This window comes from Formivibrio sp. oc-25 (assembly GCF_055810895.1).
In genome coordinates, this window is the sequence record NZ_JBVVOL010000003.1 from 56,255 (window position 1) to 232,628 (window position 176,374).

Sequence of the window (176,374 nt, forward strand, 5' to 3'; positions counted from 1 at the left end):
CGTGGGCCGGAGTGGAGTTGTAGTAGAACTTGGCCGGATTGGCGCTGTCCTTGCTCTTGAAAACCAGATCCTTGTTGCCCTTGCCAACATAGAGGGCTTCTTCGGCCTTGACGTCGTACTCGGTGCCATCCACCACGACCACGCCATCGCCGCCGATGTTGATCAGGCCCAGTTCGCGGCGTTCCAGGAAGTAGGCGGTGCCATAGGTCTTGCCCAGATCCGGCATGGCGATATCGCTGCTGACCGGCATGATGCCGCCAAACACGATACGGTCGACGTGGCTGTAGGTCATAGTGATCTGGTCGGCAACAAATATTTGTTCGACCAGGAATTCGCGACGCAAGCCTTCGGTGTCCAGCGTTTTGGTGTAGGCGGCGTTACAGGATTGGCGGATATCGATCTGCATGAGGTACTCCTAGCGTTGATTAGCATCGCATAGCTGCGGCGTTGGTGAGGGTTGGCCGGCAGGAATGGTCAGGTGACTGGCATTATAATATGACCAAAGCTGCCTTATTCAAGCGTTTTATTGCCTATTTTATAGTCTTTGATGTGTGACAAGTTGGTAAGGTGAGATGACCAAAGGTCCGGCCTTTCGATATTCTGGCCGATATCGGGTTACCTTGCCTTTAAAAAAGGGCTTGCCTGGATGTAAATCCGGCAGGTTTACCAAGTTGTATCCAAGCGGGTTCTAGTCGCAGCTACTCTCGTAGGACGGACTTTAGTCCGTCGGCGCTGATGCCGGATATGACCACCGCGACGGGTTGAAACCCGTCCTACGGCAACCGATTGCTGCAACAAACACAAACGCCCCAGCCAACAGGCTGGGGCGTTTGTATGCAGTAGTACTTGGCAGTACTTAACGCTTCTTGGGTACGTACAAGTCAGTGATCGAGCCATGCGCCATTTCAGCAGCAAAGGCCACGGTTTCCGACAAGGTCGGGTGGGCGTGTACGGTCATGGCGATGTCTTCGATATCCGCGCCCATTTCGTAGGCCAAGACAGCTTCACCCAACAGTTCGCCAGCATTTACGCCAACGATGGCGGTGCCGAGGATGCGCTTGGTTTCCGGGTCGACCAAAATCTTGGTCAGACCGTCGTCGCGACCGTTACCCAGAGCGCGGCCGGAAGCTGCCCACGGGAACACGGCCTTCTCGTACGGAATGCCTTGCGCCTTGGCTGCGGTTTCGGTCAGACCCACCCAGGCCACTTCCGGATCGGTGTAGGCGATGGCCGGAATTGCACGGAAGTCGAGGAAGGATGCATGTCCAGCGATGACTTCGGCGGCGCACTTGCCTTCGTGCGTAGCCTTGTGGGCCAGCATCGGGTTGCCGGTTACGTCACCAATCGCGTAGATGTGCGGTACGTTGGTGCGGCACTGGTTGTCGATATTGATGAAGCCACGTTCATCCACTGCAATACCGGCATTTTCCGCACCGATCAGGTGGCCGTTCGGGCGGCGGCCCACGGCAACCAGAATCTTGTCGTAGACTTGCGGCTCGGCCGGAGCCCAGTCGCCTTCAAACCAGCACTTGAGACCTTCCGGCAAGGCTTCGACCTTGGCAACCTTGGTCTTGGTCATGATGGCTTCATAGCGGTTGCCGATACGGTCAGCCAGCACCTTGATCACGTCACGGTCAGCGCCCGGAACCAGGCCATCGCCGAGTTCCACCACGCTGATCTTGGTGCCCAGTGCCGAGTAAACGCAGGCCATTTCCAGGCCGATAATGCCACCGCCAACCACCAGCATGCGCTTCGGAATTTCGGTGAGCTTGAGTGCGCCGGTGGAGGAAATGACGCGCGGATCATCATACGGATAGCCCGGGATCTTGGTCGGCGTGGAGCCGGCTGCAATGATGGCATTCTGGAACTTGATGGTCTTGACCGAACCATCATTGCCGCGCACTTCCATGGTGTGCGGCGAGGTGAACTTGCCTTCGCCATTCACAACATTGACCTTGCGCTGCTTGGCCAAACCAGCCAGACCCTTGGTCAGGCGAGCGACCACGCTATCCTTGAAGCCACGCAGTTTGTCGATGTTGATGCGAACGTTGTCGAATTCCAGACCGTGCTCGCGCATTTCTTCGGCGTCGGTCATGACCTTGGCGACGTGCAGCAGCGCCTTGGACGGAATGCAGCCTACGTTCAGGCAGACGCCACCGAGCGTCGGATGACGTTCAATCAGTACCACGCGTTTGCCCAAGTCGGCCGAGCGGAAGGCTGCGGTATAACCGCCGGGGCCTGCGCCCAGAACCATCACATCACATTCGATCAGCTCGCCATTGATGGCGGCGGCAGGGGTGGCAGCGGCTTGGGGAATGGCTGCAACCGGAGCGGAAGCGGCAGCTGCGCCAGTTTCCAGCAGCAGAACCACGCCGCCCTCGGAAATCTTGTCGCCAACCTTGACCTTCACTTCCTTGACGATACCGGCAGCGGTAGACGGCACTTCCATGCTGGCCTTGTCGGTTTCGAGGGTGATCAGGGAATCGTCCACATTGATCTGGTCGCCAGCTTTGACAAATACTTCGATCACGTCCACGTTATCGTGGCCGCCAATGTCCGGTACTTTCAGTTCGATTACGGTGCTCATGTCTTCTTCCTGTGAGGAGTTAGGAGTTAGGGGTGAGGTGTATACCCCTAGCGTGAAGAAGAGGTGTCAGGTTTTACCCCTCACACCTCACACCTCACGCCTCACTTCTGTTAAAGGATCAGGCGGCGCAGGTCGCCCAGCAGCTTGGCCAGGTATACGGTGAAGCGCGCGCCAGCGGCGCCATCGATCACGCGGTGATCGAAGGAGAGCGATAGCGGGCACATCAGGCGCGGCTCGAATTCGCGGCCGTTCCAGACCGGCTTCATCTGCGACTTGCAGACACCCAGAATAGCGACTTCCGGCGCATTCACAATCGGGGTGAAGCCAGTGCCGCCAATACCGCCCAGGCTGGAGATGGTGAAGGTGGCGCCTTGCATGTCGGTCGGCTTGAGCTTGCCTTCGCGAGCCAGCTTGGACAATTCACCCAGTTCCTTGGTGATCTGCTTGATGCCCTTCTTGTCGGCATCCTTGATCACCGGAACGACCAGACCATTGGGAGTATCTGCGGCAAAGCCGATGTTGTAGTACTTCTTCAGGATCAGGTTGTCGCCATCCAGGCTGGAGTTGAATTCCGGGAATTGCTTGAGCGCATCCACGGCGGCCTTGATGATGAAGGCGAGTGGGGAGGGCTTGACGCCTTCCTTTTCCCATTCCTTGCTGATGTCCTTGCGGAAGGCTTCCAGGTCGGTGATGTCGGCATCGTCATTGAACGTGACATGCGGAATCATGACCCAGTTGCGCGACAGGTTGGCACCGGAAATCTTCTTGATGCGCGACAGCGGCTGGGATTCGATCGGGCCAAACTTGGCAAAATCGACCTTCGGCCATGGCAGCAGATCCAGGCCAACGCCGGTACCCGCAGCGGCTGCAGCAGGTGCGGCGGCCGGGGTAACCGGTGCATTCAGGTACTTGCGCAGGTCTTCATGCAGGATACGGCCTTTCGGGCCAGAGCCTACAACCTTGGCCAGATCGATACCCTGCTCGCGCGCATAGCGGCGCACTGATGGGCTGGCGTGCGCGATGCGCTGGCTTTCATTCTGTGCGGTTTGCGCTGCGCTCGGAGCGGCTGCTGGTGTCACGGCAACCGGTGCGGGTGCTGCACTGGCTGCGGCAGGTGCCGGAGCCGGAGCCGATTCGGCCGGTGCCGCGGCGGCAGCAGCATCGGCTGATTCCAGCAACAGAATCACGCTGCCCTCGGAAACCTTGTCGCCAACCTTGACCTTGATTTCCTTCACTACGCCGGCACTGGTAGCCGGTACTTCCATGCTGGCCTTGTCTGTTTCAAGGGTGATCAGCGATTGCTCAAGCTCAATCTTGTCGCCTACTTTAACCGATACTTCGATGACATCCACATCGCTGCTGCCGCCGATGTCCGGAACTTTCAATTCAATCACGTTGCTCATGTTCTCTTCCTGTCAGGAGTAAGGAGTGAGGGGTGAGGTGAACACCCCTCTTGCGTTTGGTGTGCGGCGGGGTTGCTCCTCACGCCTCACACCTCACGCCTCACTGATTTACACTGTCCACGGTGCCGGTTTGCTGGTGTCGATGCCGTATTTGGCAATGGCTTCGGCTACTTTTTCTGCGCCGATCTTGCCATCGTCTGCCAAGGCCTTCAGGGCGGCCAGGGCCACGCTGTAGCGGTCGACTTCGAAGAACTTGCGCAGTTGTGCGCGGCTGTCGGAACGACCAAAACCATCGGTGCCCAGAGTGACGAAGCGATTCGGCACAAAGGCACGGATCTGTTCGGCATAGGTGCGCTTGTAGTCGGTCGCAGCAATCACCGGGCCGGTACGCCCTTGCAGGCATTCGGTCACATAGGCTGTTTTCTGCGCAGCAGTCGGGTTCAGCAAATTCTCGCGCTGTACGGTAATACCGTCGCGATAGAGTTCGTTGAAGCTCGGAGCAGACCAGATGTCGGCTTCTACACCAAAATCATTCTTGAGCAAATCTGCAGCGGCAATGACTTCACGCAGGATCGTACCGGAGCCCATCAGCTGTACCTTCTGATCAGCCTTGGCGCCTTCCTGGAACAGGTACATACCCTTCAGGATGCCGGCTTCAGCACCTTCCGGCATGGCCGGATGGCTGTAGTTCTCGTTCATCACCGAGAGGTAGTAGTAGATGTTTTCCTGATCCTGATACATGCGCTTCATGCCGTTCTGCACGATGACGGCCAGCTCGTAGTGGAAGGTCGGATCGTAGGAAACGCAGTTCGGGACAAATTCGGCGAACAGGTGGCCATGACCATCCTGGTGTTGCAGACCTTCACCATTCAGCGTGGTACGCCCGGCGGTGCCGCCGATCAAGAAGCCGCGTGCACGCATGTCGCCCGCTGCCCAGGCCAGATCGCCGATACGCTGGAAGCCGAACATCGAGTAATAGATGTAGAACGGAATCATGGTGACGCCGTGGTTGGCATACGAGGTCGCTGCGGCGATCCAGTCTGCCATGGCGCCGCCTTCGTTGATGCCTTCCTGCAGAATCTGGCCTTCCTTCGATTCCTTGTAGAACATCAGTTGGTCGGCATCCTGTGGCGTGTAGAGCTGGCCAACGTGCGACCAGATACCCAGCTGGCGGAACATGCCTTCCATGCCGAAGGTGCGCGATTCATCCGGGACGATCGGGACAATACGCTTGCCGACGGTCTTATCCTTGACCAGCACGTTCAACATCCGTACGAAGGCCATGGTGGTGGACATTTCACGCTCGCCGGTAGCATCGAGCAGTGCCTTGAAGGCATCCAGGCCCGGGACTTGCAGCGATTCGTTAACCGGTTTGCGCGACGGAATGTAACCACCCAGCGCGGCACGGCGTTCGTGCATGTATTTCAGTTCAGGCGCATCGGCTGCCGGCAGGTAGAATTTGCAAGCCTTGGCTTCGTCGTCGGACAGCGGGATGTTGAAGCGGTTGCGCAGGTAGATCATGTCATCATCAGACAATTTTTTGGTCTGGTGCGCCACGTTCTGCGATTCTCCGGCCGAACCCATGCCGTAACCCTTCACGGTCTTGGCCAGGATCAGGGTCGGCTGACCGGTATGCTCGGTTGCTGCCTTGTAGGCGGCGTAGACCTTGGGCATGTCGTTGCCGCCGCGGGTTAGGTGCCAGATGTCGCTGTCGGTCATGTCGGAGACCATGTCCAGCAATTCCGGATACTTGCCGAAGAAGTGCTTGCGAACGTAGGCACCATCCTTGGACTTGTAAGTCTGGTATTCGCCGTCGACCACTTCCATCATGCGTTTTTGCAGGATGCCGTTGACGTCTTTCTCAAGCAGTGCGTTCCAGTTGGAGCCCCACAGCACCTTGATCACGTTCCAGCCGGCACCGCGGAAGTTGCCTTCCAGTTCCTGCACGATCTTGGCATTACCACGTACCGGGCCATCCAGACGTTGCAGGTTGCAGTTGATCACGAACACGAGATTGTCGAGCTTTTCACGACCAGCCAGTGAGATGGCGCCGAGCGATTCCGGTTCGTCCATTTCGCCGTCGCCGCAGAAACACCATACCTTGCGGTTGCCTTTCTGCTTGAAGCCACGGTCGTCCAGGTATTTCATGAAGCGGGCCTGGTAGATGGCCATCAGCGGGCCCAGGCCCATCGATACGGTCGGGAACTGCCAGAAATCCGGCATCAGCCACGGGTGCGGGTAGGAGGACAAGCCCTTGCCACCGACTTCGCGGCGGAACAGGTTGAGCTGGTCTTCGCTGATACGGCCTTCCAGGAAGGCACGCGAGTACATGCCGGGTGCGCAATGGCCCTGGAAGTAAACGAGATCGCCGCCGTGATTTTCCGACGGGGCATGCCAGAAGTGGTTCCAGCCCACATCATATAAAGTAGCGGCAGAAGCAAACGAAGTGATATGGCCGCCTGGCTCGCCTTCACCACGGTTGGCTTTGACCACCATGGCTGCTGCATTCCAGCGGGTGTAGGCAAGGATGCGTTCTTCAAACTGGGCGTTGCCGGGGTTCTTGGCCTCCATGCTCGCCGGGATGGTGTTGACGTAAGGCGTTGTGGTGTCAAACGGAATATTGATGCCATCAATACGAGCCTGCTTGATGACCTGTTCTACCAAGAATTGTGCGCGGCTGCTGCCTTCTCTCTCCAGAACGCTGCCAAGCGAATCCAGCCACTCACGCGTTTCTTGCGGGTCGTGGTCGTGATGCTGCTCTGCCATAGTTTGTACCTTGCTTTAGTGGGTGGACGAGGCGCGCTGCTTAGGCGCGCTTCCTTTCTTGGCCTTGATCAAACACCGGTCAGGCGTTTTTTGTAAAAATTGATCAGGCCGTTGGTTGATGCATCGTGGCGGGTAGCCGGCTCTGATGCGATCAATTCTTGTTCTATTGTTTTGGCAAGCTGCTTGCCAAGCTCCACGCCCCATTGGTCGTAGGAGTTCACATTCCAGATCGTGCCTTGCACAAATACCTTGTGCTCATACAGGGCGATCAGTGCGCCCAGCGTTTCCGGTGCCAGTTTCTGCATCAGAATCGTGTTGCTGGGACGATTTCCTTCAAATATCTTGTGTGGCAGCAGTTTTTCAAGTGCTTCACCGCTCAAGCCCTGTGCCGTCAGTTCAGCGCGGACTTCCGCTTCATTCTTGCCGCGCATGAAGGCTTCGGTCTGAGCGAAAAAATTCGCCATCAGAATTGGCCCATGCGGTGCCGGTGCATCGGGGTGTTCGATCGAGGCAATGAAATCGATGCCGACCCCCTGGCTGCCCTGGTGCAACAACTGGTAGTAAGCGTGCTGACCGTTGATGCCCGAATCTCCCCATACGATCGGCCCGGTTTCATAGTCGACAATGCGCTGACCATCCAGGTCCACGGTCTTGCCGTTGGATTCCATGTCCAATTGTTGCAGGTAGGACGGAAACCGATCGAGGGCCTGATTGTAGGGGGAAATCAGTAAGGATGGGAAATGGTAAAAATTCCTATTTAGAATGCCGAGCAATGCAAGCAATACCGGCATGTTCTGAGCCAGTGGCGCTTCGACAAAATGCCGGTCCATGGCATGGGCACCTGCCAGCAATTTTTCATAATTTTCTGGCCCGATGCACAAGGCAATCGGTAATCCAATGGCCGACCAGAGCGAGTAACGTCCACCGACCCAATCCCAGAATTCGAACATATTGGCAGGATCGATGCCGAAAGCCGTCACGGCCTGGGTATTGGTCGAGACCGCGACAAAGTGCTTGGCGATGGCGCTTGCATCCGCCGATTGCAGGAACCAGCGCCGCGCGGTATGCGCGTTGGTGAGCGTTTCCTGGGTCGTGAATGTCTTGGATGCCACAATAAAAAGTGTGGTGGCCGGGTTGACGCGTGCCAGAACGCTGCTGATCTGATCGCCATCCACCGTCGAGACGAAATGCATTTTCAGTTGCGGATGCGCGTAGCGGTGCAATGCGCGGCAAACCATGAGCGGGCCGAGATCGGAGCCGCCGATACCGATGTTGACGATGTCGGTGATGGCCTGCCCGGTATGCCCCAGCCATGCGCCCGAACGCACGGATTCTGCAAAACACGCGATACGTTCACGCACCGCATTGACTGCCGGCATGACGTCACAGCCATCAACCAGAACCGGATGGTTGCCCAGATTGCGAAGCGCAGTGTGCAACACTGCCCGTTGTTCGGTGCAATTGATTTTCTCGCCGGCAAACATGGCATCACGGCGTGCAGCAACGCTTGCCTGTTCGGCCAATTGGATGAGCAAAGGCAAGGTTTCAGCCGTGATTCGGTTCTTGGAGTAATCAAGAAACAGGCCGCAGGCTTCCAGGCTAAAGGCTTCGAAACGCTTTGGATCGGCTTCGAAAAGCTGACGCAGATGATGCTTGGAAATGCTGGCGATATGCGCCTGAAGCTCAGACCAGGCAGAGAGTTTTACTGGGTTGGGCATGGCAGATCTCATCAGGGATTGGATTGTAGCAATGGGGGAATAGGGCAGTCTTGGTCAACTCGCCCAATAGCCTTCCCCCACTACTCAACAGTATTCGTCATTGCTCACGAAAATGTGAACCTGATTTTGCAAAATGCCCAAATCAACGAATACGTTTGTCCTTCAGGCTTTGCTTCATTTTTTCCAGCTGGTCGATCAGTTCCGGGCCGCGTTTCAGGGCGACACCCACTGCCAGCACATCGATGATCACCAGGTGAACGATGCGGGTGATCATGGGGGAGTAAAGATCCGGATCTTCCATGGTGTCGGCAAACAGGCAGACGCTGCAACGCTTGGCCATGGGCGATTTGGAATGGGTGATGCCGATGACATCCGCGCCGGCATCGCGGGCGATTTCGACCGAGCGGATCAGATCCAGTGTACGGCCGGAATTGGAAATCGCGATCACCGCATCACCCGGTTTGAGCATGGAGGCCGACATGCCGTGCATGTGCGGGTCGGTGTAGGACATGGTCGGCACACCCAGGCGGAAGAATTTGTTCTGGGCGTCGATGGCCACCGCACCGGATTGCCCCTGGCCATAGACATCGATCTTGTGTGCATTGCCCAGGATATTGATGGCGCGCTCCAGCGCATCGGTATCGAGTTCGTTGCGGCAGCGCATCAGGTGCGAGATGTTGCTGTCGAACAGTTTGCGGGCAATATCATGCGCCGAATCACCGGGCATGACTGTCGAATGGACATAGGGTACGCCGGCGACCAGGCTGCGCGTCAGGCGCAACTTGAAATCCTGCAGGCCGGTACAGCCAAGCGAGCGACAGAAACGGATAACGGTTGGCTGGGAGACATTGGCTACCTCGGCAATGTGCGCGATCGGAGCATTGGCAACCATATTGGGTTGCGCCAAGGCCAATTCGCCAACCTTGCGTTCGGATTTACTGAGTGAATCGAGAGAGGATCGTATTTTTTCTAGCATGATGGTCAGGTCCTGGTGCGTATTTTCTTGATGTTTTCAATGTAGAGCTTGTTATTGCGAAACGGATTTCAACTTGCTTTATGGCGCCCAGAATATGTGGGTCGCCGGTGCTGCTTCAATGACTTGCCTGATCGGCAGCCCCGGTGCCGGGCCTGCCAATGTTTTTTCGAGGAGTTCGCGCTTGCCGGTACCGCAGATATGCAAAAGCAAATGCTTGGTGGAAACGATGGCGGCACGGGTCAGGCTGATGCGCGCATGCGGGGCTGTAACCGGCGTCATGGCAAGGCAGTGATCGGTGGAATCAAGCGCGCTTTGTAACTCGGGTGACCGCGGAAACAATGAGGCTGTGTGGCCATCGTCACCCATGCCCAGCACAATGACATCCAGCGGCCAATTCAGCCTGGCCAGTTGCTGTTCGGTGATCGACTGACCTTCGCAGGCACTCGGTGCGGCATTGAAAAGCGGTATGAAGCACGCACAGGAAGCAGGGCCTTGCAGCAAGGTTTCCCGTACCAGCCGCGCATTGCTGTCAGCGTGGTCGGCTGGTACCCAGCGTTCGTCGACTAGCGTGATGGTGACATGTGACCAGTCAAGCGGCTGGTTGGCGAGTTTGCGCAAAAAGCCGGCAGGCGTGCGCCCGCCCGATACTGCCAGGCTGGCCTGGCCTTTTCTGGTCAGGGCCTCACGTAACTGATCGGCCACAAATGTGGCCAATTCTTCATCCAGTGCCGCAATCGTAGCTTGCGCATGCCAGATCAGCTTGCCGGAGTTCGCCATGGTTCAGGCCTCCTCGTGCCAGCAAAAGCCATCGCGCGAAAGCAATGCCGATGAGGCTGCAGGGCCCCAGGTTCCTGCGGTATAGGGTTTGGGGGGCTCGGGATTGTTTTCCCAGGCATCCAGAATGGGTTCCACCCATTTCCATGCGGCGGCTTGCTCATCGCGCCGGACAAATAGCGACAGGTCGCCGCGAATGACATCCATCAGCAGACGTTCATAAGCTTCGGGCGAGCGGGTCTGGAATACTTCCTTGAAATCCAGGTCCAGATAGACCGGGCTCAGGCGCATTTTGTCGCCGGGCTGCTTGGCCATCAGGTAAAGCCGGACGGATTCGTTAGGCTGCAAACGGATCACCAGGCGATTGGGTGTCATCGGCTGACGTCCAAAAATTGAATGTGGCACCTTGCGGAAATTCACCACGATCTCGGCCAGACGTTCTGCCATGCGTTTGCCGGTGCGCAGATAGAAAGGCACGCCAGCCCAGCGCCACGAGCTGATTTCAGTCTTGATGGCGACAAAGGTTTCAGTGCGTGAGTGTGTGCCGACGCCTGGTTCTTCCAGATAGCCGATGGCGGGCTTGCCCTCGGCTGCCCCGGCACGGTATTGCCCGCGCACGACCTTGGTCAGCAAGCCTTCCGGATCGAGTGGCTTGAGAGAGCGCAGTACCTTGAGCTTTTCATCGCGAACTGCATCGGCATCAATGGTGGCCGGCGGTTCCATGGCAACGATACACAGCAACTGCAACAGGTGGTTCTGCACCATGTCGCGCAGTGCCCCGGTCTGGTCATAAAAAGATGCCCGGCTCTCCACGCCGACCTGCTCGGTTACCGTGATCTGTACATCGCTAATCCATTCATGGCGCCATAAGGGCTCCAGAAAAGTATTGCCAAAACGCAGCGCCAGCAGATTCTGAACCGGCTCCTTGCCCAGGTAATGGTCAATACGGTAGATCTGCTTTTCGCTGAAATAGGCGCCGACGGTGTCGTTGATCTTGTTGGAGGACGCCAGATCATGGCCCAACGGTTTTTCCAGCACCACCCGCGTGTTGCCGCGATTCAAGCCGCTGTCGGCGAGATTTTTGCAGACCCGGGAGAAAAGATCGGGGCTGGTGGATAGATAGAAAACGCGCGCGCGATTCGGGTGCTCATCGAGCAATTTACCCAGCTGATGAAAGTCTTCCACCGCATTGGCATCGAGTTGCAAAAAGGCAATGCGTCGGGAGAAGGATTCCCAGGTTTGGCTGGAAAAATCATCACCCAAATACTCTTCGACCTGAGGGTATACCTTGGCCAGATAGGCGGCGGTATCCGGCTGCGAGCGGCCCAGGCAGATGATACGACCCTCCGCCAATTTGCATTCGCGGTGCAGGTGATACAGGGCCGGCAGCAATTTTCGGATCACCAGGTCGCCCGTGCCGCCAAACAAGACCATGTCAAATGGGGAGTGTGGTGTTTTCATCGGTAATCCTCGTAGCTATCCGTGACAACGCGCTTGCCAGGTGACCCTGTGTTCTGCGGATGGGGTTCTGGGCACTCGCTGTATTTGCAAGGCCTGACCAGGTAAATGTAGTGTAGTTCCACTTATCCTACTACATGGCTGCGCTGTGCGGCAAAGCAATGCATTTGCCTGATCAGTTTGTATCAGGATTGGCCAATTGCCTGGATCAAAATGGCGTATGGCTGCATTTTGTCGCCAGCGTGTTGAATTGCCGGCCTTGCTGTAGTAAAACTACGATTTTCTGACCAATCCTGCATGTCAGTCAAATACTGCGTGCTTGAACGGGGGAGTGCAAACCCATGGCTGTCCATCACACCCTATCTGCCGTTACCGAACGCATTGTCCGTCGCAGCGAGGCGACCAGGCGCCAGTACTTGTCCCTGATCGAACATGCGGCCAGTACATCGCCGACTCGTGAAGTGCTGGGCTGTGCCAATCAGGCCCATGCCTGGGCTGCCGCGCCGCGCGAGGATAAACTGGTTTTGCGGGCCATGCGCCAGCCCAATATCGGCATTGTGACGGCCTATAACGATATGCTGTCCGCACATCAACCGTATGAGCGCTACCCCGCCATCTTGAAAGCAGCTGCGCGTGAAGCCGGTGCAACAGCACAAGTCGCCGGCGGGGTGCCCGCCATGTGCGATGGGGTGACGCAAGGTTTCCCGGGCATGGAATTGTCACTGTTCAGCCGGGATGTGATTGCCCTTTCCACGGCCATTGCCCTTTCGCATCATGTGTTTGATGCAACCCTGTGTCTGGGTGTGTGTGACAAGATCGTGCCCGGGCTGTTGATGGGTGCACTGCGTTACGGACATCTGCCTGCGATTTTTGTGCCGGCCGGCCCGATGCCAAGCGGCATCAGCAATAGCGAGAAATCCAGAACGAGACAATTGTATGCCGAGGGCAAGGTCAGCCGCGACGAACTGCTTGCCTCGGAAGAAGGTACTTATCACGCGCCCGGCACCTGTACTTTCTACGGTACGGCGAATTCGAACCAGATGCTGATGGAAATCATGGGTCTGCATCTGCCCGGTGCGGCTTTTGTTGCCCCGAATACCCCATTGCGTGATGCGCTGACGGCCGCTGCAGCACGCCGGGTGGCTGCGATGACTGTGCTGGGCAAGGAATACATTCCCGTGGGTCGGGTAGTGGATGAAAAATCCATCGTGAATGGCATTGTCGGCTTGCTGGCAACGGGCGGTTCCACCAATCACACGCTGCATCTGGTGGCGATTGCACGGGCTGCCGGCATTCTGATCGACTGGAGTGATTTCAGCGAACTCTCGTCAGTCGTGCCCTTGCTGGCGCGTGTGTATCCGAATGGCCCTGCCGATGTGAATGAGTTCCATGCTGCCGGCGGGATGGCTTTCGTTATTCGCGAACTGCTGGATGCGGGCCTGTTGCATGAGGATGTACAGACAGTGGTTGGTCAAGGCCTGCGTCGTTACTCTGAGGTGCCGGTGTTGAAAGATGGCGTGCTGGGTTGGCAAGCCGTGGCCAAGCAAAGTGCCGACGATACCGTGCTGGCTCCCTTTGCCCAGGCGTTCAGCACAGAGGGCGGAATCAAGCTGGTAGAGGGCAATCTTGGGCGGGCAGTCATCAAGATTTCTGCCGTGAAACCGGAAAACCGCATCATTGAGGCACCAGCGATCTGTTTCAATGATCAGGAGGAAGTGGCTGATGCGTTCAAACGTGGTGAGCTGGATCGCGATTTTGTGGCGATTCTGCGTTTCCAGGGGCCGCGTGCCAATGGCATGCCCGAGCTGCACAAGCTGATTCCTGCATTGGGTGTGTTGCTGGATCGAGGCTTCAAGGTGGCGCTGGTTACGGATGGTCGTATGTCCGGGGCGTCTGGCAAGGTGCCGGCGGCCATTCATGTGACGCCCGAGGCGGCCATGGGGGGGGCGTTGGCCAAGGTATGCGACGGTGACTTGGTGCGCCTGGATGCGGCAGCCGGCACGCTGGAGGTTTTGCTTGACGACGATGCGTTGCAGGCACGCGCACCGGTACAGGTGGATCTGTCACGCAATGCGCTCGGTTTCGGTCGGGAAATGTTCGGATTGTTCCGCGCAAATGCTACCGGCTCGGAGCAGGGTGGGTGTAGTCTGTTTGCCAGTGAGTGATTTTTCGGCGAAACTTGGCCGATTGGCCTGACCGGTTGCGCGGGATGGCGAGATTTGCGAGGTTTTTTGTTGTTGCGCAAAGGTATGATGCAAAGATTGTAGCATTCTTACGCGACTTGATTTTTTGATCCTCTTATCAGGAGATGACGCATGACTATCAAAGTAGGTATCAATGGTTTCGGCCGCATCGGCCGCATGGTTTTCCGTGCTGCTGTCCAGAATTTCTCTGACATTGAAATCGTTGGTATTAACGATTTGCTCGAGCCGGATTACCTCGCCTACATGCTCAAGTACGATTCGGTGCATGGCAAATTCAAGGGCGAAGTTTCCATCGAAGGCAACACGCTGGTTGTAAATGGCAAGAAGATTCGCCTGACCGCTGAGCGCGATCCGGCTGCCCTGAAGTGGGATGAAGTAGGTGCCGATATCGTGGTTGAATCCACCGGCCTGTTTCTTACCAAGGAAACCGCTGAAAAGCACATCGCTGCTGGCGCCAAGAAGGTCATCATGTCGGCTCCGTCCAAGGACGACACCCCGATGTTCGTATACGGCGTGAACGACAGCACTTACACCGGTCAAGCCATCATCTCCAATGCTTCCTGCACCACCAACTGTCTGGCTCCGATCACCAAGGTGATCAACGACAAGTGGGGTATCAAGCGCGGCCTGATGACCACTGTGCATGCAGCTACTGCCACGCAAAAAACCGTTGATGGCCCGTCCAACAAAGATTGGCGCGGCGGCCGCGGTATCCTCGAAAACATCATCCCGTCCAGCACTGGCGCTGCCAAAGCAGTTGGCGTGGTGATCCCGGCCGTGAAGGGCAAGCTGACCGGCATGGCCTTCCGCGTTCCGACTTCCGATGTTTCCGTGGTTGACCTGACTGTCGAGCTGAACAACGAAGCCACTTACGAAGAAATCTGTGCCGCCATGAAGGCTGCCTCGCAAGGCGAACTGAAGGGCGTGCTCGGCTACACCGAAGACAAGGTTGTGGCTACTGACTTCCGTGGCGAAGTTTGTACTTCTACCTTCGATGCCGAAGCCGGTATCGCGTTGGACAAGACCTTCGTCAAGCTCGTGGCCTGGTACGACAACGAGTGGGGCTATTCCAACAAGGTTCTGGAAATGGTTCGCGTGATGGCCAAGTAATTCTGAGTTTTTTCAGAATCGAAAGCCGCCGAAAGGCGGCTTTTTTGTTAGGGTTTGCGGCAATGTTGCGGCGCGGCGACAGTTTATGGGTAAAAATTACAATGAAGTTGCGGCATTCTGTGGCCGGCGCTACGCTGGCATTGAAGGATGGTGTGAATCGTTCCCATCTTGTCTGCAGGCCTGATTTGATGGCCTCTTGGTTAAAGTAAATTCTACAAAGGGATAAAAACATGTTTAAACGTGCACTGTTGGCTACTTCTGTAGCTGTCGCGATTTCCGCACCGGCCATGGCCGAAGTAACGGTTTACGGCTCCGCTCGTACCGGTATCGAATACTCCAAGTCGGCTGACATCAGCCGCGTTCGCCTGATCGATGAAAACTCTCGTATTGGTTTCATGGGCTCTGACAAGCTGGACAATGGCATGACCGTTTTCTGGAAGAGCGAACATGCCTTCCGTATCGGCTCAACCAATGCCAATGGTACTAACGATGCGTCGAGTGGTTGGGGTGCTCGCGATCAGTATGTGGGCGTTGAAGGTGGTTTCGGTACCGTGAGCTTCGGCAAGCAAAACGATGCTTACGGCGACTGGATCAATATTTCGCCGGTGCTGGATGGCGCGATGACCAACTCCGAAGATTCCTTGTTCTATCAGGTTGAATCCGGCTCACGTAAGAGCAATGTTGCCAAGTATGTTTCGCCGAAGTTCAGTGGTTTCCAGGCATCTGTGGCGTATGATTTCGGTGGTCGTGTAAAGACTGGCGCGACCAACTATGATAACCATGGCTATTCGGCTTTGCTGACTTGGGGTAATGACAAGTTCACGGTTGAAGGTGCTTATCTGGGTGTGCAGGATTACGACAACACCCCGGGTGAAAAACTGAATTCTTTCGCTTTTGATGGTGTAGCCAAGGTTACCGATGCGCTGTCGCTGACCGCCCATTGGGAACGTGCAAAGTTGTCGCAAGAAGATTACAAGCGTGATTACTTCGGCGCTGGTGCTGTCTATGGTGTTGGCAAGTGGGCCGTGATCGCTCAATACTTGCAAGCCAATGAAAGCAAGGTTGCCGGTGTGAAGCAGGATGACGGTGCTTACCAGGTTAAACTGGGTGCCCGTTACTCGCTCAGCAAGCAGACCACTGCTTTTGCTGGTGTAAGCTATATCGATAACGACAACAATGGTGCTTTTGGCACAGCCACGGGTGTTGGTGGCGATACCGGCTCGCGTGCTGGTACCGTTTCGGTCAGCCTGCGTACCGACTTCTAATCGCATCTCGATACAAGTCGCAGCAAAAAAGGCGGGGAAACCCGCCTTTTTGTTTTATCCTTGATTCCTCAATCTTTCCCTGACAGCCATGCCTGCCTTGACCTCTGACCAATCCGTTGGTCATTACGAAAATTTTCCGGTTGGTTCGATCCTGTTGCCCGCTCGCTTTCGTCCGGCAGTGGCAGCCGTCTACCATTTTGCGCGCCACGCCGATGATCTGGCCGATGAGGGTGATGCCTGCAACGAGGAGCGTTTAGCTGCGCTGGATCTTTGCAGCGCGTTGCTGCGCCAGATTGGACAAGGGGAAATTCCGCAGCAGCCGCTATTTGCGGCCCTGGTGCCGCATATCCAGGCACATGCCATTCCGTTGCAACTGTTTGAGGATCTGCTCTCTGCATTCAGGCAGGACGTGGTGGTGAAGCGCTATGACAGTTATGTGGAGGTTCTGGATTATTGCCGGCGTTCGGCTGATCCGGTCGGGCGCATTTTGCTGCATATTTTCGGCGAAGCCAGCCCGGAAAACCTGCGCCAGTCGGACTGCATCTGCTCGGCCTTGCAGTTGATCAATTTCTGGCAGGATGTGGCCATCGATTGGCAAAAGGATCGGGTGTACCTGCCGCAGGAGGATTTGCAGCGCTTCGGAGTCGGTGAGGTGCAGATCGCAGCTGGCCAGATGGATAGTGCCATGCGCGAGTTACTGGCATTCCAGGTTGCCCGCGCGCGCGCCCTGTTATACGAAGGCAAACCGCTTGGCCGGCGTTTGCCCGGCCGGGTTGGTCTGGAGATCCGTACGATCGTGGCGGCGGGGGATCAATTACTGCGCAAGATCGAGGCGGTGGGCTTCGACGTGTTTCATGCCAGACCCAAACTGGCGGGCAAGGATTGGCCGCAGATTCTGTGGCGGGCGCTCTAAGCTCTGTTGACGTTTGATTGCTTTTTACGCAAGCCCGCCAACAGAGCCTAGTATCAGGCGGCACGCAAGGCATCGACAATTTCCAGCCTTGCGGCACGCACCGCAGGCAAAAAACCTCCCAGAAATCCCATCAGTATTGAAAAAATCAGTGCCCGGCTGATGATGGCCGGCGTCAGGGTGAAGCCGAAAGCCAGTTCGGAAAAGGTTTGCCAGTTCATGGTCGATAGCGTGACCCATTGCATGGCGCTGGCGGCCAGTAGACCCATGCCACCGCCAACCAGGCTAAGCAGCAGTGATTCGGCAAGAAATGCCAGCAAAATACTGTGACGCGGAAAGCCGATGGCGCGCAACGTGCCGATTTCGCCGGTACGGCTGGCCACGGAGCCGTACATGGTGATTACGGCGCCAATGATTGCGCCTACCGAAAAGATCAGCGATAGCACCAGACCCAGTATGCGGATGAAGGTAGCCATGATCCACGATTGGTCGGCATAAAATTGTGTTTCGCGTTTGGCTTCCAGGTTCAGCCGGCGATCCTGCAGCAATTGCTGGCGTATGTTCTCCTGCTGGCGGGAGTCGGTCAGGCGAAATACCACCGATGAATACAGTGAGCGACGGAAGGCCTGCATGATTTGCTCGTTGTCGCCCCATATTTCCGAGTTGAAAGCGGTATTGCCCGCATCGAAAACCCCGACTACCAGCCATTCCTGTCGGGCAAAAGAGAGCCGTTCTCCCAGTCCGACGCCGCCGAAGCCTTTGGCTATGCTGCTGCCGACGATAATTTCATTACTGCCTGATCGAAACATGCGCCCGCTGGCCAGTTGGACTTGTGGGCGCAAGGCCAGTCCCACTTCATTGCTGCCGCGTACCGTGACGTTGGCCGGCGAACCACTCTGCTGCTTATTCAGGGTAATCAAAACCAGGCATTCACGTGCCAGGAGCGGATAGCCCTGCGGATCGCGCGCAACCTGAGGCATGCTTTCCAGAATGCTGGCCTGATGGCGTTCGATACTGCTTTGAATTTCTGTTTGCGCAGCGGCACGAATGACCACGACGTTGTCATCGCTGCCGGTCTGGACCAGCGTGGCGCGCAATCCGGCTTCCAGCATCTGCACCGCGCTAAAGACGAAAACGACCAGCGCCATGCCGCTGGCAGTCAACAGCGTGGTCAATTTGCGGGCGAGCAAATTGCGCCAGATATAGGGCAGGGGGATGGTGTGTGTCATGCCACCGCTCTCAATCCCGCCACGATGTTGATCCGCATGGCCTTGGCTGCCGGAATCACTGCGGCACAGGTGCCAACCAGGATGGCTGCGGCCAGTTGCAGGTACAGTGTTTGTGATGCAACGTTGAATACGGGAAAAATATTGTCCAGCTTGCTGCCCACCAGCAATGCGGCCGGCCAGGTTGCCAGGATGCCTAAGCCCGCACCGAGCGCGGTCAGTGCCAGTGATTCGGCGTATACCAGGCCGGCTATGGTCAGCGGTGAAAAGCCCAAGGCCTTGAGTGTGGCGTATTCTGCCACGCGTTCACGTGCCGCCATGGCCATGGTGTTGGCCATGACTGCCATGATGATCAGGATGACGACATATGAGACCAGCTCAATGGCGTTGACTATCGCGCCCGTCATGGCGATGAAACCCAGATTGAAGGCTTTTTCGGTTTCGGTCAGGGTTTCGGCGTAGGAGTTTTTGAATTCAAGGTCGATTTGTCGTGAAATTCTGGCGGCATCTCGTCCATCGTGTATGCCGATCAGATAGATGCCGACTGCATTGGCGCGCAGCGGCGAGGTCTGTTTCAGGCGCTCGTTCAGATAATCCCATTGAAACAGGAATTGACCTTCATCGGTATTGGCATGCCGGCCGGAATAAATGCCGCGCACGACAAACTCCCATGTGCCGGGATAGATGGTTCCCTTGAGCGGGATGACATCGCCGATTTTCCAGCCATAGCGGTTGGCCAGCTTGCGCCCGACAATCGCGCCGCGCCGGTCGAGCCGGAATGCGCGCATTTGCTCTGGCGCGACAACCAGTTCCGGGTAAAGCGAGAAATGACGCGTCGGATCAATTGCGAACTGGGCAAAGAAATTGCGCTCGTCGATATAGACACCATTGAACCAGTTCATGGCGCTGACCGCGGTGACGCCTTCGATGCTGCGCAGCTTCTCGGCGTAAGACAAAGGCAGCGGCACAATCAGTGAAATCGCACTGCGCACGATCAGACGCTTGTCCGATGCTGCCTCTGCACCGGCATACCAGGCGGAAATCACGGTGCGCAGCAGGCCGAACGCCAGAATGGCGACAAAAATCCCGCCTATCGTCAGCGATGAACGCAGGCGATGACACAGGCTATTGCGCAGGGCAAAGCGAATCAGGAGGGTGAGCATGTGTTGAGCATAGTCCTTGCCTCGATGCTGGGAAAGCGACGGCAGGCAGGCTACTATCCGCTATTGTCCCGCATGGGGACATGCCTGCTGACAGATTTTCGCTTGTGGAGTTGCCGGTGAGACTCAGAACCCCGCTCTTGTTATCCGTACTGGTCATGTTGTGTGCATTGGGGTTACTTGCCTCGACCTTGCTCGATATCCGCCGTACCCAGCAAATAGCACATGATCTCAACGAGCGTCGGGAGCAGTTGTATCGTCTTGCGGACGAACTGCGCAGCACTTCGGATGCGATGGCGCAGATGGCACGGGCCTATGCCGCGACCGGCGACAAGCAGTTCGAACGCTTTTATCACGAGATCATCGATATTCGTGCCGGCAACGCACCACGACCCGAGCATTACGACAGCGGTTACTGGCATCGACGCATCGCGCTGCAGGAAAGGCCGACCACGGAGGGCGAGCGTGTGTCCTATCTGGATTTGCTGCAGCAGCATCACCTTGATCCGGATGAGGTGGCCACGCTCAAGTCCATTCTGGCGCGTGATGACAAGCTGGCAAATGTCGAGCTCAAGGCCATGGCTGCCGTCAATGGCCATTTCCCGGATGCGCAGCATGCAGCCGGTACGCCGAATTTTGCCTTGGCCAATCAACTGCTGTTCGGTTCGGCCTATTTGTACGAGCGGGCCATGATCATTGATCCGCTGCAGCAATTTCTTAGGCAGGTTGATCAGAAAATCAACGCGCAACTTGAACGGCGCAAACAGCAACAGACTCGCAGCATCCTGCTGGCCTTTGGGCTGCTGCTGACGTTGTTATCGGCATTGTTCTGGCTGATGATCTGGCTGTCCCGGCATGTGGCGAAGCCTTTACAGATCATGGCCAGCAAGGCCGGCCAGGTTGCCGCCGGAGATTATTCAGTCCGTGTCGAGGAAAAAGGTTTTTACGAGTTGCGGCAACTGGCGTGCGTCTTTAACGACATGGCCACAGCCATCGAGCGCGATGTGCATGCACGGCGGTTGACGGAAAAACGCTTGGCACTTTCCGAGCGGCACTACCGTACCTTGTTCGATGGTGCTGCCGATGCGATTCTGGTGCGCCCATTGCACAAGACTTTTTCCGACGCCAATCTGGCCGCCTGCAGGCGACTTGGCTACAGCCGCGAGGAGTTGCTGGCGCGCTCACCATTGGATGTCACCGCGCCGGATGCCTACCTGAATGAAGAGCAGGTGCTGCACCTGATAGGGGATCAGGGCTGGGCTATTTTCAATTCTGTTTCGCAGGCGAAGGATGGCACCCGGATTCCGGTGGAAGTCAGTGTGCAACTGGTCGAGTATGAAGGCGAACGGGCAATTCTCACGGTTGCGCGTGATATCCGTGAGCGGCTGCGCATGCAGGATGCCCTCAAGCATGCCAAGGAATTCGCCGAACGCCTGATTGAAACCGCGAATGTGATCGTACTAGGTCTGGATCAGCAAGGTCGGGTCATGCTGTTCAATGCAGCGGCAGAGCGGATTACCGGTTTTCCCCGGCATGAAGTACTGGGTCAGGACTGGTTCTCGCTAGTTGTGCCGCGCGATCGTTTCCCGCAGGTGTGGTCGGAGTTTGAAAAACAGCACACCATGCCGCGTACGTTTGAAAATCCGATTCTGACCCGGGAGGGAGAAGTCCGGCTTATCGCCTGGCAGAATAACGTGGTGAACGCTCCTGAAGCCGGTATGACCACGATCTCGTTTGGCGTGGATGTGACTGAAGTACGTGAAGCGCAAAGGCTGATGCAGCAATTGTTCGAGCAGGCGCCGTTGCCAGTGCTGGTCACGGATGAAAACGATGATCACGTGATATTCGTGAACAACAGCTTCCGCGATGTGCTGGGCTATGAGCTGGAAGAACTCCGGCAGGGCCCACACTGGCAGGAGGTGATCTGCGTCGATCATGACCGTCAGGCCGACCGGGCTGCACGGCAATCTTCCGATAAATCGGATATGCAATCGATGCAAGCGACAGAAGTGCTGTTGCGTTGCAAGTCGGGTGAGCGCCGCATATTCGAGGCGCATCGCAGCAAAGTTGGCAATGCACATCTGGTGATGTGGGTGGATCTGACTGAACGCTTGCAGGCAGAGCAGCAAATTGCCGAGCTGGGTGAACTCAGCCAGAAAATCATTGAAAGAACCACTTCCGGTATCGCAGTAACGAATGTCGATGGTGAGATCGTTTTGGCCAACAAGGCCGCTGAACAGATCATGGGGGCCGAGCCTGGCGCCCTGATCGGGTTTGATCTGCTGCATAGTCCCGCCTCCATCCAAAACGGGCTGACCGAGATGGCTGCGCATGTGCTGGAAACTGGCGAAGCTATGCATTTCGAAAGCCGGTTTACCACTTCATTCGGCAAGGAAGTCTGGCCGGTTATCGACTTGATTCGTATCCGTCTACACGGAGAGAGCCTGCTGTTGCTGGTGGCCAGTGATTTGTCCGAATTCAAGCGTGCAGAAGAAGTTCTGCGCCAGGCCAAACAGGCGGCCGAGCAGGCCAACCGCGCCAAGAGCGAATTTCTGGCCAATATGAGTCATGAGATCCGTACCCCCATGAATGCCGTGATCGGCCTGGCGCAACTGGCGCTGACCACGGCGCTGGATGCGCGGCAGCGCGATTATCTGGACAAGATCCACCAATCGTCCTGTTCCTTACTGGGCATCCTGAATGACATCCTTGATTATTCAAAGATCGAATCCGGGCGGCTGGATATTGAAACGGTCGAATTCAGCCTGATGGAAGTGCTGCAGAATATCTGCAATCTGTTTATGCCGGCTGCGCAAGCCAAAGGCATTCTTATCAACTATCGACTGGATGCCACTGTCCCGTCCAAACTGCTCGGTGATCCGCTGCGCATCGGCCAGGTCTTGAGCAATCTGCTCGGCAACGCCGTCAAGTTTACCGAGCGGGGACGAATCGAAATTTCGCTTGGCTGCCAGCAGGCGCAGGCCGGCAGTGTCGTGCTGGAAGGCGTGGTGCGCGACACCGGTATTGGTATGCGGCCTGAGCAGATCGAACATGTTTTTTCGCCTTTCAGTCAGGCCGATGGATCGATTACCCGCCGTTACGGCGGTTCCGGTCTGGGTTTGACCATCAGTCGTCGCTTGCTGCAGATGATGGGCGGCGATATTTGCGTGGAAAGTGTGATCGGTGCTGGCAGCAGTTTTTACTTCACATGGCGCGGCGGCGTGCCGGCGGGTTCCTCTGTCCGTCAGCCAATCGAACTGATGCTGCTGGAAGACAAAAGCCACGAATCCTGTGCGGCACTGACTGGCGCACGGATACTGGTCGTGGAGGACGATGCGATCAGCCAGCAAGTGGCACGCGAATTCCTGGTTCAGGCCGGTGCCATCATTTTCGTTGTAAACAATGGCCAGGAGGCACTGGATTTTCTGGCGCGTGAATCCGTGGATGCCGTGCTGATGGATATCCATATGCCGGTCATGAATGGTCTGGAAGCAACGCAACGGCTGCGGGCCGATCTACGCTGGCGGGATTTACCCATTGTGGCGATGACGGCCGCCGTATTGCCGCAGGACAGGGAAGCCTGCCAGGCTGCGGGTATGACCGATTACCTGGCCAAGCCGGTCGATCGGGATACGCTGCTGCATACGCTTTGCCGTAGCCTGAAACCGCAAGCAGCCCAGGCAGAATGCGTGATTGACCGGCAGGCGGGCCGAGCCTTGCTGGATCGGCTTGCTATACTGCTGGATGAGCAGGAATTGGTTCCAGACCAACTGTTGCAGGGGTTGAGTGAACAATTTTGCGGATGCCAGGCGCAGATGCAGCGCTTGCGCCGTGCGCTGGCGGATTTTGATTTTGATGCGGCCAGGCGTGCGCTTGACGAACTTGCCCGGGAATGCGGGAAACATGATTGACGAAGCAGATCGGCCCATCGTACTGGTCGTCGACGACGTAGCGGCCAATATCCAGATCCTGGCGGAAGCCTTGCGGACGGAATATCGCATTCGCATTGCCAGCCGGGGTGAGGATGCCTTGCGCCTGGCGCAGCGTACCCCGCAGCCGGATCTGATCCTGCTGGATGTGATGATGCCGGATATGGACGGTTATGAGGTTTGCCGGCGACTCAAGGAAGACGAACGCACCCAGAATATCCCGGTCATGTTCGTCACGGCCCGTGACGATGCCGAGGCCGAGGAATATGGCCTGCGGCTGGGTGCCGTCGATTACATCATCAAACCCTATCGTTTGCCGGTGGTAAAAGCCAGGGTGCGCAATCATGTGGCGCTCAAACAGAAGACTGACTTGCTGGAAAGGCTGGCACTGATCGATGGTCTGACTGGCATTCCCAACCGACGCAATTTTGACGAGCGATTTGAAGTCGAGTGGCGCCGTGCCTTGCGCGATGGTAAATCGCTCGCCCTGATTCTGGTCGATGTCGATCATTTCAAAGCCTACAACGATCACTATGGTCATGGCGCCGGTGATGTTTGCCTGCGCGGGGTCGCGCGAACCTTGCTGTTGAGCCTGGGACGCTCGGCTGACATGGTTGCGCGCTATGGCGGTGAGGAATTCGTGGTGTTGTTGCCGGAAACCGATCTGGACGGTGCCTGCCGGGTGGCCGAGCGAATGCGCGAGCAGGTGTGGCAACTCGATATCGCGCATGAACGAGCTGATTGTGGCAGGGTAACGGTCAGCCTCGGATTTGCGGCCATGCAGCCGAGCATGGCAGAGCGTCAACAGTTATCGCTGTTGCTGACGCAGGCAGATGCCGGCCTGTATCAGGCCAAGCAGGGAGGGCGCAACCGCGCTAGTACGGTGGCAGTACTGTCCGGGGAAAACAAGTAGCATTTTCAATGCGGAATAAAAAAAACGGCCAGTATTAACTGGCCGTTAGCGTGTCCAAGTCTGGTATCAAAGTTTGGATTCAATCCAGCCCTTGACCGATGCCAGTGCAGCAGCCAGGTTTTCCGGCTGGGTACCGCCGGCTTGCGCCATGTCCGGGCGACCGCCACCCTTGCCGCCAACTTGCTGTGCCACCACATTGACGAGTTCGCCTGCCTTGATCTTGCCGGTGGTATCGGCAGTGACGCCGGCGATCAGCGCAACCTTGCCTTCGTTCACGCTCGACAACACGATGGCTGCGGTCTTGAGCTTGTCCTTGAGCTTGTCCAGTGTTTCACGCAGTGCGGCGTTGTCCACGCCTTCCAGTTGCGCCGCCAGAACCTTCACGCCCTTGATTTCGATGGCCAGGTCGACGAGTTCATCGCCCTGGCTGGCCGCGAGCTTGGCCTTCAGGCGTGCGAGTTCCTTTTCCAGCGTCTTGACGTGATCCTGAATGCGCCCGAGCTTGCTAACCAGTTCGCCCGGCTGGGCTTGTGCTACCGCCAGTGCTTCCTTGACTTCGCGTTCCTGCGTCTGCACCAGTGCCAAAGCGCCTTCGCCCGTCACGGCTTCCACGCGGCGGATACCGGCGGCCACGCCACCTTCGGTGATGATCTTGAAGAAACCGATGTCACCGGTACGGCCGACATGGGTGCCGCCACACAGTTCGGTCGAAAAATCCCCCATCTTCACGACGCGGACTTCATCACCGTATTTTTCGCCGAACAATGCCATGGCGCCGGCCTTGATCGCATCGTCGTAGCCCATGTTGGCAATGGCTACCGCGTTGTTGTGCATCACGACATGGTTGACCAGTTGCTCGATTTTGGCGAGCTCTTCTGGCGAGACGGCCTTCGGATGCGAGAAGTCGAAACGGGTGCGCTCCCAACTTACCAGCGAGCCCTTTTGTTCGACATGCTTGCCCAGCACTTCGCGCAATGCTGCGTGCAAGAGGTGCGTGGCCGAGTGGTTGCGTGTGGTGGCCAGGCGTTTGTGCAGATCGATGGTTGCAGTGACTTCGTCACCGATTTTCAGGCTGCCGCGCGCCAGGCGGCCTTGATGGCCAAATACGTCAGCCTTGATCTTTTGCGTGTCGGTCACGTCAAACAGGGCATCGACACCGCCGGTAGCGAAAATTTCGCCCGCATCCCCGCTTTGGCCGCCGGATTCGGCATAGAACGGCGTGTTGTCGAGTACGACCACGCCTTCATCACCAGCTTTCAGTTCATTGACCGATTCGCTGCCTTTGTAGAGCGCCAGCACCTTGCCTTCGCGGCTGGTTTCCGTGTAGCCGTGGAAGCACGATGCCGCACCCTCATAGGCAAGCCCGGCCGCCATCTTGAACTGGCCGGCTGCCTTGGATTGCTGGCGCTGGGCTTCCAGTGCAGCTTCGAAACCGGCCATGTCGACCGTCAGGCCGCGTTCACGGCAGATGTCGGCAGTCAGGTCGATCGGGAAACCGAAGGTATCGGCCAACTTGAAGGCGGTTGCACCATCGAGCACCGTCTTGCCACCGGCGAGCGCCTGCTCCAGCAGTTCCATGCCGTGATTGAGCGTCTTGCCGAACAGTTCTTCCTCGAGTTTCAGCGCATCTTCGATATGGGCCTGACGCGTGCGCAATTCGGGATAGGCATCGCCCATGACCTGGGCGAGCGGGGCAACCAGCTTGTGGAAGAACACACCTTTCTGGCCAAGCTTGTAGCCATGGCGAATCGCACGGCGGATGATGCGGCGCAGTACATAGCCGCGGCCATCGTTCGATGGCAGGGCGCCGTCGGCGATCAGGAAGGCACAGGCGCGGATATGGTCAGCGATGACTTTCAGCGATGGCGTGGTCTGGTTGTATTCAACACCAGTAGCGCTGGCGGCGGCCTTGAGCAAGTCAACGAACAGATCGATCTCATAGTTGGCATGCACTTGCTGCATCACTGCGGAAATGCGTTCCAGCCCCATGCCGGTATCGACGGATGGCTTGGGCAGCGGGTGCATCACGCCAGCTTCATCGCGGTTGAACTGCATGAACACGTTGTTCCAGATCTCGATATAGCGGTCGCCGTCTTCTTCCGGCGTGCCTGGCAGGCCACCTGGAATGTGCGCGCCATGATCGTAGAAGATCTCGGAGCACGGGCCGCATGGGCCGGTATCGCCCATGGCCCAGAAGTTGTCGGACGCGTACTTGGCACCCTTGTTGTCGCCGATGCGGATCACGCGTTCCGGGGCGAGGCCGACTTCCTTGTGCCAGATGTCAAAGGCTTCGTCATCCTCGGCATAGACCGTGACCCAGAGTTTTTCCTTGGGCAGGTTGAGCCAGTCGGGCGAGGTCAGGAATTCCCAGGCAAAGAAGATGGCATCACGCTTGAAATAGTCGCCAAAGCTGAAGTTGCCGAGCATTTCGAAGAAGGTATGGTGACGCGCGGTATAGCCAACGTTTTCCAGGTCGTTGTGCTTGCCGCCGGCGCGCACGCATTTTTGCGAAGTCACCGCACGGTTGTAGGGACGCTTGTCGAAGCCGAGAAACACATCCTTGAACTGGTTCATCCCCGCATTGGTGAACAGGATGGTGGGGTCGTTGGCGGGAATCAGGGAAGACGATGCAACGACCTGATGGCCCTTCTGGGCAAAGAATTCAAGAAATTTCTGGCGAATCTCGGCGGATTTCATGGCAAGGCAGCCTGTGAAAATTGAGCGATAAGGGCGAGGATTTTAAAGGAAATGCATCATTTACGGGAGTGGCGGTGCAGATTCATGCACCAGTGCACGATAGAGCAGCAGGCCGCTGATCCCGCACAAAGCCATCATGCCGGTCATGGGCAGCGCACTTTGGGCTGGCAGCAGGCCAATCGCAGTGCTGGCAAGCGTGGCCAATCCGAATTGCAATGTGCCCATCAGGGCTGATGCCAGTCCGGCACGGTGCCCCTGTTTGGCCAGTGCGTTGGCCGTGGAATTCGGGCCGATGAATCCCAGGCTGGCCATATAACCGAACAGGCCGATCAGCAGCAACGGCAGACCGCCAATGCGCGTGGCACCCGCGAAAAGCAGCAGCAGGCCAAAGATCAGGGGCATCCAGATGGCGCGACGCAGAATATCCTGGGTGCGATGGGTACGCAGCAGCCGGGCATTGATTTGCGAAGCTGCGATATAGGCAAACGCATTGCTGCCGAATATCCAGCCGAATTGGCTGGCAGGCACCTGCCACAGTTCGATGATCACGAACGGTGAGCCGGCGATATAGGCAAACAGGCCAGAGTGGGCGAGACCGCCGGCGAGCACGTTGCCGATGAAGCTGCGATCCCGGCACAGGGAGAAATAGTTCTTCAGGGTGCTGATCGGGTGCAGCGGCTTGCTTGGATCTGCGGGGTGCGATTCCTCCAGCCCGAAGTGGATGGTAAACAGGCTGATGATACCGTAAGCCGCCAGGCACCAGAAAATGGCATGCCAGCTGCCGACTTGCAGTATCCAGCCGCCCAGAATGGGCGCCAGGATCGGTGCGATGCCCATCACCAGCATGAGTAACGAGAATGCGCGTGCCGCCCCTTGGGCTTCGAAATGATCACGCACGATTGCACGCGGGATCACCATGCCGGCGCAGCCTCCCAGTGCCTGGACAAAGCGGCAGGCAGCCAGCATTTCGATGCTGGTCGAGAGTGCGCAGCCGATCGTGGCCAGTACGTAAAGTGCCATGCCGCCGTACAGCGGAGGTTTGCGACCGAAGCGATCGGCAATCGGGCCGTAAAAGGCCTGGCCGATGGCCAGACCGATGAAGAATGCTGCCAGCGTGAACTGAACCGCACCGCCTTCTGCCGAGAAGCTCTTGGCAATGCTCGGAAAGCTGGGTAAGTACATATCGATCGAGAGTGGCCCGATGGCGGTCAGGCTTCCCAGCAGCAGAAACAGGCCGGGGCGGTAATCAGATTTTTTCATGAGAAATGGAAGGGTTGCTGCAAGCCGGCATTGGAACAGATTTTGCTGCGGCTGTATTGGCAAATACTTGTGGGTCAAATCAGATTTCGTCGTCCCACGTTGAGCCCATGATCTTGTAGATCACATCCAGCGAAAAACCGCGTGCCGCCAGGAAACGCATTTGCCTGGCCTTTTCCTTGAGGTCGGCCGGCGGCGTGCCAAAGCGTTTTTGCCAGACGGCGCGGGCACGCGCTTCTTCGCTATCGGCCACTTCTTCCAGTGTGCTGGCGATGATTTTGTTGTCCACGCCTTTCTGCCGCAATTCCTGCCGCAGCCGTTGCATGCCGTAGCGCTGGCTGCGTTGATGCGCCCACTGTTCGGCAAAGCGGCTATCCGATAACCAGCCGCGCGCTGCGAAATCTTCCAGCAATTCATCGACGACTTGCGCGTTCCCGGCCAGAGGCAGCAATTTCTGGCGCAGCTCGGCGTGAGAGTGATCGCGCCGGGCCAGGTGTTGCAGGGCCTTGGCGCGCAGTGCCGCCGGCTTGATGCCGGGATGCAGGTCGTCAGCCGATTCGTCAGCCGGACAGTCATCCGTGTCGGGCGGTGCATCGTCGCCAGAAGCGACAAAGCTGCGGTTTCCCGCAGCCTTGTTCGCCAGCATGGCCCGTAGCGTGGCCAGATCAGGCTTCGTCGACATTGTCCTCAGCCAGTTCGCCGCCAGCCTCGATCGGGGTGGCACCGATGCCGATCTTGGCGCGGATCTTCTGTTCGATCTCGTTGGCAACTTCCGGATTGTCTTTCAGGTACTGGCGGGCGTTTTCCATGCCTTGGCCAATCTTGCCGCCGTTATAGGCATACCAGGCACCGGATTTTTCCACGATTTTTTGTGCCACGCCGTATTCGATGATTTCGCCCTCGTGGCTGATACCCTCGCCATACAGGATGTCGAAATTGACCACGCGGAACGGTGGCGCCACCTTGTTCTTGGCAATCTTGACCTTGGTCTGGTTGCCGATGATTTCCTCACCCTTCTTCACGGCGCCAATGCGGCGGATATCCAGCCGCACCGAGGCGTAGAACTTGAGCGCATTGCCGCCGGTGGTGGTTTCCGGGCTTTGGCCAGGCATCATGGCGCCGATCTTCATGCGCAGCTGGTTGATGAAGATGACCAGTGTATTGGTACGCTTGATGTTGGCGGTGAGCTTGCGCAGGGCCTGGCTCATCAGGCGCGCTTGCAGGCCGGGAAGCTGGTCGCCCATTTCGCCTTCGATTTCCGCCTTGGGTGTCAATGCTGCGACCGAGTCGATCACGATCAGGTCGACACCGCCGGAGCGTACCAGCATGTCGGCAATTTCCAGGCCTTGCTCGCCGGTATCCGGTTGCGAGATCAGCATTTCGGAAACGTTCACGCCCAGTTTCTGCGCATAGATCGGATCCAGTGCGTTTTCTGCATCGATATAGGCGGCAACACCGCCCGCTTTCTGGATTTGAGCCACAACGTGCAGGCAGAGCGTGGTCTTGCCGGAGGATTCCGGTCCGAAGATTTCCACGATACGGCCGCGCGGCAGGCCGCCTACGCCCAGGCCGAGATCAAGGCCGAGCGAGCCGGTGGATACCACTTGCAGATCGTTTTCGATCTGGGCTTCGCCCATCTTCATGATGGCGCCCTTGCCAAACTGGCGCTCGATCTGGGCCAGTGCGGCGGAAAGGGCTTTGCTCTTGTTTTCGTCCATGGCTGAATATCCGTACAGGGGTAAATATGCGGTGAGTATAGAACAATCGTTCTGTTTGTGGGAAGGGGCTATTCCGTTTTTTTCGGGTCCGGCAGGGTGAAGAAGAAGGTGGCGCCTTCGCCTGGCGTAGCCTTGGCCCAGATGTGCCCGTCATGCAGGCTGATGATCCGTTGCACGATGGCGAGCCCGATGCCATTGCCGCCATCGAGTTCCTGTTCCGTTGCAGGTTGCAGGCGCTGGAACGGCAGGAAGATCTTGCCCGCGTCGCGCATGTCGAAGCCGATGCCGTTGTCGCCGATGAAATAGACCTGCTGGCGGTTGATGGTGGTTACGCCCAGCTGCACCGAGGGGCTGGCGGCATCAGCCGAGTATTTCCAGGCATTGTCGAGCAGGTTGTGCAGCATGATGCGCAACAGTTTCGGATCCGCGCTGACATGAATGCCCGGGGTAATGCAGGCTTCAACCTGCTGCCCCAGCTGCAGTGCATTCAGTTGTTCGGCGATATCTTCGGCAAGTTCGGACAGGTTGACATCCTGCCGACGGATTTCGCTGCGGGAGATGGCGGCAAGGCTGAGCAGATTGTCGATCAGTTCCGCCATGCCGCTGATGGCATTGCGGATGCGCGCCAGATAACTGCGGGCGTTGCCGTCGAGCCGATCCGCGTAGTCTTCCTGCAGTACCTGGCTGAAGCCATCAATTGCGCGCAGGGGCGTGCGCAGATAGTTGGAAATGGCCTGGGAAAATGCTTCGACTTCATGATTGGCCGTAACCAGCTTGCGGGTACAGGATTCAAGCGCTTCTTCCAGATGGATGCGGTAATGTTCCTGTTCCTGCCCGATCTGCTTGCGGCTATGGATGTCGATGATGTAACCCTGCAGCCGTCGGCGCTGTTCGTGATCAATCAGGTGCGAGGCCGTGATCAGTACCCAAATTTCGCGGCCATCGCTGGCGAGCATGCGGCATTCGAACTGGCTGGTTTTCCAGGCAAGATTGGTGAACAGTTCATAAACCAGATGGCGGTCGTCCGGGTGCAGGCAGGTGGTCAGAAAGCCTTCGCCGTACCAGTTGGCCATGGGGTAACCGAGTAACTGTTCGGCCTGCGGTGCGATGTAGGTGAGTCGCCATTCGGCCGGATTGGCATCCCAGGCAATCGCGGGCGTATTTTCCAGCAGGCGACGATAGCGATCCTGGCCCGCGCGCAGTGCCAGCTCTGCCTGGCGCCGGCTGAGCAGTTCCGTTTCCTGCTGGATATTTTTCTGTTCCAGCGCGCCCAGGAGCTGCTGCAATGCCTGCCGCGTGGTTTCCAGGCTCTGCCCGAGCTTGCCGATTTCGTCGTGCCGGTGCCAGACAAAGGGCATCTGCAATTCGCCATTGGCCAGCTTTTGCGAATGCGTGATCAGGCGCTTCAAGGGATGCAGGATGCGCGAGTTCAGCAGCAGCAGGATCAGTGCCAGGCTGATGGCGGCCTGAAGCATGATGGCCAGCAGATAGTTGAGCTGGCTTTTTTGCACTTCCTGAATGGCCAGCCCGTCATCCATTTCCAGTGCAACAGTACCGATCGAGATGCCTTGCTTGTAGATGGGCAGCGTGAGCGAGTGCAGCTTGCCAAGGCGGCGCTCAGGGTGGTTGGCGCTCAAGAAAACGCCCAATGAAGCATCCGTTACCGTGATGCGGATAATGCGCCGGTCACTCATCAGTGAGTCGAGCAGAGGCTTGCCGGCTTCTGGCGCCAGATTCCATAACGGATCCTGCATGCCCAGAACCAGGATATCGGCATAGCGTTGCTGGGCAAGATTCTGTTCGGCGCTGATACGCTGCAACTCGTTTCTCTGATTCAGATAACTGTTGACTGCGGCGGGTAGAAGCAGCCCGATCAGAATGGCCAGCACGATGGCTGTGCGCAGTGAAAGCTTCATTTCGATGGTTGAAAGGGTGGTGGTTGGTGTTGGTTACAAGTCTAGCTGTTATTTTTTCCTGCGGCATAGGTTCTGTTGATTTGATTTTGCACATTGCAAGCCGGCTGGGGTGCCCGGGCTTGTGTGCGCTGCGGCATAATCGCGCCTGTTGAAACGCGAGGAGGAAAGCCATGCAGTGCATCGTGCTGGGCGCCGGGGTGGTGGGGGTGTCGACCGCCTGGTATCTGGCCCAGGCAGGCCATGAGGTTACAGTGATTGAGCGCCAGGACCAGGCAGGACAGGAAACCAGCTTTGCCAATGGTGGGCAGATTTCGGTGTGCCATGCCGAACCATGGGCCAATCCCAAGGCTCCCTGGAAAGTTCTGCAATGGCTGGGGGAAGAAGATGCGCCGCTGCTGTTCCGGCTGAAGCTGGACTGGGCGCAATGGCGCTGGGGGCTGCGCTTTCTGCAGGAATGCACGCCGCAACGCGCCAGGCAAAACCTGCAGGATCTGGTGCGCCTGGGGCTTTTCAGCCGATCGTGTCTGCAGCAGTTGCGTGTCGCGACGGATCTGCATTATGACGAACTGAGTCGTGGCATCCTGCATTACTACACGGACGAGGCGGAATTTACCGCAGCGGTCAAAGCCGCTGCCGTGATGCGCGAGGTCGGGTTGCAGCGGCATGTGAAGACCCCGGCCGAATGCCTGAAGATCGAGCCGGCTTTGCGCCATACCTTGCGCCCGATCGTTGGCGGAACCTACACCGCCAGTGATGAATCCGGTGATGCCATGAAGTTCACCCTCGCACTTGCGGCCAAGTGTGCAGCTATCGGGGTCAAGTTCCGCTATCAGACTGAAATCCAGAAATTGCTCTGTGCGGCGGATGGTATCGCCGGTGTACAGGTTCAATATGCCGAGGACGGGATTGCGCGGCAGGAGATCCTGCAGGCCGATGCCTATGTGGTCTGCATGGGTAGCTACAGCTCGTTGCTGCTCAAGGATGTTGGCATGGCGCTGGATGTCTACCCGGCCAAAGGCTATTCGGCCACCATTCCGGTCCGTGCCGGCGATGAGGCGCCAACGGTGGCCATGACCGATGATGGCTGCAAGATCGTCTTTTCACGCTTGGGCGACCGTTTGCGTGTGGCGGGTACGGCAGAAATGAACGGCTACAACCTCGATCTCAATCCGGTGCGCTGCCAGGCATTGATTGATCGAACCCGGGAAATCTTTCCGCAGGCCGGCGATTTTGATTCGGCTGAGTTCTGGACCGGCTTGCGACCCTCCACACCAAGCAACTTGCCTTATATCGGTCGGGCCGGTCGCTATAAAAAACTGTGGCTCAATACCGGGCACGGCACGCTTGGCTGGACCGAAGCATGCGGTTCGGGTTGCGCATTGGCAGAGCTGGTCAGTGGCCGCCGGCCAAATGTCGACTTCCCGTTTCTGGGCGTGATGTAATGATTGCAGCCTGATTGGTTGCAAAAAAATGCCCCGGTATGTACCGGGGCGTTTTTGTTCAGGAGGACGTGATCAGTTGTCGACCTGGTAATTCGGCGCTTCCTTGGTGATCTGCACGTCATGCACATGCGATTCACGGATGCCGGCTGCGGTGATCTGCATGAACTCGGCTTTTTCATGGACTTCGGCAATCGTCTTGCAACCGAGGTAACCCATGGAGGAGCGGATACCGCCGACGAGCTGATGCACGATCGCGGTCAGCGGGCCCTTGTAGGCAACGCGGCCTTCGATACCTTCCGGTACCAGCTTCTCGGCGTTGTTGACGTTGTCCTGGAAGTAACGGTCGCTGGAGCCTTGCTGCATGGCGCCCAGGCTGCCCATGCCGCGATAGCTCTTGTAGCTGCGGCCCTGGTACAGCTCGACTTCGCCCGGCGCTTCTTCGGTACCGGCAAACAGGCCGCCCAGCATCACGCAGTGCGCGCCGGCGGCAAGTGCCTTGGCGATGTCTCCGGAGAAGCGGATGCCGCCATCGGCGATCAGCGGCACGCCAGTGCCGGCCAGGGCATCGGCGACATTGGCAACGGCCGTGATTTGCGGCACGCCAACCCCTGCAACGATACGGGTGGTGCAGATCGAGCCTGGCCCAATGCCAACCTTCACGGCATCGGCGCCATGATCGACCAGTGCGCGTGCGGCAGCGGCCGTGGCGATGTTGCCGCCGATGACCTGTACGTGCGGGAAGTTATCCTTGACCCATTTCACGCGGTTGAGCACGCCCTGGCTGTGGCCATGCGCGGTATCGACCACGATCACATCCACGCCGGCTTCGGCAAGCAGCGCCACGCGCTCTTCAGTGCCTTCACCGGTGCCGACAGCCGCGCCGACACGCAGGCGTCCTTGCTCATCCTTGGCCGCATTCGGGTGTTCGGATGTCTTGATGATGTCCTTGACGGTGATCAGGCCCTTCAGATGGAAGGCATCATCGATGACCAGCACGCGTTCCAGCCGGTGTTCGTGCATCAGGCGGCGGGCTTCATCGATCGAGGTGCCTTCCTTGACGGTAACCAATCGGCCCTTGGGGGTCATGATGTCGGCCACCTTGGCATCCAGGCGCGATTCGAAACGCAGGTCGCGGTTGGTGACAATGCCGACCAGTTCGCCGTTATCAACTACCGGCAGGCCGGAAATCTTGTGCTGGCGGGTCAGTGCAAGTACGTCACGTACGGAAAGGTGCGAGGCAATGGTGACCGGATCCTTGACGATACCGGATTCATAACGCTTGACCTTGGAGATTTCCAGGGCCTGGGCCTTGGCTGTCATGTTCTTGTGCACGATCCCCATGCCGCCTTCCTGGGCGATGGCAATGGCCAGACGTGCTTCCGTCACTGTATCCATGGCGGATGACAGCAGCGGCAAATTCAGGCGGATATTACGGGTAACCTGGGTGGAGAGATCGACATCGCGCGGCAGGATATTGGAGTGCGCCGGTACCAGCAGCACGTCGTCGAAGGTGAGGGCTTTCTGAATGACTCGCATGTCACGATCCTATGACGGCAAAGACGCATTATACCGAAAGAATTGGGGCAAGCCTATTGCAGTAAATGCCCGCATGTAAGCATATGTTATGAGTATTGACCGGGTGTTCGAAATGATGCGAACCGCATGCACAGGATCTGGTCTACAATAGTTTTCAACTATCAAGCTCCCCGAAGGTGATCGATGTTGCGCTGGCGCCTGGGCCATCTGGCCATTTCCCTGTTTTGTGCGAGTACGATCGGTTTTGCGCTTTATCTGCAAAATACCGAATTTCTGAGCCCATGCCCGTTGTGCATCCTGCAGCGGATCGGATTTATCGTGACAGGTTGCCTGGCGCTGCTGGCTGCGCTGTTTCCCCTGCCACGCATCAATTGGCTGTGGCCGCTGTTGATCACGCTATCAGCCGGTGCTGGTGCGGGAGTTTCCCTGCGGCATATCCAGATCCAGTATCTGCTGGACCCCAACCAGCTGGCTTCCTGCGGCCCCGGGCTGGAATACCTGTTGCAGACCCAGCCCTGGCTGCAGGTGTTCCGTGATGTATTGACCGGACATGGCGAATGCGCCGTGATCGACTGGACCTTGTTTGGACTTTCCCTGCCGGTGCTGGCACTGGGTGGTTTCGTCTTTTTGATCGCGGCGACCTGGCTGGTACGCCGCTGGGAGCTGAAACGATGACCCTGACCGAATTGCGCTATATCGTGGCGGTGGCACGCGAGCGGCATTTTGGGCGTGCCGCCAACAGTTGCTTTGTGTCCCAGCCGACGCTCTCCGTGGCTGTCAAGAAACTGGAAGACGAGTTGGGGGTGGCGATTTTTGAGCGTGCCGCCGGAGAAGTCAGCCTGACGCCGATTGGCGAACAGATTGTTTCGCAGGCGCAGCGTGTGCTGGAAGAAGCGCAGCTGGTCAAGCAACTGGCGCAACAGGGCAAGGATCCACTGGCCGGGACATTGCGTCTGGGCGCCATCTACACGATCAGCCCGTATCTGCTACCCTGGCTGATTCCGGCCTTGCGCTCGCTTGCGCCGCAAATGCAGGTGTTGCTGGAAGAAAACTATACCGCGCGCCTCTCTGAAATGCTCAAACAGGGCGAAATCGATGTTGCGATTCTGGCCGAGCCCTTCGCTGAATCCGGTATTGCCACGCATGAGCTTTATGACGAGGATTTTGTCGTCGCTACACCCAAGGGACATCCGTGGGCTGAGCAGGAAGCCATTGATGCCGCCCAGCTTTCAGAAGAGAACGTGTTGCTGCTTTCCCCCGGCAACTGTTTCCGCGATCAGGTGTTGCAGAGCTGCCCTGATCTGAATCGGGAGAGCCTGCCGCCCGGCAGTCTGCAGCGCACCCTGCAGGGTACGTCGCTGACCACGATCCGGCATATGGTGATGGGCGGCATTGGTGTCACGGTCTTGCCGGCGACTTCCGTCACGCAGGCGGATGAGCAGATGCTGGTGATTCGTCCTTTTGTGCCGCCGGCGCCAACCCGGCGCGTCATCCTGGCATGGCGACGCAATTTTCCGCGCCTGGCCGCCATCGAGGCCGTGCGCCAGGCAGTACTGAATTGCGGCATGCCGGCCGCACGTTTTATCGAGAGCGAACCGCTGGTCGAAGCTTGATCGAGTTAACTGGCTGCCGGTTCACCCGGCACTGGCCTGCTTGCCCAGTTCAGGCGCCTGCCCTGGCAGGCGAAGCGTAAAGGTCGTGCCTTGGCCCTGCTCGCTGGTCAGGGTTACCGTGCCACCCAGCACACGGGTAACCACCGTGTGAACGATATGCAAGCCCAGGCCGCTGCCGCCCTTTCCCAGTCGCGTCGTGAAGAAAGGCGTGAACACCTTGCCCTGATGCTCTTGCGCGATACCGTTGCCGTCATCGGCAACCCGCAGGCATACCCAGTCGTCTTCCTTTTCCGCCTGAATGGTCACGGTGCCGTGATCGCGTCCCTCGAAGCCATGCAGCAAGGCATTGGTGATCAGGTTGGTCAGGGCTTGGCCAAGCGGGCCGGGATAACTGTCGAGATGAATGTCTGGCGGGATTTCTGCGCTGATGTGATAAGGCGTGTGCTTGAACATCGGGCGCAGCGTGAGCAGGATCTCGTCAATGGCGCCCTTGAGATCGAATTGCCGGCGTTGCGAACTGGTCTGGTCAATCGCGACCTGCTTGAAGCTGGCCACCAGCTCGGCCGCACGTTCCAGATTGCGGTTGGTGATGTCCGCGCCCTGAATGATGTCGTTGATAAAGGCTTCCAGGTCGGAGCGGCGCACGCTTTGCTGCATGCGCTGGCGAAATTCCCGCGAAGTCTCGTTCATGGTTGACGCCGCCAGCAGACTATTGCCGATCGGCGTGTTCAGTTCGTGTGCCACGCCCGCCACCAGACGACCCAGCGCGGCCAGTTTCTCTGCCTGAACCAAATCGGCCTGGGTCTGGCGCAAATCGTCCAGCGTACGGGTGAGTTCGTTGTTGGTCTGTTCCAGTTCCTGCGTACGCTGTTTTACGCGCGCTTCCAGGGTCTGGTTGAGCGTTTGCAGTGAACCTGCCATGGATTCCAGATCGGAGGACAGCTGGTTCAATTCGGTGATGTTGCCGCGTGGCCAGTGTTCCGGCGCATGCCCTTTCGCTACGTCATGGGCCTGGTCGATCAGTGCCTGCACCGGCCGGGTCATTTTGCTGGCACCCCAGCCTGCCAGCACCAGTGCCATGGCAAAGGAAGTCACGCACAGCAAGCCCAGGTCGATCAAGGTCGAGCGGTACGCCTGGTTGTCCAGCCCGGCGGGCATGCGCGCCAGAAATACCCAGTTCATGCGCGAGGAGCGGGCAGCGGCCGGATGGTAGCTTTTCCCCTGATAGGCAAAGGTGGCGGGCAGCGGTTTGCCTTTTGCTGCAGCTTCGATCAATTGCTGGTCCAGCAGTATTTTCTGCTCGGCCTGCAAAGCACCTGCGGTATCGACGAAAATTTCGCCGCGCCGGTTCAGAACCCAGGCCGATAGATTCGGGTCGCCCGCAGACAATTGGGTGGCACGCAATATATAAGCCATGGGTATTTCGGCAATCACCACCTGACGGCCAAACGGCACGGCCAGCGCGATGGTGGTGGTGCCGGTCAGCGCGGACTGGTATTGATCGCTCCAGACCGGTTTGCCGCTGTTGAGCGCAGCCAGATAAAGCGGATTGCTGGCGATATCCAGGTTGAAAATGTTGACCCGCCAGAACGCTTTTTCTTCCGGTACGCCGGTAAAGGCAATCCGGCCTTCCGGGCTGATCACATACAGGGTTTCCAGCGCATCCTTTGAGTTGGCGAACATGTCCAGGATGGTCGGGGAGGTGACCCGGTAACCGCCAGGAATGATGCGGCTGATCATGTCGACACGCGCTTCCAGCCCATCGAGCAAGACATCAACCCGTGTTGCCAACTCTTTGGCCTGGTAGGCGGCTGTATTGCGATTGGACTCGGCGATCTGCGGTAGACGAATGGCCAGAATCAGGCTGCCGGCAATGGCCAGGGTGAAAAGCATTGCCAGTACGATCGGGATAACCAGCGAAGTGCGCAGCGATCTATCTGAGGCGAATCTCTCTAGCATGTCGGCGTGTCCGGTTGGCTGCTGTTTGAAGCATAGTCAACGCTGCCTGTTTCTGCGGCCAATCAAAGGGAGAGAGGAGGTTGAGGTTGCGTATTGTGGTGGGTGGAGACTACATTTTGATTGGTCAAGTTTATTGCTGTTATATGTTGCTGTATTTAAATGTTAATTTAAATGAAATGTGCATGGTTTAAGCTTGGTTTGCAGTGTTTTTGTAGTTTTGTGCAAAATTAACAACGTAGTCGACTAGATTTGTTGGGGATGGGCGCCTATCATTCACTCAACAGATCAGGATTTGATGGTCTGACTTAACAGAAGAGGCAATTGCCTCATATAACGAAGGAGTAACAATCATGATCACCCCGTTCCTTAGCACTGAATCCCTGTCGTTTGCCGATATTTCCCGCGCAGAAGCCATCTACAACGAAGCCAGCATGAACGGCCGCGGTGCAGTGATCGGCAAGGCTGCCCGACGTGTTGCTGCCATGGCCCGTGTTGCCGAGCGTTCGTTCTCGCGTTTCCCGGAAGTGGTTCGCCCGGTTGCTTTCTGATCGATAGTAGTAGCCAGGTTGTAAGCTGAAGTAAAAACCGCCCACACCGATGGGTGTGAGCGGAGGGGGATGGCGGTTTCTTTCCCAAACAGGTATCTAGCGTTTGGTCAGGTCTTGCCAGATCTTGTCCAAGCGTTTTACCGAAACCGGATACGGCGTGCGCAATTCCTGCGCGAACAGGCTGATCCGCAGTTCTTCCAGCATCCAGCGGAACGGCAGCAACGGCGCCGGATCGCGTCCTTCGCGTTGCCATTTTTCCAGTTCTTTCTGCCAGCGCTCCCACAGCATGGCCACTTCGCTGGCGCGTTGTGTATCGCGGGCCGGATTGTTCACGCGTTTTTCCTGACGGATGCGCATCGCTTTCAGGTAAAACGGCAGGCGTGGCAACTGTTCCCACGGCGTAGCGCTCAGAAATCCCTTGTAGACCAGTTGGCCAAGCTGGGTCTTGAGTTCTGCCGCAATCTGACCCGGTTTGCTCAGCTGTCCATAGAGCGGGACGTATTCTGCCGTGACTTCGGTCAGCACGCGCCAGGCGGCATCGCGCACCGAGGGCAGGCGTACCTTGGCACGCGATTTCTGCTCGTCAAAATCCTTCTTCTTGCGCGGCAGCTCATCCTCGCCGATGAAGGCGCGGTCGCAGATGCAGCGTGTCAGGTCGTCGAGCAGATCGTCGCTATTGGAAAGTACACGTAGCTGGATCGCGAACTGGTTGAAGTTCGGGAACGACTTGGGCAATTGCTTGATGTGTTCCTTGAGCTCGAAAGCCAGCAGCCGGATCACGCCTTCGCGGTGCGCGGTCTGTGCGGCATGCTCGGTATCGAATACGCGGATCGCCACGGCATCTTCTTCCGGCACGAGTGCCGGGTAGCCGGTAATGGTCTTGCCCTGGCGCTGGAAGGTGAGTTTGGCCGGCAGATCGCCAAAGTCCCACTTCACGATGCCGCTTTTCTCGATACCGGCGCTTTCGCTGGCCGTGTCGCGGAAGGTGATCTGCGCGGCTTCGCCCAACTGCGCGCGCAGTGCGACCAGATCACGGCCGCTGGCAAGCTCCTGCCCAGCGTCGTCGACAATGCGGAAATGCATTTTCAGGTGCGGCGGAAGATCGTCGAGATTGAAATCCTCTACCTGCATCGGCTGGCCAATGCCGCGATTGATGGCCTGCGCCAGTTGTGGCAACAGCGGTGCGGTGCGATTGGCGCGGTCAAGTTCGGTCAGCATGCGGGTTGCGAATTCCGGCACCGGCACGCACTGGCGGCGAATCGTCTTGGGCAGCGATTTGATCAGCAACGTCACCTTTTCCCGCAGTAGTCCCGGCACCAGCCAATCGAACACGGCATGGTTGACCCGGTTCAAGAGCGGCAAGGGCAGGGTGACGGTGACGCCATCGAGCGGGTGGCCCGGCTCGAAACGGTAAGAAAGCGGCAGCGTCGCATCGCTGAGTTCGAAAGTGGCCGGATACAGATCGGTGGTAACGCTGGCCGCGCTGTGCTGCATCAGGTCATCGCGTGACAGGAACAGCAGTTTGGGCTCGGCTTTTTCTGCTTCCTTGCGCCAGGCTTCGAAGCCTGCGCCATTGACGATATCGGCCGGGATACGCGCATCGAAGAAGGCAAACAGCGTTTCCTCATCGACCAGCACATCCTGCCGGCGCGCCTTGTGCTCCAGTTCCTCCACCTCCAGCAACAGTTCCAGATTGTGATCGTTAAACTTGCCGCGGGTGTTGAGATTGAACTTGACCAGACCTTCACGGATAAAGATTTCGCGTGCTTCTTTGGGGTTGACGCGGCCATAGTGCACGCGCCGGCGGTTGACGATGGGCAGGCCGTAGAGCGTAACGCGCTCGGTAGCCATCACCTGCGCGCCTTCCTTTTCCCAGTGCGGATCGAAATACTGGCGGCTGACCAGGTGTGGTGCGAGTCTTTCCACCCATTCCGGCTCGATCGCTGCCACGCAGCGTGCATAGAGCTTGCTGGTCTCGACCAGCTCGGCCGATACGATCCATTTCGGCCGGTTTTTCTTGAGGCAGGAACCGGGGAAAACCGCGAACTTGATACCGCGAGCCCCCAGGTATTCGTCGCTTTCCGGGTTTTTCATGCCGATATTGCCCAGCAAGCCGGTCAGCAGCGCTTTGTGGATCTGCTCGTAGGTGCCGGGTTTCTCGCTGAGTTTGAAATCCATTTCCTCGACGATTTCGCACAACTGCCGGTGCAGGTCGCGCCACTCGCGCAGGCGCAGGAAGGAGAGGAAATGCTCATGACACAAGTTGACCAGCTGACGGTTGCTGGTCTTGTTCGTTTCCGCTTCGGTGAAGAAATCCCACAGCAGCAGCCAGGACAGGAAATCGGATTTGTCATCGCGAAACTTGGCCTGCATGCGGTCGGCCGCTTCGCGTGCATCGAACGGGCGCTCGCGCGGGTCCTGTACCGAGAGGCCGGCGGCGATGATCAGGATTTCCTTCAGGCAATGCTCGTCGCGACCGGCCAGCAGCATGCGTCCCAGTTTGGGATCGACCGGCAGGCGTGCCAGTTGGCGGCCCAGCGGTGTGAGTTCGTTGGCTTCGTCGACGGCGCCGAGTTCATGCAGTTGCGCGTAGCCATCGCTGATCAGACGCCCGGAGGGTGCTTCGATAAACGGAAACTGGTCCACCCGGCCGAGCTTGAGCGCGGCCATGCGCAGGATGACGGCGGCGAGCGAGGTACGTACGATTTCCGGATCGGTGAATTCAGCTCGACCGGCAAAATCCTGCTCCGAATAAAGCCGCACACAGACGCCGGCACTGACCCGGCCGCAACGCCCGGCGCGCTGGCGGGCCGAGGCCTGCGAGATTTTCTCGACCAGCAGTTGCTCGACCTTGGCGCGCGGCGAATAGCGATTCACGCGCGCCTGGCCCGAATCGATCACGTAGCGGATGCCGGGCACAGTGAGCGAGGTTTCCGCCACATTGGTGGCCAGCACGATGCGCCGGCCCGTGCTGGCGCGGAAGATGCGCTGCTGGTCCTCGTTCGACAATCGGGCGAACAAGGGCAGGATTTCCGCGCCCATGAGCTTGGCCTTGCGCAATTCGTCTGCCGTTTCGCGGATTTCGCGCTCTCCGGGCAGGAAGACCAGCACATCGCCCGCGCCGTCCTTGCGCCAGAGTTCTTCGACTGCCGCGACCACGGCTTCTTCCATTTCCAGATCCTGGTCGTCTTCGTCCTCGCTGCCGAGCGGTTTGTAGCGGACCTCAACCGGGTAAGTGCGGCCAGAAACCTCTATCACCGGTGCCCCGTTGAAGTGGCTGGAAAATCGCTCGGCATCGATGGTGGCCGAGGTGACGATCACCTTCAGATCCGGGCGCTTCGGCAGCAACTGCTTGAGATAGCCGAGCAGGAAGTCGATGTTCAGGCTGCGCTCGTGCGCTTCGTCGATGATGATCGTGTCGTAGGCATTCAGGTATTTATCCGACAGCGTTTCTGCCAGCAGGATGCCGTCGGTCATCAGCTTGATATAGCTGCTGGATGATGATTTATCGGTGAAGCGCACCTTGAAGCCGACCGCGCTGCCGAGCTCGGTTTTCAGTTCCTGCGCGATGCGGCTGGCAACCGAGCGTGCGGCCAGGCGCCGCGGCTGGGTGTGGCCGATCAGGCCATGCACGCCGCGACCGAGTTCCAGGCAAATCTTGGGCAATTGCGTGGTCTTGCCCGAGCCGGTCTCGCCGCAGACGATCACGACCTGGTGTTTTTCGATGGCCGCCTTGATTTCATCACGCTTCTGGCAGACCGGCAGATTGTCGTCGTATTCGGGGCGGGGCAGGGCGGCGCGGCGCGTAGCGACCCGGCCAAGCGACTGCTCGATACGTTGTGCGGTCTCGGCCAGCAGTTTCTCCACTGGCTGATTGCGTCCCTGGCGTTCGCGGATCTGTTGCAGGTTGCGGCGTAGCGTATGGCGGTCGGCGCAGAGGCAGTCAGCAATCTGGCGGGATAGTTCGGTGAAGACTGGGGCAGGGGCGGACATCGGGATCGATCAGGCAGCAGACAAGCGTGCAATTTTAGCATGTGTCCGAGGCGTGACCGATTGCGAACCCTCGGTGCCGGGATTGGTCAGGGCCGGATGCCTGGTGCGCAGCGCAGCAGCAGGCTGACTTCCAGCCCGCTTTTCTCCCGGTTACGTAACTCCAGGCTGGCTTCGTGCAGTTGCGCCACTTTTTGCACGATGCTCAACCCAAGTCCCGCGCCATCGCCTTGCTGCGGGTTGATCCGAAAAAAACGCTCGGAAAGTCGCGGCAGAAGTTCCGGGGCCACGCCGGGGCCGCTGTCGCAAATTTGCACCCTGGCCCAGTCGCCCTCCTGTTTGAGGATGACCAGGATTTCGCCACCTTCCGGTGTATAGCGGATGGCATTGTCAATCAGGTTGCTGAAAAGCAGGCCCAGCAGAATTACCTGCCCGCGCACCTGAACGGGGCGGTCCGACTCAAAGGCCAGCTCCTGATTTTTTTGCAGGGCAAGCGGGGCCAGCGTGGCAACGGATTCGCGCAGCAGCGTATTGAGTTCGAGTGTTTCCAGTTCGATGGCTTGCTGGTTGTCGATGCGCGCCAGTGTCAGCAATTGGCGGATCATGCGATCGCCCCGATCCAGCGCGCGCAGCATTTTCTGCAGCGATTGTTCCCGGATTGCCGGATCTTGCGTGGCCAGCGCATTTTCGCCGTGAATGCGCAGTACCGCGAGCGGGGTTCTCAGTTCATGCGCGGCTTCGTTGGTGAATTGCTTTTCCCGCTCCAGCGTATCGGCCAAGGCCCGCATCAGGCGATTGATTTCGTTGGTCAGGGGCAAGAGTTCCACGATGGGGCGTTTCAGTGTCAGCGGGTTCAGGTTGGCAGGATGACGTTCGCTGATGGCATGAATCAGCTGGGTCAGGGGCTGGGTGGCATGGGCGACCAGCCGCCAGAGCATGATCAGCAGGAAGGGCAGGGTGATCAGGAGCGGCAGCATGGTGCGGCTGGCAATCTTGCCGGCCAGTTCACCCCGGACATCATCGCGCTCCGCCACGATCAGCCAGGTCTGGCGTTCAGGATCGTGCAGGGTGAAGCTGCGCCAATCATGCCCGTCATGTCGCTGGTGAAAAAAGCCGGGCTGCCGCTCGGCGGGGAATGCCGCTGGCGCGTTGGGAGAGCGCAATAGCAGTTTGCCCGCGGCATCGGCCAGCTGGAAATACAGCTTGTGTTCGTAGGCATGACCAAACGGTGTGGCTTCGTCGTCCTCTTCGGTGGGGGTGTCGGGGGTGGCAGCTTCTGGATGTTGGCTTTCCCAATCCTCATAGAGACGGCCATCTGGCGGCACGGGGCCGGATCGATCCAGGTAATTGGCCAGCATCCGGCCAGTCAGGCGGGCCGACTGGGCCAGTCGTGCATCAAACAGCTCTTCGGCTTCGTGTACCGCATCGAGGTAGCCGATCAAGGCACTGATGGCCAGGCTGGCGCCGACCATGAGCAGGATGCCCAGGATCAGAAAGCGGCGAATGGAACGCGGGGTGGCTGAGAGCCTGTTCATGATCTTTTCTCCGCAGCGCCAGACGGGAAAAGGGTTAGCCACAAGGCGAACGATGCTGGCAATAACAGGTTATTTCCAAGACGTTCAACGCAGTGGATGGCCATTTTCCTGCCTGGCCCGGAGGGTTCCGGGCATTGCCAGCAGCCGCCGGTGTTACAAACCGCTTGTGGTACGCGTACCACGGCGCGGTCTGTGCCTTGGCCTCTATCCGGCACTGCCCAGAACGCTGCGGTGAGAAGATCGTGAACAGGCTCTGAGGTCATGTGATGTTCAGCGCCGCTCGACAATGTAGCCGACGCCGCGGATGTTGCGGATCAGCTCCGGATAGAATTTCTTGCGCAAATGATGAATGTGGACTTCCAGCGCATTGCTCTCGGCACCTTCATCCCAGCCATACAGGCTTTGCTGCAGTTGTTCCTTGCTCAGCACGCGTCCGGCCTGGGTCAGCAGTTCCTGCAGCAACTTGTATTCATGCGGTGTCAGCCGTACCTCCTCGCCCTGGTAGGTGACTTGCTGCGCATCCGGATAGAGCATGATCTGGTCGTATTCGAGGATGGATTGTGCCTGGCCCTTGCTGCGCCGGACCAGGGCACGCAAACGCGCATTGAGTTCTCCCAGTGCGAACGGTTTGACCAGGTAATCGTCCGCACCGGCATCCAGCCCGGTGATGCGGTCGTCGAGCGCATCGCGTGCCGTCAGGATCAGTACCGGCAGGGCATGACCCTCCCGGCGCAGCTTCTGCAGCACGCTGATACCGTCGATATCCGGCAGGTTCAGATCAAGAATCATGGCGGCGAATTCGTCGTGTATCAGGCTCGACAGGGCCGGCAGGCCGGCAGTCAGCCAGTCCACGGTATAACCGCTGTGGCGCAGGGCATCGACCATGCCTTCTCCCAGCATGGCATCGTCTTCGACCAGCAAAATTCGCATGTCAGGTACTCTTGAATGATCCAGTTTCTTATTATAGGGCCGCCAGCTTGGTCTCGATCTCCTTGCGGCGACCCTTGTCCGCCAGTTCCCGTCCCGGGCGTGGCGGTGCGACCAGTGCTTTGTTCAGATATTGCCTGGCCTCGGCCTTGCGACCCTGTTCCAGCAGGAAATCGCCATAGAAATAGTTGGGATCGATCCCGTTCGGGTTGAGATTCAGTGCCTGCTTGAGCAGTTGTTCGGCCTGCTCCTTGTTGCCAAAGCCGATAGGCCAGCCCGGCACCTGGTAATACAGCGAGCCCAGACTGGTATAGGCCGAACCATCCAGTGCTGCGGGATTCTGCTTGATGGCCTGTTCCAGTTGCTGCTTGGCACTCTTGACCAGACTCAGCGCGCCCAGCCCGCCCTTGGCACCAGCCCAGCTGCTTTTGACAATGGCCGACCAGATCAGCAGATCGGTACGCTGCGAGTTGGCGGTGCTGATTTGCTCGGCTTCGCCGCTCAATTTTTCCAGGCAGCTTTCTTTCTGTTGCACCGAAACCTGGTACTGGCAGATGGCCCATTGATTCTGGATCGGTTCGAGCAAGGTGTCCGCCTGGCTGAATGTCGAGGCCATCAAGGCGACGAGGGTCAGTATCTTTTTCATGTCAGATCTCCGGTTGTTGAGCAGTAGCCAGGTGGCGGGCGTGGCGGGCAATGACAGGGCGCTGTCTGGCCAGTGCCCGGTCGACGATGCGGGGCAGCAATCCATTGAGGCGAACGAAAAACGCTTCGGGCCAGCCGAGCCAGCGGCGCGGGGTTTCTCGCTTGAGCGCTTCGATGGCGTGGGCGGCAACGATTTCGGCTGGATCGGTTTGCGTGCCCAGTTCGGCATTAAGTGCATAGACCGCTTCGCTGTTGAGACTGGTGCGCGTGGCGCGCGGGGCGAAATACAGCACCTTGATGCCGGTATCGGCCAGCTCGCGGCCCAGTGCCTCGCTGAAACCGCGTAGCGCAAATTTGCTGGCGCAATAGACGCTGTAGCCAGGGTAGCCGATGCCACCGAAGCTGGAGCCGATATTCATGATCAGACCGGGCTTGCGCAGATGGCTAAGCAGCGAACGGGTCAGCAGGATGGGCGCTGCAATATTGATCGCGAGTTGTTCTTCGATCTGGCCCGCATTCTGGTCTTCCAGCCAGGCGAATACATTGCTGCCGGCATTGTTGATCAGGATGTCGATTCCTCCCGCCAGCTCAGATGCGCGCGTCAGTTGTTCGCGTTCCCGGGCCGAGCCCAGATCGGCCACGATGGTGTGGTGCCGCTCAGGGTTGGGCAATTCGCTGCGTAGCCGCTCCAGTTTGGCAGGTTGACGCCCTTGCAGCAGCAGATGCGCGCCTTCGCGCGCCAGTGCCTGGGCCAATGCCGAACCGATACCGCCGCTGGCGCCGGTCAGCAGGATCACCTTGTCGGCAAGATTCATGACCGGTTCTCCGTCAGTTCGCGCAGCATGTCGCCATAGAGACGATAGACGACCTTGCTGGCGTGGATGATGGCAGCCTGCTCTGTCGGATCCTCGACCCGATCCATGAGCGAGGCAAAGAATTTCAGGTGTTCCTGATCCAGCGCGCCGTGCGAAGACAGGTAAGTCATGGCTTGCGCGGGCAATCCAAGACCCGACTTGAGCTGATCCGCCACGTTGAGCGCGATGGCGACACTGATGCCTTCCAGTACCTGCACCATTCCGAAGAAGCCCATCGGATTGCCGCGATGGATCTGGTCGTACAGGAATGCCACCATCAGCTCGATTGATAGGCAGGGTTCTCCTTGGCGCACGGCTTCGACATCGCCACCGCAGGCCGCGATGTCGTTCAATATCCATTCCTGATGGCCGTATTCTTCATCGATGTACTCGGCGATCGCGGCGCGAACCCATTCGTGCGCTTGATCGAGCCGGCCGCCCGTGGCCATCAGCAGGGGCACGGTATGTCGCACGTGATAGTAGGCCTGGGTCAGAAAGGCGATATAGGTCTGCTGGTCGATTTTTCCGCTACGGCAGGCCTCGATCACCGGCGCATCCAGCAGGCGTGCGCGATCCTGTGTGGTAGCGTCCTGCAGCATCTGATAAAAATTCATGCGGTTTCTCCTTGGGCGATATTCAGAATTTGTTGTTGATAGGCCTGAAAAATACGATCACGGCGCGGCCGGCCATTGGGTGTCAGCAGGCCGGATACGGTACTCAGCGGGGTTGCCGGAATAAACCAGCGATGCACGCGGGCGTAGTCCGGCAGGCGGGCGTTGAGTGTGGCGATCTGGCCGGGCAGTTCGAGTTCGAAACCGGCTCTGGGCTGGATGAGTGCGACGTTCTGCGCCAGCCCTTCGCCAAAGATCACCAGTCGGGCAATGGCCGGGCAGAGCTGCGCTTCGGCTTCCACCCATTCCGGCGAAAAATTGCGCCCGAACGCGGTGATCTGGACGTTTTTCTTGCGCCCGGTGAGGTGCAGGAAACCTGCTTCGTCGATCCTGCCCAAGTCGCCGGTGGCGATCTCAGGCATGGGCCCGGTTGTTTCGCCCAGATAGCCAAGCATGCTGGCGCCGGCCACCATCACTTCGCCATCGTCGGCGATGCGCACGCTCAGGTGCGACAGCGGCTGGCCTGCGCTGCCTGCCTTGTCCTGACCGGGCGAATTCAGTGCGACGACCGAACCGCATTCGGACAGGCCATAGCCCTCGAACACCGGCAGCCCCAGTGCGCGGGCATTGGTGATCAGGTCGGGAGCGACCTTGCCACCGCCCACGGCCACGAAGCGCAGGCTTTCGCATAGCGCGGGCTGCCTGGCGCATAGTGCAACCAGCAGGCGCAACAACTCCGGCACCAGCACGAGGCTGTGTGGCCGGCTGGCGAGCAGCGTGGCGGCCAGCTGTTCGGGGTCGAGCTGGCTGGAGCCGCTGAAGCCCACTTCGGCAAGACGCGGAATCCGGCTGGCCGCACCCAGTAATAGCGGAACATAGAGTCCGGTGAGGTTTTCCAGCAGGGTACTTAGTGGCAGCAGCGTGAGATGCTCGCCGATTTGGGCCAGGGCAATGCGCTCGGCCAGTGCAGCGCTGGTGCGCATCATCTGTTCCAGGCTCAGGCATACGCCCTTGGGTTGCCCGGTAGTGCCCGAGGTGTAGGTGATCTTGGCTGTGCCTGGCGGCAAGGGCGGTAGCTGCGCGGGCGTATGTCGCTGTAGCGGGTGTGCAAGGATTGAGGTCTGCGCCTGCCAATCAGTGCGAGCAGGGCCGATCAGGGCATCGGCACCACTGCTATCAAGCAGCCAGTCCTGCTGCTGCGGGCTGAAGAAAGTCGGCATCGGAATCAGCACGATGCCGGCCAGCGCGCATGCCAGGTCAATGCGTGCCCAGTCCAGACCGTTGTCGAGTTGCAAGGCCAGCCGCCTGACCCCGGCCTGCTGCAACTGGTCGGCAAGCGCCTGTATTTGTTGCCAGAGTGTGTGGTAGGTCAGTGCGGTCGTCGTGTCGCGCAGGGCGATACAATGCGGCTGTGATTGGGCAAGTGTCTGGAGGCGATCGAACAGATCCATCATGATGCGGCCCTCATCGCGCTGGCGACAGGCACTGCTGGCATCGGTCCGAACAGGGACAGCAGCAGGCTGTTTTGTGTCAGCACCTGATGACCTTGTTGCAGGTCTCCGGCCATGACCCAGGGACGACAGCGGTAATAGCTGCCCCAGTCGCTGGCGTCGCTGCCAATTTTGTCGGCGCGGGCCTCAACCAGTTCAACCGGCTTGAGATGCAGGTGCCGGAAACTGTTGCGCAGTTTGATCGTGCCGGTGAATACCACCCAGTCCTGTGCATTTTCACGCAGTAGCTGTACCAGTGCGGCAAACATCAGGCGCCCGGCTCCTGCTGTATCGGCTGCCAGATTGCCGACTTCAAAAATGGTGTCCCGCCGTACGGGGGTACCGAATTTCTGCCTGAGCAGGGATTCGATCGTTTGCTCAAGATAATGTTCGAGATAAAGCCGCCCCTGGCTGGCCGGATTCAATCCGCAAGCCGCGATCAGGGTATTGTCGGCGTTATACAGTCCGGCGAGTAGGGGCAGAAAATGCGGAATGCGCGCGGCGAACTCGCGCTGATAGGCATTCTGGATAAAGTTGCGAAGTTCGGCTTGTTGCGCTGGTGTGCTGGCCAGCTTCAGTCGATAGGGTGATCGAAGATCGGTATTCATGGTGGCCTCCTCGTAGGCGTTATGAGGAGGCTAGCTGGGTGGGCTTAAGGAAGAATTAAGAACGGTTCTCGTTGTGATTGTTGCAGATTTGACATGCATGAATGAAATGAAAAAGCCCTTGCACGTGAGTGCAAGGGCTTCGTATTTTCTGGCGGAGCGGACGGGGCTCGAACCCGCGACCCCCGGCGTGACAGGCCGGTATTCTAACCAACTGAACTACCGCTCCGCAGCGGTATCGCTTGACTGGTGGGTGGTGACGGGATCGAACCGCCGACATTCTGCTTGTAAGGCAGACGCTCTACCAACTGAGCTAACCACCCGCTGTTTCGCGAGAGGGGCGCATTAAACCACGAACTTTTTAAATCGTCAAAGAAAGAATGAAAAAAGTTTGGTGTTCGGAAAATATGAGGCTGTGTGGAGTCGGCTGGTATGACGGTAAAGCGAAAAAGCCCTTGCACGTGGGTGCAAGGGCTTCGTATTTTCTGGCGGAGCGGACGGGGCTCGAACCCGCGACCCCCGGCGTGACAGGCCGGTATTCTAACCAACTGAACTACCGCTCCGCAGCGGTATCGCTTGACTGGTGGGTGGTGACGGGATCGAACCGCCGACATTCTGCTTGTAAGGCAGACGCTCTACCAACTGAGCTAACCACCCGCTGTTTCGCGAGAGGGGCGCATTAAATCATGGCCTCATTCGAGCGTCAACTGCTGTGCGAAAAAATTTCTTCGATGGCCGGCAATGTGTCACGGATATCCGCAAGCAACTAGGCGTTTCACGCTAAAATGCCTGGTTTCCTTATTTGCACCTGCAATGAATCTCGTCGTTCTGGGTCTCAATCATCAAACAGCACCGCTCGCAATTCGGGAGCGTCTTGCCTTCACGCCTGCGGAATTGCCCGAGGCGCTGGAAAGCCTGACTGCTGTGCGTGGCATTTTTGAGGCGGCGATTGTTTCGACCTGCAACCGGACCGAGATCTATTGCAATGCGCGAGAAGCCGGCTTGGCGCGGCAATGGCTCGATAGTGTCCGGGCGCATTCTGCCGTGTCGCTGGATGACAGCCTGTATGTCTATCAGGGCGATGAAGCCGTACGCCATGTTTTCCGTGTGGCGTGCGGGCTGGATTCGATGGTCATGGGGGAAACGCAAATTCTTGGCCAGGTAAAGGAAGCCGAACGGATCGCGCGCGAAACCGGCAGCCTGGGCCCGTTGCTCAATGGTTTATTCCCGCGAGCATTTGCCGTGGCCAAGGAAGTGCGTTCGCAAACGCGTATCGGTGCCGAATCGGTATCGATGGCGGCGGCGGCCGTGAAGCTGGCTGAGCGGATTTTCCCGTCGGTGGCCGATACCCGTGTGCTGTTTATTGGCGCGGGCGAGATGATCGAACTGTGCGCGCGGCATTTTCATGCCCAGCAACCGCGCAAGATCGCCATTGCCAACCGTACATTGGCACGTGGCGAACATCTGGCGCGGGAATTTTCGGCCGAGGCGATTTTGCTTTCCGATCTGAATTCGCGCCTGGCCGAGTTCGATGTGGTGGTGTCGTCCACGGCTTCCACCTTGCCGATTGTGGGCAAGGGGCTGGTCGAGCGCGCGTTGAAATCGCGCAAGCATCGTCCGATATTCATGGTCGATCTGGCCGTGCCGCGAGATATCGAGGCGGAAGTGGCCGATCTGGCCGATGTCTATCTGTACACCGTGGATGATCTGGCCGAGGTGGTTCGCCTGGGCGTGGAATCGCGCCAGGCTGAAGCTGAGGCGGCGGAATCGATCATTGTCGAGCGGGTGGGTGATTTTGGGCGCTGGATGGCTTCGCGTGCCCTGGCACCAACCATTCGTGATTTGAAAGACCATGCCGATCGCATCACCCGCCATGAATTGAGCCGTGCACGCAAAAATCTGGCAGGTGGAGAAACGCCGGAACGGGTGCTGGAAGAATTTGCCCGCCAGCTATCCAACAAGTTTCTGCATGCGCCTTTTTCCGCCCTGAACGCAGCCAGCGCTGATGAACAGGAAGACCTCGTCAAGCTGATACGCCGGCTTTACCGCCTGCATGACCCGAATTCTTGAGAATGAAGTGAATGAAACCGTCGATTGTTAATAAATTGGCCCAGCTGGCTGATCGCCTGGAAGAAGTCAGCGCATTGCTCGCCAGTGAGGAAGCCACGCGCGATATGGATAGCTATCGCAAACTGACGCGTGAGCATGCCGAGCTGGAGCCGGTGGTGGCGCTGTATAACCGTTTCCGGCAAACCGAGGCTGATCTGGCCGCTGCGCAGGAAATGCTGGCCGACCCCGATATGAAAGAGCTGGCGGAAGAGGAGTTGCGCACCGGCAAGGATCGCATCGCCGGGCTGGAAGTCGAGCTGCAGAAAGCCTTGCTGCCGAAAGATCCGAACGACGAGCGCAATATTTTCCTGGAAATTCGTGCCGGTACCGGTGGCGATGAATCGGCACTGTTTGCAGCGGATCTGTTCCGCATGTATTCGCGTTATGCCGAACGCAACCGCTGGCAGGTCGAGGTGATGTCGGCCAGCGAATCCGATCTGGGTGGTTACAAGGAAATCATCGCGCGCATTGCCGGTTTTGGTGCCTATTCGCGCCTGAAATATGAATCCGGCGGGCATCGGGTACAGCGCGTGCCGGTTACTGAAACGCAGGGGCGCATCCATACTTCGGCCTGTACCGTTGCGGTGATGCCGGAAGCGGATGAGCTGGCTGAAGTCAGTATCAACCCGGCCGATATCCGCATCGATACCTTCCGTGCCAGCGGCGCCGGTGGCCAGCACATCAACAAGACCGATTCTGCCGTGCGCATTACCCATCTGCCGACCGGGATCGTGGTCGAATGTCAGGATGGCCGCAGTCAGCACAAGAACAAGGCGCAGGCGCTCTCCGTGCTGGCAGCACGCATTCAGGACAAGCAACAGCGCGAACAGCAATCGAAAGAGGCGGCTGAGCGCAAATCGCTGATCGGTTCGGGCGATCGTTCCGAGCGCATCCGTACCTACAATTTCCCGCAAGGCCGCATGACCGACCACCGCATCAATCTCACGCTGTATAAGCTCGATGCGATCATGGATGGCGATCTGGAAGAATTGACCCAGTCGCTGATCAATGAGCGCCAGGCCGAGTTGCTGGCGCAACTGGGCGATAGCGAGTAGCTGCACTTCGTAATTCCCCTTGTTGATACATGGATAAATCCCTGCCCTTGAAATGGGTAGGGCCATCCCCATCTAGCCTTGCATGTTTTTGGAGGTGTCCAACCCATGTCTGAAGAAATCAAGCAAGAAGAATTGAAACAAGAAGCTGCTGCACAGGATGCCAATCCTGCGACGGCGGATGTGGTAGCGGAAGAAATCGCTGCAGCGGAAGGTTCTGATGTATCGGGCGAAGCGCTCGATGCGCAGCTTGCCGCTGTGCTGGCTGAGCTGGAAAAAGCCCGTGCCGACGTGATGTATGCCAAGGCCGAGGGCGACAATATCCGCCGCCGTGCCGCCGAGGAAGTCGACAAGGCACGCAAGTTTGCCGTGGAGAAATTCGCCCGCGAACTGCTGGCGGTGAAGGATGCGCTGGAAATGGCGCTGCTCGATCAGTCAGGCAATTTCGAAGCACTGAAAATGGGTGTGGATCTCACCCAGAAATCGCTGGTGGCCGCGTTCGATAAGTTCGATCTCAAGGAAGTTGCCCCGGCCGTGGGCGACAAGCTTGATCCGAATCTGCATCAGGCCATTTCCGCGATCCCGCACGAGCTGGAAGCCAACGCCATTGTGCAGGTGATGCAGAAGGGCTACCTGCTCTCAGGCCGCCTGCTGCGTCCGGCCATGGTGATGGTATCTGCAGGGAAATAAAGCTATGGATGAGTGAATAAGTGAACGAGTGGGATCGTACGCAAGTGGCAAACGGGTTTACTTGTTCACGCGTTCGCCAGCTCACTGAAATTTGTTCACTTGAATTTATTCCCGGCATCCCCACTTGTGCATCAAGGTTAAATAAATAGTGCGGCGTATGGCTGCAAGTAATTGAAAATACGGAAGGAAAATAGCAATGGGCAAGATTATCGGTATTGACTTGGGTACCACCAACTCCTGCGTGGCTGTGATCGAAAACGGCCAGACCAAGGTCATTGAAAACTCGGAAGGCGCACGTACCACCCCATCGATCATCGCCTATGCCGAAGATGGTGAAATCCAGGTCGGCGCACCGGCCAAGCGCCAGGCCGTGACCAACCCGAAGAACACGCTGTACGCGATCAAGCGCCTGATCGGCCGCCGCTTTGAAGACAAGGAAGTGCAGAAGGATATCGACCTGATGCCGTTCTCGATCATCAAGGCCGACAACGGCGACGCCTGGGTTTCCGTGCGCGACAAGAAAATGGCCCCACCGCAGATCAGCGCCGAAGTGCTGCGCAAGATGAAGAAGACTGCCGAAGACTACCTCGGTGAAGAAGTAACTGAAGCCGTGATTACCGTACCGGCCTACTTCAACGACAGCCAGCGTCAGGCCACCAAAGATGCTGGCCGCATCGCCGGTCTGGAAGTCAAGCGCATCATCAACGAGCCGACCGCAGCCGCGCTGGCTTTTGGTATGGACAAGAGCGAAAAGGGCGACCGCAAGATTGCCGTGTATGACTTGGGCGGCGGTACTTTCGATATCTCGATCATCGAAATCGCCGATGTGGACGGCGACAAACAGTTCGAAGTGCTGGCCACCAACGGCGACACTTTCCTGGGCGGTGAAGACTTCGACCAACGCCTGATTGACCACATCATTGATGAATTCAAGAAAGACACTGGCATCAATCTGAAGAACGACGTGATGGCGCTGCAACGCCTGAAGGAAGCCGCCGAAAAGGCCAAGATCGAGCTTTCTTCCACGCAGCAGACCGACATCAATCTGCCGTACATCACGATGGATGCGACTGGTCCGAAACACCTGACCATGAAGATCACGCGCGCCAAGTTCGAATCGCTGGTGGATGAACTGATCCAGCGTTCGATCGAGCCGTGCAAGATCGCCATGAAGGATGCTGGCCTGAAGTTCAGCGATATCGATGACGTGATCCTGGTCGGCGGCCAAACCCGCATGCCGAAGGTGGTCGATACCGTTCGCGAATTGTTCGGCAAGGAGCCGCGCAAGGACGTGAACCCGGACGAAGCCGTGGCCGTGGGTGCTGCCATTCAGGGTTCTGTGCTGGCTGGTGATCGCAAGGACGTGCTGCTGCTGGACGTGACCCCGCTCTCGCTCGGTATCGAAACCCTGGGCGGCGTGATGACCAAGCTGATCCAGAAGAACACCACGATCCCGACCAAGGCCAATCAGGTGTTCTCGACTGCCGACGACAACCAGACTGCCGTGACGATCCATGTGCTGCAGGGCGAGCGCGAGAAGGCATCCGCCAACAAGAGCCTGGGCCAGTTCAACCTGTCCGATATCCCGCCGGCTCCGCGTGGCGTGCCGCAGATCGAAGTAACCTTCGATATCGATGCCAACGGTATCCTGCATGTATCGGCCAAGGACAAGGCTACCGGCAAGGAAGCCAAGATCAAGATCCAGGCATCCTCCGGTCTTTCCGAGGAAGAAATCAAGAACATGGTGCGCGATGCCGAGATGAACGCCGAGGAAGACAAGAAGCTGCATGAACTTGTGACCGCACGCAACCAGCTCGACAGCCTGATCCACTCGGTGAAGAAATCGCTGAAGGAATACGGCGACAAGATCACGGCCGATGACAAGGCCAAGGTAGAAGCCGCGCTCAAGGATGCGGAAGATGTGGTGAAGAGCGACGACAAGGCTGAAATCGATGCCAAGTCGGAAGCGCTGATGCAGGCTTCGCACAAACTGGCCGAGCACATGTACGCAGACCAGCAAGCTGCCGGCGGTGCAGAGCAGCCGCAAGCCGATGCCGGCAAGAAGGATGACGGCAACGTGGTAGATGCCGAGTTCACTGAAGTTAAGGATAAGTGAGGGGTTAGGTGTGAGGAGTGAGGCGTGAAACGCAGGCTCACGATCTGATTGCGTGGCAGGCTGCCATGCGTTTGGTCCAAAAAGCTTATGCGTTGACCGTCTCATTCCCGCGCGAAGAACAGTTCAACTTGACGAGCCAGATGCGCCGGGCTGCAGTTTCGGTGCCCAGCAATATTGCAGAAGGTGCTGCCCGAATGACCAAAAAGGAATTCGGGCATTTCCTTTGTATAGCGCGGTTCGTTGAGTGAGTTGGAAACCCAATATCTGATTGCCAGGAATCTGGCGTACGTATCGCAAGATACTGAATTCGAGAAAGGACTGGATGAAGTGTTTGGCTTGCTGGGTGGCTTGATCAATTCGTTGAGGGTTGATTGAGATTCACCTCACACCTCACACCTCACACCTCACACGAAAATGGCAAAAAAAGACTTTTACGAAATTCTGGGCGTCAATCGCGATGCTTCGGAAGACGACATCAAGAAGGCTTATCGCAAGCTGGCGATGAAGTATCACCCGGACCGCAATCCGGACAGCCACGATGCTGAAGAGAAATTCAAGGAGGCCAAGGAGGCCTACGAGATTCTCTCCGACAGCCAGAAGCGTGCGGCGTACGATCAGTATGGCCATGCCGGTGTCGACCCGCAGGCCGGTTTTGGTGCTGGAGGTGCCGGTTTTGGCGGCTTTGGCGATGCCTTCTCCGATATCTTTGGCGATATCTTCGGCGGTGGGCGTGGCGGTGGCGGGCGCAGCAATGTCTATCGCGGTGCCGATCTGCGCTACAACCTCGAAATTTCGCTGGAAGAAGCAGCCCGTGGTGTCGAGAAGCAGTTGAAGATCCCTTCGCACGAAGAGTGCGATACCTGTCACGGCACCGGCGCCAAGCCGGGCACCGAGGCCAAGACCTGCCATACCTGTGGTGGCCATGGTCAGGTACGTGTTTCGCAAGGTTTCTTCTCGATCCAGCAGACTTGCCCGACCTGCCACGGCAGCGGCAAGTACATCCCCGAACCCTGCCGCGCCTGCAAGGGTACCGGCCGGGTGCAAACCACCAAGACGCTTGCCGTCAAGATTCCGGCCGGCGTGGACGAGGGCGATCGCATCCGCCTGTCCGGCGAAGGCGAGCCCGGTGTGAATGGCGGCCCTCCCGGCGATCTGTACGTGGTCGTGCATATCAAGCAACACGCCGTATTCCAGCGTGATGGCAACGACCTGCATTGCGAAATGCCGATCAGCATCACCGTGGCTGCCTTGGGTGGCGAGATCGAAATTCCGACACTGGATGGCAAGGCACGCCTGGCCATTCCGCCGGAAACGCAAAGCGGCCAGGTATTTCGCCTGCGTGGCAAGGGCATCAAGGGCGTGCGCAGCGCCATCACGGGTGATCTGATGTGCCACGTTTTGGTGGAAACACCGGTGAACCTCACCTCGCGGCAGAAAGAATTGCTCAAGGAATTCGAGGAAATCGCCAAGGGCGACGTTGCCAAGCACAACCCGAAAGCCAAGTCCTGGTTTGACAAGGTGACCGAGTTCTTCGGTGGTTGATTTTCAGCTTGAGTGAATAAACAAGGGCGATCCTCGGATCGCCCTTGTTATTTGAATCTATTTGATCAACCGCAGGCTGACCGGTACGCGGAAATACTGATCGTTGCTGGCCTTGATTGCACCCATGATGCTGAAGATCAGGTTGCACAGAATGATCACCGGGAACAGCAGGAAGCCGATCAGCATGAAGGTGAGCATGGAAGCGCACAGCCAGCCGATGGCGGTGGTGATCGACCAGTTCAGTGCTTCCTTGGCGTGCTCGTTCAGGAATGGATCATCCTTCTTGATCAGAAATACGATCAGCGACGGGATGAAACCAAAGAAGATGGTGCCGACCCAGACCAGGATGGCGATGGTTCTGCCGTCCAGTTCGCCGGACGGGCGCTGCCGAGGCGCGGGCGGTTGATGGTATTCCATGATGTGGCTCCTGGCGCGGAATGCGGATGGGTTGAATGTAGTGAGTAAAGCGGTTTGCTGCAAGCGAGGCATGGCATTGCGGTCTTGGGTGAAATGTGAATAAGCGCAGGCAAAATCCCGGGTTTGGGTGCTATAGTCGCCCCTCGGGAATGAGGGGAATGAAAATGCGTCGTGGCGTGTATGCAGGCAGTTTTGATCCGGTGACCAATGGTCACCTGTGGATGATCGAGCGCGGCGTGGAATTGTTCGACGAGATGATCGTGGCCATCGGTGAAAATCCGGACAAGAAATACACGTTCAATCATAACGAGCGCATGCAAATGCTGCGGGAAACCACTGCGCACCTGCCGCGCGTTCGTGTGGAAACCTTCCAGAATTGTTTTCTGGTCGATTTTGCACGCGAGCAGGGCGCGAACTTCATTCTGCGCGGTATCCGCGAAGCGGCCGATTACGAGTTCGAGCGCAAGATGCGGTATATCAATGCCGATCTGGCACCGCATATCAATACCGTATTCCTGATGCCGCCGCGTGAAATCGCCGAGGTCAGCTCTACCATGGTGAAAGGCTTGATTGGTCCTGATGGCTGGAAAGAGGTGGTCAGCCAGTATGTACCGCACCCGGTATTCGAGCGCCTGGTAGCCTGGCGCGAAGCCGAGTGGCCGCCCACACCGAACGACTGGACCTGAAAACCGGCATGCTCGTGCCGGTTTGCGCGCTACACTCTCTCTTTATCTTTTCGCAGTATCCCTATGTCCGATATCTCCAGTTTCCGCAATCGTCTTCTCAAAAATTACCGCCACTGGTCCAAGTGGGCCAAGCGCCAGGGGATCAGCTGCTATCGCCTGTATGACCGCGACGTGCCGGAGTTCCCGGTGGTGGTCGACTGGTACGAAGGGCGCGTGCATCTGCAGGAAGTGGATACGGGCTGGGTGGAAAGCGATGAAGATCATGCAGCCTGGTTGGAGGATATCCGCTTGGGCTGTGCCGAGGTGCTGCAGATTGCACCGGAAGCCGTCAGCCTGAAAACCCGCCGTCGCCAGCGTGGCGAGCAGCAGTACGAAAAAACCGGCCTCGAAGGCGAGGATTTTGTCGTGCATGAAGATGGGCTGGGCTTCTATGTGAATCTGGATGCCTACCTGGATACCGGTTTGTTCCTGGATCACCGCAATACCCGCAAGCGCGTTCGCGGCGAAGCAGCGGGCAAGCGCTTCCTGAACCTGTTCAGCTACACCGGCGCATTCAGTGTCTACGCAGCTGCCGGGGGAGCGCGAGAGACCGTAACGGTGGATATGTCAAATACCTATCTCGACTGGGCCGGGCGGAATTTTGGTCTGAACGGGATGGATATCCGCCAGCATCCGCGTATCCGGGCCGATGTGTTTGCCTATCTGCGCGATGCGCTGGAAGCGCGCGAAAAATTCGATCTGATCGTGTGTGATCCACCGTCGTTTTCCAATTCGAAGAAGATGCAGGGCGTGCTGGATGTGCAGCGCGATCATGCCTGGCTGATCGAATCCTGCTTGGCGCTGCTCAATCCGGGCGGCGTGCTGTATTTTTCGAACAATTTGCGTAGCTTCAAGATGGATGAGGCACTGCTGGCACAGTGCCTGGATATCTCGGCCCAATCCGTGCCGGAGGATTTCCGCAACAGAAAAATCCATCAGTGCTTCCGCTTCAAAACCGCTTGAAAAAATGGCTGCGCTTGCCAACTCTGCGTCGCGCGGTACTCGCAATCCTCATGGATTTTGTGTCCATTCCGGTTGCTGCGTTCCGTGCTCCTTGATTTGCCTACGCTCGCCGATTTTTTGAAGCGGTTTACGAGAATGTTCATATGAGTGCCTTTTCTAATGAGCCGCTGGTTTTCATCGATCTGGAAACGACCGGTGCCAATCCGCTGCGGGACCGCATCACGGAAATCGGGATGGTGATGGTGGAGGGCGAGCGGGTAGAAAGCTGGTCGACGCTCGTCAATCCCGGCGTGACAATCCCGCCCTTCATTCAGCAATTGACCGGTATCGATGATGATATGGTGGCAAGCGCACCTGCGTTTGCCGAACTGGCCGAGGTCGTACTGGCCAAACTGCAGGGCAAGTTGTTCGTTGCGCATAATGCGCGCTTTGATTACGGGTTTCTGAAAAGCGAATTCAAGCGCCTCGGCATCCATTTTCATGCCCGCGTGCTGTGTACCGTGCAGTTGTCGAAAAAGCTCTATCCGCTGGAGCACAAACATAATCTGGATACGCTGACCCTGCGTCATGGCCTGATTACCAATGGCGCACGGCATCGGGCGCTGACGGATGCCGAATTGATTCGCCAGTTTATCGAGGTGGCCGTGCGCGAACAGGGCGCGCAGATGGTTGAATCTGCGGTGACTGATCTGCTGCGCCTGCCTGCCTGGCCTGAAGGGCTGGATCCGCAATTGATGGACGAGTTGCCGGAAACCCCGGGTGTCTACGTCTGTTACGGCGAGCATGGCCATCCCTTGTATGTGGGTAGCGCGGCCAATGTGCGCAAGGATGTGCTGGCTCATTTTGCCGGGAAGAAAAAACAGAAGCGCGAATTGCCGCTGGTGAAGTTCACCAGCCGGCTGGAGTGGTTCGAAGCGCCGGGCGAATTCGGGGCAGCCTTGCTGGAGCAAAAACTGGTCAGCGAATTGGCGCCGCAATACAACACGGTACCGCCGGGCAACCGCGATGCCTGCTGCTGGCGCTGGTTGCCGGAAACCGCAACGCTGGAGCTGGTTGAGCTGGATCTGGGTGTTCCGGCCGAGGGCTGGCTGTTCGGCCCGTTTCGCAGCCGGCGTGAAGCCGTGCAGACCTTGTCGCGCCAGGCCGAAGCACAGGGATTGTGCAAGGTTGTATTGGGTCTGGAGCCACGTCGCCAGGAAACCGCGGCCTGCCTCGGGCTGGAGAGTGGCAAGTGCAAGGGCGCCTGTGTCGGGCGCGAGGCTCTGACCAGCCACCATGCCCGTCTGCTGGCCGGGCTGGCACGCTACCGTTTCCCGGATTGGCCCTGGCGTGGGCCAGTCGGCCTGGCCGAAGGCCCGGATTGGGCGCCGGCTATGCATGTGTTTGATCGCTGGGCCTATCTTGGTACGATCCACGACATGGCGGAATTGCCCGAGCTGCTGGGGCAGCAATCGCCGGCATTCGATGCCAACATGATGAAGCTGGTGCGCAGCCTGCTGAAAAAACGCGCCAATGCGCTTGTACCGCTGAAATGAGGTTGTCTTGAATCCGAATATCCTGTTGTTGCTGGTGGTGACGCTGGTCTGGGGGACCACCTTCCCCTTGTTGAAATCCGCCACGGCCGATCTGAGCGGACTGGAAGTCTCCGCCTTGCGCTTCGTGATTGCTGCGGTGTGCATGGCCCCGTTTCTGTTGCGCACCCATCGCCGCGTCTGGCGCGATGGTGCGCTGCTGGGTGGGCTGGTGCTGCTGTCCTACGTCATGCAGGCGTATGGCATGCAGTTCATCTCTTCCAATCGCAATGCTTTCCTGACCGGGCTGAATGTCCTGATGGTGCCCCTGCTGGGGCTGCTGTTCGGCCGGAAACCTGCGCGCATCATCGTGCTGGCATCGGTGCTGGCATGTGGCGGGATCGGGCTGTTGTCGTGGGAAGGCGGTGGCAACCTGATCGGTGACAGTGCCACCATTTTCAGCGCGCTGCTCTATGCCTTGTATGTGATTGCCTTGTCGCGTTACGCGCCGCATCACGCGCCGCGCCAGTTGGCCGCCACCCAGATTACCCTGATGGCGTTGTTCGGTTGTATCGGCGTGCTGGTCAGTGAAGCCGGCACACCGGCGCTGGCCACCTTGCCCGAGCGGATGTCGGCGCACTGGCTGACCTTGCTCTATCTGGGCGCAGTGGCGTCTGCCGGCATGCTGTTCCTGCAGGCCCTGGCGCAACGCCATGTCTCGGCGGAAAAGGCCGCGATCGTCTACGCGATGGAGCCGGTGTTTGCTGCGGTATTCGGCTGGGTATTGCTGGGCGAATGGCTGGGTACGCGCGGGCTGGCCGGCGGTGCGCTGGTCGTGCTGGCGATGATCCTGTGCGAGTGGCGACCAAAGCCACGCACCGCACAGGCAGGTTGATCGAATCCGCTACCCTCAGCTCGCGGCAAACAGTGCCTGCAGGCTATCCTTGGCAGTCAGAATATGGCGCTCACGCAACGGGATAATCTGTTCGCCATCAAAGTGATCTAGCTGGTACAAGGTGCCAAAGGCAAAGTCGGGCGCTGCGACTCCCGCCCCACCAATCAGTTCCGCTCCGCGCCGCACGTTGTCTGCCAGCCACGAAGTAAGGCGCAGGTGGTAGGGGTTGCGCTTCACCTCGCCGACATGACAAGCCAGGGCCGCGACCAGATCGGCGGTATCGGCGTTGCTGGATTCAAGCAGCAGGTTGGGGTGGTTCATGGCGCGCCAGAATTCCGTTTGTACCAGCCAGCAGGCATGACCTTCGTGCGCCAGCGCATCAATGGCCAGGTGATGCGTGCCGATATGCGTGGCATGACCATCGTTCTCATTGGGACATAACACGATGGCGGGTTTCAATTCTGCGATCAGGGCCGCCACGGCTTCGATTTTTTCCGCCCAGGCTTCCGGTTCCTTTTCCCGCGCATGCGTGCTGATATGGCTGAACCCGCCGGGCTCGACCTCGCGCATTTCAAACCCGAGCCAGCGACAGGCATGGGTCAGCTCATGCGCGCGTTCTTCCTGCCGTCGTGGATTGGAGCCGAGCGTCACCGGCAGATTGACCACGCGGTAGCCGGCTTCGCGTAGCAGGCGCAAGGGCAGGGCACCGGTGATGCACTCATCGTCCGGATGGGGAGAAAACAGCAGAATCACCGGCGCATTCGTTGTGGAAAGATGAACGGCAGAGCGCGGCGAAACGCCTTCGGGCAGCTTCAGCTCGCGTGCTTGCAGTAGCTCGGCATGACGTTGAACCAGTTCGAGATAGGCTGCGGGCATGTTCGTGTCTCCTTGTCGTTATGTTTTCAGCTTACGCCGTCGAGGCGGATTTTGCTTGGCTCGACGATGCAACACAATCCGATCCCGTCGAGATTTCCTGCGGCCTGATTTGTATCTGCCAGCATGCTGGATGGCAGAGTGATAATCCTGCATAGTGAAACTGCCAGGCCGCAACCGCTTCGGCCACCCTATCATGCGGATTTCATGGAGGCAGCATGCTAATCGATACCCACTGCCATCTGGATGCACCGGAATTCGATGCTGACCGGCCTGAGGTCGTTGCCCGGGCGCATGCGGCCGGGGTTGCAACGATGATCGTGCCGGCAATCACGGTGGCTACGTTTGCCAAGACGGTGGCGGTGGCGCGTCAATATGATTGCCCGCTGGCATTGGGTTTGCATCCCATCTATCTGCCTGAATATCAGCCGCAGCACTTGGCGATCTTGCGTGAGTGGGTGGCGCGCGAGCAGCCCGTTGCCATCGGCGAGATCGGTCTGGATTTCTTCGTGCCCGGGCTGGATCCGGCGCATCAGTACGCGCTATTGGTCGAGCAGCTGAAAATCGCGCGTGATTTCGATTTGCCGGTTTTGCTGCACATTCGGCGAGCGCAGGATCAGGTACTCAAGGCTTTGCGCCAAGTGGGCGTGAAGGGCGGGATAGCGCATGCCTTCAACGGCAGCCGCCAGCAGGCGGATGCGTTCATCCGTCTTGGATTCAAACTTGGCTTTGGCGGTGCATTCACCTATCCGCGCGCGCTCAATCTCAGGCGACTTGCTGAAGAGTTGCCGCTTGAATCAATCGTGCTGGAGACCGATTCACCGGATATGGCACCCGAGTGGATCAGCAGGCAGCGTAACGAGCCGGCGCAGTTGCTGCGCATCGCTACCTTGCTGGCCGAGTTGCGTGGCATTTCTCTGCAAGACTTGACCGCAGTCACGACTGCCAATGCGCGCGAGATCATGGGGTCGGTCGGCAGAACCTGAATTTTTACAATTGATAAGCATTGCTAAGTACGGTCCGAGAAAGTAGACTGGACAGTCTAGTCTAGTTGACCGGTCTCAATCATGGCGTGTGCAGTAATTCATGCGCATCCGGGCTGCTCTTTACGAGTTCTGGAAGCGGCATTTGAAGTTTTTTGTGAGCAAGGCTATCGCGCCAGTATCGATGCGGTGGCCAAGCGCGCCCAGGTGGCGCGCCAGACCATCTACAACAATTTTCCCAACAAGGAAGCGCTGTTTTCCGCTGCCATGGCGGCGGGCGTGCAATCGCTGTTTGACGAGCTGGAAAACGGAGATCATGACTGGCATGCCCGGTTAGTGCGCTTTTCGCTCCAGCTCCGGGCGCGGGTGTTTTCTCCCCAGCTGGTCAAATTCAGGCGCCTGATGCTGGCCGAAGTACCGCGTTTCCCTGAATTGGCCAAGAGCTTTTACATCAATACGGTGCTGCTCAGCCGCCAGCAGATGGCCTTGCTGATTGGCAAAGCCATGCAGGAAGGGTGTCTGCGCCAGGAAGATCCGCAGGAAGCTGCGCATATCTTCCTGAATCTGGTGCTGGGCAGCGACGACATCATGGTGCTGTACGACGCCGGTCAACCCGATCCCGCTGACGAGGAGCGCAAAGTGCTGCGTGCCATCGAGCTTTTCCTGCGAATTTACGCCTTACCTGACGCGCCATGCTGCGCGACTTCCATACCATCTTCTGTTTGAAAAGGAATCTTCATGCCGAAAATCAGTACATTCTGCCTCGTGCTTTCATCAGCCCTGGTGTTGATGGCCTGTGGCAAGCAGGGACAGCCTGGCGCTGGCATGCCGCAAATGCCACCTGCCGAAGTCGCCGTCGTGACCGTGGGTGCTGCTGAAAACGCGGTCACCCGGGATTTGCCGGCACGACTGGTGGCTTACCGCACGGCCGAAGTACGGGCGCGGGTGGAAGGCATTCTGGAAAAACGCCTGTTCGCCGAGGGCGGGATGGTGCAGGCTGGTCAGTCCTTGTTCCAGATCGATCCGCGTACGCTGGAAGCCGATCTGGCCAGCGCGCGTGCAGCACTGGCGCGTGCGGAAGCTTCCGCCTTGATCGCCAGCCAGACGGCGAGCCGTTATCGCCAACTGGTGGCAGAGCAGGGCGTATCGAAGCAGGAGCTCGATCAGTCCGAGGCCACACTCAAGCAGGCGCAAGCCGATGTGGCGGCCAACAAGGCGGCGGTGACGCGTGCCGAACTTAACCTCAATTACGCCAGAGTGCTCGCACCCATTTCCGGCCGTATCGGTCGGGCCTACGTGACCGAAGGGGCACTGGTGGGCAAGGGCGACGCCACCTTGTTGGCCACGATCGAGCAGACCGATCCGATCCGTGTGAACTTTACCCAGTCCGGAAGCGAACTGTTGCGCCTCAAGCAGCAGGTGAAGGCCGGCAAGGTCAAGGCGGCACAAGGCTTGCCGGTGCAGCTGATGCTGGCTGACGGTTCCGCATACCCCCTGCAAGGCAAGCTCAACTTTGCCGAGCAAACGGTCGATGCGTCGACCGGTACGGTGACGATGCAGGCGGAATTCCGTAATCCGGAAGGGTTGCTGCTGCCGGGCATGTTTGGCACGGTTCGTCTGGCCCAAGGCCTGATCGAGCAATCGATCAAGGTACCGCAACGCGCCGTGATGCAGTCGCGCAATGGCGCATCGGTGTATGTGGTCAGCGGGGATGGCAAGGTGGATGCGCGTCCGGTTACCACGGGCGGCTTCTCGGGCAAGGACTGGATCATTGCATCCGGCCTGCAGGCCGGTGAACAGGTGATTGTTGAAGGTCTGCAGAAGGCCAAGCCTGGCGCGGTCGTAAAACCGGTGCCGTTTGGCGCATCGGCCCCGGCTGCCGCTGCGGCTTCTGCTGCGTCTGCCGTCAACGCTTCGGCTGCTCACTAAGGGGAATTGCATGTTGCCGCGTTTCTTTATTGATCGCCCGATCTTTGCCTGGGTGATCGCCATTGTGATCGTGCTGGCTGGCCTCTTGGCCCTCAAAGAGCTGCCGGTCGCGCAATATCCGGAAGTCGCGCCGCCGGCGCTGACCATTTCCGCATCGTATTCCGGTGCCAGTGCCAGCGTGGTCGAGGATAGCGTGACCAAGCTGATCGAACAGGAGATGAACGGGATCGAAAACCTGCAGTACATGAGTTCGAGCAGCGACAGTGCCGGCAATATGTCGATCACGCTGACCTTCACGCCGGGTACCGATCTGGATATCGCCTCGGTCGAGGCGCAGAACCGCATCAAGCGTGTGGAAACGCGCCTGCCGGATACGGTGCGCAGTCAGGGTGTGCAGGTGGTGAAGACCCGCATGAACTACCTGCTGTTTGCCATGCTGACTTCGCCCAACGGGACTTACACTGGTACGGATCTGGGTGCCTATGTCAACGCCAGCGTGATCGATGCGATTCGGCGCGTGCCGGGTGTGGGCGAAGCCAACGTGTTCGGTCCGGATTATTCGATGCGCATCTGGCTGAATCCCGAAAAGCTGGTGGGTTACAACATGACTCCGGCCGAGGCGGTTGCCGCCATCCAGGCCCAGAACGTGCTGCTTTCTACAGGTGAATTGGGTCAGCAGCCCGCCAAGCCAGGCCAGGAAATCGCCGCGACCGTGGTGTCGCGCGGTCGTCTGAATACACCGGAAGAGTTTGGCAATATCGTGCTGCGCAACGGCGCGAACGGGGCAATGGTGCGCCTGATGGATGTGGCGCGTATCGAGCTCGGTGCCAGTGACTATCTGGTAACTGCACGGCTCAATGGCAAACAGGCTGCGGCGATTGCGGTCAAGCTCTCTCCTACCGGCAATGCCGTGCAAACGGCACAGGCCGTGCGCGCCAAGATGGAGGAGTTGTCCAAGTTTTTCCCGGAAGATGTGACCTACGAAATCCCGTATGACACGTCCAAGTTCGTGAAGGTATCGATCACCGAGGTTCTCCAGACGCTGGCAGAAGCGATCGTGCTGGTTTTCCTGGTGATGTATCTGTTCATGGAAAATTTCCGTGCGACGCTGATTCCGACCATCGTGGTGCCGATTGCCCTGTTCGGCTCGTTGCTGGGCCTCTATCTGCTTGGCTATTCGATCAATCTGCTGACGCTGTTTGCGATGGTGCTGGCGATCGGTATTCTGGTGGACGATGCGATCGTGGTGGTCGAGAACGTCGAGCGCATCATGAGCGAGGAGGGGCTGGCACCACGCGAGGCTACACAAAAAGCCATGGTGCAGATCACCGGCGCCGTCATCGCGATTACGCTGGTGCTGACCGCCGTGTTCGTACCCATGGCCTTTTTCAGCGGGTCGGTCGGAGCAATTTATCGGCAGTTCTCGGTGACGCTGATCCTGTCGATGGTGTTCTCGGCGCTGATGGCGCTGACGCTGACGCCTGCATTGTGTGCGACCCTGCTCAAGCCGGTGAAAAAAGGCGAACTGCATCACCGCACGGGTTTCTTTGGCTGGTTCAACCGCTTTTTCACGGCCACGACCAACCGGTATGGCAACGGGGTGACGCGCGTGCTGCGCAAGACCACGCTGGTCATGCTGCTGTTTGTCGGGCTGGTGGTAGTAACGGCGGGGCTGTTTACCAAACTGCCGACTTCCTTCCTGCCTTCTGAAGACCAGGGTTATTTCATTTCGGTGGTGCAATTGCCGGCAGGCGCCAGCCAGGAGCGCACGGTCAAGATTCTTGATCAGGTGGAAGCTTTCTACCGGGCACAGCCGGCGGTTGACCGCGTGATCAGCATTGCCGGTTTCAGCTTCTTCGGCCGTGGCCAGAACAATGCGCTGATGTTCGTTTCGCTCAAGGACTGGAAAGATCGTCCCGATGCGCCGGTAGATTCGATTGTCGGCAAATCCTTGGGGTTCCTGTTCAGCCTGAAGGAGGCCTTTGCCTTTGCCACCAACGTACCACCGATCCCGGAACTGGGTGCAATGGGCGGTTTCGACTTCCGCCTGGAGGACCGTGGCGGCATGGGCCGTGATGCGCTGACGCAGGCCCGCAACATGTTGCTGGGCATGGCCTCGCAAAACAAGGCGCTGGCAGGTGTGCGGCCGGAAGGACAGGAACCGGGGCCACAGCTGTTCCTGGATATCGATCGTGAAAAGGCCAGCCAGCTTGGCATCAGTTCGGCGGATCTCAACAGCACCTTGCAGGTGGCATTGGGTTCGGCCTACGTCAACGACTTCGTACGCAATGGCCGCGTGTTGCGCGTCTGGACCCAGGCTGAACCGGCCAGCCGCAGCACGCCGGAGGATATCCTGCGCCTGCAGCTGCGTAACAGTTCGGGTCGCATGATCCCCTTGTCCGAAGTCGCCACCGCCAGCTGGATCGTCGGGCCGCCGGCGCTTGATCGTTACAACGGTTTCCCGTCGGTCAAGATCTCGGGTAACCCGGCGCCGGGCCACAGTACCGGCGAGGCGATGAGCGCGATGGAACAGATGGCGGCGCAGTTGCCTCCGGGTATCGGCTTTGAATGGTCGGGAACCTCGTTCGAGGAACGCGTATCGGGCAACCAGGCACCGATGCTGTTCGCCTTGTCGATTCTGGTTGTGTTCCTGTGTCTGGCGGCACTGTACGAGAGCTGGTCGATTCCGTTCTCGGTGTTGCTGATCGTGCCGCTGGGTGTGCTGGGGGCTACTGTTGCGATGTGGCTGCGCCTCTTGCCCAACGATGTGTACTTTAAGGTGGGCCTGATCGCGATCATCGGTCTTTCGGCGAAAAACGCCATTCTGATCATCGAATTCGCGCGTGATCAGCAGCGTTTGGGCAAGGAGCTGATCGAGGCGACAGTCGAGGCGTGTCGCCTGCGTTTCCGCCCGATCCTGATGACGTCGATTGCCTTCATCGCCGGCGTGGTGCCGCTGGTCATCAGCAGTGGCGCAGGCGCGGCGAGCCGGCATGCGCTGGGTACCGGCGTGATCGGCGGGATGCTGGCTGCAACCGTGCTGGCGGTGTTCTTCGTGCCGGTATTTTTCGTGGTGATCCGGCGCTTGTTCCCGGAAAAAATCGTTGTCCGCGAAGACTCGCTCACTGACGACCATCGCTAATACATGAATGCTGCGGACAAGGCCTGCCTTGTCCGCACATTGCAAAAACAGGGAAAAACATGAAGCGAATTCTATTATCGGCAGCCTTGCTGGCCGCGCTTTCTGCCTGCAGCCTGGCACCGCAGGTGCAGTATCCGGCAGCTCCGGTTGCTGCCACGATCGGCATGGCCAGTGTGCCTGTCAGTGCCGATTTCCGATTGCCTGACTGGCAAACCTACTTCACTGATGCCGGCGTACGGGCCGTTATCGACAAGGCATTGCGCAACAATCGCGATCTGCGCGTTGCCGTGGCACGGGTGGAAGAGGCTCGGGCGCAATATGGTGTACAGCGGGCAGATCGTTTGCCATCGGTAAATGCCAATGCCACCGGCAGCCTGTCGGAAACTCCGGGGGTGTTGACCAGTAGCGGCAACGATTCGATTTCGCGCCGCTATGACGTGAATCTGGGCATGCTCAGTTTCGAGCTCGATTTCTGGGGGCGGGTCAAGAATCTGTCCGATGCCGCACTGGCCAGCTATCTGGCCAGCGAACAGGCGCAGCGCACGACGCGGCTGGCGTTGATCACTGATGTGGCCAATGCCTGGTACAGCGCGCAGGCCTTTGCAGAGCAGGCCGAGTATGCGAACAAGACGGTAACGACGCGCGAGGAAAACCTGCGTGTGGTGGCTCGCCGGGTTCAGGCCGGAACGGCCAGCCGGCTGGATCAGCTGCAGGCCGAAGGTGCGCTCGATAGTGCACGTGCCAGTGCTGCCAACTATGCACGTCTGGCTGAAAATTCTCGCAATGCGCTGAATCTGCTGGTGGGTGAGCCAGTTGATTTGCCGGCAAGCTCGGCCCTGGCATCCTTGCCGGTTGCAGAATCCTTGCCGCAGGGTTTGCCTTCGACGGTATTGCTGGCGCGGCCGGATATTCTCCAGGCCGAGCAAAACCTGATTGCCGCGCATGCCAATATCGGTGCCGCGCGGGCGGCCTTCTTCCCCAAGGTGAGTCTGGTAGGCAATGCCGGGGTGGCCAGCAATGAGCTGGATGACCTGTTTGGCGGCGCACGCAAGGCGTGGAGTTTTGCGCCAAGCATTTCGTTGCCGATCTTCAATGCCGGCCGCAATCAGTCCAATCTGGACGTCGCCGAAGCACGCAAGGTCATCGCCGTGGCACAGTATGAAAAAACGATCCAGAGCGCCTTTGCCGATGTGGCCAATATCCTGGCCGACCAGAAGTGGTTGAGCGAGCAGCTGGCCGCGCAAACGCGCCTGGCCGAGCGCCAAGCCGAGCGGCTGAAATTGGCTGATATGCGCTACCAGTCAGGCCTGACGGGTTACCTCGATTTGCTCGATGCGCAGCGCGAACATTATGCAGCCCAGCAATCGCTGACCGAAACCCGGCGCGCACGCCTGGCTGTTGCAGCACAGGCCTTCAAGGCACTTGGCGGTATATAAGTCAGGCATACAACAACGCCGTTCCTGTGGGCAGGAACGGCGTTGTCATTTCTGGTGCCTGTAGGGTTTAGCAGACAAAGAATCCGCGCGCGCGAATCTGGCTGCGGACGCGTTCGACCAGATCGGGCGAGGGTGGCGGGACATCGGTCAGTTCATAATCCATGCCGAGTTCCTGCCACTTGTGTTCGCCCATCTTGTGGAAAGGCAATACTTCGACCCGTTCGATCCCTTTGAGTGTGGTCAGGTAATCGGCCAGCTTTTCCACATCATCGAAGTCATCGGTATAGCCCGGCACCAGCACGTAGCGAATCCACATCTTCTTGCCCATGCGTGTCAGGCGCTCGGCAAAATCAAGCGTTGGCTGCAGCGGCTTGCCGGTCAGCCGTTCGTACTTTTCCGGATTCATCTGCTTGATATCGAGCAGAACGAGATCGACGTTGTTGAACCAATCGTCTTCCAGGTGCGAGGCAAGGAAGCCCTGCGTATCCAGTGCGGTGTGGAGCCGCAATTCTGTTTTGGCACGGTAGAAGATTTCACCGATGAAGTGCGCCTGCATCAGCGGTTCGCCGCCGGAAATGGTCAGGCCGCCAGCAAAGCGCAGGAAGTTGGCGTACTTGCCAAGTTCCTTCATCACTTCGTCCACTGACATCAGCTTGCCATTGCGCATTTTCCAGGTGTCCGGATTGTGGCAATACAGGCAGCGGAACTGGCAGCCGGATACAAACAGCACAAACCGCATGCCGGGACCATCCACGGCTGCGCCGGTTTCGATCGAGTGGACAAAGCCGGATAGCTTGCCGTTCTCGTCCACGCAGGCGGGAACGATCTCGCCCATGGGTTTGATGGGGATGGTGTCGCTCATGGTCTATTCCGAATAAGAAACAATCATTAGAACTTGTTCACGATCTTGCTACGAAGCCGTGATCAGGGCTCATGTGCTGCTCAAAACACCCAAAAGGTGCTTCCTTCGGGGCGTCCTCATGTACTCACTGTACATTCCGGTTTTTGCGCTGCGCTTCACCCTGCTGACGGCTTCTCGCTACAGATCGTGAACAGGTTCTTGCAAGCGTACATAAAAAACGGGTTGTCGGCCAAGCCGGCAACCCGTTGATGTCAATCCAGAACCCCGTACGGGGCCGGGATTAGCAATGCATGTGGAACGTACGGTTGATCACGTCGAGCTGTTGCTCGCGGGTCAACTTGATGAAGTTCACAGCATAGCCCGAAACGCGGATCGTGAGCTGCGGATACTTTTCCGGGTGCTCCATGGCATCCAGCAAGGTGTCCTTGTTCAGCACGTTCACGTTGACGTGGAAGCCTTGTGCCGAGCAGAAGCCATCCAGACAGTTCGACAGGTTGTTCACTCGTTCAGTCAGGGTGTGGCCCAGCGCATCCGGCGTGGAAGTGGCGGTCCAGGAGATGCCATCCAGCGCGGCGTCGTACGGCAGCTTGGCAACCGAAGCGCCCGAAGCCACGAAGCCCGACTTATCGCGACCGTTCATCGGGTTGGCACCCGGAGCAAACGGTTCACCAGCGCGACGACCATCCGGCGTATTGCCGGTCTTCTTGCCGTACACCACGTTGGAGGTGATGGTCAGCACGGATTGGGTCGGCAAGCTGTTGCGGTAGGTCTTGTGCTTGCGGATCTTGTTCATGAACTCTTCAACAATCCACACAGCGATCTGGTCAACGCGGTCATCGTTGTTGCCGAAGGCCGGGTATTCGCCTTCGATCGCGAAGTCGGTGGCCAGACCTTGTTCGTCACGAATGATCTTGACCTTGGCATACTTCACGGCGGACAGCGAGTCGGCAGCCACCGACAGACCAGCGATACCGCAAGCCATGGTGCGCAGGATGTCGCGATCATGCAGAGCCATTTCGATACGTTCGTAATGGTACTTGTCGTGCATGTAGTGAATCGCGTTCAACGCCTTGATATAGGTCGCAGCGAGCCATTCCATCATCTTGTCGAACTTGGCCACCAGCTCGTCGTATTCCAGGTATTCGCTGGTAATCGGCTCGAAGCCTTCGGCAACCTTGAGGCCCATCTTTTCGTCCACGCCGCCGTTGATGGCGTACAGCATGGCCTTGGCCAGGTTGGCACGGGCGCCGAAGAATTGCATCTGCTTGCCAACGCGCATGGCGGAAACACAGCAGGCGATCGCGTAGTCATCACCCCAGTGCGGCAGCATCACGTCGTCAGATTCGTACTGAATCGCGCTGGTTTCGATCGAAACCTTGGAGCAGAAGTCCTTGAAGCCCTTCGGCAGCTTGGTCGACCACAGCACGGTCAGGTTAGGTTCCGGTGCCGGACCCAGGTTGTTCAGGGTGTTCAGAATACGGAAGCTGCTCTTGGTAACGAGCGAACGGCCATCTTCGGACATGCCGCCGATGGATTCGGTTACCCAGGTCGGATCACCCGAGAACAGTTGGTCGTATTCCGGGGTACGCAGGAAGCGCACGATCCGCAGCTTCATGACCAGGTCGTCGATCATTTCCTGGGCTTGCGATTCGGTAATCACGCCTTCCTTGAGGTCGCGATCGATGTACACGTCAAGGAAGGTGGAGATGCGGCCAATCGACATGGCGGCACCGTTTTGTTCCTTCACGGCAGCCAGGTAGCCGAAGTAGGTCCACTGCACGGCTTCGCGGCCGTTAGCGGCCGGACGGCTGATGTCAAAGCCATAGGAAGCGGCCATCTGCTTCAGTTCGTTCAGCGCCTTGATTTGTTCGGACAATTCTTCGCGGGTGCGCAGCACGTCTTCGGTGAAGTCAACGTAATCGAGTTCGGCCTTTTCGCGCTTCTTGTCCTTGATCAGGAAATCTACGCCGTACAGGGCAACGCGGCGATAGTCGCCGATGATACGGCCACGGCCGTAGGCATCAGGCAGGCCGGTAATCACACCGGTCTTGCGGCAGGCCAGGATGTCCGGGCTGTAGGCATCGAACACGCCCATGTTGTGATCTTTGCGGTACAGGTTGTAGGCTTCCTCAACCTTCGGGTCCAGCTTGAAGCCGTAGGCTTCCAGACCGTTTTGCACCATGCGCAGGCCGCCGTTCGGAACGATGGCGCGCTTCAGCGGAGCGTCGGTTTGCAGACCAACGATTACTTCTTTGTCTTTGTTGATGTAACCGGGGCCGTGAGCCACGATGGATGCGCCGATGTCGGCGGATACATCCAGCACGCCCTTGGCACGTTCTTCCTTCAACAGAACCGAGAGTTCTTCCCACAGCTTGGTAGTGCGCTCGGTCGGGCCGGCCAGGAAGGTGTCGTCGCCGGTGTATTCGGTGTAGTTCTTCTGGATAAAGCCGCGAACGTCGACTTTGGTTTGCCATTCGCCGCCGGCAAAACCGCGCCAGGCTTCAAGACCTACTTTAACTTCGGGTGCATTCATGGTGGAGCTCCTCGTTGCGAAATGTCTGTTTGACGATTCCTTGCCAGTCTCTCTGCTTTTTGCGGTTTAGCCGCAGTGGCGTACTGGGATTTGTTGCTAGGTTAACACTGGCTACGGGTATATGCCTTGTAATTAATTCATACGGATTTTGGTAATTCATATGAATATATAATTTGATTTAAATCAATATTGTTATGTTTGATTTGGTGCATAAAGAAAAGTTTTATTTTTATTTGGTTGTGCACAAGTTTTTATTGCAATGCAGCACGGTCTTTTATTGCGCTGCACTAAATTTGTCATTGATTTTACTACATTTTTTATTGGCATGTTTTGCGATGAATGCAAAAGGGGTGCCGACCAACGGCGCCCCCTTCTATGCTTTGAATGACAATTCAATACCGCACTGCAACATGTTCGTCGCCTAGTTGGTTTTTGAGCGAAATCAATAAATCATCATGTAGTGTGACGCGCCATTGCTCACCCAGCCTCAGCAGGCATTTGGCATTCTGGTTGCGATAATCAATATCAATTGCACAGGATCCGCCATTCCAGTTGGCCAGCATTTCACGCAGCCTGTCGAGCTGGATTGGTGTTGTGATCCGCAGATGAAGTGCCTGCGCATAAAGGCTCTTGGCTTCCGCGACGTTGTAGATCCTGTCGGCAATCACTCTTACTCCGCCGCCGCCAAAACGATCCTCGCTGATCTTGCCTTCAATCACCAGCAGTTCATCTTCCTTGAGCTTGGTTCGGTTGGCTTCAAATACCTCGCTGTAAACGGCGACTTCCTGCCTGGCGTTACCATCGTCCAATTGCACGAAAGCCATGCGGCCGCGCTCGCCATTCTTGACCCGAAGCGCCGACACGATGCCGGCGATGGTCTGAGGTTCGCGCCTGGGTTCCAGCCGATCAAGACGGGTTTTGATAAAACGCTTGATGACATCCGCGTGCGCGGCAAATGGATGGCCGGACAGGAAAAAGCCGATGGCGGTTTTCTCTTCGGCCAGCTTGACGCGTTCATCCCAGCGCGGTACCTCGATGATCTCCACGCTCGGTGCGGCCGCCGGTTCCAGCATGTCGAAAAGGCCAATCTGGTTGGCGTTGGCGGCTTCAGTCTCGGCCAGCGACATGGCTTGTTCGACGTTGGCCAGCAAGCGGGCACGATGATCGTCGATGCTGTCGAAGGCGCCACCGCGAATCAGAGCTTCGATCACGCGCCGGTTGACTTCCTTCTTGTCGGTGCGGCGGCAGAAATCGTACAGATCCTTGAATGGGCCATCTTTTTCCCGTTGGGCCACGATCATCTCGACCGCGCTTTCCCCTACGCCCTTGATGGCGCCGAGCGCGTAGCGGATTTCCTTCCTGGATACCGGTACGAAGCGATAGAAGCTGGCGTTGACATCGGGCGGCAGAATGGTCAGCCCGTTGTTGTCGATGCAGTCATCGTAGAAAACCTTGAGCTGATCGGTATCATTCAATTCCGTCGACATGGTGGCGGCCATGTACGAGGAGCAGTGATGCGCTTTCAGCCAGGCGGTGTGATACGCCACCAGGGCATACGCAGCCGCGTGCGATTTGTTGAAGCCGTAGCCGGCGAATTTCTCCATGTAGTCGAAGATTTCGTTTGCCTTGGCTTCGTCGATATTCTTTTCGGCCGCGCCTTTCACGAACATGGCGCGCTGTGCGACCATTTCCTCGACTTTTTTCTTGCCCATGGCCCGGCGCAGCAAGTCTGCGCCGCCGAGCGAGTAGCCGCCGCAGACCTGCGCGGCCTGCATCACTTGTTCCTGATACACCATGATGCCGTAGGTTGGTGCCAGTACGGGTTCCAGCAGCGGATGCAGGTATTCGAAGCGTTCGCCATGCATGCGGTGGATAAAGTCCGGAATCAGATCCATCGGGCCGGGGCGGTAGAGCGCTACGAAGGCGATAATTTCTTCAAACTGTTTCGGCTTGGCTTCAACCAGCATCTTTTTCATGCCGGTGGATTCAAACTGGAATACGGCGGTGGTATTGCCGGAGGCAAACACCTTGTATGCCGGGGCATCATCGAGCGGCAGCTTGGCTACGTCGATGTCCTCGCCAGTGACCTGCTTGATATAGCGTTGCGAGAGCTCAATGATGGTCAGGTTGCGCAAGCCCAAGAAGTCGAACTTCACCAGGCCGACCTGTTCAACATCGTCCTTGTCGAGCATGGACACCGGCGAGGCTTCTTCACCGCTGGCCTGGTACACCGGGCAGAAATCGGTGATCTTGCCCGGTGCGATCAGGACGCCCCCGGCGTGCATGCCGATGCCGCGTGTCAGATCTTCCAGCTTGGTTGCCAGTTCGATCAGTTCGCCGGCATCCTCGGCCTCGATCAATTCCTTGATCTGTGGCTCCATTTCCATGGCTTTTTCCAGTGAAACCGGTTTGTTGGCTTCCAGAGGAATCAGCTTGGACAATCGGTCGCACAGGCCAAACGGCAGATCGAGCACGCGACCCACGTCGCGGATCACGGCCTTGGATGACATGGTGCCGAAGGTGGCGATCTGGCTGACGGCCTCTTCGCCATATTTCTGGCGCGTGTATTCGATCACGCGCCAGCGGTTTTCCTGGCAGAAGTCCACGTCGAAGTCGGGCATGGATACCCGTTCCGGGTTCAGGAAACGCTCGAACAGCAAAGCATATTTGAGCGGATCCAGATCGGTAATCTTGAGCGAATAGGCAACCAGCGAACCCGCACCGGAACCCCGGCCAGGGCCGACCGGGCAGCCGTTGTTTTTGCCCCAGTTGATAAAGTCCGCCACGATCAGGAAGTAGCCGGGAAAGCCCATCTTGATGATCGTGTCGCATTCGAATTTGAGCCGGGCCTCGTAAACCGGGCGCTGTTTTTCGCGCTCGGCTTCATCGGGGTAGAGGTGGCTCAGGCGTTCTTCCAGCCCGCGCTTGGCTTCAAAGACCAGAAAGTCATCCAGCGACATGCCGTCTGGCGTTGGAAAAAGCGGCAGGTAGTTCTTGCCCAGAACAATGCTGACATTGCAGCGTCTGGCAATTTCAACCGTGTTGGTGAGCGCCTCGGGAATATCGTGGAACAGTTCGGCCATTTCATCGGCCGATTTGAAATACTGCTCTTCGGTGAAACGGCGCGGTCGGCGCTTGTCGGCCAGGACGTAACCATCCGCAATGCAGGTTCTGGCTTCGTGGGCCTGGAAGTCATCGCGGTCCATGAACTGGACCGGATGCGTGGCAACCACGGGCAGGTCGAATTCCTGCGCCAGCTCAAGGTGACCCGCGATGCTGGTTTCGCATTCGTTCTGACCGGTGCGCTGCAGTTCCAGATAGAAATTGCCCGGGAACTGTGTTGCCCACCATTGCGCGGCTTCGCGCGCAGCTTGCTGGTTGTTGTTCAGCAAGGCCAGGCCGATCTCACCCAGATGCGCGCCAGACAGGCACAGCAGATCGGCATTGCTGGCTTCTGCGATCCACTCCTTGCGGATTTCGGCACGGCCGCGATGCTGATTGGTCCGAAAAGCGCGGGTGAGCAACTCGCACAGCCGCCCGTAACCGGCGCGGTTGCGCGCAATCAGCAGGGTGCGGAAGGCCTTGTCCGGATCTTCTTCATTGCTGATCCAGGCATCGATGCCCATGATCGGCTTGATGCCAACTTCACGGCAGGCCTTGTAATGCTTGACCATGCCAAACAGGCTCATCAGATCGGAAATGCCCAGCGCCGGCATCTTCTGTTCCTTGGCTCGGCACACGGCGTCATGGTATTTGGGTTTTTCGCTGACCCGCACGATACCGTCGGTGACGGAAAACTCGGAATGCAGGCGCAGATGGATAAAGGCAGGAGTATTCATGGCGTGATTTTACCACCGGTGCACAGGCAAGGCGGCATCAGCGCCATGTTACGTCTATCGGCTCGCCTGGGGCTTGCAGGAACTGTTGCCGGGGAGGGCTTCCAAACTGGAAGAAGAGGTTCCCGTATCGAGAGTGCGCAGGTCGTGGCCGGGAGGTGTGGCGCCAAGACTGCGCGATGGGGAGGCAACCATGGATGCCAATATTCGCCGTCTGGTCAATGATGCAACATCCCTGCAGGTACGCGAGGCGGCAGCATTGGCCCCTGCAGCGAGTGTCACCGGACAGTTGCGTTCGGGCATGCCGAACCTGCCGGCAAAGACCGCGCCGCGCACCCGGTCGCAGGGTAATCCATCTCATCTGGGTAATGCTATTGATGAGTGGGTGTAGGCGCCGGTTACCCTCTTGCTGCGCGTTACCCCGCTGACGGCTTCACGCGACAGCGCGTAATCAGGTACCGGGTTCAGGAGGCTGGCGTGAGTGTCAGCACCTGGTCGCGCTGCAATTTCCACTCGCCGCGCAGGCGCCATTTTCCGGCAGAGTCGGCTATTTCAATCAGCCAGTTTGGTTGCTCCAGCGCACGGGGCAGGGTGGCTGTGCGCAATTGTGGTCCGAGTGCCTGCAGCGTAGCCGTTTGATCCAGGCCGGCGCGGGTGGGGTGCATCAGCTTGATCTGCAATGTATCGGTCACTGGCTGATCAAACAGGATGCGCAGAGTGCGATGATCCTGTGCCAGCATGAGTTGTGCTTTCAGGCCGAGACTGGCGGCCGCCTGATCACGTTGCAGATCCTGGTTGATTTCATTGCCGCGCTTGTAATAGTCATCCGTCACCAGTCCGTCATCGGTGCGCAGCGCGATCCAGAGTGTAATGATTCCGCCGATGACTGCGCTTGCCGGCAGGGCGATCAACAGCCAGACGAAAGGATGGCGATACCAGGGTTGGGTGTGGGATACCGGGTGCATGGTGCTATCGTCCGTAGAAACTGGTTTTGGCTTCGGTTCGAGTACTCGGGTCATCGACTGCAATGGCGATGATCCTGATCGGATGGCTGCCCGAGGTTGCATTGTCTGGTTCCGTCTGCAGGCGAACGCCGATGTCGGCCATTCCGGCTGCTTCCACTTTGATGCGTTCGCCGTCGCGGGTAACAACCTTGAGGCCGGGCAGACCTTCGGCCCGCAGTGTGAATTCGCGGGCGGTTTCCGTGGCGTTTTGCAGTTTCAGGCGATAACTGTTTTCGATCATGCCCTCGGTGGTCTCGCGCGAGAGTGTGCCGCGGTCACGACTGACATCCAGTTTGAGCGGCTGGCGCAGCGCCAGCGAAACGATGGTGGCGAGTGTTACCAGCAACAGCACGCCGCTGTAGAGCAATACGCGCGGCCGCCGGATATGCGCCCAGAAATCGCTTTCCGCATAATCATGCCTGAGCGCGCTCTCGGTGGTGTAGCGCACCAGTCCGCGCGGCTTGCCGATCTTGTCCATGACTTCATCGCAGGCATCGATGCAGGCGGCACAGCCGATGCACTCGTACTGCAATCCGTTGCGGATGTCGATGCCGGTCGGGCAAACCTGTACGCACATGGTGCAATCGATACAGTCGCCGAGCTGGTCGTTCGATTGATTTTTGCGCCGTGCGCCGCGTGGCTCGCCGCGTTCGCTGTCGTAAGAAATGATCAGGGTATCGGCATCGAACATTGCACTCTGGAAGCGCGCATACGGACACATGTATTTGCATACCTGTTCGCGCAGCCAGCCGGCGTTGCCATAAGTGGCAAAACCGTAGAACAGAATCCAGAAGGTTTCCCACGGGCCGAGACCGGCATTCCAGACTTCACCCCACAAGGTGCGGATCGGCGTGAAGAAGCCAACGAAAGTGAAGCCGGTCCATAGCGAAAAAATCAGCCAGATGCAGTGCTTGATGGTTTTCAGGCGCAACTTGTGCGCGTCCAGCGGGCTATTGTCCAGCTTGATGCGCGCAGCGCGGTCGCCCTCCACCCATTTTTCGATCCAGAGGAATATCTCGGTATAGACGGTTTGCGGGCAGGCATAGCCGCACCACAACCGGCCGCCGATGCTGGTCCAGACGAACAGCCCCAGGGCCGAGATCAGCAGCAGCGCAGTGAGATAGATGAAATCCTGCGGAAAAAACACCAGCCAGAAAATGTAGAACTTGTCCTCGGCCAGATCGAACAGCAAAGCCTGGCGGCCATTGATGTTCAGCCACGGCATGCCGTAGAAGAATAGCTGCGTGGCGATCACGAATACGATACGCCACTTGTTGAACAGGCCGTTTACCCAGCGCGGGTAGACCTTGCGATGTTTGGCGTAGAGTTTTATTTCTTCGAATTCGCCCTGATCGTTGACGGTATTGACCGGGATGTCTTCCAGCTTGGACTTTTTCATCATGGCCGCTCCGGGCAGAGAGGAAACGGGCGGCTAGACCGCCCGTTGATCGTGCAGTGAACTACGGTTACTTCCCGGCAGCCTGACCTTGCGACAGACCGTACACGTAGGAAGTCAGCAGGTGGACCTTGGCGTCACCCAGGAAGGCTTGCCAGTTCGGCATCACATTGTCGCGACCATTGGTGATGGTCTCGATGATGGTGGTTTCCGCGCTGCCATATAGCCAGACATTGTCGGTCAGGTTGGGGGCGCCGATATCCTGGTTACCCTTGCCCTCGGCGCCGTGACAGGCCACGCAGACCTGCTGGTAGGTGGATGCACCGCGTTGCGCACGCAGCTCGTTGTGCTTGCGCCCGGCCAACTGCAACACATAGTTGGCCACATCCTTGACCTTCTCTTCGCCAAACGCAGCGCCGAACGCCGGCATCATGCCCTGACGGCCCTTGTTGAGCGTCTCCTTGATCTTTTCCGGGCTGCCACCGTAGAGCCAGTCGTTGTCGGTCAGGTTCGGAAAGCCCTTGGCGCCTTCTGCAGTAGCACCGTGACATTGCATGCAGTAGGTGAGGTAAAGTCGCTGCCCCATTTCCTTGGCGGCGGGATCCTTGGCGACATCGGCCACAGGCATGGCCAGGTATTTGTCGTAGAGCGGGCCATACTGATCCTGCGCCAGCTTCACTTCTTCCTGATGCTGGCCAACGGCTGTCCAGCCGCGTGCATTACCAAAGGCAACCAGACCCGGATAGAGAAAAAGATACCCCAGGCCGAAGACGATGGTCAGGTAGAACATCGCTACCCACCAGCCGGGTAGCGGATTGTTGTATTCAGCCAGGTCGCCATCCCAGGTGTGACCCATCAGTTCGGCCTTTTCGCCTTTCTTGATGCGAACCACGCTGTTGGTCTTGAGCAGCAGGGCTACGCCGATGATCGAGACGATGACGACGATGGCAATGTAAAAGCCCCAGAAATTGCTGGAGAAGTCGGTCATGTTGTTGTGCTCCGCCAGATTCAGTGTTGTTGGTTGCCGGTACCGGGCCGGTCATCTTCCCGCAGCGGGATCATGGCCGCTTCATCGAAGCGGCTGCGTGCCGGTTTGCTCCAGGCCCAGAAGCAGATAGCCACAAAGCAGACAAATCCCACTACCGTGAGCACGGCGCGTGCATCATTGAGCCAGTCCATGCTGCTTACCTCTTGTCTTTCAGTGCCAGACCCAGCCCCTGCAGGTAGGCAATCATGGCATCCATCTCGGTCTTGCCATCGGCTGCCTTTACCGCACCGGCGATGTCGGCATCGGTATATGGCACACCTACCTTGCGCAAGGCCTGCATGCGGGCCGGGATACCGGCAGCATCAACCTTGTTGGCGGCCAGCCACGGGAAGGCCGGCATATTGGAATCCGGCACCACATCGCGCGGGTTCATCAAATGTGCCTTGTGCCAGGTATCCGAATAACGGCCGCCGACGCGTGCCAGATCCGGGCCGGTACGCTTGGAACCCCACTGGAATGGATGGTCATAGACCGATTCACCTGCAACCGAATAATGGCCATAGCGCTCAGTCTCGGCGCGGAACGGACGGATCATCTGCGAGTGACAGTTGTAGCAGCCTTCGCGCACATAGATGTCGCGCCCGGCCAGTTGCAGGGCGTTATAGGGTTTGACCCCCTCCACCGGCTGGGTGACGGATTTGGAGAACATCAGCGGCAGGATTTCCACCATCATTGCCACACTGACGGTCAGAAGGGTCAAAACGATCAGCCAGAAGACGTTTTCTTCAATCAGTTTCTGAATCTTGTCCATGTCTTGGTCTCCGGGCCTCAGGCGTGGGCAGCTACGGCTGGAATCGGGGCGTTGACTGCCTTGCCTTCCAGTGCAGTACGCAGCATGTTGTACAGCATCAAGCCCATGCCGCTCAGGTAGCACACACCACCGAGGAAGCGGATGAAATAGTACGGATAGGTTGCCTTGATCGAGTCGATGAAGGCATAGGTGAGCGTGCCGTCATTGTTCACGGCGCGCCACATCTGGCCCTGCATCACGCCCGAGATCCACATCGAGGCGATATAGAGCACGATACCGATGGTGGCGATCCAGAAGTGTGCGGTAACCAGTTTCACGCTCCACATCTTTTCCTGACCAAACAGACGCGGGATCAGGTAATAGAGCGAGCCAATGGTGATCATGCCGACCCAGCCCAGCGCGCCGGAGTGCACGTGGCCGATGGTCCAGTCGGTGTAGTGGGAGAGCGCATTCACGGTCTTGATCGACATCATCGGGCCTTCGAAGGTCGACATGCCATAGAACGACAGGGCGCACACCAGGAACTTCAGGATCGGATCATCACGCAGTTTGTGCCAGGCACCCGAGAGCGTCATGATGCCGTTGATCATGCCGCCCCAGCTGGGTGCCAGCAGGATCAGCGAGAACACCATACCCAGCGACTGGGTCCAGTCAGGCAGCGCCGTGTAGTGCAGATGGTGCGGGCCGGCCCACATGTAAGTGAAGATCAGCGCCCAGAAGTGCACCACCGACAAACGATACGAGTAAACCGGGCGCTCGGCCTGCTTGGGAACGAAGTAGTACATCATGCCGAGGAAGCCGGCGGTCAGGAAAAAGCCCACGGCATTGTGGCCATACCACCACTGCACCATGGCATCAATCGCCCCGGCGTAGACCGAATAGGATTTTGTCAGTGTGACCGGAATGGCCATGCTGTTGACCACATGCAGCAGGGCGACGGCCAGAATGAATGCGCCATAGAACCAGTTGGCCACATAGATGTGCTTGATCTTGCGTTTGGCGATGGTGCCAAAGAACACCACGGCATAAGCAACCCAGACTGCCGTGATCAGCAGATCGATCGGCCATTCCAGTTCGGCGTATTCCTTGCCTGTGGTCAGCCCCAGCGGCAGGGTAACGGCTGCCAGCACGATGACTGCCTGCCAGCCCCAGAAGGTGAAGGCTGCCAGCTTGTCGCAGAACAGCCGCACGTTACAGGTGCGCTGGACCACGTAATACGATGTGGCGAACAAGCCGCAGCCGCCAAAGGCAAAGATCACCGCATTAGTGTGCAGCGGGCGCAGTCGGCCGAAATGCAGGTAGGGCCCGAAATTGAGTTCGGGCCAATACATCTGGGCGGCGATGATCACGCCGACCAGCATGCCGACAATGCCCCAGATCACGGTCATCACGGCAAATTGCCGCACTACCGTGTAGTTATAGGTTGTGGCCTGGTTATCCATGAGAGATGTGCTCCGGTTATCTCCAAAGAACCTTGAATCCCAGCTGTTGTCGTACGCAAGCACGCACTACTTACTATAGCTGGTCGGTATTGATTGCCCGGTTGGGTTTTTGAGTTGCTTTTTTCAGTATCGGGCAGACGGGCGGATTTTAGCGCGCCGCGCGCAGTCAGTCAGGATTTTTTTTCTCATTCTCATCTAGCGTGTCGGCTTTGCCACGGTCGTCGTCGTGCAGAATGCGCCAAGCCGGGCCTTCCAGATCATCAAATTGCCCGCTTTTGGTAGCCCACCAGAAAATCAGGCCGATCAGGAAGGCAAGTAATACCGATAGCGGAATCAGCAGGTAAAGGCTTTCCATCAGTTTTCTTCCAGGCGCGTGATACGCAGCGCGTTGAGGACAACCAGCAAGGAACTGGCCGCCATGCCCAAACTGGCAAGCCAGGGCGTGACATAACCGCCCACGGCCAGCGGCAGCGCGATGGCGTTGTAGGACAATGCCCAGATCAGGTTCTGACGAATTATCCGGCGGGTAAAGCGTGCAACACGCACAGCCGCTGGCAGATGGGCCAGCTGGTTGCCCAACAAAACCATGTCGCCGGCAGCATGTGCCACATCGACCCCGCTCCCCATGGCCATCGATACATTGGCGGTTGCCAGTACCGGCGCATCATTCACGCCGTCGCCTACCATCAGCACAATCCGGCCGGATTGCTGCAGGCTAGCAAGGTGCGTGAGTTTGTCTTCCGGCGTGGCCGCTGCACGGAAATCCGTAATGCCGATGGCCTGTGCGATGCGGGCCACCGTTTCGGGCTGGTCGCCGGACAGGATGTGGCTGGCAATCCCGTGCATCTGCAGCCCTGCCACGGCAGCCGTGCTGTCAGCCCGGATGGTATCGGCGATGCAGAAACCGGCCAGCCACTGCTGGCGCGAGGCCAGGTAAAGCCAGTCCGCAGCGATTCCCTCTGGCGGCGGGCTGCCACAAAAAGTCTTGATAAAGGCCGGATTGCCGATCGCATATTCGTCGCCATTGATCCAGCCGCTGATGCCGCTTCCCGGATGCAGCCGGGCATTTTGGGCGGCGGCCACGCCCGGCAGCTGAAAAGCCTGTGCCAGCGGGTGGGCTGATGTGGCTTCCAGAGCCCCAGCCAGCTCCCGCGCCCGGTTTTCATTGCCACTGAACGTTGCAATCGCCGTGATGCAGGGCCGGCCCTCGGTCAGCGTGCCGGTTTTGTCGAAGACCGCATCGGTGATGCGTGCCAGCGTTTCCAGTGCATGCCCCTTGGTGACCAGAATGCTCAGCCGTGCCAGTCTTCCGGTCGCGGCTATCAGGGCGGCGGGGGTTGCGAGCGAGAGTGCGCACGGGCAGGAAATGACCAGCACCGCTACTGTGATTGGTAGTGCCCGGGCAGGATCGAGCTGCTGCCAGCCGATCCAGGTGAGCAGGGCGATTAGTAATAATACTGCAACGAACCAGCCGGCGACCCGGTCGGCCAGTTGAGCCAGGCGAGGCTTTTCGTTCAAGGCGCGATCCAGCAACCGCACGATGGCGGCCAATCGCGTCGCCTCGCCGACTTGCTCAACTTGGACAACCAGTGCGGCGGCCAGATTGACCGAGCCTCCGATAACGTGCTCACCCGACGCGCGCGCCAATCCACGGCTTTCCCCGGTGATCAGCGCTTCACTGACTTCGCTGCTGCCTGATTCAATGATGCCATCGACCGGGATGGTTTCGCCCGGGCGCACCAGGATGCGATCGCCGGCAGCCAGGCTGGTGACGGCGGCTTCGTGCGGTGCATCGTGTGCATCGAGCCGGTGGGCAAAGGCCGGGATCAGCTTGACCAGCCTTTCCGTCGCATCGCCCGCCTTGCGTCGCGCGGCTTCCTCCAGATAGCGGCCGCACAGCAGCAGGAAAACGAACATGCTGACAGAATCGAAGTAAACCTCACCCACGCCAGTAAACGTGGCCCAGCAACTGGCGAAAAAAGCAGCCAGCACGCCAACGCTGACCGGCAGATCCATACCGGCGCGCCTGCGCTTCAGATCCTGCCAGCTGTTGCGAAAGAAGGGCCAGCACGAATACAGCACCACCGGCAAGGTCAGCAGCAGGCTGGCCCAGTTCATCAGCCGGAGCCAGCGGAGTTCGATTTCACCGGCCTCGGCCAGATAAACCGGCACGGCGAACATCATGACCTGCATCATCGAAAGCCCGGCCACCCACAAGCGGAACAGGGCGGCTTTGCGCCGTTTCTGCCAGCCGGCTTCCTCACGCGCCTGATCATAGGGCTGGGCGCGATAACCAATTGCGGCAATCGCTTCCAGGATTTGCGACAGGTGGATACGGTTATCGTCCCAGCGCACCCGGGCGCGATGCGTGCTGTAGTTGATGCTGACCGACAACACGCCGGGCAAGCGACCGATATGCCGCTCGTTCAGCCAGATACAGGCCGCGCAGGTGATGCCTTCAAGCAGCAGCGCTGCTTCGCGGACAGCGCCGGCTTCGATATGGACGAACCCCTGCTGCAGGTCGGTATTGTCATACAGCTGGATTTGTTCGCGCAGTTCTGCCGGTAGCGGTTCGCTGCGGCTGGCTGGCTGATCGCGCTGGGCATAATACTGGCCCAGGCCGCTGTCGATGATGGTCTGCGCGACAGCTTGGCAGCCGGCGCAGCAGGCAGGATGGGTTTGTCCCTGATAGTGGATGGGGTAGTCGGCGCCATCCGGAACAGTATCGCCGCAATGAAAACAGGTCGCATTCATGGCGGCATTGTAGCCTGAACTCAGGCGGTGATTTCGATCCGGTTGCCGTCAGGATCAAGCACTACGCTCTCATAGTAGCCATCGCCGGTGCGGCGCGGGCCATCGAGTACCGGGATGCCGGCCTGTTTCATGGCGGAGGTCAGGGTATCGACGGCGGATTCGCAGCCAAGGGTGATGGCCAGGTGGGTATAACCCAGGCGTTGCGAACCGGGACTGGGTTGATCCAGATCCAGCGTGGTCGAGCGCATCAGCTCAATGCGTGCGCCAGAATCGAAACTCAGGAAGCACGATTCAAAACCTTTGGCGGAGTTGTGATAGCGATTGCCGGCACGAGCGTGAAACCAGTCGGTGTAGAACTGCTGTAGCCGGTCGAGATCGTACGTCCACAGGGCAATGTGTTCGATATGCATGTTCTGAGTCCGGTCAGTCGGCTTTCCTGAAAAGCGCCCAGGGTTCGGATTTACCGAAAACGGGCACGCCCACGATCAGGTCTACATGGTAATCCTGAATGCGTGCCAGGAGCGAATTGTCCTGCGTGGAGGAAAAGTAGACATTGCGCTGCCCTGTACCCAGTCCGAGGCTCGGTACGGACCAGGAGGCTTCATCGATGCGGGTGCAAGCGAGTGTCTGCCTGATGCAGAAGCAACTGGCGAATTCACGCCGGTTGAACGGATTGTCGTCCAGCGTGGCGATCAGGGTGGAAAATGCATCGCCGCTCTGATCCAGACGCCGGGTAAAAATCTCAAGTGATATGCGCTGCACGCTCGCCGGCAGGTTGAGAATTGCCGCGAGCTGGGTAGATTGCGTCTCGCCGGCGCTGTTCACCAATATGCCCTGATTGTGATAGCTGCCGTTGATTTCCTTGCATTCCGGGCCGAGTGACGCGATGTCGGGCCAGTCCGGCGGATACCCATTCTGCTCGCGCGCAAGCGGCGCATGAACGGCTGCACAGCCAGACAAGGCCAGTGCTGCCAGCAAGAAAGCGAACCGGTATGACATGGGCGCTGCTCCTTGTGATGGCTGGTCAGCTGACAATCCGGCCATCGGCCAGCTTCATGATGCGCCCGCACTGGGCGGCCAGCTCCATGTCGTGCGTTACGATCACAAAGCTGGTACCCAGACTCTGGCTCAATGCCAGCATCTGCTCGAACACGGTCATGGCGGTGTGGCGATCGAGGTTGCCGGTCGGTTCGTCCGCGAGCACACAGGCCGGCCGGGTGACAAGCGCGCGGGCAATGGCGGTGCGCTGGCGCTCGCCGCCGGAAAGCTCGCCCGGCTTGTGCTGCAGGCGGTGCCCCAGACCGACCTGTTCCAGCATGGTGGCCGCCTGCGCCAGTGCCTCGGCCTTGGCCATGCGCCGGATCAAGAGCGGCATGGCGACGTTTTCCTGCGCGGTGAATTCGGGCAGCAGGTGGTGGAACTGATAGACGAATCCCAGATGCTGATTGCGCAACAGGCTGCGTTCGGCCTCGTTGAGCGCAAACGGATTGCACCCCATCAGCTCGACACTGCCCGCGCTCGGGGTATCGAGCGCACCCAGGCAATGCAGCAGGGTGGATTTGCCCGAGCCGGAGGCGCCGACCACGGCGACGGTTTCGCCGCGCCGCAATTCGAAATCGACATCTTCGAGTACCGGCGTGGTCAGCTTGCCGGCCTGGTAGGTCTTGGCGAGATCGACCGCCTTGAGGATCACATCATTCATAGCGCAGGGCCTCGGCCGGGTTGACGCGGGATGCTTGCCAGCTCGGGAACAGTGTGGCGGTAAAGGCCAGCAGCAGGGCGATCAGGCCGATGCTGGTCACGTCGCTCATCAGGACTTGGGATGGCATTTCGCTGATCAGATAAACATCGGCCGGCAGGAAGCGTGTTCCGAAAAACTGCTCGATTGCCGGCACGATCACGTTCAGGTTGATGGCAATCAGCGTACCGCCGATCACGCCCGAGAGCGTGCCGATGCAGCCGGAAACGGCACCCTGCACCATGAAAATCTTCATGATCGAGCCGGGCGAGGCACCCAGTGTGCGCAGGATGGCGATATCGGCCTGCTTGTCGGTGACTACCATCACCAGCGTCGAGACCAGATTGAACGCAGCCACGGCCACAATCAGGGTCAGGATGATGAACATCATGCGTTTTTCGATTTCCACAGCGCGGAAATAGCTCGGGTTTTCCTGCGTCCAGTCCGAGACATAGAGATCCGGCATCTGTTTGCCCAGTTGCATGCCAACGCTGCGGGCATGATTCAGGTCGTCGAGCTTGAGGCGTATGCCACTGATGGCATCCCCCAGGCGAAACAGCCGCTGGGCATCGTTGATGTGCAGGAGTGCCAGGCCGGAGTCATAAGGATAATATTCGGCACGGAAAATGCCGACGACGGTGAATTGCTTCAGGCGTGGAATCATGCCGGCTGGCGTCACTTGGCCCTGCGGTGTAATCAGGGTGATCTTGTCGCCGACCCGTACACCCAGCTCGTTGGCCAGTTGCCAGCCGATAACCGTACCGAATTCGCCGGCCTGCAGCTGATCCAGGCTGCCAACCACCAGTTTCTGTGCCACTTCGTTGACGCCGCCTTCCTGAGCCGGATCAATGCCCCGCACCAGGGCACCCCTGACCTGTTCGCCATTGGTCAGCAAGCCCTGGCCATGTACGTATGGCGCAACCGCCTGTACCTGCGGTGTGCCGGCAGCGATGCGCGCGACCGGTTGCCAATCATCCAGCATGCCGGTGGCGCCGGTAACCTGAACGTGGGCGGCCATGCCAAGAATGCGGTTGCGAACTTCTTCCTGGAAACCGTTCATGACCGAGAGCACGATGATCAATGCCGCCACGCCCAGTGCGATGCCGACAATCGAAACCATCGAAATGAAAGAGATGAAACTGTTGCGGCGCTTGGCGCGGATATAGCGCAGGCCAATGAGAAGTTCGTACATAATGGGCTTCATAATGCAGAAGCCGCAGTTTAGCATGCGCGGCTGCCTGCACGGATTGCTGCATTGCAGCAAATTGTCTATGCTGACATCAGGTCGAACAGGTAATAGTTGCCTGATAGCGTGTACCTCAACGTAGAATGGTTCCCATGCGCTGCCATCTGATCATTTCACATGCCATCTGGCCCGATGCCGCCGAATCCGCCCGCATCGGCACTGGTTTGCTGTTGCCTGCACTGGCCATGCTGGCCGGGCGCGGACGCCGCGAAACATTTGTACCTGCGCCAACCCGCGATTGGCTGGGCCAATGCTTCGGCCTGGCGGATTTTCCTGCCGCGCCCTTGTTGCTGGCATCGGTAGCTCCGCACGAACAATCCGGTTACTGGTTGCGTGCCGACCCGGTACACCTGGCGATCAACCAGCATGGCGCAGAAATGGCCGACCCGGCAGCATTGGCCATCAGCCAGGACGAAGCCACGCAGCTGCTGGCCGCGCTCAATGCGCAATTTGCAGAGGACGGCCTGCGCTTTGTCGCGGCAGATCCGCAATCGTGGCTGCTTTATGTTGGAAGCAAGCCGGATGTGATGTTTACGCCGCTGGATGCGGTATATGGCTGTACCGTGCATGATCATCTGCCGCATGGCGCGGATGCTGCGCACTGGCACCGCCTGCTCAACGAAATACAGATGCTGCTGCATGGCCACGCCGTCAACGATGCGCGAGCCAATCGCAATCAGTTGCTGATCAACAGCATCTGGCCATGGGGCGGCGGTGAATACCCGCTGCCAGCCAAACTGCCGCGGCCTGCCGGCATTGTTTATGCCGATGATGCCGGACTCAACAGTCTGGCCACCCTGTCCGGCGCCTATACTGGCGGCTGTCCGGCCAGTCTGGACCAGATCGAGGGCAAGGATATCTGGGTCGTACTCGATGATCTGGCCCGACCGGCGCAATGGGGCGATGCTGCTTCCTGGCGCGAAGCCTGGCGTGGGCTGGAACAACACTGGCTGCAGCCGGCCCGTCGCATGTTGTGGCAGGGGACGATGCGCGAATTGCATCTCACCTTGCCAGAAGCCGGGATTACAATAACCGTACGCCGTGCGGATCTTTTGCGGTTGTGGCGGCGCTCCTGGCTGCCCTGGTGTTAAACGCTATGGCAACCCTCACAAGTAATGTTCACAGTTATTGACCATGCCCAAAATTAGAACGCGCAGTGTGCCTGATGCGCTGTTTGCCGCCTTGTGCGGCGCCGGATTTTCTGCGCTGGAGGCTCGCCTCTATGCCGCGCGCGGTATTTGCTCGCGCACAGAGCTCGAACACGAGCTGACCAATCTGCTGCCTTTTGGCTCAATGAAAAACATTGAAGCCGCCGCGGTCCGGTTGGCAGATGCGATTGCGCGCAAGGAGCGCATCCTGATCGTCGGTGATTACGATGCCGATGGTGCAACGGCCACCGCTCTGGGTGTGCGCGGCCTCGGCATGTTTGGCGCAAGCGTTGACTTTCTGGTGCCCAACCGCTTCGAGTACGGTTACGGCCTGACGCCGGAGATCGTGCAACTGGCCGCCACGCGTGGCCCCGATCTGTTGCTGACGGTCGATAACGGCATTGCCAGTGTCGAGGGCGTGGCGATGGCAAGACGACTGGGGCTGGATGTGCTGATCACCGATCACCATCTGCCTGGCGATAGTTTGCCCGATGCGCTGATCGTGAATCCGAACCAGCCTGGGTGCGGTTTTCCTTCCAAGAATCTGGCTGGCGTCGGCGTGATGTTCTACGTGCTGATGGCGCTGCGGGCCGAATTGCGCCAGCGTGGCGCTTTTGCCCAGGGCAAGGAGCCAAACCTGGCGCAATGGCTGGATCTGGTGGCGCTGGGCACGGTGGCTGACGTGGTCAAACTCGATGCCAACAACCGTATTCTGGTCGAACAGGGACTCAAGCGCATGCGTGCCGGTCGGGCCTGCCCGGGCATCATGGCGCTGTTTGCCGCGGCCGGACGCAGATTTGCCAAGGCGGGCTGTTTCGACCTTGGTTTCACGCTGGGGCCGCGACTCAATGCGGCTGGGCGGCTCGACGATATGGCGCAGGGCATTGCCTGCCTGCTCTGCGATAGCGAAGCTGCCGCGCTGCCCTTGGCGCGCGAACTGGATCTGCTCAACCGGGAGCGGCGCGAGATCGAGGCCGGCATGCGTGAAGAGGCCGATGTCATCCTCGCCGGCCTGCAGGTCGAGCGCAACTACAGCCTCTGCCTGTACCGTGCCGACTGGCATCAGGGCGTGGTCGGGATTCTTGCCTCGCGCGTGAAGGACAAATTCCATCGTCCCACGCTGGTGTTTGCCGATGGTGGCGATGGACTGATCAAGGGATCGGGGCGCTCGATTGCCGGCCTGCACTTGCGTGATGCGCTCGATCTCGTTTCCAAGCGCTCACCAGGCCTGATCCTGCGTTTCGGCGGCCATGCGGCGGCGGCAGGTTTGACCCTGCGCGAGGCCGATTTCCCGCTGTTTGCTACCGCTTTCGAGGCGGTATGCCAGGAGTTGCTGAGCGAGGCGCACCTGGACCGGGTGATCGAAACTGATGGCGAATTGCCAGCAGAAGCATTTGCTCTGGAATTGGCGGAGAAACTTGAGCGGCAGGTCTGGGGCCAGGATTTTCCGCCCCCCTTGTTCCAGGGGCAGTTCCGGGTTATCGAGCAGCGGGTGGTGGGAGAAAAGCATTTGCGCCTGAAACTGGCCAATGCCCATGGCCAGTTACTGGAAGCGATGCGATTCCAGTCTGCCGATCCGCTGCCGGCCCAGATCAGCGCGGTTTACAAGATCGGTGTAAATGAATTTCGCGATGAACGGGTATTACAGTTACAGATCGAATACTGCGAATAGCCGCTGTGGGAAAGTGCGCGGCTATTCCCCTAATTCCGACTTTTTCGGAGGCCTGAAATGAGTGCCATCCTGACGTGCGTGCAAGGCGATCTGATCAAACAGGCGGATTGCGATGCGATTGTGAATGCAGCGAACTCGGCCTTGCTGCCGGGGGCGGGAGTTTGTGGCCGCATCCACGCGGCGGCTGGTCCTGCGCTGGCTGACTACTGTGCCGATCTGGGCGGAATCCCGATCGGTGGTGCCGTGGCCACGCCAGGATTTGCCTTGTCACAGACCTGGGTCGTGCATGCGTGTGGCCCGCGTTATGGATTCGATCATCCGGAAGCCGAGCTGCTGGCCAGTGCCTACCAGAGTGCATTGCGCGTGGCGGATGAAAAACAGGTGCGGCGGGTTGCTTTCCCCGCCATTTCCACCGGGGTATATGGCTATCCGGTGACCGAAGCCGCGCGTGTTGCCATAAAGGCCATCACTGAAATGCTGCCCCGGTTGCAATCGGTCGAGGAAGTTCGGCTGGTGCTCTACGATGCCGTGGCTTATCAGGTGTTCGCTGGCGTATTGCAGCAGCAAAACGGCGGGGGCTGATCTGTTGCGATCATGCCCCGACCGGAGCTAGCTGGTTTTCTTGGTTTTGTTGCTGGCGGTTTTCTTTTTGGCGGTGCTGGTTTTGGCCGCTGTCGCGGTTTTTTTCTTGCTGCCAGTTTTTGCCGCAACCGCAGCTTTGGCTGGCTTTTGCGCTTTCTTGGCTACGCTGGATGATTTGGCCGGTTTGCTGCAGACCGTCGTGGTGACTTTCTTGCCTTTCTGCACCTTGGTCACTTTGCGGCAACTGGCGTTGCTGGCAGGAACTGGCTCGGCGGTGGCTCTGGCCTTTACGCGCGCCGGACGGTTTTCCAGCAGGGCAGCCACATCAATGTTTTCATTATCGAGTTCGCCCATGCGCCGCGCGCCGTCGTAACGCGTGGTCCAGTATTTGTCACCCATATTGGCGACTTCAACGCTCTTGCCGCTGCGGGGAGAGTGGATGAAACGGTTGTCGCCAAGATAGATGCCGACATGCGAGAACTTGCGCTTGAGCGTATTGAAGAACACCAGATCGCCTGGCTTGAGTGCTTCCTTGTCCACATCGTCGCCGACACGGCTCATGCCCAGCGCGGTACGCGGCAGGGCGATATTGAGCGTATTCTCAAATACATACTTGATGAACCCGCTGCAATCAAGGCCGGATTCGGGCGTATTGCCACCCCACTTGTATTTGACGCCGATCAGGCTCATCGCCGACAGCAGCAGATCCTGCGCCGGTGCGTAATCCTTGGCAACTTTGCGCGCCGGTGTGCTGGTTGCCGCCGTGGGGGGGGATTTACTGGCCGGGCGCGAAGCAGGCGTTGAAATATCAGACAGATTTTGCGTGCCGGCAATGGCTGCGGTCGTGACTTCGCTCGCCACTGCCGGGGCAGGGGCGTGCGAGGTTTCCGGGGCAAACAGCAGCTCAGTGATGGCCCGGAGCTTGTTCGAAGGCTTGTTTTCCTGCTTGGCCGGCGCGGAGCCGGTGAGTTCATCGGCGTAGAGGTTAGGGATGGCCAGAACGGCAAGCAGCAAAGCCGTGGTCAATTTCAATTTCATGGGGTTGAACTCTAACGGTGCACCATTGGACTGTAAAGCCTAAAATCAGGGTAACGCTTTTCTCATCGACTGGTTGACGCATGCTCAAGGAAACCTTCATCGTCGTACGCGACCTGCCGCGGGTGCGTGACATCATTGCCGTTCTCGCCCGTCATGGCATGGGTAATCTGGTCCAGCGCCTGGGATTGGCCAAGGGCATCGAGAAGGCGGGTGATCTCCTGCATATCCAGGTCAACCACGAGATCGAGGCCATCGATCCGCAGGTGCGCATGCGCCGCGTGCTCGAAGAGCTTGGGCCAACCTTCATCAAGCTGGGGCAGGTGCTGGCCACGCGCGTGGACATGTTTCCGCCGGAATGGATCGCTGAATTCGAGAAGCTGCAAAGCGATGCACCAGCCACGCCGTTTGTCGATTTGCTGCATGAGGTCCAGGTGGCGCTGGGGCAGGATCCACATGACGTGTTCGACGATCTGGATGCCGAACCGATTGGATCGGCTTCGATTGCCCAGGTGCATCGGGCTCGCCTGAAAACGACCGGCGAGGAAATCGTGCTGAAGATTCGCCGGCCCGGCATCATCCCGAAAATCGAGGCCGATCTGCGTGTACTGCGCCATATCGCTGCGCTGGCAGAGTTCGAGTTTCCCGAGATGCGTCGCTACCAGCCGACCAAGATCGTGGATGAATTTGCCAAATCGTTGCGGCGAGAGCTCAATTTTTCCTCGGAAGCGCGCCATCTGGAACGGTTTGCGCAGAATTTCGCCGACAGCCTGGAAATCGAAATTCCGCGGGTTTACCGCGAATGGACTTCCGAGCGCCTGATCGTATTGAGTTATGTCGGCGGAGTGCCCGGCAATGATCTGCCTGCCGTCGATGCGGCCGGGCTGGATCGGCGCGTGCTGGCGTCACGCGGGGCGGATGCCGTGCTCAAGATGGTGCTGATCGATGGCTACTTTCATGCCGACCCGCATCCGGGTAACGTGAAATACCTGCCGGGAAACCGGCTGGCTTTCCTTGATTTCGGCATGATCGGCCGCTTGCCGCATCCGCGGCGCGACCAGATTGTCGATTTGCTGGCCGCGCTGTCGCAGCGCGATGAGCATGGCATCCTGAATGTCTTGCTGGAATGGACCGGCGATGCCGTGGTGGACGAAGAGAAAATGGCGGCGGATATCGCCGATTTCATCTTCAACTACGAGAGCCTGCCGCTCAAGGATATCCAGTTTGGCACCTTGCTCAACGATATCGTGGCGATTTCGCGCGAACACGAATTGATCCTGCCGGCCGACCTGACCCTGTTGTTCAAGGCGCTGATTTCGCTTGAAGGGCTGGGGCGCCAGCTCGATCCGGAATTCCAGATGGTGCCGCACCTGACGCCATTCGTGAAACAGGTGATCATCTCCCGCTACCATCCGGCCGGCATGCTCAAACGTGGCAAGGTAGGGCTGATGGAAGCGCTGCATGTGCTGTCCGGCGTGCCCAAGGATATCGGTCGGCTGGTCAAGCAGGCGCGGCGCGGCAATATGCGGATCGATCTTGACCTGAAACGGCTCGATCATTTTGGCACGCAGATGGCCCGCAGCGCCAACCGGCTGACCATGGGTATCATCACCGGCGCCATGATGATCGGTTCGGCCATCATTTCCACGGTTAATGCCGGGCCGACCATTCTCGGTATTCCAGTGCTGGGTTTCCTCGGATTCCTGTTTTCTTCGCTGATCACCATCTGGCTGATGTTTGCGATATGGGTATCCGGCAAGCAGGATGAGCGCTGATAGCCCTCTTCCTGCAGGACTATGATCGGGTTCGGAACGCGCAGTAACCCGGGCGCGGACCAATCTGCGGGTGATTGCGACAGGTTGCCGGGCGCTTGTCGTAGAGGGTGCAGCGGCGGGTTTGTGCATCCAGATAGATGCAGTCATGGTTGGCGCGTCGCGCCAGCGTGAAAATGCTGTGCTTGAAATTGAAATGCTCGACGATGCCAGCCTTCATCAGGCGTTTGGCTATCTGCTTGGGCGGCTCGCCCGCTTCGAATTCATCCACCACCCCCATGCGCACCAGATCGGCCAGCCTGACTTCTACCGGCATCGTGCAGCAGGTGGCCATGCATTGCTCGCACAAACCTTGCCGGTATTTCAGCCACGTGCCCAGGCGATTCAGATCGGACAGATGCATGACGGTTTTTTTCATCGGGCGACAGTCAAAAAGACGGATTCTGCCCGCTGGCTGCATTGATTGCCAGTTTCTGGTGATGCACGGGTCAGCGTTTGATCTGAAGCTACCGCTGGTAATTTTTATTGCTGCGTTGCCGCACGAGTTTTTGTCAAATGTTCGATAATTGTAAAAAACCGCAAAAGTGAACAGGCAAAATGCAGGGCGAAAGTAGAACCATGGCAGCAGCATTCCAGGCTGACCTGAAAGGGGACGCGCTCAAGGCGCAGCGTTTCCAGATGCTGGAAGATATCGCGGAGGAACTCTCGGGCGAAGAGGTGGTATTCCCGACCTGCTTCGATGTGGCGCTGCACATTCGCAAAGCACTACAGGATCCGGATATCCCGCTGGGCAAGCTGGTGGCGTTGATCAACATGGAACCGTTGCTGAGTGCCAAGTTATTGCAACTGGCCAATTCCGCAGCCTATAACCCCGGCATCAACGAGGTGCGACACCTGGAGGCAGCCATCCAGCGCCTGGGATTGAATTTGGTGCGCAATACTGCCATGGCGGTAGCGATGGGGCAGATGTTGCGCGCGCGCGAAATGGCGGGTTTTGATGACATGGCCAGAAAACTCTGGCTGCATACCATGCATGCGGCCAGTGCCTGTTATGTGATCGCCCGCCATTTCACGCGTATCAATCCGGAAGAAGCCATGTTCGCCGGGCTGGTGCATGATCTGGGTGCTTTTTACATGCTCTACCGTGCCACGAAATACGACGAATTGCGCGCACGGCCGGAAACGCTCAAATATCTGATCATCCGCTGGCATGAAAGCATCGGGTTGGCAGTTCTGGCTTCGTTGGGGTTGCCCGAAGAAATGGTGGAAGCACTGCGCGATCATGATGTGCTGCGGCCTGTTCCTGCCGCACCCAAAACGCTGCGCGATGTGGTCTATGTTGGCAACCTGATCGCCGGTGGTGTCTACGAATGGGACAAGCACTCTCCAGATGAACAGGATTATGAACGGCCAGAAATGAATGAATGCTACTTGGCTTTGTGCGATGAAATCGAAGCGCGGCGGGCCGAGATGCTGGCTGTTTTCAACTGATATGTAAGAACCTTTTCAAGATCTTGCTGCGAAGCCGTGATCGGGGCTCATGCGCTGCTCAAAATCCTCATGTACTCCTTGTACATTCCGGTTTTTGCGCTGCTTTTCACCCAGCTGACGGTTTCTCGCTACAGATCGTGAACAGGTTTTAAGAAACTTTGCCCTTAACCTTGCTTTACGGCATAGTCGATTCAATCCCAATAATAAGATGACGGAAGAGCCTGCATGGACGAGCGCCACGACGAGCATTACCTGCAAGCCGTGACCAGCATGGGGGATTCGCGCCATGTGGTGACCAACCAGCCGATCTTCGCCGGCAAGGGTATCAAGCTGGTCGAGAAAGGCATTCGGGTCAATTCCACGCTGTTTGAAAAACTGGTCAAGCACAAGCTGATTCCCCAGATCGATCAATGCCTGTCAGTCGAGGATGGCATCACGCAGGATAGCTTGCGCGAAGCAGCGCGCCAGTTGCTCGATCAGGATGCCAACCTTTCCATGCTGTGTCCGCGTGCCGATTATCGCGAGCGCATGCTGCGCGCGTTTTATGCCACGCCGCTGGTGGATGCGCTGGCGTTCAAGCTGACCGTGGCACGTGACCAGCGCCCCGAAGTCTACGAGCATTCGCTGCGGGTGGCGCTGATCGCCCTTTATCTCGCTATCAAAAGTAACCTGTATCAGGATCACCAATTGCCGGCCCTGGCCGCGGCGGCCCTGTTCCATGATCTGGGCATCCTGCATGTGGCGCAAGATCTGCTGCAGCCGGGCAGGCGACTGCAGCCAAACGAGCGCCATTATCTGTATGCGCACCCGGTGATGGCCTACATGATCCTGCGCGAGTATCCGGATTACCACCCGGACATCAGCCGGGCGGTGTTCGAGCATCACGAACGGCTCGATGGCAGTGGTTATCCGCGTGGTATTCAGGGTGAAGAGATTTGCCTTGGCGCGCAGGTGTTGATGCTGGCCGAAGTGGCCAATACCGTGTTCGAGCGCAACCCCAAGACCGAGAGCGTGGCCAAGTTATCCGTCCTGCTGCGACTCAACCAGAAAAAATTCAACCATGAACTCTCCAGCCATCTGATTTCCCTGCTGCGCGATATGCAGCCCGACGCATCGGAAGCCTTCCGCGACCATGCCGCGCCCAGCATGCTGCCGCGCTTGATGCAGGTTGCCGCCGTATTTCAGGATTGGGTGAAGGTCAGCACCACTTATCGTCAGCAGCACCGCCACTCGCAGTCCTCAATCTTTTTTGCCTTGATCGACGAGCGCGTATCGGAGTTGCAGCGAACCCTGCAGGATGCAGGTTGTGATGTTGATCATCCTGCAGCAATGCTGAAAATTCTGGGGGATGATCAGGAATCGCTCAACGAATTGCTGGTGCTGCTGGATGAGACCCGCTGGCAATTGGGCGAAATTCTGCATGAAGTACGCCGCCGCTCACACGAGCCGGCTTTCCAGTCGGATGGCACCCAGGCCATGGTGTTCGATTGGGTAGGGCGTAGCGAACAGGCTCTCAAGGTTGCCTGATCAGCCCAGCTTGTGTTCGAGCACGTAGCGGGTGATTTCAGCATTGGAGTGCAGACCGAGCTTTTCGAGAATGCGCGTGCGGTAGGTGCTTACGGTTTTTACGCTCAGATTCATTTTGTCTGCGATTTTTTTTAGTGGAGTGCCTTGGGTCAATAGCAGCAACACCTCCATTTCTCTGTGAGAGAGATTCTCATGCAAGAGTTTCGTGCCAGTATCCAGCTTGCCTGCAAGCAACTTTTCCGCCAATGTCGAGGAGACATAATGGGCACCCGTGGCTACGGTACGCAATGCCATCAATATCTGGTCCGGTGAGCTGTCCTTGCTCAGATATCCGGAAGCCCCATCATTGATCGCCGGAACAGCAAATTCATCTTCGGAAAAAATGCTGAAGATCAACACTGGCAGGTTGGCGTTTTTGCTTTTAATGCGCTTGAGGGCTTCCAGTCCGTTCAGATCTGGCAGATTGATGTCCAGCAGAATGACATCGCAGCTGACTTTGTTCAATAAGGCAAAAAGCGCTTCCGCTGTTGCTGCTTCTGCAACGACCTGCAGGTCTTCGGTCGAGGCCAGAAACTGCTTCAACCCGCTGCGTACCACGGCATGATCGTCGGCAACGATGACATCAATCATGAGCTTTCCTTTCTGTTTCGCCCTGCAACCAATCCTGTGCCCGGCGCCGCGGATGGGTAGACTCGCCCGAATGGGTTGACTGGCTATCGAGAGGAATCTTCAGGGTGAGGGTGGTGCCGTGGCCAGGCAGGCTATGCACATCAAGGCAGCCCCCAAGGTAGTGGGCACGTTCCTGCATGCCGATCAGGCCAAACGAGCCGGATTTGTGCTGGACATCGGCCTGCATGCCCTGGCCGTTGTCGCTGATTGCAACGATCAGGCTGCCTGCTTCCTTGCATACCTGAATGCTGGCTCGCGTGGCTGCCGCGTGTGTGGCGATATTGGTTAACCCTTCCTGGATAATGCGGAAAACAGCGATGCTGGAAACATCCGAAAGACGTACGTAATCCGGCATCTGAAGTTCGGTGATGATGCCGGTAGTGTTTGAAAACTGCTGAACATACCAGCGGATCGTGGCCATGAGGCCCAAGGTGTCCAGCATGGCTGGACGCAAATTGGTCGAAATGCGTTTCACCACGTCCAGAGCTGTTTGAATTTGACCCACCAGTTCGCTGAACTTGGGTCGCAGTGATTGGGGGGCGGTCACTTTTTCTGCTGTAATGGTCAGGTCAAGCTTGAACATGGTCAGCAGGGCACCGAGCTCATCATGCAGCTCACGGGCAATCATCGCACTTTGTTCCTCGCGGACCTTTTCCATATGCGCGCCGAGTTGCTTTAATTGTTTGGCGGTTCGATGCAGTGTTTCTTCTGTGCGTCGGCGTTCGGTGATGTCCTCATGCATGATGAGTAGCTTGCCGGGGTTGTCGCCAGGCAGGCGTGAAACTCGCGAGATAAACCAGTGTGAGCCCCCATCTGAATGGCATTCATACTCGAACGAAAAGGATCCGCATTCTTTAGTCAGCAGCTTTTGCATGTCCTGCTGGATAGGATTTTCTGGATTCCGTATCAAAGAAGATGTGAATTCGAGTGATGCCGGACATTGTCGGCATTTGTCGGTATGAATGGCCTTTTCACATGAACTTGTACTGAATTCACGCCAGACTTTATTGGCGAACAGGATATGGCCACCTTCATCGATCACACACATTCGGGGATGCAGTGCGTCGAGCACGGCAAGAGCCAACTCCCCATCACTGGGCAAACCGTCGACTCTGGTAGCGGAAGGGCCGCAATTATCATATTGCATCATGTCTTGGACTTCCCCGCTTCAACCACGATAAGCCTTTGAACTGACTATCTATCAAGCATAGTTGCCAGGAGATTTTTTTCACGGATCACACCGACGAACAGGTGCAGCGGGTTAGCAGATTGCAAACGTACCTGCATGTGCCATGATGGAAAAAGCTCATCAGTGCGCAAGAGGACATCATGCTTACGATGCTGCATGAAGATAAGGAGCAGCAATCGGCTCCGGACCGATACCGTGGTTTCACACTCCTTGAGCTACTGGTTGTGATGGTCATCATCGGCTTGCTGGCTGGCTATGTCGGGCCGCGATTCTTCTCCCAGATTGGAAAATCCGAAGTAAAGACCGCCAAGGCCCAGATCGATGCGTTTGGCAAGGCACTGGACCAGTACCGCATCGATGTCAGACGTTATCCGACAACCGAACAGGGTCTACAAGCACTGAATGCCGCGCCAGCGGGGGAAACGCGCTGGCAGGGCCCCTATCTGAAGAAGGCCGTGCCACTCGATCCGTGGGGGCAGCCTTATCAATATCGCCAGCCAGGCGAACACGGCGAATATGACATCGTGTCACTTGGCGCAGACGGGCAGCTGGGCGGAGAGGGGCAAAACGCGGATATCGGCAACTGGTGAGGTCTTGGGCGAATATGCGATACCGTGTGAGAGCAATCGGACCTGATTCCGTTGTTGTTGAGACGGAGATCGAAGCTGCAGGCGAGGCTGAACTGCAGGCGCTGATTAGCGCGCGTGGTCTTTCCCTGCTGTCGTTCCGAAAACTGGGTATCACGCGTGGGCTCAAACACTTTCCGCTAAATCTGTTTAACCAGGAACTGCTCGTATTGTTGCGCGCCGGCATTCAGTTGTCCGAAGCACTGGATGCACTGGCCAAGAAGGAAAGAAGGCGCGCGGTGCGCATCACGCTCATCGATATGCGCCAATCGCTGCTGGCAGGCCAAACATTGTCCAGTGCACTTGAGCGTGCACCTACGTTGTTCCCGTCACTTTACATTGCCATGATCCGGGCCGCTGAACGGACCAGCGAACTTGAGAGCGCACTGGCACGCTACATCGGCTACACGCAGCAGGTGGACAAGCTGCGCTCCAAGCTGATCAATGCCACGGTCTATCCCTGCTTGCTGCTGGGCGTTGGCGGGCTGGTGGTGATGTTCCTGCTGGGTTATGTCGTGCCGCGCTTCTCGCATATTTACGAGGATATGCAGGGTGATCTGCCGTGGATGTCGCGCCTGTTTCTGGACTGGGGGCTATTCGTGGAGACGAACACGCTCCTGGTTGAAGCAATAGCAGTCACAGTTATCGTTGGGTTTATCGCTGCATTACGTAGTCCCTGGCTTTGGGCCAAGGTCATGCAGGAAGTGTGGCGTGTTCCAGCCATTGGCCGGCGCTTGCGCAATTATCAATTGGCGCGCTTCTATCGCATGCTGGGTATGTTGCTGACGTGCGGTATCGCCGTGGTGCAGGCGCTCAGCATGGTGGCGGGGTTGTTGCCCGTGCATTTGCAGGCCAATATCGGCAAGGCGATTGCAGGTATCCGGGAGGGGCAGGGCTTCACCGCTTCGCTGGCTGCTGCCGGTTTAACCACGGCGGTGGCCCAGCACATGCTGCAGGTAGGAGAGCGTGCAGGGAATCTGGGAGAAATGCTGATTCGTTCGGCTGAATTCCATGAAGAAACCACAGCACGCGAAGTCGACGTGCTGACACGCATGATCGGCCCAGTGTTGATGCTGCTGATAGGAGGTGTGGTCGGCCTGATCGTAGTGTTGATGTACCTGCCGATTTTCCAGCTTGCGGAGAGTATCGGATGACAACCGCAACGGATTCAGCGCCCCTGCCCAAGTCGGCCCCCCATCCTGTGGAGGCTTCTGAATCACCGGAAGCCTCCCCGTTCTCGGCAGAGGAACTGCAAATCGCGCGCCTTGCGGGTGGCCGGATGATTGACGCCTTAAGCAAGCTCGAGCACGACCCTGTACGTCTGGCGCTACGCATTGCAGCAAGCTGTGGACTCCGGGTAATTGATCCGGCCCAGCTTCTGGCCCTGCCGCCAGATTTCAACGCAATCAGCTTCGAAAGCGCGCTGGTGCGCGAAGCACTGGCGGTGCGATCAGAAACAGGCGAACTCTGGATCGTGATTGCCGACCCGTTCGACCAGGATCTGCTTGACGGCCTTGCAGCACGGCTGACTGAACCCTTCATACTTGCTGTTTCAGATCGCAATGATCTGACAGCCTGCATGGCCCGCCATGAAGATGAAGTCCGGCGTGTGGCAGGCATGGATAGTACCGAAGGTGCCGAGACGGGTGAGGGGGGTGTTGAGAATCTGTCGTTGCAACGCATCAGTACCGATACAAGCCCGGTGGTAAAGCTGGTCAATTCCACCCTTTATGATGCGATCAAGCAAGGCGCGAGCGATATCCATCTTGAAACCGTGCAGGGCGGGCTGGTGATCAAGTACCGTATCGATGGTGTATTGAGCCGCTTCGGTGTCGCCCCGGGCGTGGAAATGGCTGCACAAGTCATCTCACGCCTGAAGGTGATGGCAGAACTCGACATTGCCGAGTCCCGGGTTCCTCAGGATGGCCGCTTCAAGGTGCAGACTGCTGGGCGGGATATCGATTTCCGGGTATCGATCATGCCCAGTATCCATGGCGAGGATGCCGTGCTGCGGATACTCGACAAGGAACACCTGTCTCGGGAAATGAGTGTCCTGAGTCTCGAAACCCTGGGCTTTGATGTCAGATCGCGCAAGATTCTGCGTCGACTCGCCGAAGAGCCTTACGGCATGTTGCTGGTTACCGGTCCGACCGGCAGCGGAAAGACAACGACACTCTACGCAGTGCTCAGCGAAACCAATCGCGGCATCGGTAAAGTGGTGACCATCGAAGACCCGGTTGAATACCAACTCAATGGCGTTGTGCAGATCCCGGTCAACGAAAAGAAAGGGCTGACTTTTGCGCGCGGCCTGCGTTCGATTTTGCGCCATGATCCGGACACCATCATGGTGGGGGAAATCCGCGATGGGGAAACGGCCGAAATCGCAATCCAGGCGGCACTTACTGGCCATCTGGTGTACTCAACGATACATGCGAACAACGTGTTTGATGTGATTGGCCGCATCATGCACATGCATATCGATCCGTACAACCTGGTTGCGGCACTCAACGGTGTGCTGGCGCAGAGGTTGGTGCGTTTGAACTGTCCGCATTGCAGTGCATCCGTAACGCCCGATTTGCAACTCTTGTCGGATTCCGGGTTGGGAGATTGCTTGCATTTCAGGTTCCGCGCAGGCCAGGGCTGTGGACATTGCAGGGGAACAGGTTACCGGGGAAGGCGGGCAGTAGCCGAAGTGCTGGTCATGAATGATGAGATCCGCGAACTCATTCTTGCGCGTGCACCGGTCCGCAGCCTGCGCGAGGCAGCCAGGCTCAAGGGTTTCCAGAACTTGCGCGAGGCCGTGATCGAGCTGGTCGCAGCAGGGGAAACGACAGTAGAGGAGCTCAATCGTGTCACGCTCCACGGCTGACTGGCAGTTGCATCTCGAATCCGATGCCTGGAGGCTGCTCACGCCCGAAGGGGAGCAGCGTCATGCCTTTGCGGGAAGTCCGGAAACCGTACTGGCGAAATTTACGGGAACGGGCGTCCGCGGCAAACATGGCCTGCGGGTGGTGCTCGGCGATGCCTGGCTGCGTTATCTGATCCTCGACTGGCCTGCCGGGCTGCGCCGCGGTGACGAGCGACGTGGATTCATGCTGCACCGGTTTCGCCTGGTGCATGACATCACTGAACCGAACTGGATATTTGCCATGGACCGTGGGGTGGAGAACTATCCTGCCCTGGCTTGCGCAATGCCAGCCTGGTTGCTCAACGCGATACGTGATTTTGCCGAGGTGCGTGGTTTGCGCCTGGAGAGTGTGACGAGCGATTTCCCCGTGACCTTTGGCCGATTGCGACACCGTTTTGCAGAGCCGGCGGGGAGTCTGGCTGCCTTTGCATTGCAGCGTGATACCCGCCTGACGGTCGGATTGTGGCGGGACGGTGCATGGCTGGCTTTGCGCAGCCAGACTGTAGCGGTGCCAGATGTCGGTATGCTGGCTGCGATGCTTGAAGGCTGGCGGCTGAAGTTTGCGCGACCTGCCGCAGAAGGCGAGGGCAGCCAGGCCAGCGACAATATTCTCTACATGGCAGGCCCTGCGGTGCCGGTGCCGTCCGCGTGGCGTTGCGTGGCAGTGGAGGCTGCATGAAGCTGATTCGCAATGCGCCGCAAGCGCCTGATCTCGAATTCATTCCAGCCCCTCGTGGAGTCAATAGAAAAGGCTGGATGCTGCTGGCTTTCGCCGTGTTGACTGCACTAGCAGCTGCAACCCATCTTTATCTGCAACAGGCTGAAATCAACGCACTGCGTACCGAGCTTGCCGAACTGCGTTCCCGGCAAGCTTCCAGCTCGGCAAAGCCAGGCTTGACCTTGCCAGACCCGACCCAGGCCCAACTTCTTACTGCCCAGCTTGATGCCGATTGGGGCGGAATGCTGGCTGCGCTGGCCAAGCCCCTTCAGCCCGAATTGAGCATTCTCGAAATCCAGGCAGACACTGAGCGCGGCACCTTGCGCATTGTTGGTCAGGCTCCCTCGCTAGCGCTGGCCTTCCGATATGTCGAGCAACTGCAGGATCAGGCCGAACTACAAGGCATTGCGATCGACAGTTATGCCTGGCCAGAGGGGCCAAATGCCGGAAGCCTGGATTTCACCGCAAGCGGACGCTGGAGAGGCAAGCCATGATTCGCCTTGAAGCGCTGCGCGAGCAAGGCTCACGCTTGATCAGAAAACTGGGCTGGAGCGGGGCGCTGGGAATCGTCCTGCTCTTGGCTGCCCTGGCCAGCGGAATTGCCATGACAGCGCGCAATGCCGCAGAGCGGTCGGCACTGATTGCCCGGAAGTTGCAGTTGCAACACCCGGTTCAACCCGGCAATGGGGTAATTGCACCGCCCAGAACCAAAGCTGAAAAATTTTATGCCTGCTTTCCTGACCAAAAGGCTTTGCCCCAAAGCCTGGCCAAGCTGGCTGAAATTGCCGAGGCCAATTCCATCCAGGTTTCGCGCACCGAATACCGCACCAGTAATCAGCCCGGTACCCAATTGCTCCGCGTGAGCCTGACCATACCGCTGCAGAGCAATTACGCCGACCTGCATGCCTGGCTTGAAGAAACATTGGTCTCTATGCCCGAAGTGGCGCTGGAATCGATATCGATACGACGGGTTGAAGCTGGCGCTGATCTTGTCGAAGGCGAAGTCAGGTTCGCAGTGTTTGCGAGGCGCATATGGTGATTTTCAGAAAACTGTCTGCGCGACAGAAGGCTCTTGCTGGTGCATTGGCTGCAACCTTGCTTGCCACCTGGTGGGCCAGCTCGTTCAAAAATGAAAGCGAGGATCTTCTTGCACCAACGGTTCGCCGGCAGGCATCCACGGCCGCGACAGGCCCCCGCATCATCACCAGTGCGCCACAGTCAGCCGCCGCATCAACTCCGGGGCGGGCAGCCTGGCCGCAAGCAGGAGCGCTGTTGATTCCCGCTCCGCCACCCCCACCCAGCGTTGAAGCCCCGGTCACGCCCGTGCGCGCAGAGCCGCTACCACCCCTGCCATTCAAGTACGTAGGCGCCATCGGGGAAGAAAGCCAGCAAGCCGTTATCCTGATGCAGGGGGAGAACGTACACATCCTCAAGGCGGGTGAAAGTGTCGACGATCTTTACCGTATCGAGCGCATCACGCACGCACGGATCGAGTTTCTTTACATTCCGCTGTCTCAGCGCCAAACACTTGAGATCGCCCCTTATGAAAACCTACCCTAGACTCCCGCGATATCTGCCGCCACTTCTGGCGGGGCTGCTGACGGCATGCATGTCGGTTCCGCCCGTGGCGCAGGAATTCGTTTCTCCCGGCACAGATCCGGTCGAGGCCTTGGCAACACTGGAACAGCGTGTGCGTAGCGAACCTGGCAATCAGGAGCTTCGAGCCGTTTACCTGCGCCATCGCGATCGCCTGGCCCGCGAATATCTCCTTGCCGCAGACCAGGCGCGTATCCAGGGAGCGATGGATCGGGCAACACAGTTGCTGCACAAGGTGCGCGAATTCGATCCGGAAAACTACCGGGCCGGTATGGTGCTGGCCTCGCTGGCTGATGATAGCCGTCGCCTGGCCCGACTTGTCGAGGCGGAGGAGAAACTCAAACAGGGTGATATGGCGCAGGCAGAGCGCTTGGCGCGCTCCGTACTTGCCGAGGCGCCGGGCAATCTGCGTGCCCAGGGTTTGTTGCGCGATATCGACGAGAAACGGATACATGCGCAGCAAAACGAAGCAATGAGCAAAGGTGCCTTGGCGAAAAAAGTCACGCTGCAGTTTCGCAATGCCTCGTTGCGGGCGGTATTCGAAACACTGTCCCACGCCGCCGGCCTCAATTTTGTTTTTGACCGCGATATCCGCGATGACGTGCAGGTCACCTTGTCCGTGCGTGAAACCGAGATCGGCGAGGTGATCAGGCTGCTGTCACTGTCGCAGCAGATCGAGAGCAAGCAGATCAATGCCAACTCCGTAATGATCTACCCAGCTACACCGGCCAAGGCGCACGATTACCAGGACCTGGTGACACGCAGTTTTTACCTTGCCAATGCCGACGCCAAGCAGGTGCAGGCGTTGTTGAAGCAGCTGGTTAAAACCAAAGACATCTTCATTGACGAGAAACTCAATCTGGTCATGATGAAAGATACGCCCGAAGCGGTGCATCTGGCCGAACAAATGATTGCTGCGCTCGATGTTGCCGAGCCCGAGGTCATGCTCGAAGTCGAGGTGCTCGAGGTTACCCGCAGCAAGCTGCGCGATATCGGTTTCGATTTCCCAACCCAGATCGGCTATGGCGTGCTGGGCGGAACAAACGGCACCACGCTTCTGGATGGCTTTATCAATTTTGCCCCGCAAACGCAGGACTGGAACGCATTCGTTGCCAATCCTGCGCTGGTGTTGCGCCTGCGTGCAGAGGACGGGGATACCAAAACACTGGCCAACCCGCGGATCCGGGTCAAGAACCGCAACACGGCAAAAATACATGTCGGTGACAAGGTTCCGGTTTTTACCACGACTTCCACCGCCAACGTGGGCGTTGCGGCTTCGGTCAGCTATCTGGATACCGGCATCAGGCTCGAAGTCGAGCCCAGCGTGATGCTCGATGACCAGGTCTCGATGAAGGTGGGGCTTGAGGTCAGCAACATTATCCAGGAGGTGACGGGACCCCAGGATTCGCAGGCCTACCGCATCGGCACACGTAACGCGTCGACCACGTTGCGCTTGAGGAATGGCGAAACCCAAGTGCTGGCGGGGCTGATCAACGATGATGACCGGGTGGTCGAGAACCACCTGCCCGGCCTCGGAGATCTGCCCTTGCTCGGCAAGCTGTTCTCGGGGACCAACAACAGCAGCAGCAAGACAGAAATCGTTCTGCTGATCACACCGCACATCATTCGTAACGTCGTACCGCCGGTTTCCGCCCGCAGCTACCTGCCTTCCGGCACCGAGGCGGTCATCGGCGGAACACCACTGCGCATCGGGTCGACTGGCCCGGGCGAACTGGTCCTGCGAGGCATACCCGGGGCAGGGGCCGCCGCGCCCCCCGCCGGGCCGCCCGCCGTTGTCCCGGTCATACCGCCTTCCCCGCAGCAGGTGCCTGCCACTGCCGATTTGGCGCCGGAAACCGTCACGGTGCGCCTGACGGCACCCGAGGCGGCGCAAGCGGGCACCCAGTTGACCGTTGTCGCGGACGTGAGCGGCCAGGGGCGCCATGATGGCGGCCTGCTTGAAGTGGAGTACGACGCGACCAGACTTGAGTCAGTGGGCATTTCCGGTGCCGCGCCAGGGGTGGGGACGGTTTTACTGCAGGCCGGTGTCCTGCCGGGAAGCCAGTCCCTGGTATTCCAGGTCAAGCCCGGCGCCATGGGGGCGGCGGCGGTCAGCGTCAAGCGCGTGAGCTTCGCTGTCGGCACAAGGCAGATTGCCGCACCGGCGAGCGCCACGGCCACAATCACGATCAGGCCCTGATCATGCACTCGCTGCGCGGATTCACGCTCATTGAGATGGTGGTGACCGTCGCAATTGTCGGCATACTCGCTTCGGCGGCGGTGCCCATGGTTGAAATCAACGCCCGGCGCGAGCGCGAATCGGAATTGCGGCTTGCCCTCAGGCAAATCCGCAATGGCATCGATGCCTACCATGCTGCTTATCGGGCTGGCCGGATCGAGCAACGTAGCGGCGTATCCGGCTACCCGCCCGATCTGGGTGCGCTGGTGCGTGGCGTGGTGGATGTTACCGATCCGGAAGGGAAAATGATCTACTTCTTGCGGCGTATCCCGCGCGATCCGTTTTACCCCGATCCTGCCGTGGATGCCGAGCGCACCTGGGCCAAGCGCAGTTATGCCAGCCCGCCCGAAGCGCCGCGCGAAGGCGCAGATGTGTTCGATGTCTATTCCCAGTCGGATCGCACCGGTTTGAACGGCGTGCCTTATCGGGAGTGGTAAAGCATGAGCCGATTGACCCTTGCCCCGAAACGATCGCCCAGCTTGGGTTTCGCCCCCAAGGTACGCGCCGGTTTTACCCTGATTGAGTTGCTGGTGGCGATGGCAATCATTGCCACCCTGATGTCCATTGCCGCACCACGCTATTTTGACCATCTCGATCGCGCGAGTGAGAACACGCTCAGGCAGTCGCTGGTTGTAATGCGTGATGCGATCGATAAGTTCCGCGCGGATACCGGAGCCTATCCGGCAAACCTCGCAGACCTGGTGGATCGTCGCTATCTGCGCAAGATACCTGTCGACCCGCTGACTGATTCCGCCACCAGCTGGAAAATCGTCCCGCCACCCGAAGGCGAGCGTGGCGGAATGGGTGATGTGCGCAGCGGCGCCCCCGGTACTGCACGCGATGGGAGTGCGTATGCCGATTGGTAACGGGCGCAAATCGCCGCAGCGTGGCGTCACTTTCCTGATGATGCTGTTTCTTGTTGCGGCAATGGGCCTGATAGCAGCACAAGCCGGCATCGTGTGGCAGATGGCCAGTCAGCGCGAGCGGGAAGCCGAGTTGCTCGCCATCGGTGTCGAGATGGCGGGCGCGCTGGCCCGCTATCGCGATGAAACGCCGGTTGGCATGCCGTCCGCACCGACCAGCTTGCAGCAGCTCGTTGAAGATCGCCGTTTCTCCGTACCGCGACACCACCTGCGGCGTATCTACCGCGATCCTTTCACCAGTCAGGCCGATTGGGGGGTGGAGCGTTTGGGTGAGGGCATTGTTGGCATACACAGCTTGTCCGGCCAGAGCCCGATCCGCCGCCATAACCTGCCACCCGAAATCGCGACCGCTGACGGCGCCGCCTCTTACCGTGATTGGATCTTCAGACCGGTTTTATCCGGGAGCGTGGGCACGCCTGCCACCACACCGCGCTGACCATCAAATCTGCGCATCCGCTTTCCTGCGAGGCATCCGAACCCGGCATGCCTTCTCTTGCCGCGTCTATCCGCAGTTCATGTAGGAAAAATCCGACACACGTAGTCCAAAATTCCTACGCTGGCACGGAATATTTCCTACAAATTGATCCAAAACAATTTCTGATAATTAGACAAACAAGATTTGCCCTTAACGAATTTAACAGACGATCAGTCAGTAGAGCAGTTGCTTATCAACTCTACCTTTCAACTCAGCGTTATTTGCAATTTCACCGGCGATTGTATTTTTTCAACACCGCCTTGAATTTCACTCAAGCCAAGCGGCTGCGAGACAGGGATTCAAGGGGTATGGGCCGCGTCAATGCCTGCATCACAGGGCCATTGATGACGCAGCCTTTGAATGGAGCAAGCCATCATGAGTATCAAGAAAATCCCGCTGTTTAAGACAGACACGCTGAATTTCCTGTCTGCCGATGATCCCGACTTAACCGCGATCACTGCCTTGAGTGTTAGCACAGTGACGACAACGGGCACCGAGGTCACGGTCGATGAATCGGCTGGTCTGCAAAATGCAACGGACACACCAACGCCGGCAGGAGATGCTGACGACAATGATACGAATTTGACACTGCCGACCGTGTTTTCGACGGCTTTGGCTGCCCAAACCCTGGTAGGACCCATGCTCCAGGCAGCACTAAGCGGCTATGACGGTGCGAACACCGGCCTGAACGTGATCACGATCAGCCCCAGCACCACCGGCCAAGTTCCAGAGATTGGCTTCACTCTCGCCGACGGTGAGGGCACCGATAGCGGTCTGGTCGCCATTTTCCTGTCGGGCAGTGACTACTCCTACCGCAAGATCTTCCTCTACACCGATCCGAACAACGACAACATCGTCTATGGCCGGGCAGGGTGGGATGGAGTTGAAGGTGCAAGTGACGATACGCCGCTTATCACGAGCGACGATACCGCCAACCCGGATGGCCAGATCGTATTCGCGATTTACCTCGAAGAAACCGGCACGCCCGTGACGGGCGCCAAGATCTGGACCACGCTATACGCCCCGCTCAAGCATGGCGACACCACGAGTTATGATGAAGCGATTGACTTGACCGACAAGGTTTACATCTCGGCCCAGACGGATTTTGAAGTCGACCTGAGCAACGCGCCTTCCGGTCAGAACCTGTTCCTGATGTTTACCAAGGCCAATCCGGCAACCTACGATGATGGCGGCATCACCAGGATATCGGACCCCGCCATCATTGCCACCGGCAGAGATCCGGCCGACCAGTCCGCAGGTATCAAGATCACCGAGGGCGACACGATCAACACCAGCAAGGGCGGTGGCCCGACGACCTTTGGTACCAACAACCAGATGATCGTGGAAGGCGAGGGCATCACTTTCACCTTTGTCACCGGGGCCAATCAGAATTACACCGTTCCCTACGAGGATCAGAACGAGGCGGACGTTGAAGCCAATATCGACTTTACCGGCGTCTTCAACGTGAACCAGGCCCAGTTCGACGTGGTTCAACTGCAGAGTGGCAAGAGCGCTGTGGTTCTGATTACCGCGCTTAACACTTCCACTACTTTCAAGGGGGCAACGTTCATCGACGGTTATGCTCACGATTCAACCGTTGAAATCGACGTTGCAGATGTCCAGGTCTGGAAAGGTGGTGTGGATATCACGGCTAGCTTGACCCTCACGCAGGTCGGCGACTCTGTTCGGATTGCAGGCGTCACCGCAGACAGCACGATTGTCTACTCGACTGACGACACGCATAACCGCCTGCTCGTTTCCCATGATGGTTCGGGCTCTGGCAACGCCAGCGCCGATTTCGACATCGGCGGATTCAAGCTGACCGATATCACCACCGAAAATGTTGAAATCGGATCCAAGATCAACTTTGAAGACGACGGCCCGGGCGAAACCCTGGCCCCGAATACGCCACCCTCCGCCACGATCTTTTTTGATGATACGGATCTGCAATCCGGACCCCAGTCCAAGGTGCAGCACTACACTGTTGCCTTTACGCCTGACCACCAGAGTGGGATCGAAGGGCCGGTGCTTTCCTCGAGCTTTGCCTTTACTGCGCCATCCTGGGCTGGCAGTGCTGCGGATAGCGGCCTGCTGGATACCCTGAGCGGCAACAAGATCTACCTTTATTGGGATATCAATACCACTACGGGTGACGGCGAGATCCTCGCGCGCGTGGGAACGAACAGTGGTGCCGATCCGGCCGGGGCTGTGGCGTTCAAGTGGGTTGTCGACACGCAGTGGACAGGGGACACGCCCACGCAGGTCGATGTGACCGCGTATTTCTATCGCGCGATCCTGCACGATGATGTGAACGACCACCAAGAAGCCAACGACGACGGCACCAATGCTGGTGACGATGCGCCCGACCAGACGACTGATCCGGTTCAGCAGGAACTTGCAGGTTTGATCTTCTCGATCGTACGCACCGATACGTTGACCGATGCCGATAGGGACACGTTTGAAGTTTCCTCTGATCCTCTGATCATCGCCCAGCCGCTGACCTTCTTTGACGACGGCCCGTCGTTCGATGAAGACCTGACGGCAGTCCCGACGCTGACGACGGACGATACGGATATTCCGGATTCGGACGGCCCGACCAGCTTTGCCAATCTGTTTACACCGGATTACGGCCAGGATGGCTTCCTGGATGCCGACGATGACGACGTGATCGATGACGACGCCTTAGTGTATGCGTTGGGCGTCAAGGACGATGGCACGGATGTCGCCAGCGGTCTGTATGACACCCTGACCGGGGATGCCGTGGTGCTGAACAAGGTTGGCGACGACGTTGTCGGCACGGTGATGGGAACCAGCACAGAAGTGTTCCGTATCACGGTGAACCAGGACACGGGCGAAGTCTCGCTCAGCCAGAGCCGTTCCGTGGTGCATGACGATCCGCTTGATCCGGATGAAGCGACTTCGCCGGCAGGTCTGGCAGCAGCCGATCTGATTACGCTGACGGCGACCATCACTGACGGCGATATGGATACCGCATCCGATACGCGCAATATCGGTGATGCCTTCAAGTTCGAGGACGACGGCCCGTCGTTCGATGAAGACCTGACGGCGGTACCGACGCTGACGACGGACGATACGGATATTCCGGATTCGGCCGGCCCGACCAGCTTTGCCAATCTGTTCACGCCGGATTACGGCAAGGACGGCTTCCTGGATGCCGACGATAACGACGTGATCGATGACGACGCACTGGTGTATGCGCTGGGCGTCAAGGACGATGGCACGGATGTTGCGAGCGGACTGTATGACACCCTGACCGGGGATGCCGTGGTGCTGAACAAGGTTGGCGACGACGTGGTCGGCACGGTGATGGGAACCAGCACAGAAGTGTTCCGTATCACGGTGAACCAGGACACCGGCGAAGTCTCGCTCAGCCAGAGCCGTTCCGTGGTGCATGACGATCCGCTTGATCCGGATGAATCGACTTCGCCGGCAGGTCTGGCAGCGGCCGATCTGGTCACGCTGACGGCGACCATCACTGACGGCGATATGGATACCGCATCCGATACGCGCAATATCGGTGATGCCTTCAAGTTCGAGGACGACGGCCCGTCGTTCGATGAAGACCTGACGGCGGTACCGACGCTGACGACGGACGATACGGATATTCCGGATTCGGCCGGCCCGACCAGCTTTGCCAATCTGTTCACGCCGGATTACGGCAAGGACGGCTTCCTGGATGCCGACGATAACGACGTGATCGATGACGACGCACTGGTGTATGCGCTGGGCGTCAAGGACGATGGTACGGATGTTGCGAGCGGACTGTATGACACCCTGACCGGGCTGGAAATTGTCCTTAACAAGGAAGGCGACGATGTGGTTGGCCGGGCCGGTTCCGGCGGTGCGGTGGTGTTCACGATTTCGGTGAACACCGACACGGGCGCGGTTTCGATCACGCAATCGCGTGCGATCATGCATGACGACATCAACGATCACGACGAAGCCAATGACGACGGCACAGCTGGCAATGACGATCCGGCGGTCGATGATGCGGCAATCCAGCAGACCATGGCGGCCAACCTGATCACGCTGACTGCGACCATCACCGACGGCGATTACGATACTGCCAGTTCGACCCGCAATATCGGTGACGCCTTCCTGTTCCTGGATGACGGACCTGATCTGGCTTTCGGCAACCTGGTCGGTACGGGGACTACTGAAGCCCAGTATGGCGCATGGAGCCAGGATCCTGGCGCGGATGGCGCGTCCAGCCTGACTGTCATGCTGGACGAATTCCGTCTGATCAATGGCGGGACGCACATTGGCACAACCACGTTTGAAGAAACGTCGCCTGGTTTCTACGAAGGTACCTTGACAGGCGACTTCGACAACAACGCGGCCACCCCTGATGCGAGTGTGGGCTTCAGTCTTGAGGTGAAGGGTGACGGTAGCTACGTATTCATGCTGGATGAACAGGTTGCATCGGAGATTACGTTCAGCAGTGCCGACGGCAAACTGGATGCCGGCGGTCCGGATCCGGTACGGACCCTGACTATTCCGGCTACGGCGGTTCCGCCGGATGGCGAACAGGTTGTCTTCTTCGGGGTGCAGGCTGGTGCAAATGTTGACGATATCTGGGATGCGGTTGGGATCGGTGAGTCGGATCCGACCGAGGCTGAGGTCGAGAGTGGTGGCTATGCCTTCCTTGGGACAGCCAACATGAATGTCAGCACCTCGGGGATTGGCGTTGGCAACAACAACATGAACGGCAACACCAATCCTGCTCCGGAAGGCACCGATGAAAGCTTTGTCGTCAATCCGGAAACCCTGATGACCAAGGTAACGGTGTATATCGACAATAGCGTGCAAGGCTACGATCCGGCTACCGAGACCCTGTACTACCGGATTTTCTACGCAGACGGCTCGGTGTCGGATCAGATGCAGGTCGAGGCTGGCGATCTGCAGACGTACACCTGGGCACCTGAATTTGCCGGGGATACCAAGACTGCGACGGAAAAACTGGTTGATGGGTTGAAGTACTTTGAAATCACCCAGGAAGCAGGCGAGACCAGCATGATCGACGCGGTGCAGATCACCATGGGCAAGGGTGTCACCAAGATTCCGGTGATCGAGTTCACTCAGGCGACTGAGGTGGCGGCGAATGACATCGAGCTCGACTTTACTGCGAAGCTGACCGATGGCGATGGCGACTGGGTAACCAGCGATTTCACGATCAACCTGTTTGCTAACGATCTGGGCACGATACCGGACTTCACGATGATGGGAACCGACGGAGAAATGGATTCCTTCAATGTCGACCTGACCGAGCTCATCGGCGGCAGTTACGGCATCATCGATGGGTTTGATAAACCCGCCGATCAACTGCTTCTCCTTGGCGATGCGGGCGCTACATTTGAATTGACTAACCCAATCGCTGGCAGCACTCGCATTACGGTCACGGAAAGTGACGCTGATACGACCATTATTGACGTGGTAGGTGTCGTTCTGGAAACGACTGACGTCATGATTATCGGCTGAGCCTACATGGCCAAACGGGGCAAACCGGGGCATTTCGCCCCGGTTTCATCACGTGGTTTCAGGTGTACTTGCGGGCCAGCTTTGGGGCCGATACGCGGTAACACCCACTCAAATATGCACCCGTATACTTGCGGATGAGGAGCCGCAAGGGGAAAGGGGATTATCATGAAAACACCGCGCCTGCACCAAAACTTCACCTGGAAGTTTGCCTTGGTCGCGCTCATGTCGGCAGCCTGTTCTTTGCCCGCATTGGCAGCACCACCAGTCAATACCGAACCACAATGGGTTCCTGGCCGTCTGCTGGTCAAACCCCGTCCCGGCCTTTCCGAAGCCGAATTCGACAAGATCATCAAGCAGCACGGCGCCAGACAGCTCGGCAAAATCCAGGGTATCGACGTTCGCATCATTCAGCTGCCGGCCCAGGCTTCCGAGAAAGCCGTTGAAGCTTTGCTCAAGCACAACAAGCATTTGAAATTCGTCGAGCGTGACTATGCTCTGAGGCCGGATTTCACACCCAACGACCCGAATTTTTCCTACGAGGGTTATCTTTCCACCATCGGTGTGCCAACCGCATGGGACCTGAGCCATGGCGAGAATGTGACGATCGCGATTCTCGACTCCGGTGTTGATGGTACCCATCCCGATCTGGCATCGAAGATGTTGGCGGGCTGGAATTTCTACGACAACAACGCAGATACCTCGGATGTTTTCGGGCACGGTACTAAAGTTGCCGGAGCAGCCGCTGCGATTACAGGTAATGGTGTCGGTATCGCGGGTGTTGCAGGGGCGTCGAAGATCATGCCGATTCGTGTTGCCGATGCGACGGGCATGGGTTATCTGAGCTTGATGGCGTCGGGTCTTACCTATGCCGCAGACAGCGGCGCCAGGGTGGCCAACCTGAGTTTCCAGGCCGCAGGTGGCTACTCAACCGTCCAGACAGCGGCACAATATATGAAAAACAAAGGAGGATTGGTCATAACGGCTGCGGGCAATGTCGGGGTCGAACAGACCTTTGCCGCCAGCCCAAGCAATATTGTCGTGTCTGCGACCTCGGGAGACACCATTACGGTCTGGTCAAGTTATGGCGCCTTTGTCGATGTAGCTGCGCCCGGCAGCAATATCTATACGACCGTCAAGGGCGGTGGTTATGGCTATGCGTCAGGCACCTCACTGGCATCACCGATCACTGCTGGGGTCATCGCGCTGATTATGGCGGCGAATCCCAGACTGGACCCGACTTCGCTGGAAAATGTGCTGTTTTCGACTGCCACAGACCTTGGTTCTGCAGGATTCGATATCTATTACGGCAATGGTCGCATCAATGCCTCCGCTGCGGTCAATGCGGCTGCTGCCGCACCGGTTGCCGACACGACCGCGCCGACGGTGGCATTCAGTTCACCCACAAGCGCAAGTACGGTCAGCGCCCTGGTGGCTATCGATGTTTCCGCAAGCGATAATCTGGCGGTCGCCCGGGTGGATCTGCTGGCTAATGGCACAAAGGTTGCGAGCGAATCCATCGCGCCCTACGCTTTTTCCTGGGACAGTACCAGCGTGCCGGACGGTGCTGCCACGCTCGCCGCCTACGCCTACGATGCAGCCGGAAACTACTCGGCAAGATCTGTCAGCGTGACCGTGGCGAACCAGACCGCGACAGTCAGCCCGCCGCCACCTCCGCCGGCAACCGACACGACAGCCCCTGTCGCGAAGATAAGCAGTCCTGCGGCTGGCGCGAAGGTCAGTGGCACGGTGTCTATTTCAGCCTCCGCAACGGATAACGTCGGGGTTAGCAAGATGCTGCTCTACATTGATGGCAAGCTCGTCCGCAGTGTCACCACGGCTAGCCTTACCTATAGCTGGTCTACCCGGAAAATCGCAACCGGCTTGCATACGCTTCTGATTGAAGCCTACGACTCGGCAGGCAACAAGGGCACGACCTCGATCCAAGTGACGCGCTGATCAACTTGCCGGTAACTCACTCTGGGCGGACAAGGAATTCCTTGTCCGCCCTGTTGTTTGCAGTGCGAACCTTTCTGGCGCAACCATTTCGCTCAAGGGCTGGTGCGATTCTGAGCTTTCATCCAACACGGGCGGGGAATGGCCGTTGATCCCCCCTAAAGGCACTAAAAGCCCGACTTTCGGCTAACAGTTGCATATCCTTTTAATAGATTTTCTCTCCAGACGGCACTTGGAAAACAACCGATATCTACGTGAGGGTTTTCCCATCATGAAACATTGGTTACAGCCTCATTCCGAACTCGCACGCAGCCTGATGACTTTCAGGAAGACCTTTTACCGATTGGCAGCATTCAGCGCTGTCATCAACCTGCTGATGCTTCTGCCAGCAATCTACATGCTGCAAGTCTATGACCGGGTGCTGCATAGCCGCAATGAAACCACCCTGTTGATGCTGACCCTGATGGTGGTGGGGCTGTATGGCTTGATGGCGCTGCTGGAGTTTGTGCGCTCTTCGGTGATGATCCGGGTGGGAAACCGGCTGGATATGCAGCTTAATTCCCGCATCTTTACAGCAGCCTTCGAGCGCAATCTGCGCAAGAGCGGTGCCAATCCGGGACAATCCTTGCAGGACTTGACCAATGTCCGGCAGTTTCTGACCGGCAATGGTCTGTTTGCCTTTTTCGATGCGCCTTGGGCGCCTATCTATCTGGCGGTGACTTTCATGTTCCACTGGATACTGGGAGTGTTCGTTCTCGCGGGTATGCTGATCCTGTTCCTACTGGCCTGGCTGACCGAAATCAGTACCCGCAAGCCGCTGGCCGAGGCTAATCAGGCATCGATGGCCGCAACCAGCTATGCCAACAACAATCTGCGCAATGCCGAGGTGATCGAGGCGTTGGGCATGCTGGCCGCCTTGCGCGAACGCTGGTTCGGCTTCCAGCGCAAGGTACTGGAAAAGCAGACCGAGGCTTCAGATAAGGCAGCGCGCATCAATGCGATGACCAAGATGATCCGCATTAGCCTGCAATCTCTGGTGCTGGGCGTAGGGGCCTTGCTGGTGATACAGGATGAAATCACCCCCGGCATGATGATTGCCTGCGCCATTCTGCTTGGCCGTGCCCTGCAGCCAGTGGAAATGGCGATTTCCACCTGGCGACAATTGATCAATGCCCGCGCCGCTTATCATCGCCTGGATGCATTGCTGCAGGAATTTCCGGCACGTGAAACCGGTATGCGCCTGCCTCGGCCGACTGGCCATGTCGCGGTGGAAAATGCCACGGCCATGCCGCCCGGTGCACAAACCGCCGTGTTGAAGAACCTGAATTTTGCGTTTAATCCGGGGGATGTGGTCGGCATCATCGGGCCAAGCGCGGCGGGAAAAACCTCGCTGGCACGTTTGCTGGTGGGGGTATGGTCTACGCAGGCTGGCAAGGTTCGCCTGGATGGGGCCGAAGTCTATCACTGGAGCAAGGACGAACTGGGCCCGCATGTTGGCTATCTGCCGCAGGATATCGAATTGTTCGACGGCACGATTGCGGAAAATATCGCACGATTTGGTGAGTTGGATTCCGACAAGGTCATCGAAGCAGCGAAACGTGCTGGTGTGCATGAAATGATTCTGCGTTTGCCGCAGGGTTATGACACGCCATTGGGCGATGCCGGCAGCGTACTTTCCGGCGGTCAAAAGCAACGCATTGGGCTCGCGCGTGCGCTGTATGGCAATCCGGTGCTGGTGGTGCTTGATGAGCCCAATTCCAACCTGGATGACGTGGGCGAGCAGGCGCTGCTGCAGGCGGTGGCCGATCTGAAGCAGCGTGGCGCAACGGTGGCGTTGATTTCGCAGCGCACCAACATTCTCAATGCTGTGGACAAATTGCTGGTCTTGCGTGATGGGCAAGCCCAGGCATTCGGCCCGCGTGATGCAATCCTGAATGCCATGGTGCAGACCGCGAGCACGGTACGTGCAGCGCCTTCGGCCAGTGCCTAGTGCCGGTTTTCGATGGGGTAAAAACCATGAAACAATCCGAAGATCAATTGCCACAACCCGCTCAACCGCTCACCAAGACAACCGTAGACACCGATGAGCGCAAGATCAGTCGGCGCGGCATGTGGATTCTGTTGCTGGGGTTTGGCGGATTCATGGCATGGGCGGCACTCGCTCCGTTGGACGAAGGAGTGACTGCGCACGGCACTGTCACGGTTGCCGGCAACCGACAGACCATTCAGCATCTCACCGGCGGAACCATCGAAAAATTGCTGGCCAAGGAAGGTCAGCAGGTGATGCGTGATCAGTCATTGATCGAATTGAACAGTACCCAGCCCAGTGCGCAGCTCGGCATTACGCTCACGCAATATATCAGTGCTCAGGCAGTAGAAGACCGCCTGCGTGCAGAGCGGGGCGGCTTTCCTCGCATCAGTTTTTCTGAAGCGCTGACAAGGCTGGGCGATGATCCGCGCATCGAACAGGCCAAGGCTTTGCAGACGCAATTGTTCAATTCGCGCCGGGCGGCGCTGCGCAGCGAATTGGGCATACTCCAGGAGAACCTGCGTGGCATGACCGAGCAGTTGAGTGGCTATCAGAATCTGAAAGCCAGTCGTGAAGCGCAAGGCAAGTGGCTGGCTGAGGAACTGAAAGGGGTACGCGATCTGGCCGGGGAGGGCTATGTGCCCAAAAACCGCCTGTACCAGCTTGAGCGAGATGCGGCGCAATTGCAAGGTGCACTGGCTGAAACCATCGCCAACATCGGCCAGGTACAGAACAGCATTTCCGAAGTAAAGCTGCGAATGCTGGCAAGGCAGCAGGAATATCAGCAGGAAGTGGAATCGCAACTGACCGATATCCAGAAGGAAACCCGGACCTTGGCAGAGCGTTTGCAGGCATTGCAATACGAGGTTGATCACGCCGTGATCCGCTCGCCGATGGATGGGATCGTTGTGGGGCTCAAGGTGCATACGGTAGGCGGGGTGGTGCCGCCGGGGCAGCCGCTGATGGATATCGTGCCGCAAAACGAGCCATTGATCATCGAGGCCATGGTTGATCCGTCGATGAGCGCCATGGTACGTCCGGGTATGCCGGTCGATATCCAGTTTCCCGCACTCAACCAGAACACAACGCCGGTTATTCCAGGCGAAGTGCAAACCTTCTCTGCTGATCGTCTGGTCGATCAAAAGACTGGTGCCTCGTATTTCCTGGCTCAAGTCAGGGTAACGCCCGAAGGGATGAAGCGCATTGGCAGTGAACAAATCAGGCCCGGCATGCCAGCTGTGGTGGTGATCAAGGCTGGTGAGCGCACCATGCTGGAATATCTGATCAAACCGATGACTGATCGCATGCGCTTGTCCTTCAAGGAGAAATGAGGTGAACCTCCCACGATGCGCTTTCTCCCTCTCGGTATTGCTCGTCGCCATGTTTCCTGTGTCGGCACAAGCCTTCGGGCTGCTTGAAGGATTTCGCCTGGCGCAACGCAACGATGCCGCTTTCCGTGCTGCCCTGGCCGAGCGTGATGCTGGCGAAGCCAATCGGGCACTGGGCCGTGCTTATCTGCTGCCGGTGATCTCGGCCAATGTCAGCAGAAGCAATGTCACCGGTGAGCGCCAGATTGGCAGCAGCACGACTGATCTGGATTACACCAGTAAAAGTGCGGCGCTGCAGTTGCGCCAGCCGCTGTTCAATATGGAGCGCTGGGCGGAATACCAGCAGGGCTTGGCCAAGGCTGACTTCAGCCAGTCGGTATTCAGCCGCAAGGAAAAGGATTTGGCCAGTCGCTATGTCCTGGCGTATCTCGATCTGCTGCTGGCTGAACAGAATCTGACCCTGAACGAAGCCAAGATCCGTGCGTTATCCGAAGCCCGCCAGCAGGCGCAGCGGCGGCTGGAGCGCGGCGATGGCACGATCATCGATGTGCGCGAAGCCGAAGCACGCCTGGCACTGGCCGAGGCCATGCAGGTGGAAGTGCAGAATCAGCGTGTCGTTGCCGAACAGGCACTGGTGGTGTTGACGGGAGAAGCGCCGCGCCGGCTGGCCGAACCCGGGCAGGAAATGAGCCAGCATCTGGGTGTGGCCGGCTTGTTGCAGGAATGGCTGGCGCGTGCTGGCCAGAACAGCCCGGATATTCTGGCGGCACAAGGCAAAGTGGATATTGCACAGCAGGAAGTTGCCAAAGCGCGCGCCGGGCATTATCCCTCACTGGATCTGGTGGCCAGCCACAGCCGCACTTCATCCGATACGGTTTCCACGCTCAATCAGAAAAACAAGCTCAATGCGGTCGGGGTGCAGTTGAGCATTCCGCTGTATGCCGGCGGGTATTCCAGTGCCTTGAGCGAACAGGCTGCGGCCAGTCTGCGTCAGTCCATGGCCGAGCTGGATGAAGTGCGTGCGAAGACCGCGCTGGATGTTTCGCGCCAATTTCATGGGTTCAGCAGCAACAGCAGCAAGATCCTCGCGCTGCGGACAGCCGTGCACTCAAGCGAGCAAGTTCTGATCGCCAACCAGCGCGGACTGGATGCCGGAGTACGCACCAGTATCGATGTTTTGAATGCGCAAGAGCAGTTGTATCAGGCGCGTTATGACCTGGTGGAGGCCCAATACAAGCAGCTGGCAAACTGGGTTGAGCTGCGCGCCAGCAGCGGCAGCCTGAGCGATGCCGACATCACACAGCTCGATCAGGGATTTGTCTGGCGCAAGTGATGGACGGAAATGCAGGAGAGTGGCTTTCGCGTACAATCCGCCCAGCCTGATTCCTGCAATTCCCCGATGCCATGACGTTTGAATCCCGTACCTTGTGTTTGCTGGCGGCAGTCGCTTTGTCCGCGTGTGCCACGCCTTCGACCCCCGCTCCAATCGTGAGCCTTGCCGAACCCGCAGCATCGCAACCTGTTGCTGCTTCGCAGCCCGCAGCGGTGGTGGCTGTGCCTGTGCTGCCGCCTCCGGTGGTGATGTCACCCCAGCCGGCGATTGCCTTAGCACCGAGCCCGGTACCGGTGGCACCGCCGCCAGTACTGGCACCTGCGGTGGATGGGCGGGTTTTGCTCGATAAACTGCTGCCGCAGAAGATAGCCGATCGCGCCGGCTGGGCCACGGATATCCATACGGCGTTCAGCGCCTTGCAGATTCCGCAAACCCCGGAATACTTCTGTGCCGCACTCGCCGTGATCGAGCAGGAATCGACCTGGCAGGGCGATCCAGCCGTGCCGGGCTTGGGCGATATCGTCTGGAAGGAAATCGGTGCGCGTGCCGGCAAGTACCATATTCCGCTGTTTACGGTGAAGGCCGCGCTGATGGTGCCGTCGATCGACGGGCGCAGCTACAAGGCGCGTATCGATGCCTTGCGTACCGAGCGCGAAATGAACGAACTGTTTGAGGCAATCGTCAAGGATTCGCCCGATCTGGCCAAGCGTTTCGGCATCACCAATCCCATCCGCACCGGCGGGCCGATGCAGGTCAGCATCGAGTTTGCACTCGCGCATACCAAGGTCTGGGAATATCCGTATCCCATCAAGCACAGCATTCGCGACGAAGTGTTCACGCGCCGGGGCGGCACATATTTCGGCATTGCGCACTTGTTGCAGTACCGGGCGCCGTATCAGGACATGCGTTACCGCTTTGCCGATTTCAACGCCGGCCGCTATAGCAGCCGCAATGCCGCTTTCCAGTTGGCGCTGGCCAAACTGACCAAGACCAAGCTGGTACCCGATGGCGATCTGCTTATCTACCGCGACGGACGCCCGAGCGGCACGCGCAGCAGCACCGAAAAAGCCTTGTTGGCCATCGCGGGAAAACTGGGAATGAGCGCGCAGGAAATTGCCGCTGATCTGGCGCGTGAAAAGACCTCCGGCTTTGCCGATACCCGGCTTTACCAGCGTGTATTTACCCTCGCAGACCAGCAGGCCGGGCGCAAGGTCAGCCGCGAAGCCATGCCGCAAATCCGTCTGCAAAGCTCGAAAATCACACGCAAGCTGACAACCGGCTGGTTCGCCGACCGGGTCAATTGGCGTTATCAGACCTGCCTGGCCAGAGCCAGGTAAAGATCGTTTACGAGCTTCCTCCCTCTCCCCAACCCTTGGTGATCGGGTCAAAAATCTCCTCTCGCCCGAGTGCGGGAGAGGGGCTTGGGGAGAGGGCGTTCGATGGCGCATGTCAAAACAAACAAGGGGATGGCTGGGCCATCCCCTTGTTTCACCTTCAGCATGAATGGATACCGGCCTTCGTTGGTATGACGCGCATATCTACACAGGCCTGATCGCTAATCGCGCCGGCGTGGTTCGTCATCCGGGCGACGCTGCTCGCGCCATTCCTCCTGCCGCTGGCTGCGCTCCCGTTGTGGCAGGGTTTCCGGTGGGCGGCGCTGCGCCGGCATGTCCGCACGTTCGCGCTCGCGTTCACGCTGTTCGATGCGTGGTGCCGATTGCCCGCGTGGCTCGCCGGGTACGACTTGTGGCATCGGTCCGCGTGGTTGCGGGGCGTTCAGACGTTCCCGGTTATCAGCACCAGGCCGATCGTCACGTTGCCGCCGTGGCTCGTCAGGTACGACTTGCGGCATCGGTCCGCGTGGTTGCGGAGCGTTCATGCGATCGCGATCATCCATGCCGGGCCGATCGTCGCGTTGCGGTTGTGGGCGCGGCATGGACTGTGGCACCGGTTGCGCCGGGCGTCGCCATTCATCGGGCCGTTCCTGGCGTGGGGATTCCTGCCTTTCCGGTCTGAACTGGCGCGGCGTGTCATCGCGTGGCTGATAGCGATATCGGTCTGAGCGGATCCGCTCCTGCCTTTGCACGTCACCAGGGTAGCGCTTGCCGGAGTAGTTGCGCTGGTAATCGGGCAGCGGGGCCGGGCGCGGTGCATAGCGCCGATCCCAGCGATCCCAATCGCGATGGCGATCTTCCCAATCCCGTCCCCAGCGATCACCCCAGCGCGGTGGAGCATCGGGGCGCCAACCGTAAAAGTAGGTGGGTGGGCGGCGGTAGTAACGCACCGGAATGCGCAGGACAAACCATGGTACGTATTCGGGTTCAACCCAACGCCAAGGGCCGTTGTACCAGCCGCTGACGTACCAGTGATCGTTGTGGAATACCCAGTACCAGCCATCATAGAAGAAGTAGTTAAGGTGCAGATTCGGTGCGTAATACACCGGATAGCCGCGAATCAGCGCCAACCTGGGGTAGATCGGTACATGGAAACCGAGATTGATGCCGATGCTGACATCAATATCCGCCCGTGCCGGAGGCGCAGGGGCAAACAGCAGTGACAGGGCCGCGCACATGCTGCTGAGCAGGGTTTTGGTGGTTAGGGTTTTCATGGCGGTTCCTCCTTCGGGCACCTCGAAATGTTTTGAGCAACCCAGGTGTGTGTTACGCAGCATGAATGTGCTGCTGGTCGTATTAACGCGCAGCCTATCAGGGCGGATGACATGTGGCTGTGAGGCCTGCCGCAGCATGTGAAGTGGATCACACGAGCAATGCTGGGAGACGACGAAAATAGGCACTGTGTATTTTGAGTATGACCAGTCAAACAGGCATTGCTCATGGCTATTGAGGCAAACAGCTGATTTGCGGCAGGGCACCGCGAAAAACTCCGATTTCGTCGCGATACTGCGTTGCTCAAGAAAAATTGCTCCTTACGTATCAGATATATGCTGCGTCGCAATTTTTCTTTCGCGCCTTGTCTCGCTTAGAACTCGAAGTTTTTCGAAGTGCCCAGTATTCAGAACTTGGCCTTTCGGCAGCCCAATCCCCAATTTCTGGCACTGAATTTCTCTGCACGGTTCTAAACAGAAGAATCTCGCCTGAGAACGGGTTCAAAAAAACGCATCCTTCAGAAGGAGTACAAACATGAAACTAGCCATTCTTCTTGCATCAATCACCGCAGTGGTTCTCACCGGCTGTGAAACCAACCCCTATACCGGCGAGCATCGCAAGGCGGCCACCGGTGCCACCATCGGGGCCGGTTCCGGCGCATTGCTGGGCGGCATCGTGGCGGGCAGTGGTGATCGCACCAAGGGCGCGGTACTGGGCGCGTTGATCGGAGCTACCGTCGGTGGTGTTGTCGGCAACCAGATGGACAAGCAGGAAGCGGAATTACGCCGTTCGATGGAAGGCACCGGTGTGGAAGTGCAGCGTGAAGGCGACACCTTGCGCCTGCAGGCACCTTCCAATATCACGTTTGCGACCAATCGCTCGGATGTCCGCACCGAATTCATGCCGGTGCTGGATCAGCTGGCCGGCAGCATCAACCAGTATCCGGGAACCGTGGTACGGGTGGAGGGGCATACCGATTCAGTGGGAACCGCCACGTATAACCAGACCCTTTCGGAAAACCGCGCGCAGAGCGTGCGCAGTTACCTGATCCAGCGTGGCGTGGCGCCTAACCGGGTCGAGGCGGTTGGTTATGGCCTGACGCGGCCGGTGGCGGACAATGCCACGGCCGATGGACGTGCGCGTAACCGGCGGGTCGAAGTGCTGATCGTTCCGGTTGCACAGTAGGCCCTGTTTGCGAAGCAATGCCTCCCCTAGGCTCTGTTGACGTTTGATTGTTTTTTACGCAAGCCCGCCAACTTGCCGGGGCGAGAAGCCAAGCGCAAGCAATACTGGTGTATTGCGAGCATTGGCGACAAAGCATTTGGCAAGATTGGCGGACTTGCCCTTCGGGCGGCGGGGTCTTTTGCTCCATTACGGCGTTATTTCCCACTTGCGGTACCCGTACCGCGGCCTGGGAAATGCCTTGTACTGGAGCAAAATACCCCGGCCGCGTAAAAATTAATCAAATGTCAACAGAGCCTAGCTCCTGGCGGGCGAGGGGAGTGCTTGGATATCCACCGACTTTGCGTCCTCGCCCGCACGCGGGAGAGGGGTGGTGAGAGGAAAAAACGGCCCGATCTTACGTCGGGCCGTTTGGGTTACTACTTGGCTACAGCAGTTGCGGCTCAATACATCACATCGCGGGTCACGCCGTAGCGGCGCAGGATGCGGCGCAATTGATCCAGTGCTTCGATCTGGATCTGGCGCACGCGTTCGCGGGTCAGGTTCAGGTTGGCTGCCAGGTCTTCCAGCGTGCTGACTTCATAGCCGTTCAGGCCATAACGGTGCTCGATCACGGTACGCTGCTTATCGTTGAGCTGGCGGGTCCATTCATGGACATAGCGTTCGATCTCGGCATTTTGCAAGGTGATTTCCGGTGCTTCGCACTGTTCATCCGGAATCGATTCGCCGATGGTCAGCATGGGGTCGATATCCAGCGGCGCATCCAGTGATGCCATGCGCTCGTTCAGGTGCATGACCCGGCGCACATCTTCGGCATCCTTGCCCAGGAAATGCGCGATATCTTCCAGCGAAGGTTCCGCGCCCGAGGTGATTTCCAGATGGCGTTGCGTGCGCAGATAAACGTTCAGTTCCTTCACCACATGCACCGGCAGGCGGATGGTGCGCGACTGGTTCATGATCGCACGCTCGATGCTCTGGCGAATCCACCAGGTGGCGTAGGTGGAAAAACGGAAACCACGTTCCGGATCGAATTTCTCCAGCGCATGGATCAGGCCGATATTGCCTTCCTCGATCAGGTCGAGCAGGGTCAGGCCGCGATTCAGGTAATGCTTGGCAATATTGACGACCAGACGCAGATTGCGCTCGATCATTTCCTGTCTGGCCGCGAAGTCTCCCTGAACAACCCGGCGCGCCAGGGTGCGTTCTTCTTCGGGCTTGAGCAGCGCACTCATGCCGATTTCGTTGAGGTAGATCTGCGTGACATCACCGGTTGAATCGCCGGTGTAGGAGAAGTCTGCTTCCGGCAGCGAGGCGTCACCATCCCTATCCTCATCAGCGCTGGTTTCGTCCAGTTCGATCTCGCTGTCGTCTTCGAGATATTCGTCATCCAGCCTTTCGGTCTGATCATTCATGATTGGCCTGCCCTCCTGATAGGTTGTTTTTGTGCCATGGCCGCTTGCTGGTCAAAGCAGCCTCCCTTTTTTATTTGTGGCGTGCTCCTCTGGAAGTCCAATGACGTGAAACGCAGCCATGCCGTATCCCATGCGAAAAAATGTGTACCTATATCGCTATTGCTTACGACCAAGCTTTCCTGAGAAATTTAGGCAGTGCCGTGCCTGCTGGGAATACGTGCGGACACGTATGGCCGGGCTATAGTGAGAATGCATAAATGTCGAATGCCAAATTTGGATGTATGCACAAGGGATGGTTTTCCTGCTTGCTTGCCATATATATTTCCCTTTGAACAGTTTTTGGGTTGACGCATGAACACAACGTGGCCCTATCGCAAGATGGACCTCTTCTGGCTGGGATCGACAGCGCTTGTCTATGCCCTGCTTGAGAAGACCATTCTCAACCTGTATGCAACGCATTCACTCCTGACGATCTTCTGGCCCGGAACCGGCCTGGCGCTGGCCTTGCTGCTGCTCGGTGGAAAAAAATTCTGGCCAGCCATCTTCCTGGGCGCTTTGCTGGGCGGGGTATGGTCTGGCCAGGCCGTGGATATGGCCATTACGGTTTCGCTGGTAAGAACCCTGGAAGTGCTGCTCGGGTCGTGGTTGCTGAACCGTCAGCGTACCTTTGATTGCTCGCTTGCCTCCTTGTCGGATCTGTACCGCTTGACCTGGCTGGCCGGCACGCTGAGCACGGCCATCGGTGCTGCGGCCGGCTTGTGCGTGCTGTTGCTGCTGGGCAATGTGGCGCTGCATCTGGCTTTTATCGAATTCGTGCTGTGGTGGATGGCCGATCTGGTCGGCATCCTGATCATGACTCCGCTGATTCTGTCATGGCGAACACCGTCTCGCCTGCGGGTGGTGCGCAGCCTGGAGATGGGGCTGCTGCTGGGTGTGGCTTTTCTGGTCGGGCAGATTGTTTTCCTCGACTGGTTCCGCGACACCTTCACCTTCATCAATCGCGGCTATTGGTTGTATCCGCTGGTATGCTGGGCGGCCATTCGCTTTGGCTTGTTTGGCGTGCAGCTGGTGATGTTGCTGACCTCGGTGCAGGCGTTGATCGGCGCGGCGCTGGGGATTGGCACGTACGGCTATTCACTTTCAAGCACACAGATATTCAATTTCTGGGCACATACCACCATCCTGACGCTGATCGGCATGGCCTTGGCCATCGTGCTGGCCGAGCGCGAACGCATCAATCGCGAACGGCAGACCAGCGAAGACCGTTTCCTGTCGCTGTTCGAGAACATGCTGGATGGCTATGCCCATTGCCGCTTGATCTTCGAGGGAGACAAGCCGGTCGATTACGAATTCATCACGGTGAATCCATCGTTCGAGCGGGTAACCGGGCTGCAAAATGTAGCCGGACGCAGAATCTGCGAGGTGGTGCCGGGCTATGCGCAAGCCAATCCGGATTCGCTGCGGGCCTTTGCCGATGTGGTGCAGAGCGGCGTCGCCATGCGTTGGGAACACTATTTTTCAACCACGGATCGCTGGTTTGCTTTTGCAGTCTACCGGCCAGCCCCCGGTGAATTCATCTGCATCATCGAAAACATTACTGCGCGCAAACAAGCTGATACGGAATTGCGCAAATTGTCGCAGGCGGTGATGCAAAGCCCGGTCAGCGTCGTGATTACCGATCTGCAGGGGCGTATCCAGTATGTCAACCCGGCTTTCTGCCAGGTTTCCGGCTACCAATCCGATGAAGTGCTCAACCAGAATCCGCGCGTGTTGAAATCGGGCCGAACCCCACCGCAAACGTATGACGCGCTGTGGGCTACGCTTAGCGCCGGGCAGGTCTGGCGCGGCGAGTTCATCAACCGTACCAAGGATGGCCGCGAATTCATCGAAGACGCCACCATTGCCCCGCTGCGCCAGATCGATGGCCAGATCACGCATTACATCGGCATCAAATCTGATGTGACCGAACTGAAGCATGCCATGGAGCAATTGCGTTCCAGTGAAGCCCGCTTCCAGTTGGCGAGAAATGCTGCCGGACTAGGACTGTACGATCATGACCTGATCAAGCGTACTTTGGTGGGTGATGAACGGATTCACGAATTCTGGGGTGTTGGAACGACAGAATCCTTGTCGGTAGCGCAATTGCTCGAGGGGGTGCATCCAGCAGATCGCAACTCCGTACTTGTGTCGATAGATCGTGCCTATGATCCTGCCAGTGATGGCAAGTTTGTACGGGAGTTTCGTGTTGTTCATGCTGTAGATGGCACAGTACGTTTCCTGCGGGCGAATGGCCAAGTGTTTTTCGAGAATGGCATTCCGATTCGCGCCATCGGTGTTGCCCAGGATATAACGGCGCAGAAGCATCTGGAGAAGGAAATCGAAGCCCAACGTCACGAGATGGAAAGCTTCGTCAATCAGCAGATCGCCGCGCAGACTGCTGCGGCCATCGCGCATGAACTCAACCAGCCGCTGGTGGCGATTTCTGCCTATAGCGAAGCGGCATTGCGCATGTTGCAGCAAGGTGTGCAGAAACCGGAAAAACTGTCGCGCGCACTGGAAGGCGCCATGGCGCAATCGCAGCGGGCCGGGCAAACGCTGAATGAACTGCTGAATTTCCTGCACCAGAACCGGGTGGATGTAGAAGCTGTCGATATCCACGAGATCATCCATGGCGCACTGGCCATCGCCCAGGACAACCGCTTTGGGCGTTTCCGTACTGAAGTGGAACTGGAACCCGATATGCCGCTGGTACAGGTGAATCGCTTGCAACTGCAGAAAGTGCTGGTAAACCTGTTCCATAATGGAATCGAAGCCATGCATGGCGCGGGCGTGCCGGTTCCGTCCATCACCATCAAGGTCAAGACAGCCGCAGAGAGCAACATGGCGCAGATTACGGTGCAGGATTGCGGCCCCGGTCTTGATACGGAAACCGCACACCGGATTTTCGATCCGTTTTTCAGCACCAAATCGGAAGGTCTTGGCCTGGGCCTGGCGATCAGCCGGGCGCTGATCGAGGCCAATGGCGGACAGTTATGGGCTGAGGTAAACAGCAGCCCTGGCGCAACATTTCATATCGCTTTACCCTTTGCATCATGAACGCACAAGCCACTATCTACATCGTGGATGACGATGCTGCCGTGCGGGATGCGCTGACGCTCCTGCTCGAACAGGAAGATTTCACGGTACAGGCCTTTGACAGCGCGGAAGCATTCCTGGCGTCCGTGCAGCCCGTTGCGCGCAGTTGCGCCATTGTGGACGTGCGCATGTCGGGCATGGATGGGCTGCAGTTGCAGACAACACTGGCCAGAAAAGGCGTGCTGCTGCCGGTGATCCTGCTGACCGGCCATGGCACGATTCCGATGAGCGTGCAGGCGATCAAGTCCGGTGCGGCCGATTTTCTGACCAAGCCAATCAGTGCTGCACATCTGCTCGTCAGTATCCGGGCGGCGCTGAAGGAAAGCGAAAAGCTGTTTGCGCAAGCCCAGGAAAATCATCACGCCGGGCAATGCCTGGCCGGCCTGACCGAGCGCGAGCGCGAAGTGCTGATGCTGGCAGTCGAGGCCATGCCCAACAAGGAAATTGCGCGCCAGCTCGGTATCAGCCACCGCACCGTTGAAATCCACAAGGCGCACATCATGGAAAAGACCGGTGCGACTTCCCTGCTGGATCTGGTGCGTATCGCCAAGGCCGGCGGATTGGGCCACTGAACCTGAGTTTCAAAGTGTTCACCGCGCTCCGTTCGGCGACAACGTTGGAATTTTTCGAAGAGCCTTTCAGCGCTGGGTGACGGTGGCATCCTCAACGCCAACCCGTCCGATAAAGGGCAGGCGCAGGCCGGGGCGGTTGAAATCGAGACCAAAATTCAGGCCGAGCAAGTTGAATTCGATACCTTCCTCCAGTCCGATACTTAGCCCGAGCAAACCCAGCAGTGATGCCTGCAGGCCATGGCCGGACGGTGACATCCCCAGCGGTTGGCCCAGCGGGCGGTAGTCCTTGCCGATGGCATTCGCGGGCAAATCGAGCTGCAAGCCGGGCACCTCGCGCCCGATGTGTGCCAGGAAGGTGTTGCTGTTGGGGCCGGGATAACTACGGTAGACATGCGCATACGGGTAGGTGCTGATGGCGTGCTCGATCTGGTCGATCATGGCATCAACGCCTTGGCCGCGATGATCGACCAGCAACTGTGGCATTGCGCCGTACCAAAGCCCGTCCGGCAGCGCATAGTCGCGCTGCACGACATCCGGGCTACGCCAGCCCACCACGTCATAACGGGTAAAGCTGGTGCTGCCCGCTTTCTTGTAAATGATCCATGGATGCACGGCAAACAGGCCGCGCCAGCCGTAGGTGGGTGCGGCATAGACCTGAACGATGGCGGTATTGGCCGCAGCGACCGGATCAGGTGCGATACCGGCCGAATGTCGCGGGGCCGTGCGCCAGCTCTGATTTTCAAGCCCATCGTCCGTCCGCACCGCATCGGCCAGGCTGAGACCGAATGACAGTACCAGCATGCCAATGAAAACGAGCGACAGGCGATTGATGCATTTCATGCCGGATATTCCTTGTGGATTTTCAGTTATATCAGGCAGTGTCAGCAGGATATAAGTTCCTGCAGGGCAGGCTTCATGAAACGCGATCCAGCGGAGGAAGCTCGGCGGCAAGCGCATCGAGTGCCTGATCAATCGCTTGCGAACAGGCCTTCAGCTCGTCGCTCAGCATACGGTTGGTCTGCTGTGCGTGCTGACGCTGGCAGGCGAGCACATGTTCGCTGGCAAGCTGATGAAAGCGGTTATGCGCTGCATCCAGTTGCGAGAACGCAGGCATTCGTTTGATGTGGTCTGGCATCAGCCTCAGCCAGCGGCCGAGCTTGCAGGCGCCAGCATCCGCAATCAGGTCTGCATCCAGATGGGCACAGGCATCGGCCTGATCGATGTGAACCTTGTCGAGCGCCGACAGGTATACGTGGTGCCAGAGCTTGGCGAATTCCAGAGAACGTAGTGGCAAGATCGGTCCGCCTATTCATCGTGTTCCATATTGAATCCCGCACGGATGATCTTGAATCCATAGCGCGCCTGTAATTCCGGATTGGCCAGGGTATCGAGTGCGGCTTGCGTGCGTTCCTGGCTCAGATTGTCGCCATTGCTGGCGATCTGTCGGTTGATCTGGCTCATGAGGGCGAGGGCCTCATCGCACTGGCTGGTGCAGGTCACGCTGTGAATGGCAAGTTCCATGATGTGTTCTCCTTGATCCGGTTTCTGGTTTGCAAGTTGTGCAGCGTTGTTGGTCCGGGTTACCCCTTGTTTCAATATGGAATATTTCCGCCGGGATTGCATCAGGCATGTGGATGGGCGGGCAGAGTGCTGATGTTGCCGTGACCATTTGGCGCCGGATAAGCGGATTTGCCGTTATCCCTCCTGGGAAAACGGCATAGACATAAAACAGGGCAGGTACAAAGCGCTGCGTACTGCAGCATGCCGTCGGCGAGGAGGTCGCATGAACAAGATCAAATCCTATCTGGGCGTGATGTTATTGGCCGGGCTGATGCTGAGTTCGCCGGCAGGGGCTGATCGCGTGCGTGGTCATGTTGGCGTAGGCGTTTACCTGGGCGGGCCGACTCTGCGTTGGGTTTACCCCTATCCCTATTATCCGTATCCCTATAATCCGTATTACCCACCACTGATGATGGCGCCCGCTTCACCGCCGGTATACATCGAGCGGGGTGCGCCAGATCAGGCTGAGCAGCCAGAGGATGCTGGACCGCCGTTCTATTGGTATCACTGCGACAAGCCGGAAGGCTTTTATCCGTATGTGCGGGAATGTCCGGGCGGTTGGCAACCGGTAGAGCCGACGCCGCCATCATCGCGGTAGAAGGGGGTGGAGTATGCGAACAAATCTGAAACGGGCGGCGCTGATCCTGCCCTTGCTGCTGGGCGCCTGTGCCGTGGTACCGTCCGGCCCCAGCGCCATGGCGCTGCCAGGAACCGGCAAGAATTTTGATCAGTTTCGGGCTGATGACGTGAATTGTCGCCAGTATGCCAAAGCACAATTGGGCGGCGTTACCGCCAGGGAAGCCGCCGACGAGAGCATGGTACGCAGCGCCACCGTGGGTACGGTTCTGGGTGCTGCAGTCGGTGCTGCAGCAGGTGGCAGTCGGGGCGCTGGCGTGGGGGCCGCCACCGGCCTGGTCATGGGCACTGCAGCCGGGGCGGATGAATCTCGCTATTCGGCCTACGAAGCACAGCGCCGCTATGATCATGCCTATCTGCAATGCATGTATGCCAAGGGGCATCGCGTACCGGTTTCCGGACACTTCGTTACCGAACCAGGGCAGGGTTACACCACGGATTCCGCGCCGCTGCTGTATCCGCCCCCGCCGCCACCCGGCTATCGATATCCGGGGATGCGCTGATCTGTTCGCCGCTTCTTTTCCGGAAAATCGAGGGCTTGCTCTGCAAGATCCTGCGGTTTTTGGAAGATGAACACCCGCTTTGCATCACGTCTGCCAGAGGTTTTAGGGATAATGACGTGATGGAAAATTCGGGCACGCGTCATGACAGACATTTCTTTTTCGACGGTTGAGGGGCGTTACGGCATTACGGCTGATGGCGATCTGGATGACCCATTCCAAGGGCGCAGCGCCAAGGATATTCTGATACTGAAACGCGACGGTACTTATTGGGTTTCTTTGGCGACAATCCGCGTTTCGGCTGATGGCGGTACGCCCTCGGCTGATTTGACGGGTACCTATACGGTTACAGGTGATGGCGTATTGGTGCTGACCAGCCAGGATTGGGGTGATTCAATGTTGGGTTATGTGCAGGAGAACGGGTCTATTGTGCTGGTCTCTAACGCAGAAGATCCCACAGCCCAAGCGCGTTGGCTGGCCAGAAGAATCGAGTGTATCTGGCCAAATTGCCGCCTCTGCCGCGGGCATCGGTGGCATTACTGCGTGCGTGCATTCGGGTAGCTGGGCGGGATGCCATGATTTTCCATTGATCAGATGTGCATCCCGCCACGATAGCCCTTGATTTCCGTATCCGGTCAGTGTTGCAGGCAAGTGCTTGCTCCATGCCATCTGGCGCATTCAGTGTGAACCTGGTTCTGAAGGGCGCCAGTCAATATTGCATACGATTTCAGCCCTCACTGCCCGCGTGTGTGTAGTTGCGTGCCAGTTCGGTCTGAACTTCGTTCGGGGCAGGTTCATAACCGCCGGCTTCCATCACGAATTCACTCTCGCCGGCGCAAATGGCCTTGAGCCGGCTCTCGAAGCCATCCATTTCCGACATGGGCACTTTGGCGGAAATGATCATCGAACCTGCGCATGGGCTGTCGGTACTGGTGAGCCGGCCGCGCCGGGCCGAGAGTTCGCCGCTGACTTCGCCAAACAGGCTGTCGGCGACCTTGACCTGCAAATCCAGCATGGGTTCCAGCACTTGCGGCCGGGCCGCCAGAATCGCTTCGATCAGGGCATGCCGTGCGGCAGTGGAAAATGAGACTTCGTTGGAATCCACGGCATGGTGCTTGCCGTCGGTGATGACGACGCGCAGGTCATGCACCGGAAAACCGGCGTAGGCACCTTCTATCAGGGCCTGGCGAATACCTTTTTCCACCGCCGGCATGAAGTTCGATGGAATGGCACCACCCTTGACTTCATCACCCAGTTCCAGCCCCTTGCCGCGCTCAAGCGGTTCGACCCGCAGCGCTACCTCGCCGAACTGGCCGGCACCACCACTCTGCTTTTTGTGCCGGTAGCGCGCTTCGGCCACCAAGGTAATGGTTTCGTGGTACGGAATGGTGGGCGCTGCGGTATCGAGCTGCAGATTCCAGCGCGTGGCCAGTTCTTCCAGCACGATCTTCAGGTGCTGTTCACCCAAGCCGCGCACCACGGTGCGCCGCCCGCGCGGGTCATAGCTGACTTGCAGGCAGGGGTCTTCATCGCTCAGCCTGGCCAGCGCTTCGGCTAATTTCTGCTCGTCTGCAGGCTTCTTCGTGATCAGGGCCAGACCGTATACCGGCTGCGGATAGGCCTGTGGCTGCAGGTGGTAATAGTCTTCTTCATGCGAATCATGCAGCACCGCGTCGCGCTGGATTTCCTCGACGCGTGCCACCGCGCACAGGTCTCCGGGCACGCCAATGGCCGTTTCCGTGGTATTGCGCCCCTGCAGGCGCAAGAGATGGGCCACCTTGAACGGCTTGCGTCCATCGCCGATATAGAGCTGGGAACTGGGTGTCACCGTTCCCTGATGGATGCGGAACAGCCCCAGCTTGCCACGGTAAGGATCGTTGGCAACCTGGAAGACATGGCCGACGACATGCCTGTCCGGATCAAGCACCACTTCGACCGGTGCGGCGCTGGCGCCTTCGCCCTTGAGGAAAACCGGCGGATTGCCCTCGGTCGGATCGGGGGCGAGCTTGCCCAGAATATCCAGCAGTTCGCGAATGCCCGCACCCGTGCGAGCAGAAACAAAGCAGACTGGAATCAGATGACCCTCGCGCAGCGCCTGCTCAAACGGCGCATGCAATTGCTCGGGATCGAGCGCTTCGCCCTGTTCCAGGTAAAGCGCCATCATGTCCTCATCGAGTTCCACGATCTGGTCGATGATGGCATCGTGCGCGGTCTGCACATCGGAAAATGCCGTGGCGGTGTGCATATCCGGCGCGAAGAAACAGTCGATCACCTTGTCCTGGGTGGCCGCAGGCAGGTTGATGGGCAGGCATTCGCGGCCGAATTCGGCGCGGATGCTTTGCATCAATGCGGCGAAATCGACATTGGCGGCATCGATCTTGTTGACGATCAGCATGCGGCATTTGCCTTTGGCCGCGTTCATCATGCGCCGGGCGCCGCTTTCCACGCCGGCTGCCGCACTGATCACGATGGCGGCGGTTTCGACTGCCGGCAAGGTGGTCAGCGCCCGGCCGGCCAGATCCGGTAGCCCCGGGGTATCGAGCAGGTTGATCCAGTGCCCGGCCCATTCCAGGTGTACGAGGGTGGCATGCAGCGAATGCCCCAGGGTTTTTTCCTGCGGGTCGTAATCGGAAACGGTATCGCCGCGCTCGACACTACCGGCGGCGCCGATTTCACCCGCGGCGGCCAGCAGTGTTTCCACCAGCGTGGTTTTGCCACAGCCGGCATGACCAAGCAGACTCAAATTACGGATGGCGTGAACCGAACTCGGGGTCATCATTCTTCTCCCAGGCTTGTTGTAGTGAATTATGAATAACTACGCATCTCATCCGTATTGTAGGCAATCTGACTGCATTGCAAGCCGCATCGGGCATATCCGATAGAATGCTGTTTTGTCGCCAACCGGCTTGAAAGATCTGCTTTGAGTTTTCCGTTTAAACCTGTCGCAGCATTGATGGGATCACTGGTTTCCCTGTGCGTGGGCACCTCCTTTGCCAAAAGCCTGTTTCCGGCAGTGGGGCCGGAAGGCACCACCACCTACCGAATCGTATTTGCCATGCTGATGCTGATGGCGCTGTGGCGTCCCTGGCGCCAGCGCTGGATTTGGCAGGACATGTTGCCACTGGGCCTCTACGGGGTGACGCTCGGGGTGATGAACCTGTGTTTTTACAGCGCCCTCAAGACGATTCCGTTCGGGATTGCGATTGCCATTGAATTCACCGGCCCGCTGGCTGTGGCGATCTGGGGCTCGCGCAAGGTGAGCGATCTGCTCTGGATCGGCTTCGCCGTGGTCGGGCTGGGCCTGCTGCTGCCCTTGTCCGGTGCTGGCCAGACGATGGCGCTGGACCTGACCGGCATGGCGCTGGCCCTGGCTGCAGGCGTGTGCTGGGCGCTGTACATCATCTTTGGCCAGCGCGTATCGCATCGTTATGGCCATTGGGCAACACCCATGGGTCTGCTGGCTGCAGCAGTTGTGGTGGTACCGGTCGGGCTCAGCCAGGCGGGTGGCGCCTTGTTCGATAGCCACCTGCTGTTGTCCGGGCTGGCCGTCGCGCTATTGTCGAGCGCCATTCCGTATAGCCTGGAGATGTATGCGCTACGCCATTTGCCCAAACAGACTTTCAGCATTTTTCTGAGTCTGGAGCCGGCAGTCGGTGCGCTGGCCGGCTGGCTGGTGCTGGCGGAAAACCTCACCGCCCTGCAGATACTGGCCATTGCCTTCATCATTGCGGCCTCGGCGGGTAGTGCCTGGTCGGCCGGGCGCGCGTAACGCCGATTCGTGATTTGGCAGCCGATGCCCGCACGATCTAGGCTGAAACTGTACCGGCCGTCGTGTCCGATTCGACCAAAGGGGCATCATCATGACCGAAGAGCAAAAAGTCTTCTATCACCTGGGTGCTGCGCTGGCGATCGGGCTGTTGATCGGGGTGGAGCGTGGCTGGAAGGAGCGCACGGCCGAGGAAGGCAAGCGCATTGCCGGTGTGCGGACCTATGGCCTGATCGGCCTCTTGGGCGGCACACTGGCGCTCCTGGCCCATCACTTTGGAGCGCTGGCATTGGGACTTGGCTTTATCGGCGTAGCAGCGGCCATGACTGTAGTCTATGTGGTCAATCTGCGCCGTGACAACGATGTCGGCATTACCGGCCTGGTCAGCGCCATGTTGACTTTTGTACTTGGTGCATTGGCGGGGGTGGGGGAGGTGGCGGTTGCCGGTGCCTTCGGCGTGGTCATGGCTATCTTGCTGACCTACAAGACCGAGCTGCATAGTTTGGTCGGCGCGTTGGAGGCCGGCGAGTTGCAGGCCGGCATGAAACTGCTGCTGATTTCGGTAGTCCTGCTACCGATTCTTCCCAATCAGCGATACGGCCCATGGGGCGCGCTCAATCCCTACGCGATCTGGTGGATGGTCGTGCTGATCGCCACTATTTCTTTCGTTGGCTATTTCGCCGTCAAGATCGGCGGCGCGCGGCGCGGAACGGTCTTTACCGGCATTTTCGGTGGCCTGGCCTCGTCAACCGCTCTGACCTTGCATTTCTCCCGCATGTCGCGTGCCATGCCCGAAATGGCGCCGGTACTTGGCCTGGGTATCCTGCTGGCATGCGGAACCATGCTGCCACGCCTGCTGCTGATCTCGACATTGCTGAATCCGCAACTGCTCAAACCCTTGCTGCTGCCGATCATTGTCATGGCATTGCTGATTTATGTGCCGGCCTTGTTGTACTGGCACCAGCAGTCCGGGATCGAGGCAAAAAACACCGCCATGCTCAAAAACCCGCTGGAACTCAAGTTCGCACTGTTTTTTGCCAGCTTGCTGGCATTGGTGCTGCTGCTGGGGCGGGCGTTGCGTGATTGGTTCGGTGAAGCCGGCGTACTGGTGCTGGCCGGGGTATCGGGTATTGCCGATGCCGATGCCGCCACCTTGTCGCTGGCGCGCATGAGCTCGATTGATCTGGATGTGAAGATCGCCACGACCGGTATCGTACTGGCGGCGGCAGTCAACAGCCTGGCCAAGGCCACCATGGCCACCATGATCGGTGGCCGGGAAGTCGGGCTGCGCGTGGCCTTGCCTTTGCTGGCCAGCGCAGCCGCCGGTGTGGGGATTGTCTATGTGCTGCTGCGTTGAGTCTGGTTCTGCGTGGTTTGCAGAAGCGGTGCTTCCTGCTGCAAGCGCGCCAGCATTTTCTGGGCGTGTTGCGTGAAGGCGGTGCGTTGCGCCGGATCGATCGATTTGCCAGGCAGGAATTTCTCACCCAGCGGATTGACGAATGTATCGTTGTGCGACACGCGATAATCCAGATGCGGGCCGGTGGAAATGCCGGTTGAGCCGACATAACCGATGATCTGCTTCTGGTTCACGCTGCTACCGCTGCGCAGGCCGCTGGCAATGCGTGACAGGTGGTTGTAGTAGGTTTTGTAGCCGCCGCGATGCCTGAGCAATACCTGGATGCCGTTGCCGCCCTTGCGACCGGCAAATTCGACCACGCCGTCGGCCACGGCCCAGACCGGCGTGCCGGTTGGCGCAGCATAGTCGATGGCTAGATGCGGGCGCACGCCGCCGAGTACCGGGTGCGGGCGTCGGTAAGTGAAGCCCGAACTGATGCGCGAGAATTCCAGCGGTGAGCGCAGGAACAGCTTGTTGAGCGATTGTCCATCCGGATCGTAGTAGGCGAATTTATCCTTGTCCGGGAACCCGATCGCGGTCAGGGTCCGGCCATCGCTCAGGTACTGCGCGGCCAGAATGCGGCCTTGTTCCACGGCTTCACCGTTGGCATAGCGTGTTTCGATCAGCAGGCGGAAACGGTCGCCCGTTTGCGTATCCGCCGTGAAATCAAAGTCGGATTCAAAGATCCGTACGAAATCCAGCAGGCTTTGCGGCGAGATATTGCTCGCTTCGATCGCACTCCACAGCGAATCCTTCACTTCCCCCTGACGCACTTCGATGCGCACTTCCGGTTCGATCTCGATCCGGTCCGATTGCCAGCCGCCATCGTTATGGCTGACTTCATAACGTACCCAGGGGCTGGCGGCATAGGCCAGATTCACCAGTTGCCCATCCGGCGCATGCGCCAGTTCAAGCGTATCGCCGGGGCGGATCTTGCGCAGATTTGCGCCGGCCTTGCGCAGGGCGCTGACGATTTCATGGGCGATTGTCGACGGAATGTCATTTTTCAGCAGCGAGGACACGATGGTGTCATGTTTGCGGATTTCCAGCGTCGTGGTTTCCAGTGGCGCAGGTTGTGGCGTTGCCAGCGCATTTTTTGCCGGTTGTGCATGTCTGGCATGGGAGGACCACAGGTATCCGCCGAGCAATACGGCGGCAACAAGAACCGAAAGGATGAATGGCGGGGATAGAAGCAGACGTTTCATTGGTTGAAGCAATTCCATTACCGCGGGATTGTCGCGGAAAGATCCAGAAAACAACGCATGGGCACCGAAGGTATGGCGGCACATGGCAGACGTTGGTCGAGACCCCGTGGCTCGTGGCGTGCCTGCCCAGGCGTTTGCGCGAAGCAAATGGGAGGCCGGGAGGATGGAAAAGTTCCTGCGGATTGAAATGATAGGAAGTTTGCTGGACGTGAAAAAGCCCTGCTGCATGCAGCAGGGCTTTGCGTGAATTGGTACAAGGCTCTCGGACTCAGCCCTGTCAGAGTCATCCCGTTTGGGATGCGTGCAGGATAGCCATCAATCACTACAATTTGATGACACCAGGTGCTGTCGATGTTCGATTGTTTTTACGCAAGCCCGCCAACTTGCCGGGACGCCGTAGGTCGGGTTTTAACCCGACAGCACGGATCATTGTGTCGGGTTAAAACCCGACCTACGAAAGCCGAGCCTGCACATCAACGGTTCTTTTTCTTCGTCGTGTGTTTGGCTGCCACTTTTTTGCTGGCTTTCTTTTTGGCCTGGGCCTGGGTGGGTGCGGCCGGTTTGGCGGGTTCGATCGGGCCATTGGCCTTGGCGGTGCGGATCGCTTCGGCCAGTTCCAGCACCGCCGTGGCATAGAGCGTGCTCTTGTTGTAACGCGTGATGGCGTAGAAATTCTTGAAGCCAAGGAAATAGCGGGTATCGCCCGGTGCCATTTCCAGCGGGAACAGGATGGCCGGCTGCGCAGTATCGATGCTGCCGCTCAGGCTGACGCCTTTTGCCATCAGTTCGGCCACGCTGTAATGCAGATTGAATTTGTCGGCGACCAGCCCGTCGATTTCCTTGCCTTCGACCGTTACCGGCAGCATGGTGTCGCCCCCCGCCTGCCAGCCGTGCAGCGCCATATAGCTGGCTACGCTGGCCATCGCATCGGCCGGCGTATTCCAGATATCGTGGCGCCCATCGCCATCCCAGTCCACCGCATAGGCGCGAAACGATGACGGCATGAACTGCGGCCAGCCCATGGCACCGGCATAGGAACCCCTGAACGAGAGCGGATCCTGCTTTTCATCGCGCGCCAAGAGCAGGAATTCGGTCAGCTCCTTGCGGAAGAATTCCGCCCGGCGCGGGTAATCGAATGCGGTGGTGGCCAGCACGTCGAGCACGCGAAAACTGCCGGTATTGCGGCCGTACATCGTTTCGACATTCAGAATGGACACAATGATGGCCGGGTCGACCTGATAAGCCTGGCTGATTTCGTCCAGTACCTTTTCGTTGGCCAGCCAGAAGGCAGCGCCGGCATTGATCCGGCGCGGGTCGATATAGTTGCCACGGAATTCGTGCCAGGGCCGGCTGGTGGAGGGCCGATCGAAGATCTGCAGGATATGCGGTTTGGGCTCGATTTTGCTGAAGATCTCAACGAGCTGTGTCTCGTCAAAACCATGTTCGGTCGCGATCACGTTCAGGTAATCGCGTACTTCCGGCCGGGCGATCAGGGCTTCGTCGGCATGGGCGAACAGGCCGGTCAGTGCCAGCGCCAGGGTGGCAAGCGTTTTTTTCAGCATGGGAATCCGTTTATTGTGAGAGCGCGCTCGATAGCAGGCGCGCGGTAATGTCGACGATCGGGATCACGCGGTCGTAGGCCATGCGGGTCGGGCCGATCACGCCCAGCGTGCCGACGACTGCGCCGTTGACCTGATAGGGCGCGGCGATGACCGAGCATTCGTCCAGCGGGGCGATGCCGGATTCCTGGCCGATATAGATCTGTACGCCCTGGGCACGGTTGCCCAGTTCCAGCAGTTGCAACAGCGAGGTTTTCTGCTCGAACAGTGCAAACAGCTGCTTCATGCGCGTGACATTGGAAGAAAGATCACCGATATCGAGCAAGTGATGCTCGCCGGCGATGACCACATTGTCTACCTCGTTGGTGATGCTGTGGGAAACCGCCACGGCGGCATTCATCAGGCCGACGATATCGCTTTTCAGGCGAATGAGCTCGCTTTGCACCAGCTGCACCAGGCTGATAAGTGTTTTGCCGGCGCAGTGCTGGTTGAGGAAGTTGCTGGCTTCGAGCAGCTCGTTCTGGCCGAACTGGCGCTCGGTCTGGATGATGCGGTTCTGCACATCGCCATCGCCAGTCACCAGAATCAGCAGCACGCGCTTGTCGGAAAGCTGCAGGAATTCAATGTGCTTGAGCGTGATCTCGTGGCGCTTGGGTGACATCACCACGCCGGCAAAGTGCGTGAGCTGCGATAGCAGCTGCGAGGCAGCAGCGATGGTGCGCTGCGGGCTATCCACCGGCAGGTGTTCCTCGATCTCGCGGATTTCCAGTTTTTGCAGCGGTTGCACCGCCAGCAGCGAATCGACAAACAGGCGATATCCGCGCACGGTCGGGATGCGGCCGGCGGACGTGTGCGGGCTGGTCACAAAGCCCAGATCTTCCAGTTCGGCCATGACATTGCGGATCGTGGCCGGGCTGACATCCAGGCCGGAGTATTGCGACAGGGTTTTCGAGCCAACGGGCTGGCCGTCGGCAATATAGCGCTCGATCAGCGTTTTCAGCAGGATCTGGGCTCGATCGTTCGGCATGGCAGAGCGGCGCATGCGATTGTCTCCGGTTGTCGCGTATTCAGGCTGGATTTTAGCGCGGGTTGTGTGTTTAATGCGTTCCACCACCATCGCAGATTATCCGATATGAACAGTCTCTTCAAAACCATCGTCCTGATCGGCCGCCCTTCCACGCCAACGCTGAAGGATCCGATCATGCGCCTGGTGGAAATGCTGCCTGCGCACGGTGTGCGCGTGCTGATCGAGGAGCAGACCGCCGGCGAGCATGAATTGGTGCAACACCAATCGGTCAGCCGGGAAAATGTCGGCAAGCTCGCTGATCTGGTGATTTCGCTCGGTGGCGATGGCGTGATGCTCGGTGCCGCACGCCTGTGCGCGCCATACCATGTGCCGCTGATTGGCGTGAATCTCGGGCGGCTGGGTTTCCTGACCGATATCGCCATGACAGCGATGGAACAGCAGGTCACCGATATCCTGCATGGCGAATTCACGCCGGAAGACCGCATCATGCTCGAATCGGTGGTGGTGCGCGATGGCAAGGAAATCGACCGCCAGCTCGCTTTCAACGATGTGGTGATGTGCAGGGGCAATACCGGGGCGATGATTGATTTCGAGCTGTTCATCGATGGCAATTTCGTGTGCAGTCAACGCGGTGATGGTTTGATCGCTTCCACGCCCACGGGTTCCACTGCCTATGCGCTGGCTTCAGGCGGGCCGATCCTGCATCCGAGCCTGCCGGCGATTGCACTGGTGCCGATCTGCCCGCAATCGCTCTCCAATCGCCCTATCGTGGTTACCGATACCAGCATGGTCGAACTCTTGCTGACCAAGGCGCATGATGTGCACGCCTATTACGACAACCAGTACGATTGCCGCCTGCAGGAACGTGACCGCCTGATGGTGCGCCGCTTCCGCAATACGCTGCGCATCCTGCATCCGCATAATTATCACTACTACGATACCCTGCGCGAAAAACTGCGCTGGGGTGAACAATTCGTCTGATTCTTCCCGCCTATGTTGCTGACGCTTGCTCTGCGTAATTTCGTGATCGTCCGTGAGCTGGAACTCGAATTCCAGCACGGGCTGACGGTTCTCACCGGCGAAACCGGCGCCGGCAAATCCATCCTGATCGACGCGCTTGGCTTGCTGCTCGGTGATCGCGCCGATGCTGGCGTGGTGCGCCATGGCGCGGACAAGGCCGAATTGCAGGCTACGTTTGCCTTGAGCGGCTTGTCGGGTGCACAGGGTTGGCTGGCCGATAACGAGCTCGCCGGCGATGACGCGGAAACCTTGCTGCTGCGCCGGGTGATCGACGGCAGCGGCAAATCGCGCGCGTGGATCAATGGCGCGCAGGCAACCCTGGCGCAACTGAAAGAGCTGGGTGAAATGCTGGTCGAAATCCACGGTCAGCACGAGCACCAATCCCTGCTGAAAACCGATGCCCAGCGCAGCCTGCTCGATAGTTACGCCGCAACCCTTCCGCTGGCGCGTGAGGTGGCCGATGCTTATCGCGATTGGCGCCGGCAGGCAGATGAGCTGGCGGCTGCCGAATCCAATGCGCAAGCGTTCGAAGCCGAGCGCGAGCGTTTGCAATGGCAGGTCGATGAAGTGGCTGCCCTGGGCTTCACCGCTGCCGAGTGGCCGGAATTGCAGGCCGAGCACAAGCGCCTCAACCATGCCGCCAGCCTGATCGAAGGCGTGCAGGCCGCACTCACCGTGCTGGCCGATGGCGACGAGAATTGCCAGGGCTGGATCGGTGGCGTGAGCTCGCGTCTGGCCGAGCTGGCCGATTACGATGCCGGCGTGAACGAGGCGCAGGAACTGCTGGCCGGCGCCGAGGCGCAGTTGTCCGAAACCGTGCATGCCCTGCGCCACTATGCCGACCGCCTGGAGCTGGACCCGGAACGTTTGCAGGACGTGGAAACCCGACTTGATGCGGTATTTCGCATGGCGCGCAAATACCGTGTCGAACCTGAGCTGCTGCCGGAAAAACTCGCCAGCTGGCAGGCGCGTCTGGCCGAGCTGGGTGGCAGCCAGGGTGTGGAGGCACTGCGCAAGAACGTGGCCAAGGCAGAAAAAGCCTATCGCCAGCTTGCCGATTCCCTCTCGCAACAGCGGCAGCGCGCAGCGGACAAACTGGCAGAAGCGGTGACGCAGGAATTGCAGCAACTGGCGCTGGCCGGCAGCCGCTTTGAAATTGCCCTGCTGGCGCTGGAAAAGCCGGCTGCCCATGGGCTGGAACAGGTGGAATTTCGTGTCGCCAATCATGCGGCTGCCCCGGCCCGATCCATGGCAAAAATCGCTTCGGGTGGGGAATTGTCGCGCATCAGCCTGGCGTTGCAGGTGATTACCAGCCAGATATCCGGTGCGCCAACCATGATCTTCGATGAGGTCGATGTCGGTATCGGCGGGCGCGTGGCGGAAATCATCGGTCGCATGCTGGCCGAACTTGGCAGCAGCCGCCAGGTATTGTGCATTACCCATTTGCCGCAAGTGGCAGCGCGCGGCAGCCATCATCTGCAGGTCAGCAAGGCGCAGGATGCCCAGGGCGTGGCCAGTACCATCCGCGTACTGGATGCGGGCGAGCGCATCGAGGAAATTGCCCGCATGCTGGGTGGTGTCGATATCACCGAAACCACGCGCAAGCATGCGGCCGAAATGCTGGCAGATGCCTGAGTCTTAAACCCTCTCCCCAACCCTTTCCCGCATGCGGGAGAGGGAGAAAAAACGGTGGTCTTGGCCAAAACCCCCTCGCCCGCGTGCGGGAGAGGGGCTGGGGGAGAGGGGGAGTGTTTTCATATCGGGAGATAAAAATGAAACAGAAAACCATTCTGGTTACCGGTGCAAGCGCCGGCTTTGGTCTGGCGATTGCCGAACGTTTTGCCAAACGTGGCGACAAGGTGATTGCCTGCTCGCGCCGCACTGCTCCGCTGGATGCGCTGGTGGCCGAGAGCGAAGGCCGTGTGCTGGCACTGAAGCTCGATGTGCAGGATCGCCAGGCTGCGCTGGATGCCGTGGCCAATCTGCCAGCCGAATTCAGCCAGATCGACGTACTGGTCAACAATGCCGGCCTGGCGCTGGGGCTGGAACCGGCACAGGCCGCGCATCTGGATGACTGGGATACCATGATCGCCACCAACTGCAACGGCCTGGTCTACATGACGCGTGCCGTGTTGCCAGGCATGGTCGAGCGCGGTGCCGGGCAGGTGATCAACATCGGCTCAGTGGCGGGGCTGTTCGCCTATCCGGGCGGCAATGTCTATGGCGCGACCAAGGCCTTCGTGCACCAGTTCACCAACAACCTGAATGCCGACCTGATCGGCACGGGCGTGCGCGCCACCTGCGTCGAGCCGGGCATGAGCGGCGGCACCGAGTTTTCCAATGTGCGTTTCAAGGGGGACGACGGCAAGGCGGCCTCCGTCTATGACGGTGTACAGCCGCTGACCTCGGAAGATATTGCCGATACGGTAGAGTGGGTGGCCGACCGTCCCGCGCATGTGACGATCGGCAGCATCATGATGATGTGCAGCAGCCAATCGTTCGGGCCGCTGGCGGTCAAGCGCAAGTCATAGCATCCGGTTACTCAGTTTTTACCGGAGGCAGGTTGCCGAGCGAACCCGCATTCAGTACCTGGGTGTAACCGGCTTCCTGCAGCAGGCGGCGCGCCATGGCCGCGCGCATGCCGCTCTGGCAATAGATGATGACCGGCTGATCGGGGCGCGCCTGCAACGAGGTGACTTCGCCCGACAGATTCTCCAGCGGTATGTTGCGGGCGCCCGGATAATGCCCCCGGTCGAATTCTTCCTTGCTGCGCACATCGAGCACCAGTGCGCCGTTTGCCAGTGCGCTGGCCAGTAACTTGGGATGACTGCGTCGCATCATCCTGCGCCAGCGCAGGTAGATGAATACCGCCACGATGGCGAGTGCGGTCAGAATGGTTTTTTGGTCCATGATGGGCCTCCTTTGCAGCGAATTTACCGAGATGCCCCAAATTTGTGAAGCGGGAAGCCGCACCCCGCAAAAAACCGACGAAGACTTCATGCGCCTGGCCCTGGCCGAGGCCGGTAAAGCGGCAACGTTGGGTGAGGTGCCGGTGGGTGCCGTGATCGTGCACGATGGCGAGGTGATCGCCACGGGTTTCAATCAGCCGATTGGCACACATGATCCTTCCGCACATGCCGAAATGCGCGCGTTGCGCCTGGCTGCCGAGAAGCTGGGCAATTACCGCCTGCCCGGTTGTGAGCTTTATGTAACGCTGGAACCTTGCATCATGTGCGCTGGTGCCATCATGCATGCGCGCCTGGCGCGCGTGGTCTATGCCGCGACTGACCCCAAGACCGGTGCTGCGGGCAGTGTGATCAACCCGTTTGCCGACCGCCGCCTCAATCATCACACCGAAGTGACAGGCGGGGTGCTGGCGGCAGAGGCATCGAGCATGCTGTCGGATTTTTTTGCCAAGCGCCGCCATGAACAGAAAGCCGCACGCCAGCGGCAGATCCAGGAAACGGAATCCGGCGCTGCCGAGACCGGTTCGCCCCAGTAATGCGCGACAATCTGGCGCAGATTCTTTACCAGTTGCCCCTCATCCAGTCGGCTCACGCAGGCATGCAGTTCCGGCGCTATGCCGATAAAGGACTGCAGCAGTTCCGGATCAAAGTGATTGCCCGATTCCTGCTGCAGGATGGCGATCGACTGTTGCAGCGATAGCGCGTTTTTGTATGGCCGCTCGGTCGTCAGCGCATCGAATACGTCGGCAATCGCAAAAATGCGCGCGGTCAGCGGAATATTCTTACCTGCCAGCCGGAGCGGATAACCGGTGCCGTCAAACCACTCGTGATGCCCCATTATCACGTTGCGGGCATGCCGCAGCCAGCCGGAATGGCTGACGATTTCAAGGCCCAGTTCGACATGGCGCTGCATCTGCGCAAACTCTTCTCGGGTCAGCTTTCCCGGTTTGAGCAGGATCGCATCCGGTATGCCGATCTTGCCGACATCGTGCAGGAAAGCACCGGCGATCAGTTCCCGAATCTGGCGCGCCGGCAAGCCAAGGTGCTCGGCCAGCATCAGTGCATAAAATGTCACGCGGTAGTTGTGTGCGCTGGTGTCCGAATCACGCTGGGCCACCGCACTGCCGAGCACTTCCATCAGTTCGATATTGCTGTGCAAAAGATTATTGGCGCTGGTCTGCAGATTGGCGTGCAGCGAACGGATAAACGGGTAAAGCAAGAACGTGGTGGCGATGACAGTCAGCAAAACCACCATCAGGATTTCACGTGTTTCCTCGCGCAGTGCATGCAGGCGTTCATTCGGAATACGGTAGAGGCCATTCAGGTAGCCCCTGAGCTGGTTGTCGACCTTGATCGGCAGCGACAGCCAGACCAACTCAAGCGGACCCTGGTGCAGGATGGCCGAATGCTGCCGGCCGTCACGGCGCCAACTTCCCGGCAGTTCGCGTTCCAGCGCAAAGCCGATGGTTTCGGCTTCCAGGTCGGATTTCTGCGCCAGCAACCGGCCTTGGGCATCAAACAGATCCAGCGCGACAAATCCGGGAAACCGTTGTGTATCGATGGGATCGGGATAATCAGACTGACGATTTTCGAGTGTAGCCAGAATCGAGGGCAGAGAGGATTGAACGATAGCTTCGGTTTGCTGCAGCTTGATGGCCTGAATCCGGTGCATGCGGTAGAAATAGACCGAGCTTGCCGCCAGCACCGAGATTACGATCCAGCCAAGAATTAACCGGTAAAATGTTGCCCGATAGGTGTTCATATTTCTGCAGGCGTCATGCAATCTGAAATTATCATGCCTGCCGGCTTACTGCTCAATGTAACTAATGGAACAAATTCCATGCAGATCGTGATCGATATTCCCACCCAGCAATTGGCCTTGCTGGCTTCATCCGGCGAGGAAATTTGCCGTTATCCCATTTCTACCGCAGCGCTGGGCGTGGGCGAGAAGCGGGGCAGTTTCCAGACTCCGCGCGGTCGTCATGTGATCCGCGCCAAGATCGGTGCCGGCTTGCCGCGCGCTGCCGCCTTGGTCGGACGTCGCCCAACTGGAGAAATCTGTACCATCGAACATCTGGCGCAGCAGCCCGAGCGCGACTGGATCCTGAGCCGCATCCTCTGGCTCTCTGGCTGCCAGCCCGGCTTCAACCGTCTGGGCGATTGCGACACCATGGCGCGCTATATCTATATCCACGGCACACCGGATGAAGAGCCGATCGATCGGCCCGCCTCGCATGGCTGCATTCGCATGCGCAATGCCCATGTCATCGATCTGTTCGAGCGCGTGCCGGTGGGCACGGAAGTGCTGATCATGCCGGATCGATCCGATGATCCCGCCACTTTCCCGCTGGTCCGGCTCGATTGGTGCCATGGTCGTGCTGCACTTTCCAGCGTACGGCGGCAGGTGTTTATAGAAGAGCAGGGGGTGCCGGCCGAGATCGAACTGGATGAGGCCGATGCCACTGCCACGCATTTCCTGATCTGGGATTGGCAGGGCAAGCCGGTGGCGTGCGCACGCCTGTTGCCCGAAGGCAAGGTTGGCCGCATGGCGGTGCTGCCGGATTGGCGCGGGCAGGGCTTGGGTGATCGCCTGCTGCAGGCCGTCATCACTGAGGCCAAAGCGCGCGGCTGGTTCGAATTGCGCGCTGCGGCGCAGGCGAGAGTTACCGGTTTTTATTCCCGGGCCGGATTCGAGCAGGTTGGTGACCGCTTCGAGGCGGCCGGCATCGAGCACCAGATGATGCGCATTTTCCTGTGATTGCCGAAATCCCGTCTTGCCACAAGGCCGGCAAACCGGGCATGTTTGCCGGCCTTCTCAATGACTGGTGATCCCCATGCAGGTTTTGTCCCTCGCCATCACGCTGTTTTTTGTTCTTGATCCGTTCGGCAACCTGCCGATCGTGCTGAGCCTGCTGAACAAAGTGGAGGAATCGCGTCGCTGGAAAGTGGTGCTGCGCGAATCGCTGATCGCCTTGCTGCTGCTGGTGATTTTCTATGCCGTGGGGCCGCAGTTCATCAGCCTGCTCGGCGTTGGCCCCGACGATCTGACTATCTGTGGCGGCGTGGTGCTGGGCATCATTGCCTTGCGGCTGGTGTTCCCGGATGAACGGGCAAACAGCGCCAAGGAGCAGGAAGCCGAACCCTTTATTGTCCCGCTGGCCATCCCGCTGATGGCCGGGCCGTCCGCACTGGCCACGGTCATGATCATGGCCGCCCAGTCCGCCGCCAACCCCATGCTGGGACTGGGCATGATGACGCTGGCCTGGTTTGTCACGGCATTGCTGTTGCTGATCGGCGTGATGCTCGGCAGCTTCATCCCGCCGCGCCTGCTGATAGCGTTCGAGCGCTTGTCCGGCCTGCTGCTGGCCGTGATTTCCGTGCACATGATCATGACGGGTGTGCGGGCATATTTGACGGCCCCGCTGTGACGGCCGCCGTCATCCAAGTCCAGCTGTACCAGGCTCTGTAATGTTTGAACGCGTCGCCCCGGCGAAGGCCGGGGCCCAGGTCGCCAGCCCGCGCAGTGACTGGATTCCGGCCTTCTCCGGAATGACGACCTTTTAAAACTTCAAAGGGCCTGATCAATAACTCACGGCACCACCATCACGGGCACCCGGGATCGATGCATGACCTTGTAAGTCACTGAGCCGAACACCAGGCTTTCCACCCGGTTCAGCCCGCGGCTTCCCATGATGATGCTGGTGGCGTGCAGCCGGGCCACCTGTTCGAGGATGCGCTCGGCCGGTTCCCCCATGGCTACGTGCAGACGCCATGGCAGCGCTCTCGCGTCGAGCAGCTTGCGCGCCTGTTCCGTAGCCTCCAGGGCGAAGCGGGCCAGCTCGGTTTCGGCCGCCTCCTTCGATAACCATGGCTGCACATGGACAAGATGCAGGGCGCAGGCCTTCATTTCGCCGGCCAGGGTCGCGGCATGGGCGAGGGCGCGCAGCGCGTTGTCCGAACCATCCACGGCGATCAGCCAGGGGTTCGCACCCGCGTCCGGAGGCGGTGGCGAACTCTCAAATACCAGCTTGATCAGGCGCCCTTCGCTGTCGCGTTCGCTACCATCGGGCAGCGGGATCGGTTGTACGGGGCTCATGCTTTTTCTCCTGCGGCAATGGGTTTCGGTTTCGAGAACATCAGGCTGGCCACGACAGAAACGAGGATGATGCTGCCGACAATCGAGAGCGACCACTGGATCGGCATGTGGAACCACGGCATTGCCAGCATCTTGCCGCCGATGAAGACGAGCACGATGGCCAGCCCGTACTTGAGCAGGTGGAAGCGCTCGGCCATGTCGGCAAGCAGGAAGTAGAGCGCGCGCAGACCCATGATGGCGAAGATGTTCGAGGTAAACACAATGAAGGGATCAGTGGTCACCGCGAAGATGGCCGGGATGCTGTCCACCGCGAACACCAGATCGCTGGCCTCGATCAGCGCGAGGACGAGGAACATCGGTGTTGCCCACAAAATGCCGTTCTGCCGGACGAAGAAACGCTCGCCGTGGAATTCCGGCGTGATGCGCAGGTGCCCGCGCAACCAGCGCAGCAGCGGGTTCTTTTCGAGGTCGGGTTCGGCCTCGGCAAAGATCAGCATCTTGATGCCGGTAATGACGAGGAAGGCGCCGAAGACATAGAGAATCCAGGCAAATTGCTGTACCAGCCAGACCCCGGCCAGGATCATGCCGGCGCGCATGACGATGGCACCCAACACGCCGTAGAGCAGTACGCGGCGCTGCAGCTCCGGCGGTACGGCGAAGTAGGTGAAGATCATGACGAAGACAAACATGTTATCCACCGACAACGACTGCTCGATCAGATAACCGGCGAGGAATTCCAGGGTCTTTGTGCGCGCCACTTCAGCGCCCTGGGTATCGTTCAGATACCACCACAAGAGACCTGCGAAAGCCAGCGCAAGGCTGACCCAGACGGCGACCCAGGCAGCGGCTTCCTTGACGTGGACACGGTGTGCCTTGCGACCGCCGAAAACGAACAGGTCGAGTGCCAGCATGACCAGCACAAAGGCGATGAAGCCGGCCCACATCGGGCCGGTGGCGAAACTGACTGCGGTGACATCGTTCATGGCTGCATCCTCAGCTGCGTATCAGTGTCATGACTTGGCCAGCATCCAGTGTCGCGGCCTTTTGCTGGATCTGCGGCAGGTATTGTGTCTGCATTTGCTTGGCCGGGCCGAGCAGGTTCTGGAAAGTCTCGCGCAGCAAAGCCGTGCTCATGGTTCGCCCGCCGGCGTAGTAGCGCCGGGCAACCTGGCCCAGCGCATAGGTGGTGGCAAAGGAAAAGGCCATGCCGGTCGCCGCACTGCCGACCTTGCCAAAAGACTTGCCCGCGGCCTTGCCCAGCAGGCCACCCAGCAACTTGCGGCCGAACTGCTCCAGATATTGCGAAGTCAGCCCGACCCCGGCTGTCGCAATGAATTCCTTGATATGACCCTGATCGAGTGATACGCCATGTGTCTTGCCGATGCCATAGATCATCTTGATCTGCAGCGGGATGATCGCCATCGAGGCCCAGGACTGCGGCAGCAGTTCCAGCGCGCCGGCCAACAGGGCGTAATTGAGGATGGATTTATCCTGCTCTGCATCCGTCATGCCAGCGCTGACAGGTGTTGCTGGCGTATCGACCGGCCGGGATGGCGCGGATTCGGTCTGCTCCAGCAACCCGTCTACCTCCTTTTCGATCTGGTTTGCCTCATCCGCCGGCAGGGCAAGCTGCTGCTTGAGTTCATCGAGAAAACGCCGCTCGCCTTCGACCAGTCGTCCATCGGCTTCGCAGATGCATACCGCCATTTCATAGGCGAACTGACGCTGGCCGGTATCGGTTAATTTCGTGGCGACGGCGGTCAGTGGCAGGCGCTTGAGCAATACGTCCTGATACAGTCGTGGCAGATCGGGGGCACTGTTTTCATCTGCCAGATTATCGGCGATGCGGCGGATTTCCTCGCGTTCCTGCTCGTTTTTGGCGCCGTCGGCAAAGGCGGCGTGTATGGAAATCGCAAGTATGGCTTTCTGTTCTTCGCTGTTCATTTCGGCTTCTCTTTCAAAATTATGCTGCAACGATGTTCGCCTTGCTCACAGAGGTGTTTCGGGCTCAATTTTCGCCGCTTCGCGGATGGAAGCACCTGTGTTGGCAAGGCGGTGGTGCCGGGCGATACGCCGGTCAAGCGTGCGCCCGGCACGTTCGGCTGCGCGGCCAATGGCGACGTAAAGGTCTGCCTGGGTGTCATCAATGGCAATGGTGGAAGCACCCTTCAGCCGGACCTCGATCCCGCAGCGTTTGTCGACACCGCCTCTGGCACCATTGACATCGGAGAGTCGCACCACGATGCGCGAGACCATGTCCCGGCCGTGATTCAAGGCATAAGCCAGCCGCCTGGTGATGTGCTCGCGCAGGCCTTCGGTCAGACTGAAATCGCTGGAATGAATCTGGATTTGCATGGTCGTTCTCCGTGGGTAACAGGGTGATGTCTGTATTATGTGGATCACATTTGTTCGATACAAACAGATAATATTTGAGGATATATTCGAAAATAACGAACAAGGATGAGGCGCCATGCTCAATTTCAAGCATCTGCATTACTTCGTCAGCGTTGCCCGCGAGGGTGGCGTCATCCGCGCCGCCGAGCGTCTGCACCTGGCACCTCAGACCCTCTCGGGCCAGATTTCACAATTCGAGGAAAGGCTTGGGGTGGTGCTGTTCAACCGTACCGGGCGCCGGATGGAGCTGACGGAGGCGGGCAAGCTGGCCTTGTCCTACGCCGAAGAAATCTTCCAGACCGGGGCGGAACTGGAAGACATCCTGCGCCAAGGCGGGGGAGGCCGTTTTGTGACCTTTCGGGTTGGCATCGCCGACGTGGTACCCAAGTTTGTCGCCCACCGCCTGCTCACCCCGGTGCTGGATCAGCCGGAAGCGGTGCGCCTGGTTTGCCACGAGGATCGGCTTGAACGCCTGTTGGCCGAGATGGCAATCCATCAGCTCGACATGGTGCTGGCAGATCGACCGATGCCGCCTGGCACGGATATCAAGGGTTACAGCCATCCTCTGGGGGACTCTGGCGTTGCTTTCATGGCATCACCAACGCTGGCCGGCAAACTGAAAGGGGAATTCCCGAAGTGTCTGGAAGGTGAGCCGCTGCTCCTGCCCGGCAAGGACAGTGCCTTGCATGGGGCTTTGCCGCGTTGGCTTGAGCGCCAGGGCGTGCGGATGCGGATCGTAGGCGAGTTTGACGACAGTGCCCTGATGAAGGCGTTCGGAGAGGGGGGCGCCGGCGTCTTTGTCGCCGCCACGGCCAGCCTGCCCGACATCATGGCGCACTACAAGGTCGAGCAGGTGGGTAGCACGGAGGAGATTCGCGAACGCTATTTCCTGATTTCACCGGAGCGGCATCTGACGCATCCGGCGGCACGGGCCGTCAGTGAACACGCGCGTTCCGTTTGATGATTGCGGGGGAATGATGCATATTCCCCCGCAATTGTCGGTAGCTTATGCCTGTTCTTGTGCACCCGAGACAGGGCGGCGATAAACCAGTTGTACCAGGCCGGTGTGATAGGCGCGGTGGGAAACCAGTTCGAGCCGGTTTTCCGGCTGGTTGCCGCGGAATAGCGGGATGCCGCGCCCCAGCAATACCGGATGAATCGACAGGATGATTTCATCCACCAACCCGGCCTGCAGGCATTCGTCGACCAGCTTGGCGCCACCTACCAGCCAGATCGTGCCTTTGTCTTCCTGCTTGGCACGACTCAGCCACTGTTCGATCGGTTCGGTGGCGAATTTCACTTTGGGATGGGGCTGACCTGACATGCCGCGCGAAAACACCACGCCTTCCTTGCCTTCATACGGGTAGTAGCTGCCCAGCTTTTGCAGTTGCTCCCAGGTGTGGCGGCCCATGATCACGGTATCGACTTCGTTGTAGAAGGCCTCATAGCCGTAGTCCTGGTCATCAAACAGCCAGTCGATGCTGCCGTCTTCGCGGGAAATGTAGCCATCCAGGCTGGTGGAGATAAACAGGCTGACCTTGCGTTGGTTTTCCATCATGTTCTTCAAATCTTCATTGCGGGGTAGGCGGGAGAGAAAAATTGCGACAGTGCCGCACCGGGCGAGGGCTGGCGCATGAAGGCTTCACCCACCAGGAAAGTGTTCACGCCGTGGTCGTGCATCAGTTGCACATCCGGCGTGGACAGGATGCCGCTCTCGGTGACCACGATCTTGTCTTGCGGGATGCGTTCCAGCAGGTCGAGCGTGGTTTGCAGCGTGACTTCAAAGGTGCGCAGATTGCGGTTGTTGATGCCCAGCAGCGGGGTTTTCAGCTGCAGCGCGGCATCGAGTTCCTGGCCGTTATGCACTTCCACCAGCACTGCCATGCCCAGCGCGTGGGCGATCGCCTCGAAATCCTGCATCTGTGCGACGGAGAGTTCGGCCGCGATCAGCAGAATGCAATCCGCACTCCAGGCACGCGCTTCGAAGATCTGGTATTCATCGACCATGAAATCCTTGCGCAATGCCGGCAGGCTGCAGGCAGCACGCGCAGACTTCAGGTAATCCGCATGGCCCTGGAAATACTGCACATCGGTGAGTACCGACAGGCAGGCTGCGCCATGTTGTTCGTAATCGGCAGCGATGGCCGGCGGATCGAAATCGGCACGGATCACGCCCTTGGACGGGCTGGCCTTCTTGATCTCGGCGATCACGCCGGGCTGCTTGGCAGCATGCTTGGCGCGAATGGCACCGACGAAATCACGCCGGTCGGCATTGGCTTCTGCCAGGGCGCGAATGGCTGCCAGCGGGATGATTTTTTGCGCCGCAGCCACTTCTTCGTACTTGGTGGCCCAGATTTTTTTCAGGATGTCGGACATGGCGATGATTAAAGCTATGAGTTTGTAGTGTCACTAGATACGTTTCTGTCGGATTTATCAGGAATAGGCTTAAATTTTGGCCACTGGTTATATCCGATCAGAGGATCATTTGAGCAATATTGCCGGATTAATTCTATTTCTTTTGCATTGACCTCTTTGTCAGTAGCGATGGCGGACGACCAAAGAATTACTTTTCGTACGGTGAAGTCTTGTTTTTGCTCTTCGGAAAAATCTTTCTCAATCAAACGGCTATCTGCACTTCCAAAGTAGTTCAGTGTCCCGGTCAAATCTTTGCCGATATAAATTTTTCCATTTGGATAGGTGATTTTGTAAATCACTTTCATAGCAGGAAATCGCTTTTTAAGCCTTGAACCCTTGCGTCATGGCCACCAGGGCATCCAGCTTCGCCTGAGCCGCGCCGCTGTCGATGACCTGTCTGGCGAGTTCGATCCCGTCCGCCAGGGTATCGGTCAGGTTGGCCGTGTAAATGGCCGCACCGGCATTGAGCAGCACGATGTCGCGCGTCGGGCCTTGGGCGCCGGAAAGTACCCGTTTGACGATGGCGATCGATTCGGCGACATTGCCGGCATGCAGATCCTGCTGCGTACACAACTCGAAACCGAACTGGCGCGGGTCGATTTCATATTCGGTGATCTGGCCGTTCTTGAGCTCGGCCACCATCGTGGTATCGGTCAGGGTGATCTCGTCCATGCCGTCGCGACCCATGACCACCATGGCATGCTTGCTGCCCATCTGTTGCAGCACGCGGGCGATGATGCCGACCAGATCGGCATGGAAAACGCCGATGAGCTGGTTCTCGGCCTTGGCCGGGTTGGTGAGTGGGCCGAGGATGTTGAAAATGGTGCGTACGCCCATGTCCTTGCGTACCGGCGCCACGTGCTTCATGGCGCTGTGATGGTTCGGTGCGAACATGAAGCCCACGCCGAGTTCGTCGATGCATTCGCCAACCTGGCCGGCGGTGATGGCCAGATTCACGCCCAGCGCCTCCAGCGCATCGGCGCTGCCGGAGCTCGACGACACCGCACGGTTGCCGTGCTTGGCCACGCGTCCACCCGCAGCGGCGAGTACGAACATCGAGGTGGTCGAGATATTGAACGAATGCAGCCGGTCGCCACCGGTGCCGACGATGTCGATCAGGTGGCTGCGATCAGCCACCACGACCGGCGTAGCGAATTCGCGCATCACGGTAGCGGCAGCAGCGATCTCGGAAACCGATTCCACCTTGCAGCGCAGGCCCATCAAAAGCGCAGCCGTCTGCACATGGCTCAACTCGCCCGACATGATCTGGCGCATCAGGTGCAGCATTTCATCGTAAAACAGTTCGTTGCCGTCGATCAGGCGGTTGAGTGCGGCTTGTACGGTGATCATGGTCGGTCTCTCAGGCAAATTCTTTGAGGAAGTTGTCGAGCATCGCGTGGCCATGCTCGGTCAGGATCGATTCCGGGTGGAACTGCACGCCCTCGATCGGCAGCGTTTTATGGCGTACACCCATGATCTCGCCATCGTCGGTCCATGCGGTAATTTCCAGGCAGTCCGGCAGCGTTTCGCGCTCAATGGCCAGCGAGTGATAGCGTGTGACATTGAACGGGGAGGGCAGCCCCTTGAACATACCGATACCCTTGTGTTCGACGGCAGATACCTTGCCGTGCATCAGCGTCTTGGCATGCACGATCTTGCCGCCAAAGGCTTCGCCGATTGATTGATGGCCGAGGCAGACGCCCATGATCGGCAGCTTGCCGGCAAAGTGCTTGATCGCGGCCACCGAGATGCCCGCTTCCAGCGGCGAGCAAGGACCGGGGGAAACCACCAGGAACTGTGGCTTGAGCGCTTCGATCTGTTCGAGGGTGATTTCGTCGTTGCGGTAAACCTGAACGTCCTGGCCGAGTTCGCCGAAGTACTGGACGAGGTTGTAGGTGAAGCTGTCGTAGTTGTCGATCATCAGCAGCATGATTCATTTATCCCTTTGATTTTCCTGAATTTGTTTCAGGAGAATTGTCATTCCAACCCGTTTTGTTACCCGCAAGTCATCGTATTGGCGCTTAGCGCCAACGCAACGGGGCAGGCCATACCGGGTAGAAAAGACTTGAGGACATGATGCTGTCAGCGATCAATATGAAGTAAGGCAACGATTGTCGCGCATTCGCGGCATCGCGGCAACCGTGTTGACCGGACTTGCCGGTTATCGAAGGGGAGTGCCAGTGGTTTAGTCAGGCACTCCCCTCGCCCGCCTGCGGGAGAGGGGCTGGGGGAGAGGGCAAGTCGACGCCCGCGTAAACAGAGCATTACGCAATGGCTGGGATTTCACTCGCGTGCCAGTGCTTCTACCGGATCCAGTCGCGCTGCGTTGCGCGCCGGCATGAATCCAAAAATCACACCGATCAGCGTGGCGCAGGAAAACGCGCTGACAATCGAGGTGGTGGTGTACACCATGCTGAAACTGCTGCCGCTGTGGGCGAACACCAGGCCAAAGCCCAGGGCGAGACCAATGCCGAGCAAACCGCCGCACAGGCAAACCAGCACGGCTTCGATCAGGAACTGCTGCATGATATCGCTCTGGCGTGCGCCAATCGCCATGCGCACCCCGATTTCCCGGGTACGCTCGGTGACGGAAACCAGCATGATATTCATCACGCCGATGCCGCCGACAATCAGCGAAATCACCGCGATCATCGACACCAGCAGGGTCATGGTGGCGGTGGTTTTTTCAATGGTCTGGCGCACGCTGTCGCTGTTGAAAATGTAAAAGTCCTTGCGGCCATGGCGCTGCGTCAGGATTTTGATGAGACTGGCTTCAGCCGCAGCGGTGTCGATACCATCCTTCACGCGCACAGTCAGGCTCTTGAGATGGCCCTCCCCCGTGATGCGCCCCATTGCGCTGGTGTAGGGCATCCACATGCTTAGACTACTGTTATTGCCAAAACCACTTTCCTTCTTTTGCGTCACGCCAACGATGCGGCAGGGCACATTGCCGATCAGCAGGATTTCGCCGATGGCAGAGCGGTTCGGGAAAAGTTTTTTCCTGGTGTTGTCGTCGATGACGATTTCCTGCGCCAGACGCTGCACGCTGGCTGCATCGAAGAATCGCCCTTCTGCCAGCTCCAGTCCGCGTACGCGGAAATACTGTTCGCCCACGCCGGTGATCTGGGCGCTGACAGCCTGGTTGCCGAAGCGTACGAGCGGGCTGGTGGAAACACTGGGGGTAACGCTGTCCACCCAGCTTTCCTGGGTCAATGCAGCGGCATCCGATGGCCTGAGCGTTTCGATCGCGGCGGATTTGCGGTCACCGAAATCTTCGCCGGGATAGACATCAATGGTGTTGGTGCCCATTGAACTGATGTCTTTCAGGATCTTCTGGCGCGAGCCTTCGCCCAGCGCGACCACAGAAACCACGGCAGCAATGCCGATGATGATGCCCAGCATGGTCAGGAACGTGCGCAACCGGTGTGCATTCATGGCAATCAGCGCCATGCGCAGCGCTTCGTAGAATCGATCAAACAGGCTTTTCCAGCGCGAATTGACTGGTGCCGCTTGTGCGGGTGGTGTTGCCGGTAACGCGGGCGCGTCTGTGTGCTTGCGCGTGTCGGCGGTGATCTCGCCATCACGGATTTCGATGATGCGCCGGGCATGTTCGGCCACCTGCATATCGTGCGTGACCAGGATGATGGTATGCCCCTCGGCATTCAGCTCCTTCAGGATGGCCATGACCTCGCGCCCGCTGTGGCTGTCCAGTGCACCGGTGGGTTCATCGGCCAGGATCACCTTGCCGCCGTTCATCAGGGCGCGGGCGATGCTCACGCGCTGTTGCTGGCCGCCGGAGAGCTGGCCGGGGCGATAGCTGATCCGGTCTGCCAGGCCTAGCCGGGTCAGGATGGCATCGGCGCGGGCGTGCCTTGCCGGCCGGTTTTTTCCGGAATAGATGGCGGGAATCTCGACATTGCCGCGCGCATCCAGATCGGTCAGCAGGTGGTAGCGCTGGAAGATGAAACCGAAATGCTCGCGGCGCAGCGCTGCCAGCTCATCCGGTGTCATGCTCTGCGTGCTGCGGCCATTGACGTAATAGTGGCCGGCAGTGGGCTTGTCCAGACAGCCCAGGATGTTCATCAGCGTGGATTTGCCCGAGCCGGAAGCGCCGACGATGGCAACCATTTCACCGGCCTCGATCGTCAGGGCGACATCGCGCAAGACGGTAACAGGGGTGTCTCCAGCCGGGTAGGCACGGCATACGCCTTCCAGTTGCAGCAGGGGGTGAGTCATGCCCGGCCTCACATCGGTGGCGGGCCCATCGGGCGCTGATTGTTGCCGGAAGCGGCGTTGTCCGCGCTGGCTTCGCCGACCACGACACGCTCGCCCGCCTGCAAGCCGTCGAGGATCTGCACCTTCACGCGATTATTGATGCCAACTTTGACCAGACGTGGCTGAGCGCGGCCATCGGCCTGCAACACCCGCACGCCCTGCTTGCCATCGGGCAGGGTATCGAGCGCCGTGGCTGGAATCAGCAGCGCCTGTTTGGCTTCATTTAGAACAATGTTGACCTGTGCGGTCATGGAAATGCGCAGTTTGCCGTCCGGATTGGCCGCATCCAGCAGGCCGTTGTAGTAAATCGCCGAGGATGTAGAGCTGGATGAGCTGGAGCTGCTGGATGATGAACTGGAGGAATCGCTGTCCTCGGTGCTGGGCATGGGTTCGATCGCGCGCAGCGTGGTGTAGTAGCGTTTTTCCGGTTCGCCCAGAATGGTGAAATAGGTCTTCAGGCCGGGTTTCACCCGCGGCACATCGGCTTCCGAGATTTCGGCTTTCACTGTAATCGTGTCGAGCTTGGCCAGCTTGATGATGGTTGGAGCGCTTTGGGTCGAGTTGACCGTCTGGCCTTCCTTGACCGGGATGCTGACTACCACGCCATCCATTGGTGCCACGATGCGGGTGTAACCGAGGTTGACCTGTGCCGTGTTCACAGCGATGCGCGCCTGGGTAATCTGTGCATCCAGTGCCGCAATGTCGGCTTCTGCTGTTTTCAGTGTCGCGACGGCGCTTTCATGATTTTCCCGCGACCCCGCATCGGCGGCCAGCAGTGCCTGCTGGCGTGCATGCGCGAGTCTGGCCTGCTCCAGCGTGGCCTGCTTGGCAGTTTTCTGGGCCAGGATGTTGGCCAGCTCCGCTTGCGCTTTTTGCAGGTCGTTCTGCTGGGTCAGCGAATCGATTTCGGCGATCAGTTGCCCGCTTTGGATGGTGTCGCCCAGCTTGACATGCAAAGCCTTGATCTGGCCGGAAACCTGCGCGCCGACGCTGACCTGGCGCAGTGCTTCGATGGTGCCGCTGGCCAGTACGGTTTCTTCAATGTCGGCCACCTCGGCCGGTGCGGAAAGGAATTGTGGCTGATCAGGTTTGCGCGGCAGGATAAAGTAAGTTGCAGCCAGCGCGATCAGCAGCACGGGAATAAACCAGATCCTGTAACGGACCAGCAGGGCAGGAATTTTCATTGCGGGGATAGGGCGGATTGAACCAGGGATTCATTCAATCCGCCATTATCCGTGCATGATCCTTAAAGGCGTGTCATGAAGGTGTAAATATTTGCAAAGAAATGGTATTCAGGCATCCAGCCCGCGCTGGACCATCTCGGCCGCACGCAACACTGCGCGAGCCTTGTTCAGCGTTTCCTGCCATTCGCTCTGTGGCACCGAGTCCGCCACGATACCGGCACCGGCCTGCATGAAGAGTTTCTGGTCTTTCACCACGGCCGTGCGCAGGGCAATGGCCACGTCCATGTCACCATTGAAGCCCAGATAACCTACGGCCCCGGAGTAGATGCCGCGCTTGCTCGGCTCGAATTCGTCGATGATTTCCATTGCACGCACCTTGGGCGCGCCGGAAACGGTGCCGGCCGGGAAGGTGGCCTTGAGCACGTCGATTGCGCCCATGCCCGGTTTGAGCGTGCCTTCCACGCTGGATACGATATGCATCACGTGCGAATAGCGCTCGATCACCATCTTGTCGACCAGCTTGACGCTGCCGGTCTGCGCCACGCGGCCGGCATCGTTGCGGCCCAGGTCGATCAGCATCACGTGTTCGGCAATTTCCTTCGGATCGGCCAGCAGTTCTTCTGCCAGCGCCAGATCTTCTTCGCGGGTCTTGCCGCGCGGACGGGTGCCGGCAATCGGACGCACCGTGATGCGGTCGCCCTCCAGTCGTGCCAGGATTTCCGGCGAGGCACCCACGATATGGAAATCGCCGAAGTTGTAGAAGAACATGTAAGGCGAAGGGTTGATCGAACGCAGCGCGCGATAGAGCGCCAGCGGCGATTCGGCAAACGGCGCAATCATGCGTTGCGACAGCACCACCTGCATGATGTCGCCATCGGTGATGTATTGCTTGGCCTGGGTTACCGCCTGCTTGAAGGCTTCCTCGCCAAATTCGGAAGTGGCAGGGGTCAGGGCGGCAGCCGGTTTCGATAGCGGCACTTCTACCGGCTCGCGCAGTTTCACGCGCAAGGCTTGCAGGCGAGCCTCGGCGCGGTCATAGGCATTTTCTTCGGCCGGATCGGCGTACACCACGAGGAACAGTTTGCCGGAAAGGTTATCGACCACGGCCAGTTCCTGCGACAGCAGCAACTGGATATCCGGGGCGCCGATGGCATCGGGCTTCTTGCATTCGGCCAGCTTCTTTTCGATGAAGCGGATCGTCTCATAGCCGAAATAGCCGACCAGCCCGCCCAGGAAACGCGGCAGATTGGGCTGATGCGGCGCCTTGAACTGTTGCTGGTATTCAGCGATGAAGTCGAGCGGGTTGCCTTCGTGGCGGGTGATGACCACATCGTCGGTGATGACTTCGGTAACCTGATCCTTCACCACCAGCCGCGTACGTGCCGGCAGGCCGATAAAGGAATAACGGCCGAAGCGTTCGCCGCCGACTACCGATTCCAGCAAATAGGAATACGGGCGATCAGCCAGCTTCAGGTAGACCGACAGCGGCGTGTCGAGGTCGGCGAACAGTTCAAGGATCAGCGGGATACGGTTGTAGCCCTCGGCAGCGAGGGCTGCAAATTCAGCACGGGTCAGCATTTCAGTTTCTCCGGAACAAACGGTTTAAGCAGGACAAGGGCGCAGGCACGCGATTACACGCGACGCCATCGCCATTCGAGCCAGATTTGTCCGGAGTGAAATGCCATGATGCGGGATAACCCTGTCTGTGATAGAGCCAATCTATTGTCCCGGATTTTTTCGCAATGCGTCAATGGCTTTCCCCGCCAGCCTGCAGGGCCTTGCTGACGATTTCGAATGTGCCTGCCGAGAGTCCTTCATGCTGGCTGATGCGTTCCAGTTCGGCTCGCATCATGGCGCGGCGATTCGGCTCGATACGGGTCCAGCGGTTGAAAGCGGCGGCAATGCGCGAAGCCAGTTGCGGGTTGAGCGGGTCGATTTCGATCACGCGATCGGCAGCAAACGCATAGCCGTAGCCGTCCGCGGCATGGAAGTGCGCCAGGTTCTGCGAGCAGAATGCACCGATCAGGGCAATTACCTTGTTCGGGTTCCGGATTGAGAATGCCGGGTGTTCGACCAGCTGCTGCACGCGCGACAAGGTGCCCGGCCGGCGGCTGAGCGCTTGCAGGTTGAACCATTTATCCATCACCAGTGCATCGGCTTGCCAGGTCTGGGCGAACTCGGCCAGCTGCTGTTCGGCGCCGTCGCGGTTCACCATGGCGCGTAGCGCCGCCAGCCGATCCGTCATGTTGTCGGCGGCATGATATTGCTTCTGCAGCAACTCGCTTACCAGCGGCTCGTCCAGTTCGGCCAGATAGTCCAGGCAGGTGTTTTTCAGGCTGCGGCGTGCAACGGCGGTGGCATCGTAACGATAGGTGGCGCCATCGTTCAGGCGTGAGTAGGCGGTCAGCAATTCCGGGCGCAATTCCCGCGCAATCTGCTGGCGCACGGCCTGGCATATCCGGTTGAGCCGGGCGGGATCGACATCGCTCAATTCTTCCAGCAAGGTGCGCTCGCTCGGCAATTCCAGCATCAGTGCCACCAGTGCCGGATCGAGATCATTGCGGGTGAGAATGCTGCGCAATGCCGCGATATAGCTGGCTGGCGCGCTGCAGCTGGCTTGCGTGCTGGCATACAGCTGCTTGAGCATGCGCCCGGCATAGGTATTTGCCGCTTCCCAGCGATTGAAGGCGTCCGCATCGTGGGCCATCAGGAAGGTGAGTTCTTCTGCGCTCCAGGCGTAATTCAGCCGTACCGGTGCCGAGAAATCCCGCAGCAGCGAGGGCACGGGCTGGCAGGGCACATTGATAAAGGTGAAGCGGGATACCGTCTCGCGCAGTTCAAGAATGCGGGTGGTGGCGCCGGCGCTGGCTTCCCCGTCCAGTTGCAGGGGCAGGTCATTGCCGCGCCGGTCGATCAGACCCAGTGCAAACGGGATATGGAATGGCAGTTTTTCCGGCTGGCCCGGCGTGGGCGGGCAGGATTGGCGAATGGTGAGCGTCCAGGTGCGGGCCGATGCATCGTATTCGGTTTCGATATCGAGTTGCGGGGTGCCAGCCTGGCTGTACCAGCGTTTGAACTGGTCGAGATCCACTTTATTGGCATCGGCCATGGCGGCAACGAAATCATCGCAGGTAACGGCCTGGCCATCATGGCGGCGGAAGTAGAGATCCATACCGCTGCGGAAGCCCTCGCGGCCAAGCAGCGTGGCCAGCATACGTACCACTTCCGCACCTTTTTCGTACACCGTCATGGTGTAGAAATTGTTGATCTCGATATAGCTGTCCGGGCGGACCGGGTGGGCTTGCGGGCCGGCATCCTCGGCAAACTGCAGTTCGCGCAGGTGGCGCACATTCTGGATGCGTTGCACGGCGCGGCTGCCGATGTCGCTGGAAAACTCCTGATCGCGGTAAACCGTGAGCCCTTCCTTGAGCGAGAGCTGGAACCAATCGCGGCAGGTCACGCGATTGCCGGTCCAGTTGTGGAAGTATTCGTGCGCAACCACGGCATCGATGCCATCGAAATTGGCATCGGTCGCGGTTTCCGGCTTGGCCAGCACGAATTTGGTGTTGAAGATGTTCAACCCCTTGTTTTCCATCGCGCCGAAGTTGAAATCCGACGTGGCCACGATCAGGTAGGCATCCAGATCGTATTCCAGCCCGAAACGCTCTTCGTCCCAGCGCATGGCTTTCTGTGCGGCGGCGAGCGCGTGATGCGCTTTGTCCAGATCGCCGGCCTCGACATAGATTTCGATGTTGACGTTCTTGCCGCTGGTTGTGGTGTGCTGGCCGGTCAGCGAAACCAGTTTGCCGGCAACCAGCGCAAACAGATAGCAGGGCTTGCGGTAAGGATCGACCCATTTCACCCAGTGGCGGTTGCGGTCCATCACGCCTTCGCTGACGCGGTTGCCATTGGAAAGCAGCACCGGATACTTGGTCTTGTCGGCAATGAGGGTGGTGGTAAAGCGCGCCATCACGTCCGGTCGGTCGAGGTAATAGGTAATGCGGCGAAAGCCCTCGGCTTCGCACTGGGTGAACAGGTTGCCGTTGGACTGGTACAAGCCCATCAGGCGCGTATTGCTGGCCGGGTTGAGCCGGGTCACGATTTCCAGGATGGCATTCTGGTCGATGCCGGGGATCGTCAGCGAATCCGGCGCAAGCTCGAATCGGGCATGGTTGAGCAGCATGCCATCGAGCTTGACCGATTCCAGCGTCAGATCCTCGCCGCTGAGGATCAGCGGATGCGTGTTGTTCGCGAGTGCCGGATTGCGCTGGATGACCAGGCGCGAAGTGACCTTGGTCGCGGTTTCGTCGAGCTCGAAAGTCAGATCGACGCGGTCGATCAGGAAGGCCGGCGGGGTGTAGTCCAGACGTTGAATCGGTTGGTGATTTTGGCTCATGTTTTCAGTGGTCTGCGTGCAGGCACAAAAGAATTTTTTATACCTGTTTTTTACTAAAGATAGATGAATATGGTTTTTATTAATATAAAGCTTTACTGGTATAGTAGTCGTCGATCCCAACCCGCGAGATTGACAGGCTCATGTATCGCTACGATGAATTTGACCAGAAAATCGTGGACCAGCGCGTAGCGCAATTCCGCGATCAAACCCGCCGCTATCTGGCCGGAGAACTGACCGAAGACCAGTTCCGCCCCTTGCGTCTGCAAAATGGCCTCTATGTCCAGCGTCATGCACCGATGCTGCGTGTGGCCGTTCCGTACGGCCTGCTTTCTAGCAGACAACTGCGCACGCTGGCCATGATTGCGCGCAAGTATGACCGTGGTTATGCCCATTTCAGTACACGCCAGAACCTGCAATACAACTGGCCTGCGCTGGAAAGCGTACCCGAGATCCTGGGCGAGCTGGCCAAAGTCCAGATGCATGCGATCCAGACCTCGGGCAATTGTATCCGCAATACCACGACTGACCAGTTTGCCGGCGTGGCTTTTGATGAAATTGTCGATCCGCGTATCTGGTGCGAAATCATCCGCCAGTGGTCAACCTTCCATCCCGAATTCGCCCATCTGCCGCGCAAGTTCAAGATCGCGATCAATGGTGCGCAGGAAGACCGTGCCGCCATTCTGGTCCATGATATCGGCCTGGAAGTCGTCAAACGTGCTGGCGAGATCGGCTTCAAGGTTTTCGTCGGCGGTGGCCTGGGCCGTACGCCGATCATTGGCGAGCTCGTCAATGAATTCCTGCCGAAAGAACACCTGCTTTCCTATCTTGAGGCGATCCTGCGCGTTTACAACCGCTATGGCCGGCGCGACAACAAATACAAGGCGCGTATCAAGATTCTGGTCAAGGCGCTCGGGGTTGAAGTCTTTGCTGCCAAGGTGGCGCAGGAATGGGCCTTCCTCAAGGATGGTCCTCTCACCCTGACCCAGGCAGAGATCGACCGTATCGCCGACTTCTTTGTTCCGCCAGCCTATGAGCAGTTCGCGGGCGACGATGCCGGCTATCTCCAGCTCAAGGCCGACAACAAGGCATTCGCGCGCTGGATCGAGCGCAATGTGTTTGCGCACAAGGTGCCGGGTTATGCCGCGGTAACGCTTTCGCTCAAGCCCACCGGCACACCGCCGGGCGATGTCACCGCCGAGCAGATGGAAGGCGTGGCCGATCTGGCCGACCGCTACAGCTTTGGCGAAGTTCGTTCCTCGCACGAACAAAACCTGATTCTGGCCGACGTGAAGCAAAGCGATCTGTTCGCGGTATGGGAAGCAGCCAAAACACTGGGTTTTGCCACACCGAACATCGGTCTGATTACCGACATCATCTGCTGTCCGGGCGGCGATTTCTGCTCGCTGGCCAATGCCAAATCGATTCCGATTGCGGAAGCCGTGCAGCGCAAGTTCGATGATCTGGATTACCTGTTCGATCTGGGCGATATCGACCTGAACATTTCCGGCTGCATGAATTCCTGCGGTCATCACCATGTCGGCCATATCGGCATTCTGGGTGTCGACAAGAATGGGTCCGAGTGGTACCAGATTGCGCTGGGCGGCCGCCAAGGTCGCGATGCATCGATCGGCAAGGTGATCGGACGCTCCTTCGCACAGGATGAAGTGGCTGGCGTGATCGAGCAGATCATCGCCGTGTATGTTGAAAACCGCCAGCCGGGCGAGCGCTTTATCGATGTGGTGGATCGCATCGGCATCGAGCCCTTCAAGACCCGCGTGTATGCCAAGGAGACCGCTCGTGTCTAAGATCATCAAGAATCGTCAGATCGTAGACTGCGACGATACCCTGCTGCGCCTGAACGAAGATGGCAGTTTTGCCGATGTGCCCGCCGCAGGTTTGGTGCTGGTACCGCTGGCGCAATACCTGGCGCAGCGCGAAGCCTTGCAGGCGCGCGGCAACGTCGGTGTGTGGTTTGCCGCCGCCGATGAGGTTGAAAGCCTAGGCGATGAAGCCAGCAAGCTGGCGGTGATTGCCGTGGAATTTCCGGCATTTACCGATGGCCGCGGCTTCACTACCGGGCGGCTCTTGCGCGAGCGTTATGGCTACAGCGGGGAATTGCGCGCGTTTGGCGATGTATTCAAGGATACGCTCAACTATCTGGTGCGCTGCGGCTTTGACAGTTTTGCCGTACGTGAGGACAAGGATATCGCTGAGGCACTCAAGGGGCTCGATGATTTCACCGAGTTCTATCAGGCCGATGCCGCCAACTTGCCGCTGTTCAGAAGACGCGCGCTAGAGCTGCCTGACCGGTTGGTACGCTGAAACAGATGCCGTTCACTTGTCTGGGTGAACGGCATTTTCATTTGCCAAGCGTATTGGCCCAGGCCATGGCTTCCAGTGCCAGCAGCGGGCATTGCGGATCGGCGGTTTCCGGGCAGGCGCTTTCCATTGCTTGTGCCTTGGCCAGCAGTTGCCCGAGGATGCCCTGCTGCTGCAACAAAGCATCGCGCACGTTGTCGCTGAGGTTCAGCGTGGCAATCAGCTCAGGCAGGGGCTGGTTGAACAAAGCATCCAGCAGCGAGAGCATGCCGACCATGAAGGCTTGTTCATGCAGGGTTTTGTTGGCCGGATATTGTTTTTGCGCGAGCAATTCCATCAGCTTGCCGCGAATGGCTGCAGTTTGCGCCAGCGGCGATCCCGCACCGCCTTGTCCGCCTTCCTGGGTAAACACCAGCAACTGAATCCAGCGCGCCAGCTGGCGGCGGCCGAGCATGGTGATGGCGCGCCCAACACTGTCGATCTTGTGCACGGCACTGTTGCCGACAGCGTTGACCAGCTTGAGCAGGCTGATGGTCAGGTCCGGAGAGAGTTTGAAAGCAGTTTCGATTTCGCTGTTTTCGGCATCGCTGTGCGCCAGCCCCAGCAGCCGCAGCAGCGCGGTTTGCGAAGGCGAGGGTTTCTTGCCGCTCATGATGCAGGGTTTGGCGAAGAAATAACCCTGGAACAGATCGAAGCCCAGCTGCATGCAGCGATCGCGCTGCTCAACCGAATCGATTTTTTCTGCCAGCAGTTTGACCGGGTAGCGGTGCAGCGCCTGCACGGCGCGGCTGATCTGCCAGGTGGTGCTGCCAAGCAAATCGAGTTTCACATACTGGATATGGGGCAGGATGGCGTGATGCTGCGGGCCGATATCGATGACATCATCCAGCGCAAGCTGGAAGCCCTTGCCGCGCAAGTCTATGCACCGATCGATGATCTGTGGCGTGATCTCGACCGTTTCCAGAATTTCCAGCACGACCTGCTGGGCCGGCAGCAGTTCCAGCACATCGGACAAAAGCAGGTCTGCATTGACATTGATAAAGCCCAGCCGCTTGCCCAGCACCTTGTCCAGGCCAAACTGGGTAAAGGTGTTCTGGATGACATGCGCCGTGGCGAGGAAATCATCGGTGACCATGGCCTGATTGATGCCGTCGGCATGGCGAAACAGCAGCTCATAGGCAACAAGCTGGTTGTTTCTGTCCAGAATGGGCTGGCGGCCGAGGTGGAAGCTGATATCCATAGGGTTGTGCCGCAGATTGTGTTGCCTGCAAGCATACCTGATCGTGCGGCAGATGCCGTTATCGTTTGCCGAGGATGTCGCTCAGACGCAAAAGATCGTCCCACGCCTTGGCTTTGTCCGGCAGGTTGCGCAACAGATAGGCCGGGTGATAGGTCACCAGTACCGGAATGCCGCGCCAGTCATGCGTCTTTCCGCGCAGGGCCGATAACGGCGCATCCGTTTGCAACAAGGTATGCGCGGCAAAACGCCCCGCAGCCAGGATAACCTTGGGCGCAATCAGCTCCAGTTGCCGCAGCAGGTAAGGGGCGCACAAGCCGATTTCATCTGGCAGCGGATTGCGGTTTCCCGGTGGACGGCACTTCAAGACATTGGCGATGTAGACGCGTTCGCCGCGCTTTTCGCCGATGCTGGCCAGCATGGCATCCAGCAACTTGCCGGCCCGACCAACAAAGGGCTCACCCTGCTGGTCTTCCTCTGCGCCCGGTGCTTCGCCTACGATCACCAGGTCAGCGGCAGGATTGCCCACGCCAAACACGGCCTGCTGGCGCGACTGGCACAAGGCACAGGCGCTGCAGGTGCTGACCGATGCTTGCAGCGCATCCCAATCCATGCGCGCAATCTCGTCGGCGCGCGGATTGGCTGGCTGTGGCGTCTGGCTGGTTGTCGCCGCCGGTTCGATGTCTGCAGGCGCGTGCGTGGGCCTCGTTGCCGGGGGCTGGCCAAGCATCGGGGCGATGGCGCGATTGGCAGCGCGAGCCACGGGCGGCAAAGGGTGGCGGGCCTGTGGTTCCAGGTTGGGCGTGATTTCCTCAGGCCGGGGAATCTGCTCCACCGGCAAGGCTTGCGTGGCAATATCCTCCTGCTCGTCTGCTTGCCACAGCTCACGCCGCACCCACAACGGGGTGAGTTCCAGCTCTTCCAGTATCAGCGCGCGGCGGTTCATGGTTGTGTCCTGTCCAGATTCCGGGCATACAGCAGTGCGTCTTCGCGCCCGTCTGCTGTCGGGTAGTAGCCCTTGCGCCGACCGAGTTCGTTGCATCCGGCAGCCAGATAAAAATGCTGTGCCCGCAGATTGGAGGCGCGTACTTCGAGCAGCAAGCGCTGCTTGTTCTCCGTGCACAACTGATCGCACAGGCGATGGAACAACTGTTGTCCAAGCCCTGTGCCTTGTCGTTGCGGTGCCACCGCGATCAGCAGCAGTTCCGCCTCGTCGGGCAGATCCATGCACACGGCAAATCCGAGCAGCATGTCATCTGCAAACAGGCCCAGGCAGCGGTGTTGCGAAAGTGAATCCAGCCATTGCTGGCGGTTCCAGGGGTGCGGATTGGTCGCGACATCGAGCGCCAGCAAGGCTTCCAGATCGGTGGTTTGCAGCAGACGGATCATCACGGCTTGGTGCGCTCGCTGGTTTTCAGCGCCACTTTGTCGCGCAGGTAAACCAGTTCGGCCTCCTGTGCCGGTCGTCCCAGTCCTGCAGCAAAGCGGGGTAGTGCCAGCGCCAGCATGTCGGCTGCCAGCGGGATGCGTTCCGCTTCGGCCGCAATCAATTTGCCGGATAGATGTTCCGCCAGGATCGTGCCGTAGGCGGCAAAGCCACTGCCAGCGCCGGTCCAGTCATCGCCGGGCGGCAGCGGCAGCGCGTGCGGATCGCACACCGTGGCCGGGATGACCTCGCGCCAACCGGCATCGGTGCGTTCATAGGCGGCGGCATAGACCTGATTCATGCGTGCATCCAGACAGGCCAGAACCCGATTCGCGCCGCAGCCCTGCGCCAGCGCTTCCAGTGTGGAAATGCCGATCACCGGCAGATCACAGGCAAATGCCAGCCCCTGGACGATGCCGCAACCGATGCGCAAGCCCGTGAACGAGCCGGGGCCGTTGCCAAAGGCAACGCCTTCGATGTCCTGCATCGTCAGTTGGCAATCGTTCAGCAGTTCGGCCAGGCGTGGCAGGGTCTGCTCTGCATGTTTCTGTTCGATATGCCAGCAGCGGCCAACGATGCCATCTGGCGTGGTGACAGCGAGCGACAGGTATTCGGTAGAGGTATCAAGCGCAAGAAAGGGCATGGTTTGGCGGTACGGGAACAATCGCAGCATTCTACCATCCCTGACCGTTTCCGATTTCAGCCCGAAGCAACACGCTTTATCATGCAGGAATGAAACGACTGCTCACGCTTCTTTTTCTGTTGCTGTGTGTCCACCAGGCCTGGGCGGCGCATGCCCTGGCGCTTGGCTATGCGCCGAAATATCCGGCTGGCTTCAGCCATTTTTCCTATGTGAATCCGGATGCGCCCAAAGGGGGGGAGCTGGTGTTGCCCAATCCGGACCGGCGCACCAGTTTCGATTCGTTCAATCCGTTCGTGATCAAGGGTACTGCTGCCCCGGGTTTGTCTCCGCTGGTGTTTGAATCGCTGGCGGTGGCCAGTCTGGATGAGCCGGCCAGCATCTACGGATTGCTGGCCGAGGATATGCAGATGGCAAGCGATGGCCTATCAGCCACCTTCCGGCTGAATCCGGCCGCACGCTTCAATAATGGCGATCCGGTGCTGGCAGCTGATATCAAACACAGCTTCGATACGCTGACCAGCAAGGCTGCCAGCCCGGTCTACCGCTCCGCGCTGGCGGAGGTGGCTGGCGCGGACGTGCTGGATGCGCGTACTGTGCGCTATCGATTTGTCCGGCCCAACCCGGAATTGCCGCTGACAGTGGCCAGCCTGCCGGTTTTTTCGCGCAAATGGGGCGCCGGCAAGCCGCTGGAGCAGATCGTGCTCGATATGCCGATCGGCAGCGGCCCGTATGCCATTGCACGCTATGACCTGGGGCGCAATCTGAGCTATCAGCGCCGCGCGGATTATTGGGCGGCGGATCATCCGGTGCGGCGAGGCCAGTTCAATTTCGGCCGCATTACCTACCGTTTCTACAAGGATGATGTGGCCAAGCTGGAAGCCTTCAAGGCCGGCGAATTCGATTTTCTGGTGGAGTACAGCGCACGCAACTGGTCACGCCAGTACGTGGGACCGAAATTCCGTTCCGGCGAATTGCGCAAGCAGGCATTCCCGCATCACAACACCGCCGGCATGCAAGGCTTTGTGCTGAATATCCGCAAGCCGCAATTCGCCGACAAGCGCGTGCGCCAGGCACTGGGGCTGGCGCTCGATTTCGAATGGCTGAACCGCCAGTTGTTCTATGGCCAGTACGTGCGTATCGATAGCTTCTACTCCAACGGAGAATTGGCGGCACAAGGCTTGCCCAGTCCGGCGGAGCTGGCCTTGCTGGAACCGCTGCGCGCACGGCTTGATCCGGCCGTATTTGGCCCCGCACCAGTCCCTCCGGTTACCACTCCGCCCGATTCCTTGCGCAATAACCTGCGCCGTGCGCGTGATCTGCTTGCGCAGGCCGGCTGGACTTATCGCGATGGCGCGCTGCGCAATGCCAGGAGCGAGCCGTTTGTGTTCGAGTGGCTGGATGATGGTGGCAGCATGGGCCGCGTGTTTGCCGTGTACGAGCGCAATCTGGCCAAGCTCGGTATTACCGTGAAAACGCGACAGGTCGATTACGCGCTCTACCAGCGCCGGCTCGATGATTTCGATTTTGACCTGATCAGCCTGCGTTTTGGCGATACGCAAAGCCCGGGCATCGAGCTCTACGACTATTACGGCAGCAAGGCCGCCACAGAAAAGGGCAGCAGCAATGTGATCGGCATCAAGGACCCTGCTGTGGACCGGCTGATCGATGCGGTGGTAAACAGCCAGACGCGGGCTGAGCGTGTGACGGCCGTGCATGCGCTTGATCGGGTGCTGCGCCATGGCTACTACATCATCCCGCACTGGTATAGCGCCACCCACCGTGCGGCATGGAAAAACCGCCTGGCGTATCCACCCAATCTACCGCTCTATTACGATGCCGCCGGCTGGATGCTGGCAACATGGTGGATCAGGTAGCCAATCGAATACAAAACGATCGTGGCATGACAAGGAGCCTGCTTTGAATCGATACCGGCAGATGTTTCAGCGATGGCCTGTCGCTAAAATGTTCCTTTTGCTCTGCGCCTTACAGGTGCTGCTGATACTGCCGGGATATTGGTGGCCTGGCTATCTCGATTCCCCGATCGGCTTGGTTTTTCTGCTGCCATTCCTGATCGCGTATGCCGCACATGCCTTGGGTATGCCGGGTGTGCTGCAGCACAACGGCGCATGCGGATGGGGATGGTGTGCACCAACACTGCCAGGCTGGATGTTGGCTGCAGCAATCTGGCTACTGCTTACCTGGGGCATGGCCCGCCTGCTGGTGTCGCTGTTCTCGCGTCGGCGGGATCAGCCGTGATAGGTGTTGTGTCCATCAGTTGAATCCGCAAGGTCAAACCAGTCATTCATGGGTGACGTATAAATAGCCTGTCTGGCGGCCTTTACCCGCAGGCGCAACCTCCACAGGCGCATACCCGTGCCATAGCGTAAATGCGCCACCAGTCCGGTTATCCCATCCATCTGTTGCAACAATTGTTTCGCCTTCTGAACACTCAAAACCGTAGGGAGCTGAACTGCCTGTTTAGCGCGAGAAAACTCACCCACCCACGGCAAATCAACTTGCAATACCACCTTGTAAAGAAATGGCAGCGCTGACAGCGCCTGATTCTGAGAGCCTGTTCACGATCTTTTCACCGCAGCGTTCCGGGCAGTGCCGGATAGAGGCCAAGGCACAAACCGTGCCGTGGTACGTGTACCACAAGCGGTTTGTAACGCCGGCGGCTGCCGGCAATACCCGGAACCTGCCGGGCCAGGCAGGAAAATGGCCATCCACCGCATTGAACATCTTGGAAATAACTCGTTATTGCCAGTGTCGTTCGCCTTGTGGCTAACCCTTTTCCTGTCTGGCGCTGCGGTGAAAAGATCGTGAACAGGCTCTTAGTAGATGCTGAAACTTGCCGCACACTGGCCAGCCATGACAAAAAAGCCACAATTTCATCCTTGCCCATATCCGCCGGGTGACGCCTTTCGTTAAAATTAACAAAGAATTTCACCCAATAGATGTAAGCCTCTTCAGTGCGTAGACTGTAGTGGCGATAACGCAAGGCTTGGCACATGCGATCAATAAGGCGAGGCGCAGATTTTGGTGTGTGTACGGATGCAGGCGACACAGCAGTCAGCATGATGAGTCTCGTAAAGCGTTTGTTTTGATAGATTTTAATGATAGAACGATCGTTCTGTTTTTGCTGCCATCTGCCGAATTAGGCGACAGATGGTGTGTTATTTTTTAGGCACCAAGTGGTGCCTACATATAGTTAGAGATTTTCATGTCACGCGCCAAACAGTCATTTGAAAATGGCATTAAAGACGCAGAAGAATTGCTCGCGCACTTCGATGCGATTAACTGCAACCCACCTCCTGCTAACGCTGAAGTATTAAAACGAGCAGGGTTGGTTATGGCACTCACCGCTTGGGAAACTTACGTTGAAGATCGCCTTGTCGAAGCAATGGATAAAAAGCTCGGCGTTGTCGCAGGAAGTTATGTTGGTGATTTTATTCACAAAAAATTACAACATGATTTGAAGCAATTTCATAATCCGACATCAGATAAAACAAAGAAAATTTTTGTTGATTATCTATCCATTGATGTGACTGAGGGTTGGAGTTGGGCAAATCACGATCCAGAAAAAGCGCGAGCAACACTGAATGCTTGGATTGCAAAGCGAGGCGAAGCGGTGCATCGTTCAAAACCAATTCAAAATGGTTCGCCTACATCTCATTTAATTAAACGCGATGAGCTTGAAAAAGTAATTCGTTTTATTCGTGAATTGGTTAAGGCCACAGAGGGTTGTCTTGAAAAAAATCTCTAACCCTTCAATGAAGCAGGGACGGTCAAAGGCAAGCTTTTGGCTCCCCTCGCTGGCGCTCGGCACACCTTATTCCAAACGTTAGCTAACATCTAGAGTACGCACATGAGCATTCACTCAGAGATTATATTTGGCATCATTGAAAATATTGAAACAAATTTAAACAAGCTGATCAATGAACTGACTGACAAGCGCATTCCAAACGTATTGCAGACATCAATAAATAATGCGAGTAAACAACTAGACTCAATTAATAAGAGCATTAGTGAGGGAGTCGACATTGATAGTCTAGGTAATTCAATAGCTATGCTTACACTGTTCATTGGAAATATGAGCAGTCAAACCCCAGAGACGAGTAAAATTACAACAGAAACAAAAGAAATAATTACTGATTTGCAAATTGATTGCAACAATCTAACAAACGCAATGAAAGAAAGGGTCAGCACATTTACGCCAGACGAGGCAAAAAGGAAGTCCGCAAATTATAACGAAAAAACAATAAATTCAAATTTAGCAAAACTTCTAGCCCAAATAGAAATAGCAAATGAATCACTTGAAAAAATTGATGAAAAACACAAAAAATCAATTAAAGATAATCAGGAAAAAATTGATTACACGGAAGAAATCATACGGGGAATTGAGCACAAGGCGCTAGAAAAAATATCAGAGGTTAATGCGCTGTTTGAAAAAGCAAAAACTGAGCTTGATGAAAAGAAGGCTGAAATTGATAGAATTGTTGGAATACTTAGCAATCATGCGATCGCAGGAAGTTATGAAAATGGTGCTGCAGAGGAAAAGAAAGCCGCAGAATGGTTACGATATGGATCAATATCGTGCATGATTGTGATTATTGCCATTATTGGATACACCCTCTGGGATAATGCACACAATGAATTTGATCTACAAAAAACCATATTTAGAACGGTTTTGGCTTTTTTGTTATCAATTCCATCGGCCTACTTGGCGAGGGAGTCAACAAAGCACAGAATACAACAATACAGCTACCATCAAAAATCTTTGGACCTAAAAGCAATAAATCCATACATTGCCTCACTCCCTAAAGATCAGCAAGACAAAATAAAGACTGACATAGCATCAAGAATTTTTGCAACTAATGAAAAAAATACAAACGACACATTTCCAATAAATACACAAGAAATAATAATGGAAATCATAAAAAAACTAGAGTTTAAGAAATAAATGTCAGCTAACCCTTAAATCAACCGGGACGGTTAAAAGCTACGCTTTAACAGGGTGGTGAAAAAGGAACGACCCCAATCAAAACGGGGTCTGGCATAGGCTGAGATAATCCCGACAACCCAATTTTCTGTTTTTACGACGATGCGCGGCAGTGATTTTGTTCAAGGGGCAATGTTCAGCTATGTGGATCTGGAGGACCGGATTCCTGCGGCTCATCCGCTACGTAAACTGAAGATCGCGGTGGATGCGATTCTGGTGTCGATGAGTGCCGAGTTTGATCGGCGCTATTCCCGTATTGGTCGCCCCTCAATTCCCCCCGAGCGCTTGCTGCGCGCACTGCTGTTGCAAGTGCTGTACAGCATCCGCAGCGAACGGCAGTTGATGGAACAACTGGATTACAACCTGCTGTTTCGCTGGTTTGTCGGGCTGGGCGTGGATGACCGGGTGTGGGAACGCACCGTGTTCTGCGCCAATCGCGATCGCCTGCTGGAACAAACCCTGCTGCGGGATTTCTTCAGGTGGGTGCTGGCATTGGCCGACTGGGCCGGATTGACCTCGGACGAGCATTTCAGCGTGGATGGCACGATGATCGAAGCCTGGGCCTCGCACAAAAGCTTTGTGCGCAAGGATGGCTCGGATGATGGCGACGGCGCAGGCGGTGGCCGCAATGTCGAAGCCGATTTCAAAGGCGAAAAGCGCAGCAATGCCACGCATGAGTCCAAGACAGATCCGGATGCGCGCCTGTACAAGAAAGCGAAGTTTGCTGAAGCCAAGCTCAGGCATCTGTCACACATCCTCATGGAAAACCGCAACGGGCTGGTGGTGGATGTGGAAACCACACAGGCCACTGGCACAGCCGAGCGGGAGGCTGCGGAAATAATGGCTGGGCGCACATTGAACCCGGGCAGTACCCTGGGCGAAGACAAAGGTTACGACGTGGCGGAACACCTGCAGGCGCTCAAGGCCCTCGGCATCAAGCCGCATACGGCCGCCAAGGAAAAAGGCAGCGCCGTGGATGGCCGGACAAAACGCAGCAA

The 176,374-nt window shown here is 58.3% G+C and carries 146 protein-coding genes, 4 tRNA genes and 1 pseudogene (1 of these 151 only partly in view); 71 read left to right on the forward strand and 80 right to left on the reverse strand.

All coding sequences use genetic code 11. The annotated features are described in order from the left end of the window. The 8 genes from kduI to zwf all read right to left on the reverse strand — a co-directional run. Nucleotides 1–406, reverse strand: the beginning of a protein-coding gene (kduI, locus tag AC0KVQ_RS02845; protein ID WP_473419607.1) for a 5-dehydro-4-deoxy-D-glucuronate isomerase. 434 nt of this gene lie to the left of the window's left edge; only the first 406 of its 840 coding nucleotides appear in the window; the start codon lies at nt 404–406; its stop codon lies beyond the left edge, outside the window. Between the two features lie 450 nt (nt 407–856). Next, nucleotides 857–2,587, reverse strand: a complete 1,731-nt coding sequence (lpdA, locus tag AC0KVQ_RS02850; protein WP_473419608.1) for a dihydrolipoyl dehydrogenase — start codon at nt 2,585–2,587, stop codon at nt 857–859. A gap of 110 nt (nt 2,588–2,697) precedes the next feature. Then, on the reverse strand, nt 2,698–3,990 hold the full coding sequence (aceF, locus tag AC0KVQ_RS02855) for a dihydrolipoyllysine-residue acetyltransferase (protein WP_473419609.1): 1,293 nt from the start codon (nt 3,988–3,990) through the stop codon (nt 2,698–2,700). 108 nt (nt 3,991–4,098) lie between these two features. After that, nucleotides 4,099–6,756: a pyruvate dehydrogenase (acetyl-transferring), homodimeric type gene (gene aceE, locus AC0KVQ_RS02860; RefSeq protein ID WP_473419610.1), complete on the reverse strand. Its 2,658-nt coding sequence runs from the start codon at nt 6,754–6,756 to the stop codon at nt 4,099–4,101. Nucleotides 6,757–6,824: 68 nt separating this feature from the next. Beyond that, nucleotides 6,825–8,474 (reverse strand): glucose-6-phosphate isomerase, encoded by a 1,650-nt coding sequence (pgi, locus tag AC0KVQ_RS02865; protein ID WP_473419611.1) that lies wholly within the window; start codon nt 8,472–8,474, stop codon nt 6,825–6,827. Between the two features lie 142 nt (nt 8,475–8,616). Then, complete coding sequence (hexR, locus tag AC0KVQ_RS02870; RefSeq protein WP_473419612.1) at nt 8,617–9,450, reverse strand: transcriptional regulator HexR; 834 nt, start codon at nt 9,448–9,450, stop codon at nt 8,617–8,619. A 78-nt stretch (nt 9,451–9,528) separates the two neighbouring features. Next, nucleotides 9,529–10,227, reverse strand: coding sequence for a 6-phosphogluconolactonase (gene pgl / locus AC0KVQ_RS02875; RefSeq protein ID WP_473419613.1), 699 nt, complete (start codon nt 10,225–10,227; stop codon nt 9,529–9,531). Between the two features lie 3 nt (nt 10,228–10,230). After that, complete coding sequence (gene zwf / locus AC0KVQ_RS02880; RefSeq protein WP_473419614.1) at nt 10,231–11,685, reverse strand: glucose-6-phosphate dehydrogenase; 1,455 nt, start codon at nt 11,683–11,685, stop codon at nt 10,231–10,233. Nucleotides 11,686–12,023: 338 nt separating this feature from the next. Between zwf and edd the strand changes: the two genes are divergently transcribed. The 4 genes from edd (at nt 12,024) to hpnC (ending at nt 17,174) form a co-directional block, all read left to right on the forward strand. Continuing rightward, nucleotides 12,024–13,847, forward strand: a complete 1,824-nt coding sequence (gene edd, locus AC0KVQ_RS02885) for a phosphogluconate dehydratase (protein WP_473419615.1) — start codon at nt 12,024–12,026, stop codon at nt 13,845–13,847. Nucleotides 13,848–13,997: 150 nt separating this feature from the next. Further along, on the forward strand, nt 13,998–14,996 hold the full coding sequence (gene gap / locus AC0KVQ_RS02890; protein ID WP_473419616.1) for a type I glyceraldehyde-3-phosphate dehydrogenase: 999 nt from the start codon (nt 13,998–14,000) through the stop codon (nt 14,994–14,996). A gap of 230 nt (nt 14,997–15,226) precedes the next feature. Then, nucleotides 15,227–16,261, forward strand: coding sequence for a porin (locus AC0KVQ_RS02895; RefSeq protein WP_473419617.1), 1,035 nt, complete (start codon nt 15,227–15,229; stop codon nt 16,259–16,261). 88 nt (nt 16,262–16,349) lie between these two features. Continuing rightward, nucleotides 16,350–17,174 carry a squalene synthase HpnC gene (gene hpnC, locus AC0KVQ_RS02900; RefSeq protein WP_473419618.1) on the forward strand — a complete coding sequence of 275 codons (825 nt, stop codon included), beginning with the start codon at nt 16,350–16,352 and terminating at the stop codon, nt 17,172–17,174. 53 nt (nt 17,175–17,227) lie between these two features. On the opposite strand, the gene AC0KVQ_RS02905 is transcribed toward hpnC, so the two are convergent. Next, nucleotides 17,228–18,400, reverse strand: coding sequence for an ABC transporter permease (locus tag AC0KVQ_RS02905; protein WP_473419620.1), 1,173 nt, complete (start codon nt 18,398–18,400; stop codon nt 17,228–17,230). Beyond that, nucleotides 18,397–19,560, reverse strand: a complete 1,164-nt coding sequence (locus AC0KVQ_RS02910; protein WP_473419621.1) for an ABC transporter permease — start codon at nt 19,558–19,560, stop codon at nt 18,397–18,399. The genes AC0KVQ_RS02905 and AC0KVQ_RS02910 overlap by 4 nt, the downstream gene beginning before the upstream one ends. Nucleotides 19,561–19,676: 116 nt before the next feature. Between AC0KVQ_RS02910 and AC0KVQ_RS02915 the strand changes: the two genes are divergently transcribed. Together AC0KVQ_RS02915 and AC0KVQ_RS02920 are read left to right on the forward strand one after the other, a co-directional pair. Continuing rightward, the gene (locus AC0KVQ_RS02915; protein WP_473419622.1) at nt 19,677–23,468 is read left to right on the forward strand and encodes a PAS domain S-box protein; all 3,792 of its coding nucleotides are present in this window, start codon (nt 19,677–19,679) and stop codon (nt 23,466–23,468) included. Beyond that, nucleotides 23,461–24,399: a diguanylate cyclase gene (locus tag AC0KVQ_RS02920; RefSeq protein WP_473419623.1), complete on the forward strand. Its 939-nt coding sequence runs from the start codon at nt 23,461–23,463 to the stop codon at nt 24,397–24,399. The genes AC0KVQ_RS02915 and AC0KVQ_RS02920 overlap by 8 nt, the downstream gene beginning before the upstream one ends. 66 nt (nt 24,400–24,465) lie before the next feature. Here AC0KVQ_RS02920 and alaS read toward each other — a convergent pair whose 3' ends face one another. From alaS to AC0KVQ_RS02945, 5 genes are all read right to left on the reverse strand, one after another. Beyond that, a complete protein-coding gene (gene alaS, locus AC0KVQ_RS02925) occupies nt 24,466–27,096 on the reverse strand; it encodes an alanine--tRNA ligase (RefSeq protein WP_473419624.1) in 2,631 nt (876 codons plus the stop codon). A gap of 60 nt (nt 27,097–27,156) precedes the next feature. Beyond that, nucleotides 27,157–28,356: a Bcr/CflA family multidrug efflux MFS transporter gene (locus AC0KVQ_RS02930; RefSeq protein WP_473419625.1), complete on the reverse strand. Its 1,200-nt coding sequence runs from the start codon at nt 28,354–28,356 to the stop codon at nt 27,157–27,159. Nucleotides 28,357–28,435: 79 nt separating this feature from the next. Then, nucleotides 28,436–29,035: a recombination regulator RecX gene (recX, locus tag AC0KVQ_RS02935; protein ID WP_473419626.1), complete on the reverse strand. Its 600-nt coding sequence runs from the start codon at nt 29,033–29,035 to the stop codon at nt 28,436–28,438. Next, on the reverse strand, nt 29,019–30,071 hold the full coding sequence (gene recA, locus AC0KVQ_RS02940; protein ID WP_473419627.1) for a recombinase RecA: 1,053 nt from the start codon (nt 30,069–30,071) through the stop codon (nt 29,019–29,021). The genes recX and recA overlap by 17 nt, the downstream gene beginning before the upstream one ends. A gap of 68 nt (nt 30,072–30,139) precedes the next feature. Then, nucleotides 30,140–31,987: a sensor histidine kinase gene (locus tag AC0KVQ_RS02945; RefSeq protein ID WP_473419628.1), complete on the reverse strand. Its 1,848-nt coding sequence runs from the start codon at nt 31,985–31,987 to the stop codon at nt 30,140–30,142. Nucleotides 31,988–32,157: 170 nt separating this feature from the next. On the opposite strand from AC0KVQ_RS02945, the gene AC0KVQ_RS02950 reads away from it, so the two are divergent. Beyond that, nucleotides 32,158–33,429: a D-amino acid dehydrogenase gene (locus tag AC0KVQ_RS02950; protein WP_473419629.1), complete on the forward strand. Its 1,272-nt coding sequence runs from the start codon at nt 32,158–32,160 to the stop codon at nt 33,427–33,429. A gap of 72 nt (nt 33,430–33,501) precedes the next feature. Here the strand turns inward: AC0KVQ_RS02950 and guaB are convergent, their stop codons facing one another. Then, nucleotides 33,502–34,965: an IMP dehydrogenase gene (gene guaB / locus AC0KVQ_RS02955; RefSeq protein ID WP_473419630.1), complete on the reverse strand. Its 1,464-nt coding sequence runs from the start codon at nt 34,963–34,965 to the stop codon at nt 33,502–33,504. A gap of 183 nt (nt 34,966–35,148) precedes the next feature. Here guaB and AC0KVQ_RS02960 point away from each other — a divergent pair, with 183 nt between their 5' ends. Together AC0KVQ_RS02960 and AC0KVQ_RS02965 are read left to right on the forward strand one after the other, a co-directional pair. Continuing rightward, the gene (locus AC0KVQ_RS02960; protein ID WP_473419631.1) at nt 35,149–35,640 is read left to right on the forward strand and encodes a disulfide bond formation protein B; all 492 of its coding nucleotides are present in this window, start codon (nt 35,149–35,151) and stop codon (nt 35,638–35,640) included. Continuing rightward, nucleotides 35,637–36,578, forward strand: coding sequence for a LysR substrate-binding domain-containing protein (locus tag AC0KVQ_RS02965; RefSeq protein WP_473419632.1), 942 nt, complete (start codon nt 35,637–35,639; stop codon nt 36,576–36,578). The genes AC0KVQ_RS02960 and AC0KVQ_RS02965 overlap by 4 nt, the downstream gene beginning before the upstream one ends. A gap of 21 nt (nt 36,579–36,599) precedes the next feature. Here the strand turns inward: AC0KVQ_RS02965 and AC0KVQ_RS02970 are convergent, their stop codons facing one another. After that, complete coding sequence (locus AC0KVQ_RS02970; protein ID WP_473419633.1) at nt 36,600–38,537, reverse strand: sensor histidine kinase; 1,938 nt, start codon at nt 38,535–38,537, stop codon at nt 36,600–36,602. A 350-nt stretch (nt 38,538–38,887) separates the two neighbouring features. Here AC0KVQ_RS02970 and AC0KVQ_RS02975 point away from each other — a divergent pair, with 350 nt between their 5' ends. Then, on the forward strand, nt 38,888–39,085 hold the full coding sequence (locus AC0KVQ_RS02975) for a hypothetical protein (protein ID WP_473419634.1): 198 nt from the start codon (nt 38,888–38,890) through the stop codon (nt 39,083–39,085). A 96-nt stretch (nt 39,086–39,181) separates the two neighbouring features. Here AC0KVQ_RS02975 and hrpA read toward each other — a convergent pair whose 3' ends face one another. The 12 genes from hrpA to AC0KVQ_RS03035 all read right to left on the reverse strand — a co-directional run bounded on the left by hrpA (nt 39,182) and on the right by AC0KVQ_RS03035 (nt 50,399). Continuing rightward, nucleotides 39,182–43,078 (reverse strand): ATP-dependent RNA helicase HrpA, encoded by a 3,897-nt coding sequence (hrpA, locus tag AC0KVQ_RS02980; RefSeq protein WP_473419635.1) that lies wholly within the window; start codon nt 43,076–43,078, stop codon nt 39,182–39,184. Between the two features lie 86 nt (nt 43,079–43,164). Further along, the gene (locus AC0KVQ_RS02985) at nt 43,165–44,610 is read right to left on the reverse strand and encodes an ATP-binding protein (RefSeq protein WP_473419636.1); all 1,446 of its coding nucleotides are present in this window, start codon (nt 44,608–44,610) and stop codon (nt 43,165–43,167) included. Between the two features lie 270 nt (nt 44,611–44,880). Next, the gene (locus AC0KVQ_RS02990; protein WP_473419637.1) at nt 44,881–45,540 is read right to left on the reverse strand and encodes a response regulator; all 660 of its coding nucleotides are present in this window, start codon (nt 45,538–45,540) and stop codon (nt 44,881–44,883) included. Nucleotides 45,541–45,571: 31 nt separating this feature from the next. Then, nucleotides 45,572–46,183: a tetratricopeptide repeat protein gene (locus AC0KVQ_RS02995; RefSeq protein WP_473419638.1), complete on the reverse strand. Its 612-nt coding sequence runs from the start codon at nt 46,181–46,183 to the stop codon at nt 45,572–45,574. 1 nt (nt 46,184) lies between these two features. After that, complete coding sequence (locus tag AC0KVQ_RS03000; protein WP_473419639.1) at nt 46,185–46,997, reverse strand: SDR family oxidoreductase; 813 nt, start codon at nt 46,995–46,997, stop codon at nt 46,185–46,187. Continuing rightward, the gene (locus AC0KVQ_RS03005; RefSeq protein WP_473419640.1) at nt 46,994–47,650 is read right to left on the reverse strand and encodes a TenA family transcriptional regulator; all 657 of its coding nucleotides are present in this window, start codon (nt 47,648–47,650) and stop codon (nt 46,994–46,996) included. Before AC0KVQ_RS03005 ends, AC0KVQ_RS03000 begins: the two co-directional genes overlap by 4 nt. Further along, entirely contained in the window at nt 47,647–49,101 is a 1,455-nt protein-coding gene (locus tag AC0KVQ_RS03010) for an AMP-binding protein (protein ID WP_473419641.1), read from the reverse strand. The genes AC0KVQ_RS03005 and AC0KVQ_RS03010 overlap by 4 nt, the downstream gene beginning before the upstream one ends. After that, a complete protein-coding gene (locus AC0KVQ_RS03015) occupies nt 49,098–49,745 on the reverse strand; it encodes a thermostable hemolysin (RefSeq protein WP_473419642.1) in 648 nt (215 codons plus the stop codon). Before AC0KVQ_RS03015 ends, AC0KVQ_RS03010 begins: the two co-directional genes overlap by 4 nt. A 149-nt stretch (nt 49,746–49,894) precedes the next feature. Then, a tRNA-Asp gene (locus AC0KVQ_RS03020) sits at nt 49,895–49,971 on the reverse strand. Nucleotides 49,972–49,989: 18 nt separating this feature from the next. Next, a tRNA-Val gene (locus AC0KVQ_RS03025) sits at nt 49,990–50,065 on the reverse strand. A gap of 163 nt (nt 50,066–50,228) precedes the next feature. Further along, a tRNA-Asp gene (locus AC0KVQ_RS03030) sits at nt 50,229–50,305 on the reverse strand. 18 nt (nt 50,306–50,323) lie between these two features. Continuing rightward, nucleotides 50,324–50,399: transfer RNA gene (locus tag AC0KVQ_RS03035), tRNA-Val, on the reverse strand. Nucleotides 50,400–50,555: 156 nt separating this feature from the next. Between AC0KVQ_RS03035 and hemA the strand changes: the two genes are divergently transcribed. The 6 genes from hemA (at nt 50,556) to dnaJ (ending at nt 57,251) form a co-directional block, all read left to right on the forward strand. After that, entirely contained in the window at nt 50,556–51,812 is a 1,257-nt protein-coding gene (hemA, locus tag AC0KVQ_RS03040; protein WP_473419643.1) for a glutamyl-tRNA reductase, read from the forward strand. 11 nt (nt 51,813–51,823) lie between these two features. After that, nucleotides 51,824–52,906 carry a peptide chain release factor 1 gene (gene prfA / locus AC0KVQ_RS03045; RefSeq protein ID WP_473419644.1) on the forward strand — a complete coding sequence of 361 codons (1,083 nt, stop codon included), beginning with the start codon at nt 51,824–51,826 and terminating at the stop codon, nt 52,904–52,906. Between the two features lie 105 nt (nt 52,907–53,011). Next, nucleotides 53,012–53,593, forward strand: coding sequence for a nucleotide exchange factor GrpE (gene grpE, locus AC0KVQ_RS03050; protein ID WP_473419645.1), 582 nt, complete (start codon nt 53,012–53,014; stop codon nt 53,591–53,593). 196 nt (nt 53,594–53,789) lie between these two features. Beyond that, on the forward strand, nt 53,790–55,709 hold the full coding sequence (dnaK, locus tag AC0KVQ_RS03055) for a molecular chaperone DnaK (protein WP_473419646.1): 1,920 nt from the start codon (nt 53,790–53,792) through the stop codon (nt 55,707–55,709). 17 nt (nt 55,710–55,726) lie between these two features. Continuing rightward, the gene (locus tag AC0KVQ_RS03060) at nt 55,727–55,957 is read left to right on the forward strand and encodes a four helix bundle protein (protein ID WP_473419647.1); all 231 of its coding nucleotides are present in this window, start codon (nt 55,727–55,729) and stop codon (nt 55,955–55,957) included. Nucleotides 55,958–56,123: 166 nt separating this feature from the next. Continuing rightward, the gene (gene dnaJ, locus AC0KVQ_RS03065; RefSeq protein WP_473419648.1) at nt 56,124–57,251 is read left to right on the forward strand and encodes a molecular chaperone DnaJ; all 1,128 of its coding nucleotides are present in this window, start codon (nt 56,124–56,126) and stop codon (nt 57,249–57,251) included. 57 nt (nt 57,252–57,308) lie between these two features. Here the strand turns inward: dnaJ and AC0KVQ_RS03070 are convergent, their stop codons facing one another. Further along, nucleotides 57,309–57,668, reverse strand: a complete 360-nt coding sequence (locus AC0KVQ_RS03070) for a DUF4870 domain-containing protein (RefSeq protein WP_473419649.1) — start codon at nt 57,666–57,668, stop codon at nt 57,309–57,311. A 149-nt stretch (nt 57,669–57,817) separates the two neighbouring features. Here AC0KVQ_RS03070 and coaD point away from each other — a divergent pair, with 149 nt between their 5' ends. The 4 genes from coaD to AC0KVQ_RS03090 all read left to right on the forward strand — a co-directional run bounded on the left by coaD (nt 57,818) and on the right by AC0KVQ_RS03090 (nt 61,762). Then, entirely contained in the window at nt 57,818–58,354 is a 537-nt protein-coding gene (gene coaD / locus AC0KVQ_RS03075) for a pantetheine-phosphate adenylyltransferase (RefSeq protein ID WP_473419650.1), read from the forward strand. Between the two features lie 63 nt (nt 58,355–58,417). Continuing rightward, the gene (locus AC0KVQ_RS03080) at nt 58,418–59,356 is read left to right on the forward strand and encodes a class I SAM-dependent methyltransferase (RefSeq protein WP_473419651.1); all 939 of its coding nucleotides are present in this window, start codon (nt 58,418–58,420) and stop codon (nt 59,354–59,356) included. A gap of 143 nt (nt 59,357–59,499) precedes the next feature. Then, nucleotides 59,500–60,891, forward strand: coding sequence for an exonuclease domain-containing protein (locus tag AC0KVQ_RS03085; RefSeq protein ID WP_473419652.1), 1,392 nt, complete (start codon nt 59,500–59,502; stop codon nt 60,889–60,891). Nucleotides 60,892–60,898: 7 nt separating this feature from the next. Continuing rightward, nucleotides 60,899–61,762 (forward strand): DMT family transporter, encoded by an 864-nt coding sequence (locus tag AC0KVQ_RS03090; protein ID WP_473419653.1) that lies wholly within the window; start codon nt 60,899–60,901, stop codon nt 61,760–61,762. A 15-nt stretch (nt 61,763–61,777) separates the two neighbouring features. On the opposite strand, the gene AC0KVQ_RS03095 is transcribed toward AC0KVQ_RS03090, so the two are convergent. Continuing rightward, complete coding sequence (locus AC0KVQ_RS03095) at nt 61,778–62,638, reverse strand: PIG-L deacetylase family protein (protein ID WP_473419654.1); 861 nt, start codon at nt 62,636–62,638, stop codon at nt 61,778–61,780. Nucleotides 62,639–62,853: 215 nt separating this feature from the next. Here AC0KVQ_RS03095 and AC0KVQ_RS03100 point away from each other — a divergent pair, with 215 nt between their 5' ends. From AC0KVQ_RS03100 to AC0KVQ_RS03120, 5 genes are all read left to right on the forward strand, one after another. After that, complete coding sequence (locus tag AC0KVQ_RS03100; protein WP_473419655.1) at nt 62,854–63,621, forward strand: TatD family hydrolase; 768 nt, start codon at nt 62,854–62,856, stop codon at nt 63,619–63,621. A gap of 81 nt (nt 63,622–63,702) precedes the next feature. After that, nucleotides 63,703–64,344 (forward strand): TetR/AcrR family transcriptional regulator, encoded by a 642-nt coding sequence (locus AC0KVQ_RS03105; protein WP_473419656.1) that lies wholly within the window; start codon nt 63,703–63,705, stop codon nt 64,342–64,344. A 12-nt stretch (nt 64,345–64,356) separates the two neighbouring features. Then, the gene (locus AC0KVQ_RS03110; protein ID WP_473419657.1) at nt 64,357–65,547 is read left to right on the forward strand and encodes an efflux RND transporter periplasmic adaptor subunit; all 1,191 of its coding nucleotides are present in this window, start codon (nt 64,357–64,359) and stop codon (nt 65,545–65,547) included. 10 nt (nt 65,548–65,557) lie between these two features. Next, complete coding sequence (locus tag AC0KVQ_RS03115; protein ID WP_473419658.1) at nt 65,558–68,689, forward strand: efflux RND transporter permease subunit; 3,132 nt, start codon at nt 65,558–65,560, stop codon at nt 68,687–68,689. Nucleotides 68,690–68,748: 59 nt separating this feature from the next. Continuing rightward, nucleotides 68,749–70,125, forward strand: a complete 1,377-nt coding sequence (locus AC0KVQ_RS03120) for an efflux transporter outer membrane subunit (protein WP_473419659.1) — start codon at nt 68,749–68,751, stop codon at nt 70,123–70,125. Between the two features lie 67 nt (nt 70,126–70,192). Here the strand turns inward: AC0KVQ_RS03120 and pflA are convergent, their stop codons facing one another. The 3 genes from pflA to dnaE form a co-directional block, all read right to left on the reverse strand. Beyond that, entirely contained in the window at nt 70,193–70,987 is a 795-nt protein-coding gene (gene pflA, locus AC0KVQ_RS03125) for a pyruvate formate-lyase-activating protein (protein WP_473419660.1), read from the reverse strand. A gap of 280 nt (nt 70,988–71,267) precedes the next feature. Further along, entirely contained in the window at nt 71,268–73,520 is a 2,253-nt protein-coding gene (pflB, locus tag AC0KVQ_RS03130; protein WP_473419661.1) for a formate C-acetyltransferase, read from the reverse strand. A gap of 392 nt (nt 73,521–73,912) precedes the next feature. Next, nucleotides 73,913–77,359 carry a DNA polymerase III subunit alpha gene (dnaE, locus tag AC0KVQ_RS03135; RefSeq protein ID WP_473419662.1) on the reverse strand — a complete coding sequence of 1,149 codons (3,447 nt, stop codon included), beginning with the start codon at nt 77,357–77,359 and terminating at the stop codon, nt 73,913–73,915. Between the two features lie 190 nt (nt 77,360–77,549). On the opposite strand from dnaE, the gene AC0KVQ_RS03140 reads away from it, so the two are divergent. Continuing rightward, nucleotides 77,550–77,747, forward strand: a complete 198-nt coding sequence (locus AC0KVQ_RS03140) for a hypothetical protein (protein WP_473419663.1) — start codon at nt 77,550–77,552, stop codon at nt 77,745–77,747. 73 nt (nt 77,748–77,820) lie between these two features. Here AC0KVQ_RS03140 and AC0KVQ_RS03145 read toward each other — a convergent pair whose 3' ends face one another. The 12 genes from AC0KVQ_RS03145 to AC0KVQ_RS03200 form a co-directional block, all read right to left on the reverse strand. Continuing rightward, entirely contained in the window at nt 77,821–78,321 is a 501-nt protein-coding gene (locus AC0KVQ_RS03145) for a FixH family protein (protein ID WP_473419664.1), read from the reverse strand. Nucleotides 78,322–78,325: 4 nt separating this feature from the next. Then, nucleotides 78,326–79,759, reverse strand: a complete 1,434-nt coding sequence (gene ccoG / locus AC0KVQ_RS03150) for a cytochrome c oxidase accessory protein CcoG (RefSeq protein ID WP_473419753.1) — start codon at nt 79,757–79,759, stop codon at nt 78,326–78,328. Nucleotides 79,760–79,826: 67 nt separating this feature from the next. Beyond that, entirely contained in the window at nt 79,827–80,744 is a 918-nt protein-coding gene (gene ccoP / locus AC0KVQ_RS03155) for a cytochrome-c oxidase, cbb3-type subunit III (RefSeq protein WP_473419665.1), read from the reverse strand. Between the two features lie 20 nt (nt 80,745–80,764). After that, on the reverse strand, nt 80,765–80,935 hold the full coding sequence (locus AC0KVQ_RS03160; protein WP_473419666.1) for a cbb3-type cytochrome oxidase subunit 3: 171 nt from the start codon (nt 80,933–80,935) through the stop codon (nt 80,765–80,767). A gap of 5 nt (nt 80,936–80,940) precedes the next feature. Further along, complete coding sequence (gene ccoO / locus AC0KVQ_RS03165; RefSeq protein WP_473419667.1) at nt 80,941–81,555, reverse strand: cytochrome-c oxidase, cbb3-type subunit II; 615 nt, start codon at nt 81,553–81,555, stop codon at nt 80,941–80,943. A 17-nt stretch (nt 81,556–81,572) separates the two neighbouring features. Next, a complete protein-coding gene (gene ccoN, locus AC0KVQ_RS03170; protein WP_473419668.1) occupies nt 81,573–82,997 on the reverse strand; it encodes a cytochrome-c oxidase, cbb3-type subunit I in 1,425 nt (474 codons plus the stop codon). A gap of 166 nt (nt 82,998–83,163) precedes the next feature. After that, nucleotides 83,164–83,352 (reverse strand): cbb3-type cytochrome oxidase assembly protein CcoS, encoded by a 189-nt coding sequence (gene ccoS, locus AC0KVQ_RS03175; protein ID WP_473419669.1) that lies wholly within the window; start codon nt 83,350–83,352, stop codon nt 83,164–83,166. Next, nucleotides 83,352–85,751, reverse strand: a complete 2,400-nt coding sequence (locus AC0KVQ_RS03180) for a heavy metal translocating P-type ATPase (protein ID WP_473419670.1) — start codon at nt 85,749–85,751, stop codon at nt 83,352–83,354. The genes ccoS and AC0KVQ_RS03180 overlap by 1 nt, the downstream gene beginning before the upstream one ends. Nucleotides 85,752–85,771: 20 nt before the next feature. After that, entirely contained in the window at nt 85,772–86,161 is a 390-nt protein-coding gene (locus AC0KVQ_RS03185; RefSeq protein ID WP_473419671.1) for a VOC family protein, read from the reverse strand. 13 nt (nt 86,162–86,174) lie between these two features. Then, nucleotides 86,175–86,750: a hypothetical protein gene (locus AC0KVQ_RS03190; protein WP_473419672.1), complete on the reverse strand. Its 576-nt coding sequence runs from the start codon at nt 86,748–86,750 to the stop codon at nt 86,175–86,177. A gap of 25 nt (nt 86,751–86,775) precedes the next feature. Continuing rightward, entirely contained in the window at nt 86,776–87,453 is a 678-nt protein-coding gene (lolD, locus tag AC0KVQ_RS03195; protein ID WP_473419673.1) for a lipoprotein-releasing ABC transporter ATP-binding protein LolD, read from the reverse strand. Further along, the gene (locus AC0KVQ_RS03200; protein WP_473419674.1) at nt 87,446–88,681 is read right to left on the reverse strand and encodes a lipoprotein-releasing ABC transporter permease subunit; all 1,236 of its coding nucleotides are present in this window, start codon (nt 88,679–88,681) and stop codon (nt 87,446–87,448) included. The genes lolD and AC0KVQ_RS03200 overlap by 8 nt, the downstream gene beginning before the upstream one ends. Before the next feature lie 146 nt (nt 88,682–88,827). On the opposite strand from AC0KVQ_RS03200, the gene AC0KVQ_RS03205 reads away from it, so the two are divergent. Genes AC0KVQ_RS03205 through AC0KVQ_RS03215 form a run of 3 tightly spaced genes read left to right on the forward strand, consistent with a single transcriptional unit; the run spans nt 88,828 to nt 92,137 of the window. Next, nucleotides 88,828–89,826, forward strand: coding sequence for a hypothetical protein (locus AC0KVQ_RS03205; RefSeq protein WP_473419675.1), 999 nt, complete (start codon nt 88,828–88,830; stop codon nt 89,824–89,826). Between the two features lie 43 nt (nt 89,827–89,869). After that, entirely contained in the window at nt 89,870–91,555 is a 1,686-nt protein-coding gene (gene recJ / locus AC0KVQ_RS03210) for a single-stranded-DNA-specific exonuclease RecJ (protein WP_473419676.1), read from the forward strand. A 57-nt stretch (nt 91,556–91,612) separates the two neighbouring features. Then, nucleotides 91,613–92,137 carry a macro domain-containing protein gene (locus AC0KVQ_RS03215; protein ID WP_473419677.1) on the forward strand — a complete coding sequence of 175 codons (525 nt, stop codon included), beginning with the start codon at nt 91,613–91,615 and terminating at the stop codon, nt 92,135–92,137. A gap of 27 nt (nt 92,138–92,164) precedes the next feature. Here the strand turns inward: AC0KVQ_RS03215 and AC0KVQ_RS03220 are convergent, their stop codons facing one another. Further along, on the reverse strand, nt 92,165–93,175 hold the full coding sequence (locus tag AC0KVQ_RS03220) for a C40 family peptidase (protein ID WP_473419678.1): 1,011 nt from the start codon (nt 93,173–93,175) through the stop codon (nt 92,165–92,167). 80 nt (nt 93,176–93,255) lie between these two features. On the opposite strand from AC0KVQ_RS03220, the gene AC0KVQ_RS03225 reads away from it, so the two are divergent. After that, entirely contained in the window at nt 93,256–94,947 is a 1,692-nt protein-coding gene (locus AC0KVQ_RS03225; protein WP_473419679.1) for an ABC1 kinase family protein, read from the forward strand. Between the two features lie 19 nt (nt 94,948–94,966). Here the strand turns inward: AC0KVQ_RS03225 and AC0KVQ_RS03230 are convergent, their stop codons facing one another. Then, a complete protein-coding gene (locus AC0KVQ_RS03230) occupies nt 94,967–95,362 on the reverse strand; it encodes a YkgJ family cysteine cluster protein (RefSeq protein ID WP_473419680.1) in 396 nt (131 codons plus the stop codon). Between the two features lie 200 nt (nt 95,363–95,562). Between AC0KVQ_RS03230 and AC0KVQ_RS03235 the strand changes: the two genes are divergently transcribed. Next, complete coding sequence (locus AC0KVQ_RS03235) at nt 95,563–96,435, forward strand: HDOD domain-containing protein (protein ID WP_473419681.1); 873 nt, start codon at nt 95,563–95,565, stop codon at nt 96,433–96,435. A gap of 225 nt (nt 96,436–96,660) precedes the next feature. Beyond that, nucleotides 96,661–97,962, forward strand: a complete 1,302-nt coding sequence (locus AC0KVQ_RS03240) for an HD-GYP domain-containing protein (RefSeq protein WP_473419682.1) — start codon at nt 96,661–96,663, stop codon at nt 97,960–97,962. On the opposite strand, the gene AC0KVQ_RS03245 is transcribed toward AC0KVQ_RS03240, so the two are convergent. Both AC0KVQ_RS03245 and AC0KVQ_RS03250 read right to left on the reverse strand, forming a co-directional pair. Continuing rightward, nucleotides 97,963–98,592 (reverse strand): response regulator, encoded by a 630-nt coding sequence (locus AC0KVQ_RS03245; RefSeq protein WP_473419683.1) that lies wholly within the window; start codon nt 98,590–98,592, stop codon nt 97,963–97,965. It lies immediately after the preceding gene. Then, nucleotides 98,585–99,781 (reverse strand): PAS domain-containing sensor histidine kinase, encoded by a 1,197-nt coding sequence (locus AC0KVQ_RS03250; RefSeq protein WP_473419684.1) that lies wholly within the window; start codon nt 99,779–99,781, stop codon nt 98,585–98,587. Before AC0KVQ_RS03250 ends, AC0KVQ_RS03245 begins: the two co-directional genes overlap by 8 nt. 179 nt (nt 99,782–99,960) lie before the next feature. Here AC0KVQ_RS03250 and gspG point away from each other — a divergent pair, with 179 nt between their 5' ends. The 17 genes from gspG (at nt 99,961) to AC0KVQ_RS03335 (ending at nt 122,784) form a co-directional block, all read left to right on the forward strand. After that, nucleotides 99,961–100,410: a type II secretion system major pseudopilin GspG gene (gene gspG, locus AC0KVQ_RS03255; RefSeq protein WP_473419685.1), complete on the forward strand. Its 450-nt coding sequence runs from the start codon at nt 99,961–99,963 to the stop codon at nt 100,408–100,410. A 26-nt stretch (nt 100,411–100,436) separates the two neighbouring features. Continuing rightward, nucleotides 100,437–101,600: a type II secretion system F family protein gene (locus AC0KVQ_RS03260; protein WP_473419686.1), complete on the forward strand. Its 1,164-nt coding sequence runs from the start codon at nt 100,437–100,439 to the stop codon at nt 101,598–101,600. Beyond that, nucleotides 101,597–103,315 (forward strand): GspE/PulE family protein, encoded by a 1,719-nt coding sequence (locus tag AC0KVQ_RS03265; RefSeq protein ID WP_473419687.1) that lies wholly within the window; start codon nt 101,597–101,599, stop codon nt 103,313–103,315. Before AC0KVQ_RS03260 ends, AC0KVQ_RS03265 begins: the two co-directional genes overlap by 4 nt. After that, nucleotides 103,296–104,033, forward strand: coding sequence for a hypothetical protein (locus AC0KVQ_RS03270; protein WP_473419688.1), 738 nt, complete (start codon nt 103,296–103,298; stop codon nt 104,031–104,033). The genes AC0KVQ_RS03265 and AC0KVQ_RS03270 overlap by 20 nt, the downstream gene beginning before the upstream one ends. Beyond that, nucleotides 104,030–104,566, forward strand: coding sequence for a hypothetical protein (locus tag AC0KVQ_RS03275; protein WP_473419689.1), 537 nt, complete (start codon nt 104,030–104,032; stop codon nt 104,564–104,566). Before AC0KVQ_RS03270 ends, AC0KVQ_RS03275 begins: the two co-directional genes overlap by 4 nt. Continuing rightward, nucleotides 104,563–105,111 carry a hypothetical protein gene (locus AC0KVQ_RS03280; RefSeq protein ID WP_473419690.1) on the forward strand — a complete coding sequence of 183 codons (549 nt, stop codon included), beginning with the start codon at nt 104,563–104,565 and terminating at the stop codon, nt 105,109–105,111. The genes AC0KVQ_RS03275 and AC0KVQ_RS03280 overlap by 4 nt, the downstream gene beginning before the upstream one ends. Next, nucleotides 105,105–105,632 (forward strand): hypothetical protein, encoded by a 528-nt coding sequence (locus tag AC0KVQ_RS03285; protein ID WP_473419691.1) that lies wholly within the window; start codon nt 105,105–105,107, stop codon nt 105,630–105,632. Before AC0KVQ_RS03280 ends, AC0KVQ_RS03285 begins: the two co-directional genes overlap by 7 nt. A gap of 49 nt (nt 105,633–105,681) precedes the next feature. Continuing rightward, nucleotides 105,682–107,868, forward strand: coding sequence for a secretin N-terminal domain-containing protein (locus tag AC0KVQ_RS03290; protein WP_473419692.1), 2,187 nt, complete (start codon nt 105,682–105,684; stop codon nt 107,866–107,868). 2 nt (nt 107,869–107,870) lie between these two features. Further along, nucleotides 107,871–108,344 carry a type II secretion system protein gene (locus AC0KVQ_RS03295; protein ID WP_473419693.1) on the forward strand — a complete coding sequence of 158 codons (474 nt, stop codon included), beginning with the start codon at nt 107,871–107,873 and terminating at the stop codon, nt 108,342–108,344. Between the two features lie 3 nt (nt 108,345–108,347). Then, nucleotides 108,348–108,773: a type II secretion system protein gene (locus AC0KVQ_RS03300; protein WP_473419694.1), complete on the forward strand. Its 426-nt coding sequence runs from the start codon at nt 108,348–108,350 to the stop codon at nt 108,771–108,773. After that, nucleotides 108,760–109,266, forward strand: coding sequence for a hypothetical protein (locus AC0KVQ_RS03305; protein ID WP_473419695.1), 507 nt, complete (start codon nt 108,760–108,762; stop codon nt 109,264–109,266). The genes AC0KVQ_RS03300 and AC0KVQ_RS03305 overlap by 14 nt, the downstream gene beginning before the upstream one ends. Nucleotides 109,267–109,680: 414 nt before the next feature. Continuing rightward, nucleotides 109,681–114,804 carry a DUF5801 repeats-in-toxin domain-containing protein gene (locus AC0KVQ_RS03310; protein WP_473419696.1) on the forward strand — a complete coding sequence of 1,708 codons (5,124 nt, stop codon included), beginning with the start codon at nt 109,681–109,683 and terminating at the stop codon, nt 114,802–114,804. Between the two features lie 165 nt (nt 114,805–114,969). Further along, the gene (locus AC0KVQ_RS03315; RefSeq protein WP_473419697.1) at nt 114,970–116,760 is read left to right on the forward strand and encodes a S8 family serine peptidase; all 1,791 of its coding nucleotides are present in this window, start codon (nt 114,970–114,972) and stop codon (nt 116,758–116,760) included. Nucleotides 116,761–117,028: 268 nt separating this feature from the next. Then, on the forward strand, nt 117,029–118,747 hold the full coding sequence (locus tag AC0KVQ_RS03320; RefSeq protein WP_473419698.1) for a type I secretion system permease/ATPase: 1,719 nt from the start codon (nt 117,029–117,031) through the stop codon (nt 118,745–118,747). A 26-nt stretch (nt 118,748–118,773) separates the two neighbouring features. Continuing rightward, on the forward strand, nt 118,774–120,117 hold the full coding sequence (locus tag AC0KVQ_RS03325; protein WP_473419699.1) for an HlyD family type I secretion periplasmic adaptor subunit: 1,344 nt from the start codon (nt 118,774–118,776) through the stop codon (nt 120,115–120,117). 1 nt (nt 120,118) lies between these two features. After that, nucleotides 120,119–121,447 carry a TolC family outer membrane protein gene (locus AC0KVQ_RS03330; RefSeq protein ID WP_473419700.1) on the forward strand — a complete coding sequence of 443 codons (1,329 nt, stop codon included), beginning with the start codon at nt 120,119–120,121 and terminating at the stop codon, nt 121,445–121,447. A gap of 71 nt (nt 121,448–121,518) precedes the next feature. Beyond that, nucleotides 121,519–122,784 carry a DUF1615 domain-containing protein gene (locus tag AC0KVQ_RS03335; protein WP_473419701.1) on the forward strand — a complete coding sequence of 422 codons (1,266 nt, stop codon included), beginning with the start codon at nt 121,519–121,521 and terminating at the stop codon, nt 122,782–122,784. Nucleotides 122,785–123,002: 218 nt separating this feature from the next. On the opposite strand, the gene AC0KVQ_RS03340 is transcribed toward AC0KVQ_RS03335, so the two are convergent. Continuing rightward, on the reverse strand, nt 123,003–124,055 hold the full coding sequence (locus AC0KVQ_RS03340; RefSeq protein ID WP_473419702.1) for a hypothetical protein: 1,053 nt from the start codon (nt 124,053–124,055) through the stop codon (nt 123,003–123,005). A 532-nt stretch (nt 124,056–124,587) separates the two neighbouring features. Here AC0KVQ_RS03340 and AC0KVQ_RS03345 point away from each other — a divergent pair. Next, entirely contained in the window at nt 124,588–125,238 is a 651-nt protein-coding gene (locus tag AC0KVQ_RS03345; protein WP_473419703.1) for a YiaD family glycine zipper/OmpA-like lipoprotein, read from the forward strand. A gap of 440 nt (nt 125,239–125,678) precedes the next feature. Here the strand turns inward: AC0KVQ_RS03345 and rpoS are convergent, their stop codons facing one another. Beyond that, nucleotides 125,679–126,647 (reverse strand): RNA polymerase sigma factor RpoS, encoded by a 969-nt coding sequence (rpoS, locus tag AC0KVQ_RS03350; RefSeq protein ID WP_473419704.1) that lies wholly within the window; start codon nt 126,645–126,647, stop codon nt 125,679–125,681. Between the two features lie 351 nt (nt 126,648–126,998). Between rpoS and AC0KVQ_RS03355 the strand changes: the two genes are divergently transcribed. Both AC0KVQ_RS03355 and AC0KVQ_RS03360 read left to right on the forward strand, forming a co-directional pair. Beyond that, nucleotides 126,999–129,743, forward strand: a complete 2,745-nt coding sequence (locus AC0KVQ_RS03355) for a PAS domain S-box protein (RefSeq protein ID WP_473419705.1) — start codon at nt 126,999–127,001, stop codon at nt 129,741–129,743. Beyond that, nucleotides 129,740–130,354 (forward strand): response regulator transcription factor, encoded by a 615-nt coding sequence (locus tag AC0KVQ_RS03360; protein ID WP_473419706.1) that lies wholly within the window; start codon nt 129,740–129,742, stop codon nt 130,352–130,354. Before AC0KVQ_RS03355 ends, AC0KVQ_RS03360 begins: the two co-directional genes overlap by 4 nt. Before the next feature lie 66 nt (nt 130,355–130,420). Here the strand turns inward: AC0KVQ_RS03360 and AC0KVQ_RS03365 are convergent, their stop codons facing one another. The 3 genes from AC0KVQ_RS03365 to AC0KVQ_RS03375 form a co-directional block, all read right to left on the reverse strand. Next, nucleotides 130,421–131,194: a DUF3750 domain-containing protein gene (locus AC0KVQ_RS03365; RefSeq protein WP_473419707.1), complete on the reverse strand. Its 774-nt coding sequence runs from the start codon at nt 131,192–131,194 to the stop codon at nt 130,421–130,423. Between the two features lie 73 nt (nt 131,195–131,267). Then, nucleotides 131,268–131,648, reverse strand: a complete 381-nt coding sequence (locus AC0KVQ_RS03370) for a CZB domain-containing protein (RefSeq protein WP_473419708.1) — start codon at nt 131,646–131,648, stop codon at nt 131,268–131,270. Nucleotides 131,649–131,659: 11 nt separating this feature from the next. Beyond that, nucleotides 131,660–131,875, reverse strand: coding sequence for a hypothetical protein (locus AC0KVQ_RS03375; RefSeq protein WP_473419709.1), 216 nt, complete (start codon nt 131,873–131,875; stop codon nt 131,660–131,662). A gap of 262 nt (nt 131,876–132,137) precedes the next feature. Here AC0KVQ_RS03375 and AC0KVQ_RS03380 point away from each other — a divergent pair, with 262 nt between their 5' ends. The 3 genes from AC0KVQ_RS03380 (at nt 132,138) to AC0KVQ_RS03390 (ending at nt 133,611) form a co-directional block, all read left to right on the forward strand. Continuing rightward, nucleotides 132,138–132,512 (forward strand): hypothetical protein, encoded by a 375-nt coding sequence (locus AC0KVQ_RS03380; RefSeq protein WP_473419710.1) that lies wholly within the window; start codon nt 132,138–132,140, stop codon nt 132,510–132,512. A gap of 13 nt (nt 132,513–132,525) precedes the next feature. Next, nucleotides 132,526–133,053, forward strand: a complete 528-nt coding sequence (locus tag AC0KVQ_RS03385; protein ID WP_473419711.1) for a YMGG-like glycine zipper-containing protein — start codon at nt 132,526–132,528, stop codon at nt 133,051–133,053. Between the two features lie 141 nt (nt 133,054–133,194). Then, nucleotides 133,195–133,611 (forward strand): hypothetical protein, encoded by a 417-nt coding sequence (locus AC0KVQ_RS03390; protein ID WP_473419712.1) that lies wholly within the window; start codon nt 133,195–133,197, stop codon nt 133,609–133,611. A 166-nt stretch (nt 133,612–133,777) separates the two neighbouring features. On the opposite strand, the gene fusA is transcribed toward AC0KVQ_RS03390, so the two are convergent. Beyond that, nucleotides 133,778–135,829: an elongation factor G gene (gene fusA / locus AC0KVQ_RS03395; protein WP_473419713.1), complete on the reverse strand. Its 2,052-nt coding sequence runs from the start codon at nt 135,827–135,829 to the stop codon at nt 133,778–133,780. 174 nt (nt 135,830–136,003) lie between these two features. On the opposite strand from fusA, the gene AC0KVQ_RS03400 reads away from it, so the two are divergent. Next, a complete protein-coding gene (locus AC0KVQ_RS03400; protein WP_473419714.1) occupies nt 136,004–136,819 on the forward strand; it encodes an EamA family transporter in 816 nt (271 codons plus the stop codon). A gap of 91 nt (nt 136,820–136,910) precedes the next feature. Further along, a complete protein-coding gene (locus AC0KVQ_RS03405) occupies nt 136,911–138,173 on the forward strand; it encodes an MgtC/SapB family protein (protein WP_473419715.1) in 1,263 nt (420 codons plus the stop codon). On the opposite strand, the gene AC0KVQ_RS03410 is transcribed toward AC0KVQ_RS03405, so the two are convergent. The 3 genes from AC0KVQ_RS03410 to hrcA all read right to left on the reverse strand — a co-directional run bounded on the left by AC0KVQ_RS03410 (nt 138,155) and on the right by hrcA (nt 142,018). Continuing rightward, nucleotides 138,155–139,417, reverse strand: a complete 1,263-nt coding sequence (locus AC0KVQ_RS03410; RefSeq protein WP_473419716.1) for a peptidoglycan DD-metalloendopeptidase family protein — start codon at nt 139,415–139,417, stop codon at nt 138,155–138,157. The genes AC0KVQ_RS03405 and AC0KVQ_RS03410 overlap by 19 nt on opposite strands. 473 nt (nt 139,418–139,890) lie before the next feature. Beyond that, nucleotides 139,891–140,979: a lytic murein transglycosylase B gene (gene mltB / locus AC0KVQ_RS03415; RefSeq protein WP_473419717.1), complete on the reverse strand. Its 1,089-nt coding sequence runs from the start codon at nt 140,977–140,979 to the stop codon at nt 139,891–139,893. Between the two features lie 10 nt (nt 140,980–140,989). After that, a complete protein-coding gene (gene hrcA / locus AC0KVQ_RS03420) occupies nt 140,990–142,018 on the reverse strand; it encodes a heat-inducible transcriptional repressor HrcA (RefSeq protein WP_473419718.1) in 1,029 nt (342 codons plus the stop codon). A gap of 90 nt (nt 142,019–142,108) precedes the next feature. Between hrcA and AC0KVQ_RS03425 the strand changes: the two genes are divergently transcribed. From AC0KVQ_RS03425 to AC0KVQ_RS03435, 3 genes are all read left to right on the forward strand, one after another. Beyond that, complete coding sequence (locus AC0KVQ_RS03425; protein ID WP_473419719.1) at nt 142,109–142,984, forward strand: NAD(+) kinase; 876 nt, start codon at nt 142,109–142,111, stop codon at nt 142,982–142,984. A gap of 12 nt (nt 142,985–142,996) precedes the next feature. Continuing rightward, on the forward strand, nt 142,997–144,658 hold the full coding sequence (recN, locus tag AC0KVQ_RS03430) for a DNA repair protein RecN (RefSeq protein ID WP_473419720.1): 1,662 nt from the start codon (nt 142,997–142,999) through the stop codon (nt 144,656–144,658). Between the two features lie 137 nt (nt 144,659–144,795). Beyond that, a complete protein-coding gene (locus AC0KVQ_RS03435) occupies nt 144,796–145,554 on the forward strand; it encodes an SDR family NAD(P)-dependent oxidoreductase (RefSeq protein WP_473419721.1) in 759 nt (252 codons plus the stop codon). A 7-nt stretch (nt 145,555–145,561) separates the two neighbouring features. On the opposite strand, the gene AC0KVQ_RS03440 is transcribed toward AC0KVQ_RS03435, so the two are convergent. Continuing rightward, nucleotides 145,562–145,933 carry a rhodanese-like domain-containing protein gene (locus tag AC0KVQ_RS03440; RefSeq protein WP_473419722.1) on the reverse strand — a complete coding sequence of 124 codons (372 nt, stop codon included), beginning with the start codon at nt 145,931–145,933 and terminating at the stop codon, nt 145,562–145,564. Between the two features lie 31 nt (nt 145,934–145,964). On the opposite strand from AC0KVQ_RS03440, the gene tadA reads away from it, so the two are divergent. Next, complete coding sequence (gene tadA, locus AC0KVQ_RS03445; protein WP_473419723.1) at nt 145,965–146,525, forward strand: tRNA adenosine(34) deaminase TadA; 561 nt, start codon at nt 145,965–145,967, stop codon at nt 146,523–146,525. 110 nt (nt 146,526–146,635) lie between these two features. On the opposite strand, the pseudogene AC0KVQ_RS03450 reads toward tadA, so the two are convergent. Continuing rightward, nucleotides 146,636–147,751, reverse strand: a pseudogene (locus AC0KVQ_RS03450) (HD-GYP domain-containing protein); the annotation flags it as partial. 78 nt (nt 147,752–147,829) lie between these two features. On the opposite strand from AC0KVQ_RS03450, the gene AC0KVQ_RS03455 reads away from it, so the two are divergent. After that, nucleotides 147,830–148,747, forward strand: a complete 918-nt coding sequence (locus AC0KVQ_RS03455; protein WP_473419724.1) for a GNAT family N-acetyltransferase — start codon at nt 147,830–147,832, stop codon at nt 148,745–148,747. A gap of 76 nt (nt 148,748–148,823) precedes the next feature. Further along, a complete protein-coding gene (locus AC0KVQ_RS03460; protein WP_473419725.1) occupies nt 148,824–149,417 on the forward strand; it encodes a MarC family protein in 594 nt (197 codons plus the stop codon). Between the two features lie 161 nt (nt 149,418–149,578). On the opposite strand, the gene AC0KVQ_RS03465 is transcribed toward AC0KVQ_RS03460, so the two are convergent. Genes AC0KVQ_RS03465 through AC0KVQ_RS03480 form a run of 4 tightly spaced genes read right to left on the reverse strand, consistent with a single transcriptional unit; the run spans nt 149,579 to nt 152,440 of the window. Next, a complete protein-coding gene (locus tag AC0KVQ_RS03465) occupies nt 149,579–150,085 on the reverse strand; it encodes a universal stress protein (RefSeq protein ID WP_473419726.1) in 507 nt (168 codons plus the stop codon). After that, entirely contained in the window at nt 150,082–151,068 is a 987-nt protein-coding gene (locus AC0KVQ_RS03470; RefSeq protein WP_473419727.1) for a TerC family protein, read from the reverse strand. The genes AC0KVQ_RS03465 and AC0KVQ_RS03470 overlap by 4 nt, the downstream gene beginning before the upstream one ends. Before the next feature lie 10 nt (nt 151,069–151,078). Then, on the reverse strand, nt 151,079–152,029 hold the full coding sequence (locus AC0KVQ_RS03475) for a YcjF family protein (protein ID WP_473419728.1): 951 nt from the start codon (nt 152,027–152,029) through the stop codon (nt 151,079–151,081). A gap of 45 nt (nt 152,030–152,074) precedes the next feature. Continuing rightward, nucleotides 152,075–152,440, reverse strand: coding sequence for an HPF/RaiA family ribosome-associated protein (locus AC0KVQ_RS03480; protein ID WP_473419729.1), 366 nt, complete (start codon nt 152,438–152,440; stop codon nt 152,075–152,077). Nucleotides 152,441–152,555: 115 nt separating this feature from the next. On the opposite strand from AC0KVQ_RS03480, the gene nhaR reads away from it, so the two are divergent. After that, nucleotides 152,556–153,440, forward strand: a complete 885-nt coding sequence (gene nhaR, locus AC0KVQ_RS03485) for a transcriptional activator NhaR (RefSeq protein WP_473419730.1) — start codon at nt 152,556–152,558, stop codon at nt 153,438–153,440. 45 nt (nt 153,441–153,485) lie between these two features. Here nhaR and AC0KVQ_RS03490 read toward each other — a convergent pair whose 3' ends face one another. The 9 genes from AC0KVQ_RS03490 to pepN all read right to left on the reverse strand — a co-directional run bounded on the left by AC0KVQ_RS03490 (nt 153,486) and on the right by pepN (nt 164,749). Next, nucleotides 153,486–154,037 carry a dihydrofolate reductase family protein gene (locus AC0KVQ_RS03490; protein ID WP_473419731.1) on the reverse strand — a complete coding sequence of 184 codons (552 nt, stop codon included), beginning with the start codon at nt 154,035–154,037 and terminating at the stop codon, nt 153,486–153,488. 5 nt (nt 154,038–154,042) lie between these two features. Then, nucleotides 154,043–154,855, reverse strand: a complete 813-nt coding sequence (gene trpC / locus AC0KVQ_RS03495; protein WP_473419732.1) for an indole-3-glycerol phosphate synthase TrpC — start codon at nt 154,853–154,855, stop codon at nt 154,043–154,045. Between the two features lie 14 nt (nt 154,856–154,869). Further along, nucleotides 154,870–155,199: a GIY-YIG nuclease family protein gene (locus AC0KVQ_RS03500; protein WP_473419733.1), complete on the reverse strand. Its 330-nt coding sequence runs from the start codon at nt 155,197–155,199 to the stop codon at nt 154,870–154,872. A gap of 16 nt (nt 155,200–155,215) precedes the next feature. Next, nucleotides 155,216–156,244 (reverse strand): anthranilate phosphoribosyltransferase, encoded by a 1,029-nt coding sequence (gene trpD, locus AC0KVQ_RS03505; protein WP_473419734.1) that lies wholly within the window; start codon nt 156,242–156,244, stop codon nt 155,216–155,218. Nucleotides 156,245–156,254: 10 nt separating this feature from the next. Continuing rightward, nucleotides 156,255–156,824 (reverse strand): aminodeoxychorismate/anthranilate synthase component II, encoded by a 570-nt coding sequence (locus AC0KVQ_RS03510; protein WP_473419735.1) that lies wholly within the window; start codon nt 156,822–156,824, stop codon nt 156,255–156,257. Between the two features lie 353 nt (nt 156,825–157,177). Then, on the reverse strand, nt 157,178–159,130 hold the full coding sequence (locus AC0KVQ_RS03515) for a MacB family efflux pump subunit (protein WP_473419736.1): 1,953 nt from the start codon (nt 159,128–159,130) through the stop codon (nt 157,178–157,180). 8 nt (nt 159,131–159,138) lie between these two features. Continuing rightward, nucleotides 159,139–160,353 carry an efflux RND transporter periplasmic adaptor subunit gene (locus tag AC0KVQ_RS03520; protein ID WP_473419737.1) on the reverse strand — a complete coding sequence of 405 codons (1,215 nt, stop codon included), beginning with the start codon at nt 160,351–160,353 and terminating at the stop codon, nt 159,139–159,141. Between the two features lie 108 nt (nt 160,354–160,461). Further along, complete coding sequence (gene trpE / locus AC0KVQ_RS03525; RefSeq protein ID WP_473419738.1) at nt 160,462–161,931, reverse strand: anthranilate synthase component I; 1,470 nt, start codon at nt 161,929–161,931, stop codon at nt 160,462–160,464. Nucleotides 161,932–162,100: 169 nt separating this feature from the next. Beyond that, nucleotides 162,101–164,749: an aminopeptidase N gene (pepN, locus tag AC0KVQ_RS03530; RefSeq protein WP_473419739.1), complete on the reverse strand. Its 2,649-nt coding sequence runs from the start codon at nt 164,747–164,749 to the stop codon at nt 162,101–162,103. Nucleotides 164,750–164,889: 140 nt separating this feature from the next. Between pepN and AC0KVQ_RS03535 the strand changes: the two genes are divergently transcribed. Next, entirely contained in the window at nt 164,890–166,554 is a 1,665-nt protein-coding gene (locus AC0KVQ_RS03535) for a nitrite/sulfite reductase (RefSeq protein ID WP_473419740.1), read from the forward strand. After that, nucleotides 166,547–167,071, forward strand: a complete 525-nt coding sequence (locus AC0KVQ_RS03540; protein WP_473419741.1) for a DUF934 domain-containing protein — start codon at nt 166,547–166,549, stop codon at nt 167,069–167,071. The genes AC0KVQ_RS03535 and AC0KVQ_RS03540 overlap by 8 nt, the downstream gene beginning before the upstream one ends. 37 nt (nt 167,072–167,108) lie before the next feature. Here AC0KVQ_RS03540 and AC0KVQ_RS03545 read toward each other — a convergent pair whose 3' ends face one another. The 4 genes from AC0KVQ_RS03545 to tsaB are packed head-to-tail and all read right to left on the reverse strand — an operon-like array spanning nt 167,109 to nt 170,404. After that, a complete protein-coding gene (locus AC0KVQ_RS03545) occupies nt 167,109–168,308 on the reverse strand; it encodes an EAL and HDOD domain-containing protein (RefSeq protein WP_473419742.1) in 1,200 nt (399 codons plus the stop codon). Between the two features lie 58 nt (nt 168,309–168,366). Beyond that, entirely contained in the window at nt 168,367–169,251 is an 885-nt protein-coding gene (locus tag AC0KVQ_RS03550; RefSeq protein ID WP_473419743.1) for a uracil-DNA glycosylase, read from the reverse strand. After that, the gene (gene rimI / locus AC0KVQ_RS03555) at nt 169,248–169,694 is read right to left on the reverse strand and encodes a ribosomal protein S18-alanine N-acetyltransferase (protein WP_473419744.1); all 447 of its coding nucleotides are present in this window, start codon (nt 169,692–169,694) and stop codon (nt 169,248–169,250) included. Before rimI ends, AC0KVQ_RS03550 begins: the two co-directional genes overlap by 4 nt. Next, a complete protein-coding gene (tsaB, locus tag AC0KVQ_RS03560) occupies nt 169,694–170,404 on the reverse strand; it encodes a tRNA (adenosine(37)-N6)-threonylcarbamoyltransferase complex dimerization subunit type 1 TsaB (protein WP_473419745.1) in 711 nt (236 codons plus the stop codon). The genes rimI and tsaB overlap by 1 nt, the downstream gene beginning before the upstream one ends. 59 nt (nt 170,405–170,463) lie before the next feature. Here tsaB and AC0KVQ_RS03565 point away from each other — a divergent pair, with 59 nt between their 5' ends. Next, entirely contained in the window at nt 170,464–172,248 is a 1,785-nt protein-coding gene (locus AC0KVQ_RS03565; RefSeq protein WP_473419746.1) for an extracellular solute-binding protein, read from the forward strand. A gap of 88 nt (nt 172,249–172,336) precedes the next feature. Further along, nucleotides 172,337–172,630 carry a hypothetical protein gene (locus AC0KVQ_RS03570; protein ID WP_473419747.1) on the forward strand — a complete coding sequence of 98 codons (294 nt, stop codon included), beginning with the start codon at nt 172,337–172,339 and terminating at the stop codon, nt 172,628–172,630. On the opposite strand, the gene AC0KVQ_RS03575 is transcribed toward AC0KVQ_RS03570, so the two are convergent. Further along, entirely contained in the window at nt 172,621–172,896 is a 276-nt protein-coding gene (locus tag AC0KVQ_RS03575) for a hypothetical protein (protein WP_473419748.1), read from the reverse strand. The two genes, AC0KVQ_RS03570 and AC0KVQ_RS03575, sit on opposite strands and share 10 nt — an antisense overlap. A 65-nt stretch (nt 172,897–172,961) precedes the next feature. Continuing rightward, entirely contained in the window at nt 172,962–173,453 is a 492-nt protein-coding gene (locus AC0KVQ_RS03580; RefSeq protein WP_473419749.1) for a site-specific integrase, read from the reverse strand. Nucleotides 173,454–173,597: 144 nt separating this feature from the next. On the opposite strand from AC0KVQ_RS03580, the gene AC0KVQ_RS03585 reads away from it, so the two are divergent. The 3 genes from AC0KVQ_RS03585 to AC0KVQ_RS03595 form a co-directional block, all read left to right on the forward strand. Then, nucleotides 173,598–174,140 (forward strand): HEPN domain-containing protein, encoded by a 543-nt coding sequence (locus tag AC0KVQ_RS03585; protein ID WP_473419750.1) that lies wholly within the window; start codon nt 173,598–173,600, stop codon nt 174,138–174,140. A 102-nt stretch (nt 174,141–174,242) separates the two neighbouring features. Next, nucleotides 174,243–175,337 carry a hypothetical protein gene (locus tag AC0KVQ_RS03590; protein ID WP_473419751.1) on the forward strand — a complete coding sequence of 365 codons (1,095 nt, stop codon included), beginning with the start codon at nt 174,243–174,245 and terminating at the stop codon, nt 175,335–175,337. Between the two features lie 141 nt (nt 175,338–175,478). Continuing rightward, the coding region (locus AC0KVQ_RS03595; RefSeq protein WP_473419752.1) for an IS5 family transposase at nt 175,479–176,374 on the forward strand (896 nt) is incomplete at its 3' end.

Bases quoted from the DNA above. Each gene is read 5' to 3' on its own strand.
- AC0KVQ_RS02895 (WP_473419617.1), top strand. From the start codon at position 15,227: ATGTTTAAACGTGCACTGTTGGCTACTTCTGTAGCTGTCGCGATTTCC.
- ccoO (WP_473419667.1), bottom strand. From the start codon at position 81,555: ATGGACAAGATTCAGAAACTGATTGAAGAAAACGTCTTCTGGCTGATC.
- AC0KVQ_RS02975 (WP_473419634.1), top strand. From the start codon at position 38,888: ATGATCACCCCGTTCCTTAGCACTGAATCCCTGTCGTTTGCCGATATT.
- tsaB (WP_473419745.1), bottom strand. From the start codon at position 170,404: ATGCTGCGATTGTTCCCGTACCGCCAAACCATGCCCTTTCTTGCGCTT.
- rimI (WP_473419744.1), bottom strand. From the start codon at position 169,694: ATGATCCGTCTGCTGCAAACCACCGATCTGGAAGCCTTGCTGGCGCTC.
- AC0KVQ_RS03225 (WP_473419679.1), top strand. From the start codon at position 93,256: ATGCTCAAGGAAACCTTCATCGTCGTACGCGACCTGCCGCGGGTGCGT.
- AC0KVQ_RS03475 (WP_473419728.1), bottom strand. From the start codon at position 152,029: ATGAACAGCGAAGAACAGAAAGCCATACTTGCGATTTCCATACACGCC.
- AC0KVQ_RS03435 (WP_473419721.1), top strand. From the start codon at position 144,796: ATGAAACAGAAAACCATTCTGGTTACCGGTGCAAGCGCCGGCTTTGGT.
- AC0KVQ_RS03230 (WP_473419680.1), bottom strand. From the start codon at position 95,362: ATGAAAAAAACCGTCATGCATCTGTCCGATCTGAATCGCCTGGGCACG.
- AC0KVQ_RS03315 (WP_473419697.1), top strand. From the start codon at position 114,970: ATGAAAACACCGCGCCTGCACCAAAACTTCACCTGGAAGTTTGCCTTG.
- AC0KVQ_RS02960 (WP_473419631.1), top strand. From the start codon at position 35,149: ATGTTGCGCTGGCGCCTGGGCCATCTGGCCATTTCCCTGTTTTGTGCG.
- AC0KVQ_RS03085 (WP_473419652.1), top strand. From the start codon at position 59,500: ATGAGTGCCTTTTCTAATGAGCCGCTGGTTTTCATCGATCTGGAAACG.
- AC0KVQ_RS02945 (WP_473419628.1), bottom strand. From the start codon at position 31,987: ATGAAGCTTTCACTGCGCACAGCCATCGTGCTGGCCATTCTGATCGGG.
- hrcA (WP_473419718.1), bottom strand. From the start codon at position 142,018: ATGCGCCGCTCTGCCATGCCGAACGATCGAGCCCAGATCCTGCTGAAA.
- aceE (WP_473419610.1), bottom strand. From the start codon at position 6,756: ATGGCAGAGCAGCATCACGACCACGACCCGCAAGAAACGCGTGAGTGG.
- pflB (WP_473419661.1), bottom strand. From the start codon at position 73,520: ATGAATGCACCCGAAGTTAAAGTAGGTCTTGAAGCCTGGCGCGGTTTT.
- AC0KVQ_RS03115 (WP_473419658.1), top strand. From the start codon at position 65,558: ATGTTGCCGCGTTTCTTTATTGATCGCCCGATCTTTGCCTGGGTGATC.
- AC0KVQ_RS03245 (WP_473419683.1), bottom strand. From the start codon at position 98,592: ATGATTGATGTCATCGTTGCCGACGATCATGCCGTGGTACGCAGCGGG.
- recX (WP_473419626.1), bottom strand. From the start codon at position 29,035: ATGTCGACGAAGCCTGATCTGGCCACGCTACGGGCCATGCTGGCGAAC.
- AC0KVQ_RS03015 (WP_473419642.1), bottom strand. From the start codon at position 49,745: ATGAATACCGATCTTCGATCACCCTATCGACTGAAGCTGGCCAGCACA.
- grpE (WP_473419645.1), top strand. From the start codon at position 53,012: ATGTCTGAAGAAATCAAGCAAGAAGAATTGAAACAAGAAGCTGCTGCA.
- AC0KVQ_RS03140 (WP_473419663.1), top strand. From the start codon at position 77,550: ATGGATGCCAATATTCGCCGTCTGGTCAATGATGCAACATCCCTGCAG.
- AC0KVQ_RS03385 (WP_473419711.1), top strand. From the start codon at position 132,526: ATGCGAACAAATCTGAAACGGGCGGCGCTGATCCTGCCCTTGCTGCTG.
- hemA (WP_473419643.1), top strand. From the start codon at position 50,556: ATGAATCTCGTCGTTCTGGGTCTCAATCATCAAACAGCACCGCTCGCA.
- guaB (WP_473419630.1), bottom strand. From the start codon at position 34,965: ATGCGAGTCATTCAGAAAGCCCTCACCTTCGACGACGTGCTGCTGGTA.
- AC0KVQ_RS03405 (WP_473419715.1), top strand. From the start codon at position 136,911: ATGACCGAAGAGCAAAAAGTCTTCTATCACCTGGGTGCTGCGCTGGCG.
- AC0KVQ_RS03470 (WP_473419727.1), bottom strand. From the start codon at position 151,068: ATGAACGATGTCACCGCAGTCAGTTTCGCCACCGGCCCGATGTGGGCC.
- AC0KVQ_RS03300 (WP_473419694.1), top strand. From the start codon at position 108,348: ATGAGCCGATTGACCCTTGCCCCGAAACGATCGCCCAGCTTGGGTTTC.
- AC0KVQ_RS03010 (WP_473419641.1), bottom strand. From the start codon at position 49,101: ATGATGGATCTGTTCGATCGCCTCCAGACACTTGCCCAATCACAGCCG.
- AC0KVQ_RS02910 (WP_473419621.1), bottom strand. From the start codon at position 19,560: ATGCTCACCCTCCTGATTCGCTTTGCCCTGCGCAATAGCCTGTGTCAT.
- ccoP (WP_473419665.1), bottom strand. From the start codon at position 80,744: ATGACCGACTTCTCCAGCAATTTCTGGGGCTTTTACATTGCCATCGTC.
- trpE (WP_473419738.1), bottom strand. From the start codon at position 161,931: ATGCTGACCCGTGCTGAATTTGCAGCCCTCGCTGCCGAGGGCTACAAC.
- AC0KVQ_RS03460 (WP_473419725.1), top strand. From the start codon at position 148,824: ATGCAGGTTTTGTCCCTCGCCATCACGCTGTTTTTTGTTCTTGATCCG.
- AC0KVQ_RS03465 (WP_473419726.1), bottom strand. From the start codon at position 150,085: ATGAGCCCCGTACAACCGATCCCGCTGCCCGATGGTAGCGAACGCGAC.
- prfA (WP_473419644.1), top strand. From the start codon at position 51,824: ATGAAACCGTCGATTGTTAATAAATTGGCCCAGCTGGCTGATCGCCTG.
- AC0KVQ_RS03345 (WP_473419703.1), top strand. From the start codon at position 124,588: ATGAAACTAGCCATTCTTCTTGCATCAATCACCGCAGTGGTTCTCACC.
- AC0KVQ_RS03235 (WP_473419681.1), top strand. From the start codon at position 95,563: ATGGCAGCAGCATTCCAGGCTGACCTGAAAGGGGACGCGCTCAAGGCG.
- AC0KVQ_RS03240 (WP_473419682.1), top strand. From the start codon at position 96,661: ATGGACGAGCGCCACGACGAGCATTACCTGCAAGCCGTGACCAGCATG.
- nhaR (WP_473419730.1), top strand. From the start codon at position 152,556: ATGCTCAATTTCAAGCATCTGCATTACTTCGTCAGCGTTGCCCGCGAG.
- AC0KVQ_RS03410 (WP_473419716.1), bottom strand. From the start codon at position 139,417: ATGAAACGTCTGCTTCTATCCCCGCCATTCATCCTTTCGGTTCTTGTT.
- hrpA (WP_473419635.1), bottom strand. From the start codon at position 43,078: ATGTCCGCCCCTGCCCCAGTCTTCACCGAACTATCCCGCCAGATTGCT.
- AC0KVQ_RS02930 (WP_473419625.1), bottom strand. From the start codon at position 28,356: ATGAAAAAATCTGATTACCGCCCCGGCCTGTTTCTGCTGCTGGGAAGC.
- AC0KVQ_RS03425 (WP_473419719.1), top strand. From the start codon at position 142,109: ATGAACAGTCTCTTCAAAACCATCGTCCTGATCGGCCGCCCTTCCACG.
- AC0KVQ_RS03570 (WP_473419747.1), top strand. From the start codon at position 172,337: ATGTTCCTTTTGCTCTGCGCCTTACAGGTGCTGCTGATACTGCCGGGA.
- AC0KVQ_RS03440 (WP_473419722.1), bottom strand. From the start codon at position 145,933: ATGGACCAAAAAACCATTCTGACCGCACTCGCCATCGTGGCGGTATTC.
- hpnC (WP_473419618.1), top strand. From the start codon at position 16,350: ATGCCTGCCTTGACCTCTGACCAATCCGTTGGTCATTACGAAAATTTT.
- ccoN (WP_473419668.1), bottom strand. From the start codon at position 82,997: ATGGATAACCAGGCCACAACCTATAACTACACGGTAGTGCGGCAATTT.
- AC0KVQ_RS03320 (WP_473419698.1), top strand. From the start codon at position 117,029: ATGAAACATTGGTTACAGCCTCATTCCGAACTCGCACGCAGCCTGATG.
- AC0KVQ_RS03375 (WP_473419709.1), bottom strand. From the start codon at position 131,875: ATGGAACTTGCCATTCACAGCGTGACCTGCACCAGCCAGTGCGATGAG.
- AC0KVQ_RS03535 (WP_473419740.1), top strand. From the start codon at position 164,890: ATGTATCGCTACGATGAATTTGACCAGAAAATCGTGGACCAGCGCGTA.
- AC0KVQ_RS02970 (WP_473419633.1), bottom strand. From the start codon at position 38,537: ATGCTAGAGAGATTCGCCTCAGATAGATCGCTGCGCACTTCGCTGGTT.
- AC0KVQ_RS03280 (WP_473419690.1), top strand. From the start codon at position 104,563: ATGATTCGCCTTGAAGCGCTGCGCGAGCAAGGCTCACGCTTGATCAGA.
- lpdA (WP_473419608.1), bottom strand. From the start codon at position 2,587: ATGAGCACCGTAATCGAACTGAAAGTACCGGACATTGGCGGCCACGAT.
- AC0KVQ_RS03520 (WP_473419737.1), bottom strand. From the start codon at position 160,353: ATGAAAATTCCTGCCCTGCTGGTCCGTTACAGGATCTGGTTTATTCCC.
- AC0KVQ_RS03455 (WP_473419724.1), top strand. From the start codon at position 147,830: ATGCAGATCGTGATCGATATTCCCACCCAGCAATTGGCCTTGCTGGCT.
- AC0KVQ_RS03185 (WP_473419671.1), bottom strand. From the start codon at position 86,161: ATGCATATCGAACACATTGCCCTGTGGACGTACGATCTCGACCGGCTA.
- AC0KVQ_RS03080 (WP_473419651.1), top strand. From the start codon at position 58,418: ATGTCCGATATCTCCAGTTTCCGCAATCGTCTTCTCAAAAATTACCGC.
- pgi (WP_473419611.1), bottom strand. From the start codon at position 8,474: ATGCCCAACCCAGTAAAACTCTCTGCCTGGTCTGAGCTTCAGGCGCAT.
- alaS (WP_473419624.1), bottom strand. From the start codon at position 27,096: ATGAAATCCGCCGAGATTCGCCAGAAATTTCTTGAATTCTTTGCCCAG.
- trpC (WP_473419732.1), bottom strand. From the start codon at position 154,855: ATGTCCGACATCCTGAAAAAAATCTGGGCCACCAAGTACGAAGAAGTG.
- aceF (WP_473419609.1), bottom strand. From the start codon at position 3,990: ATGAGCAACGTGATTGAATTGAAAGTTCCGGACATCGGCGGCAGCAGC.
- dnaK (WP_473419646.1), top strand. From the start codon at position 53,790: ATGGGCAAGATTATCGGTATTGACTTGGGTACCACCAACTCCTGCGTG.
- gap (WP_473419616.1), top strand. From the start codon at position 13,998: ATGACTATCAAAGTAGGTATCAATGGTTTCGGCCGCATCGGCCGCATG.
- fusA (WP_473419713.1), bottom strand. From the start codon at position 135,829: ATGATGACCCCGAGTTCGGTTCACGCCATCCGTAATTTGAGTCTGCTT.
- gspG (WP_473419685.1), top strand. From the start codon at position 99,961: ATGCTTACGATGCTGCATGAAGATAAGGAGCAGCAATCGGCTCCGGAC.
- AC0KVQ_RS03250 (WP_473419684.1), bottom strand. From the start codon at position 99,781: ATGATGCAATATGATAATTGCGGCCCTTCCGCTACCAGAGTCGACGGT.
- AC0KVQ_RS03220 (WP_473419678.1), bottom strand. From the start codon at position 93,175: ATGAAATTGAAATTGACCACGGCTTTGCTGCTTGCCGTTCTGGCCATC.
- AC0KVQ_RS03285 (WP_473419691.1), top strand. From the start codon at position 105,105: ATGGTGATTTTCAGAAAACTGTCTGCGCGACAGAAGGCTCTTGCTGGT.
- AC0KVQ_RS03000 (WP_473419639.1), bottom strand. From the start codon at position 46,997: ATGAATCTTGCCGACAAGGTGATCCTGCTGACCGGCGCCAGCGGCGGT.
- AC0KVQ_RS02965 (WP_473419632.1), top strand. From the start codon at position 35,637: ATGACCCTGACCGAATTGCGCTATATCGTGGCGGTGGCACGCGAGCGG.
- AC0KVQ_RS03295 (WP_473419693.1), top strand. From the start codon at position 107,871: ATGCACTCGCTGCGCGGATTCACGCTCATTGAGATGGTGGTGACCGTC.
- AC0KVQ_RS03380 (WP_473419710.1), top strand. From the start codon at position 132,138: ATGAACAAGATCAAATCCTATCTGGGCGTGATGTTATTGGCCGGGCTG.
- AC0KVQ_RS03360 (WP_473419706.1), top strand. From the start codon at position 129,740: ATGAACGCACAAGCCACTATCTACATCGTGGATGACGATGCTGCCGTG.
- AC0KVQ_RS03105 (WP_473419656.1), top strand. From the start codon at position 63,703: ATGGCGTGTGCAGTAATTCATGCGCATCCGGGCTGCTCTTTACGAGTT.
- AC0KVQ_RS02920 (WP_473419623.1), top strand. From the start codon at position 23,461: ATGATTGACGAAGCAGATCGGCCCATCGTACTGGTCGTCGACGACGTA.
- AC0KVQ_RS02950 (WP_473419629.1), top strand. From the start codon at position 32,158: ATGCAGTGCATCGTGCTGGGCGCCGGGGTGGTGGGGGTGTCGACCGCC.
- AC0KVQ_RS03365 (WP_473419707.1), bottom strand. From the start codon at position 131,194: ATGAAATGCATCAATCGCCTGTCGCTCGTTTTCATTGGCATGCTGGTA.
- ccoS (WP_473419669.1), bottom strand. From the start codon at position 83,352: ATGGAAAGCCTTTACCTGCTGATTCCGCTATCGGTATTACTTGCCTTC.
- pgl (WP_473419613.1), bottom strand. From the start codon at position 10,227: ATGGCGAACTCCGGCAAGCTGATCTGGCATGCGCAAGCTACGATTGCG.
- recJ (WP_473419676.1), top strand. From the start codon at position 89,870: ATGCCCAAAATTAGAACGCGCAGTGTGCCTGATGCGCTGTTTGCCGCC.
- AC0KVQ_RS03205 (WP_473419675.1), top strand. From the start codon at position 88,828: ATGCGCTGCCATCTGATCATTTCACATGCCATCTGGCCCGATGCCGCC.
- AC0KVQ_RS03565 (WP_473419746.1), top strand. From the start codon at position 170,464: ATGAAACGACTGCTCACGCTTCTTTTTCTGTTGCTGTGTGTCCACCAG.
- AC0KVQ_RS03355 (WP_473419705.1), top strand. From the start codon at position 126,999: ATGAACACAACGTGGCCCTATCGCAAGATGGACCTCTTCTGGCTGGGA.
- pflA (WP_473419660.1), bottom strand. From the start codon at position 70,987: ATGAGCGACACCATCCCCATCAAACCCATGGGCGAGATCGTTCCCGCC.
- AC0KVQ_RS03400 (WP_473419714.1), top strand. From the start codon at position 136,004: ATGGGATCACTGGTTTCCCTGTGCGTGGGCACCTCCTTTGCCAAAAGC.
- AC0KVQ_RS03190 (WP_473419672.1), bottom strand. From the start codon at position 86,750: ATGTCATACCGGTTCGCTTTCTTGCTGGCAGCACTGGCCTTGTCTGGC.
- recN (WP_473419720.1), top strand. From the start codon at position 142,997: ATGTTGCTGACGCTTGCTCTGCGTAATTTCGTGATCGTCCGTGAGCTG.
- AC0KVQ_RS03095 (WP_473419654.1), bottom strand. From the start codon at position 62,638: ATGCCCGCAGCCTATCTCGAACTGGTTCAACGTCATGCCGAGCTACTG.
- AC0KVQ_RS03275 (WP_473419689.1), top strand. From the start codon at position 104,030: ATGAAGCTGATTCGCAATGCGCCGCAAGCGCCTGATCTCGAATTCATT.
- zwf (WP_473419614.1), bottom strand. From the start codon at position 11,685: ATGAAAACACCACACTCCCCATTTGACATGGTCTTGTTTGGCGGCACG.
- AC0KVQ_RS03500 (WP_473419733.1), bottom strand. From the start codon at position 155,199: ATGAAAGTGATTTACAAAATCACCTATCCAAATGGAAAAATTTATATC.
- AC0KVQ_RS03310 (WP_473419696.1), top strand. From the start codon at position 109,681: ATGAGTATCAAGAAAATCCCGCTGTTTAAGACAGACACGCTGAATTTC.
- AC0KVQ_RS03305 (WP_473419695.1), top strand. From the start codon at position 108,760: ATGCCGATTGGTAACGGGCGCAAATCGCCGCAGCGTGGCGTCACTTTC.
- rpoS (WP_473419704.1), bottom strand. From the start codon at position 126,647: ATGAATGATCAGACCGAAAGGCTGGATGACGAATATCTCGAAGACGAC.
- AC0KVQ_RS03545 (WP_473419742.1), bottom strand. From the start codon at position 168,308: ATGGATATCAGCTTCCACCTCGGCCGCCAGCCCATTCTGGACAGAAAC.
- recA (WP_473419627.1), bottom strand. From the start codon at position 30,071: ATGGACGAAAACAAGAGCAAAGCCCTTTCCGCCGCACTGGCCCAGATC.
- AC0KVQ_RS03005 (WP_473419640.1), bottom strand. From the start codon at position 47,650: ATGAATTTTTATCAGATGCTGCAGGACGCTACCACACAGGATCGCGCA.
- AC0KVQ_RS02990 (WP_473419637.1), bottom strand. From the start codon at position 45,540: ATGCGAATTTTGCTGGTCGAAGACGATGCCATGCTGGGAGAAGGCATG.
- AC0KVQ_RS03585 (WP_473419750.1), top strand. From the start codon at position 173,598: ATGTCACGCGCCAAACAGTCATTTGAAAATGGCATTAAAGACGCAGAA.
- tadA (WP_473419723.1), top strand. From the start codon at position 145,965: ATGCCCCAAATTTGTGAAGCGGGAAGCCGCACCCCGCAAAAAACCGAC.
- AC0KVQ_RS03100 (WP_473419655.1), top strand. From the start codon at position 62,854: ATGCTAATCGATACCCACTGCCATCTGGATGCACCGGAATTCGATGCT.
- AC0KVQ_RS03180 (WP_473419670.1), bottom strand. From the start codon at position 85,751: ATGAATGCGACCTGTTTTCATTGCGGCGATACTGTTCCGGATGGCGCC.
- AC0KVQ_RS03510 (WP_473419735.1), bottom strand. From the start codon at position 156,824: ATGCTGCTGATGATCGACAACTACGACAGCTTCACCTACAACCTCGTC.
- AC0KVQ_RS03110 (WP_473419657.1), top strand. From the start codon at position 64,357: ATGCCGAAAATCAGTACATTCTGCCTCGTGCTTTCATCAGCCCTGGTG.
- AC0KVQ_RS03335 (WP_473419701.1), top strand. From the start codon at position 121,519: ATGACGTTTGAATCCCGTACCTTGTGTTTGCTGGCGGCAGTCGCTTTG.
- AC0KVQ_RS03120 (WP_473419659.1), top strand. From the start codon at position 68,749: ATGAAGCGAATTCTATTATCGGCAGCCTTGCTGGCCGCGCTTTCTGCC.
- trpD (WP_473419734.1), bottom strand. From the start codon at position 156,244: ATGATCACCGTACAAGCCGCACTCAACCGCCTGATCGACGGCAACGAA.
- AC0KVQ_RS03580 (WP_473419749.1), bottom strand. From the start codon at position 173,453: ATGCTGACTGCTGTGTCGCCTGCATCCGTACACACACCAAAATCTGCG.
- dnaJ (WP_473419648.1), top strand. From the start codon at position 56,124: ATGGCAAAAAAAGACTTTTACGAAATTCTGGGCGTCAATCGCGATGCT.
- AC0KVQ_RS03200 (WP_473419674.1), bottom strand. From the start codon at position 88,681: ATGTACGAACTTCTCATTGGCCTGCGCTATATCCGCGCCAAGCGCCGC.
- AC0KVQ_RS03265 (WP_473419687.1), top strand. From the start codon at position 101,597: ATGACAACCGCAACGGATTCAGCGCCCCTGCCCAAGTCGGCCCCCCAT.
- ccoG (WP_473419753.1), bottom strand. From the start codon at position 79,759: ATGAAAAAGTCCAAGCTGGAAGACATCCCGGTCAATACCGTCAACGAT.
- AC0KVQ_RS02905 (WP_473419620.1), bottom strand. From the start codon at position 18,400: ATGACACACACCATCCCCCTGCCCTATATCTGGCGCAATTTGCTCGCC.
- mltB (WP_473419717.1), bottom strand. From the start codon at position 140,979: ATGCTGAAAAAAACGCTTGCCACCCTGGCGCTGGCACTGACCGGCCTG.
- AC0KVQ_RS03070 (WP_473419649.1), bottom strand. From the start codon at position 57,668: ATGGAATACCATCAACCGCCCGCGCCTCGGCAGCGCCCGTCCGGCGAA.
- AC0KVQ_RS03490 (WP_473419731.1), bottom strand. From the start codon at position 154,037: ATGATGGAAAACCAACGCAAGGTCAGCCTGTTTATCTCCACCAGCCTG.
- AC0KVQ_RS03290 (WP_473419692.1), top strand. From the start codon at position 105,682: ATGTCGGTTCCGCCCGTGGCGCAGGAATTCGTTTCTCCCGGCACAGAT.
- AC0KVQ_RS03215 (WP_473419677.1), top strand. From the start codon at position 91,613: ATGAGTGCCATCCTGACGTGCGTGCAAGGCGATCTGATCAAACAGGCG.
- edd (WP_473419615.1), top strand. From the start codon at position 12,024: ATGGCTGTCCATCACACCCTATCTGCCGTTACCGAACGCATTGTCCGT.
- AC0KVQ_RS03145 (WP_473419664.1), bottom strand. From the start codon at position 78,321: ATGCACCCGGTATCCCACACCCAACCCTGGTATCGCCATCCTTTCGTC.
- AC0KVQ_RS03340 (WP_473419702.1), bottom strand. From the start codon at position 124,055: ATGAAAACCCTAACCACCAAAACCCTGCTCAGCAGCATGTGCGCGGCC.
- coaD (WP_473419650.1), top strand. From the start codon at position 57,818: ATGAGGGGAATGAAAATGCGTCGTGGCGTGTATGCAGGCAGTTTTGAT.
- AC0KVQ_RS03550 (WP_473419743.1), bottom strand. From the start codon at position 169,251: ATGAACCGCCGCGCGCTGATACTGGAAGAGCTGGAACTCACCCCGTTG.
- AC0KVQ_RS03160 (WP_473419666.1), bottom strand. From the start codon at position 80,935: ATGGACTGGCTCAATGATGCACGCGCCGTGCTCACGGTAGTGGGATTT.
- AC0KVQ_RS02985 (WP_473419636.1), bottom strand. From the start codon at position 44,610: ATGAACAGGCTCTCAGCCACCCCGCGTTCCATTCGCCGCTTTCTGATC.
- AC0KVQ_RS03325 (WP_473419699.1), top strand. From the start codon at position 118,774: ATGAAACAATCCGAAGATCAATTGCCACAACCCGCTCAACCGCTCACC.
- AC0KVQ_RS03480 (WP_473419729.1), bottom strand. From the start codon at position 152,440: ATGCAAATCCAGATTCATTCCAGCGATTTCAGTCTGACCGAAGGCCTG.
- AC0KVQ_RS03390 (WP_473419712.1), top strand. From the start codon at position 133,195: ATGACAGACATTTCTTTTTCGACGGTTGAGGGGCGTTACGGCATTACG.
- hexR (WP_473419612.1), bottom strand. From the start codon at position 9,450: ATGCTAGAAAAAATACGATCCTCTCTCGATTCACTCAGTAAATCCGAA.
- AC0KVQ_RS02995 (WP_473419638.1), bottom strand. From the start codon at position 46,183: ATGAAAAAGATACTGACCCTCGTCGCCTTGATGGCCTCGACATTCAGC.
- lolD (WP_473419673.1), bottom strand. From the start codon at position 87,453: ATGAATGATGTGATCCTCAAGGCGGTCGATCTCGCCAAGACCTACCAG.
- AC0KVQ_RS03590 (WP_473419751.1), top strand. From the start codon at position 174,243: ATGAGCATTCACTCAGAGATTATATTTGGCATCATTGAAAATATTGAA.
- AC0KVQ_RS03515 (WP_473419736.1), bottom strand. From the start codon at position 159,130: ATGACTCACCCCCTGCTGCAACTGGAAGGCGTATGCCGTGCCTACCCG.
- dnaE (WP_473419662.1), bottom strand. From the start codon at position 77,359: ATGAATACTCCTGCCTTTATCCATCTGCGCCTGCATTCCGAGTTTTCC.
- pepN (WP_473419739.1), bottom strand. From the start codon at position 164,749: ATGAGCCAAAATCACCAACCGATTCAACGTCTGGACTACACCCCGCCG.